Genomic DNA, 230686 nt, shown 5'->3' with positions numbered 1-230686 from the left:
CTTGAGGGAGGCGATTCGCGATCATGTCATTTATAGCCTGGGGCGACATCCTTCCGTCGCCAGCAAACATGATTTTTATCGGGCGCTGGCGCTCGCGGTGCGCGACCGTCTGCAGCACCGGTGGGCGCACACGGTCGATATTTATTTCGAAAAAGCTGTCAAGAAGGCTTGCTACCTTTCTGCGGAGTTCCTGATGGGGCCGCATCTCGGCAATAATATCGTCAATCTGGGTATCGAAGAGGAGGTGCGCCAGGCGGTGTCCGAGCTGGGGCTGAACCTGGATGAGCTGTTGGCACAGGAAGAAGAGCCAGGCCTCGGCAATGGCGGCTTGGGCCGGCTCGCTGCCTGTTATCTGGATTCCCTCGCCACTCTGGAGCGTCCGGCCATCGGTTATGGTATCCGTTATGAATTCGGCATCTTCGATCAGGAGATTCGCGATGGCTGGCAGAGCGAGATTACCGACAAATGGTTGCATGCCGGTAATCCCTGGGAGATCGAGAAGCCCGAGACCGTTTACCGAGTCGGCTTCGGCGGCCATACGGAGTCCTGGCAGGATGAAGAGGGCCGCTATCGGGTTCGCTGGGTTCCCAATGAAGTCATCAAAGGCACCGCTTACGATACGCCCATTCAGGGCTACCGGGTCAATACCTGCAATACGCTCAGGCTGTGGAGCGCCGAGGCGGCGGAGTCGTTTGACTTTCAGGCTTTCAATACTGGCGATTACTACCAGGCCGTCGGAAAAAAAGTGCGCTCGGAGACGCTCACCAAGGTGCTTTATCCCAACGATGAGCCCGAAATAGGCAAGCGGCTGAGGCTAGCTCAACAATACTTTTTCGTTTCCTGTTCCTTGCAGGATATGCTGCATTTTCTCGATCTGGCAGGCGGCCAGACGCAGAGCTTTTCCCGGTACTTTGCCGTGCAGCTCAACGACACTCATCCTTCAATCGGCGTGGCAGAGCTCATGCGGCTTTTAGTGGATGAGCGCCGCCTGGATTGGGACGAGGCCTGGACCATCACCCAGGACAGCTTCGGCTATACCAACCATACGCTGCTGCCGGAAGCGCTGGAAACCTGGGACCTGCCGATGTTCGGCGAAATGCTGCCGCGGCACCTGGAAATCATTTATGAGGTCAACCGGCGCTTTCTGGACCAAGTGCGCTTACGCTATCCCGGCGATGACGCGCGGCTGGCGCGTATGTCATTGATCGGCGAGGCGGGCAGCAAACAAGTGCGCATGGCGCATCTCGCTTGTGTGGGCAGCCATGCGATAAACGGCGTAGCGGCGCTCCACTCGGAACTGCTTAAAGGCAGTGTGCTGAAGGATTTTTACGAATTGTGGCCGGAACGGTTCAGCAATAAAACCAACGGCGTAACGCCTAGACGCTTTTTGGCTTTGGCGAATCCCAGGCTTTGCGATTTGATCACGCGCTCAATCGGCGAAAGCTGGATTACCCATGCCGAGCAGCTCCGGCAGCTCGAGCCCTTGGCCGAAGATGCGGCATTTCGTGAAGCATGGCGGGCCGTCAAACAGGCAAACAAGCAGCGGCTTGCCGATTATGTCCGTAAGCAGACCGGCATCGAACTCGACCCAAGCTGGCTGTTCGATATTCAGGTCAAGCGCATCCATGAGTACAAGCGCCAGCATCTGAATATTCTTTACGTTATTACGCTGTACAACCGCCTGAAGCGCGATCCGAAACTTTCTATTGCACCGCGGGCATTCATCTTCGGCGGCAAGGCGGCGCCCGGCTATTTTATCGCCAAGCGCATTATCAAACTCATCAACGCGGTAAGCGAGGCGGTGAACAACGACCCGGATGTCAATAAATATCTGCGAGTCGCGTTTGTACCCAACTTCAACGTGGAGATCGCCCAGCTCATTTATCCCGCAGCCGATTTGTCCGAACAGATCTCCATGGCCGGCAAGGAAGCTTCTGGCACCGGCAACATGAAATTCATGCTGAATGGCGCTTTGACCATTGGAACGCTGGACGGCGCCAACGTTGAAATTCGAGAAGAAGTGGGCGCGGAGAATTTCTTCCTGTTCGGGCTGACCGCTGAGGAAGCCGTCAGGCTTCAGCAGGAAGGCTATCGTCCTTACGCTTACATCGAAGGAAATCCACAATTAGCCGAAGTGATTCAGTTGATCGCATCGGGGCATTTTTCCAATGGCGATGCGGAGGTATTTCGGCCTTTGGTGGACAATCTGTGCCAGCATGACCCGTTTCTTGTCCTCGCCGATTACGCCGACTATGTTGCCTGTCAGGATAAGGTTTCCGATGTCTGGCAAGATCCGGAAAACTGGACGAGGATGTCCATTCTGAATACGGCCAGAGCAGGCAAATTTTCCTCGGATCGCGCGATCCGTGAATATTGCGACGAGATCTGGAATGTCCGTCCGGTATCGGTAACGATGAAAGATAGAGCCGAACCTAAACAATGAAGTCCGGAGGTACTCGCTAAACAAGAGCTATCGGCGCTGAATCAGTAGTCCATGAAGAACTGAATGATTGACGCAGCAGCCTATTGAGCACAATCCAAATCAATTTTTTATTATATTACTGATGTTACGCAAAGGCGGTTTCATCCCGTTTGCCGCGCCGAGCACCGCAGCTTTTAACAGATCAGGCCCGTAGGGGCGCGGCAGGGAAGCCGCGCGTTGCCAAAGGGACAGGAGTCCCTTTTGGCAACCCCTGTTAAAAGCGAGGAGCACAGGAAATAAGCGGCAACCGGGCGGCCTTTCTTTTGGTTCCTTTTCTTTGGCCGCGCAAAGAAAAGGAACTCGCCCTCGGGTGCGAGAACCCGATTAAATAAAATTGTCGCGTTAGCGACACTCTATTAAATCGATCTAACTTCAACTAACTGCGTAACATCAGTTATGTTATTTGGAGAAAAAATCAATGAACTCACAAGAGCTTTGGCAGCATTATCAAGATTGGCTGTACTTTCACAAGGATTTGGGATTGTATCTCGATATTAGCCGGATGCGGTTTAGCGAGAGTTTGGTGGAATCCCTGCAGCCAAAATTTGCGAAAGCGTTTAAAGACATGGAGTCATTGGAACAGGGGGCAATTGCCAACCCGGATGAAAACCGAATGGTCGGGCATTACTGGTTGCGCAACCCTGACATTGCGCCATCGGAACTGAAAAATCAGATCATGGAGAACATTGATAACATCGAGGCTTTTGCTAAGAAAATTCATGAGGGCACGATTCATCCACCACAAGCGCCAAAGTTCACCGATATACTTTCTATTGGGATTGGCGGGTCAGCGCTCGGTCCACAATTTGTAGCCGAAGCGCTGTCAACCGATTTTCCACCGCTCGCTATACACTTTATTGACAATACCGATCCTGCAGGGTTCGATCGTATCCTCAATCGGTTGCATAACCGGCTTAACAGTACCCTAGTCATCGTCATCAGCAAATCAGGCGGGACGCCCGAAACCCGCAATGCCATGCTGGAAGTGAAGCGCGTATACGAGCAGCAAGGCTTGGACTTTCTTGCCCATGCCGTGGCTGTCAGCAAAATAGATGAGCTGGAGCGAATTGAAGGCTGTCTGGCAGAGTTCCCTATGTTCGACTGGATAGGCGGGCGGACTTCCGAGATGTCTGCCGTAGGATTGCTGTCGGCTGCGCTGCTGGGGATTGACATCCGCGCGTTGTTGGCGGGCGCAAAGGAAATGGATATCGCCACCCGCGTACCTGAGATCAAGCGCAATCCGGCCGCTTTTCTGGCGCTTGCCTGGTATTATGCGAGTAACGGCAAGGGTGAAAAAGATATGGTAGTTCTACCTTATAAAGACGCTCTGCTGCTGTTTTCACGCTATCTGCAACAATTGGTGATGGAATCTCTGGGCAAAGAAAAGGACCTGGACGGCAACACGGTCCATCAAGGCCTTGCGGTTTATGGCAACAAAGGGTCCACGGACCAGCACGCCTATGTTCAGCAACTGCGGGAAGGCGTGGCGAATTTTTTTGCGACTTTCATAGAAGTGCTGGAGGACCGGACGGGACCCTCCATAGAAGTGGGATCCCAGACAACTAGCGGCGACTTTCTTTCCGGATTTTTACAGGGTACGCGACACGCGCTTTTCGAGAATTTAAGGGATTCGATTACTGTAACGATTACACGGGTAGATGCTCGATCGGTCGGCGCGCTGATCGCCCTTTATGAACGCGCCGTTGGATTTTATGCCTCTTTGATCAACGTCAATGCCTATCATCAGCCCGGTGTAGAAGCGGGAAAAAAGGCCGCCGAGACATTGTTGGGACTGCAACGGAAAATACTCTCCGTTTTGAAAACCACGGATCAGCCCCTGGGATTGGCGGCATTAGCGGAAAAAGCGGATGCCAGTGATCAGATTGAAGACGTTTACAAAATTCTGCGGCATTTGGCGGCTAATCACCGCGGCGTCGGTTTGCATGGCGATCTTGCCAAGCCCAGTGAGCTGACTATCAGTTTTAATAGGCCGGCAAGCGATTGAAAAGCCTTTTTGACTGTCGCCCTTAAACTGCTGAGCTTGTCTTGTCACCAAGGAGTAATGCAGCATGACATTGAAAATCTATTTGCTTCGTCATGGCGAAACGACATACAGCCAACGCGGCGCTTATTGTGGCGCTCTCGATGCCGAACTCACCCCGGAAGGCAGGCAAATGGCGCAATTTTTTGCCGAAGCCCATCGCTCGATACCCTGGACTGATGTCTATGTCAGCCCGATGAAAAGAGCGATAGCGACAGCACAGCCTTTATGCGACGCCTTGGGCCTGGCCATGCAGATCAGGGATGGACTCCATGAAATCAGTTATGGAGCATGGGAAGATCAGGAATTGGAATATGTCAGGCAACATTACGAGCAGGACTATCTACGCTGGCAGACCGATCCGGCCTGGAATCCGCCGACCGGCGGCGAAACGGCTGTTCAGATTGCCGCCCGCGCCCTTCCCGTAATTACAGAAATCGAGTCCAGGTACAAGACCGGCAATGTGCTGGTGGTATCCCATAAGGCTACCATACGCATCATTCTCTGCAGCCTGCTGGGGATCGACATAGGGCGTTACCGCGATCGTATCAATGCCCCCGCTGCCTCCGTTAGCATAGTCAAGTTTGCTACTTATGGGCCGATGCTGGAAGTTTTAGGCGACCGAAGTTATATGTCCGAGTATTTGCGCAATCGCGCTGGCACTTAATGAGCGTAAACAGGCTTTCTTTAGTCTAAAAGTTACCTATTTTTCAAGCGCAACATTTCGGGAAGGTATTTTTATAAAGCGATTGACGGCCAAGCCAAAATTTTACGGAGTGAATTGCATTGACTCTTTCCTATAAAGCAAGCCATGGCTCATATTATCCGCCTGGTGCAACGGCCAGCGATGCCGGAGTGAATTTTTCAATATTCAGTCGTCATGCCAGCGGCGCTGACCTATTGCTTTATGAAGCGGCCGGGAGTCCGGTGCCGTTTCAAATTATCAGCCTCAATCCCAAAACAAATCGTTCTTTTTTCTTCTGGCATGTGTTCGTCGAAGCACTTCCCGCAGGGACCCATTATACCTGGCAAATATTTGGACCGAACGATACGGCTTCGACAGGGCGACGTTTTAATCATAAAAAGGAATTAGTCGATCCCTGGGCCACGGCAGTTACCGATGCCTTTTGGAACCGGCGCTGCGCTTCGGACCCGCGTAACGAAAGCCGATCATCGTACCGGGCAGTGGTCACGAAATCAGATTATTTCTGGGCGGATGACCGTTCCTATAAACGCGGCCTCGAAGGAGCGATCATCTATGAACTACATGTCGGCGGATTTACGCGTCACCCTTCGTCTAGGGTAGGGCAGCCCGGCACGTTTACAGGATTGATCGATAAGATTCCTTACTTGCAGGAACTAGGCATAACCCATGTCGAGCTGATGCCGGTCATGGCTTTTGACGAACAATTCGTGCCGGATAACGTGGCGGCAAGAGGACTGAAGAATTATTGGGGCTACAGTACACATAGTTTTTTCAGCCCCCATCCAGGCTATTGCATCAGCCCCGAACTTGGAACGTTTGCAAGTGAATTCAAGGATCTGGTCAAAGCCCTGCATAATGCCGGCATCGGCGTTATTCTCGATGTGGTTTTCAATCATACGGCGGAAGGCGACCACAATGGCCCGATGATCAACTTCAAGGGTTTTTTTAATGACATTTTTTATCATCTCGATCCGCAGAACCGAAATTACTATCGCGATTACACCGGTTGCGGCAACAGTATTAATTGCAATCACCCTCTGGTGACGCAATTCCTTCTGCATTGTCTGGAGTATTGGGTTGAAGAGATGCATGTCGACGGTTTTCGCTTCGATCTCGCCAGCGTCTTTACACGCGGCGAGGATGGCATACCCCAAGCCAATCCGTCGCTGCCCTGGCGGATCGAATTTTCAAATGCACTTAACGGGGTGCCCATGATTGCGGAAGCCTGGGATGCTTCGGGTCTTTATCATGTGGGCTCGTTTCCCGGCTTACGCTGGGCAGAATGGAACGGACGCTACCGGGATGTGATCCGGCGCTTTGTCCGCGGCGATTCGGGGCTGGTGGGCGAGGTGGCTTCATCGATTGCCGGCAGCAGCGATCTTTATGCGGACGATGACCGGTTGCCGCTTCACAGCATTAATTTCATCAGCTGCCATGACGGTTTCACACTTTACGATTTGGTCAGCTACAACGGTAAGCACAACGAAGCCAATGGTGAAGACAATCGCGACGGCTGCGACAATAACTTATCCTGGAATTGCGGCGCTGAAGGCGAGACCGATAATGCGGAAATTTTAGCTCTACGGCGGCGGCAAGCTAAGAACCTGATGAGCATTCTGTTATTAAGCCAAGGCATTCCGATGCTGCTGTCCGGCGATGAAGTGCTGCGCACCCAACGAGGCAATAACAATACCTGGTGCCAGGATAACGAACTTTCGTGGTTCGACTGGAGCCTCGTGGAAAAAAATGGCGATATGCTGCGTTTTGTGAAGGAACTGATTGCCTTGAGGCGCCGGCACCCGAATCTCAACCGGCGCGAATTTCTGACCGGAGAGGCGGTGTCCGACCGGGGGCTTCGCGATATCGCCTGGCATGGCTACCAGCTTAATGAACCGTTATGGTTCGATTCAAACGCTCGCTATTTGGCGTACACACTGGCTGGATTAGCCGATGATGAGGAAGATTTGCATGTCATTTTGAACATGTCTGAGTCGACAGTGGATGCCCCCTTGCCTGAGATTCCCGGGCGAGCATGGCATTTGGCGCTGGATACCTCTCGTACCAGTCCGGATGACATTATGTCTCGCAATCAGCAGAAGGATTACGAAAATTCGTCTTATCAAATATCCAGGCGCACTGTCGCCGTTTTCGAGGGGCGCAGGTGAACAAACCATGACCAGCATAGCAAGCCAACATGGCATTTCTAAGATACTAGTCATCAATTGTGGCAGCTCCTCGATCAAATACGGACTGTTTGTAATGGAGTCAATGCACCTACTTGCCAGTGGGCTGGTGGAGCGTATCGGGGAAAGCGGAAGCCTGATCCAGCATCGAGCAGAAAATGCTCAAGGCGAACTGGTGGAGATCAAGCAAGAAATCGAGGCCGGCGATCATCGGTCGGCCTTCGCCCAGATGGCCGTGATTTTACGCGGCGCCTTTGGGCTTGAAGCAGGGGAGGGGCCGGATGCGATTGGTCATCGCGTGGTCCATGGCGGAGAAGCCTTTTCAGTATCGGTGGCTATCGATCAGACGGTCATCGACATGATTCGTAAATTAATTCCATTGGCGCCGCTGCACAATCCGGCCAATCTGACCGGCATTGAAGCCTGCCGGGAAATTTTTTCGTCCGTGCCGCAAGTGGCTGTTTTCGATACGGCTTTTCATCAGACCATGCCGCCGCATGCTTTTCGATATGCCGTTCCGGAAATTTGGTACAGCCGTTATGGTATTCGTCGGTACGGATTTCACGGCATTTCTCATCGTTATATAGCAGGACGGGCGGCCGAATTTTTGCAGCGCCCGCTCGAGGATCTTAAATTAATTACCCTGCATCTCGGCAATGGCGCTAGCGCCGCTGCAATACAATATGGCCGTTGTATCGATACTTCCATGGGCTTCACTCCTTTAGAAGGCCTCGTCATGGGAACTCGGTGCGGTGATTTGGATGCGGCGATACTGCTTTATCTGGAAAACGTTCTTGGCCAGAGCTCGAGCGAACTGCAAGAAGTCCTTAATAGGGATTCAGGATTGAAGGGGTTATGCGGCAGCAACGACTTGCGCGAAGTACTGGCGCGTGAACAGACTGGAGACGAACGCGCCCGCTTGGCGCTGGAAGTCTATTGTTACCGTATCCGAAAATATATTGGCGCCTATTTCGTTGCACTGGATGGTCTGGATGCACTTGTTTTCACCGGTGGTGTCGGTGAAAATGCGCCTTTAATTCGAAGCTGGGCCTGTCAGGGCCTTGAAAAGCTTGGCATCGCTATCGATTCGGAAGTCAATAACGGGTTACTTGAAGAAGTCAGCGAAATTGGATTAGGCGGCCATTCCGTTCGCGTTCTGGCCGTGCGCACGAACGAAGAATTGCAGATTGCGCGCGAAACGCTTTCAGTCTTAACTGAGTAGCCATCATGTTAAATGGATTCTTTTGATACGGCTTCAGGTCAGAATAATAGAGGAGATTATCTCCTTGAGCAGTTGGGGAAATTGAGTTCAGGCTAAATTGGGCATCGCCCGGAGGTCAAAATGAACAGCAATGTTTTCGATTCTAATAAAAGTTATTCATTATTAGGAAAAGTCGAAGGGGCGGAAAAAGCCTTCTTATCGGGTCGACGCAACCGGGAACAAGATTTGGAAAGTGCAGTCGCGTTTTTCCTGGAATTTTTGCGCGGCTTCGAAAGCTTTGATCTAGCCAAACAGTGCGTCACGGTGTTCGGTTCGGCAAGATTTAAAGAGGATCATCCCTACTACCATCTGGCTCGCGATTTGGGAAGCGCATTGGCCAATGCGGGTTACATAGTAATGACCGGTGGTGGTCCCGGCATTATGGAAGCTGCGAACCGCGGCGCCAAAGAGGCGGGAGGCTACAGTTTGGGCTGCAATATCAAATTGCCTCATGAACAAAAACCCAACCCTTACCTTGATCAATTTATTGAATTCGAACATTTCTTCATTCGCAAAGTCATGCTTATCAAGTATTCATGCGCTTTTGTGGTGATGCCCGGCGGTTTTGGCACGCTCGACGAAGCTTTTGAAGTGATAACCCTGGTGCAGACGGGCAAACTGGAGCGGTTTCCTGTCATCGGCATGGGTGGGGATTTTTGGGATCATATCCGACAGTTTGCCCATGACAACATGTTGCAGCAAGGCGTTATCGGCGAGGAAGACCTGGACTTGATCCATCGCGCCGATAATGTGGAAACAGCCATAAACATTATCAAGGAGAGCTACTCAAATACATAAAGACCTTCCAGTATTAATGACAGCAAAGCCTTAATAACTAAAAACAGCGGAATTGCGCATGCCTGTGTTGAATCAGCATCCCAAACCCGACAATTACGCTTATCTTCTGTCCGGCTTGCTGTTTTTGTTTTTGCTTGTACCTACGTTGCGCTCTTTCCCTGATCTGGCAGAAAACGCTCATCTGATGCGCCTCGGCTTGCAGATCGGCTATAGCACATTGATGCTGCTTGGTGTCTGGAGTTTGCATAGGGAAACTCGACTTTTCTACATAGGCATGGCGCTTGCTGTATTGAATGTCTTATTCACTGTTATCAATGTTTATTACCCCAGCAGGATTATTGAATTATCGTCCACTCTAGTGGCTTTCGTGTTTGCCATCATCAGTGTGATTATCTCTATCAGACACGTGCTCGGCGGAACTACTATTGATCGTAATCTGCTATTCGGAGCGATGTGTGTTTATCTTCTGATGGGGTTAATCTGGGCAATTTTATATGGATTGATTTTTCAATTTTGGCCGGGATCACTCAATGGTATAGCCGATATCCACGGTAATGCTACTTTGGACAACCTTCTTTATTACAGTTTTGTGACTTTGGCCGGTCTTGGATATGGCGATATTACGCCGGTCGTGCCATTAGCGCGTACGCTTGCTTACTTGGAGGTGATAGCCGGCCAATTGTACATCGCTATCATGCTGGCAGGGCTTGTGAGTCTTTTCCTGAGTGGGCGCGGTGTACGTTAAGATGCGAATTAAAGTAGAAGAGACAATTCATCGATTACATTTGACAAAGACAACGAGCTGACGATGTTTTCCCTGTTATTGAAGGAGTATTCGGAATTGTTGAGCTGTCAAACAAGCTGAAATTCAATAGCGCTGATTGTTAATCAGAAAGATCCTAAGGAGCCGATACAGTCATATGAGCAGTGCATCAGTTTTTCTGTCCATGAGGCCGTAGAGTGCCGAAGGTTGTTCTGCTACTTGTCTTGGTCTTGGGCATGAGCGGTTGCAATTTGCTCAAAAATACCCTGGAGTTGCCTGAAAAGGGTATCAGTTCCATGTTTTCACTCAACCAAGAAAACGAAGCACCCGATCCCGTCGAACTGCAATCCCAGTTGCTTCGCTTTGCTGACAATTCTATTGAAACACTCAATCTTGCCATAGGCCAGTTGCAGGGAGAAGACGATAAGGCCACCCGAAGGCGAACCCTTCTACAGCGCCGGATCACCACTACCAATGATATATTGGCCATCGCCACCGGGGCCAACACCTATGCCAATCTCCTCGATATGGTCATCTTCGCCAGCTTGAACCGGATGAATGTCGAGGATTATTGGATGCCCACCTTCTACGGCAAATCAGTTAAACCCTATCTGATCGCTTCTCAAGAGGTAGAGAAGGGGATTTGGCAGATCGCCTCGAAGACACTAAAAGAAGAACAGCTCTCGGAACTGCGTACCGCCATTAAAGCCTGGCACGAGCAACACCCGAATGTGCGTTCGCCCCGTGATCTCGGATCATTTGGCTTTGCGTCCGAAGCCGCCGAGATTAACCGCAGCTCCAACCCAAGGATAACCAGCAGTGTGTTCAATCTGCTCGCTATCGACCCCTTGGCGGGACTCGACCCCGCTACCCGCGAGTTGGCCAACACACGGTTGTTCGCGGAACGCGGCTTGTTCCTGGCCAGACACATGCCAATTCTGATCCGCTGGGAAACCGAATTACTGGCCATACATACGGCAGAAATGCCTGAGATGGAAAAGTTGCTGGCTAACACCACCCAACTGTCCGAATCGGCAGATCGGTTCAGCCAGACAGCGGAGCGCCTGCCAGGATTCATCAGTACAGAGCGCCAACAGATCATCCAAGCCCTGGACGCGCACCAGCCGGGGCTCATCAGCCTCACCGTCCAAGCCGAGAAAGCACTGGACGCTGGCAGACAGATGTCCAACGCGTCTACCGCTACCCTAAAGTCTTTCCAAGATGTGGTGCGGCAACTCCAAGCCAGCCCGTCGAGTCCGAACGCCGAGCCTTTCCGCATCAACGACTACACTGCGGCTGCAGCGCAGATCAACGCTACTGCGCAAGACCTGGCGAAGCTGCTTCAGGCTTTCGACCAGACTCTGGCTTCCGATAAGCTTGAGGGGGTGTCAACCCGATTAGGTGCGGCGGTCTGGCAAGCCCAGGCCAGCGGCAAAGAATTGGTGGATTATACCTTCAGGCAAATCTTGTTTCTGGGTTTGATGCTGATCGCTTCCGCTTGCGGGATAGTGCTGGTTTCCGCTGTGGCTTTTTGGCGGTTGAAGAAGAAATTTGCTTAAGCCATATTGGTCAATAGCGGTGAAGCATAAGCTCTGCAGCCCGAAAGCGTGGCTGCTAACCGATACTCAACACTGTCAGACCGGCAGATCAGGCGTTGTCTGCCGAACATTGATATGTCCTTACCGATCTGCTAGATTACGGGCGATTAAAACTTATGCCGGTTCAAGACGATCCAGGCGCCGCCAGAGTTCTACTATGCTTGATGGTCACGTAACCGGCGAACCCTTGTTGAAGCGTTCTTACTTGAAGCCATCGCGGCCGATATGGGTTACGGCTACAACCGATTCATCGATTACATTTTGCTCGGCTCGAATAGCAAGCCAATCGCCGTGGAAAAGGTAAAGTTGTAGATGGAACTAAGGATTCGACAATCAATAATTGCCTGTTTTTAAATCCGCTTGGCGGCTGTGGGAGCGATGCCTTCATCGCGACTAAAGATCTCCGCAAGTCGCGATGAAGGCATCGCTCCCACGGGGGCTCATAAAAAAATCGACATCGGGATGTTATTTTGAATCCAACCCTTAGTAATTTTGACTTTCTTAAACACCATGATGAGTTACTGGTGCGATTGGCCCAAACTGCCGAAGCCTGTTTCGTGCCCGACCCCAACACCACGCTGATCAAAATGCGCCAACTGGGCGAAGAACTTGCCAAAACCATCGCCTCCCGCGTGGGAGTTGACTCCGGCAGCGATGTCAAACAGGTCGACCTGTTAAGAGAGCTGGACTACACCCTCAGGCTGGACAAACAAGTCAAAGATGCTTTCCATGCCTTAAGAAAACTCGGCAATCCTGCGACCCACGACATTACCTCATCCTCCCACCGTGATGCCCTTAAAGCTTTACAGGTAGGTCATGCGCTCAGCGCCTGGTTTCATATTCAATTCGGTGGTGATAAAGCCAAAGGCTTCAAACTGGAGCCGTTTGTAAAACCGCAGGACCCTTCCGAAAAAGTGCGCCAACTCGAACAGACACTACAGGAACTGCAAAAACAAACGAAAACGGCGGAAGACCGGTTAGCCCGCGCTGAAGAACAGAAAAAGATTGAAGCCCAAAAAGCCGCAGCCGAACAGCAACGCGCCGAACAGATGGCGAGCGAAAGCCAGGTCTGGGAACAGATCGCCACCGAGCACGAGGCCAAGCTGGCACAATTCCGCGCCAAAATGGATGCGGCCAACATTGAATACTTCAAGTTTTTTACCGGACTCGAAAAACAACAACAGGCCGAGCAAATTCGCCGTGTCGAAAAATCCACACTACACCTGAGCGAAGCCGAAACCCGTATTCTGATCGATGAACAGCTTATCGAAGCAGGTTGGGAGGCCGATAGCGTCAATCTCCGATATTCCAAAGGCGCCCGCCCGATAGCCAACGCCAACCGCGCCATTGCCGAATGGCCAACCGATTCGGGCCCCGCCGACTATGTCCTCTTTATGGGCCTAACCCCCGTTGCCGTGGTTGAAGCCAAAAAGAGCGCGAAGAATGTCTACGACGATATCGGGCAAGCCAAACGCTACGCCAAAGGTTTGCTGGAGCAAGGCGCATTCACTCTTGAAACCAACTATGGCGAGTTCAAAGTTCCCCTTACTTTCGCCACCAATGGCCGCCCTTATTTAAAACAGCTGGAAAAGGAAAGCGGCATCTGGTTTCTGGATGTGCGCGACAACAGCAACCGCCGCAAAGTTCTAGAGCATTTATCTGTTACCTAAGATCAAGCCGTATTGCTAAAATGGGGCTTCATTGAATGAGAATGACCGAAGATGCCCAAACCTTACTCAGAAGACTTGCGCTTGCGTGTCGCGAAGGCTGTTGACAGCGGCAAAACGACACGCGAAGTCAGCGCGCACTATCAAGTCAGCCCCTCCTTTGTCTCCAGAGTGCATCAACTCTGGAAAAACACCGGCGGCGTTCAGAGCAAGCCGATCGGTGGTTACAGACGGGCCCTGTTGGAACCCTATGCAGCCGCCATCAAGGAACAGTTGGCGAACAGCCCATCGATGACCTTGAAGGAACTGCAGGATTGGCTGGAAACTGAACAAGCCCTGAGTGTATCGATTTCGGCCATTGATAAGTTTATCCGGCACAAACTGGGCTATCGCTATAAAAAAAACGGTCGTTGCCAGTGAACAGCAGCGCGAGGATGTCGCCAGGGCTCGCGAGCAATGGCAAGCCTGGCAGCAAACCTGCGATCTGTCGAAGTTGGTGTTTCTGGACGAAACAGGGCTATCTACCAACATGATCCGTCGTTATGGACGGGCCTTGGGTGGTGCTCGCTGCCGGGATGCTGCCCCAGCTGGTCACTGGCAAACGCTGACTTTTATTGCCGGCTTGCGTGCCGACAAACTCACGGCACCCTGGTGTGTGGATCAAGCCATGACGGGCGAAGCCTTCAAGGAATACCTGCGTTCGCAGCTGGCGCCAACTTTGAAACCCGGTGATATTGTTATTTGTGACAACCTGCCTGCGCATAAGGTGGCGGAAGTCCGGGATATTGTTGAAGCACACGGGGCGACGATCAAATACCTGCCGCCTTACAGCCCTGATCTGAATCCGATCGAGCAGGTTTTCGCCAAGCTGAAGGCGCTTTTGCGCAAGGCAGCGGCACGAACTTATGACAATCTCTGGCGCACTGTCGGCCAATTAATGGAGCGGTTTCATCCCGACGAATGCCTGAACTTCTTCAGGCATTCAGGCTATGTTTCTGACTAAAAAATAAATGCTCTAACATATGGAGTTGAAATTGTCAATTGTGTAGTCTCGGGTTTTTCTGTGAACTTTCTCATATTTTTGAAAATATTCTGCTACTATACTCAAGCCCTGCATTAAGTAATGTGCAGTTGTGCAGCAGTCTCTTACAGGCTGCTAATGTTTTGAATTATAAACGGAATTAAAGGTAATGGTTATGAAGAAATTAGTTTTATTGAGCAGTATTGCACTGTTGGCTTCAGTGGGTTCGGCGAATGCCGCGCCGGTGCAATATGCTGGCAATGGCCACTGGTATGATTTTATCAGTACTGGAAATATCAGTTGGGATAACGCAGTGAACGGCGCTGCAGGCTCCCTTCACAATGGAGTGAATGGACATTTGGCTACTGTTTCAGATGCCGGCGAAGATCAGTTCATATCATCTATAGCGGGTAACGCTTTTGGTTATTTGGGCGCCTTTGATGCAGGACATGAAGGGATATGGGAATGGATAACCGGGGAAACGTGGTCTTATACAAATTGGGCAGGAGGGGAACCCAACAATTGCTGTGGCGGCGAAAATTATCTGATGAAATGGACTAACAACTATTGGAATGATATTGGGTCAGCTGACAGTTGGATAACCGGATATTATGTAGAGTATGAGAATGCTCCTAGTGCCGTACCCGTTCCTGCCGCAGTCTGGCTTTTCGGTTCAGGATTACTAGGTTTACTTGGCGCTAGACGTAAAAGTCAGCAGGGAATCTTGTAGTCTGACAGGATGCGCTGACCACTGCATCGGCAGGAAATGATCCCGTCATTTTCTCCGCATAAGCCACATCCATAGGGCTTATGCGGGGATAATCCAATAGGGCGCAAGGAGCAACGCAGCCAGAGGGGATGAGTTGAACACAGTGAATCGCATCAAGGGTGTCGATGGGTTCTTTAGGATATCAGCGCACACTGTCAACTAGAGCATTTATCTGTTACCTAAGATCAAGCCGTATTGCTAAAATGGGGCTTCATTGAATGAGAATGACCGAAGATGCCCAAACCTTACTCAGAAGACTTGCGCTTGCGTGTCGCGAAGGCTGTTGACAGCGGCAAAACGACACGCGAAGTCAGCGCGCACTATCAAGTCAGCCCCTCCTTTGTCTCCAGAGTGCATCAACTCTGGAAAAACACCGGCGGCGTTCAGAGCAAGCCGATCGGTGGTTACAGACGGGCCCTGTTGGAACCCTATGCAGCCGCCATCAAGGAACAGTTGGCGAACAGCCCATCGATGACCTTGAAGGAACTGCAGGATTGGCTGGAAACTGAACAAGCCCTGAGTGTATCGATTTCGGCCATTGATAAGTTTATCCGGCACAAACTGGGCTATCGCTATAAAAAAAACGGTCGTTGCCAGTGAACAGCAGCGCGAGGATGTCGCCAGGGCTCGCGAGCAATGGCAAGCCTGGCAGCAAACCTGCGATCTGTCGAAGTTGGTGTTTCTGGACGAAACAGGGCTATCTACCAACATGATCCGTCGTTATGGACGGGCCTTGGGTGGTGCTCGCTGCCGGGATGCTGCCCCAGCTGGTCACTGGCAAACGCTGACTTTTATTGCCGGCTTGCGTGCCGACAAACTCACGGCACCCTGGTGTGTGGATCAAGCCATGACGGGCGAAGCCTTCAAGGAATACCTGCGTTCGCAGCTGGCGCCAACTTTGAAACCCGGTGATATTGTTATTTGTGACAACCTGCCTGCGCATAAGGTGGCGGAAGTCCGGGATATTGTTGAAGCACACGGGGCGACGATCAAATACCTGCCGCCTTACAGCCCTGATCTGAATCCGATCGAGCAGGTTTTCGCCAAGCTGAAGGCGCTTTTGCGCAAGGCAGCGGCACGAACTTATGACAATCTCTGGCGCACTGTCGGCCAATTAATGGAGCGGTTTCATCCCGACGAATGCCTGAACTTCTTCAGGCATTCAGGCTATGTTTCTGACTAAAAAATAAATGCTCTAGCTGGCTGGCCGCCAGCGATCAACACCCGTTAATCACCCGTTCGGTATTCCACTACGAATTCGAATTCATTCACCCTTTCAGCGATGGCAACGGGCGTATGGGCGCTTATGGCAAACACTGATCTTGAGCCAGTGGAAACCGTTGCTCGCTCAACTATCCGTTGAAAGCATGGTGCACGCGCATCAAAGCGAGTATTACCAGGTGATCAACCTGAGCACGCAAAAGACCGATTCCGCGCCTTTTGTCGAGTTTATGCTGGGCGTGATTTTAGAAACCGTTCAAAGCGCTGCCGGAAACAACACCCAGCAAGTCGGCCAGCAAGTTACCCCGCAAGTCGAGGCATTGATAAAAGCGCTTTTTAGAGTTGATAAGCCGCTGACTCGAAACGAATTGCAAACCGATCTAACACTAAAAGACAGGGAATCATTCCGCGAGCGCTACCTGAAACCTGCGCTGGAAGCGGGCTTTATTGAAATGACCATTCCCGACAAACCCAACAGTCGATTGCAGCAATATCGCCTCACGGAGCAAGGCCGAAAATTGGCGGGAACGTTCACATAGTCGACTGTGCCTATCGAAAATTAGCGTAATAGAAGCACATAAGATGCAAGGTGAAATCAACTTTCACCTTGCGTTTTTCATCGATTAAAACGGTACAGGCCGGGTTAAAACACTGTGTTTTGCAGCAGGTGGTCAGGGAGCCGCAGAAGAGTGCGGGACTGTGATAGTCACTGAATCAGTAGCGGCATTTCCTGCTGCATCGGTACACTGAACATTGGCTGTATATACCCGACCGCTGCCTTGGCCGGAACGTTCAGCCCGCAGTAGCATTTCAAGATTGCCATTGATCTTCCAGTCAGCATCGGTGTTGCCATCGCCAAGACCATTGACTGTCTCGTTACTGCTGACAGAAACAATTTTGCACACTGGAGGCTGTACGCTGCACCAGTCCGTCGTGTTTGCCTTTATTGTTACTGCAACCATTTTATGGTTAACCGGCCATAAAACATCGGGCGCGGCTTCCAGACCATTGATCGTAGGCGGCTCATTGTCTGCCGCTTTGATTGCAGCCAGATCCTGCTCGTCCACCAATCCATCACTATTCATATCCACTGCCGGATTGAATGCGGCATCGCCCACTCTGCTTCCGAGTGAGATTTTGACCAATGCAAAATCGTCGCAATTCACTACGCCATCGCGATTGGTATCGCCTGGGAGAATTGGATTAACCACATTGCTTTTAACCACGGCATAATTGATTGCCTTGGGATTGTCTGCCTGGATCACGGTGAACGTCAGTGTATCCGGAGTACCGATCGGCGTCGATAATGGCGGATGCATGACCACTTTGACATTGGCGCTGCCGTTTGCCGGGATACTTACCGAGCCTGACGTCAGACTCACCTGATAGTTTTTATCATCCAGTGCTGAAAAGTTAAATTTTGCATCATTCCCATAATTCTTTATCTGAAAAATATAAGAAGTATCCTGATCTCGGCTCATATTTACTGCTACGGGCGGAAAAATGGCAAACGACTGCGGTGAGAATTGGGATGCGCGCACACGTTGGAAAGGTTGCCCACTCGCATCATTGCCCACGGCATAGACTACAAATTCTTGTGTAGGAATGGTCAATTTTCCCAGCAGTTCGCCAACATCAGCATCAGGCGAGTCCAGGTTGAAAGACTGTATGACTTGCCCGTTCCGCGTCCGAAGTTCGAAAGAGACGGATTGTGGCTTGCCTGACATACGTGCGATTGCCTCTTGGGTTTTGCCTACAATAGGGAAGCCGGAAATGGGGAAATATCCCTCATGTCCCGGGCGTCCTCCCGGCTCGACAAACCGGAAGGCATTGAACAGAAGATTGCTGTCGCCATTGACCAGAGCCGAATAATCTCCGCTGCCTTGGATAGAAATGCGCCAATCGCCAGGTTGGGGAGCATCGATTGAGTACACTTTTGCAGATCCTGCCGCCGTCGGGATAGTCGGTTGCGTTACGCCAGTATCATTAGCAGAGACGATACTGCCGTCCGGGCGGATAACAGAAATACTGGAAACGCCGGTACTGGTTACTGAAACAGTGATTCGGCTGGTTTGAAGGTCTACAGGGAAGTGGTGATCGACTACAGTAGTGCTCAATGGTCCGGCAACGGCCAAAATATCAGCGGCATTACTGCGCGCCAGGAGATTCGCTAGTTGCGAAAAGCCTGCGGTTTTGCCTGGTTGCAGGATAAATGTTTGCCCTCCAGAGCTATTGGAGATATCGAAGTATGCCGGATCATAAGGAGAGCAGTGTCCATAAAGGCCATTAAAAACTTTGACATCCTTCTGTTGCGCAACCGTTTTCACTTGCCCTTCCAAATAAGCATCTTTGGCGCTCGCATCTGTGTACATGAAGAGTTCTCCTCCGGTTTCCGAGGCCGACAATGCATCATATTCGCCTTTCATCGACAGCTCTGGACAATCACCGCCTCCCCACGGAGACAGACTATCCACTGCATTCAGGAAGCGGTCGGCATCGTTTGTAGAGGTCAAAGGTCCCGTAGAAGGATCGTTAAACGGCGACAGGATATAGCGTGTCGGTTCATCCGGCGTACCATACCGTGAATTCAAAATATTACGAATGTCTGTTTGTACACCATTGATTACTGAACCCATGCTGCCCGTTGTATCTACAGCAAATGCCAATGAAGGGCCAATTCCAAGCAGACTTTTGAACTCATGCTCACTGACTTGCTCCTTGATTGCACGCAGCGCTTCGACGGTGGCATCTTGCGCCACAAGGGTCGCAGCCGGGTTATCATCGGCATGAGGAGACACACCAACGGGAACTGGCCCGGCCATTACAAAACAGGTGCTTGAGTCCTTGTTGATACCGCCATAGCCGCCGGTATGGTCAAAGGAACCGCCGTGGGCACATTTTCTACCAGCCTGATATAAATGTGTCCTGTCCTGGTTAGAGAAATAGCCGCTGGTCAGGTATGAAGACGTCAAATTGTCCGTAAAGCAAAGATCCAGCGCAGGGGCGTCGGTGCATGTCTGTGCATCCTGTGGCGCAACATTAGCGATAGAGCCTTTTCCAAGGTCCGGATTGGGCGATGAATTTCCTAGTTCTATCCAGGTACTGTGTGAATAAAAATCCTGCAAGGTATGAAAAGCTTCACCAAGCGTTTTTCGGGCAGAATCCGCATCTTCGTTTTTGAGTGAATCGACGGTTTCCTGGTATAAGTCTTTGATCAGGTCGCTACAGGCCTGTAAATTTTCCGCATCGCAATGCCGTGCGCTTGTCGAGGGATAATTATTATCCACCGAGGCGTTGGCGTCTGCGATCTGTTCTCGTGCATAATTCATGGTTTTGGTGAGTGGCGTGGCATCGGCGCCATAACCATATTCGGCATAGAACACGTCGAGCGCATCCCGAGTCATCTGTTTATGGCTTTTTCCACCCGTCGCTGCACCTTTAAGACCGCCGGGAACAAAGGCTCCGACATCCGCCGGAAGTAGTGTTGTTCCCCAGATCGTTATAACAATAGAGAGCCGGCTAAAATATAATGGCTTATGTATCACAAGTATCTCCTTCTTAATGATATTTACTGCGAATGACTGGCGATAAACTACCGCCAATTTGTTGTCGACCTTGCCTTGATTGCATCCAGCTCATCTTTCCATATTGCTCTTTCAGCCTGTGAGATCGATGGATCATGGTAAAGCCGTAATACCGGCGCTTTAGCTTTGTCTTTAAAAAAAGACAGCACCCAGATAGCGGAATTGGTTTCCGCATTCAAAAGCCCTTTTCCTTGCGCCACATCGGCGCGGATAATGTTAATCAGTACCGGAATATCATCGTCGGTGAGCTGCTTGAAAACCTCGATAACATCTTCTTCATCCGGCCATTTATAAGGTTTAGTGAGGGAATGGGTGCCAAACGCCCAGGATAGGTTGTCATGTAATAGTTCGCGTATTTCAACTTCGCGTTGGGATGTGCCGGCATGATGGGAATTGGCGCTCGCACAACCTTCGCTGATGAATATCGCAGCAAATAGGCAAACAGTTCTTAATAAGCGTAAAAAATTCAAGTCCTTTATCTCCATAGGTCAACTAAAGCTATCGTCCTAAAATGAGGAAACGGAAATAGCGCAAATAAAAGCCCGATATCACGCTATCGTAAAATTCCTTGCTTCTTGATGAGTGGATTTATCTTACTATTCTTGGAAGTGCTGTCTTTTTAAGACAAACATAATTCTTAAGCAAATATTAAGCTTAAAATTATAGGGATTATGATTTGTGTCAAATTAAATTTATGAAAGCGTGATGGAGTTCATATAAAAAAATCCAGTCGTATGATTAATAATGCTAGATGATTGAGTGGGATACAGTTGTCATTGCTGGGATAGATTCTGCATGCACTATACTGGTGGCCTATTCTGATTCGGGGCTTTTTTCGAGTAGAAGCGTGATTTCTCTTTTAGCGGCTCCTGCTTTGGAGAAGGCAGTGATAGTTTAGAACTGGTATGTATGAGCGACATTGAACATTGATTTGTCAGTAGTGGAATACTTCAAGATAAAAAACAGCAATAAATCACAACACTTTGGCGGGATTCTAAAGGACTGGAACTTACAGAAAAATCTAGCCTCCGAAACATCCAATAGTCCAGTGAAGTCGGCCTAAGCTTGCTAGTCATTTTAACGGGTTTTGCCTCAAAATAGCCTCCTCATAGTAATCAATAACAGGGACATTTTCGCTATGAGTCAAGCGACTTTGACAATCCGTAATCCAGCTATCATCCTGGCAGCCTTAACCATTGAGGCAGATGTCTCCAATCTGATTCTCTCAAACGATGCGACATGGCATGCCGGTGAAGAGCATGACCTCACTGATGTGACAGTTCAAATTGCAAACGGGGCCACGCTGACGATTGAAAAGGGAGCGAGATTAAAAACGGGCGCTTCGAGGCGTTCGGCGCGCTTAATGCGGTAGGCGCACCTGATGCGTTAGTTTATTTTCGGGATGTATCTATTGCCATGGCGAACAATGATCCTCTCGCCATCAATGAAGGGCGGATCAATATCGCCTATGCGAATATCATCGGTGCATCTTCTTATCTCAGTGGGGCAGGCTATGGTTCCGTTACCTTAACCGATTCAATAGTCAGTTACACCAACTACATGCCCTGTCTGGGCCTCGGTTATCCTATAGCGGATGCTCATATTGAAAGAAATATCTTCTATCTGTCCAGAGGTATCTCTACCGCTACAAATAATAATGTCTCGGCCTATATCAAAAAAACGCTTTTGTCGAGCAGATGACTCCGGCGGTTGAGAATAGGGATAGCAGCAGCGGTGCAGCGGTTGCAGAAAACAACAGCTTTCTTAGTACGGATCGCAGGCCCTCGTTTTAGAAATGGCTATGGCAGCGATTCCAATTCCGCAGCGATTTCCGCCGCTGACAATTATTTTGGCACGACGGATGCCGCATTGATTGATGAGATGATCTATGACAGAAAAGATGATCTTTCAGCCGCTTCGTTTATCAGTACCTCTCATATTAACGCGCCATCGCCGGATGCTCCCAGACTTTTTGCCGGAACTGACGGCAGCGGGGGTGTTGATCTGCTTGACGATGTGGAGCGGCTGCATTTTTCCTACAAATCAATCGCCTTATTGTTTTTACTCGCGCTTTTCGGCGGCAGCGTGTTTAGGCGCAGGTTTTTCGACGGCGGAGTGTTTAGGCTCGTGCTTTTCGGCGGCAGCGCGTTTGGGCTCAGGTTTTTTGGCTGCAGCATGTTTAGGCTCAGGCTTTTTTGCGGCAGCGTGTTTAGGTTCGTGCTTTTCGGTGGCAACGCGCTCTTGCTTTTGCGTTTTGAAATCCTTATGCGCCACCTTTGCGCCCTCATGAAAACCTTTGATGACCGAACCATTGGCGGGCAGCATTTTTGTGACCATCAAAGAGCTGAACACGGCTCCATAGGATAGTCCGTAACAGACGCCATAGAGAGTGTTGTCCAATAGCTTGGATGGCGCCGAGACAATTTTGCTTGCCGCTTGTTTGGCCGCTAAAGCGCCTTTTTTGACTCCAGCCACTACCATGCCGGGTTGATTGTCAGTTTCTGTTGCATCATCGACTGTCGATGTTTCAGCGGGTTTGCGAGAGGTTTTTGCAGCCATTGTTATCTCCCGAACATCAAATTAGAAAATATTTACGTGGGGTGTTTCGATAGGCAAACTTATGTTTTATAGGCTGTCCGAAACATCCTGTTAGGATAAAAATAACGCTGGCAAGTTCATAAAAATGTAGTTTTACGATCAATATTGCTGAATTTGTCTGAGTTATAAACTGATGTTACGCAGTTAGTTGAGATTTAATTAAAGTGTCGCTAGCGCGACGGTTTTATTTAATCGGGTTTATGGCACCCGAAGGCGAGTTACTTTCTTTTAACCGCCTGTGTAGGCTGGGTTGGAGCTTTAGCGGAAACCCAGCATGGGCGGCCAAAATGCTGGGTTTATCAACCCAGCCTACCGCCTATTCTCGCCGAAAACTGCGGTGCTCGGCGCGGCAAACGGGATGAAAGCGCCCGTGCGTAACATCAGATCGATAAGGAATTTGAAACCAATGTGAACGATTCCAGACTAATCAGTGAACTTCTGGAACCCGATTTATCTAAAATATAAATTGATAATTCAGATATACAGTCGGTAAGCGATCTTTGGCAATCCGGGCATCGGTTGCAGCAGTCACAGCTTAATTAAACAGCTACTGAAATTTATGAGAATTGACTACTCATTGAAGCAATGAAAGACACGGCGCAAGACATGATCACCGTAATCCACAATAAGGTGCCGAACAGGATTCGCATTCGGGTGCCGTTGATCAAACATAAGCAGACCTATGCCAACTTACTCAAGCATGATCTGCTCAGTGATGAAAAGGCAAAGGGCATCTATCATGCAGAGCCCAATATTGTGACGGGAACCCTGCTCGTTAAATATCACCCGGCTTACCATAGCGAGGAGGAAGTGGTTCAACTGGTCATGAGAGCCGTCAGTAAACTGCGCAAGGGAAAGATCGAGATTACTGAGAAACACAAGAACCCTAAGTTGGGAAAAATGGCTCCAGGCGCCTTTTTTACCCGGGAGCTCCTGGTCAATATCGCCGGAAATGTCATCGCAGGCGTCTTGGTGGCCGTTATGGCCACACGTTGAAAATAAGCAGACGGCGCAACATGCCCCGTCCGGCCCGAGCCGGCTAGACGTGCGACCGTGAAATCGAATTCTGAAATTTAATTCAATGGCTTCGATAACAGATCCCGGTTCATACGAACATAAACCGCGCTATTGTGTATTGGTCATCCATAACAGCGTAGCCGGCAGGACGCGTTTTCATGTGCCCGGCTTGTATCGCAACGAGTCCTTGCGTGCCAGCTTGGAATCGAAATTAACCGCCTTGGCCGAATTGAAGCTCGTCCGCGCCAATATCCTGACCGGTAATTTATTAATTCAGTATGCGGTTTCCCGAGATGATGAGGCTATGCCCGCCAACATAGCGAGCGTGCTGGAAGCGGTAACCGGCTGTTCGATTATCCACGAGCATGTTGACAGGCCTTCGCCCAAACCCAGGGCGTTCAAAACCAAAGAAAAAAAACGCGCGCCTGCGGCGACGAGATATCATCGGAAGCCGCCTTCCCATTTGTGGCACACGCTTGCCGGTTCTCGAATCATCAAGCTCGTCGAGGGCGAAGAGGAGGGCTTGACCAATGAAAGCGCTCACCAACGGCTGGCTGAATATGGTCCTAATGTTTTATCCGAACATCGCGGACGTTCTTCTCTACAGATCTTTCTACAACAGTTTGTGTCCGCTCCCGTGGCCCTACTCGGATTATCGGCAGGCATTTCATTGGCTACCGGAGGCGTGGCCGATGCGTTTGTCATTGCAGGCGTTGTGCTGATCAATTCGGTTATCGGCTATGCAACCGAGAAATCGGCTGAAAAAACCATTAATGCTCTGGGCCAGTCGGCGCCCGGAATTGCAGCCGTTATTCGGGACGGCAAAAAAACGGATATTGCCTTAAAAGATGTAGTAATCGGCGATATTCTGGTGCTTGCGCCGGGAACTTATATTCCCGCTGATGCTCGCTTGTTAAAAAGCAGTCGGTTGAGTATAGATGAATCGCTTTTGACCGGGGAAAGCCTTCCCGCCAGCAAAAGGCATGCTTTCCTGGGAAAAGCTCAGACAGCCTTGGCAGACAGGCAAAATATGATTTATATGGGCACAACGGTAATAGGCGGTGACGGCCGCGCCATTGTCGTGGCTACCGGCCGCCATACCGAAATCGGCAAGATTCAAAGCATGGTGGGTGAAGCGGTCACGCCCGAAACACCGATGCAAAAGCAGATCAATGAGATGGGCTTGCAATTGGCTTTGTTCAGTTCAGGGATCTGCGCGCTGGTATTCTTTGTGGGATTGTTGCGGGGCAGGCCTTTGCCGGAAATGCTCATGTCGGCTATTTCGCTGGCCGTAGCGGCGGTTCCGGAAGGCTTGCCGGCTGTGGCGACGACTACGCTGGCGCTTGGCATCAAAGACATGCAGCGGAACAAGGTACTGATCCGTCAATTGCCGGCCGTTGAAAATCTGGGATCGGTTCAGGTCATTTGCCTTGATAAAACCGGCACGTTGACGTTGAACCAGATGAGCGTCGTTGCGCTAAAGACCGTGCAATCGGCTATTAGTGTAAAAGAAGGCCGCTTTTTCGACGGCGAAGCTGATATCGATCTTTATCAGGCTGACGGGGCATTGCAGCGCATGATGGAAGTGCTGGTGCTTTGCAATGAATCGACACTTGCCAAGGAAGGCAGCCAAGATTTGCTGGGATCGCCTACCGAGAACGCATTGCTTCAGGCGGCTATCGATGCGGGTGAAGATGTCGCTGCATTAAGAGCGCGCCGGCCTTTGGCAAAGGTGGACTACCGCGCCGAAGCCCGTCCCTACATGACGACGGTGCACCAGCTCGAGGACGGGCGGTTTTTCACAGCTGTCAAAGGAAGTCCGGCAGCGGTCCTGGAACTTTGCCGGCAATGCAGCAATAACGGCCATTTAAAGGCTTTGTCGGAAGACGACCGGCAATCGATTTTGATCTGGAACGAAAGGCTTGGCGCCGATGCGTTGCGTGTGTTGGGCGTGGCTTATTGCATTACCGGGGATGTCGCCGATTATAAACGGCAAGGGCTCACTTGGCTGGGACTGGTGGGCATGGAAGATGTGATCCGGCCGGGCATGGAAGCGCTCATGGCCCAGTTCCATGACGCCGGCATTGAGACCGTCATGATTACCGGCGATCAAAGCTCCACCGCTTTTTCAGTAGGGAAAAGGCTGGGCTTGAATGGCAGGTACGGTAAATCGCTGGAAATTATCGATTCCGAGCATTTGGATAAATTACATCCTTCCGTGCTCGCCGGTTTGATCGATCACACCACCATTTTTTCCCGCGTCAGTCCCGCTCACAAGCTGCGCATTGTTAAAGCCTTGCAGCAAAACGGCAAGGTTGTCGCGATGACCGGCGACGGCATCAATGACGGTCCTGCGCTTAAAGCGGCCGATATCGGCATCACGCTGGGGGAGAAGGGCACTGACTTGGCGCGTTCGGTAGCCGATATGATTCTGCAGGAAGACGATCTGAAAACCATGGTGACAGCGATACGCGAAGGGCGCGCTATCTATGACAATATCCGTAAAAGCCTGCACTTCTTGCTGTCGACCAATCTCAGCGAAATCGAAGTGATGCTGTTCAGCGCCATGATCGGGCGTACCGAGATACTCAATCCGATACAGCTGTTGTGGATCAATCTGATCACCGACATTTTTCCGGCGCTGGCGCTGGCGTTGGAGCCTCCTGAAGAGGATGTCTTGAAGCGGCCGCCGCGCGATCCGCAGGCTGCGATCGTAGATCGCGGCGATTATGCTGAATTGATCCGGGAGTCGGGCATCATCACAGCGGGCGCTCTAGGCGTTTATGGGTATGGTTTGCTGCGTTACGGGCCGGGCCAGAACGCCGGCACCCATGCTTTTATGTCATTGACGCTTGCGCAATTGTTGCATGCCTATCATTGCCGCTCGGGAAGAACCTCTATTTTTCGTTCGGAAAACCGGCCTTCCAACCGCTATCTCGATGCCGCGGTTGGCTTGTCCGGCATGCTGCAGGTTTTGGCGGCGTTCCTGCCGCCTCTGCGCAGGCTGTTAAGGCTGAGCCCGGTGGGCGCAATTGATATAGTGGCCATCCTGGCGGGGGCAGGGTTGCCGCTGATTGCCAATGAAGCGATAAAAGGCATCGGCAAAAATACCTTTCATAAGGACGATAAGCCATGATCACTGACTATGTGTTTACCTCCCAATCTGTTACGGAAGGACATCCCGACAGGCTTTGCGACACCATCAGCGATGCGATCGTCGACGCCTATCTGCGGCAGGACCCGACTGCCCGCATCACGGCGGAATGCGCAATATCGAAAAATGTGTTGTTTCTTGCCGCACGATACGCGAGCGAGGCCGTTGTCGATATTCCGGAAATTGCGCGTTCCGTCATCAAAGAGGTCGGCTATTGGCCCAGGGACTTCAACGCCGATGAATGCGCCGTTGTCACGAGCCTGATAGAACAAGCAAAGACGGTCAGGGAAACAAACTTTTCAATGGACGACGAATTGGATCGTATCACCGTTTCGCACCAGGCCACGGTCTTCGGGTACGCTTGCCGTCATACGCCGGAATTGATGCCGCTGCCCATTACCCTGGCGAATCGGCTTTCGAGGCAGCTGTCCGAAGCCCGGAGACAGCGCAGTATCGAATACCTGTCCCCCGATTGCACTACGCAAGTAGGCATTGGATTCGTCAACGATTTTCCCGACCGGATTCACAGTATGACGCTCATCACCGGCTGCAATAGCCCGGATTCAATGCCAGCCTTTGAGCAGATTGAAGAAGATCTTTGGCAGCATGTCATCAATCCGGTTTTTCAGAATGCCGCTATCAAACCCGATACTATGACCCGGGTGATTATCAATCCCGAAGGGCCTTTTATGCGCAGCGGTCCGGCAGTCCACTCCGGCATGACCGGCCGGAAAACGGATGGCGATACTTACGGAAGTTACGCCAGGCATTGCGGGGCGGCTTTAAGCGGCAAAGGACCGTCGCGTATCGACAGAGTCGGCGCCTATGCGGCGCGTTATGCCGCCAAAAATGTCGTGGCTGCGGGGCTGGCAGAGCAATGCGAAGTGCAGCTCAGTTATACCATCGGTTTTCCCGGGCCGGTTAGCGTCAATCTGACGACCAAAGGCACGGGCATAATCGACGACCATGAGATCCGCAAACGCCTGCTCAGACATTTTGATTTTCGTCTGGGGGCCATTATCAGGGATTTGGAGCTGCGCGAACTGACGCGGAAACATGAAGGCGTTTTTTATCAAAAATTGCCTGTTAACGGGCATTTTGGTTCAGAGGGTTCGCTTTTACCTTGGGAAAAGACTGACAAGGCCGAGTTACTGGCTGAATAAGAAAATGAGTGGGATTGTGGGACTGCTGTCAAAGGCTGAGCCAAGCTTGTGGTTGATGGGGAGATTTATTTTGTTGAACTGCCCAAATGTTCACTCACCCTCGGAATCGGCTTTTTGTTCGTACTCAATCTGATTTATGTCTTTCACATCCAGCAACTGAAACGCATACACCAGAAAGGTGGACGCAGGCGCCAACACATTACCCCGCGCCGCTTGATGAATCGCTAATCCGATCAAGCTCAAAAATACAAATGAGCGGGCATCGAGCCGGCCTTTACTGTAATCCAGCAGCGCCTTGTCAAACCGATCGAATCCAGCCAAGGCCAGCGCTTTAATATACAAATTCGGAACTGTTTCATCATGATCTTCAGCTTCTTCTACCAAATTGAAGAGGTTTTTTGTTTTGGCAAATTCGGCAATATCCTGGAAAGGGACAGCGTTTTCGTGACTGATCAAAATACTTGCCGTCGAGGGGTTCAATTTCAATTCATTGATGCCGAGAAAATCGGAAAACAGTTCTTCAAGGCGATTGAAATAATTAACATCGCCCCGTTTTTGCGGTATTTTCAGTCTGACGCGTCCCGGCAATTGATGCTTAATGAACGCAGAAGGCTGAATTTCGGCATCGGTCATGATTCACCCTGATCGGAGGCAGCTTCACTGGGTTCGGGAGTTTCGGATGGGCTTACGTCATATTTTTGCTGAAGATCGGATCGGGCTTCAGCCAATATATCTTCAACTTCTTCGCTGATTTCGGCGAGGATTTCCCGTCCCTGTTCTATAAGCAATATCCCTGACTTGAGCGCCTCGCGCGCGCCAGGGCGGGCCGCTCTGACAAGGTCGGGCAACAGGGGTATTACGGCTTTGGCTAAAATTGTTGCGCCGACCCCGATGGCGATTCCAAGCGGGACGCCGTTCTTGTATAAGTCGTCTATTTTCATATTCAGCTTGTCCTCGATACGCATACAGACAGCAGTCGGAAGAATCAGCGTCCGAGAGAATCTCAACGTTTACTGATGACGCCGCCAATATGTCCGGTTTATTGCAATTAGCCAGCAGATGCCCGTACCCTCCGTTTGAAAATGATAATTACCGACGGAATAGCCCGGCATCAATAGATCAGCAATCTTCATAGCTCAAAGTTACACGGCCATAGATATGGCGGTGCTTATTTTAAATTCGTGTAATGCAATTTTTTGACAGTAATAGCCATGAGCAGTTTCACTTTTTATTTTGGACGGTGATGAAGCTGATCGCTGCAGGCAGTCATTCCGGTACTTGAGTCCCAGAGGGTATCCTGGCGGCGGCACGGATGTCTATGCCGTGCAGGTGCGAATCTACTTGTGCCCCTTGCGGGTCGTCGCACTGCATAGGCCGGTACCCGGGCGTTTGCGCCGGGTCGAATGAATTCGACCCTACAACTGCATAACATCAGTTAATAAAACTTCCTGGCTACCGAATATCTTGAAATCCGGGCAAGAAACAGTCCAAACTCGACAGGCCTGTCACAAACTTACGATCATTTTTAAGCATCGACTATGCCCAATTAGAAAACAGCAAAGCAAAGAACCTATCTAAACAGTTGCCATGACATCACTATTTTCTGGGTACACATAATGAAAACACCAAAATCAATACAGATAGAGATTTTTGATCACCCGGATGAACTGATTACCAAAGCTAAAGAAGCGGCCCAAAAATACGGTGTGCATTTCCGGGGCGATACTGATCAGGGCGTAATAAGAGGTTTTGGATTCAAAGCGGACTATCTGCTTCAGGAAAATATCCTGACTATTACCGTTTTTCGTAAACCCGTCTTCCTACCGTGGACGACAGTAGAAGAGAAGGTAAGGGCTTTAGTGAATATGGACCCAAGATAAATTATTGTCTCGCTTCATGTTTGTCATAGTTGGTTAACCGCATTGAGGTGGTCGAGAAAAATCGACCAGCCCCGTTAAGCGACATTTTGTAGTTGCGCCATTTCTGCTTCATGCTGATCGGGGCTTTTGTAACCCAAGTATGAAATAGCCGATGAGGATTATAAAACATCGCGATATAATTCAGAATAGCCTGTTGCGCTTCTTACTAACCCACACGCGCTTCTATACTATATAGATTGCTTGAATAAAACAGGAACTCATCCATGACAGAATTAGTTTGGGTCGGCACGGCTTATCTGGTCGGCCTGATCGCAAGCCGTTTATCTTTTCCGCCGCTGGTCGGCTATTTGGCCGCCGGCTATATGCTGCACGTCCTGGGCGTAGAGTCTGCACAAACCTTAACTCATCTGGCTGAAATCGGCATCGAGTTATTATTGTTCACGGTAGGCTTGAAGCTTAAATTGAGCTCCCTGCTGCGGCGGGAAGTGGTCAGCGTCGGCGGCCTGCATTTGGCAGTGGTCACCGGCTTTTCCGGACTGGTTTTTCTGGTACTGGGCGAGCATACAATTGGCGGACTGGTTTTGGGGGCGAGCCTGGCTTTCTCCAGTACCGTGCTCGCGATCAAGGTCCTGGACGACAATGGCGAGCTCTCGTCCTTGCATGGCCGGGATGTGCTCAGTATCCTGATTCTGCAGGATATCGTCGCGATCGCGCTGTTGGCCTTGGCCGACGGCAGACAGCCTTCGCATTGGGCCTTGGCTTTATTGCTGTTGCCTTTGCTGCGTCCGCTGGCGCATCGTCTGCTCACAGCCAGCCGTACCGATGAGCTGAGACTGCTGATGGGCGTCTCTCTGGCGCTCGCCGGCGGGGTCACCTCTGAAAGCGTTGGTATTTCACCGGATATCGGCGCCTTGCTGACGGGCGTGATGCTGGCGACTCACCCGCAAATCGATGATCTTTCCGATAAGCTCTGGAGTCTCAAGGAAGTTTTTCTGGTGGCCTTTTTTCTGCAAATCGGCCTGGCCGACTTGCCCAATCGCGATCAAATCATTCAGGCGCTCGGCTTGCTGGGACTCTTGCCGCTGCAGGGACTGTTGTTCTTTGCGCTGTTTTTGCTGGCCGGATTACGTGCGCGCACCGCCTTTATCTCGTCGCTGGCCTTGATGACCTACAGCGAATTCGCCCTGATCACGACCGGCTCGGTTGTGCATGCGGGACTGCTGGCGCCGGAGTGGAACGCCACCATTGCCCTGGCAGTCGCCGGATCGCTTGCCATTGCCGCGCCGTTGAACCGGTATTCTCATCGTTTGTTTTCCTGGCTTGAGCCTGTACTGATTCGCTTCGAGAAAAAATCCGGGCACCCGGACCGACTGCCCGAGTCCATCGGACTGGCGGAATGGCTGGTCGTGGGCATGGGGCGTACCGGACTTTCCGCCTATCTGTCTTTGTCTCAGCGGGACAAGCGGGTCGTCGGCCTGGATGCCGACCCGACCGTTTTGGAAAGCCTGCTGGCCAAGGGCAAACGCGTGATTTACGGGGATTCCGAAGACCCCGAGCTATGGTCGGGACTGCCGTTGGACAGAGTGAAAGGCGTCATTCTGACCCTGCCTGAATTCGATGCCCGATGCTCGGCTGTGCGCCAGCTCCGAAAAAACGGCTATACCGGGCAGATCGGCACGATTGGGTATCTCCCCGAAGAGGAACAGCAATTGAAGCTGCTCGGCGCGGATTTTATCATTCATCCGCTGATTGAGGCCGGGAATCAGCTGGCCCGGCAAATAGTGGGCAACCAGCCCGAAGCCAATAACGTCGAGGACTGGCAGATGCTCGAGAGCGCGCGCACACCCATGGCCGGCATTGACATGATAGCCCTCGCTCACGGTGAGGAAGAAGCCCTGCTGCAGGAGCGGGAAGCGGCGGAAAAAGTCGTTATTCATCGAGAATGAGCTAACCAGGGGCATGAGAAGACGGCTTGCAGCAAAATAAAACAGCGATGCGGTGTAGGTGTGAGTTTATTCGCAATGCATAGGTCGGAATACGGGCGCTTATCCCGGGTCAAATACCCCAGGGCACAAGTAAATTCGATCCTACAACTGCGTAACATCAGTCAAAGAATATCGCACGGAAGCAATCGAAACGGGCCGGGCAATTTGTCGCCAAAATTGGTTTAAGCTTATTTAATTTTGAGCCCAAGCTAAAATCTACCTTGTCAATATAACAGTATCATCTTATCCCTAGTGCACTGCCAACGCTAAGAATATGGGCTACCTAAAACTGTCTAATAGGCTTTTTTCCCAAACCGGAGACGAGACATGCCCAAGAAATACATTGTCCGCCTGAGCGATACGGAACGTCATCATCTTCAAGAGGTGATCAAAAAACTTCAAGGCAGCTCACAAAAAGTCCGGCGTGCGCAGATTCTGTTCAAGGCCGATGCGAATGGCCCGGGTTGGACAGACCAGCGGATTGCGGAGGCCTACGCATGCCGGATCAACACGGTCGAAAAGATTCGCCAGCGCTTTGTCGAAGAGGGCTTTGAACGGGCGTTGGAAGGCCGAAAACGCGAGTATCCGCCGACCCCGAGGTTATTGGACGGGGCACAGGAAGCGCGCATTATCGCCACGCGCTTGGGATCGCCGCCGGCAGGCTATGCGCGCTGGAGCCTGCGGCTGTTGGCCGGGCGCGTCGTGGAACTGGGGATTGTAGACGCCATCAGCCATGAGACCGTCCGCAAGCTGATTAAAAAAACGGCATGACGCAGCGGGCGATTGCCTATGGGGTGATTCCGCCCGAGCAGGACGCCGAATTTGTGGCTGCAATGGAAGAGGTGCTGGACGTGTATGCGCGACCGTATGAGGCCGCGCATCCGGTCCTTTGCATGGACGAACAACCGATACAGTTGATCAAAGAGACCCGTACGCCACGACCGGGGACGCTGACGCAGCCGCCACGGGTCGATTACGAATACGAGCGTGCCGGCACCGCCAGCTTGTTCCTGTTTACCGAGCCGTTAGTCGGATGGCGCGAGGTGACGGCCCGCCCTCAGCGCACCAAAGCAGATTGGGCCAAAGAAGTGGCCCGCTTGCTGGAAGGGCGTTATGCCCAGTGTCCCGTGGTGACGCTGGTGAGCGACAATCTCAACACCCATACCAAAGGAGCCTTTTATGAGGTCTTCGAACCCGAACGTGCCCGCAACCTCGTACGGCGGATCAAGTTTTGCCAGACGCCCAAGCATGGCAGTTGGTTGAATATCGCTGAAAATGAGTTGAGTACCCTGACCCGACAGTGCCTGGCGCATCGAAGGTTCGGTGACATGGAAACCTTACGGACTGAAATTAGCGCCTGGTCGAGCTCTGTTAATAGCAAACAACGCGGTGTCGATTGGCAGATGAAAGTGGACGATGCACGAACGAAACTGAAATCCATTTACCCTAAAATTAAGCTGTGACAATGCACTAGCCTGTATCCAACAGGCAGGGAATAAGATGTTTAAGATTTACTCGGATTTAGCTTTCTGACACTGTTTTTTCAGCAGCATGTTTATACTCGTGCGTTTTGAAATCCTTGCGGGCCGCTTTCGCCCCTTCATGAAAACCTTTGATCGCTAAGCCATCGGCAGGCAGCATTTTTACAACCATCAAAGCGCTAAATACCGCTCCATAGGAGAGTCCATAGCAGACGCCATAAACGGTGCTATCCAATATCCTGGAAGGTGATGAAGCAATTGTACTTACTGCTTGTTTAGCGGCTGCCGCGCCTTTTTTAACGCCAGCCAATGCCATACTGGCTTCTTTACCAGCGCCAGTTGCCGATGCATTATCAACTGTCGCTTTTTCAGTGGCTTTGTGAGAGGTCTTTTCAGCCATTGTTGTCTCCTAAATATAAAACTAAAAATGTCTGAGTTGTTTCAATGTGCAAACTTACTCTTTCAATGTAAAGAGTTCGTTCTGTTAGAAATATCCTATTAAGATTAAGAATAGAATTGGCTAGTTCATAAAACTGTCATTTTACAATCAATTTTTTTTAATATATTTGAGTTATAAAGATCATGTAAGCCTGTTTAATCCGCCAATCATACGCATTCCTCAAGAGGGATGGTCAGTAAACACTCGAAGGTAATCAGAAATGGACAATGACACTCTCATCGATCAAGCACGGCGTCTTTATGCTGTATTACATGTCGAGCAATATGCGCAATCCAGCGAAAACAAAACCCGATTTGATCGTCTTGATTATCTGGTAAGGTGGTCGTATTGCCGTTATCAGCGTCGGTTAAATCGCTGTGTGTTATGTTATCGGCATCGGGTAAGAGACTGCCCTCGGGAATTTTGGGAAAGCAAACGCCGAGATTGCCCGGGTTGCCTTAATCGTTTGGTTAACCCCGAGGCTTAGTTGTCGGCTTCTGCTTGATTCTATCGACGCGTCATACCTATAGAGACTTGATTCTCGTTGACCTTGATCCGGCGTACTTTCGGGGCGTAAATCTACGCTGTCATCGTTCCTGATTGCTCCTGTCCCTTGAAGTTTTAACATATTCTCCGCGAGCTATGGCGTTAGCAGTCCAAACGGAGTTAAAACTTCATATTACCGAATCTATAGCTATTTTTCTTGCCAGGCCGGAATAAAATCTGGCAAAAATGATCTACATCGCAAAAGTGTGTGTTAACTTCATAAAGAGAGGTTTTTGAGGAATAGATGGATTTCGGAATCCGTTTTTCTGTTTTTGCAAAAACCGTCCGCTTTCCTTATCCCAAATTCAGGTTATATCAATATCGTTTGGCCCGCCAAGCCTCGGCCAAGTATATGCAAACAATGAAGGTAAGGAGGTAACTGATGTGGTTGAAATGGTTGCCCTGGCGCTATTTGATCAGCCGCGCGGCTCGCTCCCGCGGTTTTCTCGACCCGATGAGCGTGTGGGCGCGCCTGCACGGCTTTGCCCAGCCTTCAGAGGTGGGCGAGCCCATCGAACTGCTGCGGGCAGGGGTGGTGTTCCATGCCCGCGGCCTTATCAACAGCCGGGTGATCCAGCACAATCTGGACTGGGTGTGGCCCTACTGGATCGAACGCCAGTTCGATCCCCATGACGACGCCTTCGTGCCGCGGGCGTTTTCCATTACCCATATCAATCTCACGCACCGGAACTGGACCGCTGTCGGCCGGCCCGATTGCCCGGACCTGCCTATCGTCGACCCGCGCGGTCTGCTTACGCCCCTGCTTGACGGCTGGTCGCTGGAAGGCTGGATCGAGACCGACGACGGGCGCTGGCTACTGCCTTCACGCACCGACGGCAGCGCCAGTCAGGAAAGGCTTAGCGCTGAGGACGCAGGCGTGAGCGATCAGCGCCTCGACTTGAGCGACGGCGTCTCCGTGGTCACAACCAGCCGCGCGGCGGGGCTGGAGCTGATCAGCAATGCTGCGGTCACACAGGGTTCCGCTCAGCCGGTCTGCGAATTATCGCTGACTGCACAGTCAGACAGCGGCGGCTGGCTGGTGCTGGCCCTGCGTCCGTACAACCCCGAGGGGATCAGCTTTATCCATAAAGTCAATCTGTCGCCCGAGCGCACCGTATGGAGCATCGAGGGCCAGCACGCTGTCGAATTCGACGCTCCGGCTGAACGACATCATGTTTCCGACTACCGGGCCGGCGATGTGCATATCCATCTGCAAGATATCGAGGATCAGCAAAGCGGCTCATGCAAGGTGGGCATGGCCACGGCGGCGGCTCTGTTCAGGCTGGAAGCCGGCCGGCCGCGCACTGTCCGAGCCAGTGTGCCGCTGAAGAGCGCCCAGAAAACCGCAAGCTCAGCTGACGACACTTGGGAAAAAAGCTTGCACGGTCATTGCCGGCTGCATATTCCCGATGCGCATTTTCAGTTCCTTTACGATGCGGCGTTGCGCACGCTGATCCTGCACTCGATCGATGACGTTTATCCCGGCCCGTATACCTACAAGCGCTTCTGGTTCCGCGATGCCGCTTTCATTATTCACGGGCTGTTGTGTGCCGGTCTGACCGAGCATGCCGAGCGCGCACTGGACCGTTTTCCGCTCCGCCAGACCGTGCTGGGCTATTTCCGTTCCCAGGAAGGGGAATGGGATTCCAACGGCGAAGCGCTGTGGATCATGCGCCGTTTCTGTGAATTCACGAGCCGCGCGCCCAAACCGGAATGGAGCAAGTCCATCGTGGAAGGCGCCCGCTGGATCGTGCATAAGCGCTTGTCCGAGAATCTGGATGCTCCGCACGCGGGCCTGATGCCGGCAGGCTTTTCCGCCGAGCATCTGGGCCCCAACGACTACTACTATTGGGACGATTTCTGGAGCATCGCCGGCTTGCGTTCGGCGGCGGTACTGTGCGGCTTGATGGGCGAAGCGTCCTGGCGCGCGACGTTTCTGAGCGAAGCGGAGCGATTCCAAGAGGCGGTCGACCGCAGCCTTGCCGAGGTGGCCGGACGGTTGGGGCAGGCGGCCATACCGGCCTCGCCCTACCGCCGGCTGGATGCGGGGGCCATCGGTTCGATTGCCGTGGGCTACCCGACGCAACTTTGCGCGCCGGACGATGTGCGCCTGCTCGATACGGTCGAATTCCTGCTGGCTAATTGCTTGGTTAGGGGCGGATTCTTTCAGGACATGATCCATTCGGGTATCAATGCCTACCTGACTCTGCATCTGGCCCAGATACTGCTGCGCAACGGCGATCCGCGATACCTGGCGCTGATGGACGCAGTCGCAAAGTTAGCTTCGCCCACCGGCCAGTGGCCGGAGGCCATCCATCCGCGCACGGGCGGCGGCTGCATGGGCGATGGCCAGCATGTCTGGGCGGCGGCGGATTGGGTGCTGATGCTGCGCAATTGCTTCGTGCGCGAGGAGGGCGAAACGCTGATCCTGTGCCAGGGCGTGCCGGAACAATGGCTTGCCGGAACCTCGCCGGTGACGTTCGGCTCTGCGCCGACAGCATTCGGCCCGGTTTCAATCAGCGTCGAGCGCAGTGCAGATACCGGGCGGGTAAGCGTCGCCTGGCAAGCCGCCTGGCATGAAGCGGCGCCAACCATTCAGGTGCGCATGCCCGGATTCCTTCCCTATACTGCCGAACCGGGCGCAGTGTCCGTCGAACTGGAAAAGGCGAGCGCATGAATATCGTCATGCTGACCAATACCTACACGCCGCATGTGGGCGGGGTAGCTCGCTCGGTAGAGGCTTTCACCGCCGAGTACCGGCGTTGCGGCCATCGCGTGCTGGTGGTGGCTCCAGCGTTCGACGGCATGCCGCAGAACGAGACGGATGTCGTTCGCGTGCCGGCCATCCAGAACTTCAACGGCAGCGATTTTTCCGTCGCGCTGCCGGTTCCGGGTTTGCTTACCGAGGCCCTGGACGCCTTCCAGCCGGACCTTGTGCATGCCCACCATTCATTCCTGCTGGGCATGACGGCGCTGCGCGTGGCGCGCTACCGGAAACTGCCGCTGGTCTTCACCCACCACACATTGTACGAACAATATACCCATTACGTACCCGGCAACTCGCCGGCTTTGCGGCGTTTTATCATCGAGCTGGCCACCCGCTACGCAAACCTGTGCGATCAGGTGTTCAGTCCGAGCGAAAGCATCGCCGAACTGCTGCGCGAGCGCGGCGTCGAGACGCCCATCGCTGTGGTGCCCACCGGTGTAGACGTGGAGCACTTCGCGCAGGGGGATGGGACTGGCTTCCGCAAGAATCTGGGCATCCCCGAAAATGCCTTTGTGGTCGGACATGTGGGTCGGCTGGCGCCGGAGAAGAATCTGGTGTTTCTGGCCGAGGCGGCAGTGGCCTTTCTTAAGCTGGAGCCTCGCGCCCGTTTCCTGCTGGTTGGCACCGGCCCATCGGAAGCGGATGTGCGGGCGATTTTCGAGCGCGAGGGCTTGAGCGCGCGCCTGTATGTGGCAGGCATCCTGGAATCCCGGCAATTGGCAGATGCCTACCACGCCATGGATGTGTTCGCTTTCTCTTCCAAGAGCGAAACCCAGGGCATGGTACTGGCCGAGGCTATGGCCGCGGGCGTGCCGGTGGTGGGTCTGGATGCGCCCGGCGTGCGGGAAATAGTCAAGGACCGGCGCAACGGGCTGCTGCTGCGTGAGGAGAGCGCCTCGGCTTTCGTTTCTGCGTTGCAATGGGTCGCCGGTCTGGTCCGGACTGAAAGACAAGCGCTCAAGCAGCGCGCCCTTGATACGGCTGAGGAGTTTTCCATGCCGCGCTCGACGGCTACGGCACTGGCCTGTTACGAGACATTACGTGCGCGGGTATTGGCCGATCATACTGCAGAAGACGAGCAATGGGAGCAGGTGGTGCATCTTGTCGAGGCCGAATGGAACATTCTCAAAGGTTTGACAGGCGCCGCCGTGGCCGCACTCGGCAGCCCGGAAGCGCAGGGCCGGGGGGCTGTATGATTTGTTGTTGCGAGGACCGTTTGCAGCATGCATCATGCCTGTCCCGGGAAAGCCGGCCAGCTCGGTGTTCGCTTCACTGCCTGTGTCTCAGTTATTGGACCAGCAGATAGCGGCCCAGCGCGTACTGGCCGGATATGCAAATCAGGTATTAAGTCTTATTTTTTCTTGTAAAAGTTAGCGGTGTAGCAAGACATAAGCGCGCCCCTGACCATTGCCGCATCATTTTGTTTATATAGCTTGCTGTCCTTATCGCTCATAGTCGACATAAGCTTTTTGGTTTCATCGGAAATGTCCCTGTTGCTGAAAACCGAATCGGCTACGCAATCACAGTAGGATTGGGCCTGTTCCTCAGAACGTGAGGAACTCTCCTGTTTTACGCAACTATTGATAAAAGCGGACTTAACTTTATATTCATCGCCTTTCTCTCCACTGCATGCCGATAAGCCGATGCATAAAGACGCTGTGATTACTAAAATTTTCTTATTCATTTCATTCCTTATTATTGATTGTCGTTATGGAATAGTTAAGTTCGCCTGTTAATGCAGTGGGCGAGGGTTGATCGTATAAAAATACTATCAGCAAGAATAGAAAAATTCTAACGTAATCCGATGCGAAGACAAATCCATTTCTTGTTGCTTTAATGATCCTTTGAAGCCGATCATTGCGATCCGTTTGACGGAGAAATGCCTTGCTTGAGTCAGGCGCCTTTCGGCTAACGCGACAGAATGGAAAGGGACAGTCCGGGCACACCTGGCGAGGCGGGCATATTCATGCAGGTCTGTTCTCATTCATCCATTGAATGGTATCGCGCAGCGATTCCTGCAACGGGCGGGGTTTCCAGCCGAGTTCATCGTGCGCGTGGCTGGTATCATACCAGGCATAGCGTCCCCATAGGTCAAGCAGGCTGGGAGCTACTTTGACCGGTTTGCCCCTGAGTCTGCTCCATAGCGCCAATGCTGAGATAATGGGACGAATCATCCAGGCGCGCAGGGAGAACAGCCAGGCAGGCGGTTTTATCCCGGCCGTTTCTGCGACTTTTCTTACGAGCGGATCAGGCATCATATTCTCTCCGCTGAGAATGTAGCGCTGGCCGGAGGTACCGCGCTCAGCGGCGCGCAGCACGCCATCGGCGTAATCGCGAACGTCGAGAATGCCGAAACCGATCGGCGCGGTAATGCGGAATCCGGGTTTAGCCATTTTCATTATCAGTTTGTTTGCCGGCGCTCCGACCCAGTCTTCCGGGCCTAATGTAAAGGCAGGATTAACCACGACAACCTTGGGCATGCCCTCGGGGAAGCGAGCCAGCGCCTCCTGCTCGGCCTGACGCCGGGATAGGGCATAGGGCAGGGAGATGGCGTAACGATCCCAATCGGCTCCCTCATCGAGCGGAAGCGGATTGTGGTTCAGGCCTACGGTAAGCACGCTGCTGCTCACTACGACATTCGCGACACCGGCACGTGCGGCGGCATCCAGCAAATTGCGCATGCCGACTACATTTTTTTCGTACAAAGTCCGTTCTGCCTGCTCGCCGCCGCCCAACGCAATCGCAAATTCCAGATGCAAAGCCGTATCGATGCCTGCACAGGCGGCCTGCAGTGAAGCCATGTCATGCGTGTTGCCTTCAACCACTTCAATGTCGAGCTTTTTCAGGGCTTTCAGGGCCGGCAAATTGGGATCAATGTCGGCAGGCAGTAATACGCGGGGCCGTTCCTTGCGGATATTAAGCAGCTTAACAACGTGATACCCAAGGAAGCCAGTCGCTCCGGTAACAAGTATATTCATGTCGAAATCCCCTGTGAACGTTTTAACTGATTCAAAAGACTGAATAACAATAAATGTAAGCGCTTCATCGTTAACTAAAACCCACGCGTAAACTGACGGCATAAAGGTTTCGATCGTCCATCTGCAGATGGCTAAGCCGTTCCAGGTTACCTAAGCGCAGCATGGCCCGCAGCGTTTCCTGGAGGGTGATTTCCGAAGCGTAGCGGCCGAGGCATTTGTGCCGCCCAAAGCCGTGCTGGAGATAAAGGGCGCTCTGCGGCGCTTCGTCGCCCCGCGTCCGATCTTTGTGGTAAGCGACCGGACGCTCGTCCCGGGTGATATCGAAAGCCAGGGGATCGGGCACGGCTTCCGGGTCTCGCATCGCCGCCGCGTGAGAGACGAAAACTAGAGTTCCCTTGCGGATGGGTATGCCGTCAAGTTCCGTATTGTCTTTGATGCAGCGCCTGATCAACACTTCCCCTTGCGGTTCAAGGCGCAATCCTTCCTGGGCGTACTTGCGCAGGATGCCGAGGCTTTCAGTTTCCCGCGGGCTGCCCGCCGGTACTTGAGCCATTTCCAGCGCCCGCTGATAAGTGGAGCCGTTTAACACCGGATACTTGCCATCCTTCAGAGACAGGATCGCGTCGATGACCCTCGCGCTGGCTTCCTCCGGATTGACGACGCCGCCGACAACCGTGCCGAAGACATTGGCGCGGATCTGCGAGTCGGACAACCGTCTGCCTAATTCGCCAGAAGGCAGAAGAGATCCAAGCGCGTCCTGCAATTCCTGCTCCAGCGCCGTATCCTGACCGCTGGTTAAATTCAACTGCAATTGCAGGAGACGGGTCAGCATGGTGTCGGGAACCGGCTCGCCTCGCTGAAGTTTCCCCTTGTAGAATTTGAGCAGTTCATGGATATAGGCGGTCAGGTACTCGGTGGCCTGCAGGCCTTGCTGGCGAAACTGGGCAAACAAAGGGTCTGCAGGATTGAAGTTGTTAAAGATATTGCGGAAGGCGTCTTTCACCCAGTTGAACAGATTATCGCTTGTCGGTACGATGCCTTCCTGAATCTGCTGAAAGGTGAAAACCTGCCGCAGTCCGTCATCCAGGGGAAACGTGTCTCCGCCTCGCAGGCCGGGCAGGCAGGAAGGCTCGCCGGCGGAATAATAATGGACGCCCAGATAATCGCTGACGATGCGCAAGGGGACGAAGCGCGCAAGGGTCGGTACAATGTCGATTTCGCCTCGGCCTTCCTCCTTCGCCCGTTGCGTCCAGTATTCCGCCTCCTGCCTCGCCAGCGCGGTCAGGATCTTTTCATCCTGGCGGGAGACGACCCGTCTCAACAGAACGTCGTCCGGGAGATACCATTCATCTTTGTCCGTGCCCAGCATGAAGGGAGGCGAAAGTTCGGGATTTCTGGCGTTATCGTCATTGGCCTTGACCATCTCCAAGACATAGGGATCCACAGTAAATAAATCCGTGCGTTCCAGGCATTTGATCACGTGAGCATGGCGTACCACTACGGCCGGACCGACAGCCGGCTTGAAAAATGGCATCGCGTCCTTCGGCTGGTCCAGCAATTCCTGCAGCATGTCATAAGGCCGGTTTCTCAAGCTGGCGGCAATAATACCGGCGACCGCGGCGCCGCGCGCCTGGAGTGCGGCTTCATAGGCCTTTTTATCCGCTTCATAAGCGGCACGGTCAGCATCGTAGCGGGGATCATCCGGATCAGGCATGGGAACTAAAGGCGTTTTTTGTTCCGCTGCGGCAATTTTTTCCAAAAAAACCGCGGTCGGGATATTTTCCGGCTTATCGCCGGTTTGCGCAGGTGTTTTCCCCATTTCAGCAGAGCTGATTCCCGTGCATATCCGTTTTGCCAGTGTAATGATCGTGTTGAAAAACGCAGCGGGGCTGTTTATGAGCGAGTGCCAATTCCAAAGAGCCATAGTGTTCTCCTTGCCAGCGCCTAGAGTGTTTTCATATATTCGATGACCGCCCGTACCTGGTCATCGGTCCATTGGCTGCCGAAGGTATGCCCCTGATTCGAGTTGCCACGCAGGCTGGCGTCATGTTCGGCATAATGTACGGCGTCGCCCTCGCCGTATTCATCCGGCTTCGGAGTTTTATTCCATACAAAGCCGACACGGGCTTCATCATATTTTATATTGCCCCGGATGAATGTTGCCGGCCGTTCTGCCGGGCGCATAAGGTGCCAGAGGGTCGGCACCGAGCCGTTGTGCAGGTAGGGCGCCTGGGCCCAGATGCCATGCAGCACATTGGCCTTATAACCGGCCTTGTCGCCGCGAGGCGTGACGAAGTACGCCTCATCATCCGCTTCCCGGCTGCCCTGTTTAGGTCGGCACCAGTCACTGCCCCCCTGTTCCACATAACGTTCACAAGCTTCCCGGGTGAGTTCCAGCAATCCGAGACGGGCAGTGGGAGAGATCTGTGCCGCACGATTCATATCGGTTGTGACGTTATAGATTTTGGGATTGTCGGCGAAATGGCAAGCGCTCGCGCATTCCTTCTCAAACAGGGGTTTGCCTTGATCCGCCAGCTTGAGATTGACATTGAAGGGGTAGGGCGAAGGGGGCAAATCGTTAATGAGAGGATTCATGGCTTCATGAATACGAATATCGACTTTGGATGGATCGCCGACGGAGGAGACTCCGGAAGCTATAACCCGAGCTTCCTCTGCCTGGTTTCCATCCCAATTCGCATAAGCGTTGTCATGCAGATTCCAAAGCGCTTTGATGTCGGAGGGGGCGGGATCGCGAGGCATCCATTGCGGCGCGGTTTCAAACAGTCTCTGGCCGGCCGCCTGGTATTTGGCGCTGCCCTCGAGATTCTCCAATCCTTCAAAGAACGGATGATTGCCGGGCAAGCGTTCAAAGAAGCTTTCCCGCTTGGCATGCAGCGCCACCAATCCCGTCGCGAGGCCAAAAGCATCCATGCGTCCGGGACGCGGACCGAAAATGCCTGGCGATTGCTGGCCGTTCTTCTCTGTATAAGATAATTTGGAGGCAAGCGTAATATACATGAGCTCGGTTTTGGCGGAAGATTGCGCCAACGTCCCAAGCGCCCTGTTGAAGTTCTTGAGAACGCGGCCCACCTGCACCTTGGCCTTCTCTACGTTGGCATGACGCTCTTCGTCCGTCCGTCCGCCGTAAAACCAGGCGGGATCCGCCGCTATCTTGTTCTTTAGAAAATCGGCAATTTTGACAGCCTCTGCTGGGTTGACCTGCACTTGCACCGGCGTGGTGGAGTTATCGATTTTCAGGATCGCTTTTCCTGTCTTGTAGATTAAGCCTGCATAAGCTTGCGCTTCAATCTCTGTGTTGGGCGCCCCGACGTAATGCCGAACCCGGCCTTTTACATAGACCCGTCCTGTATGGCAGGCGGCGCAGGAGAAAAATACATTGTCGGTTCTCTCCTCCTCGGGCAGATTTGGATCCTGGGCGGTAACCAGTCCATAGGGTAAAGGATGGCGCTGCTCGGCCGGCAAGAGTTTTCCCGTGGCTGGATCATAGTCGTCCGGATGCGGTCCGAAGCCGAGGTTTCCGAGCGAACCTTCGCCTTGCCAGATTTCCGGATACAGCTCAATGAGGGCTCGCAATAATACGTAAGGGGTTCCGTTCAAACCCAAAGGGCTGTCAGTAAACCAGGCATACCCCAGGCGATTGCTGTACCAGGGCGCGCGGGTGGCGTCGTCGGTGGATATGGATCTGACTGTTGTATCGTTTAAGTAGGACGCCTGTTGTTGTTCACGCAGTTTTTTCTCTTGTGCCCAGTTGTGTTTTTTCTTCGCTTCGGGTGCTTTGCGCGAATAATCGGTTTCTGTACAGGCGCTTAAAGCGGTCAGTGTAATCGCTAGTGTGCCCGCGCTGAATAAATTGAAATACGACCTCATCACTCCTCCTGCTATGTAAATACTCTACAAATACGCCAGTCCTTCGCAATGCGGTGATGATGGTAAGCGCCGCCCGACGGGGTCTTAGATTGTATTAATGGAGAAAATACCCGGTTATGCGGATATGATTTTCCAGTTTTTCAATGACAATGTCATTCTCGGCAAAAGTGAAGCCCATTGTCGCAACATACAATTTAAAGCGTATAGTTAAGACGTTTTATGACTGATTTATTGTTTTTATTGCCACCTTCACTCCGGTGCTTTGCCGGAACAGTAAAGTAGTGGAGCCACATAGAATTGGCGTAGGTTATTTTTTACAATTGATGTGGCGCATTGTCAACACTTTTACATCATCAGCCAGCCTGAAGACCTGGCATATCTGCTTGATCAACAGAGTCGCCGGGCATGTCAGGTTTAGATCCCGGCTCTTTGGAGGGAGGCGTTTCGTTTAGGATACGGCGAGAAATAACTTCCCTGAATTTTGACGAGTCGCCATAGGTGAATGAATTCGCCCCTACAAGAACTGATTTTATCAATAAATCGGAAAGTTATTTTTTAACCAGATCCTTAGCATGCGCCAGGGCTTGCGCATCAAACCATGTTGAGCGATTGGCGAAGTGAATCGTTTTTATGCGGGCTTTTCAGGATGATGACTTTTCCTGGTTGGGCGCCCATGACGCCGGTATAAAAGGCATCTCCTTATTTTTCTGATGAAGGGTCAACGGCGGCCCGCGCCGCCAGAAGCCGCCGGCGCTGTTCTAATCAGCGGTATCAGCAATAAGGCCAGGAAGAAGATCAAGGCCAGGATATTGAACAGGGTATTGATGGTAAGCACTTCCGCTTCGCGCCTGACCAGACCGTAAACCTGCTTCAGCGCGGCCAGATCACTGTCGGGCAGCGACGCATAGCTGAATCGTTCCTGCAAACTGCCCAACAGGGCCTGAGCTGTTGCCGAACCGGGCTTAACCGCTTCGCGCAATACGGCGTAATGTTCCTTGTTCAGCCGGATCATGAGGCTGTTGGCGAGCGCCAGGCCGATGGCGCCGCCCAGGTTTCGCATGAGATTGTACAGCCCGCTGGCGTTTTTCACTTCTTCCGGCGGCAGCGTGCCGAAAGTCAAGTAATTGATGGGCAGGAAGCAGAACATCAGGCAGAAGCCCCGGAGCGCCTGCGGCCAGAAGAATTCCCAGTATCCGGCTTCATGGGTCAGGTTGCTGTTTATCAAAGTACCGAGGCCGAAACCGAACAGCCCAAGGGCCAACGTCAGGCGCGGGCCAAGCTTTTTGGCAACCCGTCCGGCGATGAAGGCGGAGGCGAACTGAAACAGACCAGTGACCATGATGTACTGGCCGACCTGTAGGCTGTTCAGTCCTTTGACCGTGGTCAGATAGGTCGGCATCAGGAAAATGATGGAGTAGAGCCCGATGCCGAGAATGAAGCTGAACAGGCAGCCAATGGCGAAATTGCGGTTGCGGAACGCCCACAGGTCCACGATCGGGTGTTCGATGGTCAGCTCCCGGTAGAACATGGCGATGCCGGAGACGGCCGCGACCAGGGTGAAGAACACGATCTCGCGGCTGTCGAACCATTCCTCGCGCACGCCTTCCTCCAGCACGAATTCCGTGCTGCCGAGGAATACAACGATATACAGGATGCCGCGGAAGTCGATCCGCTTCAGCAGCGCCCAGTCCGGCTCGTCCACGCGCAGAAACATCCCGGTAGCCACGGATACCAGAATGCCTGGCACCAGGTTGATCAGGAACATCGTGTTCCAGGACGCCACTTCGGTGAGATAGCCGCCCAGCACCGGACCCGCCGTGGGCGCGACCGTCACCACCATGGCGACGACGATTGTCATCGTGGGCTGAAGGCGGCGCGGAAACAAGGTGTAGGTGACGGCGAACACCGACGGGATCATCGCGCCTCCGAAAAATCCTTGAAGCGCGCGGAACACTATCATGGACGGCAGGTTCCAGGCGAACGCGCACAAGAGGCTCATCACGGTGAAGCCGCCGCTGGACAGGGCGAACAGGTAGCGCATGGACAGAGCCCGCCCGAGCCAGCCGGATAACGGAATGATGACCACTTCCGCCACCAGATAGGCGGTCTGCACCCAGGTAATCTCATCCTGAGTCGCCGACAGCGCAGCCTGGATCTGTTCCAGGGAACTGGCGACGATCTGGATATCCAGGACCGCCAGGAACATCCCCAGGACCATGGCAAAAAAGCCTATCCATTGCTGGGGGCTGACCGTCTTCTCGTCGACGTTGACCGGGGCCGCGACGATCTCAGGCAGTTTTTCGCCGGCGCTCGTCGACTGGGGCGGGGAGGGCTTTACTACCGCTGCCATGATCGCTTACCCGACCCTGACTTTGACCACCGTGGACAGACCCGGCCTCAGGCGGCCCAGATCGGTGCCGGGTTTGAAGCGGATCTTGACCGGCACGCGCCGCACGATCTTGGTGAAATTGCCGGTGGCGTTTTCCGGCGGCAACAGGCTGAATTCGGAGCCGGAAGCGGGCGCGAAGCTGTCCACCATGCCTTCGAACCGGCTGTCGGGATAAGCGTCGATCAGTATGTCCACCGGCTGGCCCGGCTGCATGCGCCCGATCTGCGTTTCCTTGAAATTGGCTTCCACGAACAGGCCGTCGGTCGGAATCAGGTAGGCCAGCACGCTGCCGGGCTTGACCAGTTGCCCGACCTGCACGCTGCGATTGCCGATGACGCCGGCGATGGGGGCGACTATGCGCGTGTTCGCCAGGTCGATGCGGGCTAGCTCCAGGGCGGATTGGGCTGCCTTCAGTTTGGCCCGGGTTTCGTCGATGCGCGCTTCCAATGAGGCCAGTTCGCTCTCCGCTTCCAGCCGTGCCGAGAGCGTTTTCTCCCGTTGAGCCGCCGCCTGCTTGAGGGCGGATTCGGCGGCATCGCGGGTTTGGGCTGAAACCGCTCCCTCCGCCGCCAGGTTGCCGAAGCGTTTCGTATCTTTCGCGGCGCGCTCCAGATCGGCTTCCGCGGCGGCGATATTGGCTTCCTGCTGGCGGATTTTGGCGCTCTGCGTGCGTTTCTCGGTTTCCAGCGTATGGATGTGCGCCGTTTCTATCAGCACTTGCGCTTCCGCCTGAGCGACCTTGGCCTGGAAATCATGATCGTCTATCACAACGAGCAGATCGCCCGGCATCACTTTCTGATTGTCCTCGAACAGGACTTCCTTGACGTAGCCCGTCTCCTTGGGGCTGACCAGGCTCAGGTGCGATTTGAGGTAGGTGTTGTCGGTTGTCTCGAAGGGATGGATCGCTTTGAGCCAGTACATTGTGCCGCCCGCGATAGCGGACACAATTATCAGGAGGATCAGGAGGGTTCTTGGAAAAAGGGAAAAGCGCATGTTCTTTCAGTGCCTTATCAAACGGTGTGTGTAGTTCAGAAAACAGCAATAGGCCAGTCCCGGCAAACGGCTACCTGGCCGACAGTAGTTATCCGCCGATTAAGCGGATAAAGCCTCCTGAACCGGTGCCGGACATTCTGCCGAGGTCGTATTTTTTAATCCCATTTTTTGCACTGTTTTTTCCTGCGTTTTGAAAGATGTATAAGTTGTTTTAAGCGCACTTAGAGAAATCCAAAGTCCCCAAATAACTCCCGGAGGAGAGACTGTCTGACTGTAATGATGGCAACAACCCGATAAGCTGCGCACCCGTCAGATAACGTAGATCTCCTGCAAGTACCGTGCCATTCGATGAAAACATTCCGGGGCTGACAAACCCGATCCGGTTGATTTCCGGCTTTGAGAATACTTGAGTAAAAACGGAAACGACTCGGTATTCAACCAGCCAACACGTAGAAATATGCAGAGGGTTAAGGGATGCAAGCGGCGAACTCGATGCCTTATATGAAAGCTTCCTTAACGGCGAATCTACGGGTACCTGAAGCGGGCATCATTCTACTATGGGCCAAGTCAGCCGCAAAACAGGTCAAATAACACAATACAGAATATTAGTAAAATAATAACTTATTGTTTTTTATAATAATTATTATTTAATCGGTCAAATCCCATATATCAAGTGCGGTATATAACATAATTTTTGGATAAAAAACGATGAATATCGATAGAAATCGATGAATACGCCAAAAATCTTCTGGATGAAGTTACGCAGCTCATGCTCGGAAGGGAATGCATAAGATCGAGCCAAGCCCCGCCAAAACTGGAACGCGGCTTATTTTTCCGTTTCGCCAGCCGGGGTTGATTATCGGTTGGCATAGCAATTGCAGTCTGGAAGACAGTGTCAATTTCCCATCAGTACGGGCCGATAAGAAGGAGTCTTTAATCCATGAAATCCAGTGAGTTTCAAACCCTTGCCGAGATGTGCATCCAACAGGCCCAAGCGCGGCCGGATGCCGTTGCCTTTATAGCGGGCAACAATCGACAGACGTTTCAGCAGCTTGATCTAAGCAGTAATCAAGTCGGCCACGGCTTGATCGCAGCCGGCATCAAGCCTGGCTCCAGGGTAGCGATAATCGGCAAGGATACTATTGCTCACTATGAGATTCTGTTCGGCTGCGCCAAGATCAAAGCAGTGCTGGTCGATCTGAACTGGCGGCTGGCTCCTCCCGAGATACTTTATATCCTGAACGACAGCGAAACCGAAGTGCTGTTTGTGGCGCAGGAGTTTTTCCCGTTAGTCGAATCTCTGGCAGCGCAACTGACCAGCGTTCGGACGATAATCGCTCTGGACGGTGGGCATCCGGACTGGCCGGCCTATGAGGACTGGAAAACCGCGAGACCGGCCACACCATTTGCGGGTGAATACAGCGCCGACGATGCGGCCGTGCAAATGTATTCCAGCGGCACGACAGGGCGGCCTAAAGGCGTGCAACTCGCGAATTACAGCTTTTTCAGGCTGATGCAAGGCATGCGGGCGGCCGGCGATACATGGATGTCGCTGAATCCGGCCGACACCCTGCTGCTGGCTCTGCCGCAGTTTCACATAGGCGGGCTCTGGTGGGCCATACAGGGTTATGCAGTCGGCGCTGCCGGCGTCATCGTTGACACCTTCGTCGCCTGGCAGGCCCTGCAGCTGATCGAGCGGCATCAAGTCACCAAAGCCGTGCTGGTGCCGTCGATGATCCAACTGATGCTGGAAGAACCCAGCTGCGCGCAAACCGATTTATCGTCGTTCAAAGGGCTGCTCTATGGCGGCTCGCCGATTGCCCCGCCGCTGCTGCGCAAGGCCATGGAAATCTTCGGCTGCGACTTCTTCCAGATATACGGCCTGACCGAGACCGGCAATATGGCCGTGTGTTTGCGTCCGGCCGATCATTGCCCGGAAGGCAGTCCAAGGATGAAAGCCGCGGGCCGGCCCTTGCCCGGCGTCGAGATCAAGATCATTGACGGGCAAGGCCGGCTATTGCCGGCAGGACGCAGCGGCGAAATCTGCATTAAATCGCCCAGCAACATGCTGGGCTATTGGAAGAATGAATCCGCCACCGCGCAAACGCTGGTCGGTGGCTGGGTACATACCGGCGACGTGGGCTATAGGGATGAGGAGGGCTACGTCTATGTCTGCGACAGGATCAAGGACATGATCATCTACGCGGGAGAAAACCTGTTTCCCGCCGAAATTGAAGCCGTGCTCAGCGAGCATGAGGCGGTCGCCGAAGTCGCTGTCATCGGGATTCCCGATGAGAAATGGGGGGAGGTTGTAAAAGCCTTTGTCGTGCCGCGCCAGGGCGGCGAAATCAAGCAACGGGAGTTGATCGATTTCGCCAGAAGCCGGATCGCGGATTTCAAAGTGCCTAAATCGGTTACGTTTGTCGATGCCTTGCCGAGAAATCCAAGCGGTAAAGTCCTTAAACGGGTGCTGAGGGCGCCGTTTTGGCAAGATCAGGACAGGCAGGTTAGTTAGTAAGTAAATTCACAATATAGATCATAAAAGGAATAATAAATCATGAATGCAGTGGTATCTGAAAATCGAGTAACCATCACCGAAGCAGCACCAGGGAAAATCGGCGCCGAAGTCAGGGGATGGGATGTTACGACCTTTACCCCGGGCTGTTCCGAAGCGGAAATGCTCCGGCAATTGATCTACCGTAATAAAGTGGTCGTCATGCGCGGTCAGCGCCTTGACATGACCGAACAGGAACAAGTCAATTTCGCCAGAGCGGTAGGCCGGCCTCAAGTTTATTTCCAAGCGAATTATCATCACCCCGATTATCCCGAGATTTTCGTTTCCAACAACCTCAACGAAGACGGCAAAAAATTCGGCGTTTCCGGTACAGGACGCTATTGGCATACGGATTGTTCTTTCGAGAAACATCCTCTGCCCTTTACTTCGGTACGCCCTATATTCTTCCCTAAATCGGCCAGGGAAACCTCTTATATCGATATGGCGCGCGTCTACCGCGAACTCCCCGATGATTTGAGGCGCTATGTGGACGGCAGGATGGCGATGCAGGAAGCCTGGCCGCGTTACAAAGTACAGGCGTGTGATCTCGACCGTTCGATTGACGAACTCATCACAAACTTCAAAGCCGAATGTCCGCCGCAGGCCCACCCTGCCGTCATTGAACATCCGGTGACCGGCGAAAAAATCCTCTATATCAGCAGCGGCTTTACCAGCGGATTGGTTGGACTGTCCTATGAAGAAAATCAGCGGGTGATGAAGGCCCTGTTCGAATTCGCCGAGCAGCCGAAATTCATACACACGCATTTCTGGGAGGAAGGCGACATGATTATCTGGGACAACCGTTCATTGGTTCATAAAGGCTCCAAGGCCAAGCCAGGCGAATACAGCAGAATGTACCGCATCGGCATTTATGACGATCTGCCATTTTATGTGGGGATAGAACAATGAATATGTTAAGGATGGTCGACCCTCTGGAGAATGTCACCGTTACAGATATCGATGATGGTTTTATGGCCGAGGTGTTAAAGCCTTATTTCAACCACAGTCGTTATCTGAAACAGGCCTGGTTTATGCAATCGGACAGCTCTGATCCGCAAGGCCTGATCATGAACGGAGAATTCTCGATTCCCGAGTCCTGCTATATCGACGACACCGGGCATTTTAACGCCGTTGAGTTCAATATCTGCTTCAACCAGATTTGTTATGTGCATTTGGCACATTGCATTAAAAACGCGTTGATACCGGAATTATCGGATGATTACGATATGGACACGTTTTTCGAGAAGCAGCTGCCGAACGTCTTGATCGCAAAACTCACCTCGAGCTATCAAAGCCAGCTGAACGCCAAGCATTTTTACGGCACTTACGGCATTAATAGCATCAAGAAGACGTCGACATGCACATTCATCAAAACCTATTGCCGTTTTCATGATGACGCCAACGGCAGAAGCAAAGGAGAAGTGACACTCGCAGTAATGGCGCCATAAAGTCCGAAGTATCGCCTGCTTTCCGCGAAACCTGAAATAGGTTCGTCCCCTCCGATTTCAGGAGCGGAAAACGGGCGACGGTTGTTGTTGCGGCGGCGCATTCGTCCTGAGCTTGTCCTGGACTCGTCCTGAGCTTGTCGAAGGACGGCCGCCTGCACCGCAACTGCGATAAAACACCGGGTCTTCGGCTATGCGTAGGCCTCGTTCGTTTGCGGGTTCTCGACTTTCTATGTTCCTTCAACGCCTTAGTTTTCCAGTTCAATAGACCAGCAACCGTTATGTATCCCAGCCCGATCATCACTACGTTACAACAAGCCCAGCCAGCCCAAAGAAAGCCGATATTGAACGCCTATATTCGCGAGTTACTGGCGAATTTTATCGGCATGGACAGTGCGGAAGACATAACACCCAATCAAAGCTTTATCGAACTGGGCACGGATTCTCTGCAAGCGGTGGGATTCAAGTCCAGGCTGGAATCGAATCTGGCTTGTTCGCTACGCACGACCTTGTTATTCGATCATCCCAGGATGGATTTGCTGGTCGATTATCTGATCGACGAGGTATTGCCGCTAGAGCCGATGTCGCCCGAAGAAACGCCGGACGCCGCCTTGGCCGCGCCGCCGCGCATCGGCAGCGACCCGTTGTCCGTTGGCCGGATGCAGCCGATAGCCATTGTCGGGCTGGCCGGATTGTTTCCCGGCGCCGATAACGCGGAATTGTTATGGGAAAAAGTCATGGCCGGCGAATGCCTGCAGCCGGACTCATACGCGCCGGCAGTTGCGTTCGGATACGGCCGCATCGACGAAAGCAGTCCGCCCGAAGACATCGGAACCAACGACCTTGCCGACCGCCAACTGCAACTTCTGAACCGGCTCATTGCGCAACTACAGAACGAATACGAAATTACCGGGCGGATGCTCTCGGAGACCATGACCGGCGTTTTCATAGCCGCCCAATCGTTCGTCGATCGCCTGGGTTGCTGCAATAACGGCGGCCAGCCCTATCGGGTTCCCATCGCCAACCAGCTATCCTTTCAATTCGACTTGAAAGGACCCAGCGAAGTCATCAATACCTTTTGCACCAGCGTCCATGTCGCGCTGCACCGCGCCGTGCAAAGCATCCGCTCCGGCGAATGCGAACAGGCCATCGTAGGCGCTATCAACCTCATAGATGCCGACGAATTCGCGTCCATGGCCATGCATGGCCTTTACGATCAACTCCTGAGCAGCCGCAACCGGACGCGCAGTTTCAGTGACGAAGCCGACGGCTTCGTCCGCAGCGAAGGCGTCGGCGTTATTATCATTAAGCCGCTGCAGCAGGCTCTGGCGGACGGCAATCGGATTCTGGCGATCATCAAAGGCAGCGCCGTGCATCACGGCGGCCGCGGCTATTCTCTGGAAGCCCCCAACGTGCAGGGGCTAAGGCACGCCATAACAGCCAGCATCGCCCAGACCGGCGTCGGCACCGATACGATCGATTATGTGGAAGCCCACGGCATCGGCAATACGCTGGCCGATGCCCTGGAACTGACCGCAATCAGCGACGCTTATCAGCTGTTGAGCGCGAATCCCGGCAAAAACTGGTTCGTCAGCAGCATCAAGCCCAGCATCGGCCATCCGGAGGTCGCATCGGGCATGGCTTCGCTGATCAAGGCCGTCAAGGCGCTGGAGCATCAGGCCATACCGGGCATAGCCGGGCTCGGAGAGCTCAATCGCGAATTGCCGGCCGATCATGCCCTGGTTCTGCAAAGCCAGTCCACCCATTGGCAAAACGGCTCCGCGCCACGCCGGGTAGCGCTCAACAGTTATGCGATCGGCGGCGTCAATGCGCACATTGTGCTGGAAGAATATTGCGGACAACAGGCGGCCGATGCCGGCGCCGCTTTTACTCAGCCATCAGCAAGTGCGGCTAACGCTCACGCAATGCAAGCCGCCGCTTTGAACGACGATACAGAGGCGGCGCTGGCGAGTCTGGTCGCTGAGGTGTTCGGCAAGGAGCTGTCGGCCATCGACCGTTCGCTATCGCCCGTCCATTACGGTTTCGATTCGATTCAGGTGGTGCAATTCATCAAGCGTCTGAACGAACGGCTGGGCTTGAACATCAAGGTCGCCCAGGCGATGGGCGCCAAAAACTTCGGCGAATTTTTCGATATGCTGGCGCGGCAAACGCGCAGCTCGGACACTATTGCGCCTGAAATGCCGCAAACGGCGGCGAGCGTGCCGACGACGCCGCAACCCTTGTCGGAAACCCAGAAAGGCCTGTGGTATATTCAGGAAACCTTTCCCGAGTCCACCGGTTTCAACGTCCCGCTGATTTTCCGGCTCAAAGCCCCGGCGGACCACGACTGTCTGCGAATGGCGCTGCTCGCGGTGCTGGAAGAGCGGCCGTTGCTGCGCTGCCGCTTTGAATGCCAAAAGGATGCAGCGGGTGAAGACATCGTCCAGAGGGTGGGAAGCGCCGCCGACAACCTTGTCATCGAGCATCTGACCCTGCCGGAAAGCGAACAGGCGGCGCCGTTCCTGCGCCAATTGCTGCAGCAGCCGTTCAATCTGAAAACCGATCCGCCGCTGCGGCTGTATACCGTAGAATGCCCGGCGGACCAGCGCTACTATGTGTTCTTCGTCATACACCATATCGTCATCGACGGGTTTTCTGGCATGCTGTTTGCCAACGAGCTCTGGGGCAAATACCAGATCCTGGCCGCCGGTGGCCAGCCGGCCGCGCAAGCGCCCGACACGACCTTTTTCGACTTCATCGCCTGGGAGCGCGCTTATCTAAGCTGCGCGCGCGCCGAAGACGACCTGGCTTGGTGGAAAAGCCGCCTGGCCGGCGTGCCGGCGACCATCGCCATGCCTTACGATACCCTGCCGCAACCCGATTTGCCCGATTTAGGGCTGGGCTGCGAAACGCTGACGCTGAACAGCGCAACCCTGTCCGCGCTGAAATATCTCGGCTCCATGCTGAACCAGAACTTGTCGGCGTTATTGCTGGGCGTCTTCAATATCCTGATCCACCGGCTGAGCGCGGAAGACGATATCGCCGTGAACATGCCGGTGGCCGGCAGGCCCTTGCAGCGCCATGAAAACACCATCGGCTGCTACATCAACCTGATGATCGTCAGAAACCAAGTCCGCCCGGACGATACTTTTCTGCAACTGGTAAAACAGATTGGCGCAAACCTTGCCGAAGCACTCGATCACGCCAATTACCCGTTTATCCGGTTAATGCGCGAGTTGAGGCTCACGCTGCTCAACCCGAGCGAAGTGCCGTTTTCGGTGTCGTTCACCTACCAGAACATCTTCGACGGCATACTAGGAGCCGAAGAGCGGCTGGGCGACGTCGAGCTGAGCTACGACGTATATCAGGAAACGATGGACAGCTACATGCTGGAAGTCTACGATTTCCGCGACAAGGTGGAACTGCACCTGAAATACCAGCGCAATCTGTTCGACGCCGCCACGATCCGCCGCCACCTCGATTATCTGGAAACACTGATAGCGGCCATCGTCGAAGATCCCGGCAGGCGCATCGATGAATACGATTGCCTGCCGGAGCAGGAGATAAGCCTGTTGCTGGACGGCTTCAACGATACCGCCGAGGAATTTCCCAAAGCGCATTGCGTCCATGAACTGTTCGAAGCCCGGGCGGCCCTGGCGCCGGACAGCACGGCCCTGATTTTCGCCGGCCGGCCAATGTCCTATGGCGCCCTGGCGGAACGCTGCCGGCGTCTGGCGATCTATCTGCAGGCCCAAGGCATGGGGCCGGATCGGCTGGTCGCGGTATGCATGGACCGATCCGCGGACATGGTTATTGCGGTGCTGGGCGTGCTGGGCGCCGGCGCCGCTTACCTGCCCATCGATCCGCATAACGGCGAGGACAGAATCCGCTACATGCTGACCGACGGCGGCGTCAGCCTCTTGCTGACCCAATCCCATCTGCAGCCGCGCCTGTCCGGCTTATTGGCTGACTGCGGCTGCCGGATTGTGGCCGTGGATGATCCCGCGTGGACCGATCAGGTATCCCGTAACACCGAACTGCGCCGCGAGGCCGGTCCGCAGCATCCGGCTTATGTGATCTATACATCCGGCAGCACCGGCAATCCGAAAGGCGTGGCGATCGCTCACCGGTCGTTGGTGAATCTTTGCCATGCGATGACGGTAAAATACGGCATTACCGAACAGGACAGAATCCTGCAGTTTGCCTCGTTGAGCTTCGATATGTCAGTGGAGGAAATCTTTCCTTACCTGCTGACCGGCGCCGGCGTCGTGATCCGCCAGGACGCCGATATCGAAGTGGACAATTTCTATCGGGTCGTCGTCGACAACGGCGTCACGATACTCAATCTCCCGCCGCAGTTCTACGGCGCGATAGCCGCGCTGGAACCGGAGCGGCAACAGCAACTGTTCAGCCAGCTGCGCCTGATCTCCTTCGGCGGCGAGGCTTTGCCGGAGGCGACACTGCAAGCCGTGCAGGACCGCGGCGTCCGGATATTCAACGCCTACGGCCCAACCGAATACACCGTCAATGCCGCTATCGCCGAGCTTGGCGCCGGGCAGCGCCTGACCATCGGCAAACCGATCGCCAACACCCGCCTGTATGTGCTGGGCAGATACCTCGAGCTGCTGCCCATAGGCGTGGCGGGCGAGCTGCATATCGCCGGCGAAGGGCTGGCGCTGGGCTATCTGAACAATCCGGAACTGACCGCCGAAAAGTTTATCGACAACCCTTACGCGCTCGGCAAACTGTACAAAACCGGCGACTTGGCGCGCTGGCTGCCGGACGGCACCGTTGCCTATGTGGGCAGAACCGACCATCAGGTCAAAATTCGCGGTTTCCGGGTCGAGCTGGGCGAGATCGAAAATGCGCTGACCGCGTTGCCGGAGGTGAAAAGCGCCGCCGCGATAGTCGCAAGGCCCCGCACCGGCGGCGAACGCCTGGTAGCCTATTACACGACCGATTTGGAAGCCATCGACGCCGACGGACTGCGCGAGCAACTGCGCCGCCGCCTGCCCGATTATATGGTGCCGGCCGTATTCGTCCGTCTGGACACACTGCCGCTGACCGCCAACGGCAAAATCGACCGCAAGCAGCTGGAACAGACGCCGGTGGAATTCGACGCCGGCGAACACTATGCCGCACCGCAAACCCCGGTCGAAAGGCAACTGGCCCGCATCTGGGAAGACGTGCTGGGTCTTGCGCGCGTCGGGCTCAACGACAACTTTTTCGAACTCGGCGGCCATTCCCTGCTGTCGATACAGTTGGCGAACAAAATCAATCAACAACTGCCGTTCTCGCGCATCGGCATTGCCGACATCATCCAATGCCCGACCGTGCGGGAACTGGCCGACCGCATCGGCAACGCCGACAGCAAACCGGCGGGCTCGCCTTATGTGGTCACGTTGCGCGACAGCATTCCGACCTTCATCATTCCGGGCATGCCGGGCTTAAGCGATGGCTACCACCAGCTGGCGGCGCGAATCGGCGATTGCGGCCCGGTGTACGGCCTGCAGATGAAAGGCTACGCCGGCAGCGTTCCGGCCGCATCGGTAGAGGAAATGGCCGCTCACAACATTGAGCAGATCAAAAACATCAAGCCGCGCGGCGCAATCAGGCTTTATGCCCACAGCTACGGCGGAACCGTGGTCTACGAAATGCTCAAGCAGCTGCAGGACAGCGAGATTGTGGTCGAAGACGTGGTGCTGATAGACAGCGGCGTCGCCAGCTGGCCGAAGCAAATGGACAAACTCTCGGTCATCGCCTTTTGCAGGATGATTCTTGAAAATGCCGGCATCGATCCTACCGGCCAGGAAGCGTTCATCACAGCCATTCTGGAAGACAAGCCTTATTCGGCCTGGAAAACCGAACTGGCAAAACTGCTGCACACGGCGATGGGCATTGACCCCGGCTATTTTCTGGATCTGTGGCATGTGGTCGAGACATCGCTGGCCGTCGATTACCGCTATCCGCACGGCAAACTGCCGCACCGGCCGACGCTGATCATCGCCGAGGAGAGCGAGCGTTGGCTGGAGCCGGACTGCTGGAACGCTTACTACGACGAGGTCAGAATCATCCATGCCGGCGGCGGGCATTATTCCGTTGTCGCCGAGCCTTATTGCTCGAAATGGCTGAAAGAATTGAAGCCCGGATGCCGTTTGGGCCCGGACTCTATGGAAGGACACTACTATGGCGCCTAAGGCCGGCTATTTATTGCTGCTGTGCAGTCTGGCCGGATGCACCATGGGGCCCGATTACCGGCCGCCTTCGCTCGCCGTCCCGGATCACTGGCAGGCCGAAAAGGACACCGGCCCGAATCTGAAATTTGCAACCTCGGAAAAGCTGAGAACCTGGTGGAAGAGCTTCGGTGACCCCCAGCTTGACCGGCTGATGGAACTGGCGCTGACCGATAATCTGGACCTCAAGATGGCGCTGACACGCATCGATCAGGCCCGCGCCGATCGTCGCTCGATCCGGGCGGAGCTGTTTCCGCAGATTGGCATAAAAGCGGGCGGCCAGCGCCACCAGAACTTATCTCCCATCTACGCGCGCGGCGTCCGTTTCAATATATTCGAGCTGGGTTTCGACGCCCTATGGGAAGTCGACTTGTTCGGGCGCCTGCAGCGTCAGCTGGAGGCAGCCAGCGCCGATCTGGAAGCGGCGGAGGAGGAGCACGCCCAGACGCTGGTGACGCTCACGGCGGAACTGGCGCGTTCTTACGTGGAATACCGCAACCTGCAGAACCAGCTGCGGATCACGCGCTCGAACCTGGAAGCGCAACGACACACGCTGAAGCTGACCGAAAGACTGTTCAATGAAGGCGTTGGCACGCGGCATGACGTGGTTAGGGCGCGCGCCCAGGCCGAGAACACCGAGGCGCAGCTGCCTACGCTGGAAGCCGGGGTGACTGCCACACTCAGGCAGCTGGAAGTGCTGATCGGCAGGCAACCCGGCACGCTGGATGGCGAGTTGCAGGCAACCGCCGCACTGCCGGTTGCATCGGCGCAAAAACTGCTGACTTCGCCGGCCGAAACCATTCGCTGGCGGCCTGACGTTCACGTCGCCGAACGCCGGCTCGCGGCCGCGACTGCCCTGCAAGGCGCGGCTATTGCCGAATTGTTCCCGAAAATCTCGCTGTCAGCCTTTTTGGGGCTGCGCAGCACCGACGTTGAAACCCTGTTCAAGTCAGCGGCCTTTTCCTACAGCACGGCTGCCAATTTGCTACAGCCGCTGCTCAATTTCGGCCGCATCCAGGCCGGCATCGATCTGACCAAGGCGCAGCAGCAGGAAGCCTATCTGATCTACGAAAAGACCGTGCTCGAAGCGTTGAGCGAGACCGAAACTACTCTGACTCGCTATTTGAAGGAGGAAGTGCGGCGGCAAACCCTGGCCCGCGCCGTGGCAGATCAGCGCGAATCTGTCCGGCTGTCCCAGCTGCGTTATAAGGAAGGGGTCATTACCTTTTTGGACGTGCTGGATGCCCAGCGCGCCCTCTACGCCGCCGAAATCGAGCTGGCTCGCTCCGAAGCAGAGACTTCCACGAATCTGATCGCCTTTTACAAGGCGCTGGGAGGCGGCGCGAACTCAGTGTCGGCGTCAGAAGAAATCGCTCAGGGGACATCATAAGCAAATGGCCTGACTGTTGCCGATCGTCGTCAGGCCTTGGCTCTCAGCCAGGAAAATATCAAGTCAAACAACAGTGGCCTGAAAATCAGTTTTGGTGCGGGAGCTAAGGAACATCATCTGGTGGAAACGGATTTCCACCGCGCCACCTATCAATCCATTGCCTTTCCATCACTTTTCATCCATAGCGATCTCAGGAAATGCGCAGCCATCTTGGGGCGCCGGTCGCGAGTGAATACGCCTTTGAAGTTCATCGCGGCCGCGCGGATGACGTTCTGGCCGGTCTTGAAATCGGCGAAAGCCCACACGTGCATGCCCACTACAAAAGGTCGATTCGCCACGGCATCGAGATAGTGCCTCAGTAGCTCGACCTGATACTCCTCCGTCCACATTTCCGGCGGAGTATTGTGCGCGCCGGGAAGCGTGTCGGCGCCGAACTCGGTCATGATGACGGGCTTGGCAAGCGACTTGTGCAGCGCATCCAGTTCACGCTCCAGTTCCTGCCTTGCCCGCTCGAGCTGCCCCGGCATGGTGTACCAGCCGTAGTAGCGGTTGATGCTGACAATGTCGAACAGCCCGAGCCATTCGGCCGGCCCGCCCTGCAAGCCGACGAGCGTAACGGGCCGCGTTCCGTCGAGCCTGTGCGCATCGTCGTAGAGTTGGCGAAAGAAGGATGTGCCTGCCGCGATAGCTTCCTGCGTTGATATGTCGGGCGCCGATCCTGTCACCGGTTCGTTCGCTACGCTCCAGATGATCGTGCTCGGGTGGTTCTTGTCGCGTAGGATCAGTTCGTGCAGTTGCTGCCGGCATTGCGCAAGGCGTCTGGCGGTCATCGCCTCTCCATCCCCGAAATTCAGGCCGACGGCGGGAATCTCGTTGATCACCAGTACGCCGAGCCGGTCGGCCAGCATCATGGCCTCCTCCGCGTAGGGATAATGCGAGGTCCGGTACGAGTTGGCGCCGATCCATTTGAGCAGTTCGTAGTCCCGCACCCACATCGGCAGGTTCTGTCCGCGGCCGCTGAGCGGGAAATCCTCATGCTTGCCGAACCCTGTCAGTTTGATCTGCTGCCCGTTCAGCAGCAACTCATCCCCGCACACCGCAATGGTGCGGATGCCGATGTCGAGCGAGTAGGCATCGATAGTTTGGTCTTCGTCGGTGAGCGTAACGGTTAGAAGGTAAAGGTACGGATCTTTTGGGCACCAGAACCGCGCCGAGGGCACACGCAATATGGCTTCAGCCGAACCGGCACGGAAGTTCAGTTCGGCTTGGCAATCGTTCAACAACAGCTTTCCCTTGCCGGCATATCCGCCGGCGGACACCGCGACTTTGACGACGCCGTCCTCGCCGTCGAGCGTCGTAACGACCGAGATATCATCGATGTGTGCTCCAGCCGGTACAGAGTAAAGCAGCACAGGGCGGTGCAAACCGGCATACGGGAAGAAATCGTATGTCGTCGCCGGGAACGGAGGCAGGCTTCCGAACGCTCCGGCTCCCGCTGCCGCAGGCCCTGGCGGTACACGCTCGGGCAACTGCTTGTTCTCGACGGAAATGGCGATGATGTTCTGCCGGTCCCATAGCAGTTGATCAGTGATCTCGACAACAAAAGGCAGGTGTCCGCCGAAATGTTCGGCAGCGGCAATGCCGTTGACCCACACCTTGGCCGCATAGTTCGCCGAGCCCACGCGCAGAAACACGCGTTGCCCCCGCCAGGAGGATGGGGCGTATCCCTCATGCCGGTACCAGGCGAGGCCCAGGTAGTCCCGTGCATCATCGAACAGGTCGTTCCAACTGCATGGCACCGGAATCATGCGCGGCGAGGGCAGGGCATTGAACCACGCCTGCGCTTCGCCTTCTTCCTTCGGGTCGAGCTGGAACTGCCAAAGCCCGGAAATATCCAGCACGTTGCGCAGCAGGTTCTGCTGCGGGTAAAGCAAGCCGCCGCTGCCGGGTATGGCGGGCTTGTGCGCTGCTTTTTTATGGTCGGTATCGTTGCCGTGCGAAAGCGGATCCTTCATTTTGTCTCCTTAGTTTGCCTCATGCCAGGATGGTGTTTTGATGGGGTGAAGGTGTCATCGTATGCTCGCTAATTCAGTAAAAATTGGCAGCGGATTTACGAAGAACCTCTTCAAATCATCTCCGCCCCATTCCGCGCGCGTCAATTTTATTCTTTACTTTAACAGGCATTTGGCTGCGGGCAGTCGTGCACCGGTTTTCAGCATTAAATAATGCCATCGCCACGCTTGTAACATAAATTTCATTTCCTTTTGTTAGCATTCCATAGATATAGACCTTTCTGGGGGTAACCTTTCATTCACTATGGAGAATAGTGTTGCCTGATCCTAACATTGCCTTTGGGGATGATTTATGCACGATCATGACCTTGTAAAACAGTTCAACATGTTGTCTGGCGAGCCACGGTAATTCTGTGAGCTATGGTTAAGCAGGCAGTCTCAGAGCGCCTCATAACATTGACATTTTTATTATGGACAATAATTCCTATCGCACCATCTGGATTTCTGATCTCCACCTGGGCTCTACCCAGTGCCAGGCGGATGTTTTGCTGGATTTCCTAAAGCACAACGACAGCGAAAAGCTTTACCTGGTCGGCGACATTATCGATTTTTGGGCGCTTTCCAAGAAATCGTACTGGCCCAGAGACCATAATACGGTAATCCAGAAGGTGCTGAGAAAAGCGCGGCATGGCACCCAGATCATTTACATACCCGGCAATCATGACGAAAACGTAAGGGACTACCACGATTATGTTTTCGGCGACATCATCGTGAAAAATTCGGATGTTCATGTCACATCGGCAGGGAAGCAATTCCTGGTGGTCCACGGCGACGAATACGACACGATCGCCAGATACCATAAGTGGATTGCCAAGCTGGGCAGCGTGGGATACGACCTTCTGCTTGAAATCAACCGCTTTTTACGAATGGCCAGGCGTTGGTTCGGCATACAGTCGCACTTCTCCCTTGCGGCTTTCGTCAAATTCAAAGTCAAGAATTTGGTTCAGTTCATTTCCGATTACGAAGAAAGCATCGTCAGCACGCTTAGAGACCAAGGCCTGGACGGCGTTATCTGCGGACATATACACCATGCCGAAATCAAGGAGATAGACGGATTTCTGTATATCAACACAGGTGATTTCGTGGAAAGCTGCACGGCCATAGTGGAACACGCCAATGGCGCTTTGGAACTGGTGAAGTGGCACAAGGCTCAACTGGCCCTTGCTCATAATGAAACTCAGGAAGCTGATATGCCTAAACAGATAAACTGGTTAATGGCTAAACGCGGCAATATCAAACGATAATGAATTCAATAAATATCAATGCAGTCAGCAAGTTTATGGGGCCTTATCGCTTGTTTCGGTTCAAGTTTGCAGCCGCTGAACTCCATGAAATAAATCTTCAACCATTCAGGGTACGATAATGGTGGTTTCCGTAAAGTCGCGCAGCGCAGATAACTCCACAAGCCGCGGTTTCAACACCATTCTTGCGGCGCAATTTTTTTCATCGCTGGCGGATAACGCGCTTCTCTTTGCCGCTATTGCGCTGCTCAAGGAGCTGGATGCGCCTTCCTGGCAAACGCCTGTTTTACAGCAGTTTTTTGTCTGCGCTTTTATCGTGCTCGCTCCTTTTGTCGGCGCATTCTCCGATGCGCTGCCGAAGGGGCAGGTCATGTTCATCAGCAACAGTATCAAGATAGTAGGCTGCATGGCGATGCTGCTGGGGTTGCATCCGTTGCTCGCCTACGGTTTCGTCGGCATTGGCGCGGCGCTATACTCGCCGGCCAAGTACGGCATCCTGACCGAGTATCTTCCCGCCGATAAACTGGTATGGGCCAACGGCTGGATGGAAGGGCTGACCGTGGCGGCCATCATTTTGGGCGCTATCTTTGGTGGTCTATTGATTGGCCATCGTGTTGAGGATCAGGTTGTCCAGAAACTGGGCGGGCTTGAGTTCAATGGCGGCATCGATACCGCCCCAGAGTTCGCGATTTTTGTCATTCTGGGTCTTTATCTGACGGCGGCGATACTCAATTATTACATTCCCAAACTGCCCATTGAGCATACCTTGTCGAAACGAACGCCAGGGTTTCTGTTGGCTGATTTCTGGCGGACTTTTCTGCTTCTGTGGAAAGATCCGCTGGGGCAGGTGTCTCTCGCGGTAACTTCCCTGTTTTGGGGCGCAGGAACGAGCTTGCGTTTCATAATTCTCGCCTGGTCTGCGGCAGCGCTGCAGCTTGATCTGGAGCAGGCGACGCAATTGACGGCAGTCGTCGCGGTAGGCCTTGCCATCGGTTCTGTGGTGGCGGCCAAGGCTGTGCCGTTGGAACACGCCGTAAAAGTATTGCCTTTGGGGATAGCCATGGGATTGGTCGTATTGGCGATGATATGGGTGACCGATTGGCGGCTGGCGGTAATGATGCTGATACTGATCGGAACTCTGGCCGGCAGTTTTTTGATACCGATGAACGCATTGCTGCAGCACCGGGGTCACCAGTTGATGGGCTCCGGGCACTCCATCGCCGTGCAGAACTTCAACGAAAATCTAAGCATTTTATTGATGCTTGGCGCTTATGCGCTGATGATCAAAGCCGGACTTTCGGTGAATACGATCGTGATCGTGTTTGGGCTGTTTGTATCGGTTACGATGGCTTGGCTTAATAAAAAACATGGCCACGATCAGGACCGATAAGGAGGAGCGTCAGCATGTTTCAGGCAAGGCTGTCCGAGTCCCGGGAGCAAGCTGAAATTGATGCGCGTGTGATTGACAACCTTGTCCAGTTTTCAAATAACTCAAGCAGGTACGTTATACACAAATGAAGAAACGGGTTTTGATCATGTCGGCAGGTGCGGGGACCGGTCACATTAAAGCGGCCGAAGCCTTGGAGAAGTCTTTTGCCGCTGACGATCGGGTCGCCGAAGTCATCAGCAACGATGCGCTGCAGTACACCAACAAGCTGTTCCGGGATTTCTATTCCAGCTTTTACACATCGTTGGTGCGATCCGCGCCGAATTTTCTCGGCTGGTGGTACAAAACCAGCGATGAGCCCTGGTACACGGACAGAATGCGGCACATGATAGACCGGCTCAACACCAAGCCGCTGGTGCGCTTCATCCGGGAATTCAACCCGCATATCACGGTCTGCACGCATTACATGCCAGCCGGCATCATTTCCCATCTGATTGCGACCAACCAGTTGCAGGCGCATTTATCCATTGTGGTCACGGATTTCGATTTTCATGCCATGTGGTTGTCGCGTTCATTCCATCGCTATTTTGTCGCCATCGATGAAACCAGGGCGTACCTTGAAATGCTCGGGATTCCCAGTGAGAGAATTACGGTGTCCGGCATACCCATAGATCCCGTTTTTCAGCTGCCCATCAACCGCAAGGAAGAAAGGCTTCGGCTGGGATTGAATCCGGAAAAACCGGTTCTGCTCCTGTCGGCGGGCGCTCTTGGCGTGGGACCGACCGAATTCATGGTGGAGCGGATGCTGAATCTGAATAGCGATGCGCAGACAGTGGTCGTCTGTGGGCGCAACGACGAACTGAAACAGCGCATCCGGCAATTGGTCGACAGCCGAAGCTCAAGATTCAAGGTTCTGGGTTACAGCGGCGAAATGCACAAGCTGATGAAAATGGCCGATATTTTTATCGGCAAGCCCGGCGGCATGACGGCCTCCGAGGCTATCGCTTGCGGATTGCCCATGTGCGTTGTTTCTCCCATTCCCGGGCAGGAGGAAAGAAATAGCGATCATCTGCTGGAAGAAGGTATTGCCGTCAAGTGTAACGATTTGACGACGCTGCCTTTCAAACTGGAGCGTTTGCTGGAAGACCCGGACAGGTTGAGCCGAATGAAAGCCAACGCCTTGCGTTTTGCCCAACCTGCCGCTTCGGCAACGATTGTCGATACCTTGCTCGAAGATTGTCTTCCGCCTTTATCGCTTACCAAGAATCAGCGAACGGCAATCACGCTGGCTGCGGGAGCCGACAGTCAGCGCCGTTCATACACTGCCGGCCTCGCTTCTTACTATAACTTCAAATTCCGTAACTGATGTTGCGCATTAGTTGAATTGAGACGAATTCATTCGACCCGAAACGCTGCTATTTTTAAAGATGGTTAAGTGCGAATAAATTCGCACCTACACACGCGCATCACTATTTAGGCGGCGAGACCTGCTGCGATGCATGAAGAGCGCGATCAGCAGGATAAAAAACGGCCCCATGCGTAACATCAGTTCCGTAATTGAAAACAATTGAAAGATTTATGCATGGGATGGTGATTTATAGTTCCGTTGCTCTTTCTGCAGTATTCAGGCCTATCTCAGTTATCGCCTTAAATGAAAATCCGGCCGGAAGTCGGGAATGCTTCATCAAACTGTCACAAAGCCGAATTACTATTGCTTATAAGTTCTCAGACAATCCGGTGGCGCCGCTGTTGATCCGTTCAGTATCAGGGTGACTTTTCTGGCGCAGTGAATCAATTCAAAAGGCAATAGTGTAGAGCTATTTGTCGGACATGTTGTAGGTTGATATGAACATATTAAAACTGTTGAAATTAGCTGATATCTTCACTATTGCCAATTTATCGTGCGGAATACTGTCCATCACGATGTCGATCGAAGGTAACTTCAATCTAAGCGCTTCATTGTTGTTTTTAGCGGTGATTTTCGATGTATTGGATGGAAAAATAGCCGGTTTATTGCATCAGAAAAATCTTTTTGGAAGACAAATCGATTCAATGTCGGATTTGGTTTCATTCGGCCTTGCGCCCATGCTGCTTTTTTATTCATTGAATACTCCGGGAATATTGATTTCTGCCTTATCAGTGTTTTTCATCACTTGCGGTATGCTTAGACTGGCCAGATACAATGTTTCCGATGCGCCCGGTTTCGAAGGCGTGCCTATTACTGTCAACGGCGTTTTGTTCCCCATTCTTTTTTTGATTTACAGCAATAATCCGGTCAGCTTGAATTTTTGGCCAATCATTATATTGATCCAAAGTTTATTAATGGTTTCCACCATTAAGGTTTCTCGAATATTTTGAAGCGAACAGGGCTGTTTTTGCCTATTTTTCTGGGCGAATAATTTAGCTAAAGAAATATTATTGGGTGCAGGGGTTGAGGTGCGGACCGATTCCAATAAGCGATATCCGAGTTCAATAGTATTTGCAGGTTTTTACAATGAATCACTATTCACCCATATTCAAGATCAAAACCTATAACGCCTTATCAAGCAGCGGTCTGGAAAAATTTCCGGCTGAACGCTATGAAGTCGGGCCGGAGATTGAACGCCCTGATGCGATTCTGCTGCGCTCTCAAGATCTGTATGATGTTCCCATACCCGAGACCGTTAAAGCCGTGGGCAGAGCGGGGGCTGGCGTTAACAATATTCCTGTTTCCGAATATTCAAAGCGAGGCATTCCCGTATTCAACACGCCAGGCGCCAATGCAAATGCCGTGACTGAACTGACTATCGCCGGCCTATTGCTGGCGGCGCGCAATATTGCCGATGCCTGGTATTTCGCAAAAAATCTCGATGGAGATGGAGAATCACTTGATGCATTAGTTGAGCAAGGCAAGAAGTGCTTCTCAGGATTCGAGTTGGCTGGCAAGACATTGGGCGTAGTGGGACTGGGCGCCATTGGCGTAAAAGTGAGCAATGCCGCTACGGCTCTCGGTTTGAAAGTAGTGGGGTTCGATCCCCAGATTACTGTGGAAAGTGCATGGCGACTCTCGGCAGATGCCATTCCTGCCGGCAGCTTGGACGAGCTGTTGTCAGGCTCGGATTTTGTCAGTCTGCACGTACCGCTGAATGATCATACCCGACAGCTTATTAATGAGTTATGCATCGATAAGATGAAGCCCAAAGCGACTTTGCTGAATTTCTCGCGAGCCGCAATAGTCGAGGAAACTGCCGTCCTGGCGGCGCTGGAGTCTTCTAAACTTCATGCTTATGTTTCGGATTTTCCATCGCGGGCTTTATTGAATCATCCCCGAACAATTGTATTGCCGCATCTGGGCGCATCGACCGCTGAAGCAGAGGATAATTGCTCTATTATGGTTTCTCAACAGGTGCGTGACTTTTTGGAAAACGGCAATATTCGCAATTCGGTCAATTTTCCGGATGTCAATTTGCCTCTTAACGATGGCTTTCGGCTTGCGATTGCTAACAAAAACGTCCCCGGCATGGTCAGTCAGATTACTGCGATTCTGGCAGAGAACAGGATTAATATTGTTGATATGTTGAATAAGTCTCGCGGGGATTATGCTTATTCATTGCTTGATATAAACGATAAAGTCCCGATGGAAGCCCTTGCTCGGCTAAGTTCCATCCAGGGAGTGCTTTCAGTGCGGGCGATTTGAAAAGTTTTTCGCAAATATTCAATTTTTTGCCTAAAGATTTTGCCGTGATCCATTCGCGGTGCAAAGACGGACTTTAGCTGGGTATATGGTCGGGAAATGATGGTTGGGTCAAGGCGCCCTGTAGTTCGTCAAAATCGACCGGCTTGGTCAGGTAACCGTTGAATCCGGCTGTTTTCGCCTGTTCATGATCGCCTTGCCGCCCGTAGCCGCTCAATGCGATCAGTTGCATCCTTTTCAGGGCGGGATCTTGCCTGAGCGCTCGCGCGACCGCGTAGCCATCCATGCCGGGCAGGCCGATGTCAAGCAGCATAATCTGCGGCCGTTCAGCCAGAGCGACTTCCAGTGCCGTGTAACCGTCATAGGCCAACCGTACAGCGTGGCCTTCGCTGGTCAGCAGCATGGACAGGCTCTGGGCGGCATCGCGGTTGTCGTCGACTACCAGAATGCGGAGCGGGCCTTCATCCGGCTTGGCGCCTGTCTGACAGGAAATTGGCGCGACCGTTGATGTCCGCAGGCAGGGAAGACGGATGACAAATTCACTGCCTTTGCCCCGGCCTTCGCTGTAGGTCCACACCTCACCGCCGTGCATCGCCACCAGGCTTTTGACAAGCGCAAGCCCAATGCCCAAACCGCCCTCGGCGCGGTCGATGGTGCGGTCCACCTGATAGAACAGTTGAAACAGGCCTGACAGCGCCGAGGGATCGATACCCCGGCCGTTGTCGCGGACGCGGATGAAGATTTCATCGCCCGCTGGCTCAACGGCCAGATTGATGCGGCCGCCTTCATCGGTGTACTTGGCGGCATTATTGAGCAGGTTCGATACGACTTGCGACAATCGGACCAGATCGCCTTCGACATAGACCGGTTCAGGCGGCAGCTGTACCGTGAATTCATGACGGCGGGCATCGATCAGCGGCTGGCTGGTTTCCACCGCTCGCTGCACAATGGCCGATACCTCGAGCGGCTCCTTCTTGAGTTCGATCTTGTTGCGGCTGATGCGCGAGACATCCAGCAGATCGTCAACCAGCCGGACCAGGTGTTCGACTTGGCGACCGATGATGTCGCGGCACCAGGTCAGCCGTGTTTCGTCCAGACCGGAGCGTTTCATGATCTGCACGGCGTTGCTGATCGGCGCCAGCGGATTGCGCAGTTCGTGGGCCAGCATGGCCAGGAATTCGTCCTTGCGTTGATCGGCTTCGAGCAGGGCGGCCTCAGCCTGTTTGCGCTCGGAAATATCGCGGCTCACGGTGGCGATACCCACTGGCTCACCGTTGCAGTCTTTGATGAAGAATACATTGTAGATCATCCAGATGGGCGCGCCGGTCTTGAAATGACGAAATCTGATTTCGACATCAGCATGACCCTCGCGCAGGACGCGCGGGAAAAATTCCTCAAGGATGTAGCCCTGATCTTCGGGGAAGAAAAACTCCTGGACTGGCGTTCGAATGCACTGCTCCAGGCTATCGAGACCGATCAGGCGCATGCCGGCTTCGTTGATATAGAATGGATTGAAATTCATGTCGAACATGCCGATGAACTCCATGCTGTTGTCGGCCAGCGAAACAAACTTTTGCCGTTCCAGCTCCATGTGCTTGCGTTCGGTAATGTCGCGCAAGGCGATGACATAGCCCGGCTGTCCCTCCCATTCCAGCGGCGAGGAACGCATTTCTGCCCAGGCGAGTCCGTCCGGCCGGATCAGATTAATGTCCTGATAGCTGTCGTTATCAGGATTGAGCGGAATCGCCAACGATTGGCCGATTATCGGACTGCGCGCCAGCAGGGTTTCGGCGGCTTGGTTGGCATAGAGTACGACACCCTGGCTATTTACAACCAAAACACCATCGGTGATAGTGTCCAGTATCAGGTCAAGCTTGAAAGAGTGAGCGGCCATAGTCGAACAGTTTCTTAAACGATGATGGTTTGTACGCCAATTCCTTTAGCTTCAGTAGTAATGGCCGCGATGATTGACGGCACCCTCGACAAATCCCCGAGCAGCTTCAGCACGGGTTCTGGCATATCGCGCACCAGCATCGGTGTAGCAAATACGTCTTTTTCCAGCGCTTTCTCCGGCATGCCCAGTACTTCAACTACGTTTAAAACCCAATGGCCGGGATCGTAAAGGTTGGCGAGCGCGGCCGTAATCTGCTCGACCAGTCGGCGGGTTTCGCTGTTCAAGGATACCACATACAGGGTTAGAACAAGTTTATGCTGCGTTGCGCGCCGTTCTAACCGGGGCGCGGCAATACGGGCGATCTGGGCAATATTGCGGATTTGTGTGGACGACAGCGGCTTGCTGGCCAGTTCGAATTTATAGCCTTCCTCATGTATATCTTTCAGCTGCTCCATATATTCGTTAGAAAAGGCAGTGACAATATAAATATTCAGCGTTTCATCGATGGTCTTCAGTCGGCGCAAGGTTTCCACGCCATCGATGCCGGGCATGCGCAGGTCGAGAAAGATCAAGTCGGGACGTTCGACGAGAGCCATTTCAATGCCTTGCAAACCGTCCTCAGCCTCCCGGACCGAGAAATTGTCTTCTTCCAGAATCAGTTTGAAAGCGCCGCGTACTGCGGGGTCATCGTCTATTACCAGAATTTTATTTAACATATATTTTTGTCTCTTGTTTATAGAAATTTAAATGCTCGAGCGCTGAGAAATCCTAGCCGTAAATGGCAGTCTCAGTATCCACAAGTTATGTGTAAGGGAAAGTTAAACGCTCAAACATGGGGAAATCGAAGTCGCATGCAACAGCCGTGTCCATGTGAACTCTCCACCTGTATGTTGCCCCCAACATCCTGAACCAGGCGGCGTATGACCGACAAGCCCAGGCCGGTACCTTTTCCGGGAGGCTTGGTAGTAAAAAACGGATCAAAAATCTTCGTTTGCACATCCTGCGGGATGCCCTGGCCGTTATCGGCCACGCTCAGTTCCAGCATGTCTTCCATGCGCCTGATTGTGATGTTGATCAGCGGCTGGTGGCTATCAGCCAGCGCGTCGCGGGCATTAATGAGCAGGTTGACCAGAATCTGCTGCAGGCTATCGGCACAGCAATGGATGGACGGCAGATCGTCGGCGGCGTCGATTTCTACCTTTATACTTTTCTTGTTCAGTTCGCCTTCCAGCAGCAACAGACTTTGCCTGACCACCTCAGTAATCTGGCAGGTGCCGCTTGGGGTTGATCTGTTATGAACAAAGACCAGCATGTTGCTGACAATCTTCTTGATGCGGTGAATCTGCTGCAGCGCCTGATCGAGAATTTCCTTTGATTTTTTATCAGCGCTTCTATCTGCGGCGAATTCGACAAAATTCATGACTCCCATCAGCGGATTGTTGATCTCATGCGCGACACCGCCGACCAGAGTTCCCAATGCCGAGAGTTTTTCCATCTGCAGCATATGCTCCTGGTTTTCCTGAAGCTTTGTGTAGGCGAGTCGGGTTTGTTCCAGGAGGCGGGCGTTTTCCAGGGAAATTGCAGCCTGAGCGGTCAATAGCTCGGTCATATCGGTTTTTTCAGGGGTGAACACGCCTGTTGACAGTCGATTTTCCAGATAGAGCAGGCCGATTAATTCGTTTTGTTTGATGATCGGCAGGCACAGAACCGAACGCAGCCTTAATGCCTGCACTTCTGGAGTATCCTGAAACTCGCCTTCAGCCATCGCATCATGCAATAACACTTTTTTACGCGTGCGCAGCGCGTAATTGACGATGGCGCGGCTGATGCCGCTACGGGTCTTGTCAAGGCTGAGATACTGGCGATTAACGATGTGTTTTTTGCCGACATGGCTTTCCGCAGCGACCAGCAGTTCATCGGCTTCCCTGATCAGCAGGTAGCCGTGCTGAGCTCCCGAACTTTCCAGCACTACGGTCATGATTTTTTGCATGAGCAGATTAAGATCGACTTCCGCCGACAGGGCCAGCGCCGATTTCATGAGATAATTGATATCGAGGTTCGGCAGAGTAGCCGGCGCGTCAAACGCAACATTTTTTTCGAGACGAACTGTATTCTCGAGCTCGGTGTAAGTGTAAGGGTGGCGCTGCTGTAATAGGGCCCCTTTGCGATCGGCGCGGCACATACGGTACGCGCGCCGCGCTGCGCTGTAGTAAAGTTCGGCATCGCCGAGATTACCGGCTGTTACCACCTCGGCCAATGCTTCATATAGATGTCCGGTGAGCAGCCCGTAGTTTTGTGCCTGAGCGACCGCGATCGCATCCAGATACAAGTTGCGGGCGTCGCGCATCTGGTTTTGGGCGCGGGCCATCTCGGCGTAGACAAAGGCCAGAAAGGGCTTCAGCAACGGTCCGAGACGGGCCCAGGTTTCCAGTTCGGCCAGCAGCGGTGCGATTTCCGCTTCGAGCATAGGCCAGTCGGCGCCTTCCGGCCAGCGCAGGCGATTGACGATACGGAAGACATACCAGAGACGTTTCAGGACGTTATCGGTCAAGCCGTGCAGATAGCGTTCCACCATTTGCAAGGACACAGCCGCCGCCGCGTAATCGCCCAGATAATGCTGGGCGAAACCCAGCAATGCAAAATAACTGCCAGAAGCGGCGACGTAATTATCGACTTCCCAGCGCGCCAGCGTTTCGGTCATGTCCACCGGCTGGTAATCGGGTTTCATCGGCGCCACCCAGCCGGCCAGCACGGCTTCGGCAAGACCGACCGAGAACGATAGCTGGTTCTTGCGGGAAAAATGCAGGCATTCCTCGGCGGCTTCTTCAATCAGGCGCAGATTTTTGCCCTGCACCTGCAAATTCCACATCAACGGTCCGTAGGACAGGCCGGCGTTATACAAGTCGCCGCAATTTTTGCCGCACTGTATGGCTTTGTGGCTGTATTCGACGATTTCGGCCGGATGGCTGCGCGAGTGCATATTGCACCAGACAATGCCGTTCATGCCGCGGGTGGCGCCAAAAGTATTCGGATGTTTTTCGCACAGGTCGTGGGCCAGATCCTGGTAAAGAAAAGCCAGTTCGAACTTGCCCTGTTCGCCGAGGTTGAGGCCCATGATCGAAAACGAATAAATCACCGATTCATCCATGCCGCCATGCAGGCAATGCAGCGTCGATTGCGCCGCTGACAGGTACAGTTGCGGCACCAGGCCGGACATGTAGAGATCGGGGATCAGCTCACTGTAGAATGCCAGTTCGATCTTGCTTTTGCGGTCATGGGTAAAAGGCATATGCAGGATGGTTGTCCAGACATCGCCCTGCTGTTCGATTTCCGCCATCAAGTCCAGCATCCGCTGCCTGGCTATTTCGGGTTGTTCCGGAATTGACTTGTCGAAATAGGCAAGGCCGCGGTTGGCGGTGGCTATCGCCTTGTTGAAGTTGCCGAACGAAGACAATGACGTGGTCTGTTCGGCCAGGGCTTCGGCTTTATCCAGGTCGCTGACGGCGTGTTCGATCAGATAATTGATCAGCACTTCCGATTTTTCATAACGGCCGCACATCAGCTCAGTTTTGGCCAAGCGCTGATAAATACGGAAAGTCAGATCGTAAGCCTGCTGCCAGCAATTGGCCGGCAGATAGTCGTGGGCTTTCTGAAAAAAATCGTTGGCGGCGTCGCCGGCCAATGCATCCAGCGCCTTGTTGCCGGCATGGAAGTTGATATTGACCAGCCGGTAAGCCAGCTCGTGACCCATGTCCGCCGGACGGCCCAGATTGAGGTGAGCGGCTATAGTAAACAGGTTGTCAAGCGCTTCAAGATGGGTTCCTGCCGGCACCACTTGCAGCAGCCGGTTGCCTATGCGCCAGTGGATGGCAGGTTTGGTCTGGGGATCGACCTGGCGCAGCACCGCTTCCTGAACCCGGTCGTGGACGAATTGCAGATCGGATTTGTTCTCCAGCAGCATCCCCAGATTCAATACCGGCTTCAAATCCTCGAAGAGTTGTTCGATGCGAATATCCAGCACCAGCGCCACATCTTCCGCACTGAAGCGGTTGCCCATGCAGGCGCAGTGGTCGAGAATGTGCAGGGTTTTGAGGGGCAGTTTGCCTACCTTGGAGCTGAACAGTTCCACCACCGAGGTTGGCATCTGCGTGTCGCGAATCCGCTTGATATCCCAATGCCAGTGATGTTCGTCATCGGTATTCAGCAATCCCTCGTTATACAGCCAGGCCAGGCTCTCACTGACGAACAGCGGGTTGCCTTCGGTGAGATGGGCGATAAATTCCGCCAGATTGGCCGTGGCTTCCAGTGAAGAATCGAGGATGTAAGCCACCATCTCGTGGCAGTTGGAGTCGGTGAGCGCCTCCACGCGAACTTCCGCGAACGGGCTGTTGTTTTCCTGAATCTTGCGGATCAGCTTGCTGAGCGGATGGCTGTTGTCGACTTCATTGTGCCGATAGGCGCCCATGAAAAACAGGAAGGGATGTTCATGATGATTGTCGAACAGGTTTTGTAAAAAATCGAAGGTTGCGCTGTCGCACCATTGCAGATCGTCGATGAACAGCACCAGCGGATTGTCTTCGCTGGCCAGACAGGCCAGAAAACGGCCGAACAGGTTATTGAAGCGGTTGCGGGCTTCCACGGGCGGCAGATGCGGCACTTCCGGCTGGCGGCCGATGATGAATTCCAGTTCCGGCAGCACATCGATGATGACGCCGCCGCTGTTTCCTACGACCTCGAGTATTCTGGTCCGCCATTGCTGAACCTGCATGTCGCTTTCGGTCAGAAAAATGCGCATCAGATTGCGCAGAGCCTGAATCAGTGAGCTGTAGGGAATGTTTTTCTGATACTGGTCGAACTTGCCGGAGGTGAAGTAACCGCGATTTTTGACCAGCGGTTTTTGCAGTTCCTGAATCAGCCGGGTTTTGCCAATGCCGGACAGTCCGGAAATAAAGACCGAGCGGAATTTGCCGCTGATGACATCATTGTATTGCTGTTGTATCAGCTGGCTTTCTGCCTGACGGCCCACCATTTTTGAAATAAAAATGACCCGGCGGCTGCGATCATGCTGGCCTACCGCAAACGCCGATACGCTGCCCGTGTCGGCGTATTCTTGCTTGCAACGGATCAAATCGGCCAGCAGGCCTGAGGTGCTCTGGTAACGTTTCTCCGGCTGCTTGACGGTGAGCTTGGCGATAATATCGGCCAGAACCCGGGGGATCTGCGGCTTGAGCTGATTGACTTTAGGCGTTTCTTCGGCCAGATGCGAGTGAATCAGCTCCAGGGGGTCGCTGGAAAAAAACGGCAGCTGGCCGGTAAGCAATTCGTAAAATACGATTCCCAATGAATACAAATCGGTGGAAAAATCGACCCTGTAGTTGATGCGGCCGGTTTGTTCCGGTGAGGTGTAGGCCAGGGTATGGCGTACAAATTCCGGGTCGTAGATAAAATGGCTGACATCACGAATGTCCAACGGCGTTATGAAATCGGTCAGCCGCAAGGTCAGCGTTCCGGGATGCAGCAGAATATTGTGGGGTTTGACGCCTCCGTGGGTAATGCCGGCATCGTGCACCGCTTGCAGCGTATCGGCTAATGAGCAGGCCAACGTAAAAAAACTGTTGAGATCGAGCCTGTCTTGCTTTTTTGCCCAATAGTTCAGGGGTTGTCCGGCAAACCAGGGTTGAACGATAAACTGCAGATCACCGTATGATTCCAGTGCAATCGGCGTACAAACCCGCGGATCGTGAAGCACTTTCAGGCGTTCAATTTTCTGGCGCAAATACCGGGATTGGTCATCCCAACTTGACAACTGCTTCAGCAGTTTAATGATCAACGGCTGGTCGGGGACGTGTTTGTGATAGCCTTTGAACACCACTGCCTGCAAGCTTTCTCCCAGCTTTTCGCTAACAATGTAGTTGCCCAGTTTCGGCGCGTCCTGCAGTTGATTTTTTATCGTTATATCAATCATTTGCTGTTGTAAGTTGCGCGTATTTGGTATTAACGCCGATTGAATTTTAAGTCTTGCTTCGCCCCCAATTGCTATATGAAGTTCGCTATATTTCGCAAAGTAAGCCATTCGGCGCCCACAGGATGCAAGTACGCTGCTAATTTCATTACAAGCAACGATATTTTCTCATCCATGAAATTTGAACACATATCATCGTGTTGAATCCTCAGGATTTGAATCTGCTTCGTTTTTGCTTTGTTAATGGTGGGTGACATGGCTTTTTTATCGAATTACTGCTGTGTTATGTCCTTAGTCAAAAAACAGAGGACAAAAGGCAATTGTCAGGACTGAGAGTAAAACTGCGATATTAAGGCTGAAGGTAAAATAAAAAAATAAGTATAACTACTTAGTAAGACCGCTTATAAAATTTACAGGGTTCGGTTTGCCAGCCGGATTTATGGCTGTATCCGAATGGCGTTCATGGCTGTGAGACAGAATTGAATACTGGTTTTTAGATAACGTCAAAAATGACGGGTAATAATATCTTTTTGTTTTAATTGATGTATGTCAATTTTGCGGCAAAAATTTGTAGGTCTGGGGGGGTAAGTACAGGACAAAAACCTCAAAGCCCAAAGAAAGTCATCAAATCGCAGGTAAAAATTCAGCAGACAACTGCGGATAAAGTCGAGTCCGTGTCGGAAGATAGACTCGAGAGGCCGCTGAAGGGGTTTTTTAAAAAGGATGGGCTGGTGGCTGTCGAGTTGCTCGCCGGTATGATAGGTCCAGGCAAAGGCCAATGCGAGCAAGGCGAATAATTTGCTGAGCCTTTCAGGATCAACCAAATGGGTATCTTCAAAGTTGAGCCTCGGCTTTTCAGGCAGCCGAACAAGGTCTCGATTGCCCCGCGCCGGGCATAGGTTTCAATCGCCTGGGTTTGTGGTGTATCCAAGCTTGCGATGATCAGCCAGTCGCCATCATTCAACCGCAAGGCCGACAAGGTGACAAAACAACCCCAAACCGGACGGCGGCCTGGCAGATGGTGCAGTTGTCCGGGCTTTAAGGAACCAAACAGTTGATCGGCACGCTTAAGCTGGTTCCAGGCATTGGGAATGCGTGAGGCGTTGATGAAACGGAATGGCTTGTGCTTGCAGTCAAGCGAACCAGTCCTCGCCGACGAACTCGCGATCGGCTAATAAGGCGGCAATATATCACGTCGTTTATTGTCAGAGAAAGATTACTTAAGATGAATTGGGCTAAATTTAAAGTACGATAAATATTTGTCTCGACTGTATTTCTGTTGTTCGGAGTATTATTTGTTAGTCTAGAATATACACCGTGATTTATAGCTCGAGCACTACATATGATTTTTATCCTTTTTCAATATTGATGTTGAAAGAATTGCAGTTTGTATTATTACAGTATTAACATAAAGATAAAATGCAATGATTTAGTGTCCGCCTAGAGCCTCTCTTTCTGCAATCCTAATCCAGAAGCCGTTAAAAAAGACCGTTTTCTCCCATTCTAGTTATGATGCGTCGCTCTTAAACGCCTACGGCACAGATTTGTTTGATAATTTGGTGCTAAGTACAGGATAAAAACTGCAATGCGCAAAGAAAGTCGTTAAATTACAGGGAAAAGTTTAGACGATAACTGCGGAGAAAATCGAGTCGACAGCTTTCAACCCGGTCGCCACGATGATTTTGCTGTCTTTCATATCAGCCGTCTTCCTGATCTCCTGAATCAACTGCAAGCCGTTCATTTCCGGCATGTTCAGATCGGCGATGACCAAATGCGGACAGTGCTTGCCGGCGAGCAGCAGGCCCTGATAGCCGTTGGCGGCCAGAAACAGTTGGTGAGGAACGGTAAATTCGCCGAATTTCAGCTCATAGAGCCGCAAGAGCGTCCGATCGTCCTCAACAATCAGCACCCTCAGTTCATCGGCCGCGGGCGGTTCCGCAGCCATCGCCGGCAGGGCGGCGGGCACGGTCGATGTCCGCAAAACCAGAAATCCCTCGACATCGCTGCGCATTAAACGCCGATGTCCGCCCAAGGTTTTGGTTGATTTCAGTTTGCCGGTGTCGACCCAATTCTGGATGGTGCGCTGGCTGACGTCGAGTAGTTGTGCTGCTTTCTTAGTGCTAAGCCATGAATGTTCTATCATTTTTTGTTTTACGATTACTTAATTTTGCGGTTTCTATATTGCATATATTGCATTTTTTAAGTAATTTATGTCCTATAAAACATATGGTTTTTTTAAGTTAATAACATGAGACAATACATGGATCATTAAGTTTATTTGTCACATAATAAAAAGTCTGTGGTTTAGGTTGATGTTCAATGAAAACAATCAGTTAGACATTGGAATTACATTGTTAGCTTTATAGAAAAGGGCGAAATTAATTTGCGCATATTGCAATTATTTTCAGAGCAGTAAGAAAATGTTGCACATGAGGATTCGCCAGGCTTTTCTCCGTAAAGATATGCAGGAAGCCAAACGAGAGGTTCACCCTTGGAGAGATGTTGGATACTTATTGGGGATGATTTAGTTTATCTGTTAGCAAAGATGCTCGAAAAAGAGCTAAGTCGAAAATAGCAGTCAAGAGCCAATATTGCGGCTCATTGAGCAACTTGCTGATGAAATGTTTGAGTTGATTCAAGTTATAAAAAAAATAACTGAAGAAAGGCAATAAGTTAATGGCAATGGTTTGAAAATATTAATTTATTGTGATTTTGACCAGCAAAAATCTAATGGTCATTAACTATTTTCTGGGGAGCCCAAAGATTAAGGCGCGGGATGAATACCTGAACAGAGATTATTCAATGTTCGGTACTAAGTTAACAGTGCCAGCGGTCGTACAGCATTAACTATGAAATATACACAGTGAAGTACAGCATTCATATCAAAGCCTATCTTTCGATTGATCGGTACTAAATTTTTAATAATAAAAAGCAAAAAGGTTATAAAGGGATATATATGTCTATCGCAACCAAAGTTATTAACTTAAACGAACCTTCAACTGCTGGAACAATTCAGGAGACGAATGGAACTCTAGTCCTTGAGCAGCCCAGTCGAGTGTTTCTTAATCTGAAGCCGACTGACATTAAATCTTATGTTCGGCAGGGTACAGATCTGATCATTGATCTTGGCGGAGAGAAACTTCGTGTTATTAATTTTTACCATGTTAACGGTGATAGCAAGCTATATCTGAACGATGAGGATTGTGAAGGCATTGTACAGGTTGATCTTTCGCCGACTGTCGGCGATGAGGCAGTGATTGTTCAATATATACCGCAAACGGAGCCCTCGCCATTCGAATCATTGACTTGTGTTGCCGAAGATGATGTTTATGGAATGGTTGCGACGGCCGCGCTTATAGGTCTCGGAGTAGGGCTTGGAGTTGCTTTAAGCGGTGACGACGATTCTGTTCCAGCCGCTTCCGGCTTTGGCTCCGAGACAGTACCTCCAACCCCTATCAACCCACCAGATCCTATTAACCCACCAGATACCACGGCACCAGCCGCCCCGGTAATCAGCAGTATCCAGGATAATGCGGGCGCCGTACAAGGTCCGGTGGCCTCAGGCGGCAGCACTGATGATACCACGCCAACGGTAAACGGCAGCGGCGCCACACCCGGCGATACCATCACCCTTTATGACGGCACGACGGCTATCGGCAGCACCACGGTAGCGCCTGACGGCACCTGGAGCATCACCCCGGGATCACCATTGCCCGAGGGGAACCACAACCTCACAGTAACCGCAACCGATCCGGCAGGCAACGAATCAACTCCCAGTGATCCTTACAACGTTGTTATTGACACCACGGCACCGACGGCGCCGAGCATCGGCAGTGTCACGGATGACGTGGGTGCGGTCCAAGGTCCAGTCGCGAACGGCGGCAGCACCGACGACGCACAGCCGACCGTGAGCGGCAGCGGCGCCGCACCGGGCGACACGATCACCCTATATGATGGCGATGCCGTAATCGGCAGCACCACGGTCGATGCGTCCGGCAACTGGAACATTACCCCTGCAACGCCCTTGCCTGAAGGGGACCACACCCTGAGCGTGACCGCTACTGATCCGGCTGGCAACGAGTCTACCTCCAGCGCACCTTATGTCATAATCGTGGACACGACCGCGCCGAGCACCGGCGACGGCAAAAACAGCATCGTTTTCAACGACGGCGGCGACGAGCTGCTGAGCGGCGCTGAAGCGACCAACGTGACCCTGAGCGGCCAAGTGGAAGCCGGCGCGACCGTGACCAGCATCAGCATCACCGACGGCAGCACCGTGCTGACCGTGGCGGCCTTTGACATCAGCGTCAGCGGCGGCGTGGTCAGCGTGGCCGGCCAGGATCTGTCCGGGTTCGCCGACGGTACCTTGACCGTGAGGATGAGCGTGACCGATGCGGCCGGCAACAGCGGAATAGTGACGGATACGACGGTCTTGGATACGACCGCACCAACCGCTACGGTAACTATTACCGCGATCGCTGATGATACGGGAGTTGCCGGTGATTTCATCACTAGCGACACTAGCCTGACGGTTAGCGGCACGGTGACCGGTCCCGTGGCGGCTGACGAAAAAGTGCAGATTAGCATCGACGGCACTACCTGGACTGATCTCGTCGTCACGGCCGGTGCCTGGAGCTATATTGATGGCCGTACGCTGGTCGATGGCAGCTACACCTATAACGTCCGTGTAGTTGATGCCGCCGGCAACATAGGCTCGACCGCCAGCCAACTAGTGACCATAGACACTACCAGCCCGGGCGGTACGGGCGGCACCGACGCCCCGACGCTGACTATTGCCGAAGCGGCGGACGGCATCAATGCCGATGAGTTGAGCGACGGCATCCAGGCCGTGGTCAGCCTGACGCCTGGCACCCAAGTGGGTGACACGATCACGATCACGACCACGGGCGCGGGCGGCAGCGTGACCACGCATACCGTCACGGCCGCAGACGTGGGAGTCGGCAGCGTTTCGGTGACGCTAGACAACAGCGCCACTTTTGCTGACGGCAGCTACAACGCCACGGCAGTAATCAGCGATACAGCCGGCAACAGCTCCGCCCCCTCTAATACGGTCGACTTTATTGTGGATGCTACCAGTCCGGGCGGACCGGGCGGCTTCGATGCGCCGACACTGGCCATTGCCGAAGCGGCGGACGGCATCAATGCCGCTGAACTGAGCGACGGCATCCAGGCCGTAGTTGGCCTGACGGCCGGCACCCAAGCGGGCGACATGATCACGATTATGACTACAGGCGCGGGCGGCATCAGTGTGACCATGCAAATTGTCACACCTGCGGACTTGATGGCTGGCAGTGCGGTTGTGACGCTGGCTGACTCTAGCGCGTATGCTGACGGCAGCTACAGTGCGACGGCTGTGATCAGCGATACGGCCGGCAACAGCTCCGCCCCCTCCAATACGGTCAACTTCATCGTGGATGCGACCAGCCCGGGCGGTACGGGCGGCACCGACGCCCCGACGCTGACTATTGCCGAAGCGGCGGACGGCATCAATGCCGATGAGTTGAGCGACGGCATCCAGGCCGTGGTCAGCCTGACGCCCGGCACCCAGGAAGGCGACACGATCACCATTACCGCCAACGACGGCGCGGCCGATATCGTCACCAGCTACACGGTGACGGCGGCGGACGTGGCGGCTGGCAGTGCGGCCGTGACGCTGACGGGTTCGAGCGCGTATGCCGACGGCAACTACAGCGCGACGGCCGTGATCAGCGATGCGGCCGGCAACAGCTCCGCGCCGTCTGCGGCCGTGGCGTTCACTATCGATACGATCGCGCCGGCGGCGCCGAGCATCGGCAGTGTCACGGATGACGTGGGTGCGGTCCAAGGTCCGGTCGCGAACGGCGGCAGCACCGATGACACCCAGCCGACCGTGAGCGGCAGCGGCGCCACCCCGGGCGATACGATCACCCTGTATGACGGCACGACGGTCATCGGCAGCGCCACGGTCGACGCGTCCGGCAACTGGAGCATTACGCCGGCAACGCCGCTGCCTGAAGGCAGCCACGAGCTGGCGGTCAGCGCGACCGATCCGGCCGGCAATGCCTCGGGCACCAGCGCGCCTTACACCATCATCGTGGACACGAGCGCGCCGGGCAACGGCGACGGCCAAAACAGCATCGTCTTCAACGACGGCGGCGACGAGCTGCTGAGCGGCGCCGAAGCGACCAACGTGACCCTGAGCGGCCAGGTGGAAGCGGGCGCCACCGTGACCGGCCTCAGCATCACCGACGGCAGCACCGTGCTGACCGTGGCGGCCGCCGACATCAGCGTCAGCGGCGGCGTGGTCAGCGTAGCCGGCCAGGACCTGTCCGGGTTCGCCGACGGCACCCTGACCGTGAGGATGAGCGTGACCGATGCGGCCGGCAACAGCGGTATAGTGACGGATACGACCGTGCTGGATACTACGGCACCGGCGATTCCGGGCATCGGCAGCGTCACGGATGATGTCGGGGCGGTCCAAGGTCCGGTCGCGAACGGCGGCAGCACCGATGACACCCAGCCGACCGTGAGCGGCAGCGGCGCCACCCCGGGCGATACGATCACCCTGTATGACGGCACGACGGTCATCGGCAGCGCCACGGTCGACGCGTCCGGCAACTGGAGCATTACGCCGGCAACGCCGCTGCCTGAAGGCAGCCACGAGCTGGCGGTCAGCGCGACCGATCCGGCCGGCAATGCCTCGGGCACCAGCGCGCCTTACACCATCATCGTGGACACGAGCGCGCCGGGCAACGGCGACGGCAAAAACAGCATCGTCTTCAACGACGGCGGCGACGAGCTGCTGAGCGGCGCCGAAGCGACCAACGTGACCTTGAGCGGCCAAGTGGAAGCCGGCGCCACCGTGACCGGCCTCAGCATCACCGACGGCAGCACCGTGCTGACCGTGGCGGCCGCCGACATCAGCGTCAGCGGCGGCGTGGTCAGCGTAGCCGGCCAGGACCTGTCCGGGTTCGCCGACGGCACCCTGACCGTGAGGATGAGCGTGACCGATGCGGCCGGCAACAGCGGTATAGTGACGGATACGACCGTGCTGGATACTACGGCACCGGCGATTCCGGGCATCGGCAGCGTCACGGATGACGTGGGTGCGGTCCAAGGTCCGGTCGCGAACGGCGGCAGCACCGATGACACCCAGCCGACCGTGAGCGGCAGCGGCGCCACCCCGGGCGATACGATCACCCTGTATGACGGCACGACGGTCATCGGCAGCGCCACGGTCGACGCGTCCGGCAACTGGAGCATTACGCCGGCAACGCCGCTGCCTGAAGGCAGCCACGAGCTGGCGGTCAGCGCGACCGATCCGGCCGGCAATGCCTCGGGCACCAGCGCGCCTTACACCATCATCGTGGACACGAGCGCGCCGGGCAACGGCGACGGCCAAAACAGCATCGTCTTCAACGACGGCGGCGACGAGCTGCTGAGCGGCGCCGAAGCGACCAACGTGACCTTGAGCGGCCAAGTGGAAGCCGGCGCCACCGTGACCGGCCTCAGCATCACCGACGGCAGCACCGTGCTGACCGTGGCGGCCGCCGACATCAGCGTCAGCGGCGGCGTGGTCAGCGTAGCCGGCCAGGACCTGTCCGGGTTCGCCGACGGCACCCTGACCGTGAGGATGAGCGTGACCGATGCGGCCGGCAACAGCGGTATAGTGACGGATACGACCGTGCTGGATACTACGGCACCGGCGATTCCGGGCATCGGCAGCGTCACGGATGATGTCGGGGCGGTCCAAGGTCCGGTCGCGAACGGCGGCAGCACCGATGACACCCAGCCGACCGTGAGCGGCAGCGGCGCCACCCCGGGCGATACGATCACCCTGTATGACGGCACGACGGTCATCGGCAGCGCCACGGTCGACGCGTCCGGCAACTGGAGCATTACGCCGGCAACGCCGCTGCCTGAAGGCAGCCACGAGCTGGCGGTCAGCGCGACCGATCCGGCCGGCAATGCCTCGGGCACCAGCGCGCCTTACACCATCATCGTGGACACGAGCGCGCCGGGCAACGGCGACGGCAAAAACAGCATCGTCTTCAACGACGGCGGCGACGAGCTGCTGAGCGGCGCCGAAGCGACCAACGTGACCTTGAGCGGCCAAGTGGAAGCCGGCGCCACCGTGACCGGCCTCAGCATCACCGACGGCAGCACCGTGCTGACCGTGGCGGCCGCCGACATCAGCGTCAGCGGCGGCGTGGTCAGCGTAGCCGGCCAGGACCTGTCCGGGTTCGCCGACGGCACCCTGACCGTGAGGATGAGCGTGACCGATGCGGCCGGCAACAGCGGTATAGTGACGGATACGACCGTGCTGGATACTACGGCACCGGCGATTCCGGGCATCGGCAGCGTCACGGATGACGTGGGTGCGGTCCAAGGTCCGGTCGCGAACGGCGGCAGCACCGATGACACCCAGCCGACCGTGAGCGGCAGCGGCGCCACCCCGGGCGATACGATCACCCTGTATGACGGCACGACGGTCATCGGCAGCGCCACGGTCGACGCGTCCGGCAACTGGAGCATTACGCCGGCAACGCCGCTGCCTGAAGGCAGCCACGAGCTGGCGGTCAGCGCGACCGATCCGGCCGGCAATGCCTCGGGCACCAGCGCGCCTTACACCATCATCGTGGACACGAGCGCGCCGGGCAACGGCGACGGCCAAAACAGCATCGTCTTCAACGACGGCGGCGACGAGCTGCTGAGCGGCGCCGAAGCGACCAACGTGACCTTGAGCGGCCAAGTGGAAGCCGGCGCCACCGTGACCGGCCTCAGCATCACCGACGGCAGCACCGTGCTGACCGTGGCGGCCGCCGACATCAGCGTCAGCGGCGGCGTGGTCAGCGTGGCCGGCCAGGATCTGTCCGGGTTCGCCGACGGCACCCTGATCGTGACCATGAGCGTGACCGATGCGGCCGGCAACAGCGGCGCCATCACCGACACCACCGTGCTGGACAGCACGGCCTCCGGCGTCACGCTCGATCCGTTGACCACCAACGACACGACCCCGGAACTGACCGGCACCGTGACCGATCCGGACGCGACCGTGGTCGTGACCGTCGGCGGCAGCGACTACCCGGCCACCAACCACGGTGACGGCACCTGGACGCTGGCGGACAACACTCTGCCGGCGCTGCCGGAAGGCAACACGACCGTCACGGTCACCGCCACCGACCCGGCCGGCAACACCAGCACGGCTACTGGCACCGTCGTGGTCGACACGACCGCGCCGAGCACCGGCGACGGCAAAAACAGCATCACCTTCAACGACGGCGGCGACGAGCTGCTGAGCGGCGCCGAAGCGACCAACGTGACCTTGAGCGGCCAAGTGGAAGCCGGCGCCACCGTGACCGGCCTCAGCATCACCGACGGCAGCACCGTGCTGACCGTGGCGGCCGCCGACATCAGCGTCAGCGGCGGCGTGGTCAGCGTGGCCGGCCAGGATCTGTCCGGGTTCGCCGACGGCACCCTGACCGTGACCATGAGCGTGACCGATGCGGCCGGCAACAGCGGCGCCATCACCGACACCACCGTGCTGGACAGCACGGCCTCCGGCGTCACGCTCGATCCGTTGACCACCAACGACACCACCCCGGAACTGACCGGCACCGTGACCGATCCGAACGCGACCGTGGTCGTGACCGTCGGCGGCAGCGACTACCCGGCCACCAACCACGGTGACGGCACCTGGACGCTGGCGGACAACACCCTGCCGGCGCTGCCGGAAGGCAACACGACCGTCACGGTCACCGCCACCGACCCGGCCGGCAACACCAGCACGGCTACTGGCACCGTCGTGGTCGACACGACCGCGCCGAGCACCGGCGACGGCAAAAACAGCATCACTTTCAACGACGGCGGCGACGAGCTGCTGAGCGGCGCCGAAGCGACCAACGTGACCCTGAGCGGCCAAGTGGAAGCCGGCGCCACCGTGACCGGCCTCAGCATCACCGACGGCAGCACCGTGCTGACCGTGGCGGCCGCCGACATCAGCGTCAGCGGCGGCGTGGTCAGCGTGGCCGGCCAGGATCTGTCCGGGTTCGCCGACGGCACCCTGATCGTGACCATGAGCGTGACCGATGCGGCCGGCAACAGCGGCGCCATCACCGACACCACCGTGCTGGACAGCACGGCCTCCGGCGTCACGCTCGATCCGTTGACCACCAACGACACCACCCCGGAACTGACCGGCACCGTGACCGATCCGGACGCGACCGTGGTCGTGACCGTCGGCGGCAGCGACTACCCGGCCACCAACCACGGTGACGGCACCTGGACGCTGGCGGACAACACTCTGCCGGCGCTGCCGGAAGGCAACACGACCGTCACGGTCACCGCCACCGACCCGGCCGGCAACACCAGCACGGCTACTGGCACCGTCGTGGTCGACACGACCGCGCCGAGCACCGGCGACGGCAAAAACAGCATCACCTTCAACGACGGCGGCGACGAGCTGCTGAGCGGCGCCGAAGCGACCAACGTGACCTTGAGCGGCCAAGTGGAAGCCGGCGCCACCGTGACCGGCCTCAGCATCACCGACGGCAGCACCGTGCTGACCGTGGCGGCCGCCGACATCAGCGTCAGCGGCGGCGTGGTCAGCGTGGCCGGCCAGGATCTGTCCGGGTTCGCCGACGGCACCCTGACCGTGACCATGAGCGTGACTGATGCGGCCGGCAACAGCGGCGCCATCACCGACACCACCGTGCTGGACAGCACGGCCTCCGGCGTCACGCTCGATCCGTTGACCACCAACGACACGACCCCGGAACTGACCGGCACCGTGACCGATCCGGACGCGACCGTGGTCGTGACCGTCGGCGGCAGCGACTACCCGGCCACCAACCACGGTGACGGCACCTGGACGCTGGCGGACAACACTCTGCCGGCGCTGCCGGAAGGCAACACGACCGTCACGGTCACCGCCACCGACCCGGCCGGCAACACCAGCACGGCTACTGGCACCGTCGTGGTCGACACGACCGCGCCGAGCACCGGCGACGGCAAAAACAGCATCACCTTCAACGACGGCGGCGACGAGCTGCTGAGCGGCGCCGAAGCGACCAACGTGACCTTGAGCGGCCAAGTGGAAGCCGGCGCCACCGTGACCGGCCTCAGCATCACCGACGGCAGCACCGTGCTGACCGTGGCGGCCGCCGACATCAGCGTCAGCGGCGGCGTGGTCAGCGTGGCCGGCCAGGATCTGTCCGGGTTCGCCGACGGCACCCTGACCGTGACCATGAGCGTGACTGATGCGGCCGGCAACAGCGGCGCCATCACCGACACCACCGTGCTGGACAGCACGGCCTCCGGCGTCACGCTCGATCCGTTGACCACCAACGACACCACCCCGGAACTGACCGGCACCGTGACCGATCCGGACGCGACCGTGGTCGTGACCGTCGGCGGCAGCGACTACCCGGCCACCAACCACGGTGACGGCACCTGGACGCTGGCGGACAACACCCTGCCGGCGCTGCCGGAAGGCAACACGACCGTCACGGTCACCGCCACCGACCCGGCCGGCAACACCAGCACGGCTACTGGCACCGTCGTGGTCGACACGACCGCGCCGAGCACCGGCGACGGCAAAAACAGCATCACTTTCAACGACGGCGGCGACGAGCTGCTGAGCGGCGCTGAAGCGACCAACGTGACCCTGAGCGGCCAAGTGGAAGCCGGCGCCACCGTGACCGGCCTCAGCATCACCGACGGCAGCACCGTGCTGACCGTGGCGGCCGCCGACATCAGCGTCAGCGGCGGCGTGGTCAGCGTGGCCGGCCAGGATCTGTCCGGGTTCGCCGACGGCACCCTGACCGTGACCATGAGCGTGACCGATGCGGCCGGCAACAGCGGCGCCATCACCGACACCACCGTGCTGGACAGCACGGCCTCCGGCGTCACGCTCGATCCGTTGACCACCAACGACACCACCCCGGAACTGACCGGCACCGTGACCGATCCGAACGCGACCGTGGTCGTGACCGTCGGCGGCAGCGACTACCCGGCCACCAACCACGGTGACGGCACCTGGACGCTGGCGGACAACACCCTGCCGGCGCTGCCGGAAGGCAACACGACCGTCACGGTCACCGCCACCGACCCGGCCGGCAACACCAGCACGGCTACTGGCACCGTCGTGGTCGACACGACCGCGCCGAGCACCGGCGACGGCAAAAACAGCATCACTTTCAACGACGGCGGCGACGAGCTGCTGAGCGGCGCCGAAGCGACCAACGTGACCCTGAGCGGCCAAGTGGAAGCGGGCGCCACCGTGACCGGCCTCAGCATCACCGACGGCAGCAGCGTGCTGACCGTGGCGGCCGCCGACATCAGCGTCAGCGGCGGCGTGGTCAGCGTAGCCGGCCAGGATCTGTCCGGGTTCGCCGACGGCACCCTGACCGTGACCATGAGCGTGACCGATGCGGCCGGCAACAGCGGCGCCATCACCGACACCACCGTGCTGGACAGCACGGCCTCCGGCGTCACGCTCGATCCGTTGACCACCAACGACACCACCCCGGAACTGACCGGCACCGTGACCGATCCGGACGCGACCGTGGTCGTGACCGTCGGCGGCAGCGACTACCCGGCCACCAACCACGGTGACGGCACCTGGACGCTGGCGGACAACACCCTGCCGGCGCTGCCGGAAGGCAACACGACCGTCACGGTCACCGCCACCGACCCGGCCGGCAACACCAGCACGGCTACTGGCACCGTCGTGGTCGACACGACCGCGCCGAGCACCGGCGACGGCAAAAACAGCATCACTTTCAACGACGGCGGCGACGAGCTGCTGAGCGGCGCCGAAGCGACCAACGTGACCCTGAGCGGCCAAGTGGAAGCGGGCGCCACCGTGACCGGCCTCAGCATCACCGACGGCAGCAGCGTGCTGACCGTGGCGGCCGCCGACATCAGCGTCAGCGGCGGCGTGGTCAGCGTAGCCGGCCAGGATCTGTCCGGGTTCGCCGACGGCACCCTGACCGTGACCATGAGCGTGACCGATGCGGCCGGCAACAGCGGCGCCATCACCGACACCACCGTGCTGGACAGCACGGCCTCCGGCGTCACGCTCGATCCGTTGACCACCAACGACACCACCCCGGAACTGACCGGCACCGTGACCGATCCGGACGCGACCGTGGTCGTGACCGTCGGCGGCAGCGACTACCCGGCCACCAACCACGGTGACGGCACCTGGACGCTGGCGGACAACACCCTGCCGGCGCTGCCGGAAGGCAACACGACCGTCACGGTCACCGCCACCGACCCGGCCGGCAACACCAGCACGGCTACTGGCACCGTCGTGGTCGACACGACCGCGCCGAGCACCGGCGACGGCAAAAACAGCATCACTTTCAACGACGGCGGCGACGAGCTGCTGAGCGGCGCCGAAGCGACCAACGTGACCCTGAGCGGCCAGGTGGAAGCCGGCGCCACCGTGACCGGCCTCAGCATCACTGACGGCAGCACCGTGCTGACCGTGGCGGCGGCCGACATCAGCGTCAGCGGCGGCGTGGTCAGCGTGGCCGGCCAGGATCTGTCCGGGTTCGCCGACGGCACCCTGACCGTGACCATGAGCGTGACTGATGCGGCCGGCAACAGCGGCGCCATCACCGACACCACCGTGCTGGACAGCACGGCCTCCGGCGTCACGCTCGATCCGTTGACCACCAACGACACCACCCCGGAACTGACCGGCACCGTGACCGATCCGGACGCGACCGTGGTCGTGACCGTCGGCGGCAGCGACTACCCGGCCACCAACCACGGTGACGGCACCTGGACGCTGGCGGACAACACCCTGCCGGCGCTGCCGGAAGGCAACACGACCGTCACGGTCACCGCCACCGACCCGGCCGGCAACACCAGCACGGCTACTGGCACCGTCGTGGTCGACACGACCGCGCCGAGCACCGGCGACGGCAAAAACAGCATCACTTTCAACGACGGCGGCGACGAGCTGCTGAGCGGCGCCGAAGCGACCAACGTGACCCTGAGCGGCCAAGTGGAAGCGGGCGCCACCGTGACCGGCCTCAGCATCACCGACGGCAGCAGCGTGCTGACCGTGGCGGCCGCCGACATCAGCGTCAGCGGCGGCGTGGTCAGCGTAGCCGGCCAGGATCTGTCCGGGTTCGCCGACGGCACCCTGACCGTGACCATGAGCGTGACCGATGCGGCCGGCAACAGCGGTATAGTGACGGATACGACGGTCCTGGATACGACCGCACCAACCGCTACGGTAACTATTACCGCGATCGCTGATGATACGGGAGTTGCCGGTGATTTCATCACTAGCGACACTAGCCTGACGGTTAGCGGCACGGTGACCGGTCCCTTGGCGGCTGATGAAAAAGTGCAGATTAGCACCGACGGCACTACCTGGGCTGATCTTGTCGTTACGGCCGATGCTTGGAGTTATATTGATGGCCGTACGTTGGTCGATGGCAACTACACCTATGGCGTACGCGTGGTTGATGCCGCCGGCAACATAGGTTCGACCGCCAGCCAACTGGTGACCATAGACACTACCAGCCCGGGCGGTACGGGCGGCACTGATGCGCCGACGCTGACCATTGCCGAAGCGGCCGGCGGTATCGACGCCATTGAGCTGAGCGATGGCATCCAGGCTGTGGTCGGCCTGACGCCCGGTACCCAAGTGGGTGACACGATCACGATCACGACCACGGGCGCGGGCGGCAGCGTGACCACGCATACCGTCACGGCCGCAGACGTTGGAGTCGGCAGCGTTTCGGTGACGCTAGACAACAGCGCTACTTTTGCTGACGGCAGCTACAGCGCCACGGCAGTAATCAGCGATACAGCCGGCAACAGCTCCGCACCATCCAATACGGTCAACTTCATCGTGGATGCGTTAAACGATGCGCCTGAGGTTTTTGTAGATTACTCAACCTTGCTTGGCTTGGTGGGTCTGCAAGCGCTTAACGTGATCGATCTGAGTAAGCAAGACCTGAGAGCATTAGATCGTAACGGCAACCTGCAAAGCGTCGTGGTTGAGTTTGGAGCGGTAGCGACTGTAGGCGCAATAACGCTTACCGCATCGTCAGCGCTTGCTGCCGAGCTTGGCCTGCAGTTCGATGTTGTAAATTCTTCTGTAGGCTCATTATTATCGTTGGGGCCGCACTCGACAGTGACAATCACAGCTATTGATGGCGGCATTATCGATAACCTGACGATCAACGAGTTTCTGGCGAGCGTGCGCTTTGATACGGGAGGCAGCCTGCTTGGCGATCTGCTTAGTGCGTCTGTATTACCGGATCTTGCCATTGCAGCGACTGATAGTTATGGCGTCTCTTCTGGCACCAAAACGATGGGGACTCTGCTCGATGCCAGCCTGCTCCATAGTCTGGCCGGCGACTCGGGGATTATAGAGGGCACGTCAGGCGACGATCCGCTCACGGGTACAGCATTCAGTGACCGCCTGTACGGTTATGCCGGTAACGATACCCTGTCCGGCGGCGACGGCAACGACCTGCTTCGCGGCGGCAGCGGCACTAATACCCTGAACGGTGATGGCGGCAACGATATACTGATAAGTGCTGGCATTAATGATACTCTCAACGGCGGCACTGGCGATGACTTCATCGTTATCTCCGATAACCTCTTCGCCTCCATCGATGGCGGCGATGGTTTCGATATCCTGCAGATGGACGGTGGCTTCACGCTCGACTCGACCAGCGTTGCCACCGTCAGCAATATCGAGCTGATTGACATGGGCATGGGCGATGCCGGCAGTACGCTGACACTAACTGCCGATGCGGTGGATACTCTGACCGATGCGGACAATCAGCTGTATATCACCGGCGAAAGCAACGATACGCTGAATGTCGCCGGAGCCGTTGATACAGGGGCACAAACTACTCTTGACAGTGTTGTCTTCGATGTTTATAGCTTCGGTATCAATCAGTTGCTTGTTGACCAGGATGTGCAGGTGATCGCTTGATCGTGACAAACACTGAAATCACCGCGATTGCGAACGGGCCGCTCAGCGAGGCGGCCCATATCATCAGTCATACGTCTACCATGACCAGGAGCAAGGTGCATTATGGCCTGGCTCTTGGCACTTGTCTGATGTTGCTGGCGCCATCACAACCGGCTTGCGCGATTACCCTGGTGGACGCTGTGCACCAGGGGTTGGCCATCCATCCTGATGTCAAGTCGGCCATGGCCAGGGTAGAACAAGCCACGACCGAAGTCGATATCGCCGAGGCCGGTTATTATCCCAAACTGGAAGCGTCAATCGGCCCCACGCAAAGCTTAAGGAGCAATCTGAGCTATAATTACAACCTCACCGCCACGCAAATGCTGTATGACTGGGGGCGGGTGGAAAGCCAGGTCGATAGCGCTTCGGCGAATATGCGCCAAGAGACGGAGTCTCTACTGATAATGCGCGAGGACGCTGCTCTGGATATCAGCGAGAGCTATCTTGATGTGCTTGCGTATGAGCAACGGATCGAGACGGTGAACGGCCATATTGAACGCTTGGAGGAACTGAACAAATTGAGCCAAAAAAGAGGCGAGGCAGGCTATGAGGATCGAAGCGAGCAGGGCCGAGTCGGCCTGGAACTGGCTCGAGCCCGTGAGCAGCTTGCGATCGAGCAAGGCAATTTACAAAATGCCAGGCAACAATACCAGGAATTGATCGGGGAGCCGGCAGAGGCGCTGGATGAACCGGCTCTCGAATCGTTTTCCCAACGGCTGGCAGATAAGGATACGCTGGAGAGAGCCATTATGGACTCGCCGATCTATCGCCAGGCAAAGGAAAAGCAGGCTATCGAAGAAGCCAAGGTGCATGAAGCCGATGCAAGGCTGCTTCCGGAGCTGGATCTGGAAGGCACGGTGACGCGTCGGCCGATCGGTGGTGAGATGACCGATGACCAGATTGTCTCCTTGCGGGTAAAAATAGACCCTTTCCAGGGCTTGTCCAATTTTAAGCGTACTGATGCCGCCCGCCAGCGTCTCGAGGCCGCCAAGTGGGATTCGGGCGCTAAACAGCGCGATATCCGCCGCAAGATTCTAGCATTGTTTGAGAACGAATCTGCCTTGAAAGATCGTGAAAAATCGCTTAACGAGCAGATAAAAAACGGCGTAGATGTCAGCTCAGTCTATCAGGAGCAGTTTGTCGTCGGCTTGCGCAACATGACCGAACTACTGAACATTCATCAGGAGCGCTTCGATGCGGAGCGCCAATTAATCAATCTGCAATACGAACGCAAACGAGTGCAATACCGTACAGCAGCCCAACTGGGCCAGTTGGTGCCATTGCTGGAAGGGCGCTTGTCTGAAACAGTCACGCCATGAAAGATAACCAACAACTTACCAACAACACAGCCCTGGACAGTTATCAGGCGTCACGGACGGAGGATCCGTTGCGCGAAGGGCTGGTTTTGCTATGCCGCCACTTCGGCTATACAGTCAGTATCGCCGAGCTGAGCGAGGGGCTGGCTTTGGAGCAGGGGCGTTTACCGCTCAGGCTGGTTTCTCGCGCCTTGCGCCGAGTGGGAATCACTGCCCGTGTCGTGAATTATCCGCTTCAGGAGATTAGTTCACGGTTGCTGCCAGCATTGCTACTGTTGCGGGATGGCCGCACCCTGCTGCTGGTTGAGCATCAGTTAGGGCAAGCGCTTCTGCTTGATCCTGAGAGTGGCGGTGGCGAACTGACTATGAGTCTGGACGAATTGGATAGCCTGTACAGTGGCACTGCACTGTTCGCCCGGCCTCGTTATCGTCCTGATGAGCGAGCGGGCAATTTTGCCCGGGAAGAGCAGGAACACTGGCTAAAAGGTCCCATCAGAGCGAGTTGGCGTGATTATGGCGCTGCCGGTCTCGCTGCCCTGATGGGCAACTTGCTTGCCATTTCCTCCGCATTGTTCGGCATGCAGGTCTATGACCGCGTAGTACCGAATGACGCTTTCGATTCGCTATGGATACTCGCCAGTGGCGTATCTATAGCTATAGCTCTGGAATTCGTGCTACGGAGTCTGCGGGCTCATATGCTGGATGTTACCGGTAAACGCCTGGATTTGTTGTTGTCTTCCCGACTGTTCGAACAAGTTCTCCAGATACGGCTGCAGTCCAAGCCAGCTTCGATGGGCGCTTTTAGCAGCCAAGTCCGCGAATTCGAGTCGGTGCGCGATTTTTTAACCTCGACCACAATATCGGCCATTAGCGACATACCTTTCGTCCTGTTGTTCCTGGGCGTGATCTTTCTCATTGGTGGCCCCGTGGTTTGGGTGCCATTCGCAGCATTCTGGCTGATGTTACTGCCTGGGCTACTCGCCCAGCCCATTCTGGCTCGATTATCCCGGCAACACTTGCGTGAAGGAGCCATCAAGAACGGCGTACTGCTGGAGGCCATCGAGAATCTGGAAACAATCAAGGCCAGTAGGGCCGAGGGGCGACTGCTGCAAATGTGGGAAAACCTGACGGCAGAACTCTCCAGCGCGGAAGTCAAGGCACGTTCCATCACCGCCTTGCTTGGTTATGCGGCCTCCATGACGCAACAGTTTTGTTATGTTGGTGTGATAATCGTGGGCGTGTACCAGATCAGCGCGGGTGAAATGACCGTTGGTGCATTGTTTGCCTGCTCGATTCTGGCAGGGCGTACTATTGCTCCCATCGCTCAAGTCGCTGGTATCCTGGCTCGCTGGCAGCATGTCAAGGTTGCCATGGAAGGGCTGGACACTCTGATGGCCGCACCGGTTGAGCGTCCGTTCGGTCGCCGGTTCGCCCGCAGTCATGCACTGCGTGGGCACTATCGTATTGAGGAAGTGCGTTTGAATTATCAGTCGGACGGTCCTCCTGCTTTGAACATCCCGCAGCTGGAGATCCAACCGGGAACACATGTGGCGCTGCTTGGCGGCAACGGCGCCGGCAAATCTACATTATTGCGCCTGCTTGCCGGACTGACTACGCCCAATGAAGGACGCATCCTGTTGGAAGATCTTAGCATCAGCCAGATCGATCCGGCGGATCTACGCCAAGCGATCGGTTATCTGCCTCAGGACACTGTGCTGTTTTACGGTACGTTGCGCGACAATCTGATCCCGGACAATGCAGGACAGACGGATGACGAACTGTTTGCCGCCTTGGACGGCGTGGGTTTGGGCGCCTTTGTCAGGGCTCACCCGTTGGGTTTGGATATGCTGCTTGAAGGCAATAACAGCGTGTCCGGCGGACAGCGGCAGGCCATAGCCCTTGCTCGTCTGCTGTTGCAGGATCCGCGGATTGTTCTGCTGGACGAGCCGACTGCAGCGTTCGATAATGAAAATGAGGCTCGGGTGGTTCAGTACCTGCAGACCTGGCTGAAAGGACGCACGCTCATACTATCTACGCATAAGCGCGCACTGCTGACACTGACCGAACGTGCACTGGTTTTACGGCAGGGACGTGTTGTCATGGACGGCCCTTTGACCAGCATCGTCAATGGCAATCAGGTTAAAGTGACGGAGAACTCCCTATGAAAGCCAGTAAACCTTCTGAGTATGTATTGCTGCGTTCGCTTGGCGACCCGCAGCACGCCATGGAGCATCCATCCTCGCGACCTATCTTTTGGGCCTGCCTAGTGAGTATCGTGAGTTTTGTCGCCTGGGCCAATTGGGCCGAGCTCGATGAGGTAACGCGCGGCGATGGCCGAGTGGTGCCTTTCAGCCGTATACAGAAGATCCAGAGCCTTGAGGGCGGGATTCTTGAGCAGTTGATGGTTAAGGAGGGCGACGTGGTGGAAGCGGGGCAGTTATTGGTCAAGCTGGACAATACCCGGTTCAATTCAGCCTACATGGAAAGCAAGAGTCATGCGGAAGCCTTGGCGGCCGCCATCGCCAGGCTGGAAGCCGAGACACTGCACAAGGACAGTATCAGGTTTCCCCGCAGCGTCCCGGCCAAGAGCCATTTTGCCGCTACCGAAGCTGCGTTATTCAGAGCGCGGCGCGAAAAGCTTCAAGAGTCTCTTCATTCACTCAATTCCGAATTGGCGTTAGCGCGTAAACAGTTGAGTGTGATCGAACCGCTAGTGGCCTCCCGCGCCGCCAGCGAAATGGAGGCATTGCGCTTGAGCAAGGAGATAGCTTCACTTAACGGGAAAATTTCTGAAGTCAATAACGCTTATTTTCAAGAGGCTTATACTGAACTGGCCAATAAAAAAGCCGAACTCAGCGAGCTTGAACAGAATCTGTTGCAGCGCAAAGATCAGCTGAGCCGTACCCAGGTGGTTTCACCGGTCAAAGGGCGAGTCAACGATATCCTGATTACCACCAAAGGAGGCGTCATTCAGCCTGGTGAGCCAATCATGGAGGTCACTCCAATCGATGAGCAGCTCCTGGTCGAAGCCAAGGTGAAGCCCCGGGATGTAGCTTTCCTTGTGCCAGGCATGCCGGCACGAGTCAAGATCACCGCGTATGATTACACTGTGTACGGTGATATTTCCGGCACTCTAGAACAAATCAGTCCAGACACCATTGAAGAGGAGACCATCCGCGGCAAAGAGCCTTTCTATAAGATATTGATTCGGACTAAGAGCAGTTATCTGAAAAAGGGCGACGAGGTCTTGCCGATCAAGCCGGGTATGATTGCTGAAGTGGATATTCAGAGCGGCAAGCGGACAGTACTCAATTATCTGCTTAGACCGTTACTCAAGGCGCGTTTATACTGAAATAAAACGGTTGCGGTTTATGGGCTCCAGTTTATGAGTCAGGAATCATCGCCGCAGCCGTATTGCAAATGGAAAATTCAGATGTTTCATTTCATGAGAAACGGGGCGATTTCACTCGAAAGAGCAGTTTTCTTTCTAACTATATCTATTCGTTTAATAGCTGTGTCGGATTCCTCTCCAAATCTGCCTGATAAGTAAAACCTATCGCTTAGCGTTTTTATATCGGCATTAGATGGAGGAAATCCGGTGCGTTTCTAGTACAGCTACATCAGACTCTGTTTGAGAAATATACAGGATTGCTGGTAAAGAATGGTTTCCAGGGTCTGGAAAGGGATGGGCTTGGGTAGAATCATGATGTCTTCCGGCAAGGTGCCCATTTTCATGATGTCGGCGGCCTTCAGTCCAGTCGCTACGATGATTTTGCTGTCTTTCATATCAGCCGTCTTCCTGATCTCCTGAATCAACTGCAAGCCGTTCATTTCCGGCATGTTCAGATCGGCAATGACCAAATGCGGACAGTGCTTGCCGGCGAGCAGCAGGCCCTGATAGCCGTTGGCGGCCAGAAACAGTTGGTGAGGAACGGTAAATTCGCCGAATTTCAGCTCATAGAGCCGCAAGAGCGTCCGATCGTCCTCAACAATCAGCACTCTCAATTCATCGGCCGCAGGCGGTTCCGCTGCCATCGCCGGCAGGGCGGCGGGCACGGTCGATGTCCGCAAAACCAGAAATCCCTCGACATCGCTGCGCATTAAACGCCGATGTCCGCCCAAGGTTTTGGTTGATTTCAGTTTGCCGGTGTCGACCCAATTCTGGATGGTGCGCTGGCTGACGTCGAGTAGTTGTGCTGCTTCCTTAGTGCTAAGCCATGAATGTTCTATCATTTTTTTAGTTTTTAGAAGTTTTTAAGATTCCAAACAATGGTAAAAATTTTAGGGAAATGATGCTAAATTGCATATACGTTATATTACTTATTTCATTTATTTAATATTAAGAGTGAATTATTGTGCGGAAGAGTAATAAAATTTATTGTGGAAATGTGATTGAGTTCACAGAATGAAAATTTAATGATTTAATTTTTGCTAATAAAAGCTTTTTTATTAATATTATCAAAGTATTGGCTAATTTTCGTGAAAAAATTGATTATTTAGCATGGTTTGTGCAAAGTTTAAATTGATCCATTTCCTACCTGTAAGTACAGGCGACTTTGTTTTCAAAATGTAGTTCAGAAAGTTGTAAAAGTAGAAAGAACTATAAATTTATAACAAGTTTAGGACAGTCTGATTAAAATACAATTAATGACGTATAACCATGTAATTATTGACTGACACGGATCAATAAATCTGGCGTGGTTTAAAGCTTGAAAATATATACCTGAAGGCGTGTGAAAAGCTGCGCAAACTGAAATACAGATTAATCTCTATTTCCATTTTTACAATGAAAAACGACAATATCAGGAATCAACTAAAAAACATTGCAAGAAATCTATAAGTTTTTTTGTGAAAATCAGGATTATGATGAAGAAATATAGGAAGTTATGGATGAAATAGAGGCTAACCATTTGTGCTGCAAAGTCTTAATCCTAAAGACGCATATAAAAAGCAAATTACTCTGCTTTTCCATTTATGAGAATGATCAGGAGAAATAGCCAAATAATTGCGGTCGCTTGCTGTTTGATAATGAGTGGAACGGCCTTGGACCACTAGTAATGAAAAACGACAATATAGTCAGATAGGATGAAGTGGTTTGTATCTTCGCTAGCTTAAAGATTAATATGTCATCAATTATGCCGGTCAAACGGGATGGCCGAACGCTACTTTGGCAGAGGATTCATTTATTTTTTGGTTTCGATCAGTCTGTTTTATATTTGCAGCTTATTCTGAATGTTAGTTTTCTGAGTCACTCCCTTTAACTATTCATTGTTCTGTTTGGACTTTCAGTCTGGCATGCCGGCATTATTGCCGTCTTGCAATTTATATGTGAAAAAGCACTGAATATTTACCAGCGAGTCGCGTCAAAATTGACTATAAACAATTAATTGATATGTCATTCTCCTCACCAATTATTTGCTTTTAATCCGGTAAAAATTGACAGCCGAAAGTGAAAAATGTCGGACGCTGGTTCAAGCATTTATGGTCGGCAGTTTTTTGTAAATATCCGGCTTGACTCAATACGAAATCCAGTCCGGCCAATTAACTGTAGCGCCATCGCAACCCGCATCGATGGTCTTTTGTATCAGTGCCAGGACTTTCTTACGCCTCCCGTTTAGGCCCCAGGTTCTGATCTCGGGCACAACTGAATGGGCAAGATGGACAGCTGTTTCCTTAAGCAGGTCCGCGCGAGGACAGATTTGAAATAATTCAAGTGCTCTGGCTTTTGAAAGCGCCTCATCATCTATTTGCTGAACCAGCCAGCCTAACTGTAAACAGGGAGCAATAGCTCTGATTTGTTTCAGGTGTTCGTATGAAAAACTTATAATGATGACGCGGTTGCTTAAATTAAATTCCTCGATAATACGGTAAACCTGATCGGGCAGTTTGCCGGATTTTCCTTTTAACTCTATATGATAGGTAATTTCGGAACTGTATTTCTTAAACAGGTCCTGGAGCCGTAATAGTTTTTCGCCATGAAACAAATAGGGCGAGAACCATGATCCCATATCCAGCTGCGACAGCTCCGGCCAGCTCATGGCTTCGACATGGCCTGAGTGGCCATAGCGCTCCAACGACAAGTCGTGGCATATCACCACTTCACCATCTGATGACAGTTGAACGTCAAGCTCGACGTCCTTAACGCCCATCTCCATGGCCAATTTAAAAGCGGGCCATGTGTTTTCGGGCGTATAGGCAGATGCGCCACGGTGAGCAATGATTCTGAACGGGCGTTTAACGATGATAGGCAACTGCATGGGCTTTCCCCTTTTTTAATGTACGATGGGATAGAGGCTCATTAGTCCGTTGCACGGCTAGCGTGCGTTGTCAAAATGGCTTCCTGTCCATTTTGACAACGTTATAAGCTAGAGACAAATCTGCATGAAGCAGATTTGGGCGGCCTAAAATTTAGGCGCGGGGCTGGAGTTTACTAAAAAGGCTTTTTAATTGCGTTGGGATTTTCTTGTTTTCCCCGCCAGTGCCGTTAGCCTGATTGTTCTGCTGCCTTGCAGCCAACTCGGCCAGCGTTTCCGGTTCAGCTTGTTTTGTCTGAGCAGGCTGTGGCGCCTCTGTGGCGGATTTCAGAGTTCCGAACAGGTTTTTGACTTTTCCGCTTACACTGTCGGCTCTTGCCTTAACGGCATCGGATGGCTGATGATCCTTGCTTGGAGATTCAGATTGAATATCGCTTCTGACATCTTCCATCAGGACAGGCTGGGGCTCCTCGGCGGATTTATTGGCCGGAGCTGTCTCGCCGGTCAATTTTTCATCCAGTTTGGCTATCTGCTGCATAGCGTTTCCAAACATATGCTTGAATTTGCCGGTCAGTTTGGGCGCCGTTTTATCTTCCAGAGGCTGTGGTGTCTGTCGGGCAGGCTCGGCCTGAACGGTTTCTGTCTGGACAGCTTCTATATTGCTTTCAACGAAAACTGGCTGGAGCTCTTCAGTTGCTTTATCGATTGCAGCAGGCTCGCTGTCGGTTCTCTCGTCCAGTTTTGCTGTTGTTTGCTTGGCGCCGCCAAATATGTGTTTGATTTTGCCGTTTACATCATTGATGTGATTTTCAGAGGGCGCCAAGGACAGTTGTTCGATCTCGACGGGTTCGGCAGGCGCTTCGGCCAAAGACTGTTCAAATTCAACCGGAGCAGATTGCTGTTCTTCAACAACAGGCGGTTCAATTGGTGTGTCTTTTTGCAGTTGTGCAATCAGGACGTTTTGCGCAAATATTTTTTCTTCCAGCTGTAATTGCTGTGTTTTCGCATGTGCCCATTCGACTGCCAGTCGCTCTAACTCAGCAAGGCGCGCAAGATTGGCCTGCTGGTTCTGTGCGCTGTCTGAGATTTGCTGTTGCAGCGAGGCATTTTGTTCTCTCAGTCCGGCGAGCTGTTGGGTTTGTGCATCCACTTGGGCTTGCAACGTTTCCAGCAGCGTTTCTTTTTCGGTCAGTTTGGCTGTTTCTGTCTGATAAGCCTGTTGCAGCTCGGTTTTGGTTTGTTGCTCGGCACGCAAACGTTCGGTTAATTGCGCAATGACGGCGCTGTATTGTTGCAACAAGCCTTCCATCTCAAGCTCACCTTCGGTAGCTGAGGCTGGCCTGTCCAGATTAAAACTGATCGTTAAGGTCCGAAGGCTATCGGCTAACTTCACATTGTGCTCGGTAATGCGTTTTTCGAGATCCAATGCCCGTTGAGTTGCCTTATTGGCAACGATCTCCGACTCTTCCATGCGTGCGGTGTTGGCGCCTAGTTCCTCTTGCAGTTTTTGCGCCTGCTGCTGGGCGGCATCAATGCTATTTTGGGCTTCCTTTGCTTTGGCACGATTTCTTCTGTTTATGAAGGCAATGCGGATGCTATAAAACAGGGCCGTCAGCAACCAGACAGATGCCGCCAAAGCCGCGGCGTATGCTGCATTGCCAAGGGTGAATTGGTACCATTGGAAAAGCAGGTCCTGAATAATGGGTAAATAGGCTTGCATAGCTTGCATAGGAATGATCCTTGATCAAGATAATTAAAATAAGCAGATGATAACCGTAAAAGATACCTTGTACGGAAAACAAATGCCAGCCTGATCTTAATGAATATTAAAAGAAAAAATTCGGCAAAGTCGTCGCTGTGATTTTGAGCAGAGCATTTTTAATTTCAGTACGGTTGAGTGCAAGCATCCGCCAACTTGCCTGACGTTAAACATAGCTTGTCGGATGCTTGCTTCAATGGCTTGGCCGCAACGGCAGATTGCCGTCACGGCCATGGCGCAAAGCTTGGCTCGCTTGAACCTTACAGGACGCCTTGTGCCAACATGGCATCGGCCACTTTCACAAAGCCGGCTACGTTGGCACCATCTACATAGCTGAAGCTGCCGTCTTCGCGCTCGCCGTATTGCACGCAGGCCTGATGGATGCCCTGCATGATTTCCAGCAGGCGATGGTCGACTTCTTCGCGGGTCCACGACAGACGCATGGCATTCTGGCTCATCTCCAGACCGGAAGTGGCTACACCGCCGGCGTTACTTGCCTTGCCTGGAGCGTAGAGCACGTTGTTGGCTTCAAACATTTTAATCGCTTCGATGGTAGTGGGCATATTTGCGCCTTCCGCCACGCATTTAACGCCGTTTTTGACCAGTGTAGCAGCGTCCAGTGCATCCAGTTCGTTTTGAGTCGCGCAGGGCAGCGCCACATCAACGGGCACACTCCAAGGCTTGATGCCCTCGTGGAATTCGCTGCCCGTGCGTCTGGCGTAATCGCTGACACGGCCATAGAGATGATTTTTAACTTCCATCAGCTCGGCCAGCTTTTCAGGGGTGAAACCATCGTTGTCCACAATAGTGCCGCTGGAGTCAGACACAGTGACGACCTTGGCTCCCAGTTCCATCGCTTTTTCCACAGCGTATTGGGCTACGTTGCCGGAACCCGATACGCTGACGCGCAGTCCTTCAAAAGAGAGTCCTTTCCGCTTGAGCATCTCCTGAGCAAAATACACAGTGCCGTAGCCGGTTGCTTCAGGACGGATCAGGGAGCCGCCAAAGCTCAGCCCCTTGCCGGTGAGTACGCAGTCAGCCCGGTTGGTCAGTTTTTTCACCATGCCAGCCATAAATCCGACTTCGCGTCCGCCTACGCCGATGTCGCCTGCAGGCACATCGGTATCAGCGCCGACGTGGCGGAACAGTTCGGTCACGAACGCCTGGCAGAACCTCATGACTTCACCGGGGCTTTTGCCTTTAGGATCGAAGTCGGAACCGCCTTTGCCGCCGCCCATAGGCAGCGTGGTCAGCGCGTTTTTGAAAGTTTGCTCGAAAGCCAGGAATTTCAAAATCGACAGGTTGACCGATGGGTGGAAACGCAAACCCCCTTTGTAGGGCCCAATAGCCATGCTGTGCTGAATGCGATAGCCGCGGTTGACTTGTACGGACCCATGGTCATCAACCCAGGCGACACGGAACATGACGATGCGCTCGGGTTCGACCAGTCGGTCCAGCAATCCATGCTCGGCGTATTTGGGAAAGCGAGAAATGTAGGGCCACAGGCTCTCCATTACTTCCGTTACGGCTTGCAGGAACTCAGGCTGGCCTGGGTTTTGGAGGGCCACATGGGCCAGAAATTCTTCACAGCTTTTGTATTTCATTGATCTCATTGCCTCGGTTTAATGGGCTTAAAAAATGCCTCTTTATTATGTATAAAAAATATCGATTCTATACTATATCGATTCTACACTATTCGTTTTCAGAGACTAAAGTGTTAAGAGAAAACAGTAGAAATTTAAGGAGGCCGGCATGGCTAATTCATGGTGAATTTCGCTGTTGACCGGCAGTGCAGATTTCTTGTCGAGGCCGGGCACAAAACGGCCGGATGCCAGTCAAAGACTGACATAAAGAAAGCATTAATTTTTCAATCATGATGCCTATTCAAGATCTGCTCAACCGCATACGCTGGGACGAAGAGTTCGGCCGTGCGGACTTTCTGATCGGCTATTACGACCGCATAGAGTGTAACCTTATGTTGAAGGCGCTTGCCGACATCAAGTTTCCCAAAGACAGCCACAATGTTTTTGAATGGAATGACGGCGAAGGCATGGCCCATACCGTCCCGCTGCATCGTATCAAGGCAGTGTACCGAAACGGCGAACTGATTTGGCAGAGGACTCATTGATGCCATGTATGATTAGAAGTGTTTCATTTTGATAAGCCCAGGCACGAAGCCAACTAGAAAAGTTCATGATATCTTTCAAGCTGGTCACTGGACCTTTTGAGAGCAGTGGACTGGGAACATTGCGCTCGTATTGTTCGTCGGCATTTGCAGGATTGCGGCCTTTGCACGCGCCGTTGTTTACAGTTACGGCCCTCATCATGGCGAAGAAGACGTGTTGCGCGGCTGAACGGCTCAGGAACGGTTTTTTTTAGCGGCTGCAATCTGCGTGCGAGTTCTGCCAGAACTGGGATATCAGCCAGAAAGGAGCGGGTTGCGAAGTGATTGCCGAGGAGCTGGCGGCCATGCTACCGGGCTGGCGAGATTCCGGAACTATTCCTCCCTGTCAGCATGGCGGAGCATCAGGAAGCGCTTGCTATCGCCCAGCATCTCGGCCTGGACCGATTATGAGGGTGGCGGCAATGGCGACCGCTGAAAGCAGGCGTTTCAGGCGAAACGCCTGGCTATTAGAGACATGAAAAAGCTATTGATCAAGGCTCATCGCATCTGGCCTTGCAACATACTATGCACACGTTCCCTATTGGCTACGACCGCATGATGCTGCATTTCAACTATCTGGCGAACATCAGCAGGCAGATCTTCCTGCAAGGCTTTTTCGTACGCTTCCACGGCATATTGTTCACCGCGTTCGCATTCTTTCAGTATCGAGGCTTTATCGGCACCGGTTATTGCCGTTTTCAGGTTTACCCACATTCGATGAGCGGCACCCGAAAAACTGCCTTCGGTTTCCGGTTCGCCTCCTAGGCGGCGTACTTGGTCCTGTAGCATCTCGGCGCCTTTGGCGCACTGTTGCGACTTTTCAGTGAAAAAATTCAAGAGCTCAGGATCAGTGACGTCCTCAGCGCAATCCTGGAATTCCCGTTCGCCGTCCTTGGATACTTCGATCAGATCGTTGAGGACGGAAATTGTTTCTTCGTTAGTCATGGCGATACTCCTCAGAAATATTTCTCGATAGGGAGCGTTACCGTGTTTCAGGTTGAGAATATCCATCGATAACAGATAATTAGACTTAGTAGTCGTTTGGAAAGTTCATGCAAGCTAAGCTGACAGCGAAGAGCGCAACACCGGAGCCCCCATGGTATCTGAGGCAAGGCAATGAAATTTTGTGATCGATCATTCCAAACGTAAAGAACGGTTGAGCGGCGCAGTTTCCACTGGCTAGTAAAAAGTTGGGTTATTTCCAATTCTTTCAAGGCATTATGGAAATTTCATTCTCAATGCGAATTCTATAATTGTTTGCTGACGGGAGTGAGGGGAGTTCCTGATACCTCATCCTATCGTACAGCACGCAAATAATGTTAGGAAAATATCTTTCAACCAAACAAAATAAAAACGCCCCATGCCTTTCTTTAAGCACGGGGCGTTCCGTCACATCTTAGTCTAAACGGAATGGTCTACATTATAAAGAGAGCGATACAGCTGTGCCGACAGTGGCAGACGCGCCTAATCGCAGATCTACATTCGGCAACAATGCATCAACCGTTCCGACTACTGATCCAAGGACGCCGTCTACCACGGTAAGAGTGCTGCCCACTAGCGAATCCAAATCTAAACATAAGACACCGCCAGCTGAAACATTGTCCATCTGAGCATCGGTCAAAGCTACAGGCTCGGCAGATGCCAAACCGGATACAGTTAAAAGGACACCCGCTGCCAGTACTTTCATTAATTCGTTTTTCATAACAATAATTTCTACTTTAGTATTATTAATATAATCCATCCTCAACCTATCAGGATGGTGCTTATTTGCTATAGTGCTTTCTAACTATGCCCAAAAACACTTGGCAAATTCTTGAAGGGATCGCCGTAACTGAGGCTCCAGTGGATGCCGAAAGCGCCGTCGATCATTAATATATCTATGTTTGGATCTGATCATGTCCATTTTAGCTATGGCGCATCCAACTTCGCCATACTCTTAAGATTTGCTTAATTCCTGTTCTTTAACGTACTCTAGCATGTGCTTATTAAAATTTATGTTACAGACCTAACATTTTTGAGACGAAAAATGATCGGCGAGCCGCATCCGGATAGGTGGGTTAGTCTCCATGAAATTTTATTTCCGCAGTTCAGTTTTTTCCGGCTGCTTTTAATGCTACCCGCAATGAAATCCCGCTGTTACAATCGGAATATCGATAAGCCAACCGAAGGAGTTAACATGAAACAGAAATTTGCGTACTGTGCCTTGCTTTTCAGTTTTTGGATGCCCGCCGCATACTCTGAGGAAGTTGGTTGTGTAATGACGGCCTGGAAACTGATCGGCGCCAACCATAAAGTGTGCGTGCAAGCTTTTGATGATCCCAAAGTGCAGGGCGTCACTTGCCATATCAGTCAGGCCAAGACCGGCGGCCTCAAAGGCACGTTTGGCGTTGCCGAGGATCCGTCGCAGTTTTCGATTTCCTGTCAGCAGGTTGGGCCGATAGTGATCAATGGCAAGCTGCCTGAAGAGGAAACCGCCTTCAGCGAAAACACCTCGCTGCTTTTCAAGGAAACGCGTGTCTCTCGTCTGTTTGACGCCAAGCGCAATACGCTGATCTATCTCGCTATTAGCCGCAAGCTGATTGAAGGCGCCCCCGCCAGCAGTATCTCCACCGTGCCCATTAAGCCTTGGGGTGGCCAGTGACAGCACGGGCTACAGTGTTCTTTCATCAATGGGCTTATTGTCATGTAATGCATACCAGCCCACGGCAATGCGATAGCCCAGCCACAGTAAAGCTACAATCAGTATAAGGCTGCCGCCCATAAACATCATGAGCCTGCTGATTGCAAACAGTGCTAAAGCGATCCAGAAGGTTTTTATTTGCCAGTTGAAATGGGACTCCAGCCATGTTCCCTGGGCGTCTTTCCGTTTCGCCAGATTAATAAAGGCGCCTACTATGAAGGGCAAGCCTGCCAATGCAAATGCCAATACCTGACACAAGTAAACAACAGCGGTTATCGTTTTTAACGTTTTCAGTTTTTCATCATTTTTCGATTTGTTTTCTATGTGTGAAGCACTGTCGGCCATGATCAACCTCCAAATCAAGTTAACTCAGTTGGTAACGGGTTTTCTAATGGAATTCCAACGCAGAATTAACAAAAAATAACATAAACGAGATGATTTTTATGTTGGCTAGCGTACTGAATATGTTAAAAGAAGAAGAATATATTGATCAGGGCTTGCGCAAGCCTGTGGGGGCGACTTCAGTCGCCTTGCATCTGAATGGGCGACTGCCAGCAGTAGGCGCTCTAGGCGAAGTCGTCTCCCCACAAGTTTTAAAGCCGCTTGTTTCAACGGTTAAACAGGTAAACTGCGTAAGTCCTGCTGATAAAAATTGATACAAACTCAACGGGCTATGTCTCGCTCAAGCAGGAGCTGTCTATGCTGGTAAAATTTATGACTAAATCGCATGCGGATATCGTTCTGTTTGGCGATATAGCCCAGCGGTTGCTGAAAATGATGGGGCACAGCGGTACAGTGCCTAGTGCCATTCCGGCTGAGGAGGTTCCAGCGGCACTTGAGCGTTTGAAAAACGCCGTTGAAGCGTTTACGCCGGTGCCCGCCGAATTGCCTGAAACTATCCGGGAAGATGAGTCAAAAGAGCCGATTGTCAGCCTTAAGCATAGGGCTTTGCCTTTAATTGAACTGTTCGCCGCTGCGGCACGGAATAACAATTATGTGATGTGGGAAAAAATGTAGCAGCCAGAAGCAGATGAGCTTTCATGTTACAATGAACTGAAAGACAAGTCGTACTGTAGCACAAGCAGAAAAACTTAAATTAAGGAGAATGCCATGCGCAAAAGTGTATTTTTGGTAGGGCTCATGCTGATGAGTCTGTCTTTAACCGGCTGCGGCTACAATACGCTTCAGGCCACGGACGAGCAAATCAAGGCAAGCTGGGGTGAAGTGCTGAACCAGTACAAGCGCAGAGCTGACCTGGTGCCGAATCTCGTTAATGTGGTAAAAGGCTATGCCGGCCATGAAAAAGAGGTGCTGACCCGCGTCACGGAATCCAGAGCCCGGGTCGGCTCAATCCAGGCGACTCCCGATTTGCTCAACGACGAGCAGGCCTTCGCCAGGTTTCAGGATGCTCAGGGCGAACTGTCTTCCGCATTGACCCGCCTGCTGGCGGTGGCCGAAAACTATCCTCAATTGAAAGCCGACAGCCTGTTCCGGGATTTGCAGGCGCAACTGGAAGGCACGGAGAACCGCATCGCCGTCGCACGCAATCGCTATATTAAAGCGGTACAGGAATACAATGTAACCGTGCGTTCTTTTCCGACCAATCTGACGGCGATGATGTTCGGATACAAAACCAAGCCTTCGTTCGCGGTGGAAGATGAGCAAACGATAACCACGCCGCCCAAGGTCGACTTCAACGCGCCGCCTCCCGGAATGCCCTCCCCAGAAACCGGCCGCTGAACATAGGGCATGAAAGCGCTGGCTCTGGCGGTGCGTTCAATTGCCGTAGCGCTCGTTCTGCTGGCAGCAGGATTGGCTGTAGCCGATGTGCCCGTTCCTGCTCTGCAGGCTCGGGTCACGGATCTGACCGGCACATTGTCTCCGGCCCAACAAAGCAAGCTTGAACAGGTGCTGGCAGAGTTCGAGGCACGCAAGGGCAGCCAGATCGCCGTACTGATCATTCCGACAACACAGCCAGAGACCATTGAGCAATACGCCATGCGCGTGGCGGAAACGTGGAAGCTGGGCAGGGAAGGCGTCGATGACGGCGTGCTGTTGCTGGTCGCGAAGGAAGACCGGATATTGCGTATTGAAGTCGGCTATGGACTGGAGGGCGTCATTCCCGATGCCGTGGCCAAGCGCGTGATCAGCGAGATCATCATCCCTTATTTTAAGCAGAATGATTACTTCGGCGGCATCGAAGCCGGCGTGAACCGCCTGATCCGCCTGATTGACGGCGAACCTTTACCGCCGCCGGTCAGGAAAGACGTGTCCTGGTCCGGTTTCGAAGATTTTCTGCCGATCGTGTTTCTGGTGGTTTTAATCGGCGCCGGCCTGTTTCGTATGATTTTCGGCCGATTGCTGGGATCTTCTATCGTCGGCGGTCTGGTAGGGATTTTGTTCTGGCTCATCGCAGGTTCTTTTATGGTCGCATTGATCGCGGGGTTGTTCGCCTTTCTGTTTTCGCTGGGCGGCATGCGCAGCGGCGGTATTTGGCCAGGCGGCGGAGGTTATGGGGGAGGCTTCGGCGGCCGCGGCGGCGGATTCAGTGGCGGCGGTGGCGGCTTCGGCGGTGGCGGCGCATCAGGCCATTGGCGAATTGCTTTGGCCGTACCGACTATGACGGAAAGGAACTAAAAAGTTTATGAATCTTAAGCGCATCATCAGGCATCTGTGGACAGACCGCCGGACGGTTCGGCGGGCTTTTCCGTCCCACTCCATGCAGGCTATCGAAACCGCGATCCGCCAAACGGAGGCCGGTCATCAGGGGCAGGTTCGTTTCGCTGTAGAGGCTTCGCTTGAGTGGGGAGCATTATTAAGAGACCAGACTGCGCGTGATCGGGCCATTGATGTCTTTTCTCAATTGCGGGTCTGGGATACGGCCCGGAACAACGGCGTGCTGATTTATCTGTTATTTGCAGACCATGATGTTGAAATCGTTGCGGATCGGGATATAGACAGTCGTGTAGGCAAGCAAGGATGGGAAACAATCTGCCAGGATATGGAGACGGCATTCAGGCGGCGGCAGTTTGAGGCAGGCGTCATCAGCGGTATCAGGGCTGTCAGCGAACATCTGGCCAGGCATTATCCGGGGCAGGGTGTTCAGATCAATGAGCTGCCCGATCAACCGGTTCAGATGTAAAAAACTGAAGATATATAATCAGGCTGGCGGTAATGCCAGGACTCACGCCGTTTCATTTGCCGCGGACGCTTTATACCAGATCCTCGGCTTACTGCCTGAAGCACTGGTGTGAAGATTAAAAGCCTTGCTCATACTAAGCAAAACAGTATAGAGTTTAATCCTGATAACTGATGTTACGAATTAGTTGAAGTTAGATCGATCTAATAAAGTGCCGCTAACGCGACGGTTGTGTTAATCGGGTTTCACGAAAAACCTCCCTGTTTTCTGCCTTGACAGGCGGCTAGGTCGTGCAAATCGGCCGACCTGCCGATTTGTCGCACCCGAGGGCGAGCTCTTTTCTTTGCGAGGCCTCGGCAACTGCTCCTGCGTCGCCTAAAGCGCCTACTGTTCCCTGGTTCCCACGGTCCTCCGTGGGAACCGATACCGAGCTTTGAGAGCAGTACGTCGTATCCAAGCTCGGTATGCGTTCCACGCAGGAGCGTGGGAACGAGGAAAACTGCGGCGCTCGGCGTGGCAAACGGGATGAAACTGCCTTTGTGTAACATCAGCTGATAAATAAAAAGATTTCTTTCAAATTCTGAGCCATTAAGCGGTGGGCCGAAACAGGTCCTTGGATAATACGGTGCCTGAGTCAATTTATTTAAAGCACGAAAGGTCTTTGTGGAACCGAATGGCATGGTTGCCGATTCCCCTCTTGCTTGTTGCGATATCTCTATTATGGGCGGTGGATTCGGGAATAGCGTATGAATTGCCTTATCTCCAGATTGGTCTGTCTTTCTGTCTTTCGACGCTGGTATCACTGCTCATTGTTTACCTGATTGGCCGCAGTTTCATGACCAATGGCATGCCGGGGCTGTTGCTGTTGGGTTGTGGTGCTTTATTCTGGGGTTCTGCCGGGTTTCTGGCTGGCATAGCCACACTGATAAGAGATGGCTACGAGCATATCGATCAGAACGCCCTGGTAACCATTCATAATATCTGTGCCTGGATATCGGCCTTATGCCATTTGGCGGGCGCGGCCTTTTCATTGAGATGGAGATTTGCCTTGGGCACATCGTACTTCTGGCTCGCGATGAGTTTTGCGATAGCCTTTGTCACTGTGGCGCTGGTTGTCTGGATGGTGCTCTCCAGCTGGACTCCGGTTTTTTTCATACAGGGCCAGGGCGGAACGCCGGTGCGGCAATTGGTATTGGGTTCCGCCATTGCCATGTTTGTTTTTACGGCTATCCTGCTGCGCGCGATGAACCATTCGCGCGCGTCCTGTTTTATAAACTGGTATTCCCTGGCGTTGCTGCTGCTTGCAGTCGGGCTATTCGGCGTTATGATCCAGTCCGTCCATGGCAGCCTGTTAGGCTGGGCAGGACGCGGCGCCCAATTTCTCGGCGGCGTCTATATGCTGGCTGCGGCTTTCATGTTGATACGCGAGTCGGGTAAGCATGAGATCCGGCTGGAGCGTCCGGCAAACAATAGTCTTTATCATTATGGCATTACCGTCGCGATAGCCGTTGCCGCCGCCATCGTGCGCCTGGTGTTCCTGCAAGAGCTGGAGATGCGCGTCGCCTTTGTGACGTTCTATCCGGCTGTGATAGCCGCTGCATCCTATGGCGGCATGCGGGCCGGTTTATTGGCTGTCGTGTTGTCGGCTCTTCTGGCGGATTATTTCTGGATTGGGCAGGAATGGCAATTTTCCATTGAAGAGCCAGGCGATTGGTTAGGCATTGCGGTCTTTGCTGTCACTGGCGTCATGCTCTCATGGATTACCGAGAGCATGCATCACACGCTGGCGCGAGTTGCCGTGGCCGAGACCGAAGCCCGATTTGTCGCTGAACGCAAGAGTAAAGAAGCCGAGCTTCAAAAGCTTAACCGCACACTCAGCGTGATTACACGCAGCAGTCAAGTGATGATGCGCGCCACCGATGAAATGGCGTACTTGAATGAGATATGCCGCATTATTGCCGAAGACTGCGAACACACAATGGTGTGGATAGGCTATGCGGAACACGATGAAAACAGGACTGTCCGGCCTGTCGCCCATGCCGGTTTCGAGAAAGATTATCTGGAAAGCCTGAATATCACCTGGATGGATAACGAGCGAGGGCGAGGTCCCACGGGCACGTGCATACGCACTGGAGAGCCCAGTATCTTTCGCAATCTGCAGGCCGATCCCAGCTTCAAACTATGGCGTGAAGAGGCGATAAAAATGGGATACGCTTCGTCGCTTACCTTTCCCTTGTTTGCCGATGCCGGCTATCAACTCGATTTTTTTCTTACGAAGGGATATGCCTCGGCGCTCGCCTTTCCGCTGTTTGCCCATAATGCGGTCGTCGGCGCCATTACCATCTATTCCATGGAGCCGGAACTCTTCTCGGAAGATGAAATTAAATTGCTGGCCGAGCTGGCGGATGATCTCAGCTTTGGCATCACGGCGCTCAGATTGCGTAAGGAGCATAAACAGGCCGAAAAGGCGCTGCAACGCAGCGAAAAGCAGTACCGCACGCTTTTCGAGACAATGACCGAAGGGCTCATGTTCGATGAAATTATTTACGATGAATCGGGCAATCCTTGCGACCTGCGTGTCCTGGAAGTCAATCCGGCGTTCGAGCATCAGACAGGCTTGAACGCCGGCGATATCGTTGGCCGCACGGTTCGTGAGCTGTTCCCGGACACAAGGCCAACATGGCATCAGGTTTTTGACAAAGTGGCTTTGACCGGTGAGCATACCCACTTTGAAATGTGGGCTAATTCCTTGGGAAGCTGCTTTGAAATCAGTGCTTTCCGGACCGAGCCGGGCCGAATCGGAGTCATCTTTTTCGACGTAACCGATCGCAAGCGTGCCGCCGAAGCATTGCAGGAAAATCATCGCCGCAAGGATGAGTTTCTTGCCATGCTCGCTCACGAGCTGCGCAATCCGCTGGCGCCTATCCGCAACGCCGTGCAGGTGCTGAGGAAAATCGATCATGCTAACCCTACAGCCGATTGGGGATATGACGTTATTGACCGGCAGGTGCAACACATGGCCAGGCTTCTGGATGATTTGCTCGATACGGCCCGCATCATGCAGGGTAAAATCATCCTGAAAAACCAGCGCATCAATCTGAGCGATGTCGTTGCCTGCGCTATTGAAAGCTGCCGGCCGCTCATTGAGTCCAAAAGGCACCGCCTCGCGCTCTCCCTGCCGGCGGAACCGCAATGGCTGGAAGGCGATGCCATGCGGTTAGAGCAGATCCTGATGAATCTGCTGAATAATGCGGCTAAATACATGCAGGAGGGCGGCGATATCAAGCTGAGTGTCGTGGCAGAGGCTAATTGGGCGCTGATCCGGGTTCAGGATACCGGCATCGGTATTGCATCGGAACTGTTGCCGCATGTGTTCGATATTTTCACGCAGGCAGACCGCTCACTTGCGCACTCCCAAGGCGGTTTGGGGCTGGGATTGAACCTGGTGCAGCGCCTGGCCGAACTGCATGGCGGTTCTGTCACGGCGGCCAGTGCAGGGCTTGATTTGGGTAGTGAATTTACAGTGCGGCTTCCGCTCCTGCCGGCCGGGCATGTGGCCGATGCTTTGACTGGCGATTCGACTCCTGCCGGTTCCCCTGAAGAAATCCCGCAACTTCGGATTCTGGTTGTCGATGATAATATCGATAGCGCTGAAAGCCTTGCCGTCCTGCTTCGCTTGTCAGGGCATGAGGTGGCGACCGTAGCATGCGGCACTGATACGTTGACATACGCTGTCGACTTCCAACCTAAAGTCGTCATACTCGATATTGGCCTGCCCGACATAGATGGTTATGAGGTTGCCCGGCGGTTGCGCGAAATGCCAGAGATGAGGCATGCGAAGTTGGTTGCCGTGACCGGTTATGGACAGGATGAGGATCGGAAGCATTCACGAATGGCCGGTTTTGACTACCACTTTCTTAAACCGGTGGATTTCGATGCTATCAGCGAAGTTTTGACGACAGTCTCCAGCAGTTCTGTACCGGAGCTACAGCCCTAATATGCGGACTAACAGATGGGTTGGGTTGTCAACTAAATGCGGACGGCGACACAATTGCTTGTGTCGCCGTCCGTTGAAGTGTGCTTTAGCCGATTACAGTTACGTCTTCAGCTTGCGGGCCTTTTTGACCTTGTGAGACGCTAAACTGTACTTTTTGTCCTTCGTCAAGCGATCTGAAACCGCCTGCGCTCAGGATATTTCTGAAATGTACGAAAACATCAGGGCCGGATTTCTGTTCGATAAAGCCGAAACCTTTCTCTGAGTTAAACCATTTAACGATGCCGGTAGTCATTGTAGACATAATGAGTCCTATAGATATATTGAATTAAAGCCTTAAATCAGGCCAGAAACAGCTGGTAAATTTGGAAATTACAAATGAAGTACAGGACGAGAAACTAAAGAAGAAACATCGAAATGGAAAACAAAGGGTAAATCATATTTTCTAGCTGACGTCCATTCTAGGCGTTATTTCAGCGGTGTCAAACTTTAATTTTGAAAGTGGCAGGTTTTTATCTCGAGCGTCGGGATGTCAATCGAGGGTTTTTCAGAATTGTAATTTTTTGAAAATACCAGTGGTCATCTCCCGGCCGGCGGATGTACTATTTATTTCAGACGGCTTGAGTCAGCCCAGGAGCACAGCATGAACGATAAAGAATTAGTCGCGCGGCATGCGGCCCAGCAGGTTAAGGATGGCATGATCGTCGGTCTTGGCACAGGCTCGACTGCCAATTATTTTATTGATGAGCTTGCGCGCCGCCGCGCTGAGGAAGGCTTGCAGGTGACTGCGGCGGCCAGTTCCGTCGTCAGTACGATCAGGGCTCAGGAACTCGGGCTGCCATTGGTGGCGCTGGAGCACCTGACCCGGCTCGATCTTTACGTCGATGGCGCCGATGAGGTGACCCCGGATATGACTCTGCTGAAAGGCCGCGGATACGACTTGGTCCGGGAAAAGCTGCTGGCCAGGGCCAGCGATATGTTTATCGTGCTGGTCGACCGAAGCAAGCAGGTGGGCCGCATCGGCGAACATTTCCCTATACCGGTCGAGGTCATGCCGTTCGCTTGGCAATTGGTCAAGAAGCGGCTCGAGTCATTGGGCGGACACGGCAATCTGCGCCAGAATGCGGCCAAAGACGGACTGGCCATAACTTCCTACGGCAGTCTGGTGCTCGATATGGTTTTCGATTCGAATTTTGATGCTCAGGAACTCGACATCGCCTTGAACGATACGCCGGGCGTCGTCGAGCACGGTATCTTTCGCGGGCTGGCCAGTGCCGTTTTTATTGCCGCGGAGGGAGAGATACAGGAATATTGGCCTACGCGGTGTTAGCGGTAAAGTGGGCTTTGGAATGCGATTTTTCAATGTAGATTTTTATAGAGATTAAGGAGGACTAATGATAGAGAGAGACCAAGAGGCGCCTTTTTTCAGAGCGATTAACCAGAATAATAAATTAGTGTATTTATCGGATTACTACGGCAAGAATGTCGTGCTGTATTTTTACCCGAAAGACGATACGCCCGGCTGCACGATAGAAGCCAATGACTTTACCTCGCTGGCCCAGGATTTTGCCGATCTGAATACCGTCGTGATAGGCGTCAGCAAAGACACCTGCGAGTGCCATAGAGCTTTTATAGACAAATATAATCTGAATGTGCCGTTGCTGGCCGATACCTCGGGCGAATTGTGCAACAAGTACGGCGTCTGGCAGGAAGTCGAAAAGGAAGGCGAAAAGAAAATGAAAATCGTGCGCTCGACTTTCATCATCAATCAGGACGGCAAGGTGGAAGAGGCCCTGTACAACGTCAATCCCGAAGGTCATGCGCAGGAAGTATTGGAGAAGGTGAAGCAGTTAGTTCCTAAAACCGAAAGCGGAGAAACTGCCGGCTGATGCCCTTTATCAACCACTGAGGGCACAGAGATAAAAGTCGAAAAACACTCTGTGCCCTTCGTGGTTATCTTTCCTTATCTCAAATACTTCCACATTTTTAATCGCTATTCCGTTCCAGCAATGACCAAACCCAAACAGGACTTTTTTTCAGCAGGACTACGCGAATCCGATCCCGAAATATGGCAGGCCATTGCCGGCGAACTAAACCGACAGCACGACCAGATCGAATTGATCGCCTCGGAGAATTTCGTCAGCCGCGCCGTATTGCAGGCGCAGGGCTCCATCCTGACCAACAAGACCGTCGAAGGCTATCCGGGCGGGCGCTACTACGGCGGCGCCGAATTCGCCGACCGCGTAGAACAGCTGGCGATCGACCGGGCCTGCCGCCTGTTCAACTGCCGCTACGCCAACGTGCAGCCCCATTCGGGCAGCAACGCCAATCAGGCGACTTTCCTGGCTCTGCTCGGCTACGGCGATACGATTTTGTCCATGGATGTGGCGGCGGGCGGCCATATCAGCCACGGTCATCCGGCGACCCAGACAGGGCGGCGTTACCGCATCGTCAGTTACGGCGTGAGCCGCGAGGATGAATGCATCGATTATGCGGAGGTGCGCCGGCTCGCACAGGCACACAGACCCAAGCTGATCATTGTCGGCGGCTCGGCTTACGGCCGGATTATCGATTTTCCCCGGTTAAGGGCAATTGCCGATGAGGTAGGGGCTTATCTGCTGGTCGATATGGCGCATTTCGCCGGTCTGGTCGCGACCGGTTATTATCCTGATCCGTTTCCGCATGCCCATGTCGTGACGACGACTACCTACAAGAGCTTGCGGGGGGCGCGCGGCGGCATCATCCTGACCAATGACGAGACGATCGCCAAAAAAATAGCGGCTTCGGTCTTTCCCGGCGTACAGGGCTCGTTGCTCCTGCATGCGATTGCCGGCAAGGCCGTATGCCTGGGCGAAGCGCTGCAGCCTGAATTCAAGGCCTATAATGCTCAGGTGCTGGCCAATGCCAAAGCCCTGGCTGAAAGTCTGGCGAAGGCCGGGTATCGCATCGTGTCCGGGCAGACCGATACAGGGCTCATGCTGGTCGATTTGACTGCCAAAGGACTTGACGGCGCCCGTGCCGTGGTTGCGCTGGAAAGGGCAGGGCTGACCTGCAATAAAAACCTGATTCCGTTCGATCCGCTGCCGGCCGAGATTGCCTCGGGCATCCGCCTGTCGGCCAACGCCGGCACGACGCGCGGTTTCGGCACCGCCGAGTTTGCACAAATCGCCGGCTGGATCGCCGAGGTATTGGATGGGCTGGCCAACAATGCCGGTAATGCGGCTGTGGAAGCCCATGTCCGCGAGCAGGTTTCTGCCTTGTGCCGGGCATTCCCGATCTATTCTGAAATTTAACTATTGCTGCTAAAAGGCTTTAAACGCATGAAGACGATACTCTGTTATGGCGACTCCAATACCTGGGGTTATATTCCGGGCACAGGCCAACGCTATGCCCCTGAAATACGCTGGCCCGGCATTCTCAGCCGCGAACTCGGCAATGATTACCGTGTTGTCGAGGAAGGCCTCAGCGGGCGCTATACGGTCTGGGACGAACCGTTCCGGCCCGGCCGCAACGGTGCGGCGCTGCTGCTGCCGCTGCTGCAGTCGCACGCGCCGCTGGATCTGGTGATCCTGATGCTGGGCACAAATGACGTGCTGCATTTCAGGGACAACACGGCTTTCGATGCGGCGCGCGGCGCCGGCATACTGATCGACATCGTGCAAAAAAGCAGTTGCGGGCCGGATGATCTGCCGCCTGATGTGCTGTTGGTCAGCCCGCCCAGAATCACCCAGCTTTCCGCCGAGCTTGGCCTGAAGTGCCATGGTTTGCCTGAGCGGTCTGCGGAATTCGAGCAACATTACGCCGCCGTCGCCAGCGCGGCCGGATGCTATTTCATTGATGCCGCCGATTATTGCGAGCCCAGCCCCGTCGACGGCGTACATCTGGATGAAGCAGGGCATCTGGCGCTGGGCATGGCGATGGCTGCCAAGGTGCAGGCCTGCATTTAGCCAGGCCTGTTTGAAATAAAAGCTGAATTAAGCCCGCTATTCGTAGCGGCCGTGCTGATGTGCGCGGCCATCCCCGCGATTCCCGTGTTGCTGGCGGTTGCCGTTCCAGCGCCCTTGCTGTTCGGCATGGCCCGGTCCTCTGTGCTCGCCTTGACGAGGTCCGCGATTTTCATACTGCCGGCTATGGTTATCTCTTGCCCCTCCAAATTGCCCCGGATTAAAGCGGCCGCCTGCAGGTGCTGTGCGCTCAATGCTGGGCCAGTGCCTCTGGTGATTATCATCCCGGAACCTTGGCTGCGCAGTATGCTCTGGTATTCTGCGATCTTCCCTATGGGATCTATGGTCTTCATGCTGCCAATGAGGTTGTTCCCAGCGATGTGAGTCGGCGTGGGGTCTCTGATCGGGGTAATAATGCTCATGCGGCGCTCTGCCATATTCGGCTTGCCGGCGCGGCTGATAGACATCATGAAAATGATCACCGCCCGAACTGTAGTGTCTATGTCCATAATCCGGCATACTTCGGTAATAATCCCTTTCTATGACCGTATAGCCGCCGCCATAAGATACGCTATCGGGATAATAGGCGCCGGAATAATGGGCGCAGGCGCTCAGCAGCAGTATTGAACCGACAGCAAATATCTTTTTAATTAATGCGTTCATGTGTTATATCCTTGGATAGGCGGGTTTTGGCTGGAGCATAGGGCAAGAATGCTGAATGATAAATGAACTGCCGGGAAAACAGGGGCGCATAGAGCCGTTTTCTCCGATGAGTCGTACCGAACCTGAGAGTGCAGGCGGTAGGCAATTTAGACAATACAAATAGTTAAAGGAATATACAATGAAACATAAAGTAGTCGATGCATTAATTTCCCCCGAAGGTCGTCTCGATGTGCTGTCCAAGATTGAAGTCAGTAAACTGCTGGATACCAGCCAGGGCGGACTGTACCAGGTATTCCGCAACTGTTCGCTGGCGGTGCTGAACTGCGGCAGCGCCATGGATGACGGCAAGGAACTCCTGGAACGCTACTCGTCGTTCGATATTCACGTGATTCAGGAAGAGCGCGGCATCAAGCTGGAAGTGACAGGCGCGCCCGCGCATGCCTTTGTCGACGGCAAGATGATCAAAGGCATCAATGAACACCTGTTCGCCGTGCTGCGCGACATTATTTACGTCAGCGACGAGATCAACGACAATCCGAAATTCAATCTGCAGACCTCGGACGGCATTACCAACGCCGTTTTTCATATCATGCGCAACGCCAATATCCTGCGCCCGATGACCAATCCGAACCTGGTCGTGTGCTGGGGCGGGCACTCGATCAGCCGTATTGAGTACGACTATTCCAAGCAGGTCGGGCATGAATTGGGCCTGCGCGGACTGGATATCTGTACCGGCTGCGGGCCGGGCGCGATGAAAGGGCCGATGAAGGGCGCCGCTGTCGCTCACTCCAAGCAGCGCATCAAGAACGGCCAGTATCTGGGTATTTCGGAGCCGGGCATTATCGCGGCCGAATCCCCGAACCCGATCGTGAACGATCTTGTCATCATGCCGGATATTGAAAAACGGCTGGAAGCCTTCGTGCGCACCGGCCACGGCATTATCGTATTTCCCGGCGGCGCCGGCACGGCCGAGGAAATCCTGTACATCCTGGGCGTTCTGCTGCATCCCGATAATAAAGACATGCCGTTTCCGCTGATCTTTACCGGCCCTGACACCGCCATCGACTATTTCAATGAAATCGACCGTTTTATTGGCGGCACGCTAGGGCCTAAAGCGCAGCAGCGTTATCAGATTATTGTCGACAATCCCGTCCAGGTCGCGCGCGAAATGCATGAAGGCATCAAGCAGGTGCGCAGTTTCCGCAAGGAAAAAGGCGATGCCTACTATTTCAACTGGTCGTTGAAGGTCGATCCGGTATTCCAGCATCCGTTTATTCCCACGCATGACAACATGCGAAACCTGGCCTTGCACAAGAATCAGGAAACGCATGTGCTGGCCGCGAACCTGCGCCGGACCTTCTCGGGCATCGTCGCCGGCAACGTAAAAGCCGACGGCATCCGCACCATTGAGCAATACGGCCATTTCGAAATTCGCGGCGATGCCGGCATCATGAAACTGATGGATTCCTTGCTGGCCTCATTTGTCGCGCAGCAACGCATGAAGCTGCCCGGCAAGGCCTATTCGCCTTGTTATCGCGTCATCAAATAAGGGGATTTGCTATAATGGGCAAGTATTAGCTTGCTCATTGTTCTATGAAAGTCATCTTAACGGAGAAGCCGTCAGTCGCCCGCGACATAGCCCGCTGCTTGAACATCCGCAACAAGCGCGACGGCTATTTCGAGGGCAACGGCTACCGGATCACCTGGGCCTTCGGGCATCTGGTCGAGTTGAAAGAACCGGACGACTATCACAAGGAATGGAAGCGCTGGTCTTTGGAAACGCTGCCCATCATCCCCGAAAAATTCGGCCTGAAAGCGCGCGGCGATGCCTCGGCCAAAAAACAGCTCAACACGATCAAGCATTTATTCAAAGAAGCCGATGAAATCATCTGCGCGACTGACGCGGGACGGGAAGGCGAGCTGATCTTCCGCTACATCCTGTCCTGGAGCCAATGCCTGAGCAAGCCGTTCAAGCGCCTGTGGATCAGCTCATTAACGGATGAAGCCATACGCAAAGGCTTTGCCCAATTACAGGACGGCAGGCTTTATGACAATCTCTATCGCGCTGCCAAATGCCGCAGCGAATCGGACTGGATCGTCGGCCTGAACGCCACGCGGCTTTATACGCTGAAATTCGGCCAGAACGGCACGCTGTGGACCATAGGCCGCGTTCAGACGCCCGTGCTGGCTTTGATCGTGCAGCGCGATGCGGAGATCGCCAGCTTCATTCCCAAAGATTTTTGGGAATTACAGACGCTGTACCGCGACACGGTTTTCCAGTACGCCGGCGGGCGCTTTGACCAGCAGGTCGATGCCGAAGCGCTGCTTAGCCGGATTGACGGGCACGAATTTCGGATTACGGCCGTCAAGGGCAAGCAGGAGACGGTCAACCCGCCCTTGCTGTACGATCTGACCGATCTGCAAAAAGACATGAGCATGCGCTACGGCTTCACGGCCGATCGCACCCTGACCTGCGCCCAGCAATTGTACGAGAAGAAGCACATCACCTATCCGCGTACGGACAGCCGTTATTTAAGCAACGACATGAAAGCCGGCATGAAGCCGCTGCTGGAAAAGCTGCGCGGGGGGCCGTTCGGGCCGCAGATAGCGCCGCTCGACCTGGACAAACTGACGCTGAACGCGCGTTATTTCAATAATGCCAAGGTCACCGATCACCACGCCATCATCCCGACCACGACGCTGCCCGGCAACCTGTCCTACGATGAGGAAAAGCTTTACCAGGCCATCGCCATACGCTTTATCGCGGCTTTTTATCCGCCCTGCATCAAGCAGGTCACGACGGTTCAGGGCGAAACCAACCAGGTGCAATTCAAAACCACCGGCACGGTGATCGTGTCGCCGGGCTGGCAGGCGCTGTACAAAAACGACGAGAAAAAGGACAAAGAGCAAAAGATTCTGCCTGAATTCATGCAGGGCGAGACGGGCCCGCATCAGCCTTCGGTCAGCCAGGGCAAGACCACGCCGCCCAAGCCGTACACGGAAGCGGCCTTGTTGAGCATGATGGAATCGGCGGGCAAGACCTGTGACGATGAAACGCTTAAGGAAGCGCTCAAGGAAAAGGGGCTGGGAACGCCGGCAACAAGAGCCGCCATTATAGAAACGCTGATCAAGCGCAACTACATTGAGCGTCAGAAGAAAAACCTGCTCAGCACTGAAGCGGGCCGCCATCTGATCGCCATCATCGCCGATGACCGGCTGAAATCCGCAGCCATGACCGGCGAATGGGAGTCCAAGCTCAAGAAAATAGAACAGAACGCTTATGACCCCGATCAATTCATGGCCGAAATCATCAAGTTCACCCAAAAGATCAAGGATGAATCGACCAAGCCGCTTTATGACGCCGGCAAACTGGGTGAATGCCCGCTGTGCCATAAACCGGTCATCGAAGGGCGTAAAGGCTATGGTTGCAGCGGCTGGAAGGAAGGCTGCCAATTCGTGCTTTGGAAGGAAGTCTATGGCGTGCCGGTTACGCACGAACTGGCCAGTCAGCTCCTGCAGAATGGCCGGACCCTGCAAGCCTATAAAGTCCATGTCGGCGATGAGGTCTTCAACGCCCAGCTGACTCTGAACGCGCAAGGCGAGGCGGGCTATATCAAAGCCGCCGGCAAGTCGGCGCCCATTGCAAAAGAAGCTATCGCCGACTGCCCGTTGTGCAGCGGCCTGATCATCGAAACGCCCAAAGCCTACAGTTGCAGCGAATGGCGCAACGGCTGCAAGGCCGTGATCTGGAAAACCATCGCGCACAAAAAAATCACGGCCGCGATGGCGAAAAAGATGATCACTACCGGTCAGACAGGCGTACTGAAAGGCTTTAAGTCGGCTAAAGGCAGCGCGTTCGACGCTAATCTGAAATTCGTCGACGGCAAGGTTCAGATGGACTTCGGCAAACCGGCTTGAGGTCTCGATATAAGGTATAATAGCCGTTTGATCAATCACGAGAGATAAAGATGAGCAACGTACTCAGTTTTACAGGCACTGTCGGTCGTGACGCGGAAGTCAGGTATCTGCCATCAGGCCAGGCCGTGCTGAATGTCAGTGTCGCCAACAATATCGGCTTCGGCGACAAGCAACAGACGCTATGGTTCACAGTGGTCTTATGGGGTAAGCGCGCCGAAGGCCAATTGCAGAATTACCTGAAAAAAGGCCAGCAGGTGTTCGTTTCCGGCGAACTGACTCAGAGGGAATATCAGGCCAAAGACGGCTCCACCAGGACCAGCCTGGAAGTGAACGCCAATATTCTGGATCTGGTCGGTCCGCGTAACGCCGAGGGCGCGCGAAGCGAGCCGCAATCCCAGCAAAGAGGCAGACAAAACTATCAGTCATCAGGCGCACGCGAGCCGTCATATCCTCAGCAGGATAGCGGTCACGATAATTTCGATGCGCCTTATGATGACGACATTCCGTTCTAGAGGATACCTGAGACTGGTTTTGTAAATAACTTAAATAAGCCCCTGATTAAAGGGGCTTTTTTGTATGAAATAAAATCTATCGGCAGGTACAGGATGGATAAAAAACAGAGCGACTCCGAATCAAGCCGACCCACAGTGGCGGCTAATGAATTGGGCTTGGTCTTGCAGCCGGGCGGCAGCAAAAAACTGGCCGAAATACGCCGCAAGGTCCAAACGAACTTGCCGCCCGTTGAGCCGGCTAATGTTGATCATGAAATACCGGCAGACTTAAAGCCCGAGATTGCCGCAGAGCTGAAGAAAGCCCGCAAGCTCGTCGATGAAAGAATCGCGGCGATTATGAGCTGTTTTCCCGCTGGCAAGCAGAATAAAATGTTCGGCTTCAGGTATGGCTCCGTTGACGCCATCAAGCGCATGGCTATGAATGCCGCGTTTAAACGGTTAGGCATGCCGGACAATCAGGTCAGAATGAGGCTGATTGCCGGGCTGGATTATTATGGCAATGAGGCGGGGATTGGAGAAGGTTAGGCCGCCTCGGCCCATCGGCTGACTTTATATCCCGCTGGTTAGCCTGGCCGTTATGATTCATCGCAAGACCTATTGCTGCCGGGATCGGGGATTTTCAGGAATAAAACGCGGTCATCGCCGCGATAGGAGTCCTTATCACCACGGGATTGAATGGTTATATCAATTGCTGCCTCCTCAGATTTGAGGCCGCTGCCGGGGCCTGCTGAAACTAGACGCGCATAGTCGGGTTGCAAGGCATCATTAAAATAAGGAATTTGCAAAATGACCGGCCGATGCCAGCCGTCAAAAACCTGCGAGCCGGTATCGGTTGTTATATTGACATGCACATAAGCAGTGGTAGCGGGAGAGGCTGGATCAAATACCGTTCCAAAGCTGCCATGGAGAGTACCATTAATGACACTGCCTGTTAACAAATATGGTCCGCGCCAGCCCACGCCGGTTTTAGGGTTGTATTCCGGCCATGATCCTTGCTCGAATAAATATTTCAGGTTGTAATCAGAGCTCGCTTTATCGATAGAGGGATATGATCCCAATGTATCGGCATAATACCCAGGCCCAGCGGTCCCGCCCATGATAGCCTGCTTTACAGTCTGTAGAGTCGCATCGGTCGTCTTACACATGGCTGCGCTGCCTGTGCCGCCGACATAAGGTACGACGAGGCCGGCCAGTGCTATCAGCACCAGCAGCACTACCGTTATTTCCAGCAGCGTCATGCCTGATTGCAGTGTTTTATGGAACCGTTTCATTATTTTGTTCTCATTTGTTGGTGTGGATATATTTTCGTCGAACAGTTATGTTTCAGGTCGAATGAATTCGACCCTACAGAATTGGCCGGAGACACGGAAAACTCATGTAGGTGCAAATTCATTCGCACTGCATGTCAATGCCGATATCCAGCGTTGTATGGTGTCGAATGCCCTCGAGCCGGACGGGGCATGTTGCCCCGTCCGAAATATTTGACATAGGCTAAGAGCAGCCACTTAACTCAGACATCATGGAAACGTTAGGAACGGGGTTGCAAACCCCGTTCCGCTTGGAAATATTAAATAAATACGAATTTTGAACATTTTACCAATTGATGACCGGCAAACCGGTGCGCGGGTGGAAATCCACCTGGATCGGGCTTTGGCGGCCGGCTGGGTAAAGAGGATTATCCAGATTGCAATCGCCGTCGTATTCGTAGATACCTATGGCGTTTTGGCCTCCGGGAATCAAAATGGGGCTAATAGCAAAGTTGAATTGAATGGTCTGATATCCACCATTTTCTTCAATGCTAATTGGATTGCTGGAGACATTGACTATTGATGAATTACTGCCGCGGTAAAATACATTGAGGCATATTTTTCCTGTCCATGAACCACCTGCCGCATCACAGCTAGCAAGGTTGTATTTGGCTCCGACGTTTTCGCCATGGCTTAAATAGCAGTAATCATTGCCTACCGAAGTACCGTTCAGTGTTTTGCAGGCCGTTTGGGTAAAATTGCAAGAATCGGGCTTGATGGTATCTTCCCATGTAACGCCGGCAGTGCCCGTGGGGCAGGTCGCATTTGTAAATTCACAATCCATTACCCACGCGCCTCCAGCAAGGGTGCAGGACGATTCGTTAAAATTACAACGATTAGTTATGCCGTTCCAGGAACCGCCAGCGTTTTCACAGTTAATTTGATGAGTGGGAAGATCAAGACATATCCGATTAGTAGTATTCCATGAGCCGGAACCTCCTGCGGCATTACATGATTTCTCAGTAAACTGGCATCTGGCTTGCAACGAGCCTCCCGTTGCGCTACAAGCAGAAGGTGTAAAAAAGCAACTATTCCACTTACCCCCGACGGATTTGCAACTGTCTTGCCCGAATGTGCAGGCTGTTCCATCCCATGTTCCTCCTGCATTTTTACATGCAGATTGAGTAGCTGCCGCTGGTCCGTTGAAGCCGCAAAATTTATTTGCTCCGAATTGTTTCGTAAAGTTAATGCTTATGCCTCCAGAAATATCAATCAACCAATCCTGACTTTTTACTTCGGGTTGACTTGCGGGCGCCGGATAATCGGCATCATAATCCACACCGCCGGAAACGTGATCCTTGCCGTAACTCTGAATTAGTAGGTCGTTGGTAGAAGTCGCGTAATACCATCCATAATTGTTGTCGCTAACTAGTGGTGTCCACACTGCGGTGTTTGCTTCGCAAGTGGTTTGGTTAGTATAAATGATATTGGAGCAGTAACCTTGCGCCGGACGTCCCCAACCATCGGTAAAAGCATCGCTATCAGCCGGATTACCGGAGATATTCAAATATGGCCCGTTCCAGCCGCCATAAAACAAATGGGTCCATGAGCCGGAATTGGCAAGGCATTGGGTTTCGTTGGGAAAATTCAGGTTACAAAAGCCATAGCTTTTGCGCCCAAACCAAACAGCATCTGGGGTGTTTTCACAATCGGCTTTGGTAAGTTTTGTAGCATCTGAACAATAGCTGGAGAGTTGAATTAACTCCTTGATACTTCCCGGCAACCTCCCCATATCCGCCACAAACCCGCTCACCGCCTGCTGGCCGTTGATAATCTGCCGGGGATTGCCGAGGATGGCTTCCCTGATGCGCTCCAGGCGCTCCTGGGTCTGTTCGTAGCGGACCTGAAAACTCAAGCTGTTGGTTTCGCGTATGGCGACGCTGGCCAGCAAAGTGATAAGCAGCAGCACGACCGTCATTTCGATCAGTGTGAAGCCCTGAACCGGGATAGGGGATGTTTTGTTCATAAGCCGATGAGTATCCGATTGTCAGTTGCTTGACGCTGTCAAAACCTGTAAGCCATGCCCAGATTGAAGCCGTAGGAATCCCAGTTCACGCCGTTGAACCGGGTTTCACCGGTTGAACCATCTGAAAAATAGGTTTTGCTGATGCCCTTGTTGTTGGCTTTCCATTTCTGATAGTCGGCAGACAGGCTGACCGTCCAGGCCGGGTTGATGCGGTAGCGCCCGCCTGCCGAGGCTACGATACCGTCGCCTTCCGCTTCATCGGTGAAACTTTTGGGATGCTGAAAATCCTCGCGCAGGTTCCAGTTGCCGGTGCCTTCGAAATCAACCCAGTGATATTCGACCGATCCCTGTAAGGAGAGGCGGTCGGTCAGGAACAGTTGTGTTCCCAGCCCGCCCCAGGGACCGAAAAAGGTCGCTTCGTAAGTGCTGTCCAGACCGCCGAAATGGCCCAGCGCCGGTATGACCTGGATGCCATTGGTGTCATTGAACTGCTGGGTATGGAAGGCGTAACCGACTTTGGGCGTCAGACGCAGACGGGGTGCAAAGCGCTTGCCGCCTATGTCGAGGTGATAGCCGAGCCCGCCTGATACTTCGATTGTCGCGCCATCGTCGCTGGCGCTGTAGGAGCGCGAGAATTCACCCTGGCGATTATCCTGCTTGTAATCGGAATCCTGATTATGGCCATCGACAACCTGGCCGTAAGCGAACTTGCCTTCCGCATGCCAGTGATCGGCATAGGTCACGTCGATGCCGGTTTCAAACATGGCGCTTTCCACATCCTTCCACTGCAGTTCGGACAGGACATCGGGCGAGCCTGACGGAGCGGCGATAGTATAGTCCAGATCATCCTGGCGATAGCCGCCTTCAATATAATAATCAAACTGGAATTCCGGGCTGTCATCGTAATGCTCCGGTTCCGGATAGTTTTCGGCGACGGCCGGGCCATTGGCGGCAAGGCTGATGGTCTGGCCCTGATCGGCCGTTGCAGGTCCGCCCGAAGGTGGTTCGGTAAAAATGACCATGTGCATCGGCCTGCCGCCGCTGCTGTTTTCGCGACTGTCTGTCAATGGCGGTTCACCGGCTGGCGCTTCAAAAACATGCATTTTCATGTCCGGCACGGCGCCTGAGGCGATGCCCGCTGCCTGCGCCGCTAAAGGACAGCAGACGAGTAATGAACCGATACGTGTTAAGCTGCATTTCTTGACCATGATGTTCCTTAGGTGTCCCTAACGAGCCGCAGGGGCCACAATTTCCTCGAATGGCTGGGAGGAAATCAGGTACAGATAGGTCGTCGCATGGCTCTGGTCGGTTTGCCCGGCCAGCGTTTCGTTTTCGATCGTGGAAGCCAGCCAGCGGCCTTTCAGGCGGCGATAATCGACCGTCACCCGGTCATTCGAGACATTGTGCAGCTCCACGGCCGTGACATAAATGCCGCCCTGGCGCCAGCCGGCAATCGGCAGCGCCTTGATTCTGGCATCGTAGGTCAGGTCGACCGGCTCGAACTCGCTCAGCCTGACAGGCGTGATCTTGGGATCGATCTTGCGCTGTTCGGGCGGCAGCCGGATGGCTTCCGACGCATAGCGGGTCAGGTCCACATAAATCTGCTGGGCAGGCGAGGGCGCCGGCGCCGCTGCTGATGGTGACGCAGCCCGGCGATTTTCCGGGAATTCCCTCGAATCGCCGCGGCCGCGGTATTTATCGAAGGCATCTTGCTTGCTGTACTCCTTGAAAGGCTGCTCCAGCACATAGCCTTTATGGCGCCGGTCCGGATTGGAATAGACGTCCAGTGTGCCGGCGTCCAGCGCATTCGGATGGATGCTGTTTTCCTCCAGGACTTCGTGGCTGACGCCGGCCGCTTCTGTCGGCGTTTCCATGATATGTGGCTTGATGATGATGACCAATTCGCGGCGCGTGCGCGATTGGCCGTCTTCCCGGAAAAAGAAGCCCAGGCCCGGAATGTCGCCGAGTATGGGCACTTTTTTCTCGCTGTTGCTGGCCGCTTCCTGGATCAGGCCGCCGACGGCGACCGCGGTCGAATCCTTGGCGACGATCGTGCCGCTGAACGTGCGTTCCTGCACCAGATCGATATTGGCATCCTGCAGGGTCTCGCCGATTTGCACCGGAATCGTGCCTTTGGCGGCCGACAAGGTGGATTGCTCGACCAGTATCTGGATGCCGACTGTCCTGTCCGAATTGATATTCGGCGTCAGCAGCAGGGTGGTGCCGATGGCGCGCACGTCGGTCTCAGGGACCAGAATCGGCTGCTGCACGACGTTGCCCGTGCCGAGTCCTGCTCCGCTGGCCACGGTGGCCGATGCCGAATAACCGCTGATGATGGGCCTCTCCTCGCCGACAAACACGCGGCTGACTTCCTGATTGGTCGTCATCAGCATGGGGGTGGCCAGCTCCGTGACGCGTCCTTCTCTTTCCAGCAATTGCAGACGGGCCTCGAAATTATTGCTGACCACTGTAGCCAGCAGTGACGGATCGAAAGCTGCGGATGCGGCTCTCAGGCCGGTATCGAAAATTTCCTGAGCTCCGACGGTATTGGAGGCGCCCAGTGTAGCCACATTGGCGTTATTGGTTTTGAGCTTGAAATCGAACAGCGAGTCGTACCCGTCCGACAAATCGATGGACAAGACCTTGACTTCCATCAGCAGCATCGAGCTTTCGGTATCCAGCTTCTTGTACAGCTGGCGGATCTCAGCCATCGCATCCTGGTCGCGGGTACGGACCAGCACCCGGTTCTGGTGCTTGATGACGCCGACATAAATCGGCGCCTGATGCCGGATGGTCTGATCCAGCAGCCCGCTGCTCTGGGCTATATCGCCGGTGATTAAACCCTGTGTACCGTCTTTGGACTCGGCGAATTTGCGCAAAATGTCGGTGCTGACCCGCAGTTGCTCTTCCAATTCAATTTCTCTGCTGCTGTTTTCTTGTCCCCTGGCAGAAATACCTACCTGGTTGCCCAACATGCCGCCGCTGCCGGCATTGATACTGGTTGAGTTGCTGCCGCTTCCGCCGGTGTTGCCACCGCCGCCTGAGCCGCCACGGGACGAGGTCAGGGTTGAGCGGCCGTCGATCATATTGAAGCGTTGAAAACGCTGGGACAGATCCGTCATGATTTCCCGCTCGTTTTTTCCGTAGCTCAACGTGACGCGTTCCGAAAACAGGTTTTTGATGGTCTCGGCCAGATCCAGCGCATTTTTGGCGTTCTTCATCGTGAAGATTTCCGTTTCTTCCTTTTTGAATTCGACCTGTTCCAGCCGATATTCCTTGACCGTGTAGATGCGCACGATGTTGGAGTTGACGTCGCGCTGATACCAGAGGTTGTAGGTTTTGGCGATGGCATCGATCACTTCCATGGACGTCACGCGGCGCAGGAACATCGTGACTTGTATCTCGGCGGCTTCCTTGGAAGCGATGATATTCAGGTCGGACTGCTCGGACAGGATGCGCAGGGCATCGCCTACGGTGATGTCGCGGAATTCGATCTGTTCGATGACTTGCCCGGGATCGGCATTAGCGACTGTCAGTAAAGAGGGTTGCAGCAGCGATAAGGCCAGCACGACGGCGGTAAAACGGGATTTTGAAAAAAACTTAGGCATAAATAATTAATTCTGGCGTAGCAGCATCGAGGATTCCGGCATCAGTTCATGCTCATGCTGTAAATCGTCATCAGCGTAAAATAATGGTTTCGTTGCTCGGGAAGATCCTTACCTGCACATGATCCTTTTGTATTTCCAATACCTGGATTTCGATCAGTTGATTTTTTTCGATAAAGGTAATTTTGTCGTTGACGCTCACCATCTCGGTCTTGCCGTTGACCCGCAGCATGGCGTGGTTCTTGCCTTTATGCATATTGCAGGCGCTGGCCGCCAGCGAGATGTCGGGCAGGTTAGGGGCGGCTGAAGCGTTAACCGCATTGCCCGCTGCAGGGGAGCGGCTGGTGACGTGTTTTAACGCATCCCTGAAGTTCTCGTTCAGGCGGGTCGGGTCCTGCAGCTCATCTTTTGATTGGTTTTTCTTGGCCTGCGCCTGTTGATCGGACGGCTCCTGCGATTTTCTCAGCCGTTGCTCGAACTGGCTGGTGATGACAGTCGGATCGGGCAGGGTGTCCGCCGTTTCCTGGACAGGTGCGGCTGCCGGAACTGCAGCGTCTTCTTGCCCGACCGACAGGGACGGGAAACACAACAGCCACAGCACCACCAGTTTAAGCGATGGCATCTTCATGAAGGGCTTCCTCCCGCGGCGGAAAACATGGCCACTAAAAAAGCGGCATAAACAAAGCCGACGAGGCCGCCGACAAAAATGGTCATGATCGGCGCAATCATGCCGGTCAAGGTGGCGATGGCCTGCTGCAGCAGTTCATCGTGGTATTCGGTCATTTCAAACAGAATTTCGTCGAGCATCCCCGAGTTTTCGCCGACGCGCGTCATTTGCAGTAATAAAGGCATATAGCCGGATTCGGTTTCCAGTGGATCGGCCAGCGATGAGCCTTGCAGTACGCGGCTGCGGGCAAAGGCGATGCGGCTGGCCATGTATTTGTTGACGTGCAGTTTTTCCATCGTCTCCAGCGCGTCGACCATGACCACGCCGCTGCGCAGCAGCAGGCCCATGGCCCGGGAGAACAGCACCGTGCCGGACAGGCGCAGGACATAGCCGAACAGCGGCAGTTTCAGCGCCCATTTGTCTATCAGCCAGCGGCTGGTCGGCAAGTTATAAAGGACAATAAAAGCCACTATCGAGGCGATTGCGAAAACGGCCATGGTCAGGCCGTTGGCCAGCATCCAGTCGGAGGTGTCGATCAGCGCCTGCGTCACCGGCGGCATCGGTTTGCCCATGATCTGCAGCAGTTTTTTAATCTCGGGAATAATGCTGGTCAGCATGAAGATCACTAGGCCGATTGCAAATAGCATAGTGAAGACCGGATAGCGCAGAGCCGTGACGATCTGCTTTTTCAGTTTGCGGCTGGATTTGACTTCCTTGGCCGCCTCGTCCAGGACCGTGCCCAGATGGCCGGTCTGCTCGCCGACGTGGATCAGCTGGATCGTGAATTCGCTGAAGGATTTATGCTCAGCCAATGCGTCCTTGAACGAGCTGCCTTGCTGGATGCGCTTGGCCAGTCTTTCCCAGGTAGGGCGTGCGCCGACCCGGCAAAACTTCTGAGTCAGGCTCAAGGCGTCGAGCAGGCTGATGCCGCTGCGCAGCATGACCGCGATCTGGTGAAATTCATGTTCGATGTCGGATGAATTGAACGCGCGGTAAGCGAACGGGTTGAGACTGAAGGATTTGACAGCGCCGCTTTCTTTTTTGGCCTCTTCGATTTTAAGCGGCAGCAGGCCCTGCTCGCGCAGCGCCAGAATCGCCGACTCGCGGGTCGCGCTTTCGATGGTGTCAGTGCGTTGCTGGCCGCTGCGGTCGCGGGCGAGATAGGTAAATACAGGCATTAGCGGGCCGCCGGATTGTTAAACAGGCATAAGTTTTCAATCATCGGCTTTACCATGACGAAGCGATCTGGACGACTTCGGAAACCGACGTGACGCCGGCGATCAATTTGGATACCGCATCGTCCAGCAGACTCTTGATTCCCGTTGCACGCATTTTGACCACCAGTTCGGCCTCGCCTTCGCCTTCGGCAACGGCGCGTGCCCAATCCTCGCGCAATTCCAGCAATTCGTAAAGTCCGATGCGGCCCGCATAGCCTTTGCCGCCGCAGTAAATGCAGCCGGACGGGTCGTGGATTATCCGGCCAGCCAGTTCGGGATGACTGATCGATACGGCTTCCAGTTCAGTCATCGGCCTGGGGATGCGGCAGTATTTGCACAGGCGCCTGAGCAGACGCTGGGCCACGGCAAGGCGCAGCGCGGCCGCGACCAGATACGGCTCGACGCCCATGTCGGTCAGACGTGTGACGGTCGCCGCGGCCGAGTTGGTATGCAGCGTGCCCAGCACCATATGGCCCGTTAGCGCCGCCTTGATGGCGATATCGGCGGTTTCCTTGTCCCGGATCTCGCCGACCATGATCACGTCGGGGTCATGGCGCAGCACGCTGCGCAGGGCTTTGGCGAAACTGACCTTGTCGGCGGCATCCACCTCGACCTGCGCGACGCCGCCGATTTCGTATTCGATCGGGTCCTCGATCGTGATGATGTTGACATGCCGCTCTTCCAGCAACATGCGGATGGCCGCGTACAGCGTCGTGGTTTTGCCGCTGCCGGTTGGTCCGGTCATGATCATCATGCCCTGGATGCGGCGAAGGAAGCCTTCGATCCTGTGCCTGTGATCCGGGTCGAAACCCAGATGCTCCAGCGTCAGGGAATCGGTCTGCACGGCCAGGAGACGCATCGTGACGCGCTCGCCGTACTTGGTCGGCAAGGTCGCCACGCGCACGTCGATGCGCCGTCCGCCGGACACGAACTGATGCGAGAAGCGGCCGTCCTGGGGCTGGCGTTTCTCGGCGATATCCAGATAGGCCATGACTTTCAGGCGGCTGACCAGCTCGGCGTAAATGTTGGCGTTGATATGGCTGTACTGCTCCAGCTGGCCGTCGACGCGGAAGCGGATGGTCGCGCCGTTAAAACCCGGATCGATATGGATATCGGAAGCCTGGCGCATGTAGGCGGCATAGAGCAGTTCGTCGCCGGTGCTGACGGCGCTGGAGTTGGCCTCGGCGGTTTTGGGCAATGCCTGAACCTGATGGCGGCTGTCGCCGTAGACCTGCTTGAGTTTTACATCCAGCAAATCCTCATCGCCGGCCCATAGCTGGACGGGCATTTTCAGCAGCCGTTCCAGCAGGTTTGCCAGCGACGCGTTTTCAATATCGAGGCAGGCGACATGCATGACGCCGTTCAGTTCGATGAAGGGCAGGGCTTTCTGCCGCAGCGCAATATTGGCAGGCAGCTTTAGCGCACAGGCCGGATCGATGCGGGCCAGGCCGATATCGAGCAGGTGAGTCTGAGGATCCAGGCCGACGTGATCGATATATTCCACGGCCACCTGCAGTTCATCGCCTTCGGGCAGCACCCGGCACACCCTGGCTTTGCGTGTAAAGCGCCGGTGTTGCGCCTCGATGCTGACCGTAATTAACTGATCGTCATCGATCAGGCCGGGGCGGCCCTCGATAATCAGGCTGGCGCCGCTGTCGGAGGCTTCTTTGACATCGGCATGGCTTACCGTGATGCCGTTTTCGGCAAACACGGCCGCACGCCAGCCGCTGACAGGCTGGCGCTCTGCGCTTCTTTGTTCGGAAGCAGGCCTTTTAAGCTCTGATGGGTTTTGTCTCATGTATTTATAGTTATTATCATCGCGTAGAGATCGTTCGGATGTTCTCTACGTCGGTTTGTTATTCAGTCAGGATTCGCGCCGCCTGTGGGGGGGCGACTTCGCCTAAAGCGCCTACTGTTGGCAGTCGCCCGCTATGTAGGGGCGAATTCATTCGCCCAGGGCGGCTTACAGCCACAATTTCAACAGCCACTCCTGTTTTCCGTCGCCCTTGCCGTAGGCTTTCATCGTCAGCGATACCGGCAGCGCTTTAATGTCGCTGTCGGCCAATGTCGCCAGAGCCCGGTAGGTATCCAGATAGGTGCCGGCGAAACGGATATTTCTGATATTGATGGCAGCCGCTTTAGAAGATTTCTCGTCAGGAGCGGCAGGCTTTTTATCCTTGGGAGCTTTAGCTTTAGGATCTTTGGCTTTGGGATCGGTGGTTTCTTCCGGCGTTAAAAGATCCTTGAGCCAGTTCCGCGTGCTTTGAAGCGATTTAGGCAGATTTTTGTCGCTTGATTGGTCATTGGGAAGTTCATCAAGTATCTGCAAACGGTTGTCATCGAAGATAACGGTAATGCGATCTATGGCGTTATTGGTCGAGCGTTCGGGCGATAAAAAACCGCTTTTTGCCGCCAGTGCCGCATGCAGGGTTTTGGATTCCTGTTCAAGCTTGGCGATCTCTTCCTCCAGCCGTCTTTTTTCCTGTTCCATGCCCGGCATCGCATCCGCGTTGATGCCTTTGCTGAACATTTCCATGTACTGTTGCTCGGCTTTTTGGGACTTTTCCGTGACAAAGCCGCTGATAATCGCAAAATAAACCACCAGCACGCCCAGCGCCGGCAGGATGCGTTTTAGTAATTGCTCTCGTTGTTGTTCAGGTGTCATAGTCATTCAGGCGCTGATCCGTTATTGTTTTTCCGGCTCATGATGAAACCCGTCGATGCCTTTATCGCGCAGGGCGATTTCAAATTCCCAGGGGCCGCCGTCTTCAAGCAGGTTCATGTTCTTTTTGGTCGGCGCGAGGATTTCCCAGCCCAGATCCGCCAGCTTCAGTTCCAGATAACCGGCCAGCTTGTTGGTCGAGACGGCGTCCAGACTGACGCCGCGGATTTTTATGTCATCGTTTTCGGCGACAACCTCCTCCAGCACCAGATTCTCGGGGCGACCCGAGGCGACGGCGGCCAGCAATCGCGAGGGACGGTGCTGCAGCGCCTTGATCATTTGCGGCAACGTGTCCGAGTCGCCTTTGAGCTTGTCGAGCTTTGTTTTCAGTTTGTCGCGCTTTTCGCGATTGTCGGCTGAAGACTTGCGCAAGGCGGTCATCGAGGTTTCGACTTTTTTCAGCGCTTCGGCCTCCTGGGTGAAATGCTGGGCCTGATACAGATGCCAGCTCAAATGGCCGGCGCAGATCAGCACGGCTACGGAGCCGCCGGAAGCCATCAGCAAAAGATCCGTATTGAGTTTGGATTGATAGCGCAGTATCGGAGCCGGAGGCGGCGTTTTTTTTGCTAGTGAGACGGCCCATAAGGCCAGCCAGTCCGGCAGCCGTTCGGTATTGCCTAAATGCACCGTATAGGCGGTTTCAGGCAATAGTTCGATCATGTCGTTCAGCAGGGTTTCGGTATGCAGAACCTCGCCCTGCTCATGCAGCCACTGTTCCAGTTGCGTGTGCCAATGACGGTAGTCAAGCGAGAACAGCTGCATGGAGAAGCCGCTGTCGGGATGGCGCCGCAAGGCGACCAGTTGCCTGGACCAGCATTCCAGTCTCAGCCAGTCCTCGTGCTCCGGGTTGGCCAAAGATTGCGGCATGGCGGCGGGATGCAGCAGGCCGCCCAGCTGGCTGCCGGCTTTTTTCAGGGCTTTGTGGAGGTCCTCGAAATGCAGCTGGTTGATCTGGCTCACCCAGTACGTGCTCATTTCATCCTTGTTGCTGAGCAGGTGATAGGCCAGCTTTGCGTCCAGCGCGGACTGGCCGGTCAGGCCTTCCAGCTCGAATTGCAGAGCCTGCAGCAGCGTGGCTTCGTCAACGCCTTCCACCTGCATGGAAGGTATGGTCAGCAAGGCAATCGGCAGGCGCATGTACAACAGCCAGACTTTACGGCCGAACGGCTTGCCGCCGGCGGCGATTTGTCCGACGCATTCGGCCAGTTTCGCCGTCGTCGGGCAGCTGACGTTTATAGCGCCCATATCGCCGATTAGTACGCCCGCCTTGTCGAAATCGACGCGGAAGGTTTTGGCCTCGGTGATGAACAGCAGGCTGTGGGCCTGGCGTTTTTTGAATAGGGGGAGTTTCATGGTTTTTTAACTACAAATAAAACCTTAGGTTCGTTTCAGCGTAAAGAGGCGCAGCCAGGGGCGGCCGAGCGTCTTGATGCCCATACCGCTGCATTCTTCTGGAAAAATGCAGGGGTATGAGGTGGGTGAGGAGGCGTCCGTGGCCTCTTCATCCGTCATCCGTGAAAAACATCTCCTTCGATACTTTCCGTCATCCTTTGCGGAAACCGCCGGGCGTCGGTTATTGGGGTGCCTATGGGCCCGGGGTAGTTGAATTGCTTCTGGCTGATAGAATGGCCAATGCTGTTCTGTCCATCCTGTTAAGCCAAGTAAGGTGAGCACAAGAGGCCTATGTTCACTCTGCTTGGTTTATGCATTTGCGGCGGATCGCTAACCGTCGATCCGCCTTAGGGGTTAAGGCAGGGCCGCCGGACAGCATGGCAACCCAACCAGCGCTACTTATCCGTTTTATGGATTAGTTAGCAGCTCTATTTTGCCAGCCTTGAGCCAGCAGTGTGTTTGTGCCAACCAAATAATCTGATTCAGCTGCTGGCACGTTAGCTACGACGCCCAGGAATTTAGCTTTTTCGGTCGTACCGGAGCAGCCGGCGGTGCTGTTATCTTTATCTACCTGCAGAATTGCAATGAAGTGCGCATAACGCTCTGTGGGGCCCATTGTTGCATCTTGAGGGAAGAACACAGGTGATGATGCTGCAGTAGACTGAACTAACTCATTGTTGTCGCCAAGACCCATGGCAATATAGTCGTAGCAGGTAGAATTATAAACCATCGGATCACGACCTAATGCTTTTGCTAAATGTTCTTCAATAGTGCCGGTGCCAACTGCTGCAACCGCTGCAAAATATTGAGTACCGGTAAAGGCCATCATGCCTGAACCCTCTAGACCAATCATGCCTGTACTTGTACCAAAGGTTTTATTTGCGACATCAGGATTGTTTTGTACCGCCATGCTAATTCCTGATTTTACAATTGATTCAACTGGAATAAGATCAGTAGCAGCAGCATAAGGCACTGCCGTGAACAGGGCCGGATTCGCCAAGCCGCAATAAACTGCGTTTAAAGCTGCTCCCGTGCAAGACCCTGTTGCCGCAGCAGTTGCCGCTGCACTGTTGATTAATGTGTCCATATGCTGTGGCAAATGGTTTTTATCAGTTATATAACGACCCATCGCATTGTTCAGTTGCGTCAGGTTATTGGAGTTGGTACTGTCATGGGTAGTCTGTGTAAAGCTGCCGACATAGGGCACCAGCAATCCTGCCAAACCAATCAGAATCAACAATACCACGGTCAATTCGATTAAAGTCATACCCGCCTGGCGAGTCATATTGTTATAATGCTTCATGAAGGGTTACTCCCTATTTTTATTAGTTAATGTTTAAGTTTAAGTTGCCATTAACAAAGTTGTTGGCGGCAGAGCTCGACCCTCTGCCGCCAACCGGGGGTAACCTTTCCCCCACCCTCCTAAAATACCTTTAGTTCGCCATCCCGGCTCTGCCCATCCTGGAACGAATTAACTCGCATGGTCAATAGGTATAAAGCAAAGTCTGTGCCAGAGTTGTAAGTTATTGATTTCAGCAAAAATAGTATTTTTAATTGAAGGCTATTTTAAAAAAACCTTAAACGGCATTTTAAAAACTGTGTGAAATGCCGCACTACTGTGTGAAATGCCGCATTTTTTTGTAGGTTACAGGTAAGCAAAACCTAGATAGGGTTGTAAGTAATTGTTTACAAAAGAGCATTATTTTTTGCTTGAAACATACCTTAAAAAAATTGTGTGAAATGCCGCATTTTTTGTAAGTTAGGGTTGCGCATGAGCTAATTCGCTACTATTAAAGCCGATACCCTCAAAATGTCCGGGCTATGCGCGGTTAGTGCGGTAGGCTGGGTTGGAGCTTTAGCGGAAACCCGGCATAGGCGACTCCGAAATGCCGGGTTTACCAACCCCGCCTACCGCTGTCAAAAGTGGCGGTGCTCGGCGCGGCAAAAGCAGGCTAATGCCCGCTATTGACATTCATTTATACTTCGATCCCGTGCCGAAAGTGATCCGATAGAGGCAAACCGGCCGGGAAAGCGCTATGATAATCCCGCACGATTTGTTGAATTTAACCGACAGGACAATTACATGAACAAAAAAGTCTTACACTGCTTGATACTGCTGGCCTTGACGCCTGTTGCCGCCCATGCGGAGTACCCTAACATGAGCCAGGAGCAAATGCAGAACATGATGGCGCAGGCCCAGAAAATGCAGGCTTGTTTCAGTCAGGTCGATCCGGCGGCCATGCAAAAAATGGCTGAGCAGGGGCAAGCTTTCCAGGCCGAGATTTCAGCTATGTGTAAAAGCGGCGATCGCGATGGCGCCCAAAAACGTGCTGTGGCGTATGCGAAGGAAATGATGAACGATAAAGCTTTTCAGGTCATGAAAAAATGCGGCGAAGAGATAGCCCAGACCATGCCGCAAATGAATATGGTCAAGGATTACAGCGATGCCAAACAAGGCCATGTCTGCGACAACCACTAGGGCTTAAGGACGGCCTGCCATCCATCGCCTCCTGAAGCTGCACAACAATAAAAAACTGTGAGAGGGTATTATGATATATCAAGTCGAAGGTGATATTCTGTTGAGCAAGGCCTACGCCATCGCACACGGCGTAGGGCTCAATGATCCGATGGACAAAGGCCTGGCGCTGGCGCTGCATACCCGGCATCCGGCCATGCGCAGGGATTTCGAACGCTGGTGCCATCAGCACAACACTAGGCCCGGCGAAGCGTGGCTGTGGGTCGGGCCTGATAACGCTCACATCGTCAATTTGATCACGCTGGAAAGCGTGGATTCTCCCGAGCATCATTTCGGCAAGGCGACGCTCAGCAATCTGAAGCATGCGCTGGATGCCCTGGTGAAAATCATTGCAAAAGAAAAAATACCCTCGATCGCCTTGCCGCGGCTGGCGACAGGCACGGGCGACCTGGACTGGGACGACGTGTGGCCGCTCATAGAAAACAGCTTGGGCGAACTTGATATTCCGGTGTATGTCTATACGACCTATCATGCCGGTCAGCAGGCCCATGAACCGATAATTTAAACAGTGCCGGTAACTATTTATCCGCACATCCTTACTACCCTGGAAGAGAAGATCATCTTGCCTGAACCTATTCAATTAAAAATTCACCATGTCAGCATTCTTGTTGCCGATACGGCAAAAGCGCTGGCGTTTTACAGCGGCGTGCTGGGACTGAAAACCTGCGAGCGCCCCCCGCTGCCGTTTCCGGGCGCCTGGCTGCAGCTTGGCACGCAGCAGCTTCATCTGATTGAACTGCCCAATCCCGATCAGGGCAGAATAGCGCCTCAACATGGCGGTCTGGATCGGCATACCGCTTTTCTGGTCAATGACTTCCAGGCCGCCAAGCGTATTTTGGAACAGCAGGGTATTCACTATACGTTGAGCAGATCGGGCCGCCCGGCCCTTTTTTGCCGCGATCCGGACGGCAATGCCGTGGAGCTGATTCAGGACCCTGATGTCGTGCAGTAGGGTACGCACCGCGTACCTTTTGAGAGGCTTCAAAAACTGAATAATGGTACGCGATGCGTACCCTACCGATCCCCATCGGACAGTCCCAAGCGGAACGGGGTTTGCAACCCCGTTCCTAACGTTTCCATGATGTCTGGGTTAAGTGGCTGCTCTTGATCTGTATGAAATATTTCGGGCGGGGCAGCATGCCCCATCCGGCTTGAGTGCGAATGAATTCGCACCTACACAATCGCTCTGACCGCATCGCCCAGCAGGGCGTCGAGGTGAATACAGGACGTCGGATGATCGATGCTGTCCGTGCTCCAGATGGTTTTGATGCCGGCTTCGAGAATGTGGGCTTCGGCGTCGCCGCAGAACAGCGGGTGCGTGACGGCGACATAAATGTCGCCGGCGCCGGCCGCCTTCAGCAGACGGGCCGCTTTGGTCAGCGTTCTGCCGGTGCTGGCCATGTCGTCTACAATAACGACAGGCTTGTTGGCGTAGTCATTTGCCGGCAAAGTCATTTCAACATGTTTGTCGCCCAGTCGCTCTTTGTGCGCGATCGCATAGTCAAAGCCGATCTGCCGCGCGATTCTTGAGACCCATTGTTCCGATTCGCTGTCCGGTCCGAGCAGCACGGCGTAATCGAGCTGCTGCTTCAGGAAGCAGCCGATTTCATCGGCCGCCGTCAGGCTGATCGCATTTTTGATCGGAATGGCCTGATCCAGTGACGCGATGCGGTGCAGGTGCGGGTCGACAGTCAGCACGTCGTCAAACAGGCCGGCCAGCATTTTACCGATAATGCGCTGACTGACCGCTACGCCGGGCTGACTGGCGAAATCCTGGCGCATATAGCTCAAGTAAGGCGCAACCAGCGTCAGGCGTTTGGCGCCCAGTTCGCGGGCCGTAGAGGCGCACAGCAGCAGTTCGATCAGTTTGTCGTTGGGCTGGTTGAGGCTGCGGCAGACGATAACGTGTTCCGGCAATGACGGCGGCAGCTGCACAAAGCTCTCGCTGTCGGGAAAGTGATGGATCGTGACTTCGGCCAGTTCGGCATTCAGGCGGCTTGTAAGCCGTTGCGCCTGGCTCAGATAATCGGGGAAGGCGAGTATGATCATGGTGGATTCCGGATTAGAAGGCGATCAGCGAGGTAAGCGCCAGTTCGTCGCCGCCAATGGTGTAGCCGTTATTTTGCGCGGACAGATTCTTGGCGAAGGTGAAATCGGCCGGGAATTCGGCATGGATGCGGTATAAAACGTCGCCTTTTTTCACCGGATTGCCCAGTTTTTTGAACAAGTCGACTCCGGCTCTTTTCAACATGGGAGCTCCGGCAAGGCTCGCGATTTTAGCCATCTGGAAGTTGTCGATATTGGTGATGAAGCCGTCGCGGTCGGCATAGACTTCATGGCAGAGTTTTCCAGCATGCAGGTCGATCGGCTTGGCGCCTTGCGCCTGAATCAGCGCCTTCATCTTGGCCCAGGCCCGGCCGGATTCCAGGATGTCGCGGGCGATGGCATAGCCCTGGCCGCCGCGCACGTCGGGATCGAATTCGATGATCCGGCCGGCCAGTTGCAAGGACTTTTGGCGCAGATCGGTTGAAGCATCGGGATCATTCTGCAATACCTGCATGATATCCCGGGCTTCCAGCACCGGTCCTATGCCGCGGCCGATCGGCTGGCGGCCGTCGGTGATCATGACTTCCAGATGGATGTCGAGACGGTCGCCGACGAACTCAAACAATTTGCGCAGGGCCAGGGCCTGGCGCATGTGCCGGACTTTGGCCGTGGGGCCGACGGGAATATCGATCAGCAGATGCGTGGAGCCGGCGGCAAGTTTTTTGGACAGGATCGAGGCCACCATTTGCCCTTGTGAATCGATGCCCAGCGGGCGTTCGACGGAAATCAGCATGTCATCGACCGGCGCCAGCCGGGCCGTTCCGCCCCAGGCCAGGCAGCCACGTTCCTTGCGCACGATTTCATGCATCTGGTCCGGCGACAGATTGACTTCGGCCAATACTTCCATAGTATCGGCCGTGCCGGCCGGCGAGGTGATGGCGCGGCTCGATGTCTTCGGAATCAGCATGCCGTGCGCGGCGACGATCGGCACGACCAGCATCGAGGTGCGGTTGCCGGGAATGCCGCCGATGCAGTGCTTGTCGGCGACCAGCGGCTCCCGCCAGTCGATGCGCTCGCCCGATTGCAGCATGGCTCGGGTCAGGTAGAACAGTTCGTCTCGGTCCAGGTTATTTTGCCCCGTGGCGACCAGGAAGGCGGCCATTTCCATTTTCGAATAGCGGGCTTCGGCGATATCGGTGGTGATGCCGATGAAGTCATCCTGGCTCAAGCGTTCGCCTTCAATCTTGCGGCGCACGGCATCCATGGATTTGGGGTGTTCGGCATGATCGACCGTCACGAGAGATTCTTCGGCGACGTTCAATTGTGTGAACGCCTGTTCGGACAAGCCCAGCTGGTCCGGCAGCACGATCGATGAATCATCGACGACATTGAGCACGGCAACCACTTTGGCGCCATTGGCGCTGACTAGGATTTTGGACAGCGCCTGGAACCCTTCAGCGCGATAGATACCGCATTCGCGATGCATATAAGCCACGTTTTCATGATAGGTATCGATAGCGATACGGCGTATTTTCAGGGTGTCGGTGCTCATGGGTAAACTGTTCAGTCGGACGATGGGGTCGATGATGCGATCTGGACCGGTCGTTGTCAACAAACGAATGCGCGGATTTGGGATTTGCACAGGCCCCGGCTAGGGCCTATCATGCGTTTTACTTTGCTTTTTAATTTTGGGGAACGGCATGGAAAAATGCGCATGGGCACTGGCAGGCCTCCTGGAAGAACAATACCATGATCTCGAATGGGGCGTTGCCGTGCATGATGATCGGCTGCTTTTTGAATTTCTGATCCTGGAAGGCGCGCAGGCAGGCTTGAGCTGGGCCACGATTTTAAAAAAGCGCGCCGGCTATAAAAACGCTTTCGATGATTTTGATGTCGAAACAGTGGCCGGCTACGGTGCCATAAAAATCGACGAACTATTGTCCAATCCGGACATCGTTAGGAATAAACTGAAGGTGCAGGCTGCAGTCAGCAATGCCCGGGCTTTTTTAAAGGTCCGGCAGGAATTCGGCACATTCAACGATTACATCTGGCGATTCGTTGACGGCCGGCCCGTGCGCAATGCCTGGAAAAGCGCGGCCGAAATTCCGGCGGCGACGCCGGCATCGGATCTCATGAGCAAGGACCTGAAGCGGCGCGGCTTTAAATTCGTGGGCAGCACGATTTGTTATGCCTATATGCAGGCGGTAGGCATGGTCAATGATCATACGGTCGATTGTTTCAGATACGGGCAAGTCTGAGAATTCATGCGATTAATGAAAACATCAAAAACGACCTATCACTATTACAATGACGGCGAGGCGCTTTCGCCGTGGCGGGAATCGCTCAATGAGGTTATTTTCGGTTCCGAGACGCCCTTGGGCAGGGTGTTCGACATCGGTTTGAGCATCAGCATCGTGCTCAGCGTAATCGTGATCATGCTCGACAGTGTCGAGGCTATTCAAAACCGGTACGGGCAAGCCATTTATATTACTGAATGGCTATTTACCCTGCTGTTTACACTGGAGTATGGATTGCGTTTGATCAGTGTGCGCCGGCCCTGGCTGTATTTCACGAGTTTCTTTGGTCTGGTCGATCTGGTTTCGATACTGCCCAGCTATCTGATCCTGCTGTTTCCGGGCGCGCAGTCCATGCTTGCCATACGCATTTTACGGCTGCTTCGGGTTTTCAGGATTCTCAAGCTGTCAGCCTACATGGATGAAGCGCAAATCATGATGGCGGCATTAAGCAAAAGCTCGCGAAAAATCATGGTTTTTCTTTATTCCGTATTTATGATCGTGGTTGTGCTTGGCTCATTGGTTTATGTCGCAGAAAGCAGGGAAGCCGGTTTTACCAGCATTCCAAGATCGGTTTATTGGGCTATCGTGACGCTGACGACGGTCGGTTATGGCGATATTTCGCCGCAAACGCCGCTGGGCCAGTTGCTCGCTTCTACGATCATGATCATGGGTTATGGCATTATTGCGGTGCCTACGGGCATCTATAGCGCCGAGTTGATCAGGACGTACACAGAAGGCAAAGTCAGGAATGACGCCTGTCCCGATTGCGGGCGGACCGGGCATGATTTCGATGCCGATTATTGCAAATACTGCGGTCATGCCCTGGAAGATTAGCCTGTCACGGCTTAAGTTGTTTAATTTATTTTGGAGGAGTCTATCGCTATGCGTTATCTGCACACCATGGTTCGGGTCAAAGACCTGGACGAATCGCTCGATTTCTATTGCAACAAGCTGGGGTTGGTCGAATCTCACCGGATAGACAATGACAGCGGCCGTTTCACCCTGGTTTATCTGCATGCTCCGCGCGACGCCGAATTGGCCGCCAAAACCCATGCGCCGCTAATTGAGCTGACCTATAACTGGGATACCGAAGACTATGCCGGCGGGCGCAATTTCGGCCATCTGGCGTTTGAAGTCGATAATATCTATGAGACCTGCCGGAAACTGATGGATGCCGGCGTGCTGATCAACCGTCCGCCGCGCGACGGCCATATGGCATTCGTGCGCTCGCCCGACAATATCTCCATCGAGCTGCTGCAAAAAGGCCATGTGCTTGCGCCTGAAGAGCCGTGGTTTTCCATGCAGAACACCGGCAGCTGGTAATAAAAATTCCCTGTATATTTAATCTTGTGGTCCGCGGTCGGCTTCAGGCCGCGGACGATCAGAAGTTCCCTATGTCCGTTATTTTGGGAACAGTCAAGGAATTAAATATTCCTCTTAAACACGATAAGGTGTGCTAGAAATTATGAATTGGAAGGCGGTTCCGTAGACTTTCGAGCGACACCGTCGGTACGCATATCCTGGCAGCCAAAATATGTGACAGGTTATTTGTCTGGGATACAACCGCTGTGCTAGAGTTGTTGCACAACCTGTGCGTCTGGCAGCGGTATTTTATAGCGCCAGCTCTATTCAGCATTTAGTAGCAATACCCGTCAGTGAGAAGGATTTCCATGGCCAATGATTTTCCCAAAACCCCTTACGATGCCTGGCAGCCGCAACGCTGTCATCCCAATGCGCCTGCCGGCGGAGGCGGGCCCGGTTGCTTCACCAGCGCCGATCCTTTTCTTCGATCCAGCAGTTCCGGCTGGCAAGGCCTGCCCCATCCCGACTCGCCGGCGGCACGCTACCTGACGCCGCAGGAGATCCGCGCTCCGGATCTTACCGAACGGGTGCGGGCTGTCGTCCAAGCCTATTTTCGGGCGCTGCGCCTGGTACCTGCAGCGGTTTATCGGGAAACCGGCTGCCAACTGGATCAGGTTATTGACGGTTTACTGCCCGGCCTCCTGCAGATGCTGGCAGCGCTCGGCATCAGCGCCATGGCGGGCGCCAGCACCGGCGCAGCCGTCGGCTTCTTTCTCGGCGGTGTAGGCGCCGCGCCCGGCGCGATAGTCGGCGGCGAATTAGGCCTGGAAGCCGGCACTGCGCTGCTTGCTTGGATGGGATTGGGCTTTCTTGCGGCCGCCATCGGGCAGGGCATGGGCGAGTTGGCAGGCGTTCTCAGGCGCGCCATCCGATGTGCCTGGCATGCGCCGGAACATCGTTACCCGCCCTTCGAAATCGACAGGGCGGCGGAAGACCTGGCCCGGGCGGCGGGCATTTTATTCCGCCTGATGCTCCAGGGCCTGCTGGCTTATGTGCTCAAGAACGGGGCGGTTAGTGCCGGCCAGGCCGCGGCATCGACAGGCCGGACCCTCAGCGGTGGAGGCGCCGCCGCGGACGCAACGCTGACCGAAGTCTCCGCACTGCTGCGGAAAAGCAAACTGCCAGACGGGTTTGTTGCCTGGCTTGAAAAGAACTGGGAAGACCTGAAACGAAATCCCAAGCTGGCAAGCAATAAAGCCAGCCCGGCTGTTTCATCCCAATCATCGTCGGCAGCGACGCCATCGGAACTGAAAGCCATGAGGGAAAGACAGGGGCGTAGTAGTATCGGGGAAAATTCCGGTAATAAAAGTCGACCTGTCGCCGAAAAAACCAGACATGAGAAAGCGGCTTTCGATGAACGAACCGCTCGTGATAACATAGCTCCAGGCAAAAATCTCAGTGCTCAACTGGATAGATTACGCGCAGAAGGACATGCTCTTGAACGTCATGGAGGATCTATCACAGATGAACAGCTCTATGTAAGAGCACAAACAGGTGTGGCACCAGATGGTTCAAGAACAAGAAGAGGCTACACGCCAATTTCAACTGCGTTTGATAGTGACGAGCTATTGATTCATGCAGACCAATTCTTAAGAGCAAATTATCTGGATGATGCAATAAGAAATGCTGAGCCTGGAGCATTGCGAATTAAAGTTTCGGGTGATACCGGAATTGAACTGGGTAGAGGTTATATTCCAGTCGGTAAACAAACTGAGTTGCTAGGGCCTTTACAGCGAGTAGATAACTTAACCAATGTTGAGGCTTGGTATGTTTATGATCCAGTTAAAACTATTTGGCAAACAAACACGATTTATCCAATACCAGTCAGGTAATTATGGAATCCTATAAGTTAATTCAAAGTGTCTTGGGCGGTATATATGGTGCTCAAGTCGGGTTAGATGATGACGAGGCAATTGCCGCATTCAAAATGGATTTGCAGCAACCGGAGTTTAGAAAAGGAATTGAGAAAGAGTTAAAGCAAGCATTTTCTGATCCATCAATTTCGTGGGTGAAGTTAATGGATGAGTGCGAAGTTGCATATTTTGATACGGAAGAAGACGCCAAATCATTTGCGAAAGAACTGCTGTGGGATGTTGTATTTCCCAAAACGCGATAAGGCGCGCTAGAGCAGCACCAACCCTTCATTTGTAGACTCTAAGAGAGAAGGTTCCGGTTATGGTGACCGAACAAAACCACGAGGGGCAACGGTGGCTGTATGCTGGATGGGTCATATGGTGGATTTGTCTTGGCAATCCGCCGACAAACGAGCTAATGTTCCTCAATATTACTTGACCTGCTTGAAATGGCGGTTTGCAGCGCGGTAGGATGCGGTAAGGCACGAACCGCATCGATCAGGTTTTCATTGGAACTCAGTGACACATGGTTAGGTACAGCAGGTAAAGAATTGGCCGCATTCCAGCCTCATGTTTATGTCGCGCGAGGGGTGCACCTGAATGGGATAATGAAATCAATTTATCCAGCATTACGGCAAGAGAATAACGCGAATGATGCGGTTCGTACCTTGCCGCATCCTACCCGCGCTTATTGCTGAAATAGTTAAACGGGTTAATAGCAAAGGTGAATTTGTAACAATCTAATCGCTTGTTACAAACAAGCGGAACGGGATCAAATTTTACAAACAAGCGTGGTATACGCGGTGGGGCACGAATCGCATTCTACCCGCCCTGTTAGGGGCTGAGTCAGTTTTAAAGCCTGCCCAGATATCTTCAGTCTCTATCCTATGCTTTCACGAATTTAAAAGCATTCTCTGCCTTTGGCTGATATGATTCATTCCTTTTTGCCAGAATCCATGAAGAACAATTCTGGCCAAGACTATGAATTATTGAGGCGCACATGCAAGAACTTACCAACCAAGAACTATACCAAGCCCTGGCATATGCCAAGAGCATCGACGAGGATACCGGCAGAAAAATGCTTGAGCAATTCCAACTTGATCAGACCGCGCTCGCTCAGACTATTTTCGGTGTATTTCCAGCCCTTGTCGCCAAAGAAAATCAGGACATGTCTTATTTGTTCATGGATCTGTGTTTCGATGTGCTTTGCATCTTTCAAAAGGCTTTCGGTCCGCTGCCTCCCCAAAATGAAATGGATTTTGACTGGGCTGCAAAGCAAGCAGTGCTTATGGATGCGGAACTGCAATCGTTAATCCAGGAAAATCCTATGGATGACAAGCTCAGGGCTAAACTGCAGGATAGATTCACAAAACGGGCATTCGAGGATAGTCCTCAGATGGGCTTGGTGAAGCTCATGAATGAAGCGATTGACGATTATGCCTCGGAAAGCCCTAGCCGGGTTTCGGCGATCAAGCCCACTCAAACCATGATCGCTGTCGTAATTCGCCTGTTTGACAATCTTTATACGCAAGCGAGCGGCAAGGCTCTTTAAGCTTGGTTTGCAAGCGGTTATCAGTAGTTTTCCTATTGAGAAATACTGTTTACTGAGTTAAACGCTAAACGATGGAGAAAGCCTCTTCAGAAGGTACATTCTGCCGAAATAATCGTTTAGCGTGATGAAGACACAAAATGCTTCTCATCTGAAATGCCGTTTTGCAATCTTGTTGCTCTTCATGCTTTCGATAGGGTCGACAAATGGTTGTGCAGTACGTGTGGTGCCGCCGCGGCAACTGAGTGAGCCGGTTTCCGTGTTCCTGCTGGATCATGGACAGCATTCCAGTCTCGTGCTTCCCGGCAAAACTGGCGGGCTGGTTCGATACTCTTATGGTGATTGGCAGTATTATGCCCTGGGGCACACCGGCTTGGTCAGCGGCTTTAATGCATTGTTCATAGACACGCCTGCAGCGCTGGGGCGCCGCGAGCTGCCGGGTCCGCAGACGCCAGCGAATGTACGCAGCCTGATACGCATCGGTATCGAGCAGCTATTTGAACTGCAGGCAGAGTCATTAGAAGTGAGCCGATTACGTGAAGATTTGGATAATTTGTTCAATTCGGCGCAGGCATCGCGCATCTACAATGCGAAAATGGATCTGTACTTTGTGCCGCACCCTGAGCCCTATACGCTTTGGCATAATTCCAACCTGATGGTTGCGCGATGGCTTGGCGTCTTGGGTTTTAAGGTGTGGGGAAATCCGATAGCTTCAAACTGGAGCATGGTTGATGACTGATGTTCCAGTATAAATATCTGTGTTTTTGATTTAACTGAAATCGATTGACGCTAAACCGGCTTATCCATAGGAATTATCGAACAAAAAAGGGCGATTGCATTCATGCAGCCGCCCTAAACAGGTATTAACGTGAATAGTTTTTTCAGATGGCGTTTCTGATGCGCTCCATCGCTTTTTCCAGATTGGCCATGCTGGTGGCAATGGAAATGCGGATATGGCCTGGGCAACCGAACGCAGAACCGGGGACCAGCGCGACGCCGGCTTTTTCGATCAGGTACTCGGCAAATTCAAGGTCGTCATTGATGTTGTCGAGTCTTGCGATCAGCTTTTCTACATTCGGGAAGACATAAAACGTGCCGTCTGTACCTATGCAGTCGACGCCGTCCATTTTATTGAATTCCGCGACGACGAAATCATGGCGCTTTTTGAATTCGACGCGCATATCGTCGATAAACGACTGGTCGCCGGTCAGAGCCGCTTCGGCGGCGACTTGCGAAATCGAAGTCGGGTTGGAGGTGCTCTGTGACTGGATCGTGGTCATGGCCGCAATCAGATCGACGGGGCCTGCCGCATAGCCGATGCGCCAGCCGGTCATCGAATAGGCTTTCGATACGCCGTTCATGACGACGGTGCGGTCGTACAGTTCAGGATACGCATTCAGGATATTAACGAAGGTGCCTTTTTTCCAGAGGATATGCTCATACATATCGTCGGTGGCGATAATGATGTTTGGGAAATCTTTGAGCACATCGCCGATGGCTTTCAGCTCATCCAAGGAGTAGGCGATGCCGGACGGGTTGGACGGACTGTTGATGAACATTAACCGGGTCTTGTCGGTAATGGCGGCACGCAACTGTTCCGGGGAGATTTTAAATTGCTGAGCCTGTGTGGTCTCAATAATGACCGGTACGCCGTCTGCCAGCAGCACCATATCCGGATAAGAGACCCAGAACGGCGCGGGAATAATGACTTCATCGCCCGGGTTGATCAAGGCTTGAATCAGATTGTACGAGCTTTGTTTGCCGCCGCAGGAAACCAGGATCTGCTTGGGCTGGTAATCCAGTCCGTTGTCGGTTTTAAATTTATTGATAATGGCTTTTTTTAAGCTTGGAATGCCGTCAACTGCAGTATATTTGGTAAAACCATTGTCTAGTGCCTTAACAGCGGCTGCTTTGATATGATCCGGTGTATCGAAATCCGGTTCACCCGCGCCTAGGCTGACAATATCTTTGCCTGCAGCCCGCATCTCAGCAGCTCTGGCGGTAATGGCCAGGGTAGGAGAGGGTTTAACTGCTTGCACTCTATCAGATAGTTTGATGCTCATATTCCGCCGTGTAGAATCAATGTCAAAAATAACGAGGATTATACTCTGTATAATGGCCTGCTAATAGTCTGCTGTTAAAAATGATTAATTTCTTGAGATGTATTGAGTGAAAAAACAATTTAAAATTCAAAGTCGTTTCAAGCCGGCCGGCGACCAGCCGACAGCCATTAAACAACTGGTTGAAGGTTTGAATGATGGCGAGGTCCACCAGACGCTGTTGGGCGTCACGGGGTCCGGCAAGACGTTTACAATCGCGAATGTCATCAACGAGGTCCAGCGTCCCGCGATGATTCTGGCGCCGAATAAAACGCTGGCGGCACAGTTGTATGGCGAGATGAAAGAATTCTTTCCTGAAAACAGCGTCGAATATTTTGTTTCGTATTATGACTATTACCAGCCGGAAGCGTATGTGCCGTCTTCAGATACGTTCATCGATAAGGATGCCTCGCTGAACGAGCATATCGAGCAGATGCGCCTGTCGGCCACCAAGGCGCTGATCGAGCGTCAGGACACGGTTGTGGTCGCGACCGTGTCGGCGATTTACGGTCTGGGCGAACCTGAATCGTATTTCAAAATGGTCCTGCACCTGGTCAAAGGCGATATGATCGATCAGCGCGCCATTTTGCGCCGTCTGGCCGAAATGCAGTATACGCGCAATGATGTGGAACTGCGCCGGGCCACGTACCGCGTGCGCGGCGAGGTCATCGATATTTTTCCGGCCGAATCCGATCAGGAAGCCTTGCGCGTTGAATTGTTCGATGACGAAGTCGAGCGCCTGTCGTTGTTCGATCCCTTGACCGGCGAAGTCCTGCGCCGCGTGGCGCGTTATACGGTTTATCCGAAGAATCATTATGTCACGCCGCGCGAGCAGCTGCTGTCTGCTGTCGAAAAGATCAAGATCGAACTCAAAGAACGCCTGGAGCAGCTGCGCTCGTTAAACAAGCTGGTCGAAGCGCAACGGCTGGAGCAAAGGACGCTATTCGATATCGAGATGATACTGGAGGTCGGCTATTGCTCCGGCATCGAGAACTATTCGCGCCATCTGTCAGGTAGAGGTCCCGGCGAGGCGCCGCCGACCATGTTCGATTATTTGCCGGCCGATGCACTGGTCATTATCGATGAAAGCCATGTCACGGTGCCGCAGATCGGCGCCATGTACAGAGGCGACCGCTCGCGCAAGGAAACGCTGGTCGAATACGGCTTCAGATTGCCTTCGGCACTTGATAACCGGCCGTTGATGTTTGAGGAGTTCGAGGTGAAATCGCCGCAACGGATCTACATTTCGGCAACGCCGGGTCCGTACGAAAAAGCGCACTCCGGCGTATTTGCCGAGCAGGTGGTCAGGCCGACCGGATTGCTCGATCCAGAGGTCGAGGTGCGCCCGGCCACTACGCAGGTCGACGATTTACTGTCTGAAATCAATCGGCGCATTGAGCTAAAGGAGCGCGTGCTGGTGACGACGCTGACTAAAAGGATGGCCGAGGACCTGACCGAATATTACCTGGAGCACGGCGTGCGCGTGCGCTATCTGCATTCCGACATCGATACGGTGGAGCGTGTCGAGATTATTCGCGATTTGAGGCTAGGGCAGTTCGATGTGCTGGTCGGCATCAATTTGTTGCGAGAAGGGCTGGATATTCCGGAAGTGTCTCTGGTTGCCATTCTGGACGCCGACAAGGAAGGTTTTTTGCGTTCGGTCGTATCGTTAGTGCAAACCATCGGCCGGGCCGCCAGAAACGTCCACGGCAAGGCGATTCTGTATGCTGATCGCATAACCAAATCCATGCAGCAGGCGATTGATGAAACCGAACGCCGCCGCGAAAAACAGCGCCGATTTAATATTGAGCATCATATAGAGCCGGCCACCGTCTACAAGTCTGTGACCGACATCATGCAGACGTCGATCCCCGGTGCCGGTATTTCGTTCGGCGGCGATAAGAAAAAGGTCGCAGAGCTGGCTGCGGACTACAAAGTCATGTCGCCCAAGCAACTGGGCAAGAAGCTGAAGCAGCTGGAAGAGGCCATGTATCAGCATGCCAAAAACCTTGAATTTGAACAGGCGGCAAAAATCCGTGATGAAATTAAAGCGCTTCAGGAAGAAATATTGGTTTAAAAAGTTGCATAATAAAATTCTGCCGGTATAATAGCCGGCTCTGAAGTTACACAGGCTTCAGGCGCGTAGCTCAGTTGGTTAGAGCACCACCTTGACATGGTGGGGGTCGTTGGTTCGAGTCCAATCGCGCCTACCAGACTTTATAAAGCACTGCTATCGCGGTGCTTTTTTTATTGTACTAACTAACCATAGTTGACGAAAAATGCCGGTAATTACCCTTCCTGATGGCTCTCATCGCGAGTATGAACAAGCTGTTACAGTGATGGATGTTGCCCAATCCATCGGCGCCGGTTTGGCCAAGGCGACTTTGGCAGGCAAGGTGGACGGCAAGCTCGTCGATGCCAGTACAGTAATCGATCACGACGCTACACTTCAAATCGTCACGGCAAAAGACGAAGACGGCGTCGATGTCATTCGTCATTCCACGGCACACCTTTTGGCTCAGGCCGTCAAAGAATTATTCCCTAAAGCGCAAGTCACTATCGGGCCGGTTATCGAAAACGGCTTTTATTACGATTTCGCCTACGAGCGTCCTTTTACGCCCGATGATCTGGCTGCCATCGAAAAGAAAATGCAGGAACTGGCTGACAAGGATTATTCGGTCAAGCGCTATGTATTGCCCAGAGATGAGGCGGTAACATTCTTTAGAAACCAAGGTGAAGAATACAAGGCCGAAATCATCGAGTCCATTCCGGCCAATGAAGATTTATCTTTGTATGAGCAGGGCGGGTTTACCGATCTGTGCCGCGGTCCCCATGTGCCGAGCACGGGCAGATTGAAAGCCTTCAAACTCATGAAAATTGCCGGTGCCTACTGGCGCGGCAATTCCGATAACGAGATGCTGCAGCGCATTTACGGTACGGCATGGGCTGATAAAAAAGAACTGCAGGCCTATCTGCATCGTCTGGAAGAGGCAGAAAAGCGCGATCATCGCAAACTGGCCAAAACCCTGGATTTGTTTCATGCTCAGGATGAAGCGCCTGGCATGGTATTCTGGCACGATAAAGGCTGGACCATTTACCAGCAGGTTGAGCAGTATATCCGCAATAAACTGCGCGCTAACGGTTATGGTGAAGTAAGAACACCGCAGGTTGTGGACCGCTCTTTATGGGAAAAGTCCGGTCACTGGGATAAGTTCGGCGACATGATTTTCACGACGCACTCGGAAAATCGCGATTATGCCATTAAGCCCATGAACTGCCCTTGTCATGTGCAGATTTACAATCAAGGTATTAAAAGCTATCGGGATTTGCCGATCCGTCTGGCGGAATTCGGCTCCTGTCATCGCAATGAGCCTTCAGGCACATTGCATGGCCTGATGCGGGTCAGAAACTTTGTGCAGGATGATGCACATATTTTCTGTACAGAAGGGCAGATTCAGGGCGAAGTTTCAACTTTTATCGATTTGCTGTTTGATGTTTATAAGGACTTCGGTTTTGAAGAAGTCATTATCAAATTATCGACCCGTCCGGAAAATCGCGTAGGCGATGATGCGGTCTGGGATAAGGCTGAAAATGCGTTGGAGCTGGCGCTTAACAATAAAGGCCTGAAATGGGATCTGCAGCCGGGCGAAGGCGCTTTTTACGGTCCTAAAATTGAATTCTCGTTAAAAGATTGTATCGGCCGTGTCTGGCAGTGCGGCACGATTCAGGTCGATTTCTCCATGCCTGGCCGGTTAGGCGCTACTTATATCGCCGAAGACGGCTCCAGACAAGTACCGGTCATGTTGCACAGGGCCATACTGGGTTCGTTAGAACGCTTTATCGGTATTCTGATCGAGCAGCATGCAGGTACATTCCCGGTTTGGCTGGCGCCAGTGCAGGCGGTGTTGATGACGATCACTGACCGACATGCCGAATATGCGTCAGAGCTTGCTCAAAACCTCGAAAAGCAAGGCTTCAGGGTGAAATTAGACTTGAGAAATGAAAAGATCGGGTTTAAAATTCGAGAGCACTCTATGCAGCGTGTGCCGTATCTTCTGGTGATCGGAGATAAGGAAATGGAAGATCAAACCGTTTCAGTGCGTACACAAAAGGGTGAAGATTTAGGTAGTCTGTCAATCGGTGCATTTACCGAACGGTTAACAAAAGAGATTGAAGACAAAAAGTAACCATACTTTGGAGGATTAAGATATCGCTGCTAAAAAAGATGAAACGCGCCTGAACGATGCCATCACTGCCAGACGAGTGAGGGTAACAGGAGCAGATGGTGAAGCATTGGGCATTATCTCGTTAGACGAAGCCAAACAGATTGCTTATGCTGCGGACTTGGATTTAGTGGAAATATCGCCAAACGCGGATCCTCCCGTTTGTAAGATAATGAACTATGGTAAATACCAGTTTGAGCAAAACAAAAAACTGGCAATTGCCAAGAAAAAGCAAAAACAGATCCAGGTTAAAGAAATTAAATTCAGACCCGGAACTGATGAAGGGGATTATCAGGTTAAGCTCAGAAGCCTAACCAAATTCCTGAACGATGGCGACAAAACAAAAATTACCGTACGCTACCGCGGACGCGAAATGGCCCATCGTGAAATCGGCATGGATTTGTTGAAGCGTATAGAAAAAGATTTGGAAGAGATAGCCACTGTCGAGCAGTTTCCCAAGATGGAAGGCCGTCAAATGGTCATGGTTATGGCGCCGAAGAAGAAAAAATAAACCGCCGCCTTTTCCACTATTTTTAAAGTTATCAGGCAGCACAGGATGTGCTGCCGAAGGCGTCATAAAAAATGGCGCGCATAATTCTTCAGGGCCATGCATTTTGCCTTGCTGGGTTATTTTCTCAGGGATCTTGTATTTATAATTATCGGAGCAAACAAATGCCAAAAATAAAAACCAACCGTGGCGCAGCCAAGCGTTTTAAACGCACAGGCAACGGCGGTTTTAAATGTGGACAATCATTTAAACGTCATATCCTGACTAAAAAATCCACTAAAAGAAAAAGACAGTTACGCAGGCCGGCAAGTATTCATCCATCAGATGTGCGCATGGCAAAACGCATGATGCCTTACAGCTAATAAAGGAGCGGAATAATGCCTAGAGTAAAACGCGGCGTAACAGCCAGAGCAAGACATAAAAAAGTTTTAAAGCAAGCGAAAGGTTACTACGGTGCGCGTAGTCGCGTTTATCGCGTTGCCAAGCAGGCGGTAATCAAAGCAGGTCAATATGCTTACCGCGACCGCAAACAGAAAAAACGTCAATTCCGTGCGTTGTGGATTGTTCGTATCAATGCCGCAGCCAGAATGTGTGGTACGTCTTACAGTCGCTTGATCAATGGTTTGACTAAAGCGAATGTAGCGATAGACCGCAAGGTTTTGGCAGACATTGCTGTACGTGATATGGAAGCTTTTGCTGAAATAGCGAAAATCGCTAAAGCAAATCAAAGCCCGCTTTGAAATAAAAAGACGATTACTCTTACTGAGTAATCTGATTATTCCCCCCTCTCCGGTCGGGGAGGGGTGGAGTGAAGGTTTTATCCTTCCCAGATTAAAAAATCCTTTTGGATTATCCTCCCCATCTACTTAAATAAGCGAGTTGAGCAGTGTCGGCCACTCTAGAAGAAATTCTCGCGCAGGCATTACAACAGCTTGCGGAAGCACAAGATCTTAATCAACTCGATCAAGTCCGTGTCCAGTATCTCGGCAAAAAGGGTTTATTTACTCTGCAGATGAAAGAACTCGGTAGACTTGATCCTGACCAGCGCCGTTCCGTCGGACAGATCATCAATGAAGCCAGGGATCAATTTCAGGAACAGCTGGAAGCCAGAAAAAATACCCTGGAGCATGCTGCACTGGAAGAAAGGCTGTCCAGCGAGCGCGTCGATGTCACCCTGCCGGGGCGCGGGCAATTTGCTGCCGGACTGCATCCGGTGACGACCACGCTGAGAAGAATTTCCAAAATTTTTGCCGGTGTCGGCTTTAAAGTGGTCGAAGGGCCGGAAATTGAAGACGATTACCATAATTTCAGCGCCCTGAACATTCCCGAGCATCACCCGGCGCGGGCCATGCACGATACGTTTTATTTTGATGCGCATACGGTTTTGCGGACGCATACTTCGCCGGTGCAGATCCGGGTTATGGAATCCGAGCAGCCGCCGCTCAAGGTGATCGCGCCAGGACGGGTATACCGCTGCGATTCGGATCTTACCCATTCGCCCATGTTTCATCAAGTAGAGGGCTTTCTTGTCGATACCGACGTCAGCTTCGGCGATTTAAAAGGCGTGATTTTCGAGTTTTTACAGGCGTTTTTCGAAAAAGACGTCCAGGCTCGTTTTCGTCCGTCTTATTTTCCGTTCACCGAACCTTCGGCAGAATTCGACGTTTCATGCGTGATGTGCGACGGTCAAGGCTGTCGTGTCTGCAAGAACACCGGCTGGCTGGAAGTAGGCGGCTGCGGTATGATCCATCCCGAAGTCTTCAAATCGGTGAATATCGATCATGAACAATTCTCCGGTTTCGCATTCGGCATGGGCGTGGAACGTCTGGCTATGATGCGATACGGCATCAACGATTTGAGATTGTTTTTTGAAAATGATCTTAAATTTTTAGAACAATTCAGATAAGTTGCAGTTACGGGAAAGCTTGAATCATGCAAATAAGTGAAGCCTGGTTAAGAGACTACGTCAATCCGGCCATAACCACAGAAGAACTGGTCGAGCAATTGACTATGGCAGGCCTTGAAGTCGATTCCGTAACGCCTGCGGCAGCCGTATTCAGCGGCGTCGTCATCGGTGAAGTGCTGGAAATGGAACAGCACCCTGATGCCGACCGGCTCAGAGTGTGTAAAGTCGCTGTCGGCGAAGCCGAGCCTTTGCAGATTGTTTGCGGCGCCAGCAATGTGCGCGTAGGGCTTAAAATACCGGCCGCATTGATCGGCGCCGTACTACCGGGCGATTTCAAAATCAAAAAGTCCAAACTGCGCGGAGTGGAATCGTTCGGCATGCTCTGCTCGGAAAAAGAGCTGGGCTTGGCCGCTGACGCCAGCGGTCTAATGGAATTGGCAGCTGATGCCCCGGTAGGCACCGATATTCGCGAATACCTGTCACTGAATGACAGCATTATTGAAGTCGATCTGACGCCTAACAGAGCGGACTGTCTGAGTGTGGAGGGCATTGCGCGTGAAGTGGCGGTTTTAAACCGCATGAATTGGTCGTCGACTCAGGTCGAGAAAGTTGCGGTCAGTCATCAGGAATCATTAACCGTAAAGGTCGAGGCGGAAGATGCCTGCCCGCGTTATCTGGGGCGATTGATCAAAGGCGTAAACGCCAAAGCGGAAACGCCGCTTTGGATGCAGGAACGCCTGCGCCGTTCCGGCTTGAGAAGTCTGGGACCTTTGGTTGATGTTACTAACTATGTACTGATCGAGCTGGGCCAGCCCCTGCATGCTTTCGATGCCGACAAGCTGAATGGCGCCATTAACGTGCGTTGGGGTAAAGCGGACGAGCAACTTTTTTTATTGAACGGTCAGGTGATCACGCTTGATCCTGAAGCCTTGGTCATCGCCGATGACCAGCAGGCGCTGGCGCTTGCCGGCGTCATGGGCGGCAGCGAGTCAGCCGTCAGCGATGACACGCAGAACGTATTTCTGGAGTGCGCATTTTTTGCGCCGCGAAGCATTGCCGGCAAAGCGCGTCGATTCGGCCTTCATACCGATTCATCGCACCGCTTCGAACGCGGCGTCGATCCTACCCTGCAGGAAAGAGCTATTGAGCGTGCCACACAATTGATCGTTGAGATCGCAGGCGGCAGCGTCGGGCCTGTCACCGAAGCAAAAGCAGAGTCAGCATTGCTGACGCGGCCAGCGGTTTTGCTCAGACGGCAACGTATCGAAAAAATACTGGGCATTGCACTGGCTGATGAAGAAATCGCGGCGATTTTTCAGCGCCTGGGCATGTCAGTGGAAGCTCAGGCTGATGGCTGGCAAATTACGCCGCCGGGCTTTCGTTTTGACATCGCCATCGAAGCGGACTTAATCGAAGAGTTAGCGCGTATCTATGGCTATAACAACCTGCCGAGAAGCAGTCTGTTAATGCGCTCCGAATTAAGCAAGGCGACAGAAGCCGTGCTGGACATTGACCGCGTTAAAGACCTGCTGGTTGACAGAGGCTATCAGGAAGCCATTACCTATAGTTTTGTTGATGAAGACATTCAGAAGGCAGTGGCGCCGGATGACATAGTCATCAGTTTAAAAAATCCGATTTCCTCGGAATTGGCGGTCATGCGCACCACATTATGGTGCGGCCTGCTGAACGCGGCATTGCACAATACTAATCGCCAGCAGAATCGGGTGCGTTTGTTTGAAACCGGCCTGCGCTTTATTAATGAAGGCGGAGAAACCCAGCAGCAGAAAATGCTGGCGGGTCTGGCTTTGGGAAGCGTCTATGCCGAGCAATGGGGCGAAAAAAGCCGGAAAGTCGATTTCTTTGATGTAAAAGCCGATGCCCAGGCCATGTTTGCATTGACAGACTGTGAAGTGCAATTTGTACCGGCAAAGCATGCGGCGTTGCATCCCGGACAGACGGCTGAAATCCTGAACCCGGCAGGTGAAAGAATAGGCTGGCTAGGCATGCTGCATCCGACCTTGGAAAAACAGCTGGGTTTTGATACTCAAGTTTTTTTGTTTGAATTGGATCAGAACTTATTGTTAAATAAGCACATTCCGGTCTTTAAGCCGTTGTCGAAATATCCATCGGTGCGCCGCGATTTAGCCTTGATAGTCAAGGAAGAGGTCTCGGCCAACGACATCATCAATGCTGTTAAAGGCTGTGCGGAACAGACTTTGCAGGACATAGTGATTTTTGATGTATACCGCGGCAAAGGCGTAGAGGAAGGATACAAAAGTGTGGCTTTAAGTTTAACCATACAAGATTATTCACAAACGCTAACAGACTCTGAAATAGATGCTATATTTAACAGAGTGTTAGACACAGTAATGAATAAAATTAGTGCAAAGCTGAGAGATTGATTTAATGGCATTAACTAAAGCAGATTTTGCCGAAAGGCTGTTTGACGAGCTTGGCTTAAACAAGCGTGAAGCAAAAGAAATGGTCGAATTGTTTTTTGAAGAAATTAAGGGATCTTTGGAAAACGGTGAGCAGGTAAAAATTTCCGGTTTTGGAAAATTCGAACTCCGCGATAAAAACAGCCGTCCCGGCAGAAATCCAAAAACAGGTGAAGAGATTCCCATAACCGCTCGGCGTGTGGTAACATTCAGGTCAGGTCAAAAACTAAAAGCCCGAGTGGAAGCATATGCTGGAGCCGAGTAATAACAACGAACTGCCGCCCATACCGGCAAAACGGTATTTCACTATAGGTGAGGTCAGCGAATTATGCGGTGTAAAGCCGCATGTGCTCCGCTACTGGGAGCAGGAATTCGCTGAACTCAGCCCGGTTAAAAGGCGCGGCAACCGTCGCTATTACCAGCGCCACGATGTGCTGATGATCCGGCAAATCAGATCGCTTTTATACGAGCAAGGCTACACAATCGGCGGCGCCAGAGCTCATCTATCCAGTGACGACGCCAAAGAAGACTCAACCCGCACCAAGCAGTTGATTCATCAGTTGATTGGCGAACTCGAAGATATTTTGGAATTACTTAAATAGATTTAATGCGGCAAATGTAGTACAATGCACCGCATAGCTAGGGGTTGCGTTCGCAATCCTTTCTCAAACATTCTCTATATTCAATACGTCGGGGCGTAGCGCAGCTTGGTAGCGCACTTGCATGGGGTGCAAGGGGTCGGAGGTTCAAATCCTCTCGCCCCGACCAATTGAATCAATGAGTTAAGAAACTAAAGAATTCTGAAATATTGAGAATCATTGTTTCGTGATAACATTCGTGATAACAATTGATTTGATGCCGTTCGCGCTAAGGGATTCTCTCCGAGGCTTTTGCTCGAAGCCAGACTCTTTATCGGCCTAGACTAAGATCAAGATTTAATCCGAGCGTCCTTTCAAGATCCATCTTGAGTTCTTTATCCAGCCTTTGTTGCACGATCCTTGCTTCCTGAGTTCTTCTTGGCTCATCCCAATGGGATTTGAGAGCCTGTTCTTTAAAATCGGCCCATCGCTTATCTTCGCGGGCTCGGATTCTCTCAATGGTTAGGGTAAGTTTGGGCTCAATGGCGAAGTAGCGCGGGTCACGTATGGCCCTTCGGCACCATTCGTAAAGATAGGTTTGATAGGCTTTTCCTGACAACCTGGCTTCTCGTCGATAGGTTAACAGTTGAACGGCATCGAAACGGTTCCCTTCTTGGGTGTGAATGAAAAGTTTATATTGGTTTGCTCGCTCTAGGAACAAGGATTTTTCAAGTTCTGCCTGGAGTTGAAGTCTCTCCTGATCATGGGGATCGGGATGGTTTGCGATCATCGCTTCAAGCTTTTTTAGTCGATCCTCCAATTGCAATTCTAGATGGTGGAGTTGTAACAGCCTCTGATCGTTTCTCAGTTCAATGCGAGTTTTCGGCGCTGTAAGCGATTGCACCTCCTGTCGGAATTGATGAAAGGCGAAGACGTTGTCATCGTGCGCAAACGCTTCTTTACCTAAAGTAGCGGAGCTGTTCCGGTCTACAGAGAAGCTCTCATCGCTATCCTCTAACTCACGTTTACTTTTGTCAGGAGGAATTCTGTCGAAGCTGTCCTCCAATGGGGGCGCTTTGAGCTGAAGCGACTGATCCAAAATTAACTCTGGCTCGACATCGAGTGTTTCATAGGGAATGGAGTAATCAAAATGTCGACCTTGTTCCATTTCAAGCCTAGCTCGACTTTTGTGGTTAACGCGTAGCTCCAAGCCTGCCCTTTCGAGGTACTGGTTTGTCTGTTCGCATATTACTGCTCGCCAATATTCTGCGTTTGATCTTGAGCTCCAATCCCGCACTTTCAGGCCAAATTTATCATTTTCGATCGAGCGCATCGTTAGCAGGATGTGAGCATGAATGTTTCCATGCTCTGGATTATGGCTTGGCTCGTGAATCGCAATATCGGCCACCATGCCTGCGGATACGAAGACTGTATTCACATAGTCAATAATCAGCTTCTTGCAGTCATCGAGACTTAATTCCTTGGGTAAGGAAATCAGACATTCGCGGGCAAGTTGAGCGTCTTTGCGTTTCTCCTTTTCCTGAACGGCGTTCCAAAGTTCTGAGCGGTTATGAACCCATTGAGGGGCATCGGGCGGGGCGATGATCTCGCTGTGATAGATGCCTAATCGATTTCTGAAGTCGAATGTCAGCCCCATTTCCTTGTCCTTCAGCCTTTGACCGCTTCGATAGGCCGCAAAGGCAACCGAGGTGAGGCTAGAGAATGGAGATAACGTTGACATACGGTGACGGCGGCGTTCGGATCGGCCAATGATTCGGAATTGGACTCTAAAAAATGCCCAAGACGTAAGGTGCTGAGCTTCAGATTGAGGGGTCATAAAAACCTGTTTTCATCATTGAGAATGGGCATCACTATAATGGGTTTTGAAAAATTCAACAATGTAAATGTATAACTGTATTTTTAAATTAAGATTTTTTATAGATAAGAGTTTTTTTAAATTAAGATTTTTTATAGATAAGAGTTTTAACAATGAGAGGATTGTGTTAAACAGTGTAGGCGGCCATGATGAGCAATGTTATCTCTGGAGTCCTGATAAAAAACGATGACGCACTCGAATGTGGCCGAACGGATTGAGCTGGCTGAGGGCACAGCGGCGAAGCAATGCGCTTCGTTGCAAAGTCGCGAAGTGTCACCGCATACATTGCGTCATACGACGGCCAGGCACTTACTACAAGCAGGCATAGACATTACGGTCATCGCCTTATGGCTCGGGCATGAAAGTCCGTTCACAACCCATGGTTACATTGAGGCCGAATCTATCCATGAAGAAGCGGGCTCTGGCCACCATAGCACTACCGCCAGATAGTAAGCAGGTGCGCTATCGCCCATCAGATGATCTTCTGAAGCTCCTGGAGAGTCTGTAAATTATGCCAAGCCGGCAGCGTGGGAAACCAGACACGCTGTCGGTTTCCGATAATTACTCCGCAATAACGAACTGAGCATAATTCTTGTTAAGTAAAGCTTTGCATAACAAGAAGAACTGTAAGCGCTCAATAAACCGCATCTAACAATTGGCTACTGGAAGTGGCAGAGTATTCCCATTTAAACCAATGGGGAATAACGCATGAGTTCACCTTTTTCAGAAACCGATCAGCACGTTGAGCCGATGCTCACGCCCACCCAGCAATTCTGGCTGGGCCATTGGCAACAGTGGCAGGTCTCCGGGCTGAGCATGGCGGCTTACGCCCGTGAGCAGGGCTTGTCGGTCAAATCCTTTTACTACTGGAGCCAACAAGTCCGTGCGCCGAAAGCCGACAGAAAGCCGGAGCCGGCACAGGCAGCGCATTTTCATCCGGTGCGGATTACCCCGCCGGCGGTGCCCAGCCCTGCTGAAGCGATGACAGTGCTGTTACGCCTGCCCAACGGTATTGAAGGCGAATTGCGTCATGTCGATGCCCAAGCCTGCCTTGAACTGTTGACCGGCCTGTGCCGGCTGCCGGCATGATGCGGCCTACAGCGCCACTGTGCCCGGTCTATCTGTGCGCGGAGCCGGTGGATTTCAGGAAAGGCATGGGCAGCCTGGCGGTGCTGGTGGAGGCGCAATTGCAGTTGAATCCGTTTGCGGAGGCTTTGTTTGTGTTTACTAACCGTTCCTCGACGGCGCTCAAGGTGCTGTACTGGGAGCGCAATGGTTTCTGCCTGTGGCAGAAGCGCCTGGAGCAAGACCGTTTTGTCTGGCCGAAGGCCGATGAAGCGGGCGTGGTGTCCTTAACGGTGCAGCAGTTGAACTGGTTGCTGGACGGCTACGACATCAGCCGGCTGCAGCCGCATCCCGCCCTGGATTTCCGCTCGGTTTTATAGCGCTTGGCGCAGGTTTCGCCATCGCCTATCAGGCCTGGCTCAGGTATAATAGGCGTTATGAAACAAGTACTTGAACTGCCCGAAGCCCCCGAAACCTTGCGCCAGCTCGTGTTGTCGCAAGCGCGGGAAATTCGACAACTCAAAGCGCAGTATGAGCACTTGCAGGAACAGATCCGTCTGTTGCTGCACCAACGCTTCGGCGCCCACAGCGAGAAGTACCGTGCCGAACAAGCCGATCTGTTCAATGAGGCGGAAGTCTATGCCGAAGACGGCGATAGCGGTGTAGAACCGCTCCCCACGGAGCCGCTCAGCCCCTGCGAGCCGGCCGCCATTGACTCATCGCCCGCCACCACACCGGTCAAACGCGGCCGCAAAGCCTTGCCCCCGGCGCTGCCCCGGGTCGACATCGTTCATGACCTGCCGGCAGACCAGCGCTATTGTGCCGAAGGCCATGCCCTGAAAGTGATCGGCGAAGTCATCTCGGAGCAACTGGACATCATTCCGGCGCAAGTGCAGGTGCTGCGCCATATCCGTAAGAAATACGCCTGCCCCTGCTGCAGCAGCGAGGTCAAAACCGCCCCCCTGCCGGCCCAGCCGATCCCAAAAAGCAATGCCTCGCCCGGTTTATTGGCCTATCTCGTGACCAGCAAATTTCTCGACGCCTTACCGCTGTATCGGCAAAGCCAGATGTTGCAGCGTATCGGCGTCGACATCGCGCGCGGCACCCTGGCCGTCTGGATGATCCGCTGCGGCGAACTGATCCAGCCGCTGATCAACCTGCTGCAGGAGCCGTTGCGGCAGTACGACATCCAGCAGATGGATGAAACCACCGTGCAGGTGCTCAAGGAGGCCGGCAAAACAGCCCAGTCCAAGTCCTACCTGTGGGTGCAACGCGGTGGTCCGCCCGGCCAACCGGTGATCGTGTTCACCTATGCTCCTTCCCGCGGCCAACACGTGGCTGATGCGCTCCTGGCTGACTACCGAGGTTATCTGCAAACCGACGGCTACGCCGGCTATGCGCCGGTGTGCGCCAAAAACGGCTTGCGCCAGGTCGGCTGCTTCGCGCATGCGAGGCGGAAATTCGATGAAGCCCTGAAGGCGCAAGGCCCCAAAGGCCAGGCGAAAGCCGGCAAGGCCAGCAAAGGACTCATTTATATTCAGAAGCTGTATCGTATCGAACAGCTGATTAAGGATCTGGCCCCGGAAGAGCGCTATCAACGGCGGCAACAGCAGGCCATGCCGTTGCTCGACGATATCAGAGCCTGGCTGGACACCTCGCTACCCCAGGTGCCGCCCACCAGTCTGACCGGCAAGGCGCTGAGCTATCTCGACAACCACTGGGACAAGCTGATCCGCTACTGTGAAGACGGCCGGCTCGACATCGACAACAATGCCACCGAGCGGGCCATACGCCCGTTCGTGATCGGTCGCCACAATTGGCTGTTCTCGGATACCGTCCAAGGCGCCAAAGCCAGCGCCAATCTGTACAGTCTGATCGAAACCGCCAAACTGAACGGTCTGGAGCCTTACCGCTATCTGCACCATGTTTTTAAAGAACTGCCCAAGGCACAATCGTTGGAAGACATCGAGCAACTGCTGCCCTGGCAGGTCGACAAGGAACAGATTAACCAGGGCTGGGCGAAAAAAGTAGATGGGGTTTAATTCGCGCTTACCATATTCCGCAATCTTTGGGATATCCAGGTTGATTTCTGAATCAGGCATTCAACAGTCCTTATGTTTTAAAAATAAACAATCCCAGCCAGAGTAACAGAATGTTTTAAATCTATATTAAGCTGATCATTTAATCCTTCAAATTAAATTTTCTAAATTGAACAACATACCAAAAGTATAAAAAACAATTTCGGAAGAATTAGGTGTTAATTCAGCATCAATTTTGACTGGCAGATTTTGGCACATTTGAGGCGGTCGTGATCATCTGAAACCAGCCATTCATAACTCCAATTTCAGGAACGGCATGAGCGCCTCCTTGAAATTTCTGTTATGCAATCATGCTGGATAGGTAATTTCGGATTTTATGATTGGCGACCACTTTTTCCAGCTAAAATAAGAGCTTGGGTGTCTTATAAATAAAAGTTTTATTTTTTGAATACCTTTTGTGATAGTGATTTTTTTTGGGTATGATCTTCCTACTTTTTCAGGAAGATTTTCGTGCTCAATAGTTAAGCTGTTTTCATCGCAATACTTGATAAGTGATTTTATCTTTTTTTGCTCTAAACCATAAACAACAACTTGATCAAATTGCAGCAAGTCAGCAAGCTGTTCAAATGTTGACCAACCTGAGTAATAATCATTATACGATGGCCTGTGTTTTTTGGTTTTTAATACTCGATTCACAAGGTTGTGGTAACAGACGGAGTTCCAAAAAAGCTCTTTTTCTGAATCAGTTGGCTTCCTTTTTCCATATATAGCTTTTTCAATGTTTCTTACAAATTTAGATTTACGCTTAAAGTCCATTGCATGACTTTTGTGTAGATTTCTAAGATTGTATGCACTATTAATTCGATCCATGTTTAAAAGGTCTTTAGGATTCCAGTCATATACACTTTCACCAAGAATAAGAGTTTTTATCTCTTGTTGTTGGTATTCTCTTCCTATCCAAGGAAGTCTCACAATACCTTCAATTCTTTCTAAATCTGAGTCGTAAGATATGTCACATAAGTTACTTTCTTGGTTCAAAATACGGTATTGTTAATTAAGTATAGTGTCCAATTCCCCATTCCATTTAAGCATCAGAAGCATGACGGAATATTTGAGCATGATCTTGCTTTTGCTATAGCATTTTGATTTTCAGCGTAGCCGGGCCAGAAAATGCCTGAATAAACTGTTATAACCTTCCACGGTATAGGTTTCAGCTTTTGATTGCGTATGAAGCTCTTTCGGGACAAATTGTGCATAAGGACGCCAATAGTCGCTCATGACCTGGGTTATTTCGTTGTCTTCAATGGCTGTCCATAGCTTTCGGCCTGTCTCTGTGCCGCGGGAGCCCACTTCGCAGTGGAGGAACCGCTTGCCATTTCGATCAACAGCCATCCAGATCCAGCAATAGTTTTTTTGGAACCAATATAAGTATGCATCTCATCGAGTTCGACGACCTCAACGCCGGCGGTGGAGCGAATGGATTCAATGGACTCGCCATAGGCCTTGATCCAGTTATAGACTGCCACATGACTGCAGTTCAGGATTCGACCAATGGACCGAAAACCGAGGCCTTCAAGGTAAAGCTGGAGCGCTTGCCGCTTAATCGCTGGGTTGATACCTCGGTAACTGACCGTATGCCTATAATCACAAACCTTACAGCGGTAACGCTGCCTGCCTTTCGCCATCCCATCTTTAGTACAGCCTTCTGAGCTACATTTGGGGCATCTAACCATGATCACTGACTCGTAAAAATGGATTAGCTTAGCTCAAACCACATTAAATTAACAATGCCCAAAATACTATCCTTGTTGACTATTTGTTGATTTGTATAAGAGGTTATTATCTAACGGCCTATTGATCGTTATGAACCATTTTGTCTAATTCCTAAAATCATTCAACAATAACAGGGACGCTTTTAGTGCCGTCGAAAATACCTAAACATTAGACAAAACATTGTGACCGTTTGCAATTGGATGAACTGCGTCATTCACGAAAGACCGAGTGCGACCCACAAGCGACAATCAGTAAACCGCTAATCGGTTGTCCGGTTCAGATATCAAACGAGACAGTCAGATTTAACTTAACGAATATCTAATCAAAAGAAAGACAATTGCGTCTTTATCCCTCTTAAGCAATGTTGCATCAGAAGGAAGCGAAAGCTCAAATTCTCCTTTTTCCTTTAAAGTATCTGTGACGTTAAGATCTGATAGCGTTTTTGATTCGATGTTATTCGCTTTCACAGCGTGTAATTGCAACGCATCGATAGTGATGTCCTTACCCTGAGTGAAATAAGGGAAGTGATCATGCTTCACTATAGTCTCAAAACTCTCGGATCCGTTTACAAACCGATGCCATTCACTTGGGAAATCTTGCCTCAAGTAAAACCCGAGTGCGAGTCCAGATGAGTTGGCTTCACCTATAATTTCCTTTAGATGTTCCAAGGCCTTATCCCGCATTTGACCGCCACCCTGCCTAGCCGTGTATCGAAAATGTAGGATAACGTCCGTGATGGTGTTGTAGTCAAACTGGCGGAAATCTGAAGGTAATTCCAGTTTCCAGGTGCTTTCGGCGCCGGCGCCTTCAAAAGGCAATAATCGCTCTTCGCGCAGATTAGTCTCAAACATGCCGCTGTCGTTATTCCCACTGCTGGTGACGATCGACTGAACCGTACCAAAATAATCGATAAAGCGATCATCTTCGCTACCCTGGCGGGCGTATTCGTCATCCTTGAGCAATGGTGATTTACGGAGCGAACTTTTAAGCAACGATAACGTGCAGCTGACGCTGGTATAGGGCCCGGTTACCGACGGGATAGATAGACTGACGTTCTTGATACGGCGTATATAATGGCCAGGTCCGTCGAGATCGAACAACCATTCAGGCACGTTAACTTCACAAATCCCTGTAGCTTTCAGGGCCAGAAGGGCTAAAGGATTAAGCTGTCGCAAGGACACATGTTTGGTCAGCTCAAACTCACGCTTGTTGTTTTCATGATAGGCCATCTCCAGTCGTTTGATATCCAAATAGAGTGCCTCGCCGGAAAGCACCCCCTTGCGTCCACTATCCCAGTAGTTAAACTTGATATAATCAGTGGCGTCTACCTCGGGGCGCATCAGTTCCCGTTTCATCGTCTGTTCAGCTTTGCGTGCCGTATCGAAGGTGAAGCGGTAGTATTCGTAGAAAAGTCGCGAGATTTCACCTTGCATCCAGCCATAGAGTTCGGCATTGGTAAATTTGTCGCGCAGGAACCGATCGACTTCCTGGGAATTTTCGATTTGTTTCTTGATGTTGAGATACTCTCGGTGAGCGATCTGTTCGGCTATCAGCGAGGAGAGGATTTGCCGTCCAATTTGCATCAATTCGTGAGCGGCGAGGTTGTATTGCAGTAACCATTCATCGGCGCGGCGTTCGTATGACGCAGTTTTAGCAGCCATGCCAGCCTGTTCACGCTCCCAGGCTGATATGATCCCAAGAACATTTCCGGCAAATCTGGAAATTGATGAGAGCGCAGTCCCTACCTTTACATCCATAGTTGCGCCAAGCCCCCAAAAATGCAGGTTGGCTTTTGCGTCTGGTATTGAAACAAAGCTGGCTGCAAGAGCATGTGCTGAAGAGCTAAGCAGGCTGGTATCACGTGCCCTTTTTAAATGAACAAACTCGTTATCTTCATTGGTCGTCAAATGTAGCCTAGCTCTTCCTTCATCGGTAAGATTTAGTTGCGGAAAAGCCTGGGTTGCAATGGGTTTGTCGTATTGCCCGACCAATTTCCCATATATCTCATCGAAGTTTTCCTCGTTTAATTCGGGATGAATTAGGATTAAGGTATCCGGCGCATTCGGATCGGCAGGCGCTCCCAATAAACGCTGATAATAATGGAGCCGCTCCAACGCTGTTGCGCGGCTAGTGAGAAGCGATGTAGTAGACTCTTGTGCCGATTTCCATTGCAAAAATCGCACCTCCTGCTGCAGTTGTTGGATATTGATCTCATGGCTTTGGCGAAGGAGCGCCAACCGCTCACCATCGCCTTTTTCGATCGCGGAGAGCAGTGCAGAGCCTAGACCACGCACTTCAGAACACAACTCAAGCGCTTTTTGAATCAAGAACAAGGAGCGTACCGGGCTAATCGGCTGGTTCATCCCATTGACTATCGACCCTATATCGATACCCGCTGCCGCGGCTTTGACCAACATTCCGGGATCAAGTGGCGGATCAAAAAGGGCAAGCTGGCGCACTACACCTTCGATATTCATGCAGTTACGGATTTTGAACAGCCGGTCGGCCACCGTGTCCCAATATCCAAGCAGTTTGTCGTTGCGCGGGATACAGAAGTAAAGCGTGCGCCCGATGCCGAAGAGTGACCCGGTGGCGCTTGGGTCTGCCCCTTGCTTTTGCGGCAAACCGAAGTTGAGCGTCAGATTGCCTTGAAGTTCGACAAAGGTATTACCTATAGAATCGAGGTCTCGTTTCTTAAGTTCGGCAAACGTTTTCGGGCGCACCCGCCCTTGTTGCGGGATTTGCTCCGGACGCGCCCCCAGAATGTTCGCAGCCAGCACATAGCGTTGAGTTGCTTCATTGAGGGATTCTATCGTGTCTTGCCGGAAAAGCTGGTCACCCCAGGCAATGAGGTTATCTATATACTTCATAACAACACAGTACTGATAAGCAACCGGCCGGGTCCTAGCCACTTTATGTGGCTTAAAAGGGTCATTCATTATCGCTTTGAAACCACTCTCAATGTCACCCTTACATCTGCGTTCATCGTCGTTACACTCTGCATCTGGCTTACTTAACAGCGTTAACAGTTGGTCAATCTGCATAAAGCAACCAGGCTTGCGGAAAGCAATAAACTTCCAGTAGCGCTGCAGCGGGGGGATTGATGTGTCATTGCAAGTGGGGTCGAAGATGAAGTGAAACCAGCGCTGCGCCTCGGCAAAGCGTTGATTCTTGCTCAGATGCACCGCAATGGTGAGAGGGATATGAAAGAGCAACTCCCAGTTGTAGTTCGCGTAAGGGCCACTGACGCTGACGTCGATTTCCTTTATTGGAAATTTCAATTTCACAGTACCACTTGTTTGAGGCGTGTAATGGGATTTAAAGAACGTCTTGTCAGTTAGTTCTTGATGGAAATTGGGATCCAGTAATCCTGGTAATGATTCTTTGTTTAGCTTTTCAATCAGTTCCCCGACAAATGGGTGGAAAAAGTTTTCGAAGGTATAAGTAAATTGAGTATCCTGACGCTGCGTGAAATTTTCAATCCAATGGCTCATATCCTTAATTTTATGGAAATCTTTAATTTTTTCGATACTCATCGTCTCTGCCTCCTAAAATTTATCTTTTTTGGAAAGTATTGCGATTTCCAGTTGCGCCAAGCTCTGTGCCACCGAATAATATTGTGCCTGCCGTACTGATGCTCTTCTTGATATAGGCATCCTCGCTGACAAATCGCTCGATCTGAGCAGTATTCACCACTTCCATATTCCGCCCAGAGATTTTTGGACCAAGCAGATCCGTAACGACAGAAACCTTTTCTAGTACTAGAGGGGGAATTGTCAAATCCAATTTCGATCGGAATGTTATGGGGATATATCCAATCCACTTAGGGATTGCCAAAGGCTGTTCTGTCGTAGAGACGAAGAAGACATGGTGGCGATCTTCGTAGAAGAAGGGGGTATCCCGCGGGCTCTTTACGGAATGGCGTGGCTCAATCGTTTGATCACCATAGATCTGGGTCTTTAGAACGTCATGGGAAAAGTCCGGTGCCATACCAACACCAGGCTGGAATTTGTCGTACGAGATCGCCAGAACATCATTCTCGGTAGACAGGCGCCGCTGGTGTTCTCCAGACAGGCCGAAAGCGATCGGCGTATCCTCCTCCTGTATCGGCAAACTATGGGTGTTATACAGAAGGAATGAACCACTGCCCTCACCACGGATGAAGATGCGCAGTTCCCCAGCGTTATCTTCGAAAACCCTAAGCCACAGATTAGATCGGTTGAAGGCATTTTCGCCAGCGACTGGAAACGAACCCAATTCAGTCGGGCGGTTGACATCTGATGTTTTGGTCGGTTGCCACTTTCCGTTGTAATATTCGCTCCAGCAAAGTACGGCTTGCACCTTTAAAGTAATATTTCGCTTAGCATCCTCCTTGGCCGCTCCCTTTGCTTCACTCAAGGACATTTCAGAAAAATTTTTTTCTCTGCTCTTAGGATCATTCGGATCTTTTTTGGGCGCAGGAGTTGCCGCTTGTGAGTCAGTATTAGGAGGTGTTTGCTTGATAATTCTGAGCCAGAAAAGAAACAGTCGGCCTTTCCATACCACCGGAATGACTGGGTTATCCTCGATGTCGAGTTTGATATGCTCCCAAGGCGTCCAGTAACCGCCCTCGCGGCGGCGGTAGAAGTATTTCCGGTTGCCCCCAGAGGTGCGGGCTACTACATGGGCGATATCGTCCGAGGTTTCCACATCATTCTCGACATAATGGATGCCGCATGGTTCAAGCTTGGCGACTTCGTCAAGTTTTGAAAGGTAATTCAACAGTGCGACCGCCGCGCTGTCTTCGGTAATGTCACTCTGCAGCAACTCACTCATCGTCTCTTTGAAAAATGGTGACTGGTCATCGCGCAGCTCTGGCTCAAGCCAGTTTTCCGGCCAGAGGAATACTTTGCGATTGGCTTCCCAAACCCGGTAGCGTTTCATCCATTCCCATTGCTTTGCTTTAATAGACGATGGGTCAACTTTGTTTTTTTCGAGATTCATCAGGCAGCGCTCGATAAACAACTGGACTGATGACAGAGCATGACGAATCCTTGAGGTTTGCATGCAAGGCGACATCTGCACATCCATGAGGAAATATTCAAAAAGCTTATCCGGCGTATCAATATGTGCCGAATTAGGATTGGCACGCATTTGATGCAAAATGTAAGTGACCAGAGCATCGCGCTGTAACGCACGCATTTCATCGTTGATAGGCTTTAGCACATTGAGCCAATCGTTCTCCTCATAACGGGCACGCAACGCGGACTGTAAATCACGAATAATAGTTGCGTTTGGTTCGTTAGTAGTAGCTTTGATCAAAGCGGATGCCGGAATACCTAACTTTTTCATAACTGAATAGGCCGTATATACTCGGCTAAACGTATCTAAATCTTTCAACGTAGTTCGGTCTGCCTTGCCGTCTTTTATTTTTCCAAATCGAACAAGTAATGCGTCGAGCGATGCAGGCTCCCAGCGCGTGAGGGAAATCAGCAAGAGCTCAGGTTTGGCAGACACTGCGGTAAGATTCTTTATTATCGTTTCCGGATTATTGAGGACGGTGAGCAGACGCTCATCGTCGGGAGAAATCTCGGCTTTGATGTGGGAAAAGCCAAGCAGTGCCATGAGCGCTTTGAGAAGCGCAGTAGATGTGGCGTTATCTGGATCGCCTGTAACCGGTAGATTATTCAGCCAGCCTTGATCAACAATACGGTAATCGCTATGGGAAGCAAAGTGCACGGTTTCGCTCGCGGTCAATTTGAGTGCTTCTGCTAATGAAACAGCCTTCAAAAAGCGAACATAGGTAGTACGCAGGTGGGCGTTAAGTGTCTCCGAATAGAGATAGCGGGCCGGAATGATCTCTCTGCCACGTCCTTCGGTTTCCCAGCGCACCGTGAGCGTGTCCTTCACTCTCTCTACTTTGAGAGAAATGGAATAAAGTGTTCCCGCGCGCAGTTCTACGGCATCTTTGTTGCTGCGTACGTTGCCGTTCTGTACCAAATCAATAGTCTTGCCGTCGAGGGTCAATGTGACGAACGCTTCCGCATCGGTCTCGACATGAAAATTGTAAAAAGCGTTCTCCGGCATCTCCAAGTATCCGCTCCAGATTCCTGAAACGGCGTTGCCGCCATTGGCCGGCATCTTTGCTTTGTCTTTCGCGGCGGATGAATAGTCCAAATTGGCTTCAGCGTCGCTGGTGAAATCCACATCACCAGTCGCCGTGTCGCGGAAAAAGAACTGTGTCGAAAGCCCAGGTGTCTCCACGGCCGTAAGATCATTTAATGCTGGCTGGCTGACATCGTTGGTTGCATGTAAGATGTACTTACCATACAGTTTATTGTCAAGCAAAGCACTGGAAAACCCAATATCGGTCTTTGCGGCCACACTTATAGCCTGTAATGCCTGTTGCCGCTTGCGCCTGGGTTTGAGCGTCCCTAGAAGCGATGCTAAAAGGTTAGAGCGCCTTTTCTCTGGAAGCTCGTTCGAGGCGAGATAAGCATTGTAGAGCGGTAACAGTTCTAAGAAGCGATCGAACAATGCCCGCGATTTTGTATGAAGTTCGTCCACCGCATTCTTGAACGCGTGGGTCACTCCCGGAACGCTTTTGAGGGAATGTCGTATTGTGTCAGGCAGCACACCACCGGTGTAGGAAAGGCGTTTGCGTAGATTGTCATACGAGATTTTGCTCTGCCCCGCATCCAATATGGCCTGCTCCAAAGTGGCTTTGTCGTGGCTGTATGGTACGTTGGTAACCGTTTTTTCATCCAGAAGGCCGAAAAACCGATCAGTGATGTCGTTATCATAGACTAATGCCATTCTTGCTCGCGTAATTTGACCGTCCGGATCATCTACAACCACGAACTCGCTTTCGATTGATGCGAAACCAGTGCGCAAGGTGCGTCCGAATGCCAAAACTTCGTCGTCGTCCGGAGCCGACTTTCCGCTGACATCCTGGTTCCAAATGAGATAAAGCGCCTGTACTGGTTTCAACGATGCAGCGCGAAGACGGTTTAACATTTCGATCAGGCACATAATGGATGGATTTGGCGCATCCGGTGCGGTAAACGGATCAAACCCGGTGAACCGCGTCAACAATAAGAACTCGCGAACACTGAGTTTTAGTTTGCGCGCCAACCAACTGCGGCGAAATACCGAGCTAACATTGTCCATAGTGAGTGGCGTATTGGCATCGTAATTTAATGCTGTGATTATCTGGCTCAACTCATCGTCGGTGAGCAGGAATGCGGCACGCAGAGTTTCCGTATGCATCAAAAGCTTTTGTTTCTCGTCCGTGAGAAAGCTGCCATACCCGTTGTCAGCTAATATGGGATCTTGCTTCAGCAGCGCCGGGCTCAAGAACATCTGCCGGTAGAGAGATACAGACCCGTGCGTATCAATGGGGGCAAAACAGGCCAGCAGCGGCAGCAGGTCTTTTTTTGGCTTCAGCTTGAGGGACGCCATCACACGCTTGATGATCCCCAGACGCGGCAACAGCATCCGAAACCCCGCATCGAGCCGTTGCAGATTCACCGCATCATCTGTATGGTTCGGCGTTTGGTCTGCCGGGTAGAGCGCCATGATTGTTTTGTCGGTCTGCTCGATGGTCCAGCCCAGCTTCTTCCAAAGGCGAATGAAGCGGAGTAGCCGATAAAACTCGAAAACACTAATTGGCTTATCGATCTTGCCGGGATCCGAGTAACGAAACTCCAGCTTATCGAAACTGCAAATGTCCTCTACACCAGCGGGGTTTGCAAGTGTGATAAGACTCATGATGTTGGCATAGTTAGCTTCGTTTCTTACCCATGCCTTGATATCACCACCGTATTGAGCGACATCGAGCCCCTGCGGTAATAATTTATCGAACTCGGCATCGTCAATCGTGCCATCTTTGAACTGCTTTAATGTGATGAAAGGCACATACAACCGCTCCAGTTTGGGAACTAGCGTTGTGCTGGGATTGACGAAACGGGTATGCAGAATTTCGATGATGTCTTCATACGAAATACCCATTCGACGAGTGAAGGTTTTTGCATTCGAAAGACCAACTAAATACACATTGAGTGTATTGTTTTCATTCCGGATGTCATATACAAAAGCATCAACAATTGCCCAATTGCGTTCGGCTTTTTTAAGCTCCACTCTGCATATATCTGAAAGAGTCTTGCCATGTTGTTCAAACTGCTGACGTAGGCTCTGGGATATCTCCCCCTTGTTCAGTTCCTGGATAAAATTCAGCCCAATGCTAAATAAATACCCACCTAAAACATCCGCTTCCGAGATTGTCGTCGGGTAGCCATAAAGTTGCTGCAATGTCAAAGTGCCATCGCTGAGCACTGCATGCTCTGCGCGGGATAGTCGAAGCTCCTCCATCAGAATATCACGCCAGCCGTATTCAATAGGATTGGTCGGATCAGCTGGATTAGAGCGTTCAAGGTTGTCGCTCTCTCGAAGAGCTTCCATAACCTCGGGTAACGGGGACTCAAACCGGTCGAAATAACGGCGCAGGTATTCCAACGGCTGATGGAGTGGCGGCGGAAAATGTGCCGCCGCGAGGATCTTATACGTCTCTGCGCTGGCTAAAGTATTACCAAACTGGGGATTTGCCATCAATTCTTCTGCCGTGGCATCGTTATCGGTGTTGTGCCCTTCATATTTTTCAAGTGAGAGCTTGTTGAAAATGAAATACTCTAGCGTCTCGTTCACTAGGTCAATATATGGCAGAGGCTTGTTAGTGTTCTCACAAGTTAACTGGAGATACTGAATATCCGGACGGCGTTCGAGAAGAACATCTAACGGATTTTCTCCTGCATAAGTCTTTGGCAATTCGACACCCTGATTGTTGTATCGCTTTAGATCAATGAACTGCAACAGACTCACCAAATAAGCTGCCGGACTCAGGATGGAGCGGCAGTGTTCGCAGGCGCAGTAATCCATTTCGCCGAAAAGACTTTCAAGGGTCGGATAGGCAATAACATCACCAGCATTAGCAGGTACGTTGGGTGCTGGTGCCACGACTTGGGCAGGACTGTGAACTCCGATTGGGGTGGCGCTTTTGGCGGTTAAGTACGATGTCGCAATGTTTATAACTGCGTTGTGTACCTGCAGTGACTTGGCGTAGATTAATAAAGCGTTCTCTTCCCCCCCAACCTCATCCTTGAAGAGCCGAATAAAATCATCCCGGTCATAACTGACTACTGCATATGCCGAATCGATACCCTTTTTCAGTAATCCAATCATCGCGCTATCAGAAGGCGTAATTTGATAAACCCGCTGTATTTGCTTAACAGTTTGAGTGACCTCCTCGGTTACCTGAAGGGTGTTCCGGGAAATATACTGTTCAATTGGCTGCATTCCAAGCTCGAACTTGCCGTGATGTTCGCGCAAGAAACTGCTGGCAATACTGAAATTAGAGCCCTCAATATTTTTAATGGTTTCTGCAACCACAGCAGTGGGAAAACTTAATCTAACTTGCGCCGCCATAAGCTCTGCGTAATTAACCCGTTTCTCCGTATCGTCTTTGCCGCTGATCTCAGGAGGGATTACGCTGTCACCGATCAATTCAGACCACTTTTCAGCTTGGTAAAACCCTTGATCCACCAGATCGAGGGGCTGCGACAATCCATTCTGACCAGCGGTTAAATGTAGCTTGCTGATCAGTGGCGCGTTGTTAAGCGTCAAATAAGAGAGCTGTCCATCGATCCGTAAGCGTTTTTCTGCCGACTCCCCGAAAGTCTCTCGCACAGCAGTCCAAAGTTTGTCCGGTTCGGCGCGATGCTGAGTGTACAAGGTAGCGAATTGCTGTTGCCTCGCTGAATCATCGCCAAGCGACACTGAAAGCATTTCCTTGAGAGAGGATACTCCGGCCAACGCCGGAGTATCCAAAGAGCGCTGCACGGCAAGACTCTGGAAACGCTCACACACCTGAGGAAGTCTGCTCTCCAGCGTGGAGGAAATTACGCCCTGATTGATAGCCTGCTTCCAAATGGCTTCTGCAGTACTGGCGTCGGTTTGGTAGATCGCACCGTCATTGGCTGACAATCCGGCGCGAAAGAGCGCGTAGAAAAAGGCGGGCTCGATCGTTGGACTATTTCTTTCGTCCAGGGTCCTGGCGCTGAACTGATCCGCCAGTGCGGCAAGAGCAACTGCACGGGCATCCCATCCTGTTTTATTGGCCAAGTAGGTTATATCTTGCTGATCTTCAGTCTCCTTGAGGTCTTTCAAACTTACATGACAATTATCGGTAAGCTCACTAGTCAACGTTTCATATTCCGATGCAAGCGCAGAGGATGCTTGTTCAGCTAAAACTATATTCAACGTCTCGCGATTTGTCGCGTTGTAACGAACCTCGGAAGCTCCGAGGTATGTCGTTTCATCCTTAAAAACTCTGGACTGAAGATCGGGTCGTTGTTTGCAACGTTCTTTCAAACCTTTTATGAGAAAGGTGGCGTTATAGGAACCACCGCTTTCAGTTACGGTTTCATAAAGAGGTACATCGCCGCCAATATTTTTATCGACAATGACAACGCGCAGCCTGTCGACCCCTGCCCGTGTGGTGCTCAAAACCTTGCCGTCGACAGTGAATGTTTCTTCTTCATTTTGTCCTAAAGCCAACGCTCCTAATTCTTTTAGTAGATTATTGAGCGCATCGGCAGTTGGTGAATCCACTTCGCCGCTTTCAGTTAGGTGGAACTTGGTTGAGAATTGTTGTTGGAACAACCCAATCAATTTTTCAGTGTAGTCGTTGTATATCTGCGTTTGCTGTTCGCTTTTTAACCCTCCATAAAGCAAAAGTCTCACCCGTTCGGGCAACTGCACTACCTGTCGTTCGATAAGCAATAACAAGGTATCCTGTAAATTTACTACCTCCGCACCTTGATCGTTACGGCGAAGCGGTGGAATAATCATTTTCAACGATCGTTTCACGGTCGACGAAGGCGGTGGCTCTGTTGGATGAGGCTCGTTGGGGATTAACGGAACTGAATCGACAATATGCCCTGGCGATATCGCCGCATCAATAGCGGCCATCGTTGCTAAGTCAACCACACCTGTACTGTTTAACCCGTGCTCCTTCTGGCATTTTTGCACGGCTTCTTGCGTGACCGTGCCAAACATGCCGCGGTCTAGCTCTTCTCTAGGTATACTAAAACCGTGTTTGAGCAGTTTTTCCTGCAATATTTTTACTTCTTGGCCGTAACGTCCTTTAGATAACGGTTCATTTGGCATACAGGTTCTCCTTTATCCGGCGTTGGTCTGCTATAGCAACAGTCAGTGCATAATTCGTTTTCTTATGGTTGCGGCAATTCGAAGTCGAATCTGACGATGGCACTAGAATTGTGTACGATGAGCTGGCTACGCTGAAAAATGCGGAAGAATGAACGGGTTGAATCGCTTCCATCCCGAACAAATCCGACCATCACATCCGGTCGATTTTGGTCTGTTCCAGGAACTTGGAACACATGGCGTGTTATCGGTCTGCCTCCCAAGGAAATTAGCAATCCTTTATCTGGAGGGAGAGCGCCGGTTAGATGTATTCCGCCTTTTAATAGCTTTTCGAGTTTGTCGGATGTAGACGTTAAAGGTGTTGAAATCAATTGCGTGGTTGCATCACCATACCGTGAAGGATCGAGTATCAATGCATACGGCCCACGATGTTCGTCCAGTATGGCAATCGCTTTTTGCACTGCATCATGTATCGCTTCACCGAAGAAATCGGGTCGCTCTGGAGACAACGCTTTTACTTGTATCGATTTTCCGGCTGATTTGAGCAATCCTTTCTTTATTTTATTTTCATCTCCCCGTTGAATTTTAATTTGCTTTGGTAAAAGATCCGGCAAAGCATCCTGCCCGTGGAAAAAAAGGATATCTTCTGCAATGGCAATTAACTTAGCGCCATCACGAACCAGAAGTTCAACGTCTTCATTTGTTTTTGCCCCAGTTACCTGGCCACTCGTTAGCGAAAAACGGTAACCAAATTCATATAGCTGAGCAGTATCGGAATTCGAAATGGAACTAACGTCAATTTGCTCATCGTATTCGACAATTCCAGCTGGAAAACTTTCATCAGGCTGCGTGTGCGATATGGCTGGTTTGAATAAATGGGCGCCTACACGGAGGAGGTCAATTTCTTCTTGTACCGCGCGGTCTATGACATCCGTCCAGACCGATGAATCATCCTGCCATATCTCGTCACGTAATAGATAGTCGCTCATGGTACACCTCGCAAATAAGTTGTTGGTTGATCCCAAGACAGGCTTCGCTTGCCTATAGCAAATTGTAAAAACAGCTTCCATCATCCTTGGGTATTTCGATCACGTACTCTGGCGCAATATCCAAACAGCCGATAATTAGCCATCCTTGTTTTCCTTGTCCTTCTGTTTATTATTTATCGTCAATTCCTACTCATAGTTTCCCGGCCCAGCATGGGATTACCGCTCCGCTCTAAAGCCAGTGCGGGCTACATACGTCTCATCATCTCGATAGCCCGTCAGAGTGGGCTATAAAAAACGATGTAGTTAACTCGAAGAATGATGCCAGTTGCCCCCCTGACGGCCAGGTTGCCCACCACCTCCAAGTTTGCAGTTCCTCTACCTCTGTCCACCTTGACGAAGCCTTGCACGTTTGCGCTATCGACGGCCCATAGCGCATCATTAACGGTGCCGTCATAGGCGAAACTCGCCAGAGACATTGTGCAACTCGCTATCGGCGGTGCGTTTGTCAAGTTCACAGGTCCAACATCGAAAGTCAGTGTATCCCGGGTAACATCGCCTGAAGCATCGCCAGTGAAAAGACATTCAACGATTCCGCTGAGGATCGTGAGACCACCTCCTGCCAGACTTTTCGGAATCGTTTGATTGGGATGTACTGCAATCACTGAAATTGCCATAAAGTTCTCCGCTGTTGTTAAGTTTTGACCATTTATTGCTAAGTACCTTAGTGTTTGACGGGGTATTTACCCTGTTCGAAACATTTTCCTCAGGCAGGACAGGATATTCATCTAGTGCTTTCTCCTTCCATGCATCAATAACGCGCACACTCAACACCGATGCGGGGTTTGCCGATGACCAAACCCAGTGTTCCGGATAGGCCACATAACCCTTTCTTATTGGGGTTTTGTGGATATAGTTCAGCTTCTGCCGATAGAAATCCGGATTTTCAATCTTCTTCGGTGCATTTGGTATCCCTCCAGAACCGATATTTTCCCTTATCGTCCATGAGCAACCTCAAAACACCGGGCTCCGTGGTTTCAAGGTTGCTCTTGAACTGTGCCGATATAAACCGTTAAAATCCCATAGGCATCCAGCCATGTCAGGTGACGTGGCGATCAGGCGGATAGGGTTCAGCATGAACACATAGCCATTCAATTCCAGCCCTTTGTTCTCCTGGCAATAACGCAGCGACTCAGCCAAAATCTGCCAGCGGTTGTGCCGATCAAAGAGGTAATACCAGCGTTGTATCGTCAGCGTAAGGTAATACGTCCCGGCATTCAGATCAGCGTCGACACGGCGCCATAGCATTACATTGGTTTCCTTTAAATTTTCACACTGTGTCTATACCGACCTCGTGTGCTGGTATGCTGGACGGAATATTCATCCCATCCTTAACGTTATATTGCGACGTCGTACCACGGTCATCCATTTCATCATCCCACCATATCCAAAACGTTCGGGACGGGGTACATACCCGTCCCGCTCGGGAGAGCCCGAAAAAATCAAAGCCGAACCGCTATGCCTCGGAATCACTCCAGAAAAAACCGTCCGGCTAATCGCTCCGTATCATGTGGTGGATTGCTTCGCGAATCCGCCGTACATGGTTCGTATCCTACGCGGGCTTCTCACCATTATTTCTTGTTCGCCCAGGGCACTTTTTCGTGCGTCTTGTACATGGGCTTGCTCTGCTCGCTTGCCATCCTGGCAAGGTCTTGATTTGTGAGGGTATCGAGCGGAACTGCCGGTCTCCCCGAGCCCTGCGAAACCATGGCTCCCGGCAGAGCTAACCCAGCCTGGCGCGCGGCAAAAGCGCAGTTAGCACAAAGGGGAATGCTCGGGTTGACGTACAGAATCTTGTAACCGTTGTCGACGGCAAAACGAATCTTCTGGATCTCGGCGTGCCCGCCTGAATAAGGCACGAGCACTTCGCCCGGCTTGAGGTGTTTCTGGTCGATCTCGACCGTGGCGGAAATCAGCGTGACAGTCTTGCCGCTCTTGTCGACGGCCGGGCCGACGTCGATCGTGGTTTTCGGCTGCTGCTGCTCGCGTACAGCGGTTCTCATCAAATCTGCCGCTCGTGCACTGTATTCCTGCTGAGACAGCTGCGCTGAAGTAGTCGCCGGTGCGGATGCACCTATCGCACTTCCGCCGCCAGAGGTAGCAGGTTTCGGTGATGCTGAAGCCGGAGCTTGGGCTGGCTCGGAAACGATCGGCGTCCGTCCCGTCGTTCCAACCATGCCGCCTGGATTGTTGACGACCACATTGGCTAACGCTGCGTTGGACGCTGATCCCTTCTGAGCCCCTCCGGCCGCGGTGAGACCTTGAAGAACGATGTGCCGCGCCTGCTCCTGTCCGGCGGCTTTTCTTCGCGCTACGTCCTGCCTGGTTCCAATAACGGCCATGCTGACCATTCTATTTTCTTGATAGTCGTGCGGGACTAGGACTTCATCCATGACTTTCTGTGGCGTCCGGTCCAGCCGCGCCTCATCAATCCGTTCAAAGTCATCGGCCGTCACCCCTTTGCTAATGAAGTATTTGGCCAGGTACTCGGTAGAGGTCATCGGACTAAAGCCCAGCTTCGCTATAACGCTCGGCAAATCCCTGGAATGACGCATGATTTCCACAATCTGTTCACGATTGAGTTGAGTCGGTGACGGATGCTCTTCATCGGTTCCATTCGAGTCTATCAGCCTTATCGGGTTTTGAGAGACATAAGCAAATAAATTGATTCCGGCACTTACGTCTTTCGGATCACAACTCACCCACCTCCCCAACCATGGGGCATAATACCTCGCCCCGTGATAGTTAAACCCCGTCTCCTCATCCTGCTCCTTGCCGGTATACCGATACCGCTTCGGCGTATCGGTATTATTCCGCGCCGCCTGATAAGCCGTCGTGCCATGGGAATGATATTCCTCATAGGAAATCACCTGCGCCTGATCGGTCAGCTCCAGCACCGCAGAGCCTAAGTGATTGCCAAGCTGATACCGCACTAGTCGCTGCGGAGCCGGATCAATGCCGCGCGTCCGCGTTTCGATCAGCGCGACGCGCTGTTTGTCGTCCATGATGTGCAGCGTCTCGCGCTCCAGCGTGACGGCCTGCCCGTTGTATTTGCGGTACACCTCGAAGCCGCCGAGGTAAATACGCTCATCTTTCGGCTTGCCGTTCTGCGTTTCGGTGATTTTGCGCACCCGCTGGCCGCCCGCGTCATAGACGTACCAGGTTTTCTCCCCAATACCGCCGTTGACGACCTGGCGTTGTGAGCTGCGGATCTGATCCTTGAAATCCCACTCCATAGCCGGCAGGTGCGGCATAGAAGTCATGTTGCCGTGCGCGTCGTAGCTATATTTGGCGCCATAACCGGGCGTAGCCGTGTAGTCTTCCAGATTGTCGGGCTCGCCCGGCAAACGGGTGGCAAGCAAGCGGTTGCTGCCGACGGCATACTGGTAACAACGATTCCAGATCGCCTGTCCGGGTTGGTCAAGGTCGCGGCCCGGGTGGTGAAGCATCTGCAAAATGTTGCCGACGGCGTCGTAACGATAGTTCTCGACGTAGTTCCGCAGTGCCTGACAGTCATTAGGGATGGTGGGGACGATGCGCTTGCTGTTGTCCCAATCGGTTTGCTGGTCCCCACCCTTGTGTTCGCGACCGCTGGCCGCGATCAGCCGGTATAGCGCGTCGTAGCGGTATTCGGCGCCGGGTTTTACGCAGACATTGCTGTGAAACACTGTGTCCTGGGCCTCGTCGCGAATCTGGGTGATGTTGCCGACCGGATCGTAGGTGTAGAAAAGGTTTTGTAATGCCTCGGCTCCTCGCAGGGATTTCAAATGGTTCAGGCGGAAGGTGAATTCGTCGTACTCATACCGGGTGGAGACGCCATTTCCGTATACGATTAATTCGCGCTGGCCTTTGGCGTTGTAGTCGATGTCCGTGACGATGTGTCGAGTCGCGGTGTCGATATCGAGCAAGGTTTGTGGCTCGCCCTGCTGTTCCAGCCAGACGTCCATGCGTTCCAGCAGGCCGGCCTCGTTGTAGCTGGGTTGGATGATATTGAGTTTGGCGTCGGGCCGGTTGCTGTGTGCGGCAACAAGCTGAATCGGGCGATTGAGCGCGTCGTAGCGGGTGCTGCTGGTGAATATCTCCGCTTCCAGCGCCGGTTCCTCGGACCAGTCGGGTGTGGCTTTGTAATTGCTGATTAATTGGCGCGTGCTGCGGAGCGGGTTGCCTTTGAAGTCGAAGGCTTCGTCTTTATCGGTGACCGGGTTGTGCCCCATGCTGGTAACTAAGCCTGCGGTGTCGTAATGCTTGTAGGGTTTGCCGCGCAGGTTGAGCTGTTTAGTTTGATCATTTTCTGGATGATCCGGATCAACAAACAGGCCGTTATTGGGTGTGTCGCCGTAGATCACTTTCTCGAACTGGATGATTTTGTCAGGATCTTCCGGATCGGCGCCCCTGACGAAGGAACCTATTGGCCGGTGCAGTGCGTCGTAGTCGGTGCGGAACGTATGGCCTCGACTGTCCCAGGCCAGCATCGGTTTGCCGGCGGCGTCGTTGAGCATCCAGCGGTCGCCGGCGTCCATGCTGTGCTGAAACAGAAGATTGCCGGTGATGTCGTAGCAGGGTGTGAAATCAGTGACCGGGTCGGTTGCTTGATTGTTTTTCACCGGAGGATTGATGTATTGCATCACCCGATTCTTGCGGGCATCGCGAATCCATAGCGGCTTGCCCTCGGCATCGAGCTTGGTAAAGGTGAGATATTTTTCATCCTTCAGCACGCCAGTGACATCTTTGTACTTGTTATGGGCGACAGAGATCACCTCGCGGCCGAGGCTATCGAGAATCATGAGAGCAGGAGTGTCGGCATGCTCGGCCGCCAGTTGCGCGGCGCGTCTTTCTTCCGTCGTGCCGACGGATTTGCGTGCGAACCAGGCGTTGCCCGTTTCCTTGACGGTATCGTTCTGGTCGAAGCTGCGGACATACCAGGGCGAAAACTCGACCCGGCTGTAGCTGCCATCGGGCATTTCGGTACGCACGACGCGCCCCACGGGGTCGTAGTAGATAACCGGCGTAACGCCCACTTCGGGAGGATCCTCAAAGCGGTGGCCTACCCCGGGCGCGCAGAAGTAGGGTTCGTACTGCTTGACCGGTTTGCCTTTATTGTTGAGAATGGTCTTGCCGTTGGCAACCCAGCGCTGGGGCTGACCGTCGGCTTCCGGCTCGGCCTGGACTTTCTTCACGATCACGCTGCCCATGCCGTCCGAATACTCGAAAGCAGTTTGTAGCGGGCTTTTCTGGTCCGGCGCTAACTGGCTTACGTGTCGCTCCCGCAGAATACCGCAGGCGCAGGCGGGATTTTGCCCCCATCGAATAGCGGGTTTTCCATCCGGTCGAATAACGGGTACTCCATCAGGGAGCTTTTCTTCGATTTCACCAAAGTAATAGACATGGCGAGCAGAGGCATTGCCTAGCCATTCACTTGCCTGGGTTTCATCGTACGGCTTTTCCGTCACAAAAAATTCCGTGAGTTTATCTAATGACGGATTGGTAAGGTCGTCATTAAATCCGATTAGATTGTCGCCTTCCGCGCCTTTGCCTTTCACCGCCATGGCTGCGGGTAGGCCTAACACGTCGAAGAACACCGCGGACAGGTTGTCGTTGATGTCCTTCATCTCGCTCGGCGCCAAGACGCGGAAGTCGAAACGGATGACCTCGGTCTTGTTCTGCATCGCGTCGGTGCTCGATTTCACGAAGAGATCGCGCGGGTCGTATTCCAGCTTAGTGACGTTGCCGAAGGGGTCGGTATATTTCTCCGGCAAGTAAAAGTGCTGCGCCGCATCCGGCGCGAAGCCGGCGATGCCGGAGCGGATCCAGTATTGGCCAGCCAGTTCTTCAGTCGGAATTTCGGGCGGCGGTGTAAATCGAGCGATCAGATCAGCCCCGCTCAGATAACCACTCCGTTTTGCATCTTGAAGCTGACCACGCGCTGTTGTGCCGTTGACAACTTCTTCCAGCTTATTTATTCCAGTTGAATCCTTGAACACGGCATCGAGCAAGTTATCGGTCAGCGCCAGTTTATAAGCTTCATAGGCAAGCCCGAGGCGGCCGTGCTGTTTGAACGGCAAAGGATCGATCAGGTTTTCTTTGAAAAACAGCGTCCTTGCATGCTCTACCAGACGCTTTTCGACTTTTGGCCGTATCTCTCGACCAGATAATTTATGGTAAGCAAGTGTCTCCACTTCCTTCAAGTCTGTGCCAGTAGCTGGATAAACTGAGCTTAATTTGAATTTGCGAAGATTTTCCAGGCTGAAATACTCACCTGCCTGAATTTTTATGCCGGTCAGTTCGTAGGTCAACACTTCGCAAGGGACGCGTAAGCGGCGGTTGTCCAGTGCCGCCTCTTTATCTTCAGTCTGAGTTCCAAAATCTTCCGTATAGCGTGTTTCGGTATAGGCCAGATGGGTTTCCTGCTGGACATCGCGGATCAGGGTAATCTCGTCGTCCTTAAGCGATCCGTCCTTGAACTGTTTAATGCGCGGATAGACAACGGCTACCGATTGCAGCACGTTGCCGTATTCGTCGTATCGAAGCTTCAGGGTATGGGCAATGCGCGGATCGGGAAAAATATCGTCTTGCGTGAGATCCAGTTCGTAGTGATAACTGATGGCCTCGCTTTCTGCGACCAGAAATACTGCGTTCGGGTTGGTCGCCCTCGGTTGCAGGCGCCGGATGTGGCAGTTGTGGTAGGCGGTGAAGAACAGCTTTACCGGGCGTTGTTCTCTCTGTTCCAGCGCGCCCACGTGCAGCTCGTACACTTCCTGGCGCAGCATCATGCCTTTGCAGGCCCGTAAGGCCTCTCGCCATTCCTCGGCGTTGAGCTCTCCCGCAGACAGGTCGGGCTCTGGAAGGTCATTTTCCTGAAAATCTCCCAAAACGTTGTCCTTATCCGGCTTCAGGTCCTCGAACCATTTGGGGAAATACTCATTTTTGAATTGCGAGAGTATGTGGTCGCGGTCGAGAAAAGCGCCGGTGTGGTACCAGGTCACGGTCTTGACCGGCGGCTGGTAAAGAGTCTTGTCCGCTATAATGTAAGGGCTGTCGGCATTGCCTTGTTCGAATTTGCCGTAAGATTCCACGTCCAGCTGTTCGACGCGACCGAAACCGCGGAATTCACGTTCAGCTCCATCGAAATAACCATGATGATACGAGTAAGTGCTGGAGAAACGGGTTTTACGCCAATTATCGGAAACGGTGACTTTCTCGACCACATGGACCGGGAATGGCAATTTGGTAATCCAGGGTTTTCCTTTCTCTTTATCTTGGAGGTAAAACTTGGTGGAAGGCGCATAGTCGATTGTGGTTTCTGCTCCGAGATTGTTTTTTATTGATTTCAAGAGATGCGGTTTTTGCCCGCCCATCAGGTCAATATAACGCATTGGGCAATTTGCATAGCTGGGCAATGGCGATGACCATACGAGGCATGCCGTACCGTTCCCTAGTAAATCCATGGCTTGAATAGCGGCCAGATTGTCAACTGCCGGAAAACTGGGCAGTTCCGTCCGCTTTCCCCAGCTATTGCCCGACTGGTTGAAGTAGATGTGGACGCCTTTGCCATGCAAATACAAAATGTCTGTCGTGCCCGAACCGTCGATATCGGCTAGCCGGATACGGCGGGGATTGAACTGATCGCAGGCATCAAACCAGGGAGAATGATCCATGGTCACTTTAGCGCCGAAGCGGCAATAACCGAGGTTGGGCCAGTAACAGACTTCGCCATTACGGATGCGAACAATATCGGTCAGGCCATCGCCCGATACATCGGCTAAAAAGATGGATTGCTCGAGATCGGCGAAGATCAGACGCGGGCCTTTCTCTTCATCGAACTGTTGCTGGACTCGTTGCGCCTGCCCATAGCCTGATTCCGCCAAAGAAGCATGCCAGATGAAAGCTTGATCCTCGGAAATGAGAATGTCGGCATGCCCATCGCCGGTCAGATCGATAAATTTGAGATTCGGATCGCGGGTATCGATATTCGGCCAGGAGGAAAAGGCTTGAAAGGGTTCCCAATCTTGATCGCATGTGCGCTCATAAAAGCCGCAGACAGGGCCTTCCATTATTACGAGATCGGTATGGCCGTCGCCCGCCAGATCCATGAATTGAGCTTGGCCGCCCGCTAGAGTTGAATTGGGTATGAATGGAATTTGTTGTATGGGGCCGAAACGGGCGGTTACTGTTTCTTCGTTTTCGTCTGGATTAGCGCTGAGATTGCGTTTGTAAAACCAGCCGCCGGCCTGCTCGGTGAGAATGCCGGAGAGACCTTCGCCATCGAGATCGACCCATTGAAAGATCGATCCATCAAGACCCTGAGGCAGATTTTCCAAGCTTTTTGGGTCAACTTCCCGAATCGTTTCAACGATGTTTGGCTGGGTGTATTCGAACTCCAAGGGCGGTAGCGATTTTGACCGATAGCCGCCTCCTTGTTTTCGTTTATAGCTGACTTGGTTGACTGACTGCAGCAGGGAATAGAGAGGATCTTTTATTTCGTCTGGGGTGTTTTCGTATGAGTAGTTGAAATCCGTGGAACGCACCAAGCAATTAGCTTCGACTCCCGGTTCGCCTGGGAAATGATGGAACATTAAGACTCGCTGGCAAAGGCGGTAGGTACGAATTTCAAATCCGGCTCTGTAGGTAGAGAACGGATCGTTACGAATCGGCCAGGTCTTGCCGGTTTCTTTCGGTAATGGATTATCTCTATCATGTTCACCATAGTCGAAGACGACTTCAAAAAACCAGTGTTGGTTGACATCTTCTTCAGTGGTAGAAGCTGGCGGGCTGGGCCATGGCAATGTGGCTTGAAGTTTAGGGAGGTAAGGCTTGTGGTTGCCGTAGCGAATCCACTTTAAATACCGGTTGGCTTTACGAGTCGTGTCCGTGCGGTTTTTTTCATGCGTGAACGATTCTACGGTCCTGTTTAATCCATCGACTCCCTCAGAATCCTCAGGTTTGTAACCATAAACGATGACGTTACCTTTATCGTCATGACTTTCGCAGATCAACCAGGAAAAAATATGAGGAGAGCCGGCGTTGGCTGGATCGCCTGTAGTTGGATCAAGAGGAGGCTCAGCAATTCGGCTTTCGGCGGTCTTACCGTACCAGGTCGTGATATTGTCTCTGGAAATGGAGCGCCAAAAGGTGTCGTTAGAGTCGGCTTGATTTGTCCATCTTTCAATGCGGGCGAACAAGCCTTCGATTCGGGGACGGTAACTTTTGATGCGATAGATTTGATTGCCAACAGATCGTGGCGCTATTTGCTCTGGCGCCCAGTTTCCGGTGCCTTGGTCGATCAGAACCGGAACAAGATCTTCGGCGCCGGATAATATGAAAACATCCGGCTCTTCTTCGTCTTGATATCGAGGTAAGCCTTTGTCGGTTTTGCGTGTAATGGACGGAAGAGAAAGACTCCAGCCTAATCCAAACGGGCCATTGCCAGCACCTGAGTCGTAAGAAAGGGTGAGTTGAGGTCCAAAACCAGAACGGCCTGGTGACGCGGCGATAGGGATGGTCATCGAGCCCGTGCCGGTAACCGGATTGGCAGCAAATTTCTCGCCCATACCACGAATTGCGCCACCGCCTTTTGGAAGCGTGATCGAGGGAGGTGCTACACCTTGCTTTTCTGCGTTGGTTTTCTCAGTTTCTACAGCCATAACCATGGGTTACTCCGCTGCTGATACGTGAAAGGCGTTATAAAACCACTCAAGATTAGAATGATTCAAAAAACTGGGAAATCCAATCGCTGAAACTAGTAATCGAGTAGTGATTTGATACTAGTCCTAAAAGCCATATTGTGCAATTTTTCTAACATTTAAAGTTAACTGCATCTATAAGAACCATTGAAAACTGCGGATAATCTCTTAATCCTGGATGTCGGGAAGGGGGTAGATACCGGACATCCAGAAGCGAGATCTTTCGTTCATTTGAACGTCTGAAAGTGGCACAACTGAGACTGTCAATGTCGGATTCGCTCCAAGCTGAGGTTTGAAATTGTCAGATCGAGTCTGAGCTAATACAACTAAGTTACACCTCATATGTTAGCGATATATTTAGCTCGATGGTTCTCACGATATTTATATTCAAAGTGAATCGTCTATTGTAAATGGTTTCATAGAAATAACTGTTCAAGATTTTTGAAATTAAAACCTTATTATATGGACTTGCACTAACTCGGTATAAAAAAATATTTTTTATTCATCCTTGAAATCAAGATAATTTATTTGTATTGAACAAAGATTGTTAGGCATTTTGGAGTTCAGATAATTTCGGTTTTTATATTATTATTTTATTTAACTATTTATATAAGTGAATGGATAATAATTAATAATATTAATCTCATTATTAATCACTCTTCTTTGCCTGCTTAAGCACCCACTAAACCTTGAGTCTTCCTACAGAGAGAGCAGTATACAGTTACCGTATTAAGACTCCTCTGTTCATTGATAGAGTAACTAGGTTGTTTTCAAAGATAATTAGAGACACAGAGGGATTGCCTAAAACAATCCCCCTAAAGTTATCGATTGTCTTATTCGTGCAAGTTCATAAACAAATCTTTTTATTAACTAAGAGGTTTTTATGAACACATTATCTGAACAATTATTCCATATCGAACAACTGACCCATACGATCGTTAATCAACCCGATGATCCTCTCTATACCGTTATCGATCAAGGTAACGGCGGGGTACAGGTCATACCGACGCCATTAGCGAATATGATATTCCTCACCATTCGAGACTACATCTATCCGCTGCTTCAGCAGTTTCCGATTCATCAATTTAATCCTTATATCAACGTGTTCTTTAAAAACGTGCTCAACGGTAATTTAGCGGAGAGTATCCTTCATCATGAGAGCCTGAAAAAACAGAACGATCACTATCAGATCGGCTTCGATTACGAGGTGGTGCTGGACGTGATGACGCGGATGCGTGTCTGCCTCGATCAGATCAGACAAGAAATAAAGAGCTTTGAATTTAAAAACTTGATCTATAACGCTAACCGCGCATCCAAAAAGAACTATGAGGGATTAATGGCTTATATCGATTCGTTATTTGATAATTATTACCAATTACTAGTGATCAGAGTGGATTTGGGTTATCACCAAGGTAACCATATCACCTGCCAGGTCGACGTGGCGAATAAATATTGGGAGGCGAAACATGACTTTGAGCATTTATTTAATAATGCCAAGATGAACAGCCTTTTTGAACACAAGGTGGGCCATATCTGGTCACTCGAATATGGCCCGGATAAAGGTTACCACTATCACTTGATCCTGTTTTTCGATGGTTCTAAAGTCCAACATGATGTTTACCTAGCGATGAGGGTAGGTGAGTATTGGATTTACCCTATAACGGCGGGGCGAGGTGTTTATTGGAACTGCAATGACCATAAAGACGATTACTTTAAATGCGGGATTGGGATGATCCATTATAGCGAGGGCGAAAAAATCAAGCATCTAAAACAGGCAGCAGCCTATTTGATCAAAGTGGATCACTATGCGCGCCTGTTGACACCCGGCAACGGTAGAACCTTCGGTCGGGGTGAAATCCTGCCACCACGAATCGAGGGGCCTGGAAGACCGAGATTGTACAAAATAAATTCGAATTGATCTGAACTAAGCCGTTGAACAGGAGATGTTTCAACGGCTTTTCTGCCGCTGACTCAGAAGAATTCAACAATAACCCGCTAAATATCCACAATCTGCTTGGCGTGGGTTAAGCGGTAAGCTTAAAACAGTGAAGGCGAGTCGGTTGCGGACTTCATCACCGGTCACAGCCAGATGGCTTCCTGCTCTAAGGCTTTGCCGTGATATTGTGAAATTTCCGCAAGTTGCTCTAGATCTTTATCTACTAAATTTGACAGTTTAAGTTGGTTATAGGCGTTATGGAATAAAATGCTAGTACGGGACCATATTTCCTTATCACCGTATTTCATGAGCTTGTCCTGCCAGTTAGGCATCCAATAAAAATCGAGTTTAGTTTCCGCATGAAGAGATTTGGCAAGGCGCGCATAGTTGGATAATCCAATGCCATCGTAATCCGGAAACAAAATCACCTGCGGGCTACGAGAACATTCGGATAACCATTGTAAAAAAAACTCTGGGAGTTGCCCGGCGTAATAAATAAGACAGCCATTGAAATCGTTGTCGAGCCAGTCATTGCGATCAAATAACGCTTGGTTTTCCACGAATAGCAAAGTCCGATTACATCGCCAGGATTGATCCGCGTTTAAACGTAATGCCGCAATACCAAATTTGCTTGTGGCAGCAGTAACATCCAATGTGGTTCTCTCATCTTGCCAAATGACCCCGTCGGCCCAGGCCTTCATCAACAGGTAGTAGGATTGGTGAGTAGAATTACCTTTTTTACTGCTGCGATTGATGCCCACATTGCGGCTACGATCCGGTAGATCGGGCGGAAGATCGGTTTCGGAAACGGGTTGCAGTTGCGCTAAATAATTCGATAACGCCAAGGGGTTAATGACCCTATAAAGCGTACTTCGTCCTTGCCTGGCAATTTCAATGAGGCGGGTGCTGCTTGAAAATGTCTCCAAAGCCTTACGCTGTTGCAAGGAAAAGCTGGATGATGGAAGTGCTGCTGGGCTATCTAATAATCGTTGGATGGCATCAGATAAAGCGTTCACGGTAAAGCCTTTTCCAAGGGTTCCAGGATTTGCCAATTTAGTCGGCTGATATGATTTTTACCGCTGACGGTCCCAATCGGCACACAATAACGAGCAGTAATCTGCGGTTCCGGTGAAGCAAATATCAAAGAAAAACCGAATTCGGCGGCGGTTTGGATGAGGTTTCGCTGGTTGCGCTGATCCAATGAGGCGGCCTCATCCAGATAGCAAGCGGTTTTGATGCTTTTTCTGTCATCCTGCATTTGATTGAGCATGGCTAAACCGGTAATTAACTTGGCCATTAAAACCGTGCCGTTCGACGCGGCACTGTCCAACTCTTCGAACTCGGCCGGATTCTGGTTCTGCTTGCCGATGACGAACACCAAACGAAACAAATGCTCGACTTTCAAACTACCGAGTTTCTCGCCCTGTTTGATCAATAAATCCTTGGCTTTATTAAGCTCCTTATCATCCAGTACAGTATTGTGATCGAAAAGATCAAAAGAATGCCCTGACTCGACTTGTTCGGAAGTCGAAATCAAGGTTCGGATGGCGTTTACAATCGCTTCCTCTTCACGCGGTTCGATCTTGAAAACCTTGAGATCGGATAAGGGGCGCTTATTGATCTTATGGTTAAAGTCCGACATTCGGCGTTTTAAAGTTTCTAAACTATCACGCAAATCGCGCAAAATAGCCGCCACTTGTACCACCGCAGAGCGGGCTTTACGCTCAATTGCAGCTTGTTCCTGTTTGAGTTGGGCTGTGTAATTGAACAGTGCTTGTAATTCTTGTTCCGGGCCTTCCTGTGCCTCAAATTTGTTGATACCGTCATGTCGCAACACATTCAAATCGCCGGCCAATTCTTTATCCAGTTCCTTCAACCGCTGACAATCCTGGTTGTAAGATTCAATCCGATCGGCTAATCGATCGATTTCAAACTGCGCATGATCCATCCACGGCACATTCGGCAATTGATCCAGGAAGTTAAACGGGGGCTCATGATCTTTGCGTTGTTGCCGTGCGAAATGGACGCGTTTATGCCTGTTATTTAGGTTTTCACTATCTTTTTTGACTTCCGACAACGCATTATCGGTTTCAAGCTTTCTTTTTTCTAATGACTTGTCTTCTTCCGCTAATGTAATCAGTTGTTCCTTCGAATTCTTGATGAGCTGGAGTCGATCGGGCGCCGATACCTGCAAGGCCGTCAGTTCCTGGTAAAGCTCGATATCCTTGCGTTGTTGATCGAGCTTTTGATCAAGCTCATCGACTTTTGCTTTTTCTTGTTCGTAGTGTTCCACCGTAGCCAGCGTCGTTTCCCAGCCGGTTCGTTGACGTTGTAACTCTTCGATCTCGTATTGTAGTTCGGCAACGGTCTTAATCTGTAAATTCGGTTCCAATGATGCCAAGTTGATTGATAGTCCTGCCACTTCCAAAACAGTTTCTTTCAGATGCTCAGCTAATTCCTTGCCAAATGCTTTTAGTTGATTTTCATCCCTTACCTTGACTGTGCCATCTTGGGTGACTGGCAGACTTAGGACGGGAGCCGCCAATAAACGGCCCATCGCATGGAAACTTGCCGTCGGCAACGACTGTTGTAATTGTAAATACAGATTGTTGTCGATGGCGGAGAGCCGTTGCTCCAATTGCCTGATTTCATGCTGGCCTTTTACGATATGACGCCGAAGCGTATTCGCGTTGGGCTGGTTCTCGGCATTTTTCAGACGCGCGATTAAATTATCACGGCTCGCTTGCAAGCTGTTTAACTGTGCTACTAACTGGGCTAAATCTTGAACGAAATGGAACTGGCGGGTTAGCTCTTGGTAGCGTTCTTCCTGTTTTTCCAGTTGTTTTAGTTCGAGCTCGGTTTTTGCCTGATCCCGGTAAATAGATTTCTGCCTTTCGGCTAAAAGCTTTAATTGGCCTGCCAACCGTTCCGCTTCAGCTTGAAGCGTTTGATTTTGACGATTGAAATACACTTCCCACTCGGTCAGTCCTTTTTCGATCAAAGGTCGCCAATGGATAAGTTTACCTCTCAGTTCCTTTCGGATTTGCTGGCTGGCCTCCATCCTGAGGATGCGAGTGCGGTTACGGGATACCGCATCGAACTGCGCCTTGTCGTAATTGACATCAGCAAATGACTTGTCCCATTCGTCCTTGAAGTTGACGCTTCGGTCATGCAATTCGTTTTTATAGATCTCCAGCAAATACTCTTTCACTTGGCGGCTGTCTAGGCTATCCAGGCGTAGGGTCCGGGTCAGGATACGCTGATAAGTTGCGGCCTGGGATGTAAACTCCAACGGGAAAATCGTCAAATCCAGATCATCGGAGCGTTGCTTTTGCCGGTTACCGTACAACAACGAGCGTAGGTCTCCGGACTGATAAATCTTCGCTAATTTGCCTCGCTCCAACAGTCTCTCGATCAACTTGGGTTGAGTGACCAATTTGCCATTGTCCAGTCGATAGTCGTCGATATCTAGCCCGCCCTGGTAAGCAAAATATTCGTAATCGTGGCTCAACCCTTTCCCGACGCAGCCAATCACAGCCATGCCCGTTGATAACAGCACTTCTAACAGAATGTAAGCGCTATTATCAGGAAAATAAAACTTCCGTGAGCTTTCGATAGTGTGCGCCCCAAAGTCCATTAAGCGTCGATCGATGATCAATAAAAACTGCAGGGCATTGATCAAACTCGTTTTACCGGTATTGTTCGGTGCCACGATGGATACCGAATCGTCCAACGGGAGCTCCGCGCGACTGTAGCCGGCGCTATTCAGCAATACCAGTTTCTGAAAACCATATTGGCCCAAACTCATAAGGCTTCCTCGGACTGTTCAAGATCGCCCAATGCATCGAGGGGTGAAGACGCCGTGACGGTTTCATCCAGATCAGGTTTGTCTGCTTGCGCCAACTCCTCAAACAGATCGAGATAGCGGTGAACCGCCGGCAACAGCCAGTAGCTGCCATCCTCAAACAACGTAAAACCCACTCGGGCCGCGCGATCTAGGATTTCGCTCAAGGCTTGGGCGCTGGCCATTTCTTCGGCTTCCAATAGGGCATGATAGTGCTGGCTTAGTGCCTCTAATAATGGCCCGTCAACGCGCCATTGTTGAAACTGAAACAAATGCAGTCCCTGATCCGCCTGGTATTCGAACAAAAGCATTAAGAATAACGCTAAACGACGGCTTAACTTTCCGGTATAGGAACTGGCCTGCTCAGTCTTGAAATACGCAAATCCGCGTCCATCCATTACCAAGGCAAAACCCAAGGCAGAAAACAGACTTTCGTACCCGGCATAGTGTTTTTCTAAATCCATCCAGAGCTCGGTATCTTGCAGTCGATTGATGTGTATCCCAGAACTTAAGGCTTTAAATAAGGTTTGCAATTGGGCTAATTGCTTCAAATCAAGGGTCATGCCGTCTCCAGCACGTGGCTATGTAATGCAATCGCAACTTGCTTTAGCACAACGCGGGCGGCGCGTTCATTCGGCGTGGCATTAATGTCGGGTAAACGAATCAATTTATGATAAAGCTTCAATAAGGTGGCATCCTGGTAATTCCCGTAATGCTGCATCAGCCAGGTCATCAAATCCGGAATAGGTAAGCTCGCGTAAAGATGCCGGCGGATCGCTTCGTCATCCACTTGTTCAATAGCAACCAGCAACTGATCAGAGATTTCTTCGGGAAAATCAACGGATTTAGCTTGATAACCACGTATTTGTTCCATCAACGCCAAAAGTTCAGGGCCAACTGCAACGGAAACCGTACGTTCCTTACGCCAAACCGGCAAACGCTGTAGGGGGAACGTACGCTCTAAACCTTTTCTTCTGACTTGACCCAACAATTTGCCGATCGACGTACTCAACTGGTTATGCCGGCGGACTTCTTCGCGCAAAGGCATCAAGGTATTCGTGCATTTTTTCAATGCTTGCAGCCCGTTATGGCGTACGTCTTTCACTCGGAACATCACTTGGCGAAGCATCTGTTGATGGCTATACAAACCGCCCTGAATGGCCATAGCCTGAGCCAAGTTTTCGAGTACCTTCTCGGCGCGTTCCAGCAAGGGATAAAAGCTGCCGCCTGCGCCGGTGTCCATCAGTTCTTCCATCGGAAGCACATAGTGGTCATAAGCATCCAAGACCTCACGATAGCGTTGCTCTAAAGGCATCCGTTCATCCCTGGATTTGGCCCGTTCGGCAATGCCTTGTATAGCATGACTGTCTTGATCAAGTTGCTGCAGAATTTGTCGAAGCTGTTTGTCGATTCGTATTGCCCCGTTTTGCAAGGCGGCCATATCCCGCTGCTCCATCGCGAGTTGCAATTGGTCCAACCCCGCTTGAATATCAACGATCCTCGCTTTTAGAATCTCGGATAACCCCAATTCATGTTCGTGCAATAAAGCGCTGACAAACTGACTCACGGCCTCGTTGATTTGTAAACTGTCGCTGTGCGACATCGCAATCAACAATTCGTTATTGACCAATTGCTGCAAGCGTTCCAAGCGTTGTTCACGGCTGTTCTCGGGATAGACTTTAGTCAATAGTGACACGATTTCGTCCCGCTCAAAGGCAATATGCTCACGGCCCAACGCAACTAAGTATTCGATAATCTCCCAATGCCTATCGAGCGAACGGACGAGGCTGCGAGGATTAATCATGGTTTGCCCCTAGGGTGTCATCGGCCGAGACGCCGCGATTCAGCCAGACAATCTGCTGCACCTTGGGATCATCATGCTCCACATCCAGATGCAGCATGCGTAAGACATAGAGTTTTAAGGCTCGTCGGACATTCAGATGCAACTTCCCATTCACCATGCCAAAATCATCGGCAATGACCGTTTGTTGTTCGGGGCTCAGTCCTGGATGAGGAGTCAGGATCAATGTATCAAAGCGATTCCAATCCACGTCGTCATTGACTCCGGATGCCGCATTTTCGCCTAATTCTGGGGTGGAAATAAAGCGGGCTAGGACAAAATCTCGATAGTCCTCGTGTTCACGGCTAAAGGCGCGAATATGCCAGCGAAATCCGTTGAATACCAACGTATGTGGCTCTAGTGTCAGATATTTAGCCGGACTGGTTAACGATTGATAGCAAACCTTGATTTGCCGTTTTTCCCGTATGGCTTGATGAATCAGCCGGAGGTCCGGGAAATCTAGTTTTCGTTCGGGAGCGGACAGTAATTCCACGCCGATGCCGGTAGGCACAATAGGCAATACGACTGACTGTCCTAAACAACTTCCCGCTTCGACTAAGCGAAAATATTCCTCTGCGGACCCTCTCATAAAGCGGGGGGTAAAATTGTTACACGGAAAATAAGCCTTTTGCTGAGGATCGTAATACAAATTCCCTGAAGCTAATTGGCGGTACAGCGTAAAATCCTTAGACGCTTGCCCGCGTGAAATACCGAACAATTGCATCAAACTCCCCGTCGTTACTCGGCCTTCCCACAAAGCAGTCGCTTCCAATAACGCCAAACGTTGTCGGGTATCCCATTTCAATGAATTATCACTTGGCCGGAAAGAAATCATGAGATTCATTATATGCCATTTTTTTTGACATATATAAACACTCGCATTATAGTTTTAACGTTAGATCATACAACTTGATAGCCTGCATGCGCTGAATGTAAGCACAAGTGTCATCACTTCTTGTAAACCCCTATCGGTTTACATCAAGTTGGCTGTAAAAAATAAAAATATGGAAAACGCATTTTTCAGTAAACCCATCCTAAACTCCCCTTATTCATATCCATCAAGACATTGGGAGTTGGATGACAAAGGGCAGCCAACGCAACAAATTATTGAACATCGGCGAAAAGCGGAATTTATTACCCCCATTCCGAAACCCAAAAAGGTCAAAGCTTCTGCCGAACAAAAACAACTCTTCGACTTTGAAGCCTCAGACGCGATTTCCACCCGCGAGCAGCGCTACGACCCAACGCCCATTATTAATGAATTGCGTCAGTACATCGATGATTGGCGGAGACTCCCAAATTCTTCAGATTGGCTAGTTACGCCCGAAACAGCCCGTTTACTGCGACATTGGCGCCAACACGATTTTAGTGGTGTCCGCCCTTTCTTTTGCCAGGTTGAGGCGGTGGAAACCTGTATCTGGCTGACGGAAGTGGCGCCAAAGCTCGGAAAACCGGGGAAGAAATTCTTACAGCATTTGGACGCTGCCAACCAAAACGCCAATCCCGGGTTAATGCGTTTAGCGTTGAAACTAGCGACTGGCGCGGGCAAAACCACGGTTATGGCGATGATCATTGCTTGGCAAACGGTCAACGCTGTACGTCGTTCCAATAGCAAAAACTTTTCCCGTGGATTTCTGATTGTCACGCCCGGTTTAACCATTCGCGATCGCTTACGTGTGCTACAACCGAACGATCCGGACAGTTATTATCAAAGCCGGGAAATCGTCCCCAACGACATGCTGGGCGATATTGAGCGGGCCAAAATCGTCATTACCAATTATCACGCCTTCAAGCTGCGCGAGCGATTGGAAATCTCCAAAGGCGGGCGTTCGCTGCTGCAAGGTCGCGGCGGCGATGCGCTCAATACTTCTGAGACCGAAGGCCAAATGCTACAACGCGTCATGCCGGAATTGATGGGCATGAAAAACATCATGGTGCTGAACGACGAGGCCCATCACTGTTATCGTGAAAAACCTAATCATGATGATGAAGAGCTTAAGGGTGACGAAAAAAAAGAGGCGGAGAAAAACAACGAAGCTGCACGACTCTGGATTACGGGTTTGGAAACCGTTAACCGTAAATTAGGGGGGCAACGGGTTGTGGACTTATCGGCAACGCCCTTTTTTCTGAGCGGCTCCGGTTATGTAGAAGGCACTTTGTTCCCGTGGGCGATGAGCGATTTCTCCTTGATGGATGCCATCGAATGCGGGATCGTCAAATTGCCGCGTGTGCCGGTTGCCGACAATATCCCCGGCGAAGTGATGCCTAAATTCCGCAATCTGTGGGAACACATCGGCAAAAAAATGCCCAAAAAAGGCCGCGGCCAAGGCAAGTCATTAGATCCATTAAGCATTCCGGTCGAATTGCAAACCGCGTTGGAAGCTCTCTATGGTCATTACGAAAAAACTTACCAACTTTGGCAAGACAACGGCATCAAAGTCCCTCCATGTTTTATCGTAGTGTGTAACAACACCAGTACGTCAAAACTGGTTTACGACTATATTTCCGGTTTTCATCGGGAAAATGAAGACGGTTCAACCAGTTTGGAGAATGGCCGCCTCTCATTATTTAGAAACTTTGATGATTACGGCAACCAGCTTGCGCGTCCCAATACCCTGCTGATCGATAGCGAGCAGTTAGAATCGGGAGAAGCCCTGGACGACAACTTTCGCAAGATGGCGAGCGACGAAATCGAACGCTTCCGCCGTGAAATCATTGAGCGTACCGGCGACCGCAAACAAGCCGAGAATCTTTCCGATCAGGAATTACTGCGCGAAGTGATGAACACCGTCGGCAGGGAAGGCCGTCTCGGCGAGTCGATCCGCTGCGTGGTTTCCGTTTCCATGTTAACCGAAGGCTGGGACGCCAATACGGTAACTCATGTACTCGGCGTACGGGCTTTCGGCACCCAATTGCTTTGTGAACAAGTGATTGGCCGCGCCTTGCGTCGTCAATCTTATGAACTCAATGAAGAAAACCGGTTTAACGTGGAGTATGCCGACGTACTCGGCATACCGTTCGACTTTACCGCTAAACCGGTGATTGCCCCACCGCAACCACCCCGGCAAACGGTGCACGTCAAAGCCGTCAGACCCGAACGCGATCACCTGGAAATTCAATTTCCCCGAGTGCAAGGCTATCGCGTCGAATTGCCTGAAGAACGGTTAACGGCAGAATTCAATATAGACTCCATCCTCGAATTAACCCCCGATTTGGTGGGACCTTCAGTTACCCAAAACGCCGGTATTATCGGCGAATCGGTGGACCTTAACCTAGTGCATACCTGCGACATGCGGATGTCGACGCTACTATTTCATTTAACGCAGCGTCTGCTCTACACCAAATGGCGCGATCCCGGAGATGAAGCTAAACTCCATCTGTTCGGCCAATTGAAGCGCATCACCAAGCAATGGCTCGATACCTGTCTGGTTTGCAAAGGCGGCACTTATCCTGCGCAATTGATGTATCAGGAACTGGCCGATATGGCTTGCGAACGCATCACCGCTGCTATCACGCGTTCTCTGGTAGGCACTCGTCCGATTAAAGCGGTACTCGATCCTTACAATCCTGTTGGCTCAACTAACCATGTCAGCTTTAACACCTCGAAAACCGAACGATGGGAAACGGCCGTCAACCGTTGCCATATCAACTGGGTGATTCTGGACAGTGACTGGGAAGCCGAATTCTGCCGTGTGGCGGAAAAACACCCTAAGGTCAAAGCCTATGTCAAAAATCATAGCCTGGGTCTGGAAGTGCCTTACCGCTATGGATCGGAAACCCGCAAATATCTGCCGGACTTCATCGTTCGGGTCGATGATGGGCACGGTGACGATGACTTACTGAACCTCATCGTCGAAATCAAAGGCTACCGTCGTGAAGACGCCAAAGACAAGAAGGCTACCATGGAAACCTACTGGATACCGGGGATAAATAATCTGAAAAGCTTTGGCCGCTGGGCTTTTGCTGAATTTACCGAGGTTTATCAAATTGAGACTGAATTTGAAGCCAAGGTGGAAGAAGCATTCAACCAACTCATCTCGAGCGCCACAACGCATCCAACTCAAGAGATACTAAACAATGTTTGATACCACCAAGGAAGATATCAGGGACATCCTAAAAAAAATAGACCAAGGCAAACTCCAATTACCTGACTTCCAAAGAGATTACGTTTGGGGTGATGAAGATGTCAAAAGCCTATTGGCTTCTATCGCCAAAGGATTCCCTGTCGGCGCGCTATTGACGCTTGAAACTGGTGGCCACATTGAATTCAAAGCGCGATTTATTACTGGCGCAGAAGCCAAACCAGTGGCTCCAGAAGATTTGTTGCTGGATGGTCAGCAACGCATGACGTCTCTTTATCAATCCACCTACGCCAAAGCCCCCGTCCGGACACGCACCCCCAGAAATACCTTTGTCGAACGTTTTTACTATCTAGACATAAAAAAAGCCGTTAGCGGTACAGCCGATTTAGAAGACGCGATCATCGGTGTGCCGGCAGACAAAGTTGTGCGTAAAGACTTTGGTAAAACCATTGACTTGGACTTATCGACACAAAATGCGGAGTTCGAAAAGGATATGTTTCCGCTTAATCAGGTGTTCGAAAGAAAAGATTGGATTTATAGTTGGCGAGATTACTGGCGTAACAAAGGACGCGACATCTACGAGTTGGAAAAGTGTTTAGATAGGGATGTGCTGGACACTATCGATCGCTACAAAATGCCGATTATTCGGCTGGATAAAACCAATACGCGTGAAGCGATTTGCTTGGTCTTCGAAAAGGTTAACGTTGGCGGGAAAAAGCTGGATGCCTTTGAACTGGTTACAGCTATTTATGCGGCAGGTAATTTTGACTTACGTGAGGATTGGAATGGCATTCCAAAACCGCTTCAACCCGGCCGCAAAGCTCGAATGGCAGGCCTGGAAAACCGGCGCGACGTGCTCAGTCAAATTGCCAGTACTGATTTTCTGCAAGGCTGCACGCTGCTGCATACGCGTGACAACCGTTTGGCAAAGATTGCCGATGGCATGACCGGCAAAGACATCCCACAAATAAGCTGTAATCGGGATGCATTATTAGGTCTCCCACTTCCCGCCTATCAAAAGTATGCCGATGCTTTAGAAGCAGGCTTTATCGAAGCAGGCAGTTTTCTTAACGAACTCAAGATCATTTGGCATAGAGACATTCCTTATCCTCCGTTGATCGTGGGGTTGGCATCCACATTTGCCATATTAGGACATAATGCACAAACGGCATCGGCCAAACAGAAATTAGCCCAATGGTTTTGGTCGATCACATTCGGTGAACTCTATGGATCAAGCACGGAATCTCGTCTTGCCCGCGATGTGCCTGAATTAGTCGAATGGATAGCCAACAATGGCCCCAGACCTCGCTCATTGGATGAAGCCCTATTTCAAAGAGATCGCTTGAAATCGCTACGCTCCCGCTTATCCGCTGCCTATAAAGGCTTGCATGCGTTAATGATGAAGCAGGGCTGTGAGGACTTCATCACCGGCCGAGGTGCGGATTTGATGACATTTTTCAATGATCGCATCGACATTCACCATATCTTTCCCCAAGCCTGGTGCAAGAAAAACGGCATTCCTCCCGATGATTTCAATTCCATCATCAACAAAACCCCTCTTTCGAAATACTCCAATATCCTGATCAGTGGTGATGCGCCTTCCGTTTACCTCAAACGAATCGAAGATAGACACGGCCTCAGTTCCGAAACATTAGATAACCTATTACGGACGCATTTAATCGAGCCTGAGCATTTACGTACCGATAATTTCACAGCTTTTTTCGAAGCCCGTATGCATGCATTGGCCACATTGGTCGCCAAAGCCATGGATAAGGCGGTGGTGCAGGAGCACGGTACCAATGAAACCGAGATAGATGACGACGCGAGCGATGAAGCCAGCAATGAGCAACTCGAGGCAGTCCTGTAATGGCAGTTAAAATCCCAAACAAGAACGATTCTAAACTTAGCGTCGAAACTCTGACGCACGACGAAGCCACGCGTAAGAACATTCCCACCGCCGAATACCAATCGGTGATGGCCAAGGACGAGCAAAGCCCGATTCGCTTGGCTTACGAACGGCGTAACCGCGACCTCGATCCGCAACTGGTTTGGCGGGGCAAGGACGAACAGGATTGGTCGGACTTGGTCGTCCATGCGCCGCCGCTGTATATCCAGGAAAAAGTCCATCCCAAGGTATTGATCGACGATCTGCTGCTTCGCACCGAAAGTCAGCAACCGGCGGAGCCCGATCAAATCGACCTGTTCTCCGACTTCAACGGCCTGCCCAACGACAACGCCAAAACTGAGTTTTATCGTCACGATGCCCACTGGACCAACCGCATGATCCTGGGCGACAGCTTGCAAGTGATGGCCAGCTTGGCAGAGCGCGAAGGCTTGCGTGGCAAAGTGCAATGCATTTATTTCGATCCACCGTACGGCATCAAATTCAATTCCAACTTTCAATGGTCCACCACCAGCCGCGATGTTAAAGACGGCAACACCGACCATATCACTCGCGAACCGGAACAGGTGAAAGCCTTTCGCGATACTTGGCGCGACGGCATTCATTCCTATCTAACCTATTTACGCGACCGCCTGACCGTGGCGCGGGATTTATTGACCGATTCCGGCTCGATTTTTGTGCAGATTGGCGATGAAAATGTGCATCGCGTTCGGGCGGTGATGGATGAGGTGTTTGGGGATGCAAATTTTGTTGCGCAAATAGCATCAACTAAAACTGCCGGACAAACGGATTCGCTATTGCCCTCATTGTTTGACGTTCTGCTCTGGTATGCAAAGGATTCTAGTACGGCGAAGTTTCGACGTCTTTTTCGATCTAAAGGAGTGGGATTTGACGAAATTGGCCAGTATTACCATGTACAGTTATCAGATGGAACAAGACGAAGACTCACTGATCTTGAAATCAATTCCGGCGAGGCTTCTAAAATAGGAGCCCCATTTCGAAGCTCAGACATTTCAAGTAATAAACCATATAGTCTTGGCCGCATCCCTTTTGAATTTGAGGGCAAATCTTTTCTTCCTCCTAATGGCCGATATTGGACACATAGTCCCGGTGGAAGAGAACGATTGAAAAAAGCTAATCGTCTAATGGCAATTGGCAAAAGTGTGCGATATGTTGGTTTTTTAATGGATGATTCTGTTGCAACCATAAATAATCAATGGACTGATACTGGCGTAAGTGGATTTGCTTCCGAAAAAGTTTATGTAGTTCAGACAAGCCCAAAATTAATTGAGCGTTGCCTTCTAATGACCACTGACCCCGGCGACCTCGTGCTCGATCCGACCTGTGGCTCAGGCACCACTGCTTATGTCGCCGAACAATGGGGCCGCCGCTGGATCACCATCGACACTTCCCGCGTCGCACTGGCTTTGGCCCGTGCCCGAATCATGGGCGCACGCTATCCTTACTACCTGCTCGCCGACAGCTATGAAGGCCAACGCAGGGAAGCCGAACTGACCCGTTCCTCGCCTTCCAGCCAACCCACTCGCAACGACATTCGCCAGGGCTTTGTTTACGAGCGCGTGCCGCACATCACGTTAAAAGCCATCGCCAATAATGTCGAGATCGATGTCATCTGGGATAAGTTTCAAGAAAAGTTGGAACCGCTACGCGAACAACTGAATCAAGCTTTGGACCAACAATGGCAGGAATGGGAAATTCCGCGCGATGCCGATCCAAAATGGCCGGAGGCCGTAATCAAACTACATGCCGAATGGTGGCAACAACGAATTGGCCGCCAACAGGAAATCGATGCCTCGATTGCCGCCAAAGCTGATTTCGAATACCTGTACGATAAACCCTACGAAGACAAGAAAAAAGTCCGCGTCGCAGGACCCTTCACCGTCGAAAGCCTGTCGCCGCACCGGGTGCTGACCGTCGATGAAAACGACGAACTGGTCGATGGCGTTGCCGAAACAAATGCCGAGTACCGCGAAGAACGCGACTTCGTGCAAATGATTCTGGAAAACCTGAAAACCGCCGGCGTCCAGCAGGCGCATAAACAGGACAAAATTGTGTTCACCGCGTTGTCGCCCTGGCCCGGCGAATTGATTTGCGCCGAGGGACGTTATTTAAGTGATGGTGACGGAGCCGGCCGTGCTGACGGCACGGGATATGGACGAGGGCACGCGGGCGGAGCCGGCGAAGCCGATGGAACAGGCTATGGAGAATCGTTTATCGAAAAGCGCGCCGCAATCTTCATCGGCCCCGAATTCGGTACTGTTTCCCGCCCCGATCTGGTCGCCGCCGCTCGCGAAGCCGGCGATGCCGGTTTTGATGTGCTGATCGCCTGCGCCTTCAACTACGACGCCCACTCCTCGGAATTCGACAAACTCGGCCGCATCCCGGTACTGAAAGCTCGCATGAACGCCGACCTGCACATGGCCGACGACCTGAAAAACACCGGCAAAGGCAACTTGTTCGTGATCTTCGGCGAACCGGACATTGACATCCTCGATGCCGCAGACGGCAAGATTCAAGTCAAAGTCAACGGCGTCGACGTCTTTCACCCCAACACCGGCGAAGTCCGCAGTGACGGCGCCGAAGGCATCGCCTGCTGGTTCATCGACACCGACTACAACGAAGAAAGTTTCTTTGTCCGCCACGCCTATTTCCTCGGAGCTAACGATCCTTACAAATCATTGAAGACAACGCTCAAAGCCGAAATCAACGAAGAAGCCTGGGCAACCTTGAACAGCGATACATCAAGGCCTTTCGATAAACCCAAATCTGGGCGAATTGCAGTGAAGGTCATTAATCATCTCGGGGACGAGGTGATGAAGGTGTTTAGGGTGAATTGATGTTATTAAAAAACTTAGAAATTGAAAGCTTTAAGAAAATCAAAAAAGTTTCGATCGATTTATCTAACATTAATATCCTCGTTGGATGTAACGGTTCTGGTAAATCGTCAGTACTTCAAGCAATCCATCTAGCCTGTTGCGTAACTCGACAAGTTGATCGTGTTGAACTACATAAAACATCTACAATTAGTATCGATGACTTAGATTATCTACCTACGGATGATTACAAATCACTCGGCCACAAAAGCCAGTGGGGAAATGTTGCAGGATCATCGTCATCAAAAGTCAAATTATCGTTTGATATGCCGAATGGAGGAACGTCAATTTCTTCATGCACACTAAGATCGGCAAGAAATGCAGGCATATCGATTACCGGTACAGTTCCAATTCCACTATCAAATACTTTAAGGCAAAAGAAAAGGTTTTTTTCTGCTTATATACCTGGAATTTCAGGAATCCCGAACAAAGAAGAAAAAAGAGCTAGAAAAGTCATTCTTAAATCATGCTCCTATGGTGACTCTAATGTTATTTTACGGAATGCATTACTTCTTCTTAAACTTAGAAATCAACAAAACATTGAGCATATAGAAAAGTGGATTAAAGAAATTATTGGGCCAATTAAAATCAATGTTCACCATGATGACGAGCGTGATCTGTTTATTTCATGCCACGTAGAAACAAATGGTACTACTAGGCCATTAGAGCTAATTGGAACTGGATTTCTTCAACTGATACAAATATTTACTTATATATTGCTTTTCGAGCCAGGAATTTTATTAGTTGATGAGCCAGATATACACTTACATCCAACAGCACAAAGTAAGCTTGTTAAAGTCTTAGCGAGAATTGCAAATGACAGAAATCTTCGCATTCTACTGAGCACACACTCTCCATTTATTGTGCGAGGTGCTCCGGCATCAGCAAATGTATACTGGCTAAATGATGGAGAAGTGGGCTCTCATAATAGACAACAAGTTGAATTGGCTTTGGGATGGGGAGCTTTTGGAAAAAAAATAATTTTAGTCTCCGAAGATTCCAATACCTCATTTTTGCAAAAAATTGTGTCGCAATGGCATGAGATTGAAAGGAATGTAGCGTTTTATCCAGGAACTGGTTACTCCCATATACCAACCCCATCGCAGGCCAAAGTGCTTGCCGAGGCTCTAGGAGGAGCTTACAAAATTGTTATTCATCGTGATAGAGATTCTCTGACTGACGATGAAATTGAAGTTTTGAAGGCGAAATATTCTGCAGTAGGAGCATACCTATGGTTTCCAAAAATATCAGATGTTGAAGCATATTTTTGCGAACCTGACTTTTTAATAAATTATGCAGGATGTTCGGAACAAGAAGCCGATACATATATTGAGGATATTTTATCTCAACATTCCACTCCAATCCGTGAGCAATTTAATAAACAAAGGGCTGCTCACAATGATGAAATATATAAACATACCGGCGGAAGTCCAAGTAATGATGAAATCTGGGACTATTTCCAAAGTAGGTTATTTAGAGGGGCAAAAGGTAAATTTATTTTCAAACAGTTAAAAAACAAAATTCCTCAGAATGTATTTAGGGAATCTCTTATATTGGATGCTGAAAGCTTAAATAATATTGCACTTGACTTGAAGGAAATGCTTATTAGCGTTTTGGCGGATTAAATAATGAATTTTCGCATCGCCGACACCTTCACCGATAGCCTTAGCAAACTCACCGGAGAAGAACAAAAAGCCATTAAAACTACTGCTTTCGATTTGCAATTGAATCCGGAAAATCCTGGCTTCAGTTTTCATAAACTGGATCGAGCGAAAGACAAGAGCTTCTGGTCGGTTCGAGTCAATACCGACATCCGCATCATCGTCCATAAAACCCAAAACAGCTTGCTGCTGTGTTACGTCGATCATCACGATAAGGCTTATGCCTGGGCGGAGCGTCGCAAGCTGGAAACCCACCCTAAGACGGGGGCCGCGCAGATCGTTGAGATTCGAGAGCGGGTCGAGGAAGTCGTCGTTCCGAAATACATCGAATCCCTGATTGCCAAGCCAGCCAAACCGCTGCTCTTTACCAAATATTCCGATGATCAATTGTTGGGTTATGGCGTACCCCAGGAATGGTTGGGAGACATCCGATCTGCTGACGAAGACTCAATTCTGGAGCTGGCTGATCATTTGCCTGCGGAGGCAGCAGAAGCCGTGCTGGATTTGGCGGTTGGAAAAACACCTTCGGTTGCGGAATATGCCGAGCCTGTTACCGATCCCTTCCAACATCCGGACGCCTTGCGACGATTCCGAATCATGGCAAATGCCGAAGAACTGGCACAGGCATTGGATTTCCCTTGGGATAAATGGACAGTGTTTTTGCATCCGGCGCAACGTCAGTGGGTGGAGCGCGAATTCAAAGGCCCTGCGCGTGTTTCCGGCTCGGCCGGTACCGGAAAAACCATCGTCGCATTGCATCGCGCTGTCTATTTAACCCGCCGTTATCCTGAGGCACGGGTTTTGTTAACCTCTTTCTCGCCGACATTGGCCAATGCCTTACGCAATAAAGTGAAGCGACTGATTAGTCAAGAGCCGCGATTGGCCGAGCGACTGGAAGTGCATGCGTTAGACAGCATCGGGCAACGTCTTTATGAGTCCAATTTTGGCAAATGCCAACTAGCGACTGCCGACCTGATACGCGAGTTATTGAGCACGGCATCCAAGCAAGTTGAAGGGAATAAGTTCAGCCAGACCTTTTTGTTTTCCGAATGGCAACAAGTCGTTGATGCTTGGCAACTGGACAGTTGGGAGGCTTATCGCGACGTCAAACGGCTGGGCAGAAAGACGCGGTTGCCCGAAGCCCAAAGGCAACAGCTTTGGGCGGTCTTCGAGCAGGTAATAACTGCTTTAAATGCACGCCACTTGCTGACTCATGCCGCTGTTTTCACACAATTGGCGCAGCATTTTTCCAAGCAGAAACGCTTTCCTTTTGATTTTGCAGTTATCGATGAGGCGCAAGATGTGAGTGTCGCCCAGTTACGTTTTTTGTCTGCACTGGGTGGTGATCGAGCCAATGCGTTGTTTTTCGCGGGCGATCTGGGGCAGCGGATTTTTCAGCAGGCTTTTTCATGGAAAGCGCTTGGCGTGGATATTCGCGGGCGCTCTCGAACCTTGCACATCAACTATCGCACTTCGCACCAGATCAGAATGCAAGCCGACCATTTGCTCGGACCGGAATTATCCGATGTTGATGGCAATACCGAAGACCGTCGTAGTACCGTTTCCGTTTTTAATGGTCCTCAGCCGGCCATTCAATTGTTGGAAACAGCAGAAGGTGAAATAGAATCCGTTGGACAATGGCTTGCAAAGCTGGCGTCTGAAGGCATCAAACCTCATGAAATCGGGGTATTTGTCCGCTCTGAAAACGAACTGGATAGAGCAATCGCCGCAGTTGAACACTCCCAACTCCCCTTTAAAATCCTTGATGAGCATGTCGAAACGGTCAGCGGTTATGTTTCGGTTTGCACCATGCATCTCGCCAAAGGACTGGAGTTTCGGGCGGTTGTAGTGATGGCCTGCGACGATGAAGTAATTCCTTCGCAAGAACGCATTGAAACAGTCACTGATGATGCTGACCTCGAAGAAGTGTATAACACCGAGCGGCATTTGCTTTATGTAGCTTGTACTCGGGCGAGGGATCATTTGTTAGTGACCAGCGGCGATGTGCCGTCGGAATTTTTGGATGACCTCCGCCAAGTGAATTTGATGTGCTTAAGTGCAGAATAGTTAGCTAAACTTGCGGATCACCAGACGAAAAGTTTACGTTCTGCCAACTTTGCAAATAGGCACATTACATATGCATCGTTAACAAGAAAAAAAATATGCAAATAAAAGATTGGATTACAGAAATTCTTGAACGCCACAATATCCGTTTTCCCGACCAAAGACCACTTTATCAATACCGCATTACTGATACTGAGTTCGAATCTTTAAAAAGCGCCATAAAATTAAGTATTCTTTTGGGATTAAGCACAGCATCAAAAAACGTTCCCCGTTGGAATGCCGCTTTCGTCATGTATGCGGCAGAGTGGTGGCGCCGTGAATATGATGGCACCCGGCCCACATGGGACAAAGTCTTCGAGTCGGTTGGCGCTAAAAGCCAAAATTTAAGTACCGGACAACGAAATGTTTTGGTTGAATCAGGGTTGCAATTCTGGCGACGCAGCATCCGCGTTATTAATGGCCGTCATTACTACTTAGGCAGCATAGCTTGCGAGGGCGGCTTGCCGTTAAATCAGCTCAATAACTCAAGTGGATGGCTGGGTAGAGTTTTCAAGCAAGTCATTCCAAAATATTCGCGGTTACGAAATACCGGTATACAAGCCTATCAATTGATTAACGAGTGCGAATACATTCCTATAACGTATCGTGAAAACAAAGAAATTCATCTCATCTTAGGCGACATGGTTAAAACCGTAGTTGAGCTTAAACATGAATTTCAATTGCATGAACGCAGCAATCCAGTTGCTTTCTTGGATCAGCATTGCCTTTCATGGCGTGAGCGGTTCCCACTGCCTATTGAGACTGAGGTAGGTGGAAAATTGTTGTCCGACATGGTTTCAACGGCAGCAAAATCTGATGATGTAACGGCCATACCCATGCGGGCTATACGGCAATTAAAAGATAATGGTTGTTTGCAATTACAGATTGAGTTTTTGGGGTTTATCGCGCTGGAAGAGCTTGCTATTTCGGAAACAGCACCGGCTAGGCTGGAGGTGGAGTTAGCCTCCAGCGACGGGAAAACTCGTATGCTAGGTGTTGCTTTGAAAACCGTCTACAAGCAAAAGCCCGCTTTAAAAATGCCGCGCATGCCTGAAACCATCAAAGGCGAAAGGGCGTTACAAAGTTACGCTATCCGTTTTAAATATTTATCAGAAACTCTTAAAGAAATCCCTTTAATCGGAGGCGCAGAACTCGATAACAATGCACCTTGGGTATTTGTACAGCAAGATTCCGAATGGGTATTAGAAGGTGTTGCCAGTATCAACACTCGCGCTAAACGGGTCAGAATACTTTTTCCTGAGCATTTTAACTATCAGGCAAATGCTGAAGTTCAAAATTTAGAAACTGTATTTTTTGGCAAAAAATTAATTGAAGCCGATGGTTGTATTCGATTTACCGATGCTGAAGCTAACACCTTTACCATCAAAACCGCTCAACCGCACTCACCCAGTTCTTATGAACTCCAAGGGAAACAAAGTAAATTTGCCAGCACACCAAAGGAGTTATTCTTGGGGTTGCCGACGTTGCGGCGCATCGATCATGAAACCGGTGCCAGCACGGAGATCCCTGCAAAAGATTTAGTAGCCAGACCAGTTAATTCCCAAACTAACTGGCAACGATTGACTCCAGAGCTACAGGGAGTTTACGAAATCCGATTGCTCAATCAAGGCAATATTCTGTTCCGTAAAAAATGTGCGATCTTGTCCGAACAGTTTGCCGTTCGTTTCAAACCTTCGGCTAACTCATTAGATGGAACAATCTATTTGGATTATGCAAAACCTGCAATTGTCGTTTGCGAATCGACAGTAAAACATACCATAACCCCCGAAAATGACGGCTACCGTATCGATTTGATTGCTGAACTCACCCCGCCTCCTTATGTATGCCTGGCTTTGTATTGGCCAGGAATGACCGACATGTTATCACTGTTGATTCCTTTTCCAGCTAGAGGCGGCCAGGTTATCGATGCTAATGGCAACCTATTGTCTTCACAACAAGCCTTATTTTCGGATCAGTTACATGGTTTTCGTCTTCGCTTGTTCAGCGGGTATCTCGATAGGAAGCGTGAATTACAAATTGAATTTAAGCTAAAAGATGACCGCCTGGATGACATAAAAGATGTTTACTTTCGCCATGAAATTCAACGTGAAGGCAACGTTGTTGAACTGGCGATTATCGATTATCTGGAATGGATTAGGACTTTGATGGCTATTAGCAGCAATTTGGATAGTTATGTGCAGCTGGCTGTATATGAAAACGGTTCTGAATTATTGCGCAGAAAAATAAAGCGATACCAGTTTTCGCTGGGTAGAAATTTGGAACAAGGTACCGTAGAACTGAACGCAAGCGATCAGGCATGTTTATCCTGCGATATACAGGAAGGCATTACGCTAATGGCAATGCGTCTATCTCAGCCTGAACAAGAACATATCAGGCTAGAGTCGCAATTTACAGAACAGGTTTTAACAGGGAGTTGGTTTTTTAGTCCTGAAAAACGTGTTGCCGAACCGTGGTTAATCTATTCCGCGAAAACATCGTCCGTGTCGCTGCGCCCCATCTTATGGGGTGTCGAATGTGATTCGGAGAACAGCAACTTCATTGACACTGAAGAGGTATTTACATTACACAGTGCGGTTAAAATCGGTCATATACAAACCAGGCATACTACCATCAAAAATATTTTGGCACGTATGAGTGCAGATTTTGGACACAGTGGTTGGGACTATTTGCGCCATTTATGGCGATATTGCCAACATTTACCGATGAGCAGCTTTGACGTATGGACTACTGCGGTGACGGACACGCGGATATTAGCAGCTTTGGCCTTACAAATGGATGAAGCTTTCATCGAAAGCTTCAGCGAAGAACTGCCTGTTTTTTGGGAGTTAGTGCCGTTGCGCGATTGGCTGGCTGTTCATACGGCCTATAAAAATTATTTGCTACAGGCAATGGACGAAGCTGATGCCAATGAAATATTAGAGAAGCGTATCGACAAAATCGGTTTATCACTTCCGCCGTTAAATGTTTTGGCAAAAATTCTCAAGAAATCGATATGTGGGATAGTTGATCAGCAGATTAACCTTATGATTCTTTCGTTAGAAAGCTCAGCCGATATGAATGGTCTTCGCAAGGAATTGGAAAGACGACAAGCCAATAGCGATTGGCCCACGATGTTTAAATCGGAACTCGTTAATGAATGGATACAGCTAGAAGAATTTCAGCAATTTGGGTTAAAAATATTGGATATACCGAAACATCATCATGCAGTGGTTATTTTGCCTGTCTTACTGGCTGTATTTTGTACTCAAGGAAATACTCCAAAACATTGGCTAGGTAACGCCACGCCTATTTTTAAGTTAAATCGTTTAAAGGCATTCGATGAAGATTGGTTCAATTCAATTTTTGAATGGGCGTTAGTTTATTTTTCACAGAAATGCCAACAAAAAACTGAGCTCTTAAACACTGTTTAAAAAACTCTGTTTCATACTCAATCCTAGAATACAAATTTAATTTCTTAGCAAAATCATGACGCCTTACTTCCAACCATTAATCAGCCAACTCTCGCAACGCGCCGCAGAAGCCACCCTCAGTATTTTAGGAATCAGCAATCCAGCTTTGCGGCAATTTTTATCGGAGCAATTCAATCAACCGATCGGCAAAGACAGTAACAATTTCCTGGCTGACCCAGTTTTTGAAGCCATTTTTGGTTGGGAAGAAAGCAATTTCACAATGGACAGATTAGCCGGTTCGTTACTGGAGCGCGCCTTGATTGACGCGATGGACAAGCCGCCCACCGAACTAAAAGATTATGCGTTTCGCAAAGAATGGAAACCTTATGAACACCAATACCGAGCATGGCTGAAACTTACCGATACCAATCCGCAGTCTATCGTAATCACCAGTGGCACTGGTTCAGGTAAAACCGAGTGTTTCATGGTGCCAGTTTTAAACGATTTGGTCCGGGAATATCAACAGCAACAGCAGTCTTTGGTTGGTGTTCGGGCTTTGTTTATTTATCCACTGAATGCATTGATCAATAGCCAACGTGACCGATTACGTGCATGGACAGACGAGTTCGGCAGCGCGTTGCGTTTTTGCCTATACAACGGCAACACGCCCGAAACTACGTCAGCTTTTAACCAAGCTCAAACACCCAACGAAATTTTATCCAGGGTATTATTGCGCAATGAACCGTCGCCTTTACTGGTGACCAACGCCACCATGCTCGAATACATGCTGGTCAGACAAAACGACGCGCCCATCCTTCAAAAATCCCAAGGTCAATTGCGCTGGATTGTGCTTGACGAAGCGCATACCTATATCGGCTCGCAAGCAGCGGAATTATCATTATTGTTGAGGCGCGTGATGCACGGTTTTGGCGTTAAGGCCGACGATGTACGTTTTGTCGCAACATCCGCCACGATTGGTGACAAGGGAGATGAGTCATTAAGGCATTATCTAGCTAATTTGGCGGGTATTACTCCAGATAAGGTGACAGTGATCGGTGGCAAGCGCAAGGTGCCGGAAATCGGAGGCCGTAAGGGTGACTACAAACAAAAAACACCAATAGGCTCATTACTTGAGATTGATAAAGGCCAACAAGCATCGAAACAGCGTTATCGGGCTTTGAAAGATCACCCCATCAGCCGCAAGTTGCGTGAAGAACTGACCCAAGGAGGTGGATTACCAAAAACCCTAACACATCTGAGCAGCACGTTATTCGGCAATGTTCCCGATCTTGAACAAACCCTGGCTTGGCTGGATTTATGTAGTGGTACCACATTGCCGGAAGAAAACAATAAAGCCGGACGCCCTTTCTTGCCATTGCGCGCTCATTTGTTACATCAAGTCATCAATGGTCTGTGGAGTTGCGTTGATCCCGGCTGTAACCGAAAAAAAGATACGCCATTAGCCGATTCGTGGACTTTTGGCTACGTTTACAGCCAGCAGCGCGAATTCTGCGACTGCGGTGCGCCGGTATATGAACTGGTATTTTGCAATGACTGCAACAGCCCGCACTTGCAGGCGCAACAGACTCAGAACGGACAGTTGATCCAAATTGCTCGCGAATCTATCGATGAATTTAGTCTGCATGTTGAGACTGACAGCGACAGCGATGAAGAGGATAAAGATCTGAGCGAGACCGTTACAATCAGCGAACCAATCACTCTGGCCGCAAAAGCGCATCAGGAGTTGACTCACGAGTTTACTTTGTCGCGAAACAATCGATTGTTGGGGGAAACAGAAAATGTCGTTACCGTGCATTTCGTCAATAACAGCGAGACTGAACAATGCGGGCACTGCGGATTTGTTCCTGACCGGGGACAGCGCGGTGTTTTTCGCCGTTGTCTGTTAGGCACGCCGTTTTATGTCAGCAACACCATACCGACTTTGCTGGAGTTTTGCCAGGACGGTAGATACCCATTAGAAAGCCCAGGGCGCGGGCGACGATTGATTACGTTTACCGATAGCCGGCAAGGTACGGCGCGAATAGCCGTGAAAATTCAGCAAGATTCGGAGCGAAATCGGTTACGTGGTCTGATCTATGAAATGTCCGCCAAACAAATCGCCAATGCAAGTTCAAATGAGGCGGAACTACTTGAGCTTCTGCGAAAGCGCGATGAATTTTTAGCAAAGGCTGAAAAATTCAAACAATTGGGTTTGCCAGAAGCACAAGATTATCTAGATTTTGCTGCCGAAAAACAGCAGCAAATCGAGCGAACAGCAGAAACACAGCCGATTACTTGGGTGGAAATGATTAATGGTTTGCAAGCCAATCTCGATATTTCTAAATTCATGTTGATTTATTACCGGGATGACTTAAAGGCACTGCCATTTCAAGGTAGTAGCGGTTCGCGCACCTTATCAGAAATGTTATTGATACGGGAGTTTAACCGTCGCGCCAAACGGCAAAATACCTTAGAAACTTTGGGTTTGGTTGCTGTCAATTATCCCTCATTGAGCAAAATTAAGCGCATACCATCCGAGTGGCAACAATCAAATTTATCCGCAAATGATTGGCAGGACTTTTTAAAAATTTGCCTGGATTTCTATGTGCGGGATAATTTTATCGCGGTTCCCTACGAGTGGGTTAACTGGATAGGCGTTACGATTTATCCCAAGGAGCTTTTGAAGCCGGACACACAAGAAATGACTGGCAAACGCATTAATAAATGGCCGCTGGTCAGAAAAGGCCGCAACAATCGGCTAATCCGTATTTTGGCCTATGCCTTAAGCTTGGACACGGATCATAAAGCCCATGAAGACATGCTTAACCAAATCATGCGGGCTGCATGGAAAGCACTCACACAAGAAAGTGAGATATTAACGCCAGTTACGGGTTCTTTAGGCTATCAAATGAAGCCCGAGCAAATGGCATTCTCAGCCAATCAAACCGCCTGGATTTGCCCAGTGACTCATCGCTTGTTGGATAGGACATTTAAAGGCATAACGCCTTATTTGCCATATAAGCCAATACCAGAGACGGCGATATGTGAAAAAGTGAGCATTCCTATTCTGCCCGCCAAGCATGATTTCAATTCGGTGCAAGAAAAGCTGGCTTGTGTCAGGGGATGGATTTCCGGAAATGCTGAAATCTCCCGATTAAGGCAACAAAACCTATGGACGGATTTAAGCGACAGAATTCTCGAAGGGGGCGTATTTTTTCGCGCTGCCGAGCATTCGGCGCAGCAACCCGCTAGCCGCTTGCAATATTTTGAAACACTGTTCAAAGAACAAAAACTGAACGTATTGAGCTGTTCGACGACGATGGAAATGGGCGTCGATATTGGCGGCATTTCAGCGGTAGCAATGAACAATGTGCCGCCGCATTCAGCCAATTACTTACAACGTGCTGGCCGGGCCGGTCGTCGTCAGGAAAATCGTGCGTTGGCGTTTACCTTATGCAAGGATAATCCGCACGAACGCCAAGTTTTCTATAGCCCATTATGGCCTTTTACTACACAGATCAAATCACCTTACATCACGCTCAACAGCAGTAAAATCGTTCAACGACATGTCAATTCGTTGATTTTAAGCTATTTCCTGAAGCAAATCATTGCAGTGAGTCAGCAGCAAAATACCAAGCTCGAATGCGGTTGGTTTTTTTGTCAAGGCGATGACAGCTACTCGCAAGTGGAGCGATTCTGTTCGTGGCTTGCTGAATGTGAATTAAAAATGCCGGGGAATTTAGAACAAGGCTTGTTGAACGTTATCAACGGCACAGTTTTGGCAGGAACTAAACTCGCCAACCTTATGCAACAATCGGGTCTCACGATCAACTCCATCCGAGACCAATGGTTATCGGAATATGAGCCGTTGCAGACTGAATTAAATGCCTTGAGTGCGAGCGTTTCTGAAAATGACCCTTATAGAAAGCGGGTGACAAGGGATTTGCAGCGACTGAAAGGGGAGTATTTGCTCTCCGAACTAGCCACACGCGGCTTTCTGCCCGGTTACGGATTTCCAACTGGCCTTGCTTATTTTGATCCTTACAGTATTCATGACTATAAACCCAATAGTCCAGAACCGAAAAAAGATCGAGAAGACAATCTACGCCGTGTCCGCGATAAACCGACCCGCGACTTATCGATCGCGATCCGTGAATACGCTCCGGGAAACGATATTGTTTTGAATGGTTTGGTGTATCGTTCGGCAGGCTTGGCGTTAAGCTGGCATCAACCTGAAAGCAAGAATAATGAAACCCAAAAGCTGATGACAGCATGGCGATGTGACCACTGCGGCGCGATTGACCATGCCTTGAGCAGCCATTCCAGTACGGTTTGTCACGAATGCGGCTGGTCGTTGAACCCTGAGCATAAGCATGAATTTATTGAACCTGCGGGATTTGCTGTGGATTTTTATGAATCGCCGAGTACGAATATTTCCCGGCAACACTTTGTTCCGTTCAAAGAACCTTGGGTGACAGCGAAAGACTGTATCCGGACTTTGCCCAATCCGGAATTGGGATTATTCCGCTCCGGCAATCAAGGGGACATTTTTTATCATAGCGCCGGTGAACATGGACACGGATATGCATTATGTTGGCATTGCGGGCGTGCTGATTCAATGACTGCGGAAAACGAATTACCGGAAGTTTTTACAAAAGCAAAACCTCATAACCGCTTAAGAGGCAAAGCAGAAGGTCAAGAACATGCTCAATGCAGTGGCAATGACAGCGAATTTGCTATCAAACCGAATCTGTATTTGGGATATGTTTATCATACTGATGTATTAGAACTTTATTTAAAGCACCGGAGCGAACAACAGTTTCTCAATAATGCCTCTGTGGATGACAATAAAATTGCCTGGACATTGGCAGTTGCTTTCAGACAAGCGCTCGCAGATATATTAGGCATCAATGCCGAAGAGTTGGGTTACACCGTCAAACCGACCAAACTTGCCGAGTACACTTATCCAGTAGCTACTATCGTGCTGTATGACAAATGCAGTGGAGGCGCCGGTTTTGCCTCGTCCGCGCACCACGATTTTGCAGCGTTATTTAACAGAGCTAGACATTACCTTCATTGTACTTGCCAAAGCGTTTGTCAAAACTGCCTGTTGGGTTTCGATACACGTTTTCACATTGATCATATGGATCGTCAACTGGCATTGGCTTTTTTAACGGAGGATTTTATTCGAGCTTTGGCTTTGCCGGACGATTTAATGTTGTTAGGGGAAAGCTCCCGCTATACATCGGAAACGCTGTTCACCGAAATCCGCCAGGCTGCAGCCCAAGGAGCGACAAAGCTGCATCTTTTTTTGCATGGCGAGCCTTCATCGTGGGAAATTCTTAGTGCTTTGCGAGAACCTCTCTCTCGCTGGCAAAGCCAGTACGCCCAAGTGGTATTACTGATAAACGAAACTCAAGAACGAAAACTATCAGACGTAGTGAAGGAAGAATTATGGGTGCTGTACCGGTTGGGTATAAAAACCGCCGTGACCGATAAACGCGTGCCTAATCATGCCGCTTCCGTGATTGCTCAGACGTTTGCTTCGGATAGATATAAAACGTTTGCCTGTACTCGCCTTCAATCGGCAATTCCAACTGTGAACTGGCTTGATGATGCGGAAAATATCTTGCTCTATGCAAATGACTATCCAGAGATTCCGATCGGACGCTATCTGGAACTCTCCCAGCTAAAACCAAAAATGGGTCCAAGTGATGTGGAAATTGAAGTTTTGGCGGAATGCAATGGAAAATTGACTGAATTTGCGCAAAAATTCTGGCGACTAATGACAGAGCGCCACATCCCCTTACAACAGCACCTTCAAAATAACGATGAATTGCTGAGTATTTATTATTCAGACCGTTATTTATGCTCCCCATGGACGGTGATTTTAATTGCGGAGTTGATCGATGGATTAAAGCAAATTTTGCAAACCAGTTGGAACAACCCGAAACTTCATATCGATTCAGCACCCAAATCGACAAGAGATTCTTATCAAAAACACGGACTCTTTGCCGATTGGCTGGATGACAGTCTGCGATTAGCAGTTATGGAGGCTTATTTTGCGGCAATGGATGAGACCTGTGCTGCAGAAATATCAATTGATACACAGCACGGACGAATCATGCAATTGAACTGGCGATCAGGAAAGGTTACCACACTTCGTTTTGATCAAGGCGTAGGCTATTGGGGATGTGATGTTAAACCGCCATATTTCGATAACCTCGCCTCAGCATTGGAGCAAGCAGAAGATATGATGTCGATTGTCAGTGAATTGAAAATAAGGAATCATAAAGATTTTCCGACACAAGTTTTTATTAAAGAGCGTTAGAATTAAATAGTCGATTTAGGCTTGATCCTTAGTAAGTTGAGCTCCATTTCTCGGTAGATGCGGTAAACCTGTTTATAACTCCAGCGAGAGCCTTTGACGTTCCATAAATACCAGTAACAATTGCTCATCCCCCAGTGCTTCTGATGGTTGGCCAGATTCATCAATCCATCGGCAATCTCTGCTCTCAACGAAGCGTTGGCGCGCATAGCGGTAGCCTGTCTGGATAATGCTCCATGTCGCACGCACGACGCGAAGATTGTGTCGCTTTGCCTGAATCATTCTCTGCGCCATCTCGCCGAAGCGAGATGGCGTTACGCCTATTTTCTCAGGCTTCCTTGATGATCTTGGCTTTTGGTTGATCTTCTGCCACCCTTTCTGAGCCGAAGATTTTCCTCTTCCCACGCCTTGAGGCCCGCTATCAGTGAGGTCTCCCTGCCACCATCCTTCGAACGGCATAATTCGAGCATCGGTCGCTGTTCCTGATGCTGTGCCCGGCACATCGCTAGCCGCACCATCGATCATACCGATCACCCTATCCATTTTTGTACCACGATCCAAACTGACGACTTGATGGGAAAAGCAAATAGGACATTACATAGTCATAAAACGAACTCCTGAATTGAAAAATACGCGTAAGTCACCAACATCATCAGGCATGGGATCGATGAAGGGAAGCGGTGAGTACAGAGAAGGAGACAAAAAATATCCACATACGATTGCGAAACGATCAGACGTGGAATTAGAGCATTTATCTGTTACTTAGGATCAAGCTGTATTGCTAAAATGGGGCTTCATTGAGTGAAAATGACTGAAGATGCCCAAACCTAATTCAGAAGACTTGCGCCTACGTGTCGCAAAGGCTGTTGACAGCGGCAAACGACGCGCGAAGTCAGCGCGCTCTATCAAGTCAGCCCCTCCTTTGTCTCTAGAGTGCATCAACTCTGGAAAAACACGAGCGGTATTCAAGGCAAGTCAATTGGTGGTTACAGACGGGCTCTGCTGGAACCTTATGAGGCGGCCATCAGGGAAAGGAAATATATGTGATCGAAAAAGTTTAATAACAGGACAAAATGTAAATTGATAGTAGAGGCAAAGAGCAAAATTGCTCAGTTTGTTCATATAGAGTTTTTATTGACAGAGCGGATGTATTGTGGTTAGATTTGTTCCTGTAATTAAGGGGTCAAGTATTTCTTGATTTTATTAAATACTAATATTTGTTAATTGATACAGCTGGTACAGTTTTTCTACCAGTGCTCCCGCTTCAGCAATTGGAATGGGTTAATTTATACAAAAGCAATGGCTTTGAGCAAGATGCTCGGCCAGTTGTTTACCGTCGCAAAATGGCTTTAGCCATCCTTCCTTGCGGCAGTTGAGATAGGGCTGAATCTCGGTAGGATGCCGAGTAGATCACTCAAACCACTCTTTAGTGGATTTTATAATTCGCCAATAATAGGCGCTATTTTTGAACCTTTATCTCAACATGCCTGCGGTCTAACTACGTCTAATGATATTGAATTAGCCCACAGGCGGCTTTTTGGAGCGCCAATGGATGCTGAAATTCAATTTTTAAGATTACCCAAGGTCCTTAAAAGGCTGGGAATATCTCGAAGTACGCTTTACGCAAGATTAAATCCAAATTCAAGGTATTTCGATTCTACTTTTCCAAAGCCGATTAAATTATTTCCTGATCTCAAGCGTTCTTCTGTTGTTTGGATTTTGCATGAAATCATCGAATGGCAAAAGAAGCAGGCGGATAAAAGATAATAACAGTAAATCCCTCTTATAGTGATTGATAAGAGGGATAAACCTTTTTTAGTAGTAACTCTGTTAAGAGCTTCACTATTTTTTATCTGAAGTGGATTTTTAATTATTTTTTGAATTTTCCCTTGTTTATTACATGTTTTCAGTGCAGTCGAAGCTCATATTTATTAACTTAAAATTTTTGAAGGTAAAGAAAAAATGAATGTCGAGCTTCATTACGTTGAACTGTGTCATGAACGGAAAAAGTACGATTTGGCTAAACTGAATAGCGATTATTTTTATCGTAATTCATTAGGTAGTGAACTATGCGCAAATACGCTGTTCGATAGTACGTCTATAAATTCTGATATTTTAAAAAATGGATATTTTTTGACGGGAAATGAATTGCAACGGAGCGGGCTTCTTGACTCGGGGCAAAAAAGAAAAGCATGTCCAGTTATCGGTATCTTGCAATTTAATCCCTATGAACCGAAAAACATCCACGCAAGAACCCCTTTGAGTTATGGTGATGCTCAAGGTTCTTTACTGGATGGTAATGGTCATATTTTCGTTAGTGCGTCTACCCGGTCAGGGAAAAGCAGCTCGCATGTCATGTATAACGCCTTGGATTATCCTGGATCACTTTTTATTCTTGATATTAAAGGGGAAATTTATGATCGTTCAGCCGGTTACCGGGCAAAAAACCTTAAGCAAAAAGTCATTCGTTTTGCGCCCTTCGATGTCGATACATATAAAATTAATCTCTTTACATTTATTCCAAAAGGAGCATTGGTCGATCCTTCGTTACAAGACTTAATTGCTGAAGAAAATTTCATACTAGAGTTGGTCAGGTTATTGATCGTGCCAAATAGCAATGCACGCGAACCAATTTGGGATGCTTCTGCCGAAAATGCGCTTATTGCATTTATTTACCACGTTCACACCGCTAACTTAAATCCGGATGGCGAAAAATATGAAGTTCATGAACGGAGTATGGGGGAGGTCCGGCGTTTATTCTCTTTAGGGGGAATGGATATGGAGAGGCTTTTGGCAGAAATGAGTGCGTCAAATAGGCGGTTGGTAAAGCTTTTTGCAGACGGACTTATAGGTAGTGCGGAAGACAACCCTAAATATTTTGATTCGGTCAGGGTTACAGTTGAGTACCATACTCGGATTTGGTCAATGACAGCAATTCAAAACGCGACCTATCTTCCGTTAGAGGTTTTAGAAGATTCCGAGTCGGGGGCGAATAGATTTGACTTCGCGGCTTTAAGGGAAGGAAATGTCAGTTTTTATTTGGTCATTCCCCCAGAAAAACTTGCCATGGGGCGAGCGCTGCTTCGCGTTATGGTAGGGATGGCCTTATATCAGTTACGTGAGTCGTATAAGAGCGCAAACTGCGAAGATGTTCCACCCGTGCTTTTTTTGTTGGATGAATTCCCACAGTTGGGTCGTATGGACATCATCGAAGACTACTACGCCTATGCAGCTGGATATGGGGTTCGATTCCTTACTTTTTGTCAAAACATAGGCCAACTTTTTTCGGTTTATGGCGATGCGGCTCAAACCATTCTCGCAAACTCCGAGTTTAAATGTTTTTTTGGGGTAAACGATCTGGATACGGCAGAGTTTGTCAGTAAACATCTTGGTGAGGTGTACGTAGTTTCTTACAACACTTCGAATTCCAGATCACAAGGTCCGCAAAATTGGAACTGGGGTAATATTTGCAGCCAAACAAATTCGGAAACAATTTCATCAGCAATGCATTCCATCCCGCTATTGACAGCTGGACAAGTTATGCAGTTGCCAAAAAATCTTCAAATTATATTTGCAAAAGGTTTAAGACCTATTATTTGTTTCTTGCCTAGCTACTATAAATTTGAAGAGCTAGTCGAACGAAGCCATATCCCGTTTTTCTAATCGCAATCGTAAATACCCTTCGGCAAAGCCAGGGGCTTTAGTTTATGAGCCGCGCAAAGTGGCAATACGGGGGTCGCTAACGCGGCCCCGAAGTTCTTTAGCCGTCTGAACGATAACTGGCGGTGGTCATTGATTTATACACTCGGCAAGTGGGCGTGTGGTCGAGGGTCGATAATATGCATGCCCAGCTAGTCAACGGTGCCTTACTGATGGCTCTTTGGAAACGTAAGCTGGATAAAGGCTCATCGCGACATACCAGCCGCGGCAGCCCGCAGGTTCCTGAAAGCTCCCGGACGCGTTTAAAATAGCATGGCATCCGTCAGGGCATGAGCCGTAAAGGCAATGGCCAGGATAATTTGATGGCAGAAAGCTTCTTTCATCTCTTGAAAATCGAATTGATTCACTTGCAGACCTCTCGAACTCGAGAATAGGCTAAATAAATTGCCTTTGAAGAGTTCGAAGTGTTTACAGCCGAGTGCGGTTCTATTCCCAAGGGTTATCTGTCACCAACTTATTACAAATTGCGGTATCGAGCCGATTAACGATGTGCCCTGATTAGTGTTGACATATCAATCTTTGAAAAAAAGGATGATAATGAATCATCTTCAATCGTTTGTTTTTGTAGTGTTAATTCGTTAAGTTTATCACCTAATAATTGCCAAGCATTCCTTTGCTCAGCTTTCATATCATAGCGTTGATAAATTCTCTTCATTCTGTTTTCTTCCGTATGGTTTAAACACTTCTCGATAACATCCGGGCTTATGCCCATTGCGCTCATAAGCGTCGCACCGGTTCGTCTCAAATCGTGCATAGTCCATTTGCCACCGGGCATGACCAATGCTTGGTTATTTTTTGATCGATTTGTTAAAATGGTTACACTTTGACGGCTTCCCAATTGTTTGCTAATGGATTTTTCGCTCACATGGCTGATTCCGTCATGGTTTGGAAATAGCCAAACATCTTGTGTCCTCAGAGACCGTAATAGTTTGAATTGAGCTAACGCGAAATCTGATAGATAGATAAAGTGCGCCTTGCCGTTTTTGCTGTTGTATTCAGGAATATTCCAAATTCGTTGTTCGAAATTTATATCGTTATAGCGAGCTTTTGACAATTCTCCAACTCGACATAAAGTGCTTAAGGCAATCCAAATAGCACATTCCGTTGATTTCATGAAGCCGGCATCTGGCATCTTTTCGGCTAATGCTCTGATTTCGTCTTCACTTAACACTCGATCTCGCTCAACATCTTTCCCTCCAATTTTCGATTTTTGAATTTTTGCTGTAGGATCAGTTTCCAAAATGTCTCTATCTACTGCAAACCTGAACATCTGGCGCATGAGTCCCAGAATACGTTTAGCCATGCGATTTACCCCTCGGAGTAGCAATGCATCCGTAACGGCGGTAATATGACTTTTCCGAACGTCTTCAACAAAGAGCCCGCCCAGAATGGGTAGGACATCTTTATTGAACATCCTGACGATCTCATTTCGCTCTTTATAGTTTGCCAGCGCAATGTCATGCCAGCGAATAAATAAATCGTTGACGGTTAATCGGGTATTGAGCTTAGCTAGCGCTTCTTGTTCAGCCAGTTGTCTCGCACGTTGTCGCTCGATTTCAAGATTTCGTTCTATATCGGGTTCTTTACCTTGCAAAAGCCAATTTTTATAGGTGTCCCGTTCCAATCTTGCGGCTGCTAGGGAGTCGGCTTTTAGGGTAATCCAACGCTGCTTGCCATTGATTCGGTAGGCCATGCGAAAGGATTTGGCTCCGCCGTTTTTTATTGATCGGACGCTAATAAATAAGCTGTCTCCATCTGAGATCAGTTGATCCTTATCGGCAGGTTGAAGATTCTTGAATTTTGCTGCTGAAATTTTGTTGATCGCCATACGGGTTCCGAACACACTGGAGTTTTCGTGATAACATTCGTGATAACAGATTAATAGATTTTATCGGATCTTATTGTACATCTTTAGTCGATACAAATCTATAAGTTACTGATATTTATTTGATAATAGAAATTATTTGGATGCGATTGGACGGTTTCGGACAGTTAATCACCTAAATGGGGTGCAAGGGGTCGGAGGTTCAAATCCTCTCGCCCCGACCAATTGAATTAATAACTTACAAATAGTTAAAGATTCAAAAAGCTTTAAACGTCATTTGTGGGGTCGCTTATGGGGGGCACTTTTGCAAGTGATAGGCGGCTTTCGGCACCCACTATTCGCGCTATAAACAATGTTTAATTGTCTGCACTGGATGCGGCTTATCGGGCGAAGAGCGCAGCAACTAACCGACAGTGTTAACCGTTGATGATCTGGGCGACAGGGTTTTCGCTGACGGTGCAAACCCTGTCGACGGGGTGGCGCCGGAACGGCTGTGCGCCTTGATGCACACAGCGCTGGAAAACCTGTTCACCGCCTCGGACACTGCCATGCACCAGATCGGCGTATTGCCTGACGCTGAGCGGTAACGCGTACTGTACAACTGGAACGCCACCCAGGCCTACTATCCCCAGGATTGCTGCATCCACGAACTGTTCGAGGTGCAAGTGGGCAATACGCCCGATGCGCTGGCGCTGGTGTTCGAGGATCAGGGGCTGGTCTACGCCGAACTGAACGTCCGAGCCAACCGCCTGGCGCACTACCTGCGCAGTCTAGGCGTGAAGCCCGACGACAGGGCGATCAGGCTTGAGCGCAGCTTCGAGCTGGTGATCAGCCTGCTCGCCGTGCTCAAGGTGGGCGGGACTTACGTGCCGCTGGATCCTATCAGTAGCTTATGGCGTTAGCAGAATAGTTCTGCCTCCAGGGCAGGCATTCTTCGCCTTGAGCTAAACTTTGCGGCAGAACCCTTCGTTGTGCCCTACGTCGAATTGTGGGGCGAAGCCAACGCCGGCAAGAGCAAGGCCAAGAACAAGACCAAATTTATCTGTGGAGGTTGCGGCGCGACAGCATGAGGAAAGCCTGAATTGAAGATTGTCTGCGCTAACTACGAGAAAGGGATGATAGCCGAGAATAGCAACTATCTATAAAGATAACGGTACCAATTCAAGATAGTTTCTTTAATAATTCAAGATAGCCTCTTTAACAATTCAAGATAAATTTACAGGGACAATTTTTATTTTATTGTTTTTATTTAAATTTTGGCGATAATTTAAAGATATTAGAACTTAAGGTTCAAGAAATTTAAAATTATGCCTACATTTAACCATTATGATTTAACTCTGCTTAATCCTGCATTTGATTCTCCATTGATGGATGTTTTAATGGAGTTAGAGCATTTACGCCGATTACAACTTAGTGGATCGACTCCACCAGCTTTATTTTTCCAGCTCAAGCATATTTTTCATATGCTTGAAAGCTTGGGTTCAGCTCGAATCGAAGGTAATCACACTACTTTGGCAGATTATGTAGAGAGCAAAATAGAGGGTGCACAACAAGTATCTGACCAACTTCGCGAGATGCAGAACATTGAAGAAGCAATGACTTATATAGAAGATTTTATGAGCTCTGGCGATGGGGTAACAGAGTTCTTTATCAGGGAATTGCATGCCATGGCAGTACGAAATCTGGTGAGAGAAGGAGACGATACCCCGGGCGCTTACCGATTAAAACAGGTACAAATTGCTCAAGCTGATCATTTACCTCCAGATCCTACTCGAGTATCAGACTATATGCGTGAGTTAGTAGACTTTATCAATAAAAATGATCAGCCTAAATATGACCTTATTAAGGTAGCATTAGCACATCATCGTTTCGGCTGGGTACATCCTTTTGGTAACGGTAACGGCCGGGTGGTAAGATTACTAAGCTACGCTTTGTTGATTAAGTATGGCTTCAAAGTTAATGCCGGAGGTAGGGTGCTAAACCCTACAGCAGTGTTTTGCAATGATAGAGACCGTTATTATGCCAAGCTAGCACGAGCCGATAGCGGGACTCTCGAAGGCTTGGAGGAATGGTGTATTTATGTATTGCAAGGGATTCTTGATGAATTACGCAAAGTCGACCGACTGACGGATTTTAATTATTTGAAGAATAAAATTCTCGCTCCAGCGCTGCTTTATGCTAAGGAAAGAGAGTTAATAACGGATACAGAAGAAAAAATTTTGTTCATCGCCGCGAATAAAGGCGTGGCTAAGTCTTCGGACTTTGTAGATGCTATGCCAGGCATGACAAACAACCAAAGGACGTATCAAATAAAGAAACTGATAGATGAAAAAATGTTGCTGCCCATAAAACAAGGGGCGCGACAATATACGATTGGTTTTAGTAATAGCTACTTAGCCCGCGGTGTTATTCGTGCTTTGTCGAATGAGGAATTTATTCCACAATCGTTGAATTCAGCAACCTGATTAACTGTGGAGCGTGCAGATTTAATAAATGGGCATTGTTAAATAAGTATAGTATCTAATTCACCGTTCCATTTAAGCATCAGAAGCATGACGGAATATTTCAACATGATCTTGCTTTTGCTATAGCCTTTAGACTTTCGGTGCAACCGAGCAAGAAAATGCCTGAATAAGCTGTTATAGCCTTCCACGGTATAGGTTTCAGTTTTTGATTGCGTATGAAGTTCTTTCGGGACTAATTGTTCATAAGAGCGCAAATAGTCACTTATGACCTGGGTTATTGGCTGGTCTTCAATGGCCGTCCAGATCCAGCAATAGTTTTTTTGGAACCGATATCAGTAGGCGCCTCATCGAGTTCGACGACCTCAACGCCGGCGGTAGAGCGAATGGATTCAATGGATTCGCCATAGGCCTTGCTCCAGTTATAGACTGCCACATGGCTGCAGTTCAGAATGCGACCAATGGAGCGAAAACCCAAACCTTCAAGGTAAAGCTGGAGCGCTTGCCGCTTAATGGCTGGATTGATGCCTCGGTAACTGACTGTATGTCTATAATCACAAGCCTTACAGCGGTAACGCTGCCGGCCTTTCGCCATCCCATCTTTAGTACAGCCTTCTGCGCTACATTTGGGGCATCTAACCGTGATCACTGACTCGGTAAAAATGGATTAGCTTAACCCATACCATACTACCTTAACAATGCCCTTTTTTGTTTTTCATTGTTGACCTCGAGCTTAGAGATCACTCTCTTAACCGAGGGTCCGCTAGATCAGGGCAAGATCACTTCGGTCTTTAAGATTCTGAACGACCTTTGCCCGTTCGATTCAGGTGAACACTCACGCTTCTCGCACGGCATAAACCGTACAAGGGCCCGGCAAGCTGAGATCGTCGTTGCCTCCGAGCATGTTCTCCATAACGATTCGAGAGAAAGCGAGTGATTGTAAGCGATTCGAGAGCATGGCTATTTGATGCTTGTTTGCCGGCGCCACCTCCACAGCAAGCTGACGGATCAATGGCCAGTGCTCGTCCTCGATCCCGGCAAGCGCATCCATTTCGGCACCTTCGACATCCACCTTCAGCAGGTCGATGCGCTGCACGCCCCGCTCACGGATCACATTGCTGATCGTCCGCACCTGACACGATATCGGCTTTGCCTTTCCCAAAAACTTCTCGGATATTCGGCGGAACAGCCATCGCCGGAACGGATAAAGCAGAAGCGCAAGTAGGGCAGCGCCTTTTTTGGCTTTCCAGAGATCAGCGATGCGGAGCTCATCAGCGATATCGTTGAATTCTTGCTTTTTCTCTTCAGGATATAACGTGGAGTTGCCCGGTGCGGAGGGGAAGAAGTCGATCGTCGTCTGATATTCCTTCGCGCCAACGGCAACATCCAGGACCGTAACCAAGTGCCTCGATCTATCGGGACATTCGGCGATATTCCGTTCGAGGCAGGACCGCGTATTCGGCACAGGCTCGAAACAGTAGAGCTGCAGATCGTGGAAACGGTCCATCAACGAGCGGGCAAACATGCCGATATTGGCTCCTACGTCGAACACGACGTCGCCATCAGCGATAGTCACGCCGTGCTTCTCGTAGCAGCGCTCTTCAAAAATCTCCCTGTAAATGAATTTGGTTTCCTTGCCTGATTCCGGAGCGTTCCAGAAACGCATGCCGTTAGGGAGTTGAAACTGCTTCATCGGATACGCGAGAGTGTTGGACATGTTGGCTTCCTTATTAATTTTGACGACGTTGTTATCCGGTCAACCAATTTATTCCATGGAATGATGCCCGCCTTCGCGGTTTGATCAGGGTAATTAGGTTTTCCGTTTATATTACAAAGGTTTTTTTCATTAGTAATTGTACGGTAATTACCCCATCACTTAACGTGCATGAATCTCGTTATTTGAAAAAATCCAGGGCATTGGCTCGGTACGAATAACCGTTTCTTCCAAGCCCTCTACGCAAAAGCGGGTGTCCAGTGCGTTCGACAGGCGCCAGCTCAATGCCTTTATTCCAATCCATTACCTCGACCGGATAGAAAGAAAGCCTTTGGCCATTGGAATATAACAAATATATCACTCGTCCTCACCTGGCAGGCTGGTCATTTTTCGGATAGTTGCATATTCTGGCCCAACCTGAACACCTATTCTGATTCAATCTGAACACTGATTCTGATCGAAGTTGAACATCGATTCTGGTTTCAAGCTGAACACTTTTTGGGGTATTTCCAGAATCGGTGTTCAAGCTGCCGGAATCGCTGTTCAGATGGCCAGAATCCTTCCTAACGCATTGTTTTGTTAAACCTTAGTATCCTGTTCCGATTTTTGGAAAGGATATGTCAGCCCAACGAATTGCAATGCGAAAAATCAGAGAAGTTTTACGACTGCGTCTCAGTGCCGGATTGAGCATCCGGCAAATCAGCGCCGGCACCAAGATCAGTGTCGGCAGTATCCAGACTATCCTCAAGCTGGCCGAACAGCATCAGCTCTGCTGGCCGCTGCCGGATGAACTGGATGACCAGGCCCTGGCGTTGACGCTGTACCCCAGCTCCGATGCCCGGCCTGCGGCCAAATTTCAGCAGCCAGTGTGGTCGGAGATTCATCAGGAACTGAGGAAAAAAGGTGTGACCAAGCAGTTGCTGTGGGAAGAATACACCCGCCAGTATCCGAACCGCTGTTACAGTTACTCGCAGTTCTGCGCCCGCTATGCCGACTGGTTGAAGGCGCAAAAGCGCTCCATGCGGCAAACGCATCGGGCCGGCGACAAGCTGTTCATCGACTATGCCGGTCCGACCGTCCCCATCATCTGCACTGGCGGCGAAATCCGTCCGGCCAGCATCTTTGTCGCGGTGCTGGGCGCTTCCAGTTACACCTATGCCGAAGCCACCTGGAGCCAGAGCCTGCCGGACTGGCTGGGCAGCCATGTGCGGGCCTTCGAGTTTTTTGACGGCTGTCCGGCGCTGCTGGTACCCGATAATCTGAGAAGCGGGGTCAGCAAGGCTTGCCGTTATGAGCCGGAGCTCAATCCGGCCTATCAGCAACTGGCCGCCCATTACGAAGTGGCGGTGCTGCCGGCCCGGCCTTACAAGCCCAAAGACAAGGCTAAGGCCGAAGTCGGCGTGCAATTGGTCGAGCGCTGGATCCTGGCCAGGCTGCGCCATCAGACGTTTTTCTCACTGGCCGAGCTGAATCAGTGCATTCAAGCTTTGTTGATCGAACTGAACGATAAGCCGTTCAAGCAGTGGCCGGGCAATCGCCGGCAGTGGTTCGAGCAACTGGATCGGCCAGCGCTGGCACCGCTGCCGAAACACGCCTATCGCTATATCGCGATCAAGACGGTCCGAGTCCCTCTCGACTACCACGTCCCGTACGAGCAGCATTGGTATTCGGTCCCGCATCACTGCGTCGGCGAGCCGGTGGAGATTCATGCCGGCGAGCGCTTGATCGAGGTTTATTTTCACAACCGTTGCCTCGCCACCCATGTCCGCCAGTTTCATCCCGGCACCACAACAGAACCAACGCATAGACCGGAAAAACACGCCCAGCATCAGCAATGGACGCCGGGGCGGCTGATGAACTGGGCGCAGACCCTGGGGCCTGAGGTGTTGCGCTGGGTGAAAACTCAGTTAAACCGTCAACAGCATCCGGAGCAGGCCTATCGCGTCTGTCTGGGCTTGCTTAATCTGCAGCGCAGCTACCCACCTGAACGCCTGAACCGGGCCTGCGCCCTCGCCAACCAGGCGGGCTTGTACCGCTTGAAAAACATCAAAGCCATTCTGCACAGCAACCGTGATCAACTGCCGGAAACGCTGCTCGTCCAGCCGTCTTTATTACCTCAGGATCATGAAAATATTCGCGGACCAAAAAGCTTTCACTGAAGCCTCACCGCATGATTACCCCTTAATAAAACAGGATAACGCCAAGATGATTGCACAAACCCTCAGCCAACTACGGCAACTGAAACTGACCGGCATGGCCTCGGCCCTGCAAACCCAGCAGGAGCAACCGGGCGCCTATGAAGGCCTATCTTTTGCCGAGCGCTTGCAGCTGCTGGTCGGCCAGGAAACCCAGGAGCGCCAACAGCGCAAACAGGAGCGATTGATCCGCACGGCCCAGTTTAAACTCAAAGCCCACGCCCAAGACATCGATTACCAGCATCCCCGAGGTCTGCAGCCAAGCCAGATGGCGGCGCTACTGCAGTGCGACTGGATCCGCAAAGCGCAGAACCTGTTGCTGACCGGCCCCTGCGGCAGCGGCAAGACCTACCTCGCCTGTGCGCTGGGACACCAGGCCTGCCTGAAAGAGTACAGCGTGCGCTATGTCCGGCTTTCCCGCCTCATCCTGGCGCTAACCCAGGCCAAGGCCGACGGCAGTTATGGCAAGCTGCTGAAGAACCTGGCCAGCTTCGATTTGCTGATCATCGACGACTGGGGGCTGGAGCCGTTAAAAGCCGCCACCCGCAATGACCTGATGGAAATCATGGATGACCGGCATGACCGGTCCGCCACCGCTATCCTCAGTCAGTTACCCACCGACCAATGGTATCAGTCGATCGGCGACAACACGCTGGCCGATGCTATTTTAGACCGGCTCATGCACAACGCTCACCGGATCAATCTGAAAGGTGAATCGATGCGCAAAAAGTTGAATTCCTTGACCCAAGTTGAACACTTGGGATAAAAATTCACTGCCATGGATGCGTTAGGATTTTGACTGTTCAAATTGACCAGAATCGGTGTTCAAATTAATCAGAATACGCAATAGTGCGCAACTAAGCCCATTTGCCTTGTTTATTGTTTTTTACTCAGGTTTTGATATCACAATAGGGCAGTTTTATCACTTAAGCTACTGTCCAGATTTTGGAGGCCATTTCTGATATCAGGTCACATCCCACAGGAGTCAATGGCTGTTTTTGACTGGATTTTCTCGGTTAGGCAACAGTGGCGTTTTCCAGATCCACATAAGCGTCCTGCTTGAATCGCGGCGTACAAATTGCGAGAAAGACGAGATCGGTTTGCCCTGTGTTCCTGATGCGTTGAGAAATTCCTGCAGGAATATGCATCACATCAAGAGGACGAACTTTTACAAACGGAGCGCCATCGATTTCCACTTCGCCTTCGCCTTCAAGAATGACATAGCGCTCTACCGTACCGCGAACGGCATGTAAGCAGGTCGTAACGCCGGGCTCGACGCGGGCGCGGGCAATTGAGCAGGTTTCATCGCCTGACGTGTTGAGCATCTCGATAATGAAACATTTTTCGTCGGTGTGGAATTCGGTTTCGGGCTTCAAGCGAAATACCGTTTCCATGGTCAACTCCTTAAATTTAAAAGACAGATATGATAAGGAAAACTTATCAGGAAGTGATAATTGATAAAATCAGCGATTTATCAGGGTAAGAGAATTATATATTGCCATCATGATACAACAGGAAACATGCTGGCTGTCCAGCTCAAGATAACTGAGCAGGCCCGGGATTGGCTTGCTCCGAATCGCCTCATAGATTTGCCCGGCAATATGCCCGAATCGTGGAACGTTGGTTGATATTGATTGGTCTCAGTTTTGCGGTTAGAAACTCATGCTATGCAATAGACAAAGGCCACGCTTATCTATCATAGGACCAAAAATTTGCAGTACTTTTATTGCTCGCGCATACGAAATTTGAAAGTACGGAAAAGTATTTGGGCATCGAGGTCGATGCCGCTCTTGCTGTCTGAGCAAACCGGAATTTAGATAGTTGGCGTATCCGCGACCGTTTAAAAAACAGCCACATTTCTAAAGCAGAAATACGAATAAGCAAACATGATCACAATAACACCTACTATGAATTTTGCATCCGATAATTGGGCCGGCGCGCACCCGGCTATTTCGCAACGGATATTGGAAGCCTCAACAGGATTTTCAGCCCCTTATGGCACAAGTGCACTCGATCGCAAGATCGAGCAACGGTTTAATGAGCTATTCGAGCGCGAAGTTGCGGTTTACTTTGTAAGTACTGGCACAGCGGCTAATTCGCTGGCGCTGGCTGCTGTCAACCGCCCAGGCGGAGTTTCTTTTTGTCACCGCGAAGCACACATGCTGGAAGATGAATGCGGTGCGCCGGAGTTTTTTACTCATGGGGCTCGTCTGGCTCCCGTTGATGGGGAAGACGGTAAAAT

At 51.9% G+C, this 230686-nt stretch carries 153 protein-coding genes, 2 tRNA genes and 2 pseudogenes (2 of these 157 only partly in view); 99 read left to right on the top strand and 58 right to left on the bottom strand.

Annotated features, from left to right (window positions below; translation table 11 throughout):
• The 16 genes from ACTNE6_RS15115 to ACTNE6_RS15040 form a co-directional block, all read left to right on the top strand.
• Positions 1–2443: the 3' portion of a glycogen/starch/alpha-glucan phosphorylase gene (locus ACTNE6_RS15115; protein WP_442497323.1), read on the top strand. The gene continues 107 nt to the left of window position 1, outside the view; only the last 2443 of its 2550 coding nucleotides appear in the window; its start codon lies off the left edge, out of view; the stop codon is at positions 2441–2443.
• 457 nt (positions 2444–2900) lie between these two features.
• Positions 2901–4487 (top strand): glucose-6-phosphate isomerase, encoded by a 1587-nt coding sequence (locus tag ACTNE6_RS15110; protein ID WP_442497322.1) that lies wholly within the window; start codon positions 2901–2903, stop codon positions 4485–4487.
• Between the two features lie 64 nt (positions 4488–4551).
• Complete coding sequence (locus ACTNE6_RS15105) at positions 4552–5190, top strand: histidine phosphatase family protein (protein ID WP_442497321.1); 639 nt, start codon at positions 4552–4554, stop codon at positions 5188–5190.
• A 119-nt stretch (positions 5191–5309) separates the two neighbouring features.
• Positions 5310–7394: a glycogen debranching protein GlgX gene (gene glgX / locus ACTNE6_RS15100; RefSeq protein ID WP_442497320.1), complete on the top strand. Its 2085-nt coding sequence runs from the start codon at positions 5310–5312 to the stop codon at positions 7392–7394.
• Positions 7395–7401: 7 nt separating this feature from the next.
• On the top strand, positions 7402–8634 hold the full coding sequence (locus ACTNE6_RS15095) for an acetate/propionate family kinase (protein ID WP_442497319.1): 1233 nt from the start codon (positions 7402–7404) through the stop codon (positions 8632–8634).
• A gap of 120 nt (positions 8635–8754) precedes the next feature.
• Positions 8755–9471, top strand: a complete 717-nt coding sequence (locus ACTNE6_RS15090; protein ID WP_442497318.1) for a TIGR00730 family Rossman fold protein — start codon at positions 8755–8757, stop codon at positions 9469–9471.
• Positions 9472–9529: 58 nt separating this feature from the next.
• A complete protein-coding gene (locus ACTNE6_RS15085; RefSeq protein ID WP_442497317.1) occupies positions 9530–10216 on the top strand; it encodes an ion channel in 687 nt (228 codons plus the stop codon).
• Positions 10217–10470: 254 nt separating this feature from the next.
• Complete coding sequence (locus ACTNE6_RS15080; RefSeq protein ID WP_442497316.1) at positions 10471–11793, top strand: hypothetical protein; 1323 nt, start codon at positions 10471–10473, stop codon at positions 11791–11793.
• Positions 11794–12356: 563 nt separating this feature from the next.
• Positions 12357–13502, top strand: coding sequence for a DUF4145 domain-containing protein (locus ACTNE6_RS15075; protein ID WP_442497315.1), 1146 nt, complete (start codon positions 12357–12359; stop codon positions 13500–13502).
• A gap of 51 nt (positions 13503–13553) precedes the next feature.
• Complete coding sequence (locus ACTNE6_RS15070) at positions 13554–13919, top strand: helix-turn-helix domain-containing protein (RefSeq protein WP_442496983.1); 366 nt, start codon at positions 13554–13556, stop codon at positions 13917–13919.
• Positions 13858–14502: an IS630 family transposase gene (locus ACTNE6_RS15065; RefSeq protein ID WP_442496982.1), complete on the top strand. Its 645-nt coding sequence runs from the start codon at positions 13858–13860 to the stop codon at positions 14500–14502. The genes ACTNE6_RS15070 and ACTNE6_RS15065 overlap by 62 nt, the downstream gene beginning before the upstream one ends.
• Positions 14503–14695: 193 nt before the next feature.
• Positions 14696–15250, top strand: a complete 555-nt coding sequence (locus ACTNE6_RS15060) for a lectin-like protein (RefSeq protein ID WP_442497314.1) — start codon at positions 14696–14698, stop codon at positions 15248–15250.
• 273 nt (positions 15251–15523) lie between these two features.
• Complete coding sequence (locus ACTNE6_RS15055) at positions 15524–15889, top strand: helix-turn-helix domain-containing protein (protein WP_442496983.1); 366 nt, start codon at positions 15524–15526, stop codon at positions 15887–15889.
• The gene (locus tag ACTNE6_RS15050; RefSeq protein WP_442496982.1) at positions 15828–16472 is read left to right on the top strand and encodes an IS630 family transposase; all 645 of its coding nucleotides are present in this window, start codon (positions 15828–15830) and stop codon (positions 16470–16472) included. The genes ACTNE6_RS15055 and ACTNE6_RS15050 overlap by 62 nt, the downstream gene beginning before the upstream one ends.
• Before the next feature lie 20 nt (positions 16473–16492).
• Positions 16493–16609: a Fic family protein gene (locus ACTNE6_RS15045; RefSeq protein WP_442499701.1), complete on the top strand. Its 117-nt coding sequence runs from the start codon at positions 16493–16495 to the stop codon at positions 16607–16609.
• 2 nt (positions 16610–16611) lie between these two features.
• Complete coding sequence (locus ACTNE6_RS15040) at positions 16612–17049, top strand: Fic family protein (RefSeq protein WP_442497313.1); 438 nt, start codon at positions 16612–16614, stop codon at positions 17047–17049.
• 132 nt (positions 17050–17181) lie between these two features.
• Here the strand turns inward: ACTNE6_RS15040 and ACTNE6_RS15035 are convergent, their stop codons facing one another.
• Together ACTNE6_RS15035 and ACTNE6_RS15030 are read right to left on the bottom strand one after the other, a co-directional pair.
• On the bottom strand, positions 17182–20055 hold the full coding sequence (locus ACTNE6_RS15035; protein WP_442497312.1) for a dockerin type I domain-containing protein: 2874 nt from the start codon (positions 20053–20055) through the stop codon (positions 17182–17184).
• A gap of 47 nt (positions 20056–20102) precedes the next feature.
• A complete protein-coding gene (locus ACTNE6_RS15030) occupies positions 20103–20564 on the bottom strand; it encodes a hypothetical protein (protein WP_442497311.1) in 462 nt (153 codons plus the stop codon).
• Between the two features lie 668 nt (positions 20565–21232).
• On the opposite strand from ACTNE6_RS15030, the gene ACTNE6_RS15025 reads away from it, so the two are divergent.
• The 6 genes from ACTNE6_RS15025 to metK all read left to right on the top strand — a co-directional run bounded on the left by ACTNE6_RS15025 (position 21233) and on the right by metK (position 28026).
• Positions 21233–21466 carry a hypothetical protein gene (locus ACTNE6_RS15025; protein ID WP_442497310.1) on the top strand — a complete coding sequence of 78 codons (234 nt, stop codon included), beginning with the start codon at positions 21233–21235 and terminating at the stop codon, positions 21464–21466.
• Positions 21467–21510: 44 nt separating this feature from the next.
• The gene (locus ACTNE6_RS15020) at positions 21511–21795 is read left to right on the top strand and encodes a hypothetical protein (RefSeq protein WP_442497309.1); all 285 of its coding nucleotides are present in this window, start codon (positions 21511–21513) and stop codon (positions 21793–21795) included.
• Positions 21796–21837: 42 nt separating this feature from the next.
• Positions 21838–22461: a hypothetical protein gene (locus ACTNE6_RS15015; protein ID WP_442497308.1), complete on the top strand. Its 624-nt coding sequence runs from the start codon at positions 21838–21840 to the stop codon at positions 22459–22461.
• Between the two features lie 837 nt (positions 22462–23298).
• Positions 23299–23688 carry an HMA2 domain-containing protein gene (locus ACTNE6_RS15010; RefSeq protein ID WP_434483804.1) on the top strand — a complete coding sequence of 130 codons (390 nt, stop codon included), beginning with the start codon at positions 23299–23301 and terminating at the stop codon, positions 23686–23688.
• Between the two features lie 85 nt (positions 23689–23773).
• Positions 23774–26845 carry an HAD-IC family P-type ATPase gene (locus ACTNE6_RS15005; protein WP_442497307.1) on the top strand — a complete coding sequence of 1024 codons (3072 nt, stop codon included), beginning with the start codon at positions 23774–23776 and terminating at the stop codon, positions 26843–26845.
• Entirely contained in the window at positions 26842–28026 is a 1185-nt protein-coding gene (gene metK / locus ACTNE6_RS15000; RefSeq protein WP_442497306.1) for a methionine adenosyltransferase, read from the top strand. The genes ACTNE6_RS15005 and metK overlap by 4 nt, the downstream gene beginning before the upstream one ends.
• Positions 28027–28116: 90 nt before the next feature.
• Here the strand turns inward: metK and ACTNE6_RS14995 are convergent, their stop codons facing one another.
• Complete coding sequence (locus tag ACTNE6_RS14995; protein ID WP_442497305.1) at positions 28117–28659, bottom strand: HMA2 domain-containing protein; 543 nt, start codon at positions 28657–28659, stop codon at positions 28117–28119.
• Positions 28656–28967, bottom strand: coding sequence for a DUF5132 domain-containing protein (locus ACTNE6_RS14990; protein WP_442497304.1), 312 nt, complete (start codon positions 28965–28967; stop codon positions 28656–28658). The genes ACTNE6_RS14995 and ACTNE6_RS14990 overlap by 4 nt, the downstream gene beginning before the upstream one ends.
• Positions 28968–29642: 675 nt before the next feature.
• On the opposite strand from ACTNE6_RS14990, the gene ACTNE6_RS14985 reads away from it, so the two are divergent.
• The 4 genes from ACTNE6_RS14985 to ACTNE6_RS14970 all read left to right on the top strand — a co-directional run bounded on the left by ACTNE6_RS14985 (position 29643) and on the right by ACTNE6_RS14970 (position 33354).
• Complete coding sequence (locus tag ACTNE6_RS14985; RefSeq protein WP_442497303.1) at positions 29643–29906, top strand: hypothetical protein; 264 nt, start codon at positions 29643–29645, stop codon at positions 29904–29906.
• Positions 29907–30169: 263 nt separating this feature from the next.
• Positions 30170–31852 (top strand): cation:proton antiporter domain-containing protein, encoded by a 1683-nt coding sequence (locus ACTNE6_RS14980; RefSeq protein WP_442497302.1) that lies wholly within the window; start codon positions 30170–30172, stop codon positions 31850–31852.
• A gap of 366 nt (positions 31853–32218) precedes the next feature.
• Entirely contained in the window at positions 32219–32662 is a 444-nt protein-coding gene (locus ACTNE6_RS14975) for a helix-turn-helix domain-containing protein (protein ID WP_268120897.1), read from the top strand.
• A complete protein-coding gene (locus ACTNE6_RS14970; RefSeq protein WP_442497301.1) occupies positions 32659–33354 on the top strand; it encodes an IS630 family transposase in 696 nt (231 codons plus the stop codon). Before ACTNE6_RS14975 ends, ACTNE6_RS14970 begins: the two co-directional genes overlap by 4 nt.
• A 58-nt stretch (positions 33355–33412) precedes the next feature.
• Here the strand turns inward: ACTNE6_RS14970 and ACTNE6_RS14965 are convergent, their stop codons facing one another.
• Positions 33413–33772 (bottom strand): hypothetical protein, encoded by a 360-nt coding sequence (locus ACTNE6_RS14965; protein ID WP_442497300.1) that lies wholly within the window; start codon positions 33770–33772, stop codon positions 33413–33415.
• A 1228-nt stretch (positions 33773–35000) separates the two neighbouring features.
• Between ACTNE6_RS14965 and ACTNE6_RS14960 the strand changes: the two genes are divergently transcribed.
• Entirely contained in the window at positions 35001–37034 is a 2034-nt protein-coding gene (locus tag ACTNE6_RS14960; protein ID WP_442497299.1) for a hypothetical protein, read from the top strand.
• Positions 37031–38320, top strand: coding sequence for a glycosyltransferase (locus ACTNE6_RS14955; RefSeq protein WP_442497298.1), 1290 nt, complete (start codon positions 37031–37033; stop codon positions 38318–38320). The genes ACTNE6_RS14960 and ACTNE6_RS14955 overlap by 4 nt, the downstream gene beginning before the upstream one ends.
• A gap of 155 nt (positions 38321–38475) precedes the next feature.
• Here the strand turns inward: ACTNE6_RS14955 and ACTNE6_RS14950 are convergent, their stop codons facing one another.
• From ACTNE6_RS14950 to ACTNE6_RS14925, 6 genes are all read right to left on the bottom strand, one after another.
• A complete protein-coding gene (locus tag ACTNE6_RS14950; protein WP_194970392.1) occupies positions 38476–38808 on the bottom strand; it encodes a hypothetical protein in 333 nt (110 codons plus the stop codon).
• Positions 38809–39088: 280 nt separating this feature from the next.
• A complete protein-coding gene (locus ACTNE6_RS14945; RefSeq protein ID WP_442497297.1) occupies positions 39089–40102 on the bottom strand; it encodes an NAD-dependent epimerase/dehydratase family protein in 1014 nt (337 codons plus the stop codon).
• Positions 40103–40172: 70 nt separating this feature from the next.
• Positions 40173–42026, bottom strand: coding sequence for a cytochrome P450 (locus ACTNE6_RS14940; protein WP_442497296.1), 1854 nt, complete (start codon positions 42024–42026; stop codon positions 40173–40175).
• Positions 42027–42046: 20 nt separating this feature from the next.
• Complete coding sequence (locus ACTNE6_RS14935; RefSeq protein WP_442497295.1) at positions 42047–43990, bottom strand: hypothetical protein; 1944 nt, start codon at positions 43988–43990, stop codon at positions 42047–42049.
• A gap of 718 nt (positions 43991–44708) precedes the next feature.
• Positions 44709–46340, bottom strand: a complete 1632-nt coding sequence (locus ACTNE6_RS14930; RefSeq protein ID WP_442497294.1) for a DHA2 family efflux MFS transporter permease subunit — start codon at positions 46338–46340, stop codon at positions 44709–44711.
• Positions 46341–46346: 6 nt separating this feature from the next.
• On the bottom strand, positions 46347–47300 hold the full coding sequence (locus ACTNE6_RS14925) for an HlyD family secretion protein (RefSeq protein ID WP_228779106.1): 954 nt from the start codon (positions 47298–47300) through the stop codon (positions 46347–46349).
• 1012 nt (positions 47301–48312) lie between these two features.
• Between ACTNE6_RS14925 and ACTNE6_RS14920 the strand changes: the two genes are divergently transcribed.
• The 5 genes from ACTNE6_RS14920 (at position 48313) to ACTNE6_RS14900 (ending at position 58994) form a co-directional block, all read left to right on the top strand.
• Positions 48313–49887, top strand: coding sequence for a fatty acid--CoA ligase (locus ACTNE6_RS14920; RefSeq protein WP_442497293.1), 1575 nt, complete (start codon positions 48313–48315; stop codon positions 49885–49887).
• 42 nt (positions 49888–49929) lie between these two features.
• Positions 49930–50835 (top strand): TauD/TfdA dioxygenase family protein, encoded by a 906-nt coding sequence (locus tag ACTNE6_RS14915; protein ID WP_442497292.1) that lies wholly within the window; start codon positions 49930–49932, stop codon positions 50833–50835.
• The gene (locus ACTNE6_RS14910) at positions 50832–51374 is read left to right on the top strand and encodes an FcoT family thioesterase (protein ID WP_228779107.1); all 543 of its coding nucleotides are present in this window, start codon (positions 50832–50834) and stop codon (positions 51372–51374) included. The genes ACTNE6_RS14915 and ACTNE6_RS14910 overlap by 4 nt, the downstream gene beginning before the upstream one ends.
• 278 nt (positions 51375–51652) lie before the next feature.
• Positions 51653–57568, top strand: a complete 5916-nt coding sequence (locus tag ACTNE6_RS14905; protein ID WP_442497291.1) for an amino acid adenylation domain-containing protein — start codon at positions 51653–51655, stop codon at positions 57566–57568.
• Positions 57558–58994 carry an efflux transporter outer membrane subunit gene (locus ACTNE6_RS14900; RefSeq protein ID WP_442497290.1) on the top strand — a complete coding sequence of 479 codons (1437 nt, stop codon included), beginning with the start codon at positions 57558–57560 and terminating at the stop codon, positions 58992–58994. The genes ACTNE6_RS14905 and ACTNE6_RS14900 overlap by 11 nt, the downstream gene beginning before the upstream one ends.
• A 149-nt stretch (positions 58995–59143) precedes the next feature.
• Here ACTNE6_RS14900 and uidA read toward each other — a convergent pair whose 3' ends face one another.
• A complete protein-coding gene (gene uidA, locus ACTNE6_RS14895) occupies positions 59144–61009 on the bottom strand; it encodes a beta-glucuronidase (protein ID WP_442497289.1) in 1866 nt (621 codons plus the stop codon).
• Between the two features lie 467 nt (positions 61010–61476).
• Here uidA and ACTNE6_RS14890 point away from each other — a divergent pair, with 467 nt between their 5' ends.
• From ACTNE6_RS14890 to ACTNE6_RS14865, 6 genes are all read left to right on the top strand, one after another.
• Positions 61477–62310 carry a UDP-2,3-diacylglucosamine diphosphatase gene (locus ACTNE6_RS14890; protein ID WP_442497288.1) on the top strand — a complete coding sequence of 278 codons (834 nt, stop codon included), beginning with the start codon at positions 61477–61479 and terminating at the stop codon, positions 62308–62310.
• Positions 62311–62428: 118 nt separating this feature from the next.
• Entirely contained in the window at positions 62429–63697 is a 1269-nt protein-coding gene (gene lplT / locus ACTNE6_RS14885) for a lysophospholipid transporter LplT (protein WP_442497287.1), read from the top strand.
• Between the two features lie 124 nt (positions 63698–63821).
• Positions 63822–65060, top strand: coding sequence for an MGDG synthase family glycosyltransferase (locus ACTNE6_RS14880; RefSeq protein WP_442497286.1), 1239 nt, complete (start codon positions 63822–63824; stop codon positions 65058–65060).
• Between the two features lie 191 nt (positions 65061–65251).
• A complete protein-coding gene (locus ACTNE6_RS14875; protein ID WP_442497285.1) occupies positions 65252–65467 on the top strand; it encodes a hypothetical protein in 216 nt (71 codons plus the stop codon).
• A gap of 90 nt (positions 65468–65557) precedes the next feature.
• On the top strand, positions 65558–66052 hold the full coding sequence (gene pssA / locus ACTNE6_RS14870; RefSeq protein WP_442497284.1) for a CDP-diacylglycerol--serine O-phosphatidyltransferase: 495 nt from the start codon (positions 65558–65560) through the stop codon (positions 66050–66052).
• 136 nt (positions 66053–66188) lie between these two features.
• Positions 66189–67370 (top strand): phosphoglycerate dehydrogenase, encoded by a 1182-nt coding sequence (locus ACTNE6_RS14865; protein ID WP_442497283.1) that lies wholly within the window; start codon positions 66189–66191, stop codon positions 67368–67370.
• A 73-nt stretch (positions 67371–67443) separates the two neighbouring features.
• On the opposite strand, the gene ACTNE6_RS14860 is transcribed toward ACTNE6_RS14865, so the two are convergent.
• The 4 genes from ACTNE6_RS14860 to ACTNE6_RS14845 form a co-directional block, all read right to left on the bottom strand.
• Entirely contained in the window at positions 67444–69261 is a 1818-nt protein-coding gene (locus tag ACTNE6_RS14860; protein ID WP_442497282.1) for a hybrid sensor histidine kinase/response regulator, read from the bottom strand.
• Between the two features lie 14 nt (positions 69262–69275).
• On the bottom strand, positions 69276–69977 hold the full coding sequence (locus ACTNE6_RS14855; RefSeq protein WP_194972117.1) for a response regulator: 702 nt from the start codon (positions 69975–69977) through the stop codon (positions 69276–69278).
• Positions 69978–70087: 110 nt separating this feature from the next.
• Positions 70088–75226, bottom strand: coding sequence for an AAA family ATPase (locus ACTNE6_RS14850; RefSeq protein WP_442497281.1), 5139 nt, complete (start codon positions 75224–75226; stop codon positions 70088–70090).
• A 1618-nt stretch (positions 75227–76844) separates the two neighbouring features.
• Positions 76845–77366, bottom strand: coding sequence for a response regulator (locus tag ACTNE6_RS14845; protein WP_442497280.1), 522 nt, complete (start codon positions 77364–77366; stop codon positions 76845–76847).
• 813 nt (positions 77367–78179) lie between these two features.
• Between ACTNE6_RS14845 and ACTNE6_RS14840 the strand changes: the two genes are divergently transcribed.
• The 4 genes from ACTNE6_RS14840 to ACTNE6_RS14825 are packed head-to-tail and all read left to right on the top strand — an operon-like array spanning position 78180 to position 95903.
• Complete coding sequence (locus tag ACTNE6_RS14840) at positions 78180–91196, top strand: Ig-like domain-containing protein (protein WP_442497279.1); 13017 nt, start codon at positions 78180–78182, stop codon at positions 91194–91196.
• A gap of 2 nt (positions 91197–91198) precedes the next feature.
• Positions 91199–92554 (top strand): TolC family protein, encoded by a 1356-nt coding sequence (locus tag ACTNE6_RS14835; RefSeq protein ID WP_442497278.1) that lies wholly within the window; start codon positions 91199–91201, stop codon positions 92552–92554.
• Positions 92551–94716 (top strand): type I secretion system permease/ATPase, encoded by a 2166-nt coding sequence (locus tag ACTNE6_RS14830; protein ID WP_442497277.1) that lies wholly within the window; start codon positions 92551–92553, stop codon positions 94714–94716. The genes ACTNE6_RS14835 and ACTNE6_RS14830 overlap by 4 nt, the downstream gene beginning before the upstream one ends.
• Complete coding sequence (locus ACTNE6_RS14825) at positions 94713–95903, top strand: HlyD family efflux transporter periplasmic adaptor subunit (protein ID WP_442497276.1); 1191 nt, start codon at positions 94713–94715, stop codon at positions 95901–95903. The genes ACTNE6_RS14830 and ACTNE6_RS14825 overlap by 4 nt, the downstream gene beginning before the upstream one ends.
• Positions 95904–96166: 263 nt before the next feature.
• On the opposite strand, the gene ACTNE6_RS14820 is transcribed toward ACTNE6_RS14825, so the two are convergent.
• The 4 genes from ACTNE6_RS14820 to gdhA all read right to left on the bottom strand — a co-directional run bounded on the left by ACTNE6_RS14820 (position 96167) and on the right by gdhA (position 102168).
• A complete protein-coding gene (locus tag ACTNE6_RS14820; RefSeq protein ID WP_434485215.1) occupies positions 96167–96784 on the bottom strand; it encodes a response regulator in 618 nt (205 codons plus the stop codon).
• A gap of 1283 nt (positions 96785–98067) precedes the next feature.
• Positions 98068–98808: a glycerophosphodiester phosphodiesterase gene (locus ACTNE6_RS14815; RefSeq protein WP_442497275.1), complete on the bottom strand. Its 741-nt coding sequence runs from the start codon at positions 98806–98808 to the stop codon at positions 98068–98070.
• 151 nt (positions 98809–98959) lie between these two features.
• Complete coding sequence (locus tag ACTNE6_RS14810; RefSeq protein ID WP_442497274.1) at positions 98960–100534, bottom strand: hypothetical protein; 1575 nt, start codon at positions 100532–100534, stop codon at positions 98960–98962.
• 290 nt (positions 100535–100824) lie between these two features.
• A complete protein-coding gene (gene gdhA, locus ACTNE6_RS14805) occupies positions 100825–102168 on the bottom strand; it encodes an NADP-specific glutamate dehydrogenase (RefSeq protein ID WP_442497273.1) in 1344 nt (447 codons plus the stop codon).
• A gap of 269 nt (positions 102169–102437) precedes the next feature.
• Here gdhA and ACTNE6_RS14800 point away from each other — a divergent pair, with 269 nt between their 5' ends.
• Positions 102438–102692 (top strand): DUF504 domain-containing protein, encoded by a 255-nt coding sequence (locus tag ACTNE6_RS14800; protein WP_194970679.1) that lies wholly within the window; start codon positions 102438–102440, stop codon positions 102690–102692.
• Between the two features lie 534 nt (positions 102693–103226).
• Here ACTNE6_RS14800 and ACTNE6_RS14795 read toward each other — a convergent pair.
• On the bottom strand, positions 103227–103673 hold the full coding sequence (locus ACTNE6_RS14795; RefSeq protein WP_194970680.1) for a PA2169 family four-helix-bundle protein: 447 nt from the start codon (positions 103671–103673) through the stop codon (positions 103227–103229).
• A gap of 475 nt (positions 103674–104148) precedes the next feature.
• Positions 104149–104469, bottom strand: coding sequence for a hypothetical protein (locus tag ACTNE6_RS14790; RefSeq protein WP_194970681.1), 321 nt, complete (start codon positions 104467–104469; stop codon positions 104149–104151).
• Positions 104470–104904: 435 nt separating this feature from the next.
• Between ACTNE6_RS14790 and ACTNE6_RS14785 the strand changes: the two genes are divergently transcribed.
• On the top strand, positions 104905–105369 hold the full coding sequence (locus tag ACTNE6_RS14785) for a CreA family protein (protein ID WP_331818076.1): 465 nt from the start codon (positions 104905–104907) through the stop codon (positions 105367–105369).
• Between the two features lie 9 nt (positions 105370–105378).
• On the opposite strand, the gene ACTNE6_RS14780 is transcribed toward ACTNE6_RS14785, so the two are convergent.
• Positions 105379–105753 carry a DUF4870 family protein gene (locus tag ACTNE6_RS14780; protein ID WP_194970715.1) on the bottom strand — a complete coding sequence of 125 codons (375 nt, stop codon included), beginning with the start codon at positions 105751–105753 and terminating at the stop codon, positions 105379–105381.
• A gap of 98 nt (positions 105754–105851) precedes the next feature.
• On the opposite strand from ACTNE6_RS14780, the gene ACTNE6_RS14775 reads away from it, so the two are divergent.
• From ACTNE6_RS14775 to ACTNE6_RS14750, 6 genes are all read left to right on the top strand, one after another.
• Positions 105852–106064 (top strand): hypothetical protein, encoded by a 213-nt coding sequence (locus ACTNE6_RS14775; protein ID WP_442497272.1) that lies wholly within the window; start codon positions 105852–105854, stop codon positions 106062–106064.
• A gap of 43 nt (positions 106065–106107) precedes the next feature.
• The gene (locus ACTNE6_RS14770; protein ID WP_194970684.1) at positions 106108–106425 is read left to right on the top strand and encodes a DUF1840 domain-containing protein; all 318 of its coding nucleotides are present in this window, start codon (positions 106108–106110) and stop codon (positions 106423–106425) included.
• Between the two features lie 93 nt (positions 106426–106518).
• Complete coding sequence (locus ACTNE6_RS14765; protein ID WP_194970685.1) at positions 106519–107148, top strand: LemA family protein; 630 nt, start codon at positions 106519–106521, stop codon at positions 107146–107148.
• A 9-nt stretch (positions 107149–107157) separates the two neighbouring features.
• Positions 107158–108045, top strand: a complete 888-nt coding sequence (locus tag ACTNE6_RS14760) for a TPM domain-containing protein (RefSeq protein ID WP_442497271.1) — start codon at positions 107158–107160, stop codon at positions 108043–108045.
• 7 nt (positions 108046–108052) lie between these two features.
• Complete coding sequence (locus ACTNE6_RS14755; RefSeq protein WP_442497270.1) at positions 108053–108550, top strand: TPM domain-containing protein; 498 nt, start codon at positions 108053–108055, stop codon at positions 108548–108550.
• A 670-nt stretch (positions 108551–109220) separates the two neighbouring features.
• Positions 109221–112544: an ATP-binding protein gene (locus ACTNE6_RS14750; RefSeq protein ID WP_442497269.1), complete on the top strand. Its 3324-nt coding sequence runs from the start codon at positions 109221–109223 to the stop codon at positions 112542–112544.
• Between the two features lie 85 nt (positions 112545–112629).
• On the opposite strand, the gene ACTNE6_RS14745 is transcribed toward ACTNE6_RS14750, so the two are convergent.
• Entirely contained in the window at positions 112630–112836 is a 207-nt protein-coding gene (locus ACTNE6_RS14745) for a cold-shock protein (RefSeq protein ID WP_194970716.1), read from the bottom strand.
• Between the two features lie 348 nt (positions 112837–113184).
• Between ACTNE6_RS14745 and rpiA the strand changes: the two genes are divergently transcribed.
• The 4 genes from rpiA (at position 113185) to ACTNE6_RS14725 (ending at position 116488) form a co-directional block, all read left to right on the top strand.
• Positions 113185–113871, top strand: coding sequence for a ribose-5-phosphate isomerase RpiA (rpiA, locus tag ACTNE6_RS14740; protein ID WP_194970689.1), 687 nt, complete (start codon positions 113185–113187; stop codon positions 113869–113871).
• Between the two features lie 64 nt (positions 113872–113935).
• Positions 113936–114430 carry a peroxiredoxin gene (locus ACTNE6_RS14735; protein WP_442497268.1) on the top strand — a complete coding sequence of 165 codons (495 nt, stop codon included), beginning with the start codon at positions 113936–113938 and terminating at the stop codon, positions 114428–114430.
• A gap of 120 nt (positions 114431–114550) precedes the next feature.
• Entirely contained in the window at positions 114551–115834 is a 1284-nt protein-coding gene (glyA, locus tag ACTNE6_RS14730; RefSeq protein WP_442497267.1) for a serine hydroxymethyltransferase, read from the top strand.
• Positions 115835–115861: 27 nt separating this feature from the next.
• Positions 115862–116488, top strand: coding sequence for an SGNH/GDSL hydrolase family protein (locus ACTNE6_RS14725; protein ID WP_194970692.1), 627 nt, complete (start codon positions 115862–115864; stop codon positions 116486–116488).
• A 36-nt stretch (positions 116489–116524) separates the two neighbouring features.
• Here the strand turns inward: ACTNE6_RS14725 and ACTNE6_RS14720 are convergent, their stop codons facing one another.
• Positions 116525–117148, bottom strand: a complete 624-nt coding sequence (locus tag ACTNE6_RS14720) for a hypothetical protein (protein ID WP_442497266.1) — start codon at positions 117146–117148, stop codon at positions 116525–116527.
• A gap of 178 nt (positions 117149–117326) precedes the next feature.
• On the opposite strand from ACTNE6_RS14720, the gene ppnN reads away from it, so the two are divergent.
• The 4 genes from ppnN to ACTNE6_RS14700 all read left to right on the top strand — a co-directional run bounded on the left by ppnN (position 117327) and on the right by ACTNE6_RS14700 (position 122103).
• On the top strand, positions 117327–118697 hold the full coding sequence (ppnN, locus tag ACTNE6_RS14715) for a nucleotide 5'-monophosphate nucleosidase PpnN (RefSeq protein WP_331818088.1): 1371 nt from the start codon (positions 117327–117329) through the stop codon (positions 118695–118697).
• A 44-nt stretch (positions 118698–118741) separates the two neighbouring features.
• The gene (locus ACTNE6_RS14710) at positions 118742–121066 is read left to right on the top strand and encodes a DNA topoisomerase 3 (RefSeq protein WP_442497265.1); all 2325 of its coding nucleotides are present in this window, start codon (positions 118742–118744) and stop codon (positions 121064–121066) included.
• Positions 121067–121116: 50 nt separating this feature from the next.
• Positions 121117–121578 (top strand): single-stranded DNA-binding protein, encoded by a 462-nt coding sequence (locus ACTNE6_RS14705; protein ID WP_442497264.1) that lies wholly within the window; start codon positions 121117–121119, stop codon positions 121576–121578.
• A 93-nt stretch (positions 121579–121671) separates the two neighbouring features.
• Positions 121672–122103: a hypothetical protein gene (locus ACTNE6_RS14700; protein WP_442497263.1), complete on the top strand. Its 432-nt coding sequence runs from the start codon at positions 121672–121674 to the stop codon at positions 122101–122103.
• Positions 122104–122153: 50 nt separating this feature from the next.
• Here ACTNE6_RS14700 and ACTNE6_RS14695 read toward each other — a convergent pair whose 3' ends face one another.
• From ACTNE6_RS14695 to ACTNE6_RS14650, 10 genes are all read right to left on the bottom strand, one after another.
• Positions 122154–122849, bottom strand: coding sequence for a hypothetical protein (locus tag ACTNE6_RS14695; protein WP_442497262.1), 696 nt, complete (start codon positions 122847–122849; stop codon positions 122154–122156).
• 322 nt (positions 122850–123171) lie between these two features.
• The gene (locus tag ACTNE6_RS14690; RefSeq protein ID WP_442497261.1) at positions 123172–124851 is read right to left on the bottom strand and encodes a prepilin-type N-terminal cleavage/methylation domain-containing protein; all 1680 of its coding nucleotides are present in this window, start codon (positions 124849–124851) and stop codon (positions 123172–123174) included.
• Positions 124852–124889: 38 nt separating this feature from the next.
• Positions 124890–126059: a hypothetical protein gene (locus ACTNE6_RS14685; RefSeq protein ID WP_442497260.1), complete on the bottom strand. Its 1170-nt coding sequence runs from the start codon at positions 126057–126059 to the stop codon at positions 124890–124892.
• 18 nt (positions 126060–126077) lie between these two features.
• On the bottom strand, positions 126078–128459 hold the full coding sequence (locus ACTNE6_RS14680; protein WP_442497259.1) for a DUF3438 family protein: 2382 nt from the start codon (positions 128457–128459) through the stop codon (positions 126078–126080).
• Between the two features lie 70 nt (positions 128460–128529).
• Positions 128530–129084: a hypothetical protein gene (locus ACTNE6_RS14675; protein WP_442497258.1), complete on the bottom strand. Its 555-nt coding sequence runs from the start codon at positions 129082–129084 to the stop codon at positions 128530–128532.
• On the bottom strand, positions 129081–130301 hold the full coding sequence (locus tag ACTNE6_RS14670) for a type II secretion system F family protein (protein WP_442497257.1): 1221 nt from the start codon (positions 130299–130301) through the stop codon (positions 129081–129083). The genes ACTNE6_RS14675 and ACTNE6_RS14670 overlap by 4 nt, the downstream gene beginning before the upstream one ends.
• Positions 130302–130350: 49 nt before the next feature.
• Positions 130351–132138, bottom strand: a complete 1788-nt coding sequence (locus ACTNE6_RS14665; RefSeq protein WP_442497256.1) for a GspE/PulE family protein — start codon at positions 132136–132138, stop codon at positions 130351–130353.
• A 165-nt stretch (positions 132139–132303) separates the two neighbouring features.
• On the bottom strand, positions 132304–133011 hold the full coding sequence (locus ACTNE6_RS14660) for a hypothetical protein (RefSeq protein ID WP_442497255.1): 708 nt from the start codon (positions 133009–133011) through the stop codon (positions 132304–132306).
• Between the two features lie 15 nt (positions 133012–133026).
• Positions 133027–134415: a hypothetical protein gene (locus tag ACTNE6_RS14655; RefSeq protein WP_442497254.1), complete on the bottom strand. Its 1389-nt coding sequence runs from the start codon at positions 134413–134415 to the stop codon at positions 133027–133029.
• 454 nt (positions 134416–134869) lie between these two features.
• The gene (locus tag ACTNE6_RS14650) at positions 134870–135757 is read right to left on the bottom strand and encodes a type II secretion system protein (RefSeq protein ID WP_442497253.1); all 888 of its coding nucleotides are present in this window, start codon (positions 135755–135757) and stop codon (positions 134870–134872) included.
• Positions 135758–136537: 780 nt separating this feature from the next.
• Between ACTNE6_RS14650 and ACTNE6_RS14645 the strand changes: the two genes are divergently transcribed.
• From ACTNE6_RS14645 to ACTNE6_RS14635, 3 genes are all read left to right on the top strand, one after another.
• Complete coding sequence (locus ACTNE6_RS14645; protein ID WP_442497252.1) at positions 136538–136933, top strand: hypothetical protein; 396 nt, start codon at positions 136538–136540, stop codon at positions 136931–136933.
• A 70-nt stretch (positions 136934–137003) separates the two neighbouring features.
• On the top strand, positions 137004–137495 hold the full coding sequence (locus ACTNE6_RS14640; RefSeq protein WP_442497251.1) for a macro domain-containing protein: 492 nt from the start codon (positions 137004–137006) through the stop codon (positions 137493–137495).
• A gap of 57 nt (positions 137496–137552) precedes the next feature.
• The gene (locus tag ACTNE6_RS14635; protein WP_194970709.1) at positions 137553–137942 is read left to right on the top strand and encodes a VOC family protein; all 390 of its coding nucleotides are present in this window, start codon (positions 137553–137555) and stop codon (positions 137940–137942) included.
• A gap of 221 nt (positions 137943–138163) precedes the next feature.
• On the opposite strand, the gene ACTNE6_RS14630 is transcribed toward ACTNE6_RS14635, so the two are convergent.
• Together ACTNE6_RS14630 and ACTNE6_RS14625 are read right to left on the bottom strand one after the other, a co-directional pair.
• Positions 138164–139039 (bottom strand): ribose-phosphate diphosphokinase, encoded by an 876-nt coding sequence (locus ACTNE6_RS14630; RefSeq protein ID WP_442497250.1) that lies wholly within the window; start codon positions 139037–139039, stop codon positions 138164–138166.
• Between the two features lie 13 nt (positions 139040–139052).
• Positions 139053–140678: a thymidine phosphorylase family protein gene (locus ACTNE6_RS14625; RefSeq protein ID WP_442497249.1), complete on the bottom strand. Its 1626-nt coding sequence runs from the start codon at positions 140676–140678 to the stop codon at positions 139053–139055.
• Positions 140679–140736: 58 nt separating this feature from the next.
• Between ACTNE6_RS14625 and ACTNE6_RS14620 the strand changes: the two genes are divergently transcribed.
• The 7 genes from ACTNE6_RS14620 (at position 140737) to ACTNE6_RS14590 (ending at position 146836) form a co-directional block, all read left to right on the top strand.
• Positions 140737–141294, top strand: coding sequence for a DNA-3-methyladenine glycosylase I (locus ACTNE6_RS14620; protein WP_442497248.1), 558 nt, complete (start codon positions 140737–140739; stop codon positions 141292–141294).
• 15 nt (positions 141295–141309) lie between these two features.
• Positions 141310–142167 carry an ion transporter gene (locus ACTNE6_RS14615; protein ID WP_442497247.1) on the top strand — a complete coding sequence of 286 codons (858 nt, stop codon included), beginning with the start codon at positions 141310–141312 and terminating at the stop codon, positions 142165–142167.
• 48 nt (positions 142168–142215) lie between these two features.
• Positions 142216–142656 (top strand): VOC family protein, encoded by a 441-nt coding sequence (locus ACTNE6_RS14610; RefSeq protein WP_194970714.1) that lies wholly within the window; start codon positions 142216–142218, stop codon positions 142654–142656.
• A gap of 347 nt (positions 142657–143003) precedes the next feature.
• Positions 143004–144527, top strand: a complete 1524-nt coding sequence (locus ACTNE6_RS14605) for a DUF6861 domain-containing protein (RefSeq protein WP_442497246.1) — start codon at positions 143004–143006, stop codon at positions 144525–144527.
• 2 nt (positions 144528–144529) lie between these two features.
• Complete coding sequence (locus tag ACTNE6_RS14600; protein WP_442497245.1) at positions 144530–144811, top strand: hypothetical protein; 282 nt, start codon at positions 144530–144532, stop codon at positions 144809–144811.
• Positions 144812–145548: 737 nt separating this feature from the next.
• On the top strand, positions 145549–146100 hold the full coding sequence (locus ACTNE6_RS14595) for a hypothetical protein (RefSeq protein ID WP_194971867.1): 552 nt from the start codon (positions 145549–145551) through the stop codon (positions 146098–146100).
• A 124-nt stretch (positions 146101–146224) separates the two neighbouring features.
• Positions 146225–146836 carry a hypothetical protein gene (locus ACTNE6_RS14590; protein ID WP_442497244.1) on the top strand — a complete coding sequence of 204 codons (612 nt, stop codon included), beginning with the start codon at positions 146225–146227 and terminating at the stop codon, positions 146834–146836.
• Between the two features lie 142 nt (positions 146837–146978).
• Here ACTNE6_RS14590 and ACTNE6_RS14585 read toward each other — a convergent pair whose 3' ends face one another.
• The gene (locus ACTNE6_RS14585; protein ID WP_442497243.1) at positions 146979–148160 is read right to left on the bottom strand and encodes a pyridoxal phosphate-dependent aminotransferase; all 1182 of its coding nucleotides are present in this window, start codon (positions 148158–148160) and stop codon (positions 146979–146981) included.
• A 106-nt stretch (positions 148161–148266) separates the two neighbouring features.
• Between ACTNE6_RS14585 and uvrB the strand changes: the two genes are divergently transcribed.
• The 11 genes from uvrB (at position 148267) to ACTNE6_RS14530 (ending at position 158039) form a co-directional block, all read left to right on the top strand.
• Positions 148267–150273, top strand: a complete 2007-nt coding sequence (uvrB, locus tag ACTNE6_RS14580) for an excinuclease ABC subunit UvrB (RefSeq protein WP_442497242.1) — start codon at positions 148267–148269, stop codon at positions 150271–150273.
• Between the two features lie 59 nt (positions 150274–150332).
• Positions 150333–150409: transfer RNA gene (locus ACTNE6_RS14575), tRNA-Val, on the top strand.
• Positions 150410–150475: 66 nt separating this feature from the next.
• Complete coding sequence (thrS, locus tag ACTNE6_RS14570) at positions 150476–152383, top strand: threonine--tRNA ligase (protein ID WP_442497241.1); 1908 nt, start codon at positions 150476–150478, stop codon at positions 152381–152383.
• A gap of 22 nt (positions 152384–152405) precedes the next feature.
• Positions 152406–152930 (top strand): translation initiation factor IF-3, encoded by a 525-nt coding sequence (infC, locus tag ACTNE6_RS14565; RefSeq protein ID WP_194971876.1) that lies wholly within the window; start codon positions 152406–152408, stop codon positions 152928–152930.
• A 71-nt stretch (positions 152931–153001) separates the two neighbouring features.
• Positions 153002–153289: a 50S ribosomal protein L35 gene (gene rpmI, locus ACTNE6_RS14560; protein ID WP_434485262.1), complete on the top strand. Its 288-nt coding sequence runs from the start codon at positions 153002–153004 to the stop codon at positions 153287–153289.
• Between the two features lie 15 nt (positions 153290–153304).
• Positions 153305–153667, top strand: coding sequence for a 50S ribosomal protein L20 (rplT, locus tag ACTNE6_RS14555; protein WP_194971872.1), 363 nt, complete (start codon positions 153305–153307; stop codon positions 153665–153667).
• A gap of 146 nt (positions 153668–153813) precedes the next feature.
• Positions 153814–154833 carry a phenylalanine--tRNA ligase subunit alpha gene (pheS, locus tag ACTNE6_RS14550; RefSeq protein WP_194971873.1) on the top strand — a complete coding sequence of 340 codons (1020 nt, stop codon included), beginning with the start codon at positions 153814–153816 and terminating at the stop codon, positions 154831–154833.
• Positions 154834–154859: 26 nt separating this feature from the next.
• Complete coding sequence (pheT, locus tag ACTNE6_RS14545) at positions 154860–157235, top strand: phenylalanine--tRNA ligase subunit beta (protein ID WP_442497240.1); 2376 nt, start codon at positions 154860–154862, stop codon at positions 157233–157235.
• Between the two features lie 4 nt (positions 157236–157239).
• Positions 157240–157536, top strand: a complete 297-nt coding sequence (gene ihfA, locus ACTNE6_RS14540) for an integration host factor subunit alpha (RefSeq protein WP_020157696.1) — start codon at positions 157240–157242, stop codon at positions 157534–157536.
• Positions 157520–157873 carry a MerR family transcriptional regulator gene (locus tag ACTNE6_RS14535; RefSeq protein ID WP_020157695.1) on the top strand — a complete coding sequence of 118 codons (354 nt, stop codon included), beginning with the start codon at positions 157520–157522 and terminating at the stop codon, positions 157871–157873. Before ihfA ends, ACTNE6_RS14535 begins: the two co-directional genes overlap by 17 nt.
• An 89-nt stretch (positions 157874–157962) precedes the next feature.
• Positions 157963–158039 (top strand) — tRNA-Pro (locus ACTNE6_RS14530).
• Positions 158040–158180: 141 nt separating this feature from the next.
• Here the strand turns inward: ACTNE6_RS14530 and mobQ are convergent.
• A complete protein-coding gene (gene mobQ, locus ACTNE6_RS14525) occupies positions 158181–159686 on the bottom strand; it encodes a MobQ family relaxase (protein ID WP_305076264.1) in 1506 nt (501 codons plus the stop codon).
• Between the two features lie 225 nt (positions 159687–159911).
• Here mobQ and ACTNE6_RS14520 point away from each other — a divergent pair, with 225 nt between their 5' ends.
• The 4 genes from ACTNE6_RS14520 (at position 159912) to tnpC (ending at position 162832) form a co-directional block, all read left to right on the top strand.
• Positions 159912–160175, top strand: coding sequence for a tyrosine-type recombinase/integrase (locus ACTNE6_RS14520; RefSeq protein WP_228779289.1), 264 nt, complete (start codon positions 159912–159914; stop codon positions 160173–160175).
• Positions 160176–160433: 258 nt separating this feature from the next.
• Positions 160434–160814, top strand: a complete 381-nt coding sequence (gene tnpA, locus ACTNE6_RS14515) for an IS66 family insertion sequence element accessory protein TnpA (RefSeq protein ID WP_194972221.1) — start codon at positions 160434–160436, stop codon at positions 160812–160814.
• Positions 160811–161170, top strand: coding sequence for an IS66 family insertion sequence element accessory protein TnpB (tnpB, locus tag ACTNE6_RS14510; protein WP_194972220.1), 360 nt, complete (start codon positions 160811–160813; stop codon positions 161168–161170). The genes tnpA and tnpB overlap by 4 nt, the downstream gene beginning before the upstream one ends.
• 57 nt (positions 161171–161227) lie before the next feature.
• Positions 161228–162832: an IS66 family transposase gene (gene tnpC, locus ACTNE6_RS14505; protein ID WP_194972219.1), complete on the top strand. Its 1605-nt coding sequence runs from the start codon at positions 161228–161230 to the stop codon at positions 162830–162832.
• A gap of 345 nt (positions 162833–163177) precedes the next feature.
• Here tnpC and ACTNE6_RS14500 read toward each other — a convergent pair whose 3' ends face one another.
• From ACTNE6_RS14500 to ACTNE6_RS14465, 8 genes and pseudogenes are all read right to left on the bottom strand, one after another.
• A complete protein-coding gene (locus ACTNE6_RS14500) occupies positions 163178–163867 on the bottom strand; it encodes a hypothetical protein (RefSeq protein WP_194972218.1) in 690 nt (229 codons plus the stop codon).
• Between the two features lie 12 nt (positions 163868–163879).
• Positions 163880–164562, bottom strand: a pseudogene (locus ACTNE6_RS14495) (IS1 family transposase).
• A gap of 342 nt (positions 164563–164904) precedes the next feature.
• Positions 164905–168138, bottom strand: coding sequence for a toxin (locus ACTNE6_RS14490; protein ID WP_194971703.1), 3234 nt, complete (start codon positions 168136–168138; stop codon positions 164905–164907).
• A gap of 19 nt (positions 168139–168157) precedes the next feature.
• Positions 168158–175804, bottom strand: a complete 7647-nt coding sequence (locus tag ACTNE6_RS14485) for a neuraminidase-like domain-containing protein (protein WP_442497239.1) — start codon at positions 175802–175804, stop codon at positions 168158–168160.
• Between the two features lie 62 nt (positions 175805–175866).
• Positions 175867–176790 (bottom strand): encapsulin, encoded by a 924-nt coding sequence (locus tag ACTNE6_RS14480; protein ID WP_194971701.1) that lies wholly within the window; start codon positions 176788–176790, stop codon positions 175867–175869.
• Positions 176791–177065: 275 nt separating this feature from the next.
• Positions 177066–177464 carry a hypothetical protein gene (locus ACTNE6_RS14475; protein WP_194971704.1) on the bottom strand — a complete coding sequence of 133 codons (399 nt, stop codon included), beginning with the start codon at positions 177462–177464 and terminating at the stop codon, positions 177066–177068.
• 337 nt (positions 177465–177801) lie between these two features.
• A complete protein-coding gene (locus ACTNE6_RS14470) occupies positions 177802–178095 on the bottom strand; it encodes a hypothetical protein (RefSeq protein ID WP_228779272.1) in 294 nt (97 codons plus the stop codon).
• A gap of 323 nt (positions 178096–178418) precedes the next feature.
• Complete coding sequence (locus ACTNE6_RS14465; RefSeq protein WP_228779271.1) at positions 178419–186488, bottom strand: SpvB/TcaC N-terminal domain-containing protein; 8070 nt, start codon at positions 186486–186488, stop codon at positions 178419–178421.
• 922 nt (positions 186489–187410) lie between these two features.
• Here ACTNE6_RS14465 and ACTNE6_RS14460 point away from each other — a divergent pair.
• Complete coding sequence (locus ACTNE6_RS14460) at positions 187411–188445, top strand: YagK/YfjJ domain-containing protein (RefSeq protein WP_194971168.1); 1035 nt, start codon at positions 187411–187413, stop codon at positions 188443–188445.
• Between the two features lie 161 nt (positions 188446–188606).
• On the opposite strand, the gene ACTNE6_RS14455 is transcribed toward ACTNE6_RS14460, so the two are convergent.
• The 5 genes from ACTNE6_RS14455 to ACTNE6_RS14435 all read right to left on the bottom strand — a co-directional run bounded on the left by ACTNE6_RS14455 (position 188607) and on the right by ACTNE6_RS14435 (position 194991).
• Positions 188607–189479: a hypothetical protein gene (locus tag ACTNE6_RS14455; protein WP_194971167.1), complete on the bottom strand. Its 873-nt coding sequence runs from the start codon at positions 189477–189479 to the stop codon at positions 188607–188609.
• Positions 189476–191770, bottom strand: coding sequence for a hypothetical protein (locus ACTNE6_RS14450; RefSeq protein WP_442497238.1), 2295 nt, complete (start codon positions 191768–191770; stop codon positions 189476–189478). Before ACTNE6_RS14450 ends, ACTNE6_RS14455 begins: the two co-directional genes overlap by 4 nt.
• Positions 191771–192267: 497 nt before the next feature.
• Entirely contained in the window at positions 192268–192870 is a 603-nt protein-coding gene (locus tag ACTNE6_RS14445) for a condensin complex protein MksE (protein WP_194971165.1), read from the bottom strand.
• Positions 192867–194111 (bottom strand): hypothetical protein, encoded by a 1245-nt coding sequence (locus ACTNE6_RS14440; RefSeq protein WP_194971164.1) that lies wholly within the window; start codon positions 194109–194111, stop codon positions 192867–192869. The genes ACTNE6_RS14445 and ACTNE6_RS14440 overlap by 4 nt, the downstream gene beginning before the upstream one ends.
• The gene (locus tag ACTNE6_RS14435; RefSeq protein WP_194971163.1) at positions 194104–194991 is read right to left on the bottom strand and encodes a WYL domain-containing protein; all 888 of its coding nucleotides are present in this window, start codon (positions 194989–194991) and stop codon (positions 194104–194106) included. The genes ACTNE6_RS14440 and ACTNE6_RS14435 overlap by 8 nt, the downstream gene beginning before the upstream one ends.
• A 160-nt stretch (positions 194992–195151) precedes the next feature.
• Here ACTNE6_RS14435 and ACTNE6_RS14430 point away from each other — a divergent pair, with 160 nt between their 5' ends.
• The 7 genes from ACTNE6_RS14430 to ACTNE6_RS14400 all read left to right on the top strand — a co-directional run bounded on the left by ACTNE6_RS14430 (position 195152) and on the right by ACTNE6_RS14400 (position 216531).
• Positions 195152–198232: a BPTD_3080 family restriction endonuclease gene (locus ACTNE6_RS14430; protein ID WP_194971162.1), complete on the top strand. Its 3081-nt coding sequence runs from the start codon at positions 195152–195154 to the stop codon at positions 198230–198232.
• Positions 198225–200096, top strand: a complete 1872-nt coding sequence (locus ACTNE6_RS14425; RefSeq protein WP_194971161.1) for a GmrSD restriction endonuclease domain-containing protein — start codon at positions 198225–198227, stop codon at positions 200094–200096. The genes ACTNE6_RS14430 and ACTNE6_RS14425 overlap by 8 nt, the downstream gene beginning before the upstream one ends.
• Positions 200096–202990, top strand: coding sequence for a site-specific DNA-methyltransferase (locus ACTNE6_RS14420; RefSeq protein ID WP_442497237.1), 2895 nt, complete (start codon positions 200096–200098; stop codon positions 202988–202990). The genes ACTNE6_RS14425 and ACTNE6_RS14420 overlap by 1 nt, the downstream gene beginning before the upstream one ends.
• On the top strand, positions 202990–204651 hold the full coding sequence (locus ACTNE6_RS14415) for an ATP-dependent nuclease (protein WP_194971159.1): 1662 nt from the start codon (positions 202990–202992) through the stop codon (positions 204649–204651). Before ACTNE6_RS14420 ends, ACTNE6_RS14415 begins: the two co-directional genes overlap by 1 nt.
• Before the next feature lie 3 nt (positions 204652–204654).
• Complete coding sequence (locus tag ACTNE6_RS14410; protein ID WP_442497236.1) at positions 204655–206754, top strand: 3'-5' exonuclease; 2100 nt, start codon at positions 204655–204657, stop codon at positions 206752–206754.
• A 95-nt stretch (positions 206755–206849) separates the two neighbouring features.
• Positions 206850–210221: an STY4851/ECs_5259 family protein gene (locus ACTNE6_RS14405; protein WP_194971157.1), complete on the top strand. Its 3372-nt coding sequence runs from the start codon at positions 206850–206852 to the stop codon at positions 210219–210221.
• Positions 210222–210276: 55 nt separating this feature from the next.
• Entirely contained in the window at positions 210277–216531 is a 6255-nt protein-coding gene (locus tag ACTNE6_RS14400; protein ID WP_194971156.1) for a DEAD/DEAH box helicase, read from the top strand.
• A gap of 72 nt (positions 216532–216603) precedes the next feature.
• Here ACTNE6_RS14400 and ACTNE6_RS14395 read toward each other — a convergent pair whose 3' ends face one another.
• Positions 216604–217053, bottom strand: coding sequence for a hypothetical protein (locus tag ACTNE6_RS14395; protein ID WP_442497235.1), 450 nt, complete (start codon positions 217051–217053; stop codon positions 216604–216606).
• Positions 217054–218076: 1023 nt separating this feature from the next.
• Between ACTNE6_RS14395 and ACTNE6_RS14390 the strand changes: the two genes are divergently transcribed.
• Together ACTNE6_RS14390 and ACTNE6_RS14385 are read left to right on the top strand one after the other, a co-directional pair.
• On the top strand, positions 218077–218295 hold the full coding sequence (locus ACTNE6_RS14390; RefSeq protein WP_194971154.1) for a helix-turn-helix transcriptional regulator: 219 nt from the start codon (positions 218077–218079) through the stop codon (positions 218293–218295).
• 195 nt (positions 218296–218490) lie between these two features.
• Positions 218491–220191 (top strand): type IV secretory system conjugative DNA transfer family protein, encoded by a 1701-nt coding sequence (locus tag ACTNE6_RS14385; protein ID WP_194971153.1) that lies wholly within the window; start codon positions 218491–218493, stop codon positions 220189–220191.
• A 538-nt stretch (positions 220192–220729) separates the two neighbouring features.
• Here ACTNE6_RS14385 and ACTNE6_RS14380 read toward each other — a convergent pair.
• Together ACTNE6_RS14380 and ACTNE6_RS14375 are read right to left on the bottom strand one after the other, a co-directional pair.
• Complete coding sequence (locus ACTNE6_RS14380; protein ID WP_194971152.1) at positions 220730–222076, bottom strand: tyrosine-type recombinase/integrase; 1347 nt, start codon at positions 222074–222076, stop codon at positions 220730–220732.
• A gap of 413 nt (positions 222077–222489) precedes the next feature.
• The gene (locus tag ACTNE6_RS14375; protein ID WP_442497234.1) at positions 222490–222720 is read right to left on the bottom strand and encodes a hypothetical protein; all 231 of its coding nucleotides are present in this window, start codon (positions 222718–222720) and stop codon (positions 222490–222492) included.
• 18 nt (positions 222721–222738) lie between these two features.
• Here ACTNE6_RS14375 and ACTNE6_RS14370 point away from each other — a divergent pair, with 18 nt between their 5' ends.
• Entirely contained in the window at positions 222739–222975 is a 237-nt protein-coding gene (locus ACTNE6_RS14370; protein WP_194971150.1) for an AMP-binding protein, read from the top strand.
• 405 nt (positions 222976–223380) lie between these two features.
• The gene (locus ACTNE6_RS14365; protein ID WP_442497233.1) at positions 223381–224538 is read left to right on the top strand and encodes a Fic family protein; all 1158 of its coding nucleotides are present in this window, start codon (positions 223381–223383) and stop codon (positions 224536–224538) included.
• Between the two features lie 38 nt (positions 224539–224576).
• Here ACTNE6_RS14365 and ACTNE6_RS14360 read toward each other — a convergent pair.
• Both ACTNE6_RS14360 and ACTNE6_RS14355 read right to left on the bottom strand, forming a co-directional pair.
• Positions 224577–225181, bottom strand: a pseudogene (locus ACTNE6_RS14360) (IS1 family transposase).
• A gap of 189 nt (positions 225182–225370) precedes the next feature.
• On the bottom strand, positions 225371–226252 hold the full coding sequence (locus ACTNE6_RS14355; protein ID WP_442497232.1) for an FkbM family methyltransferase: 882 nt from the start codon (positions 226250–226252) through the stop codon (positions 225371–225373).
• A 614-nt stretch (positions 226253–226866) separates the two neighbouring features.
• Here ACTNE6_RS14355 and istA point away from each other — a divergent pair.
• Both istA and istB read left to right on the top strand, forming a co-directional pair.
• Complete coding sequence (gene istA, locus ACTNE6_RS14350; protein WP_442497231.1) at positions 226867–228408, top strand: IS21 family transposase; 1542 nt, start codon at positions 226867–226869, stop codon at positions 228406–228408.
• 46 nt (positions 228409–228454) lie between these two features.
• A complete protein-coding gene (gene istB / locus ACTNE6_RS14345; RefSeq protein WP_442497230.1) occupies positions 228455–229210 on the top strand; it encodes an IS21-like element helper ATPase IstB in 756 nt (251 codons plus the stop codon).
• A gap of 250 nt (positions 229211–229460) precedes the next feature.
• On the opposite strand, the gene ACTNE6_RS14340 is transcribed toward istB, so the two are convergent.
• Positions 229461–229838, bottom strand: coding sequence for a cupin domain-containing protein (locus ACTNE6_RS14340; protein ID WP_442497229.1), 378 nt, complete (start codon positions 229836–229838; stop codon positions 229461–229463).
• A 492-nt stretch (positions 229839–230330) separates the two neighbouring features.
• On the opposite strand from ACTNE6_RS14340, the gene ACTNE6_RS14335 reads away from it, so the two are divergent.
• On the top strand, positions 230331–230686 hold the start of the coding sequence (locus tag ACTNE6_RS14335) for a threonine aldolase family protein (RefSeq protein ID WP_442497228.1). It continues 715 nt past the right edge of the window; 356 of the gene's 1071 nt are visible here — the first part of the coding sequence; its start codon is at positions 230331–230333; its stop codon lies beyond the right edge, outside the window.

It is taken from the genome of Methylobacter sp. sgz302048, assembly GCF_052162025.1.
Lineage (GTDB): Bacteria > Pseudomonadota > Gammaproteobacteria > Methylococcales > Methylomonadaceae > Methylobacter.
The sequence above is the reverse complement of the archived record's forward strand: the minus strand, read 5'-3'. Positions and strand labels throughout refer to the sequence as shown.

Excerpts from the sequence above, each read along its gene's own strand:
- ACTNE6_RS15110 (WP_442497322.1), top strand. The coding sequence starts at position 2,901 with ATGAACTCACAAGAGCTTTGGCAGCATTATCAAGATTGGCTGTACTTT.
- ACTNE6_RS15105 (WP_442497321.1), top strand. The coding sequence starts at position 4,552 with ATGACATTGAAAATCTATTTGCTTCGTCATGGCGAAACGACATACAGC.
- ACTNE6_RS15095 (WP_442497319.1), top strand. The coding sequence starts at position 7,402 with ATGACCAGCATAGCAAGCCAACATGGCATTTCTAAGATACTAGTCATC.
- ACTNE6_RS15090 (WP_442497318.1), top strand. The coding sequence starts at position 8,755 with ATGAACAGCAATGTTTTCGATTCTAATAAAAGTTATTCATTATTAGGA.
- ACTNE6_RS15085 (WP_442497317.1), top strand. The coding sequence starts at position 9,530 with ATGCCTGTGTTGAATCAGCATCCCAAACCCGACAATTACGCTTATCTT.
- ACTNE6_RS15080 (WP_442497316.1), top strand. The coding sequence starts at position 10,471 with ATGAGCGGTTGCAATTTGCTCAAAAATACCCTGGAGTTGCCTGAAAAG.
- ACTNE6_RS15070 (WP_442496983.1), top strand. The coding sequence starts at position 13,554 with ATGCCCAAACCTTACTCAGAAGACTTGCGCTTGCGTGTCGCGAAGGCT.
- ACTNE6_RS15060 (WP_442497314.1), top strand. The coding sequence starts at position 14,696 with ATGAAGAAATTAGTTTTATTGAGCAGTATTGCACTGTTGGCTTCAGTG.
- ACTNE6_RS15055 (WP_442496983.1), top strand. The coding sequence starts at position 15,524 with ATGCCCAAACCTTACTCAGAAGACTTGCGCTTGCGTGTCGCGAAGGCT.
- ACTNE6_RS15025 (WP_442497310.1), top strand. The coding sequence starts at position 21,233 with ATGAGTCAAGCGACTTTGACAATCCGTAATCCAGCTATCATCCTGGCA.
- ACTNE6_RS15020 (WP_442497309.1), top strand. The coding sequence starts at position 21,511 with ATGGCGAACAATGATCCTCTCGCCATCAATGAAGGGCGGATCAATATC.
- ACTNE6_RS15010 (WP_434483804.1), top strand. The coding sequence starts at position 23,299 with ATGATCACCGTAATCCACAATAAGGTGCCGAACAGGATTCGCATTCGG.
- ACTNE6_RS15005 (WP_442497307.1), top strand. The coding sequence starts at position 23,774 with ATGGCTTCGATAACAGATCCCGGTTCATACGAACATAAACCGCGCTAT.
- metK (WP_442497306.1), top strand. The coding sequence starts at position 26,842 with ATGATCACTGACTATGTGTTTACCTCCCAATCTGTTACGGAAGGACAT.
- ACTNE6_RS14995 (WP_442497305.1), bottom strand. The coding sequence starts at position 28,659 with ATGACCGATGCCGAAATTCAGCCTTCTGCGTTCATTAAGCATCAATTG.
- ACTNE6_RS14990 (WP_442497304.1), bottom strand. The coding sequence starts at position 28,967 with ATGAAAATAGACGACTTATACAAGAACGGCGTCCCGCTTGGAATCGCC.
- ACTNE6_RS14985 (WP_442497303.1), top strand. The coding sequence starts at position 29,643 with ATGAAAACACCAAAATCAATACAGATAGAGATTTTTGATCACCCGGAT.
- ACTNE6_RS14980 (WP_442497302.1), top strand. The coding sequence starts at position 30,170 with ATGACAGAATTAGTTTGGGTCGGCACGGCTTATCTGGTCGGCCTGATC.
- ACTNE6_RS14975 (WP_268120897.1), top strand. The coding sequence starts at position 32,219 with ATGCCCAAGAAATACATTGTCCGCCTGAGCGATACGGAACGTCATCAT.
- ACTNE6_RS14970 (WP_442497301.1), top strand. The coding sequence starts at position 32,659 with ATGACGCAGCGGGCGATTGCCTATGGGGTGATTCCGCCCGAGCAGGAC.
- ACTNE6_RS14965 (WP_442497300.1), bottom strand. The coding sequence starts at position 33,772 with ATGGCTGAAAAGACCTCTCACAAAGCCACTGAAAAAGCGACAGTTGAT.
- ACTNE6_RS14955 (WP_442497298.1), top strand. The coding sequence starts at position 37,031 with ATGAATATCGTCATGCTGACCAATACCTACACGCCGCATGTGGGCGGG.
- ACTNE6_RS14950 (WP_194970392.1), bottom strand. The coding sequence starts at position 38,808 with ATGAATAAGAAAATTTTAGTAATCACAGCGTCTTTATGCATCGGCTTA.
- ACTNE6_RS14945 (WP_442497297.1), bottom strand. The coding sequence starts at position 40,102 with ATGAATATACTTGTTACCGGAGCGACTGGCTTCCTTGGGTATCACGTT.
- ACTNE6_RS14940 (WP_442497296.1), bottom strand. The coding sequence starts at position 42,026 with ATGGCTCTTTGGAATTGGCACTCGCTCATAAACAGCCCCGCTGCGTTT.
- ACTNE6_RS14935 (WP_442497295.1), bottom strand. The coding sequence starts at position 43,990 with ATGAGGTCGTATTTCAATTTATTCAGCGCGGGCACACTAGCGATTACA.
- ACTNE6_RS14930 (WP_442497294.1), bottom strand. The coding sequence starts at position 46,340 with ATGGCAGCGGTAGTAAAGCCCTCCCCGCCCCAGTCGACGAGCGCCGGC.
- ACTNE6_RS14925 (WP_228779106.1), bottom strand. The coding sequence starts at position 47,300 with ATGTACTGGCTCAAAGCGATCCATCCCTTCGAGACAACCGACAACACC.
- ACTNE6_RS14920 (WP_442497293.1), top strand. The coding sequence starts at position 48,313 with ATGAAATCCAGTGAGTTTCAAACCCTTGCCGAGATGTGCATCCAACAG.
- ACTNE6_RS14915 (WP_442497292.1), top strand. The coding sequence starts at position 49,930 with ATGAATGCAGTGGTATCTGAAAATCGAGTAACCATCACCGAAGCAGCA.
- ACTNE6_RS14910 (WP_228779107.1), top strand. The coding sequence starts at position 50,832 with ATGAATATGTTAAGGATGGTCGACCCTCTGGAGAATGTCACCGTTACA.
- ACTNE6_RS14905 (WP_442497291.1), top strand. The coding sequence starts at position 51,653 with ATGTATCCCAGCCCGATCATCACTACGTTACAACAAGCCCAGCCAGCC.
- ACTNE6_RS14900 (WP_442497290.1), top strand. The coding sequence starts at position 57,558 with ATGGCGCCTAAGGCCGGCTATTTATTGCTGCTGTGCAGTCTGGCCGGA.
- uidA (WP_442497289.1), bottom strand. The coding sequence starts at position 61,009 with ATGAAGGATCCGCTTTCGCACGGCAACGATACCGACCATAAAAAAGCA.
- ACTNE6_RS14890 (WP_442497288.1), top strand. The coding sequence starts at position 61,477 with ATGGACAATAATTCCTATCGCACCATCTGGATTTCTGATCTCCACCTG.
- lplT (WP_442497287.1), top strand. The coding sequence starts at position 62,429 with ATGGTGGTTTCCGTAAAGTCGCGCAGCGCAGATAACTCCACAAGCCGC.
- ACTNE6_RS14880 (WP_442497286.1), top strand. The coding sequence starts at position 63,822 with ATGAAGAAACGGGTTTTGATCATGTCGGCAGGTGCGGGGACCGGTCAC.
- ACTNE6_RS14865 (WP_442497283.1), top strand. The coding sequence starts at position 66,189 with ATGAATCACTATTCACCCATATTCAAGATCAAAACCTATAACGCCTTA.
- ACTNE6_RS14860 (WP_442497282.1), bottom strand. The coding sequence starts at position 69,261 with ATGGCCGCTCACTCTTTCAAGCTTGACCTGATACTGGACACTATCACC.
- ACTNE6_RS14855 (WP_194972117.1), bottom strand. The coding sequence starts at position 69,977 with ATGTTAAATAAAATTCTGGTAATAGACGATGACCCCGCAGTACGCGGC.
- ACTNE6_RS14850 (WP_442497281.1), bottom strand. The coding sequence starts at position 75,226 with ATGATTGATATAACGATAAAAAATCAACTGCAGGACGCGCCGAAACTG.
- ACTNE6_RS14845 (WP_442497280.1), bottom strand. The coding sequence starts at position 77,366 with ATGATAGAACATTCATGGCTTAGCACTAAGAAAGCAGCACAACTACTC.
- ACTNE6_RS14840 (WP_442497279.1), top strand. The coding sequence starts at position 78,180 with ATGTCTATCGCAACCAAAGTTATTAACTTAAACGAACCTTCAACTGCT.
- ACTNE6_RS14830 (WP_442497277.1), top strand. The coding sequence starts at position 92,551 with ATGAAAGATAACCAACAACTTACCAACAACACAGCCCTGGACAGTTAT.
- ACTNE6_RS14825 (WP_442497276.1), top strand. The coding sequence starts at position 94,713 with ATGAAAGCCAGTAAACCTTCTGAGTATGTATTGCTGCGTTCGCTTGGC.
- ACTNE6_RS14820 (WP_434485215.1), bottom strand. The coding sequence starts at position 96,784 with ATGATAGAACATTCATGGCTTAGCACTAAGGAAGCAGCACAACTACTC.
- ACTNE6_RS14815 (WP_442497275.1), bottom strand. The coding sequence starts at position 98,808 with ATGCAGTTGCCTATCATCGTTAAACGCCCGTTCAGAATCATTGCTCAC.
- ACTNE6_RS14810 (WP_442497274.1), bottom strand. The coding sequence starts at position 100,534 with ATGCAAGCTATGCAAGCCTATTTACCCATTATTCAGGACCTGCTTTTC.
- gdhA (WP_442497273.1), bottom strand. The coding sequence starts at position 102,168 with ATGAAATACAAAAGCTGTGAAGAATTTCTGGCCCATGTGGCCCTCCAA.
- ACTNE6_RS14800 (WP_194970679.1), top strand. The coding sequence starts at position 102,438 with ATGATGCCTATTCAAGATCTGCTCAACCGCATACGCTGGGACGAAGAG.
- ACTNE6_RS14795 (WP_194970680.1), bottom strand. The coding sequence starts at position 103,673 with ATGACTAACGAAGAAACAATTTCCGTCCTCAACGATCTGATCGAAGTA.
- ACTNE6_RS14790 (WP_194970681.1), bottom strand. The coding sequence starts at position 104,469 with ATGGATTATATTAATAATACTAAAGTAGAAATTATTGTTATGAAAAAC.
- ACTNE6_RS14785 (WP_331818076.1), top strand. The coding sequence starts at position 104,905 with ATGAAACAGAAATTTGCGTACTGTGCCTTGCTTTTCAGTTTTTGGATG.
- ACTNE6_RS14780 (WP_194970715.1), bottom strand. The coding sequence starts at position 105,753 with ATGGCCGACAGTGCTTCACACATAGAAAACAAATCGAAAAATGATGAA.
- ACTNE6_RS14775 (WP_442497272.1), top strand. The coding sequence starts at position 105,852 with ATGTTGGCTAGCGTACTGAATATGTTAAAAGAAGAAGAATATATTGAT.
- ACTNE6_RS14770 (WP_194970684.1), top strand. The coding sequence starts at position 106,108 with ATGCTGGTAAAATTTATGACTAAATCGCATGCGGATATCGTTCTGTTT.
- ACTNE6_RS14765 (WP_194970685.1), top strand. The coding sequence starts at position 106,519 with ATGCGCAAAAGTGTATTTTTGGTAGGGCTCATGCTGATGAGTCTGTCT.
- ACTNE6_RS14760 (WP_442497271.1), top strand. The coding sequence starts at position 107,158 with ATGAAAGCGCTGGCTCTGGCGGTGCGTTCAATTGCCGTAGCGCTCGTT.
- ACTNE6_RS14755 (WP_442497270.1), top strand. The coding sequence starts at position 108,053 with ATGAATCTTAAGCGCATCATCAGGCATCTGTGGACAGACCGCCGGACG.
- ACTNE6_RS14750 (WP_442497269.1), top strand. The coding sequence starts at position 109,221 with ATGGCATGGTTGCCGATTCCCCTCTTGCTTGTTGCGATATCTCTATTA.
- ACTNE6_RS14745 (WP_194970716.1), bottom strand. The coding sequence starts at position 112,836 with ATGACTACCGGCATCGTTAAATGGTTTAACTCAGAGAAAGGTTTCGGC.
- rpiA (WP_194970689.1), top strand. The coding sequence starts at position 113,185 with ATGAACGATAAAGAATTAGTCGCGCGGCATGCGGCCCAGCAGGTTAAG.
- ACTNE6_RS14735 (WP_442497268.1), top strand. The coding sequence starts at position 113,936 with ATGATAGAGAGAGACCAAGAGGCGCCTTTTTTCAGAGCGATTAACCAG.
- glyA (WP_442497267.1), top strand. The coding sequence starts at position 114,551 with ATGACCAAACCCAAACAGGACTTTTTTTCAGCAGGACTACGCGAATCC.
- ACTNE6_RS14725 (WP_194970692.1), top strand. The coding sequence starts at position 115,862 with ATGAAGACGATACTCTGTTATGGCGACTCCAATACCTGGGGTTATATT.
- ACTNE6_RS14720 (WP_442497266.1), bottom strand. The coding sequence starts at position 117,148 with ATGAACGCATTAATTAAAAAGATATTTGCTGTCGGTTCAATACTGCTG.
- ppnN (WP_331818088.1), top strand. The coding sequence starts at position 117,327 with ATGAAACATAAAGTAGTCGATGCATTAATTTCCCCCGAAGGTCGTCTC.
- ACTNE6_RS14710 (WP_442497265.1), top strand. The coding sequence starts at position 118,742 with ATGAAAGTCATCTTAACGGAGAAGCCGTCAGTCGCCCGCGACATAGCC.
- ACTNE6_RS14705 (WP_442497264.1), top strand. The coding sequence starts at position 121,117 with ATGAGCAACGTACTCAGTTTTACAGGCACTGTCGGTCGTGACGCGGAA.
- ACTNE6_RS14700 (WP_442497263.1), top strand. The coding sequence starts at position 121,672 with ATGGATAAAAAACAGAGCGACTCCGAATCAAGCCGACCCACAGTGGCG.
- ACTNE6_RS14695 (WP_442497262.1), bottom strand. The coding sequence starts at position 122,849 with ATGAAACGGTTCCATAAAACACTGCAATCAGGCATGACGCTGCTGGAA.
- ACTNE6_RS14690 (WP_442497261.1), bottom strand. The coding sequence starts at position 124,851 with ATGAACAAAACATCCCCTATCCCGGTTCAGGGCTTCACACTGATCGAA.
- ACTNE6_RS14685 (WP_442497260.1), bottom strand. The coding sequence starts at position 126,059 with ATGGTCAAGAAATGCAGCTTAACACGTATCGGTTCATTACTCGTCTGC.
- ACTNE6_RS14680 (WP_442497259.1), bottom strand. The coding sequence starts at position 128,459 with ATGCCTAAGTTTTTTTCAAAATCCCGTTTTACCGCCGTCGTGCTGGCC.
- ACTNE6_RS14675 (WP_442497258.1), bottom strand. The coding sequence starts at position 129,084 with ATGAAGATGCCATCGCTTAAACTGGTGGTGCTGTGGCTGTTGTGTTTC.
- ACTNE6_RS14670 (WP_442497257.1), bottom strand. The coding sequence starts at position 130,301 with ATGCCTGTATTTACCTATCTCGCCCGCGACCGCAGCGGCCAGCAACGC.
- ACTNE6_RS14665 (WP_442497256.1), bottom strand. The coding sequence starts at position 132,138 with ATGAGACAAAACCCATCAGAGCTTAAAAGGCCTGCTTCCGAACAAAGA.
- ACTNE6_RS14660 (WP_442497255.1), bottom strand. The coding sequence starts at position 133,011 with ATGACTATGACACCTGAACAACAACGAGAGCAATTACTAAAACGCATC.
- ACTNE6_RS14655 (WP_442497254.1), bottom strand. The coding sequence starts at position 134,415 with ATGAAACTCCCCCTATTCAAAAAACGCCAGGCCCACAGCCTGCTGTTC.
- ACTNE6_RS14650 (WP_442497253.1), bottom strand. The coding sequence starts at position 135,757 with ATGAAGCATTATAACAATATGACTCGCCAGGCGGGTATGACTTTAATC.
- ACTNE6_RS14645 (WP_442497252.1), top strand. The coding sequence starts at position 136,538 with ATGAACAAAAAAGTCTTACACTGCTTGATACTGCTGGCCTTGACGCCT.
- ACTNE6_RS14640 (WP_442497251.1), top strand. The coding sequence starts at position 137,004 with ATGATATATCAAGTCGAAGGTGATATTCTGTTGAGCAAGGCCTACGCC.
- ACTNE6_RS14630 (WP_442497250.1), bottom strand. The coding sequence starts at position 139,039 with ATGATCATACTCGCCTTCCCCGATTATCTGAGCCAGGCGCAACGGCTT.
- ACTNE6_RS14620 (WP_442497248.1), top strand. The coding sequence starts at position 140,737 with ATGGAAAAATGCGCATGGGCACTGGCAGGCCTCCTGGAAGAACAATAC.
- ACTNE6_RS14615 (WP_442497247.1), top strand. The coding sequence starts at position 141,310 with ATGAAAACATCAAAAACGACCTATCACTATTACAATGACGGCGAGGCG.
- ACTNE6_RS14610 (WP_194970714.1), top strand. The coding sequence starts at position 142,216 with ATGCGTTATCTGCACACCATGGTTCGGGTCAAAGACCTGGACGAATCG.
- ACTNE6_RS14605 (WP_442497246.1), top strand. The coding sequence starts at position 143,004 with ATGGCCAATGATTTTCCCAAAACCCCTTACGATGCCTGGCAGCCGCAA.
- ACTNE6_RS14600 (WP_442497245.1), top strand. The coding sequence starts at position 144,530 with ATGGAATCCTATAAGTTAATTCAAAGTGTCTTGGGCGGTATATATGGT.
- ACTNE6_RS14595 (WP_194971867.1), top strand. The coding sequence starts at position 145,549 with ATGCAAGAACTTACCAACCAAGAACTATACCAAGCCCTGGCATATGCC.
- ACTNE6_RS14590 (WP_442497244.1), top strand. The coding sequence starts at position 146,225 with ATGAAGACACAAAATGCTTCTCATCTGAAATGCCGTTTTGCAATCTTG.
- ACTNE6_RS14585 (WP_442497243.1), bottom strand. The coding sequence starts at position 148,160 with ATGAGCATCAAACTATCTGATAGAGTGCAAGCAGTTAAACCCTCTCCT.
- thrS (WP_442497241.1), top strand. The coding sequence starts at position 150,476 with ATGCCGGTAATTACCCTTCCTGATGGCTCTCATCGCGAGTATGAACAA.
- rpmI (WP_434485262.1), top strand. The coding sequence starts at position 153,002 with ATGGCGCGCATAATTCTTCAGGGCCATGCATTTTGCCTTGCTGGGTTA.
- rplT (WP_194971872.1), top strand. The coding sequence starts at position 153,305 with ATGCCTAGAGTAAAACGCGGCGTAACAGCCAGAGCAAGACATAAAAAA.
- pheT (WP_442497240.1), top strand. The coding sequence starts at position 154,860 with ATGCAAATAAGTGAAGCCTGGTTAAGAGACTACGTCAATCCGGCCATA.
- ihfA (WP_020157696.1), top strand. The coding sequence starts at position 157,240 with ATGGCATTAACTAAAGCAGATTTTGCCGAAAGGCTGTTTGACGAGCTT.
- ACTNE6_RS14535 (WP_020157695.1), top strand. The coding sequence starts at position 157,520 with ATGCTGGAGCCGAGTAATAACAACGAACTGCCGCCCATACCGGCAAAA.
- mobQ (WP_305076264.1), bottom strand. The coding sequence starts at position 159,686 with ATGACCCCTCAATCTGAAGCTCAGCACCTTACGTCTTGGGCATTTTTT.
- ACTNE6_RS14520 (WP_228779289.1), top strand. The coding sequence starts at position 159,912 with ATGACGCACTCGAATGTGGCCGAACGGATTGAGCTGGCTGAGGGCACA.
- tnpA (WP_194972221.1), top strand. The coding sequence starts at position 160,434 with ATGAGTTCACCTTTTTCAGAAACCGATCAGCACGTTGAGCCGATGCTC.
- tnpB (WP_194972220.1), top strand. The coding sequence starts at position 160,811 with ATGATGCGGCCTACAGCGCCACTGTGCCCGGTCTATCTGTGCGCGGAG.
- tnpC (WP_194972219.1), top strand. The coding sequence starts at position 161,228 with ATGAAACAAGTACTTGAACTGCCCGAAGCCCCCGAAACCTTGCGCCAG.
- ACTNE6_RS14490 (WP_194971703.1), bottom strand. The coding sequence starts at position 168,138 with ATGAGTATCGAAAAAATTAAAGATTTCCATAAAATTAAGGATATGAGC.
- ACTNE6_RS14485 (WP_442497239.1), bottom strand. The coding sequence starts at position 175,804 with ATGCCAAATGAACCGTTATCTAAAGGACGTTACGGCCAAGAAGTAAAA.
- ACTNE6_RS14480 (WP_194971701.1), bottom strand. The coding sequence starts at position 176,790 with ATGAGCGACTATCTATTACGTGACGAGATATGGCAGGATGATTCATCG.
- ACTNE6_RS14475 (WP_194971704.1), bottom strand. The coding sequence starts at position 177,464 with ATGGCAATTTCAGTGATTGCAGTACATCCCAATCAAACGATTCCGAAA.
- ACTNE6_RS14470 (WP_228779272.1), bottom strand. The coding sequence starts at position 178,095 with ATGCTATGGCGCCGTGTCGACGCTGATCTGAATGCCGGGACGTATTAC.
- ACTNE6_RS14465 (WP_228779271.1), bottom strand. The coding sequence starts at position 186,488 with ATGGCTGTAGAAACTGAGAAAACCAACGCAGAAAAGCAAGGTGTAGCA.
- ACTNE6_RS14460 (WP_194971168.1), top strand. The coding sequence starts at position 187,411 with ATGAACACATTATCTGAACAATTATTCCATATCGAACAACTGACCCAT.
- ACTNE6_RS14445 (WP_194971165.1), bottom strand. The coding sequence starts at position 192,870 with ATGACCCTTGATTTGAAGCAATTAGCCCAATTGCAAACCTTATTTAAA.
- ACTNE6_RS14440 (WP_194971164.1), bottom strand. The coding sequence starts at position 194,111 with ATGATTAATCCTCGCAGCCTCGTCCGTTCGCTCGATAGGCATTGGGAG.
- ACTNE6_RS14435 (WP_194971163.1), bottom strand. The coding sequence starts at position 194,991 with ATGAATCTCATGATTTCTTTCCGGCCAAGTGATAATTCATTGAAATGG.
- ACTNE6_RS14430 (WP_194971162.1), top strand. The coding sequence starts at position 195,152 with ATGGAAAACGCATTTTTCAGTAAACCCATCCTAAACTCCCCTTATTCA.
- ACTNE6_RS14425 (WP_194971161.1), top strand. The coding sequence starts at position 198,225 with ATGTTTGATACCACCAAGGAAGATATCAGGGACATCCTAAAAAAAATA.
- ACTNE6_RS14420 (WP_442497237.1), top strand. The coding sequence starts at position 200,096 with ATGGCAGTTAAAATCCCAAACAAGAACGATTCTAAACTTAGCGTCGAA.
- ACTNE6_RS14415 (WP_194971159.1), top strand. The coding sequence starts at position 202,990 with ATGTTATTAAAAAACTTAGAAATTGAAAGCTTTAAGAAAATCAAAAAA.
- ACTNE6_RS14410 (WP_442497236.1), top strand. The coding sequence starts at position 204,655 with ATGAATTTTCGCATCGCCGACACCTTCACCGATAGCCTTAGCAAACTC.
- ACTNE6_RS14405 (WP_194971157.1), top strand. The coding sequence starts at position 206,850 with ATGCAAATAAAAGATTGGATTACAGAAATTCTTGAACGCCACAATATC.
- ACTNE6_RS14400 (WP_194971156.1), top strand. The coding sequence starts at position 210,277 with ATGACGCCTTACTTCCAACCATTAATCAGCCAACTCTCGCAACGCGCC.
- ACTNE6_RS14395 (WP_442497235.1), bottom strand. The coding sequence starts at position 217,053 with ATGATCGATGGTGCGGCTAGCGATGTGCCGGGCACAGCATCAGGAACA.
- ACTNE6_RS14390 (WP_194971154.1), top strand. The coding sequence starts at position 218,077 with ATGGATGCTGAAATTCAATTTTTAAGATTACCCAAGGTCCTTAAAAGG.
- ACTNE6_RS14385 (WP_194971153.1), top strand. The coding sequence starts at position 218,491 with ATGAATGTCGAGCTTCATTACGTTGAACTGTGTCATGAACGGAAAAAG.
- ACTNE6_RS14380 (WP_194971152.1), bottom strand. The coding sequence starts at position 222,076 with ATGGCGATCAACAAAATTTCAGCAGCAAAATTCAAGAATCTTCAACCT.
- ACTNE6_RS14365 (WP_442497233.1), top strand. The coding sequence starts at position 223,381 with ATGCCTACATTTAACCATTATGATTTAACTCTGCTTAATCCTGCATTT.
- ACTNE6_RS14355 (WP_442497232.1), bottom strand. The coding sequence starts at position 226,252 with ATGTCCAACACTCTCGCGTATCCGATGAAGCAGTTTCAACTCCCTAAC.
- istA (WP_442497231.1), top strand. The coding sequence starts at position 226,867 with ATGTCAGCCCAACGAATTGCAATGCGAAAAATCAGAGAAGTTTTACGA.
- istB (WP_442497230.1), top strand. The coding sequence starts at position 228,455 with ATGATTGCACAAACCCTCAGCCAACTACGGCAACTGAAACTGACCGGC.
- ACTNE6_RS14340 (WP_442497229.1), bottom strand. The coding sequence starts at position 229,838 with ATGGAAACGGTATTTCGCTTGAAGCCCGAAACCGAATTCCACACCGAC.